The sequence below is a fragment of the Brevibacterium sediminis genome (assembly GCF_013623905.1).
Taxonomy (GTDB): Bacteria; Actinomycetota; Actinomycetes; order Actinomycetales; family Brevibacteriaceae; genus Brevibacterium; species Brevibacterium sediminis.
The window spans coordinates 115343-277933 of sequence record NZ_JABKDD010000005.1; the positions used below are offsets into that span (position 1 = coordinate 115343).

Annotated in this window: 138 protein-coding genes and 2 pseudogenes (1 of these 140 running past the window's edge); 66 read left to right on the forward strand and 74 right to left on the reverse strand. The window is 64.3% G+C overall.

Annotated features, from left to right (window positions below):
• Together HK108_RS09435 and HK108_RS09440 are read left to right on the forward strand one after the other, a co-directional pair.
• Window positions 1-740 carry the 3' portion of a LysR family transcriptional regulator gene (locus tag HK108_RS09435; RefSeq protein WP_139469448.1) on the forward strand. Its footprint begins 163 nt before the window's first position, so the window shows 740 of its 903 coding nt (coding positions 164-903); its start codon lies off the left edge, out of view; it ends in the stop codon at window positions 738-740.
• Window positions 741-1139: 399 nt separating this feature from the next.
• A complete protein-coding gene (locus HK108_RS09440) occupies window positions 1140-2633 on the forward strand; it encodes an MFS transporter (protein WP_181271315.1) in 1494 nt (497 codons plus the stop codon).
• 199 nt (window positions 2634-2832) lie between these two features.
• Here HK108_RS09440 and HK108_RS09445 read toward each other — a convergent pair whose 3' ends face one another.
• On the reverse strand, window positions 2833-3615 hold the full coding sequence (locus tag HK108_RS09445; protein ID WP_229664049.1) for a CoA-transferase subunit beta: 783 nt from the start codon (window positions 3613-3615) through the stop codon (window positions 2833-2835).
• Window positions 3612-4556 carry a CoA transferase subunit A gene (locus HK108_RS09450; protein WP_181271316.1) on the reverse strand — a complete coding sequence of 315 codons (945 nt, stop codon included), beginning with the start codon at window positions 4554-4556 and terminating at the stop codon, window positions 3612-3614. Before HK108_RS09450 ends, HK108_RS09445 begins: the two co-directional genes overlap by 4 nt.
• A gap of 110 nt (window positions 4557-4666) precedes the next feature.
• Here HK108_RS09450 and HK108_RS09455 point away from each other — a divergent pair, with 110 nt between their 5' ends.
• The 7 genes from HK108_RS09455 to HK108_RS09485 all read left to right on the forward strand — a co-directional run bounded on the left by HK108_RS09455 (window position 4667) and on the right by HK108_RS09485 (window position 14195).
• Window positions 4667-5560: a LysR family transcriptional regulator gene (locus tag HK108_RS09455; RefSeq protein WP_181271317.1), complete on the forward strand. Its 894-nt coding sequence runs from the start codon at window positions 4667-4669 to the stop codon at window positions 5558-5560.
• Window positions 5561-5835: 275 nt separating this feature from the next.
• Window positions 5836-7059, forward strand: coding sequence for an acetyl-CoA C-acetyltransferase (locus HK108_RS09460; protein ID WP_039211455.1), 1224 nt, complete (start codon window positions 5836-5838; stop codon window positions 7057-7059).
• Window positions 7060-7277: 218 nt separating this feature from the next.
• Entirely contained in the window at window positions 7278-8420 is a 1143-nt protein-coding gene (locus HK108_RS09465) for a CaiB/BaiF CoA transferase family protein (protein ID WP_181271318.1), read from the forward strand.
• A gap of 141 nt (window positions 8421-8561) precedes the next feature.
• Window positions 8562-9701, forward strand: a complete 1140-nt coding sequence (locus tag HK108_RS09470) for an acyl-CoA dehydrogenase family protein (RefSeq protein ID WP_181271319.1) — start codon at window positions 8562-8564, stop codon at window positions 9699-9701.
• 241 nt (window positions 9702-9942) lie between these two features.
• Window positions 9943-11373, forward strand: coding sequence for a purine-cytosine permease family protein (locus HK108_RS09475; protein ID WP_181271320.1), 1431 nt, complete (start codon window positions 9943-9945; stop codon window positions 11371-11373).
• 444 nt (window positions 11374-11817) lie between these two features.
• Window positions 11818-13251, forward strand: coding sequence for an Nramp family divalent metal transporter (locus HK108_RS09480; RefSeq protein ID WP_181271321.1), 1434 nt, complete (start codon window positions 11818-11820; stop codon window positions 13249-13251).
• The gene (locus tag HK108_RS09485) at window positions 13251-14195 is read left to right on the forward strand and encodes a phosphoglycerate dehydrogenase (protein WP_181271322.1); all 945 of its coding nucleotides are present in this window, start codon (window positions 13251-13253) and stop codon (window positions 14193-14195) included. The genes HK108_RS09480 and HK108_RS09485 overlap by 1 nt, the downstream gene beginning before the upstream one ends.
• Before the next feature lie 70 nt (window positions 14196-14265).
• On the opposite strand, the gene HK108_RS09490 is transcribed toward HK108_RS09485, so the two are convergent.
• The 3 genes from HK108_RS09490 to HK108_RS09500 all read right to left on the reverse strand — a co-directional run bounded on the left by HK108_RS09490 (window position 14266) and on the right by HK108_RS09500 (window position 17612).
• Entirely contained in the window at window positions 14266-15489 is a 1224-nt protein-coding gene (locus HK108_RS09490; RefSeq protein ID WP_181271323.1) for an ATP-binding protein, read from the reverse strand.
• Window positions 15490-15633: 144 nt separating this feature from the next.
• Window positions 15634-16527: a dihydrodipicolinate synthase family protein gene (locus HK108_RS09495; RefSeq protein ID WP_181271324.1), complete on the reverse strand. Its 894-nt coding sequence runs from the start codon at window positions 16525-16527 to the stop codon at window positions 15634-15636.
• Window positions 16528-16631: 104 nt separating this feature from the next.
• Complete coding sequence (locus tag HK108_RS09500; protein WP_219922297.1) at window positions 16632-17612, reverse strand: aldo/keto reductase; 981 nt, start codon at window positions 17610-17612, stop codon at window positions 16632-16634.
• 140 nt (window positions 17613-17752) lie between these two features.
• On the opposite strand from HK108_RS09500, the gene pdxA reads away from it, so the two are divergent.
• Both pdxA and HK108_RS09510 read left to right on the forward strand, forming a co-directional pair.
• Window positions 17753-20269: a 4-hydroxythreonine-4-phosphate dehydrogenase PdxA gene (pdxA, locus tag HK108_RS09505; protein WP_181271325.1), complete on the forward strand. Its 2517-nt coding sequence runs from the start codon at window positions 17753-17755 to the stop codon at window positions 20267-20269.
• A gap of 166 nt (window positions 20270-20435) precedes the next feature.
• Window positions 20436-21221 carry a DeoR/GlpR family DNA-binding transcription regulator gene (locus tag HK108_RS09510; RefSeq protein ID WP_181271326.1) on the forward strand — a complete coding sequence of 262 codons (786 nt, stop codon included), beginning with the start codon at window positions 20436-20438 and terminating at the stop codon, window positions 21219-21221.
• 31 nt (window positions 21222-21252) lie between these two features.
• Here HK108_RS09510 and HK108_RS09515 read toward each other — a convergent pair whose 3' ends face one another.
• Together HK108_RS09515 and HK108_RS09520 are read right to left on the reverse strand one after the other, a co-directional pair.
• Complete coding sequence (locus tag HK108_RS09515) at window positions 21253-22419, reverse strand: sialidase family protein (protein WP_181271327.1); 1167 nt, start codon at window positions 22417-22419, stop codon at window positions 21253-21255.
• A gap of 128 nt (window positions 22420-22547) precedes the next feature.
• Window positions 22548-23900 (reverse strand): Nramp family divalent metal transporter, encoded by a 1353-nt coding sequence (locus tag HK108_RS09520; protein ID WP_181271328.1) that lies wholly within the window; start codon window positions 23898-23900, stop codon window positions 22548-22550.
• 311 nt (window positions 23901-24211) lie between these two features.
• Between HK108_RS09520 and HK108_RS09525 the strand changes: the two genes are divergently transcribed.
• Both HK108_RS09525 and HK108_RS09530 read left to right on the forward strand, forming a co-directional pair.
• Window positions 24212-24940 (forward strand): sulfite exporter TauE/SafE family protein, encoded by a 729-nt coding sequence (locus HK108_RS09525; protein WP_181271329.1) that lies wholly within the window; start codon window positions 24212-24214, stop codon window positions 24938-24940.
• Window positions 24941-25315: 375 nt separating this feature from the next.
• Window positions 25316-26773 (forward strand): lipase family protein, encoded by a 1458-nt coding sequence (locus HK108_RS09530; RefSeq protein WP_181271330.1) that lies wholly within the window; start codon window positions 25316-25318, stop codon window positions 26771-26773.
• Between the two features lie 156 nt (window positions 26774-26929).
• Here the strand turns inward: HK108_RS09530 and HK108_RS09535 are convergent, their stop codons facing one another.
• The 6 genes from HK108_RS09535 to HK108_RS09560 all read right to left on the reverse strand — a co-directional run bounded on the left by HK108_RS09535 (window position 26930) and on the right by HK108_RS09560 (window position 34086).
• The gene (locus tag HK108_RS09535; protein WP_229664051.1) at window positions 26930-27673 is read right to left on the reverse strand and encodes a DUF1345 domain-containing protein; all 744 of its coding nucleotides are present in this window, start codon (window positions 27671-27673) and stop codon (window positions 26930-26932) included.
• 192 nt (window positions 27674-27865) lie between these two features.
• Window positions 27866-29086 (reverse strand): L-talarate/galactarate dehydratase, encoded by a 1221-nt coding sequence (locus HK108_RS09540; protein WP_181271331.1) that lies wholly within the window; start codon window positions 29084-29086, stop codon window positions 27866-27868.
• A gap of 110 nt (window positions 29087-29196) precedes the next feature.
• Complete coding sequence (locus HK108_RS09545; RefSeq protein ID WP_181271332.1) at window positions 29197-30597, reverse strand: MFS transporter; 1401 nt, start codon at window positions 30595-30597, stop codon at window positions 29197-29199.
• Between the two features lie 226 nt (window positions 30598-30823).
• Window positions 30824-31618 (reverse strand): IclR family transcriptional regulator, encoded by a 795-nt coding sequence (locus HK108_RS09550; RefSeq protein ID WP_219922298.1) that lies wholly within the window; start codon window positions 31616-31618, stop codon window positions 30824-30826.
• A gap of 183 nt (window positions 31619-31801) precedes the next feature.
• Entirely contained in the window at window positions 31802-32620 is an 819-nt protein-coding gene (locus tag HK108_RS09555) for a fumarylacetoacetate hydrolase family protein (protein WP_181271333.1), read from the reverse strand.
• Window positions 32620-34086 (reverse strand): sugar porter family MFS transporter, encoded by a 1467-nt coding sequence (locus HK108_RS09560; RefSeq protein ID WP_181271334.1) that lies wholly within the window; start codon window positions 34084-34086, stop codon window positions 32620-32622. Before HK108_RS09560 ends, HK108_RS09555 begins: the two co-directional genes overlap by 1 nt.
• Before the next feature lie 184 nt (window positions 34087-34270).
• Between HK108_RS09560 and HK108_RS09565 the strand changes: the two genes are divergently transcribed.
• From HK108_RS09565 to HK108_RS09595, 7 genes are all read left to right on the forward strand, one after another.
• Window positions 34271-35461: a mandelate racemase/muconate lactonizing enzyme family protein gene (locus tag HK108_RS09565; RefSeq protein ID WP_181271335.1), complete on the forward strand. Its 1191-nt coding sequence runs from the start codon at window positions 34271-34273 to the stop codon at window positions 35459-35461.
• An 89-nt stretch (window positions 35462-35550) separates the two neighbouring features.
• Entirely contained in the window at window positions 35551-36459 is a 909-nt protein-coding gene (locus tag HK108_RS09570; protein WP_181271336.1) for an SDR family NAD(P)-dependent oxidoreductase, read from the forward strand.
• Window positions 36460-36488: 29 nt separating this feature from the next.
• Complete coding sequence (locus tag HK108_RS09575) at window positions 36489-37298, forward strand: ribonuclease activity regulator RraA (protein ID WP_181271337.1); 810 nt, start codon at window positions 36489-36491, stop codon at window positions 37296-37298.
• Window positions 37295-37870, forward strand: a complete 576-nt coding sequence (locus HK108_RS09580) for a nuclear transport factor 2 family protein (protein WP_181271338.1) — start codon at window positions 37295-37297, stop codon at window positions 37868-37870. The genes HK108_RS09575 and HK108_RS09580 overlap by 4 nt, the downstream gene beginning before the upstream one ends.
• Window positions 37870-39417 (forward strand): aldehyde dehydrogenase (NADP(+)), encoded by a 1548-nt coding sequence (locus tag HK108_RS09585; RefSeq protein WP_181271339.1) that lies wholly within the window; start codon window positions 37870-37872, stop codon window positions 39415-39417. Before HK108_RS09580 ends, HK108_RS09585 begins: the two co-directional genes overlap by 1 nt.
• A 104-nt stretch (window positions 39418-39521) precedes the next feature.
• On the forward strand, window positions 39522-40382 hold the full coding sequence (locus tag HK108_RS09590) for an aldose epimerase family protein (RefSeq protein ID WP_181271340.1): 861 nt from the start codon (window positions 39522-39524) through the stop codon (window positions 40380-40382).
• Window positions 40383-40486: 104 nt separating this feature from the next.
• A complete protein-coding gene (locus tag HK108_RS09595) occupies window positions 40487-41767 on the forward strand; it encodes an MFS transporter (RefSeq protein ID WP_181271341.1) in 1281 nt (426 codons plus the stop codon).
• A gap of 140 nt (window positions 41768-41907) precedes the next feature.
• Here HK108_RS09595 and HK108_RS09600 read toward each other — a convergent pair whose 3' ends face one another.
• The 5 genes from HK108_RS09600 to HK108_RS09620 all read right to left on the reverse strand — a co-directional run bounded on the left by HK108_RS09600 (window position 41908) and on the right by HK108_RS09620 (window position 48676).
• Window positions 41908-43125 (reverse strand): amidase, encoded by a 1218-nt coding sequence (locus HK108_RS09600; protein ID WP_181271342.1) that lies wholly within the window; start codon window positions 43123-43125, stop codon window positions 41908-41910.
• On the reverse strand, window positions 43118-44719 hold the full coding sequence (locus HK108_RS09605; RefSeq protein WP_181271343.1) for an amidase: 1602 nt from the start codon (window positions 44717-44719) through the stop codon (window positions 43118-43120). Before HK108_RS09605 ends, HK108_RS09600 begins: the two co-directional genes overlap by 8 nt.
• Window positions 44716-46056, reverse strand: a complete 1341-nt coding sequence (locus HK108_RS09610) for a M20 family metallo-hydrolase (RefSeq protein WP_181271344.1) — start codon at window positions 46054-46056, stop codon at window positions 44716-44718. The genes HK108_RS09605 and HK108_RS09610 overlap by 4 nt, the downstream gene beginning before the upstream one ends.
• Before the next feature lie 180 nt (window positions 46057-46236).
• Complete coding sequence (locus tag HK108_RS09615) at window positions 46237-47541, reverse strand: MFS transporter (RefSeq protein WP_229664052.1); 1305 nt, start codon at window positions 47539-47541, stop codon at window positions 46237-46239.
• Window positions 47542-47764: 223 nt separating this feature from the next.
• A complete protein-coding gene (locus tag HK108_RS09620) occupies window positions 47765-48676 on the reverse strand; it encodes a LysR family transcriptional regulator (protein ID WP_101545950.1) in 912 nt (303 codons plus the stop codon).
• 393 nt (window positions 48677-49069) lie between these two features.
• Here HK108_RS09620 and HK108_RS09625 point away from each other — a divergent pair, with 393 nt between their 5' ends.
• The 3 genes from HK108_RS09625 to HK108_RS09635 all read left to right on the forward strand — a co-directional run bounded on the left by HK108_RS09625 (window position 49070) and on the right by HK108_RS09635 (window position 53167).
• Window positions 49070-51280, forward strand: a complete 2211-nt coding sequence (locus tag HK108_RS09625; protein WP_181271345.1) for an HNH endonuclease signature motif containing protein — start codon at window positions 49070-49072, stop codon at window positions 51278-51280.
• 210 nt (window positions 51281-51490) lie between these two features.
• Window positions 51491-52405: a prolipoprotein diacylglyceryl transferase gene (gene lgt / locus HK108_RS09630; protein WP_181271346.1), complete on the forward strand. Its 915-nt coding sequence runs from the start codon at window positions 51491-51493 to the stop codon at window positions 52403-52405.
• A 219-nt stretch (window positions 52406-52624) separates the two neighbouring features.
• Complete coding sequence (locus HK108_RS09635) at window positions 52625-53167, forward strand: acyl-CoA thioesterase (protein WP_181271347.1); 543 nt, start codon at window positions 52625-52627, stop codon at window positions 53165-53167.
• 79 nt (window positions 53168-53246) lie between these two features.
• Here HK108_RS09635 and HK108_RS09640 read toward each other — a convergent pair whose 3' ends face one another.
• The 3 genes from HK108_RS09640 to HK108_RS18850 all read right to left on the reverse strand — a co-directional run bounded on the left by HK108_RS09640 (window position 53247) and on the right by HK108_RS18850 (window position 55772).
• On the reverse strand, window positions 53247-54446 hold the full coding sequence (locus HK108_RS09640; protein WP_181271348.1) for a pyridoxal phosphate-dependent aminotransferase: 1200 nt from the start codon (window positions 54444-54446) through the stop codon (window positions 53247-53249).
• A 169-nt stretch (window positions 54447-54615) separates the two neighbouring features.
• A complete protein-coding gene (locus HK108_RS09645) occupies window positions 54616-55176 on the reverse strand; it encodes a hypothetical protein (protein ID WP_181271349.1) in 561 nt (186 codons plus the stop codon).
• A 116-nt stretch (window positions 55177-55292) separates the two neighbouring features.
• Complete coding sequence (locus HK108_RS18850) at window positions 55293-55772, reverse strand: cupin domain-containing protein (protein WP_229664053.1); 480 nt, start codon at window positions 55770-55772, stop codon at window positions 55293-55295.
• A 179-nt stretch (window positions 55773-55951) separates the two neighbouring features.
• Between HK108_RS18850 and HK108_RS09655 the strand changes: the two genes are divergently transcribed.
• Window positions 55952-57406 carry an NAD(P)/FAD-dependent oxidoreductase gene (locus HK108_RS09655; RefSeq protein ID WP_181271350.1) on the forward strand — a complete coding sequence of 485 codons (1455 nt, stop codon included), beginning with the start codon at window positions 55952-55954 and terminating at the stop codon, window positions 57404-57406.
• A 172-nt stretch (window positions 57407-57578) separates the two neighbouring features.
• Window positions 57579-58769, forward strand: coding sequence for a pyridoxal phosphate-dependent aminotransferase (locus HK108_RS09660; RefSeq protein WP_181271351.1), 1191 nt, complete (start codon window positions 57579-57581; stop codon window positions 58767-58769).
• Window positions 58770-58868: 99 nt separating this feature from the next.
• On the opposite strand, the gene HK108_RS09665 is transcribed toward HK108_RS09660, so the two are convergent.
• From HK108_RS09665 to HK108_RS09680, 4 genes are all read right to left on the reverse strand, one after another.
• The gene (locus HK108_RS09665; RefSeq protein WP_229664054.1) at window positions 58869-59519 is read right to left on the reverse strand and encodes a homing endonuclease associated repeat-containing protein; all 651 of its coding nucleotides are present in this window, start codon (window positions 59517-59519) and stop codon (window positions 58869-58871) included.
• A 74-nt stretch (window positions 59520-59593) separates the two neighbouring features.
• Window positions 59594-60016 (reverse strand): hypothetical protein, encoded by a 423-nt coding sequence (locus HK108_RS09670; RefSeq protein ID WP_181271353.1) that lies wholly within the window; start codon window positions 60014-60016, stop codon window positions 59594-59596.
• 87 nt (window positions 60017-60103) lie between these two features.
• Entirely contained in the window at window positions 60104-60766 is a 663-nt protein-coding gene (locus HK108_RS09675) for a small multidrug efflux protein (RefSeq protein WP_181271354.1), read from the reverse strand.
• Between the two features lie 209 nt (window positions 60767-60975).
• Entirely contained in the window at window positions 60976-61761 is a 786-nt protein-coding gene (locus HK108_RS09680) for a helix-turn-helix domain-containing protein (protein ID WP_181271355.1), read from the reverse strand.
• Between the two features lie 148 nt (window positions 61762-61909).
• Here HK108_RS09680 and HK108_RS09685 point away from each other — a divergent pair, with 148 nt between their 5' ends.
• Window positions 61910-62632, forward strand: coding sequence for a haloacid dehalogenase type II (locus HK108_RS09685; protein WP_218973659.1), 723 nt, complete (start codon window positions 61910-61912; stop codon window positions 62630-62632).
• 54 nt (window positions 62633-62686) lie between these two features.
• Here the strand turns inward: HK108_RS09685 and HK108_RS09690 are convergent, their stop codons facing one another.
• Entirely contained in the window at window positions 62687-63967 is a 1281-nt protein-coding gene (locus HK108_RS09690; protein WP_181271356.1) for an ArgE/DapE family deacylase, read from the reverse strand.
• A 237-nt stretch (window positions 63968-64204) separates the two neighbouring features.
• On the opposite strand from HK108_RS09690, the gene HK108_RS09695 reads away from it, so the two are divergent.
• Window positions 64205-64669 (forward strand): SRPBCC family protein, encoded by a 465-nt coding sequence (locus HK108_RS09695; RefSeq protein WP_139469482.1) that lies wholly within the window; start codon window positions 64205-64207, stop codon window positions 64667-64669.
• Between the two features lie 67 nt (window positions 64670-64736).
• Here HK108_RS09695 and HK108_RS09700 read toward each other — a convergent pair whose 3' ends face one another.
• The 4 genes from HK108_RS09700 to HK108_RS09715 all read right to left on the reverse strand — a co-directional run bounded on the left by HK108_RS09700 (window position 64737) and on the right by HK108_RS09715 (window position 67036).
• The gene (locus HK108_RS09700; protein WP_139469483.1) at window positions 64737-65036 is read right to left on the reverse strand and encodes a biopolymer transporter Tol; all 300 of its coding nucleotides are present in this window, start codon (window positions 65034-65036) and stop codon (window positions 64737-64739) included.
• Window positions 65033-65482 (reverse strand): VOC family protein, encoded by a 450-nt coding sequence (locus tag HK108_RS09705; RefSeq protein WP_181271357.1) that lies wholly within the window; start codon window positions 65480-65482, stop codon window positions 65033-65035. Before HK108_RS09705 ends, HK108_RS09700 begins: the two co-directional genes overlap by 4 nt.
• Window positions 65479-65847 (reverse strand): DUF6841 family protein, encoded by a 369-nt coding sequence (locus HK108_RS09710; RefSeq protein WP_181271358.1) that lies wholly within the window; start codon window positions 65845-65847, stop codon window positions 65479-65481. The genes HK108_RS09705 and HK108_RS09710 overlap by 4 nt, the downstream gene beginning before the upstream one ends.
• A gap of 127 nt (window positions 65848-65974) precedes the next feature.
• Complete coding sequence (locus tag HK108_RS09715; RefSeq protein ID WP_181271442.1) at window positions 65975-67036, reverse strand: alcohol dehydrogenase catalytic domain-containing protein; 1062 nt, start codon at window positions 67034-67036, stop codon at window positions 65975-65977.
• Between the two features lie 208 nt (window positions 67037-67244).
• Between HK108_RS09715 and HK108_RS09720 the strand changes: the two genes are divergently transcribed.
• Complete coding sequence (locus HK108_RS09720) at window positions 67245-70343, forward strand: DEAD/DEAH box helicase (protein WP_181271359.1); 3099 nt, start codon at window positions 67245-67247, stop codon at window positions 70341-70343.
• Window positions 70344-70423: 80 nt separating this feature from the next.
• On the opposite strand, the gene HK108_RS09725 is transcribed toward HK108_RS09720, so the two are convergent.
• Complete coding sequence (locus HK108_RS09725; protein ID WP_181271360.1) at window positions 70424-71521, reverse strand: type I restriction endonuclease; 1098 nt, start codon at window positions 71519-71521, stop codon at window positions 70424-70426.
• Window positions 71522-71793: 272 nt separating this feature from the next.
• Window positions 71794-73272, reverse strand: a complete 1479-nt coding sequence (locus HK108_RS09730; RefSeq protein ID WP_181271361.1) for an SLC13 family permease — start codon at window positions 73270-73272, stop codon at window positions 71794-71796.
• A gap of 407 nt (window positions 73273-73679) precedes the next feature.
• Between HK108_RS09730 and HK108_RS09735 the strand changes: the two genes are divergently transcribed.
• The 4 genes from HK108_RS09735 to HK108_RS09750 are packed head-to-tail and all read left to right on the forward strand — an operon-like array spanning window position 73680 to window position 79827.
• Window positions 73680-74843 carry a pyridoxal-phosphate-dependent aminotransferase family protein gene (locus tag HK108_RS09735; protein ID WP_181271362.1) on the forward strand — a complete coding sequence of 388 codons (1164 nt, stop codon included), beginning with the start codon at window positions 73680-73682 and terminating at the stop codon, window positions 74841-74843.
• Between the two features lie 7 nt (window positions 74844-74850).
• Window positions 74851-77805 carry an FAD-binding and (Fe-S)-binding domain-containing protein gene (locus HK108_RS09740; protein ID WP_181271363.1) on the forward strand — a complete coding sequence of 985 codons (2955 nt, stop codon included), beginning with the start codon at window positions 74851-74853 and terminating at the stop codon, window positions 77803-77805.
• Between the two features lie 31 nt (window positions 77806-77836).
• On the forward strand, window positions 77837-79066 hold the full coding sequence (locus HK108_RS09745; RefSeq protein WP_181271364.1) for a CaiB/BaiF CoA transferase family protein: 1230 nt from the start codon (window positions 77837-77839) through the stop codon (window positions 79064-79066).
• Window positions 79063-79827 carry an enoyl-CoA hydratase gene (locus HK108_RS09750; protein ID WP_181271365.1) on the forward strand — a complete coding sequence of 255 codons (765 nt, stop codon included), beginning with the start codon at window positions 79063-79065 and terminating at the stop codon, window positions 79825-79827. The genes HK108_RS09745 and HK108_RS09750 overlap by 4 nt, the downstream gene beginning before the upstream one ends.
• Window positions 79828-79833: 6 nt before the next feature.
• On the opposite strand, the gene HK108_RS09755 is transcribed toward HK108_RS09750, so the two are convergent.
• From HK108_RS09755 to HK108_RS09775, 5 genes are all read right to left on the reverse strand, one after another.
• Complete coding sequence (locus tag HK108_RS09755; RefSeq protein WP_229664056.1) at window positions 79834-80436, reverse strand: YdeI/OmpD-associated family protein; 603 nt, start codon at window positions 80434-80436, stop codon at window positions 79834-79836.
• Window positions 80437-80453: 17 nt separating this feature from the next.
• Window positions 80454-80870 carry a VOC family protein gene (locus tag HK108_RS09760; RefSeq protein WP_181271367.1) on the reverse strand — a complete coding sequence of 139 codons (417 nt, stop codon included), beginning with the start codon at window positions 80868-80870 and terminating at the stop codon, window positions 80454-80456.
• A 115-nt stretch (window positions 80871-80985) separates the two neighbouring features.
• Window positions 80986-82542 (reverse strand): aspartate ammonia-lyase, encoded by a 1557-nt coding sequence (locus HK108_RS09765; protein ID WP_181271368.1) that lies wholly within the window; start codon window positions 82540-82542, stop codon window positions 80986-80988.
• A gap of 88 nt (window positions 82543-82630) precedes the next feature.
• Entirely contained in the window at window positions 82631-83923 is a 1293-nt protein-coding gene (locus HK108_RS09770) for a flavin-containing monooxygenase (protein WP_181271369.1), read from the reverse strand.
• Between the two features lie 199 nt (window positions 83924-84122).
• On the reverse strand, window positions 84123-85049 hold the full coding sequence (locus HK108_RS09775; RefSeq protein ID WP_181271370.1) for a LysR substrate-binding domain-containing protein: 927 nt from the start codon (window positions 85047-85049) through the stop codon (window positions 84123-84125).
• Window positions 85050-85179: 130 nt separating this feature from the next.
• On the opposite strand from HK108_RS09775, the gene HK108_RS09780 reads away from it, so the two are divergent.
• Genes HK108_RS09780 through HK108_RS09800 form a run of 5 tightly spaced genes read left to right on the forward strand, consistent with a single transcriptional unit; the run spans window position 85180 to window position 90504 of the window.
• On the forward strand, window positions 85180-85650 hold the full coding sequence (locus tag HK108_RS09780; RefSeq protein ID WP_172172623.1) for a RidA family protein: 471 nt from the start codon (window positions 85180-85182) through the stop codon (window positions 85648-85650).
• Window positions 85647-86330, forward strand: coding sequence for a DUF1028 domain-containing protein (locus tag HK108_RS09785; protein WP_181271371.1), 684 nt, complete (start codon window positions 85647-85649; stop codon window positions 86328-86330). The genes HK108_RS09780 and HK108_RS09785 overlap by 4 nt, the downstream gene beginning before the upstream one ends.
• Window positions 86327-87469, forward strand: a complete 1143-nt coding sequence (locus HK108_RS09790) for a M20 family metallopeptidase (RefSeq protein WP_181271372.1) — start codon at window positions 86327-86329, stop codon at window positions 87467-87469. The genes HK108_RS09785 and HK108_RS09790 overlap by 4 nt, the downstream gene beginning before the upstream one ends.
• A 59-nt stretch (window positions 87470-87528) precedes the next feature.
• Window positions 87529-88932 (forward strand): MFS transporter, encoded by a 1404-nt coding sequence (locus tag HK108_RS09795; protein ID WP_181271373.1) that lies wholly within the window; start codon window positions 87529-87531, stop codon window positions 88930-88932.
• A 51-nt stretch (window positions 88933-88983) separates the two neighbouring features.
• Entirely contained in the window at window positions 88984-90504 is a 1521-nt protein-coding gene (locus HK108_RS09800) for an aldehyde dehydrogenase family protein (RefSeq protein WP_181271374.1), read from the forward strand.
• Window positions 90505-90594: 90 nt separating this feature from the next.
• Here HK108_RS09800 and HK108_RS09805 read toward each other — a convergent pair whose 3' ends face one another.
• Complete coding sequence (locus tag HK108_RS09805) at window positions 90595-91212, reverse strand: TetR/AcrR family transcriptional regulator (RefSeq protein WP_181271375.1); 618 nt, start codon at window positions 91210-91212, stop codon at window positions 90595-90597.
• A gap of 137 nt (window positions 91213-91349) precedes the next feature.
• On the opposite strand from HK108_RS09805, the gene HK108_RS09810 reads away from it, so the two are divergent.
• From HK108_RS09810 to HK108_RS09820, 3 genes are read left to right on the forward strand one after another with little or no spacing between them, the layout of a single operon-like run.
• Window positions 91350-92906 (forward strand): APC family permease, encoded by a 1557-nt coding sequence (locus HK108_RS09810; protein ID WP_181271376.1) that lies wholly within the window; start codon window positions 91350-91352, stop codon window positions 92904-92906.
• A 5-nt stretch (window positions 92907-92911) separates the two neighbouring features.
• The gene (locus tag HK108_RS09815) at window positions 92912-94873 is read left to right on the forward strand and encodes a primary-amine oxidase (RefSeq protein ID WP_181271377.1); all 1962 of its coding nucleotides are present in this window, start codon (window positions 92912-92914) and stop codon (window positions 94871-94873) included.
• 12 nt (window positions 94874-94885) lie between these two features.
• A complete protein-coding gene (locus HK108_RS09820; protein WP_181271378.1) occupies window positions 94886-95530 on the forward strand; it encodes a hypothetical protein in 645 nt (214 codons plus the stop codon).
• 12 nt (window positions 95531-95542) lie between these two features.
• Here HK108_RS09820 and HK108_RS09825 read toward each other — a convergent pair whose 3' ends face one another.
• A complete protein-coding gene (locus HK108_RS09825; RefSeq protein WP_181271379.1) occupies window positions 95543-95866 on the reverse strand; it encodes a CHY zinc finger protein in 324 nt (107 codons plus the stop codon).
• A 150-nt stretch (window positions 95867-96016) separates the two neighbouring features.
• On the opposite strand from HK108_RS09825, the gene HK108_RS09830 reads away from it, so the two are divergent.
• The 3 genes from HK108_RS09830 (at window position 96017) to HK108_RS09840 (ending at window position 98503) form a co-directional block, all read left to right on the forward strand.
• Window positions 96017-97063 carry a DUF2891 family protein gene (locus HK108_RS09830; protein ID WP_181271380.1) on the forward strand — a complete coding sequence of 349 codons (1047 nt, stop codon included), beginning with the start codon at window positions 96017-96019 and terminating at the stop codon, window positions 97061-97063.
• A gap of 77 nt (window positions 97064-97140) precedes the next feature.
• On the forward strand, window positions 97141-97581 hold the full coding sequence (locus tag HK108_RS09835) for a (deoxy)nucleoside triphosphate pyrophosphohydrolase (RefSeq protein ID WP_181271381.1): 441 nt from the start codon (window positions 97141-97143) through the stop codon (window positions 97579-97581).
• Window positions 97568-98503 carry an HNH endonuclease gene (locus HK108_RS09840; protein WP_181271382.1) on the forward strand — a complete coding sequence of 312 codons (936 nt, stop codon included), beginning with the start codon at window positions 97568-97570 and terminating at the stop codon, window positions 98501-98503. Before HK108_RS09835 ends, HK108_RS09840 begins: the two co-directional genes overlap by 14 nt.
• 92 nt (window positions 98504-98595) lie before the next feature.
• On the opposite strand, the pseudogene HK108_RS09845 reads toward HK108_RS09840, so the two are convergent.
• From HK108_RS09845 to HK108_RS09875, 7 genes and pseudogenes are all read right to left on the reverse strand, one after another.
• A pseudogene (locus HK108_RS09845) lies at window positions 98596-99798 on the reverse strand (IS110 family RNA-guided transposase).
• Window positions 99799-100289: 491 nt separating this feature from the next.
• Complete coding sequence (locus HK108_RS09850) at window positions 100290-101990, reverse strand: PucR family transcriptional regulator (RefSeq protein ID WP_181271383.1); 1701 nt, start codon at window positions 101988-101990, stop codon at window positions 100290-100292.
• Window positions 101991-102101: 111 nt separating this feature from the next.
• Window positions 102102-102368 carry an alpha/beta fold hydrolase gene (locus HK108_RS09855; protein WP_181271384.1) on the reverse strand — a complete coding sequence of 89 codons (267 nt, stop codon included), beginning with the start codon at window positions 102366-102368 and terminating at the stop codon, window positions 102102-102104.
• Window positions 102369-102415: 47 nt separating this feature from the next.
• The gene (locus HK108_RS09860) at window positions 102416-102877 is read right to left on the reverse strand and encodes an alpha/beta fold hydrolase (RefSeq protein ID WP_181271385.1); all 462 of its coding nucleotides are present in this window, start codon (window positions 102875-102877) and stop codon (window positions 102416-102418) included.
• 125 nt (window positions 102878-103002) lie between these two features.
• Window positions 103003-103917 (reverse strand): annotated as a pseudogene (locus HK108_RS09865) (amidase family protein); the annotation flags it as partial.
• Complete coding sequence (locus HK108_RS19195; protein ID WP_181271387.1) at window positions 103806-104471, reverse strand: amidase family protein; 666 nt, start codon at window positions 104469-104471, stop codon at window positions 103806-103808. The gene HK108_RS19195 and the pseudogene HK108_RS09865, both read right to left, overlap by 112 nt.
• Window positions 104468-105040 carry a TetR/AcrR family transcriptional regulator gene (locus HK108_RS09875; RefSeq protein ID WP_181271388.1) on the reverse strand — a complete coding sequence of 191 codons (573 nt, stop codon included), beginning with the start codon at window positions 105038-105040 and terminating at the stop codon, window positions 104468-104470. Before HK108_RS09875 ends, HK108_RS19195 begins: the two co-directional genes overlap by 4 nt.
• 296 nt (window positions 105041-105336) lie before the next feature.
• Here HK108_RS09875 and HK108_RS09880 point away from each other — a divergent pair, with 296 nt between their 5' ends.
• The 3 genes from HK108_RS09880 to HK108_RS09890 are packed head-to-tail and all read left to right on the forward strand — an operon-like array spanning window position 105337 to window position 109015.
• Window positions 105337-106359 (forward strand): ABC transporter permease, encoded by a 1023-nt coding sequence (locus HK108_RS09880; protein WP_219922299.1) that lies wholly within the window; start codon window positions 105337-105339, stop codon window positions 106357-106359.
• Complete coding sequence (locus HK108_RS09885; protein ID WP_181271390.1) at window positions 106356-108239, forward strand: dipeptide/oligopeptide/nickel ABC transporter permease/ATP-binding protein; 1884 nt, start codon at window positions 106356-106358, stop codon at window positions 108237-108239. The genes HK108_RS09880 and HK108_RS09885 overlap by 4 nt, the downstream gene beginning before the upstream one ends.
• Window positions 108236-109015: an ABC transporter ATP-binding protein gene (locus HK108_RS09890; RefSeq protein ID WP_181271391.1), complete on the forward strand. Its 780-nt coding sequence runs from the start codon at window positions 108236-108238 to the stop codon at window positions 109013-109015. The genes HK108_RS09885 and HK108_RS09890 overlap by 4 nt, the downstream gene beginning before the upstream one ends.
• A 58-nt stretch (window positions 109016-109073) precedes the next feature.
• Here the strand turns inward: HK108_RS09890 and HK108_RS19095 are convergent, their stop codons facing one another.
• The 3 genes from HK108_RS19095 to HK108_RS09905 are packed head-to-tail and all read right to left on the reverse strand — an operon-like array spanning window position 109074 to window position 113021.
• Window positions 109074-111011: a S9 family peptidase gene (locus tag HK108_RS19095; protein ID WP_181271392.1), complete on the reverse strand. Its 1938-nt coding sequence runs from the start codon at window positions 111009-111011 to the stop codon at window positions 109074-109076.
• Window positions 111008-112135, reverse strand: coding sequence for an o-succinylbenzoate synthase (menC, locus tag HK108_RS09900; protein ID WP_181271393.1), 1128 nt, complete (start codon window positions 112133-112135; stop codon window positions 111008-111010). Before menC ends, HK108_RS19095 begins: the two co-directional genes overlap by 4 nt.
• 37 nt (window positions 112136-112172) lie before the next feature.
• The gene (locus HK108_RS09905) at window positions 112173-113021 is read right to left on the reverse strand and encodes a GNAT family N-acetyltransferase (RefSeq protein ID WP_181271394.1); all 849 of its coding nucleotides are present in this window, start codon (window positions 113019-113021) and stop codon (window positions 112173-112175) included.
• A 220-nt stretch (window positions 113022-113241) separates the two neighbouring features.
• On the opposite strand from HK108_RS09905, the gene HK108_RS09910 reads away from it, so the two are divergent.
• Genes HK108_RS09910 through HK108_RS09925 form a run of 4 tightly spaced genes read left to right on the forward strand, consistent with a single transcriptional unit; the run spans window position 113242 to window position 118754 of the window.
• Window positions 113242-114156, forward strand: a complete 915-nt coding sequence (locus HK108_RS09910) for a serine hydrolase (RefSeq protein WP_181271395.1) — start codon at window positions 113242-113244, stop codon at window positions 114154-114156.
• Window positions 114157-114166: 10 nt separating this feature from the next.
• Window positions 114167-115768, forward strand: coding sequence for an ABC transporter substrate-binding protein (locus HK108_RS09915; protein ID WP_181271396.1), 1602 nt, complete (start codon window positions 114167-114169; stop codon window positions 115766-115768).
• 41 nt (window positions 115769-115809) lie between these two features.
• Complete coding sequence (locus HK108_RS09920; RefSeq protein ID WP_181271397.1) at window positions 115810-117279, forward strand: serine hydrolase domain-containing protein; 1470 nt, start codon at window positions 115810-115812, stop codon at window positions 117277-117279.
• Window positions 117276-118754, forward strand: coding sequence for an amidohydrolase family protein (locus tag HK108_RS09925; protein ID WP_181271398.1), 1479 nt, complete (start codon window positions 117276-117278; stop codon window positions 118752-118754). The genes HK108_RS09920 and HK108_RS09925 overlap by 4 nt, the downstream gene beginning before the upstream one ends.
• Before the next feature lie 123 nt (window positions 118755-118877).
• On the opposite strand, the gene HK108_RS09930 is transcribed toward HK108_RS09925, so the two are convergent.
• The 6 genes from HK108_RS09930 to HK108_RS09955 form a co-directional block, all read right to left on the reverse strand.
• The gene (locus HK108_RS09930; RefSeq protein WP_181271399.1) at window positions 118878-120038 is read right to left on the reverse strand and encodes a CoA transferase; all 1161 of its coding nucleotides are present in this window, start codon (window positions 120036-120038) and stop codon (window positions 118878-118880) included.
• An 11-nt stretch (window positions 120039-120049) separates the two neighbouring features.
• Complete coding sequence (locus HK108_RS09935) at window positions 120050-120907, reverse strand: HTD2 family dehydratase (protein ID WP_181271400.1); 858 nt, start codon at window positions 120905-120907, stop codon at window positions 120050-120052.
• Between the two features lie 114 nt (window positions 120908-121021).
• Window positions 121022-122197: an acyl-CoA dehydrogenase family protein gene (locus HK108_RS09940; RefSeq protein ID WP_181271401.1), complete on the reverse strand. Its 1176-nt coding sequence runs from the start codon at window positions 122195-122197 to the stop codon at window positions 121022-121024.
• A 42-nt stretch (window positions 122198-122239) separates the two neighbouring features.
• Entirely contained in the window at window positions 122240-123952 is a 1713-nt protein-coding gene (locus HK108_RS09945; protein ID WP_181271402.1) for an AMP-binding protein, read from the reverse strand.
• Window positions 123949-124881, reverse strand: coding sequence for an alpha/beta fold hydrolase (locus tag HK108_RS09950; RefSeq protein ID WP_229664057.1), 933 nt, complete (start codon window positions 124879-124881; stop codon window positions 123949-123951). The genes HK108_RS09945 and HK108_RS09950 overlap by 4 nt, the downstream gene beginning before the upstream one ends.
• A gap of 1 nt (window position 124882) precedes the next feature.
• Window positions 124883-125647 carry a hypothetical protein gene (locus HK108_RS09955; protein ID WP_181271404.1) on the reverse strand — a complete coding sequence of 255 codons (765 nt, stop codon included), beginning with the start codon at window positions 125645-125647 and terminating at the stop codon, window positions 124883-124885.
• A 59-nt stretch (window positions 125648-125706) separates the two neighbouring features.
• Here HK108_RS09955 and HK108_RS09960 point away from each other — a divergent pair, with 59 nt between their 5' ends.
• Window positions 125707-126345 (forward strand): TetR/AcrR family transcriptional regulator, encoded by a 639-nt coding sequence (locus HK108_RS09960; RefSeq protein ID WP_181271405.1) that lies wholly within the window; start codon window positions 125707-125709, stop codon window positions 126343-126345.
• A 2-nt stretch (window positions 126346-126347) separates the two neighbouring features.
• On the opposite strand, the gene HK108_RS09965 is transcribed toward HK108_RS09960, so the two are convergent.
• On the reverse strand, window positions 126348-126857 hold the full coding sequence (locus HK108_RS09965) for a nuclear transport factor 2 family protein (RefSeq protein WP_181271406.1): 510 nt from the start codon (window positions 126855-126857) through the stop codon (window positions 126348-126350).
• Window positions 126850-128313 carry an MFS transporter gene (locus tag HK108_RS09970; RefSeq protein ID WP_219922300.1) on the reverse strand — a complete coding sequence of 488 codons (1464 nt, stop codon included), beginning with the start codon at window positions 128311-128313 and terminating at the stop codon, window positions 126850-126852. Before HK108_RS09970 ends, HK108_RS09965 begins: the two co-directional genes overlap by 8 nt.
• Before the next feature lie 113 nt (window positions 128314-128426).
• Between HK108_RS09970 and HK108_RS09975 the strand changes: the two genes are divergently transcribed.
• Window positions 128427-128897, forward strand: coding sequence for a MaoC/PaaZ C-terminal domain-containing protein (locus HK108_RS09975; RefSeq protein WP_181271407.1), 471 nt, complete (start codon window positions 128427-128429; stop codon window positions 128895-128897).
• A gap of 19 nt (window positions 128898-128916) precedes the next feature.
• Here HK108_RS09975 and HK108_RS09980 read toward each other — a convergent pair whose 3' ends face one another.
• From HK108_RS09980 to HK108_RS09990, 3 genes are read right to left on the reverse strand one after another with little or no spacing between them, the layout of a single operon-like run.
• Window positions 128917-130065, reverse strand: a complete 1149-nt coding sequence (locus tag HK108_RS09980) for an acyl-CoA dehydrogenase family protein (protein WP_139469507.1) — start codon at window positions 130063-130065, stop codon at window positions 128917-128919.
• Between the two features lie 35 nt (window positions 130066-130100).
• On the reverse strand, window positions 130101-131852 hold the full coding sequence (locus HK108_RS09985; protein WP_181271408.1) for a FumA C-terminus/TtdB family hydratase beta subunit: 1752 nt from the start codon (window positions 131850-131852) through the stop codon (window positions 130101-130103).
• Between the two features lie 5 nt (window positions 131853-131857).
• Window positions 131858-133099 (reverse strand): CaiB/BaiF CoA transferase family protein, encoded by a 1242-nt coding sequence (locus tag HK108_RS09990; protein WP_181271409.1) that lies wholly within the window; start codon window positions 133097-133099, stop codon window positions 131858-131860.
• A 146-nt stretch (window positions 133100-133245) separates the two neighbouring features.
• Here HK108_RS09990 and HK108_RS09995 point away from each other — a divergent pair, with 146 nt between their 5' ends.
• From HK108_RS09995 to HK108_RS10025, 7 genes are all read left to right on the forward strand, one after another.
• Window positions 133246-133944: a GntR family transcriptional regulator gene (locus tag HK108_RS09995; RefSeq protein ID WP_139469509.1), complete on the forward strand. Its 699-nt coding sequence runs from the start codon at window positions 133246-133248 to the stop codon at window positions 133942-133944.
• 234 nt (window positions 133945-134178) lie between these two features.
• Window positions 134179-135213 carry a DctP family TRAP transporter solute-binding subunit gene (locus HK108_RS10000; RefSeq protein ID WP_181271410.1) on the forward strand — a complete coding sequence of 345 codons (1035 nt, stop codon included), beginning with the start codon at window positions 134179-134181 and terminating at the stop codon, window positions 135211-135213.
• Window positions 135213-135857 carry a TRAP transporter small permease gene (locus HK108_RS10005; protein ID WP_172172685.1) on the forward strand — a complete coding sequence of 215 codons (645 nt, stop codon included), beginning with the start codon at window positions 135213-135215 and terminating at the stop codon, window positions 135855-135857. Before HK108_RS10000 ends, HK108_RS10005 begins: the two co-directional genes overlap by 1 nt.
• Window positions 135857-137140: a TRAP transporter large permease gene (locus tag HK108_RS10010; protein ID WP_139469512.1), complete on the forward strand. Its 1284-nt coding sequence runs from the start codon at window positions 135857-135859 to the stop codon at window positions 137138-137140. The genes HK108_RS10005 and HK108_RS10010 overlap by 1 nt, the downstream gene beginning before the upstream one ends.
• Before the next feature lie 186 nt (window positions 137141-137326).
• Complete coding sequence (locus HK108_RS10015; protein WP_139469513.1) at window positions 137327-138097, forward strand: hypothetical protein; 771 nt, start codon at window positions 137327-137329, stop codon at window positions 138095-138097.
• A gap of 60 nt (window positions 138098-138157) precedes the next feature.
• Window positions 138158-138583 (forward strand): MerR family transcriptional regulator, encoded by a 426-nt coding sequence (locus HK108_RS10020; RefSeq protein WP_139469514.1) that lies wholly within the window; start codon window positions 138158-138160, stop codon window positions 138581-138583.
• The gene (locus HK108_RS10025) at window positions 138580-139608 is read left to right on the forward strand and encodes an aldo/keto reductase (protein ID WP_181271411.1); all 1029 of its coding nucleotides are present in this window, start codon (window positions 138580-138582) and stop codon (window positions 139606-139608) included. The genes HK108_RS10020 and HK108_RS10025 overlap by 4 nt, the downstream gene beginning before the upstream one ends.
• A 141-nt stretch (window positions 139609-139749) precedes the next feature.
• On the opposite strand, the gene HK108_RS10030 is transcribed toward HK108_RS10025, so the two are convergent.
• Window positions 139750-141057, reverse strand: a complete 1308-nt coding sequence (locus HK108_RS10030) for an Nramp family divalent metal transporter (RefSeq protein WP_139469516.1) — start codon at window positions 141055-141057, stop codon at window positions 139750-139752.
• A gap of 235 nt (window positions 141058-141292) precedes the next feature.
• On the opposite strand from HK108_RS10030, the gene arr reads away from it, so the two are divergent.
• Window positions 141293-141706: an NAD(+)--rifampin ADP-ribosyltransferase gene (gene arr, locus HK108_RS10035; RefSeq protein ID WP_139469517.1), complete on the forward strand. Its 414-nt coding sequence runs from the start codon at window positions 141293-141295 to the stop codon at window positions 141704-141706.
• A 44-nt stretch (window positions 141707-141750) separates the two neighbouring features.
• Here arr and HK108_RS10040 read toward each other — a convergent pair whose 3' ends face one another.
• The 6 genes from HK108_RS10040 to HK108_RS10065 all read right to left on the reverse strand — a co-directional run bounded on the left by HK108_RS10040 (window position 141751) and on the right by HK108_RS10065 (window position 148110).
• Entirely contained in the window at window positions 141751-142221 is a 471-nt protein-coding gene (locus tag HK108_RS10040) for a carboxymuconolactone decarboxylase family protein (RefSeq protein WP_139469518.1), read from the reverse strand.
• 8 nt (window positions 142222-142229) lie between these two features.
• Complete coding sequence (locus HK108_RS10045) at window positions 142230-142604, reverse strand: GNAT family N-acetyltransferase (protein WP_181271412.1); 375 nt, start codon at window positions 142602-142604, stop codon at window positions 142230-142232.
• 107 nt (window positions 142605-142711) lie between these two features.
• On the reverse strand, window positions 142712-143767 hold the full coding sequence (locus tag HK108_RS10050; protein WP_181271413.1) for a pirin family protein: 1056 nt from the start codon (window positions 143765-143767) through the stop codon (window positions 142712-142714).
• Between the two features lie 65 nt (window positions 143768-143832).
• A complete protein-coding gene (locus HK108_RS10055) occupies window positions 143833-144294 on the reverse strand; it encodes a MarR family winged helix-turn-helix transcriptional regulator (protein ID WP_139906619.1) in 462 nt (153 codons plus the stop codon).
• A gap of 306 nt (window positions 144295-144600) precedes the next feature.
• Window positions 144601-146949, reverse strand: coding sequence for an MMPL family transporter (locus HK108_RS10060; protein WP_181271414.1), 2349 nt, complete (start codon window positions 146947-146949; stop codon window positions 144601-144603).
• Window positions 146950-146958: 9 nt separating this feature from the next.
• A complete protein-coding gene (locus tag HK108_RS10065; protein ID WP_181271415.1) occupies window positions 146959-148110 on the reverse strand; it encodes a PucR family transcriptional regulator in 1152 nt (383 codons plus the stop codon).
• 224 nt (window positions 148111-148334) lie between these two features.
• Between HK108_RS10065 and HK108_RS10070 the strand changes: the two genes are divergently transcribed.
• The 3 genes from HK108_RS10070 to HK108_RS10080 all read left to right on the forward strand — a co-directional run bounded on the left by HK108_RS10070 (window position 148335) and on the right by HK108_RS10080 (window position 153445).
• Window positions 148335-150419, forward strand: coding sequence for a hydantoinase/oxoprolinase family protein (locus HK108_RS10070; RefSeq protein ID WP_229664058.1), 2085 nt, complete (start codon window positions 148335-148337; stop codon window positions 150417-150419).
• A 10-nt stretch (window positions 150420-150429) separates the two neighbouring features.
• Entirely contained in the window at window positions 150430-152403 is a 1974-nt protein-coding gene (locus tag HK108_RS10075) for a hydantoinase B/oxoprolinase family protein (protein WP_181271417.1), read from the forward strand.
• Window positions 152404-152524: 121 nt separating this feature from the next.
• A complete protein-coding gene (locus HK108_RS10080) occupies window positions 152525-153445 on the forward strand; it encodes a carbon-nitrogen hydrolase family protein (protein ID WP_181271418.1) in 921 nt (306 codons plus the stop codon).
• 195 nt (window positions 153446-153640) lie between these two features.
• Here the strand turns inward: HK108_RS10080 and HK108_RS10085 are convergent, their stop codons facing one another.
• Window positions 153641-155146 carry a PepSY-associated TM helix domain-containing protein gene (locus HK108_RS10085; RefSeq protein WP_181271419.1) on the reverse strand — a complete coding sequence of 502 codons (1506 nt, stop codon included), beginning with the start codon at window positions 155144-155146 and terminating at the stop codon, window positions 153641-153643.
• A gap of 205 nt (window positions 155147-155351) precedes the next feature.
• Window positions 155352-156071, reverse strand: coding sequence for a hypothetical protein (locus HK108_RS10090; RefSeq protein ID WP_181271420.1), 720 nt, complete (start codon window positions 156069-156071; stop codon window positions 155352-155354).
• Window positions 156072-156167: 96 nt separating this feature from the next.
• On the opposite strand from HK108_RS10090, the gene HK108_RS10095 reads away from it, so the two are divergent.
• Both HK108_RS10095 and HK108_RS10100 read left to right on the forward strand, forming a co-directional pair.
• Window positions 156168-156620, forward strand: coding sequence for a hypothetical protein (locus tag HK108_RS10095; protein WP_181271421.1), 453 nt, complete (start codon window positions 156168-156170; stop codon window positions 156618-156620).
• Window position 156621: 1 nt separating this feature from the next.
• Window positions 156622-157044, forward strand: coding sequence for a PadR family transcriptional regulator (locus tag HK108_RS10100; protein ID WP_181271422.1), 423 nt, complete (start codon window positions 156622-156624; stop codon window positions 157042-157044).
• A gap of 88 nt (window positions 157045-157132) precedes the next feature.
• On the opposite strand, the gene HK108_RS10105 is transcribed toward HK108_RS10100, so the two are convergent.
• Entirely contained in the window at window positions 157133-157663 is a 531-nt protein-coding gene (locus HK108_RS10105) for a GNAT family N-acetyltransferase (protein ID WP_181271423.1), read from the reverse strand.
• Between the two features lie 38 nt (window positions 157664-157701).
• A complete protein-coding gene (locus tag HK108_RS10110) occupies window positions 157702-158568 on the reverse strand; it encodes an aldo/keto reductase (protein ID WP_181271424.1) in 867 nt (288 codons plus the stop codon).
• Window positions 158569-158717: 149 nt separating this feature from the next.
• Here HK108_RS10110 and HK108_RS10115 point away from each other — a divergent pair, with 149 nt between their 5' ends.
• The gene (locus HK108_RS10115; RefSeq protein ID WP_181271425.1) at window positions 158718-159527 is read left to right on the forward strand and encodes a hypothetical protein; all 810 of its coding nucleotides are present in this window, start codon (window positions 158718-158720) and stop codon (window positions 159525-159527) included.
• A 24-nt stretch (window positions 159528-159551) separates the two neighbouring features.
• On the opposite strand, the gene HK108_RS10120 is transcribed toward HK108_RS10115, so the two are convergent.
• The 3 genes from HK108_RS10120 to HK108_RS10130 are packed head-to-tail and all read right to left on the reverse strand — an operon-like array spanning window position 159552 to window position 162294.
• Entirely contained in the window at window positions 159552-159947 is a 396-nt protein-coding gene (locus tag HK108_RS10120; RefSeq protein ID WP_181271426.1) for an MmcQ/YjbR family DNA-binding protein, read from the reverse strand.
• A 39-nt stretch (window positions 159948-159986) separates the two neighbouring features.
• Window positions 159987-160928: an NAD(P)-dependent oxidoreductase gene (locus HK108_RS10125; protein WP_181271427.1), complete on the reverse strand. Its 942-nt coding sequence runs from the start codon at window positions 160926-160928 to the stop codon at window positions 159987-159989.
• Window positions 160929-160950: 22 nt separating this feature from the next.
• A complete protein-coding gene (locus HK108_RS10130) occupies window positions 160951-162294 on the reverse strand; it encodes an FAD-dependent oxidoreductase (RefSeq protein ID WP_181271444.1) in 1344 nt (447 codons plus the stop codon).
• Window positions 162295-162591: the final 297 nt, after the last annotated feature.

A 162591-nucleotide genomic window follows, 5' to 3' on the forward strand; every position in this document is an offset into this window, starting at 1 on the left:
CCGTGACGAAGCTGACCGCCGCCGGAGAGGCGCTGCTGCCCTATGCGAAGTCCGCCGTCGGAGCCGCCCACCGTTTCAACGAATATGCGGCGGCCGTGAACACGGGGGCGCCGACGTCGATCTCGATCGGCACAGTGGCCACCTTCCTCCATCGCGGCCTGCCGCAGACGATCACGGACTTCTCCGCAGCGCACCCGGACATCCTCGTCACCACCGAGGAGGCCACCTCGGCGGCGCAGTCGGACATGCTGCTCGGCCACAACATCGACATCGCCTGCGGACACATGCCCCTCCAACATCCCGGCGTCGTCTGCACTCCGGCTGCCCGGGAATCGTTCTGGCTGTGCGCTCCAGCGGGCTCACCGATCACCACCATCGCCGAGGCGGTCGATTCCCCGTTCGTCATCTTCCGCAAGAGCGCGTCCCCGATCTATCACGACACCGTCGTCGGCATCTGCCGCACGCACGGCTTCGAACCGCAGATCCACCATCGGACAGCCAGCTGGTCGGCCGCCGTCGAGATGGTCGCCCACGGACTCGGCGTCTCGCTTGTCCCCTCACCGGTGGCCCGCAGCTACCACGGCGATGAGCGACTGATCTTCACTCGGGTCGGCACTCGCCCGAATGCCCCGCAGGCGTGGATCACCGTCCGCCGGGAGGATCAGTCGACACTCATCGGCGACCTCGCCCTCGACCTCGTCATCGCCTCGGAATCACTCGCCGACCCGGTCGCCGACTGAGGAACCGAGCCTCGCCGCACGGACACTCCGGCCCGGCTGGAACCGGGCGGCCCCACCCCGCCCGGCACCGCAACGGCGAGCGAGCGCATCCGCTTCGCTTCACGCGTGGGCACAGCCGCCTCGGAGAGGGCATGGCCGCACTCTGATACACATCGCGCAACAATCCGTTACTCGACTACCTGTGCCAGTATCAGCAGAAATTCTCTCCTCGCGTCCTACGGCCCGGTAAGCCGCAGAACATAAGGGAATCCGGCTGTAGCATCACTCTAAGTTATGACGGTATAACTAAAAAGTGTTTGCGCGGCCCACAAGGGCAACTTACGGTGAACGAGCACCCATGCCACGTCAGAGACGCCTGGCATCGGTCGGCGCAATGACGCTCCACCTGAGAGGAATCGCATGTCTGATTCGGTCAACACCGCGAAACGCGCTCGCAAAGCCGGAATCGCATCATTCATCGGAACCACCATCGAGTGGTACGACTTCTACATCTACGGAACCGCCTCGGCGCTGGTCTTCGGGCATGTCTTCTTCCCCGACACCCTGCCTGCCGGCGTCGGCACTCTGCTCTCCTTCGTCACGCTGTGGGCGGGCTTCCTCGCTCGTCCGCTCGGCGGCATCATCTTCGGTCACTTCGGTGACAAGTACGGCCGGAAGAAGACCCTCGTCGTCACGCTCGTGCTGATGGGCGCGGCATCGTTCCTCGTCGGTCTGCTGCCCGGATATGCGACCATCGGCATCGCCGCTCCGATCATCCTCACCTGCCTGCGCATCCTGCAGGGCATCGCGGTCGGCGGCGAATGGGGCGGATCCGTGCTCATCGCCAGCGAGAACGCCCCGAAGGGCAAGGGAGTCCTCTACTCGGCCTTCGCCCAGCAGGGATCACCGGCAGGAAATCTCATCTCCTCCGGCATGTTCTTCCTCCTCGCGCTCCTGCCGACCCCGCAGTTCCTCCTCTACGGCTGGAGGATCGCGTTCCTCGCCTCGATCTTCCTCATCGTCATCGGCCTCGTCATCCGCCTCAAGCTCGAAGAGCCGGAGAACATGAAGGTCGTGAAGAAGAAGGACGCCGTCGCCAAGGTTCCCGCCTTCGAGGCGATCAGGAAGCACTGGGTGCTCATCCTCCTCGGCGCCGGTGCGCTGCCGCTCATCCAGGTCACCTACCTCAAGACGACGTTCGCCACGGCCTGGGCCACGGACACCTCTCACTCTTGGGCGTACAGCTCGTCGACGTTCCTCGCCGTCGTCACGCTCGCGCTCGTGGTGCAGTTCATCGTCCAGCCCTTCGGCGCGATCATCCTCGACCGGGTCAAGGACATGCGCAAGGCGATCTTCTGGATCATCCTGCCGGAGTTCGTCCTCATGCCGCTCATGTTCTTCGCGATCGAATTGGGCCATCCCGGCATCGCGCTGGCAGCCATGGCCGCTGCGACCGTTCCGCACTCGCTGTTCTACGCCGGCATCGGCGGCATCATCGCCCGGGCGTTCCCCACGCGGGTCCGGTACACGGGAATCTCGCTGGCCTACCAGCTGTGTTCGATGACCGTGGGCGGCGGCACCGCTGCGGCAGCACAGTGGATGTACACGAGCTCGGGATCCATCGTTCCGGTGGCGATCCTCAGCGCCGGCTATGCACTCGTCTCCCTCGTCTGCACGCTCATCCTGCTCAACAAGACCGGCTGGACGGCCAGCGAGAATTCGAAGGCCGAGGCCGCCGACGAGGCGGAGTTCGCCGCAGCCCTCGCCGCCGAGCAGACCGAGCGCGACGCCGACTCGAAGGGCGCGCCTGGCGCGACCGGTTCCGTGTCAGCGGCCGCCGGTTCCGCACCGGCCGCCGACGCCACAGGCGCGGACTCAGAACCTGCACCGGCGCGCGCTCCCGTCACTCCCTAGGCCTCGGCTTTTACGACGGTGCGGCCCCGAGTTCCTATTGGACTGGGGCCGCATCAAGTTGTGTGGTCGCAGAACTGCGTCCCCGACTTCTTCGGCCAAATAAGCGCCAGCAGCCCTGTCTACGACCAATAGCACTAGTTGCAACATGTGCTATCCGTCGTAAACAGGGCCGTTGCGCGGGAGTCAGCCCGCACCCGCCTCAGCGCAGGTAGAGGCGGACCGTGTCGATCTCGTCACGGAGCAGGCGCACTTCTTCGGCCGTCGGCGCCTGGGTCTGCGTGACATCCTCGGCGACGGCGAGGTCCCAGCCGGTCGCTTCCTGCACCTGCTCGACGGTCACTCCCGGGTGGACCTCGCTGAGTTCGAGTTCGCCGAGGCGCTCACGCCGCCGCAGGATCCCCAGTGGGGTGATGACGGTGGAGACTCCGAATCCGCGCGGTTGGATGAAGTCTGGCTGCTCCGCCGCGCGCACGGGCGAGGCCGAGGTGACGAAGTCGAGTTCGGCGGGGAAGGCGGCCGGGTCATGGCGGCGGAGGACGACGAAGACCTCTCCGGCATTGGCCATGATGTCGGCGGCGCCGCCCGAACCGGGCAGGCGCACTTTCGGAGATTCCCAGTCACCGATGACGGTGGTGTTGAGCGAACCGAACCGGTCCACCTGCGCTGCACCGAGGAATCCCACATCGACGTTCCCTCCTTGGAGGACGTAGCCGAAGAGGGCATGCATGCTGACGACCGCCTCGGCCCCGGAGACGACGACGGAGTCCGCGATGCCTTCGGCCATCGATTCGGGGTGCGCGCCGGCGACCCCGGATTCGTAGATGAGCTGGATGCTCGGATTCACCGTGCGGTGGGCGAGGTCGACGGCCAGCGTGGGCAGCCCGACGCCGGCGAAGACGGTGCGGCTGCGGGCGAGCATCTTCGCAGCCGCGCAGACGATGAGTTCGGTTTCGGTGAAGTCCTTCGCCGAGGCGGTGCTCACTTCAGGCTCCCTTCGCTCGGTTGCATACGGCGTCCGTAATCGACCACGCCCGAGGGGCGCGGATCCACGAGCAGACCGCGGAGACGATCGTGACCGATCGATTCCAGGTATTCGGCATGGTCGCGGGCCCCGCGCACATGGACGTCGAGCCACTCCTGCAACCGGGCGGGGTCCTTCGAGATCGCGGTCCATTCGCGATAGAAGGCATTGTCGCGATCGTAGGAGCCCTGCACATAGGACGGGTGCGCCCCGGTTCGCACTTCGCACACCGCGTCGACGGCGTGAGCCGGGATGAGAGTGCGGTTCGGGTCGGAGCGGACGACCTCGTCGTCGACGATCTCCTCGACGGTGACGATGACATGGTCGGCCGCGTAGACGGCTTCCTGCTGAGTGCCGGTGATGCCCCAGATCTGGACGTTGCCATTACGGTCGGCGCGCTGGGCGTGGATGATCGTGACATCGGGGTTGAGGGGTGGCACGACGTACGTCTTCTTGCCCGAATACGGGTCGACGACGGAGCGGATGTCCGGGTTGATGCCGGGGATGTCGGAGCCGACGAAGGAGCCGATCGGAGCAAACGGCAGGCGAGCGGCTCCGGCGTGATAGCGCAGGGTCATCGCGTGGTGTGAGTACTCTTCGACCGCGAGCGGCCGCGGGTCGGCCGATTCGATGCGGCGCCGCACCTCGTAGAGGCTGCCGGCCGAACCGGAGGCGAAGAAGGAGCAGACAAGGCGATCGACGCAGTCGGCGGCGATCATCATGTCGCTGAGCAGATCGGGGGTGAGCCGGCAGAAGGTGAGTCCGGAGATTCCCTGTCGGATGATCTCGTGTCCGGCGGCGAACGGGATAAGGTGGGAGAACCCCTCGAGCGCCACCGTGGCCCCGTCCTCGACGTAGCGTTCGATGGCCTCAGGCAGACTGACGACTGTGTCACTGTGCATGGTTCGCAGGCTATAGCAATTACCGAAATCCGCAAAATATCTCTGTGATTATTGTCAATTCATGCAATAATTAAGGCATTCGCCCGGACCGCCTGATACAGGAGAACACAGTGGAGCTGCAGCAGATCCGCGCCTTCGTCGCCGTCGCCGAGGAACTCCACTTCGGCCGCGCCGCCGAACGCCTCGGCATGGCCCAGCCCCCGCTGAGCCGCACCATCCGCTCCCTGGAGACCGAACTCGGCGCCTCACTGTTCCAACGCACGACGCGCTCAGTCAGCCTTTCCCCCGCCGGTGAGGCTCTGCTCGAACCGGCCAAACACATGCTCGCCACCCAGCAGGCCGCCATCGAATCCGTCCACCGCTCCTCCAGCGGCGAGGTCGGACGCGTGCGCTTCGGCTACTCGCATCCATCCTCCCGGGACCTCGCCGCCACCCTCGTGGCAGCCTCGCACGAACGCAATCCGGGCATCGCCTTCCACCTCGAGTCGACGGTCTATGCCGACGAAGGCCTCGAGAGGATCATGGACGGCACTCTCGACCTCGCGCTGGTCCGCTGGCGTCGGCGGCCTCCGCTCATCGCGGGTCGCCCAGTGGCGATCGAGCGCCCATGTGTCGCCTTGCCGAGTTCACATCGCCTGGCGAATCGGAAGAAGATCGACGTCGCAGAGCTCGCCGATGAGCCTTTCGTCCTCCTGCCCGCGCGCCCGAATTCGAACCTGCGCGAGACCGCCATGCGCCTGTGCCTCGATGCCGGGTTCAGCCCGCGCACGGTCCAGGAGGCCCCCGATTCGCAGTCGATCTCTGCGCTCGTGGCCGCCGGAATGGGTGTGACGATCACGTTCGACTCCGTCGCCGCCGGCTACGACTCGCGGATCACCGCCGTGCCGCTCGATCTCCCGAACGAAGCTACCCAGCTTCACCTCGCATACCGCCTCGACCAACAGGACGCAGCCCTGAGCACGGTCCTCGATGTCGCCGAGGCGGTCTTGCCGACAGTCCGCTGAGCTCGGCCGGTCTCACCGCCGTTCGGAAAACCTCCACACCCGCCGCCCACGCGACCGACTCCACCATCGTTCACCGCGCACGCGTCCGCCGTCGGCACATCCGCCATCGGGGCGTCGGATGCCCATTCATTGAGATGACCTCTTGTCTCTCGTGATCTATTCGGATATGTTCATAAATCAGAATGTATTGATATCAGCATCGGCAGTGATGCCGAAGGGATCGATGCCTCACCGCCGCAGCAGGACGGCTCGATCACAACCCAAAGGGAGACTCTGTGTCCGAAGACATCGTCATCTGCGAACCTCTCCGCTCCCCCGTGGGCGGATTCGGCGGACAGTTCAAGAACGTTCCGCATGAGGAGCTCGGCCGACAGGTCCTCGCAGCTCTGCTGGAGAAGACCAACCTGCCGGGCGAGGCCATTGAGGATGTCGTCCTCGGCAACTGCTATCCGCACATGGAGACTCCGGCGATCGGCCGCGTCGTCGCCCTCAATGCGGGACTGCCGATCACCGTTCCCGGCCGCCAGGTCGACCGTCGCTGCGGCTCCGGCCTGCAGGCGATCGCCGACGCCCACGCGATGATCTCAGCCGGTTTCGCCGACCTCGTCGTTGCCGGCGGCGTCGAGTCGATGAGCCGCGCACCGTTCTTCAACGAGGAGATCCGGTGGGGCGTCAAGGGCGGCAACATCGAACTCAAGGACGGTCTCGTCCGCGGCCGCCTCACCGCCGGCGGCAACGATTACCCGGTGCCCGGAGGAATGATCGAAACCGCGGAGAACCTGCGTCGGGAGTACAAGATCTCGCGGGAGGACCAGGACGCCTACGCCGTTGAATCGCATCGTCGGGCCGCCTCGGCGACGGAAGAAGGGAAGTTCGCCGACGAGATCGTGCCGATCACGCTGCCGGCCACCAGGAAGACCCCCGAACAGGTCATCACGACCGACGAGCACATCCGTCCCGGATCGACGGTCGAGAAGCTCGCGAAGCTCAAGCCGATGCTCGGGAAGTCCGACGATGAGGCCACGGTGACCGCCGGCAATGCCTCGGGCCAGAACGATGGTGCCGCGCTGTGCATCGTCACCACCGCAGCCAAGGCCGCCGAGCTCGGTCTGCGGGTCTTCGCCCGCATGCGCAGCTGGGCGGTGGCCGGAGTGCCGCCGAAGACGATGGGCATCGGCCCGGTCCCCGCGACTGCGAAGGCACTGCAGCAGGCGGGTCTCGAACTCGGCGATATCGACCTCATCGAACTCAACGAGGCATTCGCGGCGCAGGTGCTCGCCTGCACGACCGAATGGAAGCTGTCCGAATCCGACTTCGCCGAGCGTCTCAACGTCAACGGCTCGGGCATCTCACTCGGCCACCCGGTCGGCGCCACCGGTGGGCGCATCCTCGCCACCCTGCTGCGCGAGATGGATCGCCGCGAATCGCGCTACGGCCTCGAGACCATGTGCATCGGCGGCGGTCAGGGCATGGCAGCCGTCTTCGAACGCGTGGCCTGACAGGACGGCCTCGCCTGAGGCTGATCGACTCGAGGAGCCAGCAGCTCACCGCAGGCCGAGTGAAGGGCCGTCCGCGTCTGTCGCGGGCGGCCCTTCACGCCGACTCAAGCCACCCCAGGGACGGACCGCCCGTCAGCGCTCGATCCAGTCCGGCACCTCGGACGAAATCCGCGGAGACCCCGTTGTCTTCGCCCAGGTCAGCGCCGAGGATGAGGAACATGAACGCAACGAAGCAGCTGCTGACCGGGGTTCGGGTCGCCGATTTCTCCCGAGTCCTCGCCGGTCCCTACGCCACGGCGATGCTCGCCGATCAGGGCGCCGAGGTCATCAAGATCGAGATGCCCGGCCACGGGGACGATTCCCGACATCTCGGACCCTTCACAGATTCCGGGTCGACTTACTTCACCGGACTCAACCGCGGAAAGCGCTCGATCGAGGCCGATCTCAAGGACCCGGAAGACCACGCTCGACTGCTCGATCTCATCGCGAGCTGCGATGTCGTCGTCGAGAACTTCCGGCCCGGCGTCGCCGCGAAGCTCGGCCTGTCCTATGAGGACCTCAAGGCCGTCAAACCCGATATCGTCTACGCGTCGATCTCCGGCTTCGGACAGCACGGCACCCAAGCCGAACGCCCCGCCTACGACACGGTCATCCAGGCCCTGAGCGGCCTCATGGCCTCGACCGGCTTCCCCGACGGCTCCCCCACCCGAGTCGGCGAATCCATCGCCGACGTCTCCGCCGGAGTCTTCGCCGCCTTCGGCATCTCCTCGGCGCTCTTCCACCGCCAGAGGACCGGCGAAGGTGCCCATATCGACATTCCGATGCTCGACGTCATGCTCGCCATGCAGCCGACGAACGCCTCCCTCCACTCCGCTGGATCCGCCCCCACCCGGGTCGGCAACCGCCACCCCGTCTCGGCACCGTTCGACACCTATCGCGCCGCCGACGGACTCCTCGTCATCGCCGTGGCCAACGACCGGCTCTTCGGTACCCTTGCCCAGACCCTCGGCAAGCCGGAGCTGGCCACCGATCCGCGCTTCGCCACCGACGCTCATCGGTCGGACAACGACGACGCGCTGCGCATCGAGATCGAAGAATTCACCACCGGGCGCACCGTGACCGAGCTGTGCGAGATCTTCGATGCCGCCGGAATCCCGAACTCCCCCGTCCTCGATTTCGCCGAGGCGGTCACCGGCCCCATCGGCTCCGATCGCGATCTCACTGCCACCGATCCCCGATCCGGGCACGCCTTCCTCGGCCACCCGCTCCTTGTCGACGGCACCCGCCCGGCGTCCGCGCTTCCGGCGCCCCGCCTCGGCGAACACAACGCCGACTTCGCCGCACCCACCGACGCACTCTGACCTGACCGGCTGGCCTCAACCTCGCCGAGGCGGCGCACTCCGCACGAATCCCCTGGCCTCTCAGTCAGGATTCCCCGATCCTCCTGGTCGGGACCCCGTCCAATTCCATCGAACCGATCCCCATTGCAAAGGAGCACTCTTATGGCCTTCGACATCACCGCCGATGAACAGGAACTCGTCGACGCCGTCGTCTCGATCGGCAAGGACGTCCTCGTCCCACAGGCCGCGGCCGCCGACGCGAACGAACGCGTCTCCGACGAAACCCTGAAGACCCTCGCCGAGGTGGGGGTCATGGGGCTCAACCTGCCCGAGGAATTCGGCGGGCCCGGCGTCGGTTCGGTGGCGATGAGCCAGATGGTCGCCGCCATCACCGAGGCGTGCGCATCGACCGCGTCGATCGTCACCGCGCAGTTCCTCGCCACCGACTCGATCCTCCTCGGCGGCACCGATGCCCAACGCGAAGCGTGGCTGCCACGTGCCGCTGCCGGCGAGGTCATCGGCGCTTTCGGGCTCACCGAGCCGGGTGCCGGTTCGAACCCGGCGGAGATGTCGACGAAGGCCACACGGGTCGACGGTGGTTGGCATCTCAAGGGCACGAAGTGCTTCATCACCAACGCCGGCTTCGCGGACTTCATCATCGTCTATGCGAAGACCGACGTCGATGCCGCCCACAAGGGCATCAGCGCATTCATCGTCGACACCGCGGCCGCCTCGGCGGGGCTGGATTTCAATCCCCCGGAGAAGACGATGGGCCTGCGCGGCAGCCCGGTCTTCGAATTCGTCATCGACACGGTCGTCCCCGAGGATGCCCTCCTCGGGAACGCAGGCGAGGGCTTCACCACGGCGATGCGCGTGCTCGACCGTGGTCGCATCGAGGTCGCGGCGATGAGCCTGGGAATCGGCAAGGCCGCTCTCGACGCCGCCGTGGATTGGGCGGGCGAGCGCAAGATCAGCGGGAAACCGCTGGGCCGCCTGCAGGGCATCGCGTTCAAGCTCGCGGACATGTACACGAAGTACCGGTCGGCGTGGCTGCTGACGATGGACGCCGCCGAACAGCGCGATTCGGGGGTCGATTTCACCCGGTCTTCGGCCACGGCAAAGCTCGCCGCCTCCGAGGCGGCCGCGTACATCGCCGATGAAGCCCTGCAGATCCACGGCGGCTACGGCTTCACCCGGGACTTTCCGCTCGAACGCTACGTTCGAGATGCCCGAATCTACCGCATCTACGAAGGCTCGTCGGAGATCCAGCGCACGATCATCGCGCGCTCTCTGTCGAAATAGCGGCCGGTGCGGCCGGGAGACCGGGCGCGAAACAGCACCGAAACGTGTCGGAGTCTACGATCGGCACGGTATCTGAGGGCGAGTCGGTCGCTCCTCGGACCCCCGCTCCGATGTCCGGACGTTCCGGGCCACCTCGGCGAGATTTTCCGATATTTCGGACAGAAAGTGTGATCCGGACCTCGTCGGGTGTTGTGCAGTGGTGCCACACTGAACCAGGTCCATCAGTTCAAAGGAGACAATCATGGCTAGTACGACCAATTCGGGGATCGAGAAGCGGTCCATCGAGATGGTGCCTGACGCCGAGCGTCACGGAACGCCACGTTCCCAGTTCACTCTGTGGTTCGGCGCCAACACTCAGATCACCGCGATCGTCGACGGGGCTCTGGCCGTCGTCTTCGGTGCCGACGCGCTGTGGGCCATCATCGGCCTGCTCATCGGCAACATCATCGGCGGAATCGTCATGGCGCTGCACTCGGCGCAGGGTCCGCAGCTGGGTCTGCCGCAGATGATCTCCTCGCGTGCCCAGTTCGGCATCATCGGTGCGATCATCCCGCTCGTGCTCGTCGTGCTCATGTACATCGGCTTCGCCTCGACCGGAGCGGTCCTGTCCGGCCAGGCCGTCAACCTCATCATCGGCGTGCAGACTCCGTGGATCGGCATCGTCATCTTCGGCGCACTCACCGCCCTGGTGGCCCTGCTGGGATACAAGTACATCCATGTGCTCGGGCGGATCTCCTCGGTGACGGGCCTGCTCGGCTTCCTCTTCATCACCTACTGCGTGCTCACGCAGGTCGATGTCCCCGGACTGATCTCGGGTTCGTCGTTCGCCTTCCCCGCCTTCCTCTCCGCGATCGCCCTGTCCGTGGGCTGGCAGCTGACCTACGGCCCCTACGTCGCCGACTATTCGCGGTACCTGCCGCGGTCGACACCGTCGTCGAAGACCTTCTGGTTCACCTTCGGCGGATCGGTCATCGGTTCGCAGTGGTCGATGACCCTCGGCGCGCTCATCGGGGCCGCCGCCATGACGGAGTCCGGCAATGAGTTCGTCGAGAACCAGGTCGCCTACGTCGGTGACATCGTCGGCGGTGGCGTCTTCGCGCTCCTCATCTTCATCGTCATCCTGCTGGGCAAGCTCACCGTCAACACGCTCAACGCCTACGGTGCGTTCATGTGCACGCTGACGATCCTCACCTCCTTCGGCAACAAGGCGACGATCCGCCGCTGGACCCGCGCGGTCTTCGTCATCGGCATCGTCACCCTCACCGTGCTTGTGGCGCTGCTGGCCTCGGCGGACTTCCTCGCGAACTTCAAGAACTTCGTGCTCGCGCTGCTCATGGTGTTCACGCCCTGGAGCGTCATCAACCTCACCGACTACTACCTCATCTCGAAGGACCGCTTCGACATCCCAGCCTTCTACGACCGTCATGGTCGCTACGGCAACTGGAACTGGCGCGCGCTTCTCGCGTACGGCATCGGCGTCGTCATCCAGATCCCGTTCCTCGCTCAGTCCTTCTACACCGGACCGCTGGTCGCCAAACTCGGCGGCGCGGACATCTCGTGGCTCGTGGGCATCGTCGTCACCTTCGTCCTCTACTTCGTGCTCATCCGCAACCACGGAGTCGCCCCGAAGGAGACGATCTACCCCAGCCTCGAGGAACTCGAGCGCAAATGAGCCCCACCCTCACCGAGGCGGCACTGCCCATCCCGGGCAGCTGACCTCGGCGGGGTGGTTCCGCTCCTCCAACGGCCGTCGGCCGGCAACGTGCTTCGCTGCCGACCGGCGGCCGTCGTCGTGTCCCCTGTGGGTGGATCCACCTCGAAACCTGCATGAAAATCAGGGTGGATCCACCCGCAGGGGACATCAACGGTTCCCGCAGCGCGGCAGATCAGTCGCCGAAAGCTCTCCCCAATCAGATCGCCACTTCACGCTCACAACGAGCAATCGATCATCGTCAAACCCACCCCTCCTGCGCAGTTCATGCACTATTGTTGCGCAAATCACGCATTCGATGGCACACTTGCATGAGCCGTGCCGACCGGGCCGTCGTCCTTCGATTCGCTCCGAGGCACCGGCACGAACAACGGACAGATCCACCTTCGTGCAAGGAAGCCGAGTATGACCGCGCAGAACATCGACCGGGACGACCGCGCAGGCGCCGACGCCGCCGTCGACCCCTACCATCTCGACCCCAAGGACGTGCTCGAACCGCCCACGACCTTTGCGGGCAAGCTCAAGTACCTCGGTCCCGGTCTTGTCATCTCGGCCGCCGTCATCGGCTCCGGCGAACTCATCACCACCACGGCGCTCGGGGCCAAAGCCGGATTCGTCCTCCTCTGGCTCGTCATCATCTCCACCGCGGTCAAGGTTTGGGTCCAGCTCGAGCTCGCGCAGTGGACCATCCTCTCCGGCAAGCCCGCGCTCGAAGGCTACGGCCACGTCGGTCCCCGCCTCATCGGGCGTGCCGGGTGGATCAACCTGCTGTGGATCCTCATGGACTTCGCGAAGGTCCTCCAGCGCGGCGGCATCATCGGCGGTGCCGTCGCTGCACTGAGCATCATGCTGCCCGTCTTCGGCGAGCCGCTCTCGACTCCGTCTCTCGTCTTCTGGACGGTCGTCTCGCTTGCGGTCGTCATCGCCCTGCTCGTGACGAACAGGTACAGCATCGTCGAGAAGTTCTCCGTCGGCGCGGTCATCATCTTTACCGTCTCCACCGTCGGACTCGCAGTATCGCTGCCCTTCACCGACTTCGCCTACACCTCGGCGGACGTCATGAGCGGACTGACCTTCGCCATTCCCGCCGGCACCCTGGGCTTCGCGGTCGCGATGTTCGGCATCACCGGCGTCGGCGCCGACGAGATGACGACATACACCTACTGGTGCCTCGAAAAGGGCTACGCCCGCTACACCGGTCCGAACGACGGCACCGCGGAACGCGCCCGCCGCGCCCGCGGCTGGATCTCGGTGATGCGCACGGACGTGCTCGTCTCCTGGATCGTCTCGACCGTGTGCACGATGTCCTTCTACGTCATCGGCGCAGCCATCCTCCACCCGCAGAACCTCGTGCCCGAGGGCAACGACATGATCACCACGCTGTCGTCGATGTACTCCTCGACGATGGGTGAAGCCGGACACTGGATCTTCCTCATCGGCGCCTTCGCCGTCCTCTTCTCGACCTTCATCGCCTCGACCGCGAGCGTGCCCCGGCTGTGGACGAACACGGTGTCCATCCTCGGCGTCTTCGAATGGGAGAACACCCTCACCCGTGGCCGCATCATCCGTGTGCTCACCGTGGTCTTCCCGATGATCTGGGCACTGAGCTACCTCATCATCCAGTCCCCGGTGATCATGGTCCAGATCGGCGGTGTGGCCAGCGGCGTCTTCCTCGTCGCCGTCGTCATCGCCGTCTGGTACCTTCGCTCCCGAGAGGTGCCGGCCGAGTTCAAGTCCAACCACTTCTTCACGGTGATGCTCGTCTTCGCCTCCCTGGCGATCGGCCTGCTGGGCATCTACACCGTGTTCGAGACCTTCGGAATCGAGATCGGAGCCTGATGCGCCTCACCGTCCTCACCCCGTCTTTCGGCAAGCAGTCGAATACCCCTCGCGCTCGCGCAGACGAGCTCGGCCTCGACCTCGACTACCGGACCGAGAATCATCCCAAATCCGGGCAAGACCTCATCGAGACGATCTCCGGCGCCGAGGCGGTCCTCGTCGGTCTCGATCGGATCAACGCCGAGGTGCTCGCCGCCTGTCCCGACCTCAAGGTCGTCGCGAAGCACGGAGCCGGAGTCGACAACATCGACCTGGACGCCGCCGCTGCCGCCGGAGTCAGGGTCGTCAACACTCCCGGAGCGAATGCCGAGTCCGTCGCCGACCTCACGCTCGGGCTCCTCATTATGGGCGCCCGCCGGATTCGCGCCGCCGAGGATTCGCTGCGCACCGGCGAGTGGGGCGTATTCTTCGGTTCGCAGCTGAGCGGCAAACGCCTCGGCATCCTCGGCTTCGGCCGCATCGGGCGGGAGGTCGCGAAGCGTGCCGCAGGATTCGGCCTGAGCATCGCCGCATACGATCCGTACGTCCCCGATGAGGCCATCGCCGAGGCGGGGGCCGAGCCCCAGAACCTCGCCGAGGTGGTCGCAGGGTCCGATTTCCTCACCCTCCACCTGCCCGGTGGCGACGAGCCGCTGCTCGATGCCGAGCTTCTCGCCACGATGCCCAAGGGTGCCGGGCTCATCAACGCGGCCCGTGGCGGGCTCGTCGACGAGGCAGCTCTGGCCACGGCTCTTGAGTCCGGGCGGCTGTCATTCGCCGCCCTGGACGCCTTCGCCAAGGAACCGCCGGCGGCGGACGATCCGCTGCTCTCCGCGCCGAATCTCATCGCCACCCCGCACATCGGCGCCTACTCGGATATTGCGAACGCGAACATGGGAACCTGGGCCGTCGAAGACGTCGTCCGGGTGCTGCAGGGCGAAGAGCCCCGCTTCCCCGTCGCCTGACCGATACGTCGATCAGCTCAGTTCCCCTCTGCCGGCTCGGCTGTCGACTCCGGCGCGTCCAAGCGCTGATTCAGATTTCGTTGGCGAGCAGGAACTCAGGGAGTCTGCGATGTTTGATTCCATTCACGTTTCCTCCGACAAGCGGGTCGAGTGTCAGCAGGTATTTCGGATGGTTGTCCGCAATCGCTTCGAGCGGCCGATGTTCTCGGTGGCGGGTATCCTCAGTCGCGATCGTCGTGGCCACCTGGATGTAGACGACCTCGTCGGCACGCTGAGCCACAAAATCGACTTCGGCTGTTCCGATCCGACCGATGGTGACCTCGTAGCCGCGTCGACGCAGCTCCATCCAAACGATGTTCTCCAGCACTCCCGGCAGACGCTGGTCCGAGTAGCCGAACAGGGCATTGACGATGCCATGATCGCCGACGAAGTGCTTCTCATCTGTCGCGAGGATGGCCCTGCCGTGCAGATCGAACCGAGGAACTCGTGCGATCACGAAGGCTTCGGACAGTGCCGTCAGATAGTTGAGCACGGTCTCATGGCCGATCGACCGGCGCTGAGACTTCATGAAGTCGGCGACACCTCGAGCGGAGAACGGATTGCCGACATTGTCGATCGCGAATGCGGCGACGCGTTCGAACATATCAGCGTCACGGATCCGATTCCTCGCGAGCACATCCCGGACGAGCGTGGACCTGTAGATGTCCATGATCATCGAGCGGGCGTCGATTTCGTCGAGCGGCAGCATGTGCACACCGGGGAATCCGCCGAGGCGCAGATAGCGTGTGAACTCGGCATCTGTGCCCGCCGTGTCGTCAGCGGCGAATGCCTCTCGGAACGACAGGTATTCGCGGAAGGACAGTGGCCATACTTCGATCGTCACGTACCGCCCGGCGATGTAGGTCGCGAGTTCGCCGGACAGCAGTCGCGAGTTCGACCCAGTGATGTAGAGATCAGTCCTCCCCTCGGCAAGAAGCGAATTGACCAGGCGCTCCCACTCGGTGACTTCTTGGATCTCATCGAGGAGGACGTAGGTGCGGCCCTCGCTCGGGAGCACATCCTTGAGGTGCGCATTGAGCGCTTGAGCCGATGCCAACGACGCATGTTCGAGGGAATCGAAGTTGAGATGCACGATGCGTTCGGGGTCGATGCCACGCGCGATCAGCCGCTCGACGACGAGGTCGAGGAGCCGCGATTTGCCGGACCGGCGCAATCCGGTGAGCACTTTGACGACCGGAGCGTCGATGAACGATTCGAGCTTCTCGAGATACTTCGGCCTGTCGACGATAGACATCGCACTACCCCCTCACTGTGGCGATCACAATCGCCGCACAGGTCGATCTGACCCATGGTGGCGATTATAATCGCCACAATTTGTTGAGTGAAGGATTCTGGCGGTTGTAATCGCCACGGAACGGGCGGATCAGGTCAGCCTGTCTCAGGCCAAGCCGCGCTCCACGTCCGCGGCCACTGTCGCAGCGACCTGCTTCTTCGCTTCATCCGAGAGCGCGTTGAACGGCGCCCGGGCCGGGCCGAGGCCGAATCCGCGTTCGTTCGCAGCTGCCTTGACGACGGTGTTCGGGTTGCCGAGCGCGAGACAGTTGCGGATCGGGCGGATGCTGTCCTGTGCAGTGCGCGCAGCATCGGTGTCGCCGGCGACGAACAGGTCGTAGATCGAGGCCATCGTCTGCGGGTAGATGTTCGCGATGCCGCTGATCCCACCGGCACCTCCTGCCAGCAGGGTCCAGAGGATGAGGGAGTCATTGCCGGAGATGACGTCGAAGGTCTCGCGATCGGTGCGCTCGAGGTACTGCAGGATTGTGTCGAAGTTCCCGCTCGAGTCCTTGACTGCGGTGATGTTGTCCACGGCTGCGAGCTTTTCGAGCGTCGCCGGTGCCACGACATTGCCGGTGCGTGCGGGAATGTTGTAGACGATGACCGGAACGTCGACGGAGTCGGCCACGGCCCGGAAGTGATTCTCGATCTCGACCTGCGAGGCGGCCGCGAAGTACGGGGTGATGATCGACAGCGCGTCGGCACCGGCCGCAGCGGCATCGGCGGCGATCGCGATGGTCTCCCGGGTCGTTGCGGCTCCGGCACCGATGACAACGGGGACGGCGCCGGCCACCTCGTCGATGACGATCCGCGCGGCCTCGGCGCGTTCATCGGCGGACTGGGCGTAGAACTCACCGTTGGTGCCGAGGGCGAAGATGCCGTGGATGCCGGCGTCGAGCTGACGGCGGACATGGGCTCGCAGGGCCACCTCGACGAGGTTCTCATCCCCGTCGAACGGGGTGGCGATAGCGGCGAGGATTCCTGAGATGGATGACATGATTTCCCTTCGAACGGTTGGTGCAGCCGAGCCTGTGCAGGGTTGCGAGATCGGTGGAGACGGATGCGGGCCGGCAGCTCTGCCGACAGCTCTTGATTCGTGAGTCAGCGGTTGTACTTCGGCTGGGAACCGCGGATTGCGGCGGTGGCGTCATCGACGGCGGTGAGCACATCGGCCGGCAGCGGGCCTTTGGCGATCGCGGCGATATTGCCCTCGAGCTGGGAGACGCGGCTGGCTCCGAGCAGCAGGGCGGAGATTCCGGGTGCCTCGGCGACCCAGCGCAGGGCGAGCTCGGCCTGCGGGATCCCGGAATCGTCGGCGACGGCGGCAAAGGCCTCGACCGAGGCGAGGACGGAGTCGGAGAGGTAGCGCTGCGAGTACATCTCTGCCAGCACGGATCCCGAGAAACGGTCCCCCGTTCCGTCGGTCGACGGGCGGCGGGCGAGCAGGCCCCCGGCCAGCGGGTTGTAGGCCATCGTTGCGATGCCGTGGGACTGTCCGCATTCGAGCCATTCGTCCTCGATCCGGCGGGCCAGGACGCTGTAGACGTTCTGCGCCACGACGGGGCTTGGAGCGCCCGCGCGCTCGGCGGCGGCGATGACGTCGACTGCCTGCCAGGCGGCGAAGTTCGAGATGCCCAGCGCGGTGATCTTGCCTTCGGCGCGCAGGGCGGCGATGGTCTCGAGCGTCTCGTCGAGCGAGGCCGCACGGTCGGGCTGGTGGAGATAGAAGAGGTCGATCGATTCGACGTCGAGGCGTCGCAGCGATCCTTCGACGCTCGCGCGCAGGCCGGCTGCGGACAGTGGCGAATGCTCGCCGGCGTCGGCGTGGGGCATTCCTGCCTTCGTCGCGAGCACGATCCGGTCGCGGTGCTTCTTCACCAGCGGCGAGATCAGGCTCTCGGTCGTCGACTTCGCATATCCGTTGGCGGTGTCGATGCCGGTGATCCCGGCCGCAACGGCCGCTTCGAAGACCTCGTGCGCTGCCGCTTCGGTCACCGTGTCGCCGAAGGTCATCGTGCCGAGCACCAGCCGGGACAGGGGGACGGAGACTCCGTCGAGCGTGATGGTCGAGTCTGTGGTCAAGGGAGTCTCCTCGTTGAGTGGGGCAGATCGTCAATACACTGATCTTCCCATTTGTGCGTGGATCGTGCAACGACTTGCGCATTTCGCGCACACATGTCAGTGTAGAGGGTGTTCAGTCGGACCGGACGCAAAGGAGTGCCATGTCAGCAGGCGAATCCGGTGTCCTGGTCATCGCCGACGATCTCAGCGGAGCCGCCGAGGTCGCCGCCACGCTCGATCCGGGTACCCCGATCGTTCTCACCCCGTCGAGTGCAGAGTCCGCGACCGGCTCAGATGACGCCATCGCCGAGGCGAACGCCGGCGCAGAATCCGATCGACCCTTCGCCGAGGCGGCCCACACCGATCCCCGGGACCTTGTCGTCGATCTCGACTGCCGTTATCTGCCGGCCGAGTCGGCCGGCGCCCGCACTTCGGCTGCGCTTCACGACTTCGGCTCGTCCCGCGCCACACTCATCAAGGTCGATTCCCTGCTGCGCGGCAACATCCGCGCCGCGCTCGCTGCGGCCGTCGGCCACGCGAGCGGCCCCGTGATCTTCGCTCCGGCGCTTCCGCAGCAGAGCCGCACGGTCATCGGCGGAGTGCCCTTCGACAACGGAATTCGGCTGAGCAGCACCCGCGCCTGGAGCCTCGAGGACGGCAGCGCACCGGAGTTGCTTTCGGATCTGTGCCCCGTCCCCGCCCGCCATTTGGACCTCGACGAACTGCGATCGCTGCCCGGCACCAATGCTGCCGACGTCTTCGACGACGCTGACAGGCTCGACGACGCTGACAGCCGCGACGCCGCTGTCAGTTCGGACGCCGCTGACAGCCGCGACGCCCCTGCCAGTTCGGAAGCCAGTGTCGACGTCTCGAATGTCGGCGTCGGCGGCGATCGCCTCATCACCGCCGACGCCGAGACGATGGAGGATCTCACCCGTATCGTCGCTCTCGCCGAGGCGACCTCGGCCATCCTCGTCGGCACTTCCGCGCTCGCGCGCGCCTTGGCCGAGCGTCGACGAGCCGGACTCACTGCGCCAAGCGACGCATCTGCCCTGGCCGATGCGGGTGACACAGCAGCTGAACGGCCCGACCCCTCATCATTTCCGCGCACGCCCACACGGGTCCTCACTCTGCTCGGCACCGCAGCGGAGAGGATCGAGACGCAGATCGCACACCTGCGTGACCACTCGGACACTCGTGTGCTCGACTTTCCCGCCACAGAGGTAGCCGCGTGGGCCGACGATCCGCACAGTCTCGACGATTCCGCCGCACGCGTACGCGCGGCGCTGGCCGAGTCCCACCTCGTCGTCCGACTCACCGACACGGGAGCCTCCGTCGACCCTCGGCCGCTGCCAGGGCTCCTCGCCGAACTCACCACCCGTGCACTGTCCGGATTCGGTCCCATCGCCCTCGCAGCCGCCGGCGGCGAGACGGCACGAGCCGTGTTCGACCGCCTCGGCGTGCACCGGATCGAAACGATCCGCGAAATCCACCCGGGGGCGGTGCTGTCCACGGTCGGAACCGCCTCGGCGAGCATTGCCGACGACGTCGACCTCGCCTCCGTCGTCACCCGGCCCGGCGGCCAGGGCGGACCCGATTCCCTCACCCTCATCCACGCGGCTCTGAGCACCGGTGAGCCCACCACGACCACCGCGGCCACCGTCGCGAACCACGAAGGAGAGTCAATGAACGCGCTTCCCACAGTCGCAGTGACCATGGGCGACGGGGCCGGCGTCGGCCCCGAGATCTGCATCGCCGCCTGCCTCGACCCCTCGGTGCTCGCCGTCGCCGCGCCCGTCGTCATCGGGGATGCCGCGCGACTCGAACAGGCCGCGCAGGTGCTCGGCACCGCGGTCGAGATCCGCCGCGTCGACTCCCCCGCCGAGGCCGAACACGTGCCCGGAGTCATCAACGTCATCGACCTCGCCCTCCTCCCGGCCGACCTGCCCTGGGGCGAACTCTCCCCCGTCGCCGGAGACGCCGCGTTCCGCTACATCGAACGCGCCGCGCAGCTGGCCATGTCCGGTGAGGTGCAGGCGATCTGCACGGCGCCGCTCAACAAGGAGGCCCTCCACTCCGCCGGGCACAAGTACCCCGGGCACACCGAGATGCTCGCTGCCCTCACCGGCACCGAGGAAGTCTCGATGATGCTCTCCTCCCCCAAGCTGCGCGTCATCCACGTGACCACCCACATCGGACTCATCGATGCCGTGGCGAAGATCCAGCCCGGCCTCGTTGAACGCACCGTCCGCCGCGGCCACGATGCACTCGTCCGGGCCGGACTGGAACGACCGCACATCGGGGTGTGCGCGATCAACCCGCACGCCGGTGAGAACGGGCTCTTCGGCTACGGCGAAGAGGAGGAGAAGATCACTCCGGCGATCACGAAGCTGCGGGCCGACGGCATCGACGCCGTCGGGCCCCTGTCTGCCGACACCGCCTTCTTCCTCGCCGGGCGCGGCGACTACGACCTCATCGTCGCGATGTACCACGATCAGGGCCATGGACCGATCAAGGTCCTCGGCATCGATGCCGGCGTCAACATCACCGTCGGCCTGCCGGTCATCCGCACCTCGGTCGATCACGGCACCGCGTTCGACATCGCCGGCACCGGCAAGGTCGACACCGAGTCGATGAGCGAGGCGATGCGTCAGGCTGCGGCTCTCGCCGTCGTCTGAGCTCGGAAGGTCATCCGGCCGAGGCGAGGTGCGGTCCGCACAACGGAACACCGTGCCAGCGCCAAGGAGGTAGTGCGATCCGCGCGTCACCGTTGTCTGAGTTCTGCGCGGTTCGCGCGATAATCCGCGATACAGTGGCGATCAACGGCAATCCGACAGGAGAGACATGAACGCAGGCGAACGTCGCGAGGAGATCCTTCAGCTGGCGCGCACCCAAGGTGAGATGAGTGTCGAGACTCTGTCGGAGATGCTCGGAGTCACCGCGTCGACGATCCGCCGGGATCTGGCGAAGCTCACCGATTCCGGCGAATTGGCCCGCACCTACGGCGGTGTCCTCGCTGTGCCCACCGAGGCGGAGACCACGCTGGCTGAACGGTCGCACGAAGCCCCCGAGGTCAAACGCGCGATCGGTTCCTGGTGTGCCAAGCAGGTGCCGGCGGGCTCGCATGTGCTCCTCGACGCAGGCACGACAACCGCGCAAGTTGCGCGCGGACTGCGCGAGACGTCCCCGCTGTCGGTCGTGTCGACCGGGTTGACATCGCTGCAGCAGATGGCTGATCTCCAGGGGGTCGAGTTCACCCTTCTCGGCGGCAGATATCGTCCCGTCAGCCAGGGCTTCATCGGCCCCATCACCGAGGCGGGGCTGGAGAAGTTCACGTTCGACTTCGCCTTCCTCGGTGCCGATGCCGTCACCGCTGAGGACGGTGTGTGCGAAGCCCTGCCCGAACAGGTCCGCCTCAAGGAACTGATGAGCCGCCGCGCCACCCACGTCTTCGTCGTCGCGCACGCTGAGAAGCTCGGCCAGCGGCCCTTCCATGCCTGGGCCGACCTCGGCAGCGGATGGACGCTCGTCACCGACGATTCGGCCGATCCGGCGCAGATCACACCGTTCGAAGAGCGCGGAATCGCCGTCGTCCGTGTCGACCAGATGGGCAATGCCGTACAGAACTGACGGCACGCGAGCATATAGAAGCCCCGGGGGCTCAGCCCCAGAGTTTGCAGTCGGTGTGGACCTGGTCCTCGACTCCGGAGATCCACGCTTCGTCGAAGACGACGTGCCGGATCGCCCGTCGGGAGCCGTAGGCGTAGACGACGTGGATGAGCCCGTCGGCATCGACGATGCCGTGCGGGTACTCCTGACGGCGATTGCTGCGTAGGTTGCCGTCACCGGAGAACCCGTCACCGGGCTCGATGACTCGACGCACCGGCCAGGTGCGGCCCTCATCGTTCGACACTGCGATGACGATCCGCATCCGTTCGTACGGCCAGACCACCTCGCCGGGTTCCGTGGCGACCTGGTGTTCGTTCGAGACGAGAGCGAGCATGCCCGAGGGCAGACGGAAGGCGCTGATACCGGCATTGTTGTTCGGCACCTCGGTGGCCTCGGGCACCGACCAGGTCTCTCCTCCGTCGTCGGATCGGCTGAGGTAGACCCAGTCGGCGAAGCGTGAGCGGAAGAGGCTGACGAGGCGTCCCGGTTCGAGCTCGACGATGTTCGGGTGGACCCGACCGACTGCCTCGGGGAACTCGACTTGTCTCCAGATCGATCCCTGATCCGTGGAGATCTGGACGACCGGTTGGTCGGAGCCGTTTTTCGAATCGTCGTCGAGGCACAGCCACTGAGTGTGCACCCACGTCCCGTCCTCAAGGACCTGGATGGGCTGCCGGCAGAACGTCCCCTCCCGGTCGAAGAGCGTCTCCGGTTCGCTCCAGCTCACTCCGTCGGCCGAACGGATCACTTTGACCACGGAGGTGTGCTGGAGGTTGAAGGTCTCGGGGACCCCGGACTGTCGCGACAGCTGGGAAGTATAGACGAGCCAGATCGTCCCGTCGGGGGAGGCGAAGAGACCGGGGTTCTGATCAGATCGGATCTCATCGTGGGTCACCGCCGCCGAGGCGGTCCACCGTCCCGTATCGACGTCGAATCGGGAGACGAGGATGTCGATGTCCTTGTTTCCCTCATCGCTGCCGCCGAACCAGGCGGCCAGGAGTCCGCCGCCGGGCAGGGACAGGATCGACGGCGCGTGGTTCGAGCGCCGATCGGTCGGGATCACCGCGGCCGCGGAACCGTCGTCCTCGAAGAAGCGGAGCCGGCCGTCAGCCGACGGTGCGGGAACTCGTTCGAGTGCGGGCTGGGACAGCAGTGTCATGGGTGTCTCCTCCATGTCGTGGCAGTGAAATCAAGGTACGTAAGAGTGGGTCGCCTCGGCGGGATCGTTCGCACGGCAGCCGTGGGCCGCCTCGGCGAGGGAATCCCCGAACCGACGGTCCGGACTCATCATCCGAACACGGTCTGGAACATCGCGGGGATCTGCATGGCGATCTGGACGCCGACGACGATGGCGATGATGCCGAGGAGAAGCAGCAGTCCGGTCTGCCATTTCCGATTGACCGCGTAGGAGTGCATGTGCTTCTTCCGCGAGGTCAGCAGCAGGATGCACACGACGATGATCGGGAGGCTGAGCACGGTGGAGATCGCGGTGCCGACGATGTTGAGCGAGATGAGATCCGGGGCGCCGGGGATCGTCGAGGCCAGGGGCAGGACGATGAAGACGATCGCCTGGATCCACCGGAAGGCGGGGTTCTCCTCGTCGCGGCCGAGGAACTTTCGCATCGACGGCACGGTGTGGTTGATGCCGTTGATGGCCAGCTGCGAGAAACCGCGCGACTGCGGCGGGAAGCTCGTCATCGCGGCGAAGAAGATGCACATCCACAGCAGATACGGACCGACCGGGCCGACGGCGACCGAGAGCATGTGGGAGAGGTCGAATTCGTCGGCGATGGAGAAGCCGGGGTGGGCGGCACTGAATTCGGCGGCGACGATCCAGAACAGCAGGTTGATGATGAGCAACGGGGCCATGCCGGCGATGAGGTCGAACTGCTGAATCCTCCGGTACTTCGGTCCGACCCAGCCCTTGTCGCGCATGAACCCGGAATAGAGCAGGTTGGGCATATTGCCGGCGATCGTGCCGATGGTCGCCGAGGCGATGACGATGGGGGCGAATGCCGAGGTGTTCTGCTCCTTCGGGATTTCGAAGGCCATGCCCTGGACGAAGCCGGCGATGTCGAAGGTGCCGATCTTGATGAGCGCGTAGACGAAGGCGATGATCATCGCGACCGAGGCGAAACGGGCGAAGTACTCGAGGACGACGAACTGCTTGCGCAGCATGACCAGCGACAGGGTGAGAGCGACGATGATGATCGCGCAGAAGAACCGGCCCCAAGAGCCGCCCCACTCACCGCCGGTGAGTTCGTGGAGGCCGACAGCAGCGGCGAGGAGGAAGGTGGCCTGGGTGATGAAGCCGGCGATGAGGACGACCGCGGCCATGATCCCCGGCAGCACCGGCGACAGGCGGGCGAATCCGTCGAGGATCTGCGTGTCTCCGTGCTTGTTCATCAGCGTGTACTTCGCGATGGACGAGATGATGAACGTGCGGGCGACGAGCGAGAGGATGAGCGTCCACAGCAGCGCATACCCGTAGGAGGCACCCGAGACAGAGGAGCTGACGAGGTCGCCGGTGCCCAGGAAGGACATGGCCAGCACGAGACCGGGCCCGACCGAGGTGACGAGGCCGAGACCGCGCGGCAGCGGATTCTGCGCGGGCATCGAAGAGACAGAGCTGCGTTTCACGCTATGGACGTCGGCGGCCATGGCTGCACTCCCATGTGTAGATGGACAACTGGGTGATCGCCCGGCGATTGATGCAGCGGTGGAGGCGCGTCATCATCGTGCGCGATCTTCGTAAAGACTAGCCCATTCATGCGTGTTGTGCGCAAGTGTTTTCGCGAAGAAGATGGTGAGTTGTTCGGTTTGCGCATAGAATAGGTGCTCAAAACGCGCAGTCTGCGCCGCACGGCCATTGTTGTGAGCGGCGAGTGCCGTCTGACCGGAGGCCCGCAGATGTCTGACCGTGGCGCCCACAGCGGAGGAATGAGGAATCGATGGAGATCATCCAGTACCTGATCATCGGGATCGTGGTGCTGGGTTCAGCCTGCCTGCAGGGCTCCATCGGATTCGGCCTCGGCATGATCACCGCACCGGTGCTCGCGCTCCTGCGCCCCGACCTGCTGCCGTCCGCCCTTCTGCTGCTGGCCACCCTCACCTCATTCACGGCATTCGCCCGTGAGCGTCAGGACGTCGATTGGAAGCTCGTCGGCTGGGGCGCTCTCGGACGGCTGCCCGGAATCGCGATCGGCACCGCCGCCGTAGTGCTGCTGCCGGACTCCGGCCTGTCCCTGATGCTCGCGATCACAGTCCTCGCCGGCGCTGCATTCAGCCTGGTCGGCTGGTCACCGGCGGCCTCGCACCGCAATATGTTCTTCGCATCGTCGGTCTCGGGGATCTTCGGCACGGCCACGAGCATCGGCGGGCCCCCGATCAGCCTCATCATGCGCTCGCTCGATCCGTCGTCGATGCGCTCGACGATGAGCGCCTACTTCACCCTCGGCAGCATCCTGTCTCTGGCGGGACTGACCATCGGCGGCGAGGTCGGCACCAGGCACCTCATCGCGGCGGCGTTCCTGCTGCCATTCATGCTCATCGGACTGTGGCTGTCGAACTTCGTCATCCGACGCGCCGACCGCAGGCTCCTCTACCGCCTCGCTGTCGGCTCTTCGATCGTCGGCGCGATCCTCGTCATCGCCGAAGTCGTTCGCTCTCATCTCGCCTGAACCGGCGACCACTAGTCGCGATCTGACGAGACGGCATCCCGCCCGACGGCCGCCGTCGTGTCTCCTGCGGGTGGATCCACCTCGAAACCTGCATGGAAATCAGGGCGGATCCACCCGCAGGATGCGCCGACCCACCGACGCCAGACGCTCGGCACCAGACCGAATCTGTCACTTAACTACCACTCAGTTCTACTATCAAGTAATGTGTGTGGTGCCCGTCACAATCAGGGCGTCCAACGGTGAACACTCTGGCCGACGGCACCCCGTCACCACACTGATCTCACCGTCACGGTGCACTCCACCGCGATCTGCACCGACACTACTGTCCCGCACCTTCTCAATGCCGAGAGACATGGCAGAACAGGACCACCGCCTATGAGCACGCCAACTACAGCACTGCCGACCACCTCCTCGTACAGGCCCCGTCGTCGCCTCCAGGCTCTGAGCGCCGCAGCCGTCGTCGGCCTCGCACTCACGTTGTGCACGACCACCGCGCCGGCCCACGCCGCCGAACTCGTTCCGCAGACCGATGCCGAGGCCGAACAGTTCCTCGATGACCGTGCGGCAGAGGATCCGAGCACACTCGACCGCGAATCAGTCCCCGAGGGTATCAGCGTCGAACAGGCGAAGAAAGCCGTCGAGAAGACCGACGAGCTCACGCCCGCCGACGTCGAATACGCAGCCGCGCAGGAAGACCTGCCGGCATCAGGAGTCCCCGGAGATTTCTATGAGACCCCGGACTCGCTGCCGAGCGAGGACGGAACAGTGCTCAAGCAGGCCGACTCGGAGTTCTACCTCGACCCGGTGAAACTCATCAAGCATGACGCGAAGTCGACGGTCTTCATGTACAAGACCACTGATGAGAAGGGCCAGGCCCGAGCCGCGACCGCCACCCTGCTCACTCCGAACGGCGCGAGCGGCCATGCCGACGATGCCGTCGTCATCTCGCCGGGCACTCAGGGCATCGCCGACAAGTGCGCTCCCAGCCGTCAGCTGGGCATGGGAACCGAGTACGAGGGGATCTCCGTCGCCTCGGCCCTGGCCGCGAAGCATCCTGTCGTCGTCGTCGACTACATGGGCCTCGGCACCGAGGGCACTCACCACTTCGTCGATCGCGTCGAAGAGGGTCGGTCGGTCCTCGATGCGGCACGTGCCGTCCAGCAGGTCGATGGCAGCGAGATCGATGAGGACACCAAACTCCAGCTGCGCGGCTACTCGCAGGGCGGTCATGCCACGACGGCTGCCCTGGAACTCCAGAAGGAGTGGGCACCCGAGCTCAACATCGCCTCGGCTTCGGCCGGCGCAGTGCCCGTCGATCTGCACAAGACGGTGTCCGGGCTCTCGAGCGTCTACACGGCATTCGCGCTCTACGGTGTCGTCGGGTTCGCCGAGCAGGCCGACATCGATACAAGCGACTTCCTCAACGAGAAGGGGCAGAAGATGGTGGCCGAAACAGCGGACAAGTGCACCGTCGAAGCCCTGCTCTCGACAGCCTTCACGGATGGCAAGTCGCTGACGAAGAACGGCGAGTCATTCACCGACATCATCGACGAGAACTTCACGGACATCGTTGACCGGCAGCGGTTGGGCAAGTCCGAGGTGCCGGATGTTCCGCTGCTGGTCAATCACAGCCGCCTCGACGACGTCATCTCGTTCGATCAGGGCAAGGAACTCGCCTCGACGTGGTGCCGAGCCGGCCACAAGGTGGCGTTCGAGGACAACCTCGGGCCCACGCATGTCGGCGGCTACGTCGCCGCGTTGCCGCGCATCGAGACCTTCACCACCCGCACGTTCGCAGGCAAGGCTCCGCTCGACAGCTGCTGGAGGCTGTGACCTCCCACCTCACCGAGGCGGCCCACCCGGTTGAGGATTCTGTCCTCACCGAGGTGGCCCGCCCGGTTGAGGGTTCCGTCCTCACCGAGGCGGTCCACCCCGAACGGAGTGGGCCGCCTCGGCGATATTCACAGGGTTGGGCTGTGCCGGTGACGGTCACATGACGTATGAGAGGATCATCGAGACGAGGGTCGCGACGACGACGGAATTGAAGGCAAAAGCGACGATGACGTTCGTACGCACCAATCGCCAGGCTTTCCGCGACACCGCACGGCCGGGGAGCGCGGCCGTCATCGTCGACGACAGCACGGAGAAGGTCAGGTAGTCGCCGAACTCGCGTGGGCCTTCCATCTCGAATTCGAGTTGCCGCTCCCCCGGGCTGCCGCCGCCACTGAGGTCTAGACGCATGAACTCGAGTGCGAACGAATACACGAGCACCGCCCACGAGGCGATGACATTCGCGATGCCGAGCGCTGCAGAGATACCGATGCTGGCGCTCGAGCCAGAGGTGACGAGGAAGATGTTGAAGATGAATGCGAGGTAGGCAGCCATGGTCGCCCAGGACACTGCTCCGCCCATCCCGAACCACCGCGACCACCACCGTCGGCGGTTCGCCACTGACCACCGGGAATGGACGATGAGCTCGGTCTCGTCGAGGTCTCTCAGTCCCGCGTGGGTCCACAGCAGATAGGTCAGCGCGAAGAGCGGCCAGAAGACGAGGAAGAGGTTGATGACCTCGTGCGGCAGGGCCAGCGATGCAGCCATGCTCGGGCCAGAACCCAGTGGGTCGAAGTCGAATCCGAACACGAGGATGCCGCTGACGATGAGCGCAGGGACTCCCGCGATATTTGCGCGCGAGTCGTCGGAGAGGGTGAGCATCTGACTGTGCGTGGGTCTCATCGGCCCGGCTCCGGTTCGTTCGACTCGGCGGCTGTTCGAATTCAGCCTAGTCGAGAGGGAAGCGCGCACTCGCCGATATTGGCGAGTGCGCGCTTCCTCGACAAGCAGGTGCCGCTCAGTCAGACGGCTGACTTCCGAACTCTCATACTCGGCGAAGCCGCAATACAGCGACTATGTTGTGACAACTGACCATCAGTCCTGCGCTTCGCCGAACGTTTCAGTCTCGAGTGCCCATTCGCGAGCCTGTTCGCTCAGGCTGAACCCCAGTCCTGGGCGGTTGGGAACGATCATCCGTCCACCGGAGATCTCGAGCTTCTCGTTGAATAGCGGTTCCAGCCACTCGAAATGCTCGACCCAAGGATCGATCTCATAGGCGGCAGCCAGGTGCAGGTGGATCTCCATGGCAAAGTGCGGGGCCATTCGAATCCGCGCCTGTTCTCCCAGAGACATGATCTTCAGGAACGGTGTGATGCCGCCGACACGAGGGGCATCCGGCTGCATGAAATCAACCGAACGATTTCGAATGAGGTCCCAGTGCTCGGCAACGCTGGTGAGCATCTCGCCCGTGGCGATCGGTGTTGCAAGCTCCCGCGCCAGGTCAGCGTGCCCTTCGGAATCGTATGCGTCAAGCGGTTCCTCGATCCATGTCAGCCCATAGTCTTCCAGCGCCCGCCCCATTCGGATCGCAGTGCTTCGATTCCACTGCTGGTTGGCGTCGACCATCATGGGAAACTCGTCGCCAAGAGCTTCCCTGATCGCCTGGACACGCTTGAGATCGATCTTGGTATCAGGCTGCCCCACTTTGATCTTGATGCCACCGATTCCGCGCTCGACCGAAGCTCGAGTGTTGTCGAGAACTTCATCGATCGACATCGACAGATATCCCCCGGAAGTGTTGTAACACTGCACCGAGTCTCGATGCGCCCCAAGGAGCTTGGCGAGCGGAAGTCCGGCGCGTTTCGCTTTGAGATCCCACAGCGCGATGTCGATCGCAGCAACGGCCTGTGTCGACAGCCCGCTGCGTCCCACGGAAGCACCCGCCCACACAAGCTTCGTCCACAGCCGCTGAATATCATTGGGATCCTCTCCGAGAAGTTCCTCCGCGATCTCCTTGGCGTGCACATACTGTCCGGGTCCGCCGGCGCGCTTCGAATAGCTGTAGCCGACGCCTTCAAAACCCGCTTCGGTTCGGATCTCAGCGAACAGAAAGGCGATGTCGAGCAATGGCTTCTGCCGTCCGGTGAGGACTTTCGCATCACTGATCGGCGCGGCGAGCGGCAGGCTGACCAACGAGAGTTTGACCGAACTGATGCTGTCTGTGCTCGCTTCACCTCTCCTGAGAGCGGCGAAATGGCTTTCATTCACCGAACTGGTCTCCGTTGCGCTCGTCAGATCGAGGAACGATGCTGTCATGGTTTTCTCCTTCTGTTTTTTGCTGAAATCGGGGTTGGAGGCCAAGTGGACTCGGTGTCACTGGCTCACAGCGAAGTTACGACTGCGAGGCAGCCCTCGGCTGACCGGTGTCAGATCGTCGACCGTGGATTCTCAATAGGCGTTGTCGGTTCGTGCTCATCGGTAGACTCAGATTCGAAGCCTTCCACCTCATCGCGGTCATTGAACTCGTCTCCTTCAAGGCTCTTCGAGCCGTACCGCGTCGCGGCAAAAGTGATGAGACACAGAATCATGATGTAGACAGCGACCGGCCAGTAGTGCCCCGTCCACGCCAGCAGCGCAGTACCTATGACTGGAGACAGACCACCTGAGAGAGCCGCGGCGAGCTCCCTCGACGAAGCCACACCGCTGTATCGGACCTTCGTAGGAAACAGTCCCGATAGAAGCGCTCCCTGATTCGCGCCCAGCGCGCGGATTCCAAAGTTGTACATGATGATGATCGCAACGTAGATGAGTACGGTTGTCCCGGTGCCGATGAGCCAGAAGAACGGGAAAGCGAATACGAAGATGAAGATCGTAGCCGTTCCATAGACGCGTTTCACTCCGAAACGGTCGCCGAGGTATCCGAACACCGGAGTCGACGCGAGGCTGATAAGTGACGCAACAAGGATTGCGTTGAGCCCGATGCTCTTGTCAAGAAAGAGGAATGAGGCAATGTACGTGATGATGAAGGTCTTGACGAGATAGCTGGTTCCGTTTTCAGCCACCACGGCCGCCATCGATGTGAGGAAGTTCTTGGGGTGCTTCGAGAACACATCTTTGAGAGGCTGACGCTTCTTCGCTTCGCCGCTCTTGCGCATTGCGATGAAATCCGGTGACTCCATCACGCCCAGGCGGACCCACAGCCCCACTGCAATGCCGATGACCCCCAAGAGGAAGGGGATTCGCCATCCCCAGCTGAGCAGCTGATCCTCTGTGAGGACGGCACTCAGAAGCGAGAAGATTCCAGTGCCGAGCACAAGCCCGACTGCGTTCCCCCATCCTGGCAGGCTCGTCAACAGCGTACGGTGCTTCGGGGGTGCGAATTCGGCCACCATGATGACGGCTCCGGCGAATTCTGCCCCTGCGCCAAGTCCCTGTACCAGCCGCAGGAACACGAGGAGGAGAGGGGCGAGAATTCCGATGTCCTCATAAGTGGGAAGCAGTCCCATGCATGCTGTCGCCAGTCCCATCATGACCAGCGTGAAAATAAGAATCGAACGGCGACCGAAGCGATCCCCAAGCGCGCCGAAGACGAAGCCACCGAGAGGCCGAATGAGGAATCCCACCGCGTTCGCTCCGAACGCAGCGACCGTTCCTACCAGAGGGTCGAAATCTGGGAAGAAGAGAACATTAAATACCAGCGCAGAGGCTGTCCCGAAGAGGATGAAATCGTACCATTCGACGGTGGTTCCGACAGTGGAGGCAAGCACCGCTCGGGCGATCTGCTTTTTGCTCGGCTGAACCGGCAGTGATGTGTCTGACTTTGACATCGGTGGCTCCTCAACTTCATTGTCCAGAGAGGTGTTGATCGATTCGATTCCCATTCATTCGGAATTACGTGCCGTAAATGAGACGAATGAAGCATAGCGTGAGCCGCTCAACCGTGCAAGCGGTCACATTTTTCGCCGGCAGAACAGCAAAATGAAGGCAGAAACACAGACGCTCTCCCCAGCCGAGGAAGCGGCTGAGGAGAGCGTCGGGAACCTGGGACAGAACCTACTGTGGGAGCGTTCCGCCTGTGGTCAACGTGATCACCTCGGCGGCATGACGGACCTGAGGCCCCATCTGTCCGAGGATGCCCTCCATCCTCTCTGCTACACCGGCGACACTGATCGCCGCCACCGGATATCCAGCAGCGTCATAGATCGCCGCCCCGCAGCAGGCACTCGAGTAATCGAATTCCCGCTCGTCCTGCGACCAGCCCCGCTCCCGCGTTCGCTCGATCTCGTCGCGCAGTCGTCCCAGTGTGCGACTGGTCAGCGTCGACTGGGGGGAGTCCATGAGTCGTTGGATCATCGCCTCACGCTCGTCCTCTGGCAACGCTGACAAGTAGGCGCGCCCGACGGATGTGGTGTGCATAGGACGCGACGATCCCAGTTGCGCAGACACAGCGACCGGCCTGGGGCCCTGCTCACGGTGGATGAAGACCATGACGTCATCGTGCGGAATCGCCAGACTGACGGTTTCCTGCGTCGACCGCAACAACTCGCGCAGCGCCGGCACGGCCACATCTTTGAGCAGGCTCGACCCCGTGGCCGCGGCACCGACCCGAGCCGCCGCCGGTCCTAGCGAGACACGACCCGAAGGGCCATCTGCGCCGAGCCACCCCTGCTCGCGCAATTTGTCAACGAGACGATAGGTCGTGCTCCGCGTGAGGTCAAGAGCCGCCGCAAGATCAGCTACCGTACATGAGCGCACAGAGGAGACGTAGGTGAGAATCGCAAGCCCTCGATCGAGCGCTCCCGCATTGGCGGCGAGCACCGGAACCTCGGCGTCGTCCTGGGTCGTCAATTGGGGCACTCCTCACTGGATGGAACATTTTCACTCCCACTGAGACTACACGCCTCGCCCACCGCTGACAGCGCGTAAGCCGGTCGAATGATCCGCAGTCAGCATGTCCGCGTTTGCCGCTTTCAGCGTGCAGTCGACGTGCCTGCCGCGCTTCACAGCTGCCGTGCGGACGTTGTCATGCAGTCACCGCAACGGCGAGACCACCGGATTGCTGAGTTCGCCGACACCTTCAATATCAACGTTCACCACATCCCCGGGACGCAATGACCGCCGAGGCGATCGAAAGTCACCGCATCCCGCCGGAGTCCCGGTGAGGATGACATCGCCCGGGCGCAGAGTGAACCACGTCGACAGATACTCTATGAGCTGCGGGATGCCGAAGATCATGTCAGCCGTCGTTCCATCCTGCACGATTTCGTCATTCACCCAAGTTCGGATCCGCACGCCGTCGACATCAGGGGCTTCGTCCGCAGTGACGATGGACCCGAGGGGGCAGAATGTGTCCAATCCTTTGCCACGGACCCACTGACCATCCTGCTCCTGGAGGTCACGGGCGGAGATGTCATTGGCCGGCGCGTACCCGAAGACCACTTCGTGAGCCGCGTCCGCCGACACCGACCGACAGGTCCTGCCTATAATTACGGCAAGTTCAGCTTCCCAATCGGCACGCTTCGTAATGTTCTCGTCGACGACGATCGGATCCCTCGGACCGGTCACGCTTGATGAAAGCTTCGGGAAGAGATAAGGAGTGCTCGGTGTCTCCCACCCCATGTCAATGACAGTGTCTCTGAAGTTCAACCCGATTCCGAAGATCGTCGGAGGCATAAATGGCGTGGTCACCTCGGCGTCTTCGATTCGGACCTCGCCTCCGTCGAACGTCACTTCAGCGCCCGCGATCACGTCGAGCACGCTCGCCTTCTCGTGTCCCGCGATACGCCACTGCCGTCCGTCACATTCGGCAAGTCGTCGTCGGCCGTCGATCATGACTGTTCCCAGTCGCATCAGACGCCTTTCACCGTGGCTGCTCGGCTGCCGCCGGAGGAGTCTCCAGCCTCGTCCGCAACCAGAGCGCGGTCAACTGTCGATCCGGTTCTGGCTTCGTATGGGACGACGAGGTCCTCTTCAATCTCCTCAAGTGACTTGCCCTTCGTCTCACGGACAAAGAACAGGCAGAAAAGGAAGCCGATGATGTTGCATACGACGAAGACGACCATCGTCTGCGCGAGCCCGAGGCCGTCACGCATCAGCGGGAATCCGAAGGTGATCGCCAGTGTCGCGAACCATGTCACCATCGAAGCCATACCCATTGCGGCCCCGCGAATGCGCAGCGGGAAGATCTCTCCGAGCACAACCCAGTTCACCGGACCCCAGGTCAGAGAGTAGCTGACGAACATGACGGACATCGCGAGAAGCATCGACAGCGGGTTGATCTCCGCGCTCTTGCTCGCCTCAAATGCCATCCATGCCATTGAGACGGCCATACATGCGCTGCCTCCGACGAGAAGAGTCTTCCGCCCGACTCGGTCGATGAACTGCAGCCCGATGATCACGGAGATGACCTTCACCGTGCCGAGGATCATCGTGAAGATGAGGGCATTCTCGTGTGGCAGGCTGAGGCTCTCGAAGATCGTCGGAGCGTAGTAGGTGACCATATTCAGCCCTGTGGCCTGGCAGAGGATCGGGATGCCCACTCCGACGATGATCGCCGGTCGGACCCACGGAGCGAGAAGCTCACGCTTCGACGGCTTGCGATCGACATTCTCCATCGCAGTGAGATCCGTTTTCGACTCGGCCTCGGAACGCGTCGCGCGCAGCAGAGCTGCCGCTTCATCGCGACGCCCATGCGCGAAGAGCCACCGAGGCGACTCCGGGAGAAAGGGCAGCCCCACGACGAGCAGAATCGCCGGGAGAGCACCTGAGGCAAGCATCAGACGCCAGTTCCCTGAGTCAGCGAGCAGGAAGTTCACGCAGTAGCCGAGCAGCAGACCGGTGACGATCATCAGTTGGTTGAGTCCGGCCAGGCGACCACGTGTCTTCGCCGGCGCCATTTCAGAAAGATAGACAGGGACGAGGGCAGAAGAGCCGCCGACGCCGAGGCCGAGGAAGATCCGCCCCGCGATGAGTGTTCCATTGTTCGGCACTGCCGCGCAGACAAGGGAGCCGACGATGAAGATGACGCCGAGGATGAGAATGACCTTGCGACGTCCTATCCGATCGGAGAGGCGTCCGGCTGCGACCGCGCCGAAGACAGCTCCGAGAGAGATGCCACCGACGATCATTCCCGTGGTGAAGGCAGTCTGCTCGAACCCGGGAGTCTCGTAGATGTAGGACAGGGCTCCTGCGATGATGCCCGTCTCGTAGCCGAAGAGGATGCCGCCCAGGGCACCGAAGAAGTAGATGAGGAACGGTCGCGGAGCTCGGACGGCGGCCGCCGCTCTGCCCGCGGCGATGCCGGCAGTTTTCTGCATTGCTGGTTCCTTTCAGGAAGAATGACACCCCTCAGCGGACATCAATCTCATTAAGTAGGATTCACTTTAAAGCATTGAGAATGTGGTGTGCTTCACCGTAGCGTAGGCTAATGGCCAGCGCAACACTTTTTCTCAATGAACGCACCTGCTCCTAACGAATAGGACACGAAGAGAGGATTTCCTCATGTCATCACTGCCCGCACAGCTTGGCCCCCAACGCCCGACAGTCTCTGAAGTCGAGACCTTTCCCCTCGAGCACATCTTGGAGTCCCCCTACGGCACAGCGAAGGGACGCATTCCCGCCCGGATCGGCACACTCGTCAAGATCACTACCAGCGAGGGCTTCGTCGGCTGGGGCGAGAGTTTCGGCCCTCCGCGCTTCGTCGCGCCGGCACTCGAGGCGTTCTCCAGGGCACTCGTCGGTCAGCCGATCGACATTCGTGAGAACTTTGCACAGCGGATCATCGCAGAGAACTACCACCTGAGCATCGGCGGCAGCCACATTGCCGCGCTCTCCGGAATCGACATCGCCCTGTGGGACGCTCAGGCACGAACCCTCGGCGTGCCCATCGGCCACCTGCTCGGAGGAGTGATCCGCACCGAAGTTCCTGCCTACGCCTCGATCGGCTACGTCACCGAGAATGCCGATATCGATGACTTCCGAGCACAGCTGGCGTCGGCCGCTGCGGAAGGATTCCAGGCGGCGAAGATCAAGATCGGCATCGATCCGGTCGCCGATCGCCAACGAGCCGAAGCCGCTCTGGCCGAACTCGGCCCCCACGGCGAACTCATGGTCGACTACAACGCGAATGGGACCGTTGACTCCGTGATGCGCTCACTGCGCGGCCTGCTCGATCTCGATCCGCGCTGGGTCGAGGAGCCCCTGCCGCCGTATCAGCATGACGGCTGGGAACGCGTCCGCGAACTCGGCGTGCCGCTCGCCGGCGGCGAGGCGCTCTATGGTCGATTCGGGTTCCGAGAGCCCATCGCCAATGGGCATTTTGACATCATCCAGCCCGATGCGGCGAAGTGCGGCGGACTGACGGAGGCGAAGCTGATCAGTCAGCTCGCCTACACGTTCAATCGGCGCGTCTCTCCCCACTGCTGGGGCACGGGCGTCGCTCAGGCCGCCTGCCTGCAGCTTCTGTCGACGCTGCCCGACCTGCCGTTCGGCGAATTCGGAGGGACTCCGCAGTTCTTTGAATTCGACCGCGGACTCAACCCGCTGCGCGAAGGGGTGCTCGCCGAACCAATCCTGCCCGCAAACGGCACCGTAGCAATCCCCTCAGGACCAGGTCTCGGCGTGGAGGTCGACGCCGAGTGGGCAAGATTCCACCGGGTCGAAGGTCTATTCACTCACGTTGCATCCAAGTAAATTCCTATTTAATGCGATCCAGTTGCACTGAATAGGACTCAGTGTCATGATGGAGGAGCAACACATCTCGTCATAGGAGGCAAAGGCGCATGATCAACAGCGGAGAATCGGAGTCGGCGGCAGACCCCGCGCCACCCCGGCAGGAAACGACGCCAGGGATCGAGGCGCCTCTGCAGGGACGGGTCGCACTCGTCACCGGTTCCGCACGGAACATCGGCCGCGCAATCGCCGACCGGCTCGGCGCCGCCGGAGCCTCAGTCGTCATCGTCGACATCGATGCTGCCGCGGCTGATGCTGCCGCGGATCACCTCACCAGCCTCGGCATACCGAGCCTTGCGATCGCCGCCGATCTCACTGCGACGGAGGGAATCGACTCCGCCTTCGCACAAGCCGAAGACCGGTTCGGCGTCGTCGATGTTCTCGTCAACAACGCCTATGCTCGCATCGACGAGAACTGCTTCGGCCCTTTCCTGACGATCGACCCGAACAACTGGGAGCGATTCTTCGCCGCCAATACAACGATGTTCTTCGGAGCGTGCCAGCGATTCGCCCGTGCCCTCGCACATGCCGAGCAGACAGGCTCCATCGTCAACATCAGTTCGCACGGCGCGGCTCGAGCGCACCGAGAACATGTGCCATACGACTCGGTCAAAGGTGCGATGGAATCCTTCACCCGAGCCGCGGCCGTGGACCTCGCCCCGTGGGGCATTCGTGTGAATGCCGTACGGCCCGGATCGATCCTCGTCACCGATGAAGCCGTCGATTGGGGAACCGGGGGCCGACAGGATACGCAGATCCCTCTCGGGCGTCAGGGAAATCCTTTTGACGTCGCGAACTCCGTCCTCTACCTCGCAGGACCCGCCTCGGCGTATGTCACAGGACAGATCTTCAACGTCGATGGCGGACTCGCTGCTCAGGCCAGAGCTCCACAAGTCGAGCCACACGCACCGGCTGGGCCGACCACCCTCACCGAAATACCCGCCACGCTCCGCCCTTGAGCACGGCCACGATTATGAAAGGCACGACCATGACCACTCCGGACATCGCTCCGCTCCCCGAGAGAGTGTTCGAACAGCTCTCACAGGTGAGCACGGCGACCCTCGCCACCCAGCTCTACCGTCGCGGGATCAGACAGCCGTTCCTCGTCGGCGTCTCACCGGTGGGGACGGGCTTCGACGGTTTCGTCGGTGAAGCCTTCACCATGCGCTTCATCCCGGCCAGAGAAGATGTCGACCCCCTCGGCGATCCCTATCGGACAGGCAATGTCCTGCAATGGCAGGCAGTCGAATCCATCGGCGAACGTCAGGTCATCGTCGTCGACAGCCGCAATGACATCAGTGCCGCCAGTGCCGGTGACATGCTCATCACCAGAGCTCGCGAACGCGGAGCCGCCGGATTCGTCACCGACGGCGCCTTGCGAGATGGGGAGGCCATCGCCGCCCTTGACTTTCCTGCATATTGCCGGGCCAACACCGCGACCACCCGACCGGCTTCCTTCCATGTCGCCGATCTTCAGGTGCCGGTCGGCTGTGCCGGGGTCGCCGTGTATCCCGGTGATGTGCTCGTAGGGGATCGCAATGGTGTCATCGTCGTTCCGCGCGCACTCGCCGCTGAGATCTCTGGCCCCTCGCTCGAACAAGAACGTCTCGAGCACTGGCTCAACGAACAGGTCGCAGCAGGGGCCGAACTTTGGGGTACCTATCCCCCGAACGAAGAAACCCTTGCCCGTTACGACGAGTACCGCCGCACACGGTTTCCGACAGACACCGGATCGCTCGACCGAGCATCTGCGTTTCCGACCACCGATTCGAACGACAATCAGGAGGTAACAGCATGACCGAAAATGCCATCCAGACGCCCACAGTTCAGCCCACTTCCCTCGAGGAGCGCAAACAGACGCTCCGTAATCGCATTCGCGTCTACTTCGACGGCTGCAACGAGGCCGATGTGGACAAGATCGCTGCCCAGTTCACCCCCGATGCCGTGCACTTCTTCCCACCCGGCATCGGGGGGCCGTGGAGAGGAGCTCGCACGATCGGCGAGAACTGGCGTCGACTCGTCAAGACCGTCGGCTCGGCATGGAGTATCGAACGCTACATCGTCGATCCGGATGCACACGAAGCCGTCATCGAGTGGACCCACTGGAAGACTCGGAGCGGGCAGGCACTGCGCGGAGACGAATGGTACAAGTTCGATCCCGAGTCGGGGCTCATCACCGAGATCCGGGCGTTCTATGCGTCCCCCGCTGACGCTCGGACTCATATCCACCTTGAGGACTTCGACTACGTGGCCGAGGGATACCAACTCGAGCCCCCGGAAGCACGGCCTCATCCGGACGCCGAGTACACGGCCGAGCAGGCGGCGGCCGAACGCGAGGCAGCACGCTCCTACATCGGGAAGATCCAGTGATGGCACCCACCACAACGACGACGGCAGAGACAGCTTCGATGATCGAGAGCATCAGCCCGTTCACCGGCGAGTCCACCGGGGCCGTCGCTGAGGCGACCGCCACGACGCAGGTCGACGCGATCGCTCGCGCAGCCGCGGCTGCGGCTCCTGCATTCGACGCATTGGGACGTGGACGTCGTGCCGCGCTCCTCCGTAGACTCGCCGACTTCCTCGAAGAATCCCGAGACGAGATCATCTCCACCGCACATGCGGAGACAGCGATCCCCGAGGCTCGTCTCGGTGGGGAGCTCAACCGCACTGCCTATCAGGCTCGCTTCTTCGCCGACGTCATCACCGACGGCGCCTACCTTGAAGCGACTGTCGATCACGCCGGCGACACTCCGATGGGCCCCGGGCCCGACCTGCGGAGCATGCTGGTGCCGACCGGGCCAGTCGCCGTCTTCGGTGCCAGCAACTTCCCGCTCGCTTTCTCCGTCCCCGGCGGCGACACGGTTTCGGCGCTGGCGGCCGGAAACCCTGTCGTGATCAAGGCCCACAGCTCGCACCCGCGCCTGTCGCAGCTGACCTTCGGAATCCTCAATCGGGCCGCTGCCGAGATCGGCGCTCCAAAAGGCACGGTCGGCATCGTCTACGGCACGGCTGCTGGAGCTGCCTTGGTCGCCCACCCGGCGATCACCGCAGTCGGCTTCACGGGTTCGCTGTCCGGCGGTCAGGCTCTGCTCGACATCATCGCCGAACGCGAGAACCCGATCCCGTTCTTCGGAGAACTCTCGAGCATCAACCCGCTCGTGGTGTCACCGGGCGCGGCCGCATCCCGCGGAACCGAGATTGCAGCCGGGCTCGTCGGGTCCTTCACCACGTCCGGCGGACAGCTGTGCACAAAGCCCGGGGTCGTGTATGTTCCGGTCGGCGCCGACGGCGACAATCTCGTCGCCGAAGCCGCCCGGCAGGTCGAGGACACAGATTCTAGCGTGCTGCTCAATCAGAGGATCGCCGGAGAATACGCCGACTATGCGGCCGCCTCGGCATCGTGGACCGATGTCAGCGTCGTCGCCGAAGGGACTGCAGATCCTGATGGCACCGGTGTCGCCGCGCGCCTGCTGGAGACATCGGCGAAGAGCATCAACGGTCGTGAGCTCTCCGAGTGCTTCGGCCCGACGACGATCATCATCCGTTACGGAGATTCCGAACTTGATGCCGCGCTCGAGACCCTGCCCGGTTCCCTCACCGCGACTGTGCACAGTGAACCCGGCGAAGAGGGCTTCGCCGCACATGTGTTCGATCAGCTGCGGCCCAAGGCCGGACGTCTGCTGCACAACGGCTACCCGACCGGAGTACTCGTCTCGTGGGCGCAGACACACGGTGGACCGTGGCCGTCGACGAACACTCAGTACACGTCGGTGGGCGCTCATGCCATCAAGCGCTGGCTGCGGCCAGTGACCTGGCAGGACGTTCCGGAGGCGCTGCTGCCAGCCGAACTCCGCGAAGGACGGGCCGCCATCCCCCGACGCATCGACGGTGCTCTGATCACCCCGGCAGTCGGATAGGCATCATGTCACCGTCCGGTGCGAGCAGTGAGATTCTTGAGGTCTCTTCCGGTCCGAGCCGCCTGCGGGTGGCTCGGACCGGGGCAGAGCTCCTCTCTGCCGAAATGGCGATCACGTCATCCGCCTCATCAGCGAATGTCCTGTCGCGCGTCGACAATTCGGTCGAGTTCATCTGTTTCGGCGGCGAAACATGGCCGCATCATGCGCCAGTGCTGTTCCCGGCGATCTGCCGCCACCCGGATGACACCATCACCGTCGACGGTCGGCCACACCGTCTGGGACATCACGGGTTCCTCCGCGATTTCGAATTCAGCGTGGTCTCACACGCCGACGACGAGGTGGTTCTGCGCGCGACTGACACCGCCGAGACGCATTCTCAATATCCGTTCTCCTTCGTCGTCGACATCGCCTACCGAGCGGTGCCGACGGGGTTTCAAGTCGATTTCATCGTCACCAACTCCGGCTCCGACCCCATGCCCTATGGATTGGGCTGGCACCCGGCGTTCAGGCGAACCAACGATGATCGACCATCTGTGACTTGGGAAGAAGCGCCTGAACATGTGCACCGGGTCCGTGAGAATCTGTTGACTGAAACGATCCACCCGCCGCCGCACCATGGATCGGTCTGGCCGGCCGATGCGAGCCAATTCTCTGCCGGCGGCCTCATCTGCCCGGTTCCAGTCTCGTCTTCAGTTCGCTGCCGACTCGGCGGAGGACGAAGCGTGGAGATGAGTTGGCGGGGATTCGACCACCTCACCCTGTGGTCTCCGCCGACCGGAGAGGGCACATCGTGTCGTTCCGCAGGCGATGCCGATCTCCTCTGCGTCGAACCATGGCGCGGGCTTCCTGCCCGAGCGGACTGGACCGGGGAAGAATCCGACCGGGTCGATCTCGCCAAGCTCAATCCCGGTGACAGTGCGGCTCACACTGTTCGCTGCACACTTTCCGTGAGCGATACCCACTGAGCTGAGTTCTCGAAGAGCTCGGTTCGCCCTGCTTCTTCCAATCATTCGCCCTACCTCCATTTCGTCGTCCACAGGACCAAGGACGGTTCTGAAAGGTCACTGCTATGCGCACGTTCCTTCGCACCAACTATCGGTGGGTCATCGTCGGCCTTCTTCTGCTCGTCGGCATACTCAACTACCTCGACCGTTCGGCCCTGTCGGTCGCGGCCCCCTATGTCAAAGAAGATCTCGGGCTCGATGACACAGAGTTCGGGATCATTCAGTCGAGCTTCTTCTTCGGCTACGTCATCATGTGTTTCCTCGGCGGGTGGGCGGCCGACAAGATGGGCCCGCGCAAGGTGTTTGCATGGGCTGCTGCGGCATGGGCAGTGTTCTGCGGTCTCACAGCCGCGGCCTTCACTTTCGTCCACCTGTTGGTGCTGCGCGTTCTGTTCGGCATCGCCGAGGGCCCGATGGGGACGACGATGAACAAGTCGATCGCGAACTGGTTCCCCAAGCATGAGGTCGGCCGCGCCGTCGGAGCTGCGAGCGCCGGTCAGCCCCTGGGAGCAGCCGTCGCCACTCCGGTTGTCGGTCTGATCGCTCTCAGCATCGGGTGGCGGGAGTCCTTCGTCTTCATCTCTCTGCTCACGCTGGCGTGGGTCGTTCTGTGGGTGGTGGTCTTCCGCAACCGCCCATCCCAACATCCTCGGGTCAGCAGCGAAGAACTCACCGTCATTGACCGGGGACAGCAGGCCAACGCCCTCACCGAAGACGAATCTTCTCACGGAGTCTTCCACTACGTGTTCTCGTGGCCGGTGTTAGGAGTTGCCGCAGGATTCTTCTGCTTCAATTACATCCAGTTCTTCTTCCTCACCTGGCTGCCGTCCTACCTCGTCGAAGGCCGGGGACTGTCTGTGCACGACATGTCGTTCGTCGGCATGCTTCCCTGGCTCGGAGCCACGGTCGGCTTCCTCCTCGGCGGAACCGTCTCCGACATTCTGTTCAAACGCACCGGACGGCTGCTCTTCGCCCGCAAGACGACAATCGTCATCGGGCTCGGGGTCGCGGGTGTCTGTGTGCTGCTGAGTGCTTTCGCGACATCGACGGCCCTGGCCGTCATGTGGATCACGATCGCTGCCGTCTTCGCGTATTTCACGCCACAGAACTGCTTTGCGATGGTCCAGGACACCGTTCCTGCCGACCGAGTCGGCGCAGCCGGCGGATTCGTGCATCTCCTCGCCAACTTGGCAGGGATCTTCGCACCGGCACTGACGGGAATCTTCGTTCAACATCTCGGCGGTTACACAACGGCATTCGCCGTCGCCGGTGTCTCGGCACTCGTTGGGGTCCTCATGGTCCTCGGGCTCGTCAGGCCGAAGACAGTTGCCAAGGTAGCTGTCTGAGCAGCACGCGGACCGCACTCGAGCGCAGCTGACATACCTGAGCGCCGATCTGGTCAGCCGACCAAGTCTGCCAGGAGGGAGGAATCCCCCAAAGGACCGGCGAGGATGCGTCCGATCTGACACAGTTGAGCGGTCGCCATTCAGCCTAACCGCGAGGCGAAGGCGAGCAGGTCGCGGTCGCTGCCGGGGCGACCGACCAGCTGCACCGCTTGTGGTCCTTCGCCGGCTCCGGCCCCGGGCAGCGGGATCGTCAATGCCGGCCAGCCCAGGACGTTGAATGGCATCGAATAGCGCATGAACTTCGCCGCCGTGCCGGAGTCGATCTCATCCCAGCGGACCACGGGTCCGTCGATGGCCGGAGTGAGCAGGAGGTCGGTGCCACCGAAGACCGATAGTGACCGTTCCCGCAGTTCGGCGAGCGCGTCCAACTGCGTCCGGTATTCCGCCTGCTCGAGGCCCCGTCCCGCCTCGACCTTCTTGGCCACACCCGGTTGGTAGTCCGCGGCACGCTCGGCGAAGAGGTCTCTGTGGACCTCGAAAGCCTCATAGAGGCGGATGTAATCGTAGATCGGTGCGAGGTCGTCGAGGAGTTCGTCCAGGGCCGGCCCATTCGCCGAGGTGATCGTGAGTTCCGGGACCGACTTGAGCAGGTCCCGCGCTCGGTCGCCGTCATCCGCGAAGAGACTGACATCGATGGTGTGTGCACTGCTCCCTCGGCCATCACCCGAACCGGCTCCCGCGATCACGTCGAAAGCCGCGGTCAGCACGCCGAGGTCGGAGGCGAAGAGTCCGACGGTGTCGAAGCTCTGCGAGAGCGGGAAGACTCCGTCGACGGGCACGACGCCGAAGGTCGGTTTGAACCCGAGCACGCCTTGGCAGGCCGCCGGCACCCGCACGGACCCGGCCGTGTCGGTGCCCAAAGCCAACGGCACCACCCCGGCGGCAACGAGTGCGGCCGATCCGGAGCTCGACCCGGCGGTGCACAGTGCCGCATCAACAGGATTGACGACTCGGCCGAAGGCCGACTCGTCGCCGAGGATTCCGTAGGAGTACTCCTGGCAGTTCGTCTTCGCCACAGGGATCGCGCCCGCCGCTTCGAGTCGGTCGACGACCGGCGCCGAGTTAGCAGCCGGGGCATCGCTGCGCACATTCGATCCCATCGTCGTCGGGTACCCGACGAGGTCGATGACGTCTTTGATCGCGAAGGGAATCCCCTCCAATCGCCGAGGCGGCTGACCAGAGTCGCGACGCTCGACTGATTCCGCGGTGAGGGCATTCGCGCGGTCGACGGTCATCGCTGTGACGGCGTTGAACTGCGTTCCGGCTCGCTCCACCTCGGCGAGGGTATGCTCATCCATCCGATGAGCCTATCTGAACCGTCGGCGCCAGTCCGGGCCATGGGCACAGCGCTTCGATGGCGGCGGCGACGTCGAAGGCGCGGGCGTCGTCATAGGGGTGGGCGATGACCTGGACACCCGTGGGGATGCCGCAGTCGGCCATGCCGGAGGGGACGTTGACGATCGGCACTCGGTTGCAGATGTTGAATGGCATCGTCATATGCGCCTGCCAGTAGTGATCGAGGCGCACGCCGTCTCTTCCGCTGTTGTCGGACGCACCGTCCGCCCCGGATGCGCCCTCCCCTTCGCGACCGACGCCGTCGGCGCCGATCGTGATCCCGTCGAGGTAGCTGGTCCCGGCCTCCAACCCGGCCACCGCCGAGGTGGGTGCCAGGAGCACATCGAACCCGTCCATTGCGGACGCCAGCTCCGCCTGGATCTGTGCTTCCATGGCGAGTCCGTCGTAGAAGGAGCGGCGGCCGGCGACCGCCTCGGCGTCGACCATGAACCGCAGCGTGTATTCGGCCAGGGTGTCCTCGTGGCCGCGGGTGGCGGCGCGCATGGCGGGGGCGAGGAGATTCCCGAAGTGGGTGAACGCGGCTTCGAAGATCCGCTCGGCCGTCCACGGCAGTTCGATCTCCTCGACTTGTGCCCCGGCCGATTCCAGCGCCGAGGCGACCGCGCGGGTATTCGCTTCGATGTCCTTCCCGACGGGGAAGTCCCCCAACCGGACGCACAGCGCGACCCTGCGTCCGCGGAGTCGATCGGCCGCCTCGGCGGGGTCGAAGTCGTCGAGGAACCCGGGCGAGGCGATGGTCGCGTGGTCGCTCGGATCGACCCCGACCATGACCTTGGCGAGCAGGGCGGCGTCGGCGACGGTGCGCGCCATCGGCCCGTCCCCGCGGTACCAGTCCGCGGCCAGAGGTTGGGCACCGGGGATCCGACCGTACGGGGCTTTGTAACCGACGGTGCCGGTGAAGGCGGCGGGCAGCCTCGTGGATCCGGCGATGTCGGAGGCCGTGGCCAGGGGCGCAAACCCGGCTGCCAGCGCAGCACCGGACCCGCCGGAGGACCCGCCCGGTGAGAGGTCGGGGTTCCACGGATTGCGGGTCACGCCCCACATCGGCGAGTGCGTGATCGTCGCGCAGCTGAACTCCGGAGAGGTGGCTCGGGCGTGGACGAATCCGCCGGCGGCGCGGATGCGGGCGATGATCGCGGCGTCGTGGTCGGCGACGGTGTCGCGTTCGTGCAGCAGCCCTTGGGTGAGGCCGCGGCCGGCGAGCGCGTGCTTCTCCTTGGCGATCACGGGAAGTCCGAGCAGCGGACGGGTGGCGGCCGCCTCGGCGAGGTCATCGCTGGTGGCGTTCGCGTAGAAGTCCTCGGCTTCCCGCGCCGAGGTGACCGCCTCCTCGACGACTTCGGTGACCGCATTGATGCGCTCATCCTCGGCGGTGATGCGGCCGATGAAGGAGGTCAGGTAGTCGATTGGGGACAGCTCCTTGGACCGGAAGGCGGCGAGCGCCTCGGTGGCGGACAGGGTCCAGGGTTCGGCTGTCGAACTGGTCGGGTCTGCGGCCGAGGCGGCGGCGCTGGGGCGCGGGGTATCGGTGCTCATGCGCGCGCCTCGGCGACGGACGAACCGACCCAGACGGCACCGTCGCGGACATCGGCGAGCTCACCGCGGACGAGTTCACCGGCCACCGAAGTGAGCACGCGGACGCCGCGAAGCATGTCCTCATCGGTGGTGAACTCGCGTTCGCAGTGGGAGACGCCGTCGACGCTGGGAACGAACATCATCACGGCGGGCACGCGGTGATTCATCGCCACGGAATCGTGGCCGGCCATCGTCTCCAACCGACGGATGCTCAGACCTTCGTTGGCCACGGCCTTCTCGGCGAGTTCGAGGCCTTCGGTCGGGAAGTGGCGCTTGTCGCGGATGTCGAAGTCGCGGGCGTTGATGGTGATGTCGTGGGCACGGGCGATCTCGGCGATCTGCGTCTTCAGTAAGTCGCGGGCGGCTTGGACGATGGCCGGATCGGAGGAGCGGAGGTCGGCGACCATGTGGACGCGGCGGGGAACGACGATCGGCGAGTTCGGTTCGACGACGTGCTGGCCGACCGAGGAGACGAGGGCTTCTTCCTCGAACGCGTCGACCACCTCGGCGACGGCGAGGACGACCTTGGCCGCGGCGACGAGCGCGTCGTGGCGGTCGGCCATGGCTGTAGCCCCGGTGTGGGACTGTTCGCCGAGGACGTCGATGTCGAGCTTCTGCGTGTACCAGCTGGACTCGACGACGCCGATGTCCGTGGCTTCGCGTTCGAGGATTCGGCCCTGTTCGATGTGGATCTCGGCGTAGGTGATCGCCTTTGGCGGGGTGTCGGTGCCGGCATAGCCGATGGCGCCCAGCGCTTCTGCGACGGTGGTGCCTTCGAGGTCGGCGACGGCGAGCATCTCGTCGAGGTCGAAGAGCCCGGCGTAGACGGAGCTTCCCATGATCGAGGGGGCGAAGCGCCCGCCTTCTTCGTTGAACCAGTTGACGACGGCGAGGTTGAAGGTGGGCTGCAGGCCCGATTCGGCAAGTTCCTCTTTGACGCGCAGGGCCGCGAAGAGGGCTGCGATGACTCCGTAGGCTCCGTCGAAGCGGCCGCCGAGCGGCTGCGAGTCGAGGTGGGAGCCGATGAGGACGTACGGGGCATCGGGAACGAATTCGAGGCACGCGAACATGTTCCCGATCGCATCGACGCGCACGTCGAAGCCTTTGTCCGTCGCCCACCCGCGCATCCAGTCACGCGTCTGCTTGTCCTCGGGCGTCAGCGCCTGCCGGTCGACGCCGTTGTTGTCGGTGGCACCGATGGTGGCGACGAAGTGGAAGTCTGCGAGGAAGGCCGCGTCGGAGGATGGGGGTGCGGACGACGGGGCGGCGTCGGGCGACGGGGGTGCCTGATGGTTCATTGGTTATCGCTGCTTTCCTGTGGGTGGGATGTGGTTTGCAAAGGTCTGGGGCGCGGTTGAGGGCGCGGGCGGGCCCGCACATCGCTTTTCGTTCAGTTCAACGCTTTTCATCCCGATGATCTGTACAAAATGTGATGTGAAAGTGGACGAAACTCGATGTCAATGCAGGCTCACCCGTGCTCACCCCAGCCGTCCGCGGGTCTCGGGGAGGCGCGTGACGAAGATGAGGACGAGGCACACGGCGGCCGCAGCGGCCATGTAATAGCCGGGTGCGGTGTTGACGCCGGTGATGTCGACGAGCCACGTGCCCACGAACGGAGCGGTTCCGCCGAGCGCCGCGTAGGAGATGTTGTAGCTGATGGCCGCCGAGGTGAACCGCGTCTTCGTCGAGAATCGCTCACAGAAGAAGGTGTAGCAGCCGCCGCCGTAGCAGCAGAGCGCGAGGACGAAGATCGTCTGCCCGAGGAATGCCAGCCCCATGTGGCCGCTGGTGACCAGCCCGAATGCCGGCACCGAGGTGACCGCGAGCAGGATCGCACCCGCGATGAGCATGGGCCGACGTCCGAATCGATCACCGAGATGGCCGGCGATGGGCAGGAAGATCGTGTAGCTGGCCATCGCGATCGCGTTTGTCAGCAGCGACTGTTCGCGGCTGAGGTCGCCGGTGGTCTGGATGTAGGTGACGAAGTACGCCGAGAGCATGTAGAAGCCGAGCGCGGTGACGCCGAGGACGAAGAAGACCTGGAGCATTCCGACCCAGTTCTCGCGGAAGCTTTCGCGGATCGGGCTGAACTCTTTGGGCCGTTCGGCGGCGGTCTTCTTGAACAGCTCGGATTCGTCGGTCTTCGACCGGATCCACAGCCCGACGGCCGACAACGGCAGCGCCAGGAGGAACGGAACGCGCCAGCCCCATGAGTCGAAAGAGGCGTCACTCATCACAGTCGACAGCAGGAGGATGAGGCCGCCGGCGAACACCGAGGGCAGGGCGGTCGCGGCCAGAGTGATGTTGATCCAGAGTCCGCGCTTGGCAATAGGAGCGTGCTCGTAGACGAAGGACGGACCGCCGACGGATTCGCCGCCGGCGGAGAAGCCCTGTCCGAGGCGGGCGAGGATGAGCAGGATCGGCGCGAACCAGCCGATCGTGTCGAACCCGGGGAGGATGCCGATGAGTGCGGTGCAGGCTCCGACGAGGAAGATCGTGATGGTCAGGGTCTGGCGCCTGCCGACCTTGTCGCCGAGAGCTCCGAAGAAGAGTCCGCCGAGGGGGCGCATGACGAAGGCGACTCCGAAGGTCGCGAAGATGACCAGCAGACCGGTGATCCGGTCGCCGTCGGGGAAGAAGTACTCGGACAGGATCACCGCCGATAGACCGTACAACGTGAAGTCGTAGAACTCGACGAACTGGCCGATGCTGCCGCCCAGAAGCACCTTCCGCTGCATCTTCGTCGACGTGGTTCGCTGCTCGGTCGGGGCTGTGATGGACATCCGGGATCTCCTTAGGGCGCGGGGACGATTTCCACCATCTTTGCGATCCACAACACATTAGTCCAACAGATACTTTTGAAACTGGTCATGAGGAAAATCGATGAGAAGCCGAGCCGCGTAAGCCCCTTACCTCGGCGACGGACCGCTTCCCCACCGACCGCCTTCCCCGGCACCAGCGCAGTCCTCGGCCCGCGGCTCGGGTCCTTCTGTCCGCTTCAGCCGCCTAGGTCCCGAGGATCTCCAAGGTCAGCTCGCAGAAGGCTCGCGCACGCTTGCTCAGCCTCAGCTCTTTCGGCCAGACGATGGCAAGGTCGATGCTCGGGAAGTCGTCGAGCAGCGGAACGTCCACCGTCTTCGATCCGATGTACGTTCCCGAGGACACGCTCTGGCTCAGCAGCGAGTACCCGTGCCCCATCGCCACGAACGACCGCACGGTTTCGTAGCCAGCAAAGGTGTGCCGCACGATCGGCTCGACGCCGGCGATCCGGAAGAGCTCGTCATAGTATTGAGTGCTGAACGGCAGATCCAGTTGGATGTAGTTTTCATCTGCGAGCTCTCGCAGGTGGATTGGTCGCGGCCGTTTCCCACCCCCGCCGAGGTGGTGATCGAGTGAGACGAGGACGTGCGGCTTCACGACGTCGATGAGGAAGCGATCGAAGCGATCGGTCATTCCCAGCGTGTAAGTCAGTGCGAGATCGCAGTCGCCGGCGATGACAGCGGCTTGCAGCTCCTGAAGGTTCGCCTCGAGGTAGTTGATCCGAACATCCGGGTAGCGCTTCTCGAATTCGCTGTGGATGAGCGGCAGGCGGGTGGGCGCGATCGGCGAGAAGACTCCGACAGTGAGGTCTCCACTGAGACGACGTGAGAGGCCCAACGCAGTCTCGCCGAGGTTGTCGGAGGCTTCGAGGAAGGGTGTGACCTCTGAGAGGAATCGCTTCCCGGCAGGCGAGAGCACCACCGAACGATTGCGCTGTCGGATGAAAAGGTCGAGGCCGATGGTCCGCTCGAGCTGGGCCATCGCCGTCGAGATCGCCGACTGGGTGACGTTGAGCTGCTTCGCCGCCTCGGTCATGTTCTCCCGCCTGGCGACCTCCTGGAAGTAGCGCAGCTGCACCAGGGTGAAATCAAGGGCCATAGCTCCCCATCATCCCATCCGCGATGGCGATTCGCGGAGACCCAACCCTCGCCGAGGCGGCTCACCGTTATAGACGGACCATCCCCAACGAGGCGGCCCACCTTCACCGAAACACCGTCCCCACCGACGAGACCCACCGTCAGAGAAACACCCGCCACGACTAACCCCGGAGCATGCGACCATCACGACAGTCAACGTGGATCACGCGTCAGTGCCGACTGATACATTCGACGCCAAATCAGCAATAGGTAAAGTAGTCGTCCTCATCATATGCAGATCTACCTGCAATGACAGTTCCAATCGAATTCTTTTCGAAGTTTCTATTGCTTTCTATTCATCAATGGCCTAACATTTGACTAAGAGACCTTCAACGACGAACGGAACTCGACAGCGATGACCTTCACCCCCGACCGCAAGCGACGCAAGTCAGGAAAGCGCGACCGCCGCGCTGCCGCTGACTCGCGCGGTGGGGCGAGCAGAAGACCGCCGACGAACACCACACCAGCAGACCTCGTGGGTACCCCTCCTCAGAATGCCCACGCACCCGAGGACACCGCGCAAGCACAACTCGAAGAAACATCGGGCCCCGCAACACTGGCCGAACAGCTCAAGGCGGCCGGACTCGACCTCAGCGGCCACCACTTCGCCGAGGTGTTCGAGGCTCTTGACCCAGTTTCGACCGACGATGACGAACCGAACGACGATACGTCGATCGCCGACGTCGAAGAACCAAGCAATGCAGTTGGAATTGCCGGTTCCGACCAACCACACGAAACCGTCGAATCCGCGGACTCAGCAGAGCTCACTTCGACCGCACCGGCAGAATCGACTGCGCAACCCGAGCACGGAGACGATGATCAGCGCCCGACTTCGATGCACCCGATCCTCACCGACGCCGCCTGGAACGACCTGGCTGCGAGCGCACCTGAGATCACCGATTCGATTTCGTCCCTGACCGAACTGGTCGGAGGTCTTCGCGCCTTCGACCGGCCGATGGGGCCGAACGAGGCCCTGCAGGTCATCGATGGAGCCGAGGCTCTGCGTCGGCTCAGTGAGTCTCTGTCCACCCTGGCGCTGGCCGTCTACGAACGCGTCGGCACGCCCAAGGACAGTGGCGCCAAGTCGACCAAGGCGCTCATCCAGGAACGCCTCAACCTCTCGGGGCGAGAAGCGAACCGCCGGGCAAAGCTCGCAGAGAATCTCGGCAGACGAGTCGCACTCGACGGACAACCGCTTGAACCCGAACACCCGCTCGTCGCCGAGCAGCTCCACCTCGGCACCCTGCCCGCAGAGCACCTCACTGTCATCGAAGACTGCCTCAAGGCGCTGCCCGCATGGGTGGATCATGAGACGAAGTCCCGTGTGGAAACCGACCTCGTGAAATACGCGAAATCGGTGACTGTGAGCGAGCTTCGCGACATCTTCCGTCAGATGCTCGCTCTCATCGACCCCGACGGTGCCGAGCCGCTCGACCCCAGCGATCGTTCCGCCTACTTCATCACTGCCCGCCCCAAGCGCAATGGAGACTGGAGGCTGGAGGGCGTGCTCGATCCCGTGGCGGGATCCGAACTGCACGGACTGCTGACCTCGCGGATCCAATCGGCGAAAGACAACACATCAGACACAACAGAAACCGCCGGTGACAACCCGTCGAACACTGCAGAATCGTGCGACGGCACCACATCGAACAACGTCTGCCCCACCGACACTGAGACGATCGCCTCCGACACTGAAGCGGCCCGCTCCGCGGCCGACGACGCTCCCGCGCTCTTCCCGAACGTCGGACTCGGTCAGGCTCCCGGCGAAGAGAAGTTCGAACCCCTCGACGCAGTGCTCACCGGCGATCGCTATGACGCTCCCTCATGGGCTGTATTAGACGCGGCCAGCGACTCCGGTGCCGACAGTGAAGCTGCCGGTGACGCCGGTGCGGATACGACCGATCCTGCTGGCGGACGCTCCACTCCCGCGGGCCACGGCATCCGCGCCGACGGTTCGACTGTCGATCTCATGAGCGCGCAGCCCAGTGCGAAGGCCTGGATCTACGAACGTTTCGCCACTCTCATCTCGCGCATCAGCATGAAGGAAGCCGCCAAGGGTTCGCCCTACGCCCTGGTCGTCACAGCCAAAGCGTCCGACATCGCCAACGGCATCGGCGAAGCCACCACAGGCTCCGGCGACCGGTTCCCGATCGGCGACATCGCCCGACGCGGTCTCAGTGGCACTGTTTTCTACCACCTGATGGACGAAAAGGCCCGCACGGTGGAAGTCTGCGCGGAACAGCGCTTTGCCAACAAGAAGCAGACCGCAATCGTCACCGCCAGGGACCGCGGATGCGTGTTCCCCGGTTGCGACGCACCGGCGGGTTGGTGCGACGTGAACCATGTTGTGCCGCACGCCCTGGGCGGCAAGACCGACATCAACAACATGTGCCTGCTGTGCTCCTTCCACCACCACCTCATGGACCGCTCCGACTGGGAAGTCTTCATGCTCGGCGACGGACGGCCGGCATGGCGACCGCCCGAAAGCATCGACCCCGCCCGCACTCCCATCCTCCACTCACGATTCGTCACCGACGACATCATCGACGGCCTCTTCGGCACGTAGCTGCGCATGGCCATTCAATGGCACCGCTGTGCCTCCATTCTGATGTGAGCGCGAATGGCCTTGTCGCGGCTGCCTTCACCCCGCAGGACTCGGGTTTACGCGCTAGTCGGAGCGCAGGCGGCACAGCAATCGGCCCGAAAACGGTCCTCGCCGGTCAGAGACCAGACGCTGCATAAGAGATTCTCAGACGGGTGCAAATAGACTGGCCCCATGCACCTCGGCCTAGTGACTTCCAGCGCTGTCCCGCACGACATCTCGGCGGCAATCCCCAGCCCGTCCATCTCGAGCTTCCAACTCGGACCGCTGACGATCCATTTCTATGCACTGTGCATCCTCGTGGGCATCATCATCGCCATTGTGCTGACGAACCGCCGCCTGACCAGGCGCGGTGTCGAGGACTGGCAGGTGCTCGACATCGCGACTCTTGCCGTACCGATGGCCATCGTCTTCGCCCGCATCTATCACGTCATCACGCACTACACCGATTACTTCGGTCCCGGCCGCAACCCGTGGAACCCGTTCGAACCCGGCTCGGTATGGGCGATCTGGGAGGGCGGCATCGCGATCTTCGGTTCACTCATCGGCGGCACGCTGGGTGCATGGATCATGTGCCGCCGCCTCGGCCTCAAACTCACCACTCTGCTCGACGCCCTGGCACCGGGCCTCATCCTCGCTCAGGCCTGCGGTCGCTTCGGCAACTGGTTCAACCAGGAGCTCTTCGGCCTGCCCACCACGTTGCCTTGGGGACTCGAGATCGATCCCGGCAATCCGGCAATCCCACTGGGCACTCCCCCCGGCACCCTCTTCCATCCAACGTTCCTCTACGAGGTCATCTGGAACAGCCTCGGCGCTCTCGTCCTGCTCTACCTCGGCCGCAAGGTCTTCTTCCAGTGGGGACGCCTATTCGCTGTCTATCTCATGTGGTACGGCGCCGGCCGCATCGTCTGGGAGTCCATCCGCCTCGATCCGAGCTTCGTCATCCTCGGCCTGCGCACCAACGTGTGGGGCGCGATCGGCGCCGTCGCTCTCGGTGTGGCGATCATGCTCATCCAGTGGAAGCGCCACCCCGAGCCCGAAGAATCACCGTTCATCCCCGGCCACGACCCCGAACCCGCGAAGGACTGACACCCACCCTCGCCGAGGCGGCTCCCCGGGTCCGTGGATGCGCACCCTTCCGCGATTGCAACCTTTCACGACCGCATTCACCTCCGCGTCCGCGTTCGCCTCCGGGTCCACGATCGCCCTGACCGCATACGCTTTCTGCCCACGTTCGCCAGTCAGAGCCCCATTCACCCGGCAGGGTTATGGTCGTCCAGCAAACTACTGTCAAGTAACATAGTTCGCATGCACTTCTTCCGCATGATCCTGCACCTGCTGAGGTCCCACCGACGTTCCGCGCGCGACATCTGGGACACCTACTCCCTCCCCATGCGCGTCCACCTGGGCGAGATCGACATATTCATGCATCTCAACAACGGCAAGTACCTCTCGATCATGGACCTGGGGCGGCTCGACATGATGGTGCGCAGCGGAGCATGGCAGGCGATGCGTGAGCGCGGATGGACCGGCGTTGTCAGCGCCGAGACCATCAGCTTCCGCAAATCACTGAAACTCTGGCAGCGCTACAACCTCGAGAGCAAGGTCTGCGGAATCGACGAGCGCACCGTGTTCTTCGAACAGCGCATGGTCGTCGACGGCGAGATCTTCGCCCGAGCCTATGTCGCCACCCGCCTGATCTCCGACGACCGTCCGCTCACCAGGGACGACCTCATGGAGGCGTTCGGGATGCCGGAGAACGAACCCGAGCTGCCCGACTGGATCCACGATTGGCGCCGTGACAACGCACTGCCGAGCACTCGCCGACCTGCCTGGAGCAGCTGGACCTAGCAGAGCTGTGGTCGGCGCCGAGTTGTGGTCGGGACGGCGCCGCAGCCCGGTACCGCCGAATGCAACCCCGCCGAACGGACTACCGCCCCGCTTCGATCCACTCCTTGAGGCGGCCGAGACCCGTCGTGATCGCGGTTTCGTCGATACCCGAATAGGCCAGCCGAATGTAGGACCGGTCCTCACCGGGCTGCGGCGACCCGAAGTGCTCGCGAGTGCAGAATGAGACGCCAGTGGCATGCAGCGCCTCGGTGGTGAAGTCCGCCAGAGTCGCGATTCCCTTCGCCTCCATCGCCTCGGTGACATCGGGGAAGACGTAGAACGTCGAGCCCGGGGTCGCCACAGACATGCCGGGAATCTCGTTGATGAGCCGGCAGGTGGCATCACGTCGCTTGCGCAGCACCTCCAGCATCTGCCCGACCGGCCCCTGCGGTCCACGCAGGGCGGCGATCCCCGCCCACTGCACGTACTGGTTCGTGCAGGATTCGTCGTTGGTGTTCATCAGCGAGATCGCCTCGGCGACCTCTTTCGGGGCCACTGCACAGCCGAGCCGCGAACCCGTCATCGCGTACTTCTTCGAGAACGTGTAGAGAATGACGGTGCGCTCCCGCATTCCCGGCAGCGCGGCGATCGACTGGGACTTCCCGCGATAGCGCATCTCGAAGTACGCCTCGTCGGAGAGCACCCACAGGTCGAATTCCTGCGCAATCGCTGCGATGGCCTCACGCTCGCCCGGGGTGGACTCTGCGGAGATCGGGTTCTGCAGGTCGTTGTAGATGATGGCGGTGGTGTTCTCATCGATCGATGCCCGCAGGTGGTCGAGGTCGATGGCGAAGCCGTCGGAGGTCGGAACATATCGGTAGGGCAGGGCCGTACCGCCGAGATATTCGATCTGGGATTCGTAGATCGGAAATCCGGGATTCGGGTAGAGCACGCCTTCGCCGGGGTTCATCACGGCTTGGAGGAATTTCGTGATCACGGGCTTGCCTCCGGTGGTCACGACCACCTCGGCGGGGTCGATCGTCATTCCGCGTCGCGAGCCGATGTCATCGGAGAGCGCCTCCCGCAGTTCGGGAATCCCCGGCCCAGGGCAGTAACCGGTCTTGCCGTTGCGGATCGCCTGCTCCATCGCCTCGACGATGTGGGGAGCGAGCGGGAAATTGAGATCGCCGAGGTGGAACGGGAAGACCTCGTTGCCCTTCGCCTTCCAGTCGGCGGCGGCCTGGGCCACGCGGAAAGCGGTCTCGGTGCCGAGGTTGTCCAAGCGGCGAGCAGTCTTCATCGTCGACTCCTTCTTCGGGGTCCATCACTTCGGGGCAATACTGAGGTGTCGGTGCTGGGGTGTCCATGCGTGCCGCGCGCCGTGGGACGGAGCCCGCCCCAGGGCACGGTGCGCACCGGTTCACTCACGATAGAGCACCTGACCAGGGCTTGTCAGCGGTGTCCGTGTTTCATCCGGCGGCGAGCGGGCTGCGCCCGGCGAGCAGACACCACAGTCCGATGCCGAGGAAGACCGGAGCGCCGAGGATGCCGCACCAGAAGCTCGGCGCCGCGGTCTCGCGCGGCAAGATGAACGCGACCACCGCGACGATGGTCAGCATCAGCCCCGCCACGTGAAGGACGGGCTGGCCGAAGACGACGGCGAGCGCGAAGAAGTGGATGCCGACGATCGCGAAGATGAGTGGAGCGATATTCTCGGTCTGGCCGGTGCGGATGAGGAAGAAGCTCGCCACCGCCCCGATGATGACCTCGGCCCAGAACACGATGAGGTAGAGGGTGAACGCGGTGGTCCCGGTGGTGAAAGCGCTGGGTTCCGACCAGTTGCCGATGGCGGTGAGGATGCTCGGCACGGCGAGTGCGAGGCCCGCGATTCCGAGTCCGGCGAGCACGAGTCGCCAGACCAGTCCTCTGGGTGGCGCTTCCTGTGCCCAGCCTGACCAGATGAACGCGGCGAGTCCGAAGATCGCGCCGATCATGACAAGGTCGCGCGGGTGGGCCACGTCGATCATCATCGATACCTTTCGTCAAAGCTGGCTGACTTCGACACTAGTCAACGAGGCGAATCCGCGCCCATGACGTTTCCCCGACTCCCTCGTCCCTGCCAACCCTGCTGGCCAGAGAGTGAAGCTCACCCTTCGCCGGGCGCGATGAACAGCTTCCGCAGCGGCGTTCCGTCGATGTACCAGCGCGCCTTCATCCCATCATCGAGGCGAACCAGCGATCCCGGCGCCAGTTCGATGGGGTCGCGAAGGGGTTCGTCGAATTCGATGCGCCCGGTCCCGGAGATGACGAGGAAGACCTCGTCGCCTTCGATATCGCGCATCGCTCCAGCGCTCATCTCCCACAACCCGTATTCGGCACCGCCGATGGTGCCGAGTTCGGCGAATCCCGTTGTCACAGACGCCTCCCCCGCCGAGGCGGCCGCCCCTTCCAGCTCGACCGAGCTGCTCGTGCCGAAATCCCCCGCCGAGGCGGCCGGACCTTCCAGCCCCACCGACCCGACCGTGTCGGGTCCTCCCGTCGAGGCGGCCGGAATGGTCTGCCACTCCTCGATCAATTCATGGCTGAGAGGAAATTCGTGGGTGTTGATCGGCTCCATTGCGCTCATGCGAACAGTGTAATTAAACAGCCCACCCGAGTCCCGCCTCGACGAAGAAATCAGTGGGCAGTCGAGCGCGTTTCAACACTCAATACAAATCACCACAACTGTTTACTTCCCGTTGAGCGTGAGATAGAACTGTTTTCGTAGGCGACCACAAGGTCCGCCTCGAGTTCAGGAGATGATCCGTGTCCTACTTCAATGGCGAAGCCTCACACTGGCTGGCAGCATCCCCCGCCGACGACGTCGACGCCGTCCCGCTGCCGCGCGAGAAGCAGGATCTCGTCATCGTCGGCGGCGGACTGACCGGCCTGTGGTCGGCCTACTACGCCAGGCAGGCCCACCCCGATTGGGCGATCACCATTATCGAGGCCCGCCACATCGGCTACGGCGCCTCCGGCCGCAATGGCGGATGGCTCTCGACCCTGCTGCCGGGCAATCGCAGCAAGTTCGCCGAGGCGGTCGACCGCGCCCGGAAGAACGATCCCACCGGGCCGGTCGGCTCGGCAGGACTCGACGGCGTCGCCAGCGTCAGCGCCTTTCAGTCCGCACTCTTCGACTCCATCGACGAGGTCCTCGACGTCTGCGAGACCGAGGGCATCGATGCCCACCAAGTCCGCGGCGGCCACATCGACATCGCTCAAACGGAGGCCGGCCTGTCCCGGCTGCGCGACCTTGAGGCCGGCAATGAGCAGTTCGGATACGGGCCCGAGGACATGCAGTTCCTCGACGCCGAGGCGACTCGTGCCCGCATCAACGTCGACGGGGCACTCGGCAGTCTCTACTTCCCCGGTACCGCCGCCATCGATCCCGCGCTGCTCACCCGGGGACTCGGCCACGTGCTCAGGGAACAGGGCGTGACAATCTGCGAGGCCACCTCGGCGAGGCATATCCGAAAGAATTCGGTCGCCACGGACCGCGGGCCGGTGCGCGCGGACACGATCTTCGTGTGCCTCGAGGGGTATTCGGACACGGTCGGCGGCGACCTGCCGGGCCTGCAGGGACGGCAGGTCATCCCGGTGTTCTCGTCGATGATCGCAACCGAGCCGCTGCCGGGCGACGCGTGGGCGTCGATCGGCTGGGAGGGGCGCGAATGTCTCGGCGACACGGCGCACACGTTCATCTATGCCCAGCGCACGGCCGACGGCCGGATCGCGCTCGGCGGGCGAGGAGCACCATACGCGTTTCGCTCGGGTCTGCCCGGTGACGGCGAGGTCCCCGCCGAGGTGGTCGACCTCCTGGCCGGGCGCTTGTCCTCGCTCTTCCCAGACCTCGAGTTCGAGGTTGCGCATGCCTGGCGCGGTGCTCTCGGGGTGACCAGAGACTGGTGCGCCGGCATCTTCTTCGACTCCTCCCAGCGCATCGGAGTGGCCCGCGGCTATGCCGGGCACGGGGTGACGGCAACACATCTGGCAGCCAAGACCCTGCTCGATCGGGCCGCCGGAGCCTCGACGTCCTTGACCGCGCTGCCGTGGAACGACCACTTCTCCGGGCAGTGGGAGCCTGAACCGATTCGCTGGTTGGGCATCCGGTCGATGTACAAGGTCTTCGGTCTCGCCGATGCGTGGGAGTCAGCGACCGGGGCGAAGAAGACGAGCCTGCTCGCCCGATTCGGGTCCCGGCTGGCCGGGTTGCACGAGTAGGCAGGGCGGGGCGCTGCTTGCACTACCAGCTTGGTGAACCTGCAGCAGCTGGGTCCCTGCACCTAGCTGATGCAGGTTCACCAAGCTGATGCCAAACGGCCGGGGACCGGCCCCGGTCTTACGCTGTGGCCCACCCCTGTCGTCCCCGCAGGATCAGAGGCAGACTGAAGCCATGACGAGTTCGCACAGCCGCATCTCCCCCATGGCCGCCACCTACCCTGCGTCGAGCATCCGCAAGATGTTCAACCTCGCCCTCGACTTCCCCGATGCCGTGAGGCTCACCGTGGGCGAACCTGACTTCACCACTCCGGAGCACATCAAGACCGCCGGCACCCGTGCCATCGAGAACAACAACACCCGCTACGTCGCCAACGCGGGCATCCCCGAACTGCGGCAGGCGATCGCCCGGAAGTACTCGACTCGGTGGAATCGCGGCATCGCGCCCGAGAACGTCATGGTCTCCTTCGGCGCGATGGAGGCGCTCACCTTCGCCCTCGACGTCACTGTCACCCCCGGTGACGAGGTCATCATCCCCGACCCGAGCTTCCCCAATTACATGGGTCAGGTGCACCGCCTCGGCGGGATTGCGGTATCCGTTCCTGTCACCGAGGACAATGATTTCAAGCTCCGCGCAGAGGATGTCCGCTCAGTGATCACGGACAAGACCGCGGCCGTGATCATCAACAGCCCGTCGAACCCTTTGGGTTCGGTCATGGATCGGGCCGACCTCGAGCAGATCGCTGCGCTGGCCGATGAGCATGAGTTCACCGTCATCTCCGATGAGGTCTATGACGAGATGGTCTTCGACGACGCTGTCTTCACCTCCATCGCGGAGGTGAAACCATCCACCGCCGAGGTGGGAGCTGAGTTCGATCGGTTCCTGGCCATCGGCAGCTTCTCGAAGACCTATGCGATGACTGGTTGGCGGTGCGGTTTCGTCATCGGTTCGGAAGACCTCATCGCGCCGATGTCATTGCTGCAGGAGGGCCTGACCTCGAGTCTGCCCGGGTTCGTCCAGGAGGCTGCGGTCGCCGCGATCGAGGGACCGCAGACAGCTGTTGAGGAGATGGTCGCTTCATATGCCAGGCGGCGTGAGCTCATGATCGAGCGCATCAACGCCATCGCGGGCTTGAGCCTGCTGCGCCCGGCGGCGACGTTCTATGCCTGGGTGAACGTGTCCGAGTGGGGGCTGGACTCCTGGGAGCTGGCGACCCAGCTGCTTGAGAAGCACAACCTTGCGACGATTCCAGGTTCGGCCTTCGGCCCGGCCGGCGAAGGCTACCTGCGCCTGACATTCGCGGTGTCGGACGAGACCATCAACACCGCGTGCGACCGGCTGGAGGCGTTCGCCGCTAACCGGTGATGCCGGGAGTGTTGGGCCACCGACCGCTCAAGTTACCGTCGACCGCGCATCGCATAGCGTGAGCGGTCGGAGGAAGATGTACGGTCGCTGATCCACACTTCACTCCACCGCAGCGAGCGCTGAATTCCAGCTTCCGTAGAACTTCCGGACGGCCGCGGCCGAGGGCACCTCGCCCTTATGCTCGGCGGCGTATTCGGTGTAAGCCTTGTAGGTCGCGGCGGTCCCGCGTGATTCGCAGTCGGCGAGGAATTCGGCGATCGCCTTGTCGTAGGCATCCGAGTCGAAGCGCAGCTGGCCTTTGGCTCGGCCGATCTTGTTCGTCGCCAGACCCGCCGCCTTGAGCGCTTCGTTCCAGGACCCGAATCGCTGCACCGCGGTCTGACTGGTCGGCGGCCAGATCGTCGCCCCCTGCGCCGAGGTCGCTCCGAGACCGTCGAGCACCGACTTGCGCAGTTTGTCGTACCGGCTGGCGGTCAGACTTGGGACCTCCGCCCGGCCGCGGACGTACGCAACCGCCGCAGCCACCTCGGCGAGAGTGGACGTCACCGACGTCCCTGAATTCTCGAGTTGGACGGTCAGCGCGGACTCCACCTCGGCGAGGGTCTCTCGGTCGGTGGGGCTGAGCTTGGCCGGGTCGGCACTCGCGGGGATCCCCGGCGTGCCGGTGGCATCGAGGCTGCGGGCGGTGACGAACAGCAGCGCACCGAGCACGGCCAGCGACGAGGTGTGGGTTCTCCCGGTATCAGACATCCAGTCCATTGTACGTTTCAGATGGTTCCCTGTTCAGGATCACCGCCACCGTGGAGATCAGCACCGGGGCTGGGTCAGCTGGATCGTCGGAATCCTGTCGGTTTCATCGCCCGAACATCGAGCATCGTATTCAACGCGAAGAACAGACCGCTGATCACGACCGCAGTGATCGCGGCCAATGGGATCGAACCGGTGATCAGCAGGTAGCCTCCGCCGAGCACGAGCACCGACGCACCCGCCGACACAAGACGCCCGGTCATCTTGCCGCCGATGTCGCTTCCGCTGAGGACGACGTCGATCGTCCGCGAGATGACGAACCACGCGACGAGAATGCCCAAGGTCGCGAGCAGCGATTCGGGCAGACTCAATCGCATCTGCAGGTGCATCGTCTCGCCCAGCAGGGTCGCGGCGAACGGGACGATCAGCGGCAGTCCCAGAGCGATGAGGATCGGTCCTGTGAGTGTGAGGACCAGCCGGTGGCGATACAGCGAGCGCATGATTCGTCCTTTCTTCTTGCGGCGTCGAGGTCCGTGGGCGGTGGGCTGGTGAGGGCGGCACCTGCGGGGACCGCGTTTCCTGAGGCTTCAGCCGGCCAGCAGGGCGAGCGATCCGGTGGCGATGAGCGTGGTCAGGGTCGTCCAGGCGATGATCGCGATGCCCTGCCATAGCAGGATCCACGAGGTCTTCACACCAGCGCTGACGAGGATCGTGGAGGTGATCTGGGTGGGAATCGCCAGCGGTCCGAGCAGGCTCGCACCGGGGACGCCGAACCGAGTGAGGAACTTCTTGAACTTGACCCGCCCCTTGGACTCGGGCTTCCCACCTTCACCGAGGTGGCCCTCCGTCACCGTGTCACCGGCATTGCCGTCGGCCGCTGAATCCGGGGAGAGAACGTCGGCGGATCCATTCCGCGTGGCACTTGCCTCGGGCACAGCGCCATCAACCGATCCGGAGCCGACACCTGCGCCGACTCCCACGGCCGCGAGCTCACGCTTTTCGCTCTGACGATTCACGACGGCGCGGCGCGCCCGGGCTCCGAGGAGCACGATGACGGTGACGCAGATGAAGTTGCCGATGGCTCCGGCGACTCCGGCGAGCACGGGGTTCATCCCGGCCCACACGCCGATGATCGAGGAGATCTCACCCTCGATGAAGGGGATCGCCCCGGCCGCGGCGATGATGAACGGCTGAAGCAGGTCGGGAACCTGAGCGGCGAGACCTTGGAAGAATTCGATGATGGGATTCATGGTGTCCTCCTGAACGTAATCGGCAGATCCCGGCCCGAATGAACCGGATCTGATGGTTGATACGTTCAGTACAGACTGTGTTCTCAGAACAGGGTCAAGCCCTCATCGTCGAACCCAGCGAATCCTCAGCTATCTTCCCTAGTCACTGTCTTCAGCTCTCTCCCTCAGCTCCCGACATCACTCCTTTTCCTCCGCCTCAGTCCCCTGCCTCAGCCCTCTTCCTCTGCGGCCACGTGCTTGATGAAAGCGATGAACCGCTCGCGATCTTCGTCCGGAATCTTGAGAGTCGGGAAGACAGAGATGAAGGCACGCTGGATGACGTCGATCTGTGCGTCGTTGTAGAGCTCTCTGAGCGAGCCGATGATCGCAGCCTGCCCCATCTTCACGTCCCCGGTCATCCGCTCAGTCGGCGCGAGGAGCCAGGGTTTCGCTTCGAGCTGTCGCTTCATGCTCGGAGCGATCTGCTCTGCCAAGCGTTCGCGGGTGGCGTCGTCGGCATCCTCGGCGAGCTCATCGACTTCCTGGTCGTACGGTGTGGTCTCGGACATGATGGACCGCATCTCCGCGAGCGCCGATTCCTCATACAGGGTCGAATAGATGTTCATCAGTGCGCGATCGGAATTCGACATCCGGGCGGCGATGTCGATGAAGCCTGAAGCAGTATCGATCGGCGCTCCGTGTTCGAGGAGTTGGGACACCTCGGTGCGTGCTTTTTCCAGGGCCGCGATCTGCTCACCGAGATCGACCTCAAGCTGTTTGAGGGCGAGTTGCTGCTGTTCGTGATCGTCGTCGACCGAACCGATATCCGACAACGGGATCCCGAGTTCGCGCATCCGCCGGATCTGATGGAGTCGCAGCAGGTGGGAAGCCCCGTACTGTTTGTATCCGTTGCTCATCCGTTCGGGCTCGGTGAGCAGCCCGAGCTTGTGATAATGCCGAATCGTGTTGACCGTGGTGCCGGTCAGCCGCGCCAATTCGCTCGTGCTCCATCCCACGGTCAGGTCCTTCCGCCGATGCCGTGTAGTTCAGTGTCGATGAGGTCCTCGTCGACTCCCAACACCGCTCAGTCTAAGCGGACGGACTGACATGGTGAGCGGGAGAACCGACGTGGACGGTCTGATGTGCGCGGACTACCGTGTAACCATGAGAGCAGGATTCGATTCGGTCAAGGCCCTCGTCTTCGACATGTTCGGCACCGTCGTCGACTGGCGCAGCAGTGTAGCCGCCGAGGTGGCCGTGCACTTGCGCGACCATGTTCCCGATCTCGTTCCGCTTGAGTTCGCCGACGCCTGGCGGGCCGAATATCAGCCGTCGATGGAGCGGGTGCGCAACGGTGACCGAGAGTTCGTTCGTTTGGATGTGCTCCACCGGGAGAATCTCGAGCACGTGCTCAGAGGTCTCGGCGTCGATCCGAACTCGATTCCCGCGCCGGTCCTCGACGAGACCAATCTTGCGTGGCATCGGCTCGATCCGTGGCCGGATGCGGTCGCAGGTTTGACCCGTTTGAAGGAGCAGTTCATCATCGCTCCACTGTCGAATGCGAACATCCGGTTGGCTCTCGACGTCGCCAAACGTGCTGGTCTTGCCTGGGATGCGATCCTCGGCGCCGAGGTGGCGGCAGCCTATAAGCCGGACCCCGACGCGTATCTGCGGACCGCCGACATCCTCGGTCTCGAACCGCAGCAAGTCGCCATGGTCGCTGCGCACAACAGCGATCTCGCCGCGGCGCAGCCCCTCGGGCTCAACACGGCTTTCGTTCGGCGCCCTACCGAGCATGGACCCGATCAGACCATCGATCTCGAACCCACGGGCGACTGGGACGTCATTGCCGAGGATTTCGAGGACCTCGCTGACCAAATCGGCTGACGCATCGTTTCGAACGGGTGCTGGGCCGGCAGTCCCTGCGGAACGCCAAAGTGACTATTTCAGCGGCTTCAGCCCGCACCACTCGGCGATGAAGAGAGCGATGGTCTTCGTGATGTTGCGGACGGACTCGATGTGGACGCGCTCGTCGAAGGCATGGATGTCGAGGGATCGGGGACCATAGGTCAGAGTCGGCATCGATCCATAGTTCGTGTACACCCGGCCGTCGAGGTAGCCCGGCGTGGAGAACGACCGCAGGGGCTGGCCGAACACATCCCGGTGGGCCGAGCCGAGGACGGCCTCGGCTTCTCCGCCTTCGTCGAGTCGATATCCTGCGGCGAAGAAGCCGGTTCGCTCCAGGCGTGGCAGGCGACTGTCCTGACCGCGCCGGGCGATGCTCGCGTGCCGGACGTGCTCCTGGATCTCTTCCCACGCCTGTTCCGGGTCGATCCCCGGATAGATGGCGGCGCGGACGGAGATCTCACACCATGACGGGACGCTGGAGGGCCAGTCTCCACCCGAGATCTCTCCGACGTTGAAGTTGATGGGATGATCGACATCCTCGAAGCCCGGGTACCGGTCCTTCTGGCCATTCCAATCCGCCTCGAGTGTGCGCAGGTCGGCGATCACGTCATTTGTCGCGTCGAAGGCGTTGAAGCCCTTGCTCATCTCCCGGACATGACTCGGTTTCCCCTCGACACGAACGGTGAACCAGATGACTCCGACGTTGGTTCGCACCAGAGAGTTCTCTTCTGGTTCCGGGATGAGCACGGCGTCGCCGGTGTAGCCGCGCAGAAGTGCCGAAAGCGCTCCGTTGCCGGTGCTCTCTTCCTCCACCACGGATTGGAGATGGATCGGGGCTGCAGGAGAGAATCCGGCAGCGGAGATCGCGTCGAAGGCGAAGAGGTTGGCAGCGAGTCCGGCTTTCATGTCCCCGGCGCCACGTCCGTACAGCCAGCCGTCCTCGACTCGAGGCTCGAAGGGCGGAGTAGTCCAATTCTCCAAGGGTCCGGTCGGAACGACATCCACATGACCTTGCAGGATCAGGGATCGGCCTTCCGAGACTGCCGGCCGATAGCTGCCTACGATGTTGAAGTCTTCGTCGTAGGGCACGGTCATCGGTCCGAAGCCCACGTGATCCTCGATGTCCTCTTCGTCGATGCGCCAGCGGTCGGTCTCCAGTCCCCTGTCGGCGAATTCCTGCTCCATGCGGTCCTGGATCGCCGCCTCACTGCCGCGGACAGAAGGACAGCGGATCAGATCACCGGTGAACTCAAGCTGACGATCGAACGCGTTGTCGACGGCGTCGGTGATGGCCTGGGCGACTTCTCGATTCATGCTGTGCTCTTCCCAGTTCTCGTGTTGATGGTTGACGGTCCGAGCCCCGGAGACGCGGATGGCACGTACCTCTGTCGGCTATTCTGCATTCCTCAACGAGTATCCGGAAGAGTGACCGCATTTGCTGTGATTGATTGCGCACCCCCTCCCGTCACTTGGATCGAGCGTATAGCGTGGCCGTCAGGGACGGGTCGACCGACCCGTACTCCCGCCACCATCTGACGAAAGGTGACAAGCATGAATGAGACGAGCATCAGCGCTTCCCGCACGATCGATGCCCCCGTAGAGGACATCTTCCACGTCCTCTCCAATCCAGAGCGTCATGCCGAGATCGACGGCTCGGGAATGGTCCAGTCGGATGACAAGACCGATCGCATCACCGAGGTCGGTCAGAAGTTCTCGATGAATATGCACTGGGACAAGATGGGCGGCGACTACAAGACCGACAACCACGTCATCGGCTATGAGGAGAACAAGCTTCTCGCCTGGAAGACGGCACCAGCCGGTGAGGAGCCACCGGGTTGGGAGTGGGTCTGGGAACTCACGTCCCACAGCCATGACTCGACCGAGGTCTCCGTGACCTATGACTGGAGCGCGGTCACCGACAAGGAGGTGCTCAAGCAGGTCGACTTCCCGGCCGTCAGCGAAGAGGACCTCGAGTCGTCCCTCGGCAACCTGGCAGCAGCGGTGTCCGGAGTCTAACGCCGCGCAGCAGCGCGCAGGCGCGGGTTCCTCACGCCTGACAGCACCCTGACGGCCCTGTTCGAACTCAGCGCAGTTCGTTCAGGGCCGTCTCCGCGCGCCGACGACGGTCTTCGAGCGACATCTCCCACCAATATTCACCGCGTTCGCCGAGGCCGTTCTTCGCGACATCCACCCTCCGTCTCGCCTCCGCGAGATCTTTTCCATCGCCCCGCTTCTTCGCCTGCTTGACGGCGTTCCTCGCGGCGCCGAGGCGGCTCTTGAGTTCCTCGATCACGCTCGGTTCCAGTGCTGGGTCGGTTCGTCGCCACCGGCGTCCTTTGACGATCAGCCAACGCTCGTCATCATTGTCGCTGTTCTCGCTCATGCGACGAATATGCAGAACGGATGGCCGGAGGGATCGGTGAAGACATACAGCGGTTCGTCCTCATCGTCGGTACGATCGACGCGCAGTTCGGCACCCAGGTCTTCGGCACGCTGCAGCTGTCGTTCCAGCATGGTCCGGTTCGGCACCGTGAGGTCGAGGTGCATCTGCATGGGGATGTCCGTTGCCGGCCACGTCGTCGGTTCGAGGCGATCAACCTGCTGAAAAGCGAGCTTCCGGTTCCCACTCGCATCAGTGAGCACCAGCCAGTCGGGGACCTCGGGCTCGGCACTCGTCCCTGAACTGCGACCGTCGGTCGGTTCGTCTCCCGGGCGATAGACGTAGCCGAGCAGCCGTCGATAGAACTCCGCGAGCATCCTCGGCTCGGTCGTATCGATGACGGTGTGGAGCAGCTCAGGAAATCCAGCGTCTTCCGCCTCATCCGTCATCCGAGCTCCAACGGCGTGAGCACCGCGATTTTCCAGCCGTCTTCGATACGCACCAGCTGATACATGTTCCGCTCGTCGGGGGCACCTCCCTGATATTTCCACGTGACGTCGGCCCAGATGCTGTGGTCGGTCGATGCCGCCACCGTGACCTCGGCGTTCACCTCGGTGACGCCCGAGTACTGTCCGAAAGCGCTCGCGAAGAAGCTCTCCGTCTGCGCCGCCTCGGTGACGAGGATCCGCTGCCCCGGGAACTCGATGAGCGCCGGAACCGCGTAATGATCGGCGATTGCTGCGGCGTCCCGATCGATGAGCGCACGGGTATAGGTGTCGAAGAACTGCCTGTGAACCTCTTTGTTCTCATTCATGGGGCGACTGTACCGCTCGCTCCTGACACCGCCGCTGAGACCGAGCCTCGGAGGTACAGCCAAGGGACGCGCACCGTTTCGGTGCGCGTCCCGATGTGACTGTCTCGGCTAATCGAGAGTTTCTGACTCAACTCATCGAGACGAGGATCTTCACCTCGTCGAGGCTCTTCGTCAGGCGCTCGAATCCGTCGCTGACGATATCGTCGGCGAGGATCTTCGAGGTGATGAACGGAGCCAGATCGACCTTGCCCGAACGGACGAGTTCGATCGCCTCGGCGTGGTCATCGGCATAGCCGACGCTGGCACCGAGGGTCCGATCCTGCATCATCAGTTTGCCGGTGAGATCGACCTCGACCGGTTTGCCATGGATGGCGATGACCTGCAGGCGACCGGTGGCGCCGAGCACGTCGAGCAGCTGTCCGACGACGGGGGCGGCACCAGCGGCGTCGAATGCGACGTCGGCCATAGCATCCGAGGTCTGCTCCGACACGATCGCCTTGAGATCTTCGCTCGTCGGGTCGACGACGACATCGGCGACGCCTGAGCTCTGCGCCTTCTCGCGACGGATCTGCGAGACCTCGCTGATGATCGTCTTCAGTCCCTTGGCCTTGAGTACGGCGGCGACGAGGAGGCCGATCGGTCCCGCTCCGCCGACGACTCCGACCTGTCCCTCGGCGGCCGTCGTCTGCTTGACTCCGTGGAGTGCCACAGCGAGTGGTTCGATCATCGCCGCCTGGTCCAGCGGCATATCACCCACCGGGTGGACCCACCGGGATTCGACGACGATGTGCTCGCTCAGACCGCCGCCGAGGCCGGAGATGCCGATGAAGCCCATCTGCTCGCAGAGGTTGTACGCACCGCGCTGGCACGCCGGGCACGTGCCGTCGACCATCAGCGGTTCGACGACCACCGAGTCACCGACCGACAGACCTTCGACTCCTTCGCCCAACTCTTCGACGACACCTGAGAATTCGTGGCCGAGCACCACGGGGAGGGTCTCTCCCGACAGCGGATGGGCATCCTCGGTGGTGGGGGCGGGCGGAATCGGACCATCATGGTACAGATGAAGGTCACTGCCGCAGATTCCGTTGTAAGCGGGGGCGATCTTCACGGTTCCCGGGCGGGTCTGGGGCTCGTCGATCTCCTCGACTCGCAGATCCTCTTTGCCGTAATAACGGACTGCTTTCATCACTGCACACTCCTTCGACTCGAGGTCGGTCGGAGCCGGAATGTTCCGATCGACCGTTCACTTCCGACCGTACCCCCGCCCCGTATCGTCGGCAATGAATTCCCGGCGAAGGTGAGCAACGAGACAACAACGCCCCGACGTTGCCGATGACCCCGCCCCTGACACAGCTCCGTCACCCCATGTCACCCTCCAATGAGAAGATGGCATCGTGCCTGAAACCCGACCGTCCGCCGCCGCGACCGGTGCCGCCATCCCCGCCGATTGGCGTGATGCCTTCGCCCCGCTCGCCGAGGCGGCTCCGCACTCGCACACGCCCGTGGCCTTGGGATTCGAGCTCGTCCAGGTCATCCCCCGCACATGGTTCGAAGCTCAGCACTCCGTACTCCTCAACAAGGACGACGTCACCCCGGGCGCGAATCCGAGCCTCGCGATCCGCCCGCTCATGCTCAGCGAGTCCGGCAACTGGGTGAAGAAGTCCCTGACCTGGCGCACCATCGACCGCATGGCCCGGCAGTTCGACATCGACCCGGCTCACCAGGAGTGGTTCACCCAGCTCGCGGGACTGCGCACCCGCGGGAAGACGGACTTCACGCCCGACGGTGCGCCGTACCACCTCGGCGATTTCCGCACTCCCCTGCTGTGGGATCACTTCACGCAGGGGAAGAAGCTCGGCATCGAATTCGTCGGCATCAATCCGGATATGACCGTCCGCATCGGGCACACCGCCCGCGCCGCCATCGACATCCGCCGCAGTCACAACCGCCTGCAGGTGCAGACGCGGGCGACCATCGACGAACGCGAATATGCTCCCGGTCTGATCAAGCCGATCTGGACGCACGGCTTCTTCGGTGTCGACGTCACCAGCGGTTTCACCGTCACCCTGGCCCCCGCGGAGACCCCGACGAAGGAATCCGCACTGCCCGTGCTCCAGTCCCCGGGGCCGATCACCATTCCCGGGGCCGAAACCGAAGAATTCTTCGAGGAGTACTACCCGCAGCTGCGCTCCAGCGCCGAGGTCATCAGCAGCGACGCCACCGTCGCCTTCCCCCAGTACGGTCGCCCCCGCCTTGTCGTCTTCGCCGCCTTCGGCGCCGGCGACAAACTCTCCTTAAGCTGGTACTGGGAATATCAGGGACCCCGTCGCACCTTCCCCGTCATCGATCGGGCGAAGCTCAGCGCCGCCTCGGCGAGGGAATATGCGGGGCAACGCGAACTCGACTTCGAAGATGCCGTCGTCACCGAGGTCGACAAACTCCTCGCCGACACCCATGAAACCGGGTCCGCCCTGCCGGGCATCAAAGACGTCGAACTCGACGACGCGGACACCGCGGATTTCGTCGTCAACGTCCTGCCCGGGCTCGAGGAGATCGAGCACGTCAAGGTCATCACGCGCGGGAAGAAGCAGCCGTACCGGGAGCTCGGCGGGGAGCCGAACGTGAAGATCACCTCGGTCGAGTCGGAGAAGAACGACTGGTTCGACCTCGGCTTCCAGATCAGCATCGACGGCCGCCCGGTCCCCTTCGTCAAGCTGTACAAGGCGTTGGCCGCCGGGACGAAGAAGATCAAGCTCTCCGACGATTCGTTCCTGTCGCTGAACAAGCCGATCTTCGACAAGCTCAAGGCCCTCCTCGCCGAGGCGGACCTCATCCCCGAATGGGAGCCCGGAGCGCCGAAGATCTCACGGATGCATATGGGTCTGTGGTCGGATTTCGAGGACCTCGCCGACGAGTCCGAACCGGCCGTGACTTGGCGTGATTCCGTGCGCGCATTGGCCGACCTCGAACACCTGCCCGCGACCGAGGTCCCCGACCTGAACGGTGCGAAGCTGCGCCCGTATCAAGTGCAGGGATTCCGGTGGTTGGCACTGCTCTACCGGTGCCGCCTCGGCGGGATCCTCGCCGACGACATGGGCTTGGGCAAGACCCTGCAGACGCTCGCGCTCATCAAGCACGCGAAGGCTGAATTCCTTGCTGGCAGCCAGGAATTCCTCGCCGAGGCGGCCAGACGCTCCCTCGCTGACGACGATGCGACGCTCCCGCCCTTCCTCGTCGTGGCACCGACCTCGGTGGTTCCGAACTGGGTGAAGGAGGCAACCTCCTTCACCCCTGACCTCGATGTTCGTGTCGTGGCCGAATCGACGCGGGCGCGTGGGGTCGACCTCGCCGAGGTGGTTCGAGGTGCCGATGTCGTCGTCATGTCGTATGCGATGCTCCGGTTGGAGGAGACTCCGATCTCGCGGATGGAGTGGGCGGGGCTCATCCTCGACGAGGCGCAGTTCGTGAAGAACTCCACCGCACAGACCCACCTGGCGGCGAAGGAAGTGCGGGCACCGTTCCGCTTGGCGCTGACGGGCACTCCTCTGGAGAACTCGCTCAAGGACGTGTGGTCACTGTTTTCGATCACGGCGCCCGGACTGTTCCCGAGTCCACACCGGTTCGAGGAAGAGTACGTGCGTCCGATCGAGTCGGGTGAGAATCCGGGACGGATGCAGCGTCTGCAGAAGCGGATCCGACCGTTCATGATGCGCCGGACCAAGGATCTCGTGGCCGCAGACCTGCCGGAGAAGCAGGAACAGGTCATCTCGGTCGAGCTCAACGCCGCGCACCGGAGACTCTACGATCGGATTCTACAGAAGGAGCGGAAGAAGATCCTCGGCTTCATCGACAGCGAATACGACAAGCAGCGGTTCATCGTCTTCCGCTCGCTGACGCTGCTGCGGATGCTTGCGCTCGATCCGTCGATCGTCGATGCCGAACATACTGAGGTGCCGTCGTCGAAGTTGGCGGCGCTCCTGCAACGGCTCGACGATGTCATCGCCGAGGGCCACCGGTCGATCGTGTTCAGCCAGTTCACGTCGTTCCTGGCCAATGTCGCCGCGGACCTCGACGCTCGCGGGATCCCCTATGTCGTCCTCGACGGGTCGACGCGCAACCGCGGGGCGGTCGTCGATGCGTTTCGGTCGGGTGAGGCGCCGGTGTTCCTCATCAGCCTCAAAGCCGGCGGGTTCGGGCTCAACCTCACCGAGGCGGACTACGTCTTCCTCATGGATCCGTGGTGGAATCCCGCCTCGGAGAATCAGGCGATCGACCGAGCGCATCGGATCGGGCAGACGAAGAACGTCATGGTCTACCGCTATGTCGCCGAGGGCACGATCGAGGAGAAGGTGCTCGCCCTGCAGAAGCGCAAGGCCGAACTCTTCGACGAGCTCATGTCCGACTCCGGCACCTATCAGGGCCGCGGACCGGACGGCCAGGCGTTCAGCCAGACGGTCACAGCCGCGGATATCAAGGGGCTGTTCGAGGGGTAGAGGGCTCCGGCTAACCTCACAGATCGCACGAGAATATTTACTTTAGGTGGCTTAAAGTAAATATTCCCGCGGATCTCTTCCTAGCTGATGTAACCTTTCACCGTTTCTCTGATCGCGTCTGCGTGCAGATAGATTTCGTCGAGACCGTCGATCGGATGCCGGGACTCGTTCTTGTCTGCGTCGAAGATGCCAATGTATTTCTGCTTCTTACCGTTGAAGTGGAGCCGGGCAATCGGCTTCCGATTGTTGTCGTCCAAGAGCACAGCGAAGTAGGACTTGGCATCACGCTGTGCAACGCGCTCGGGCTTCACCTCACTGCAGCTGATCGCCTTGACGATCTGATAGCCCTCAAGTTCCTCCAGGGTTGTCTCAAGTTCGGTGTCTCGATCCAGGTCCGATTCGGCTACTTCCGCGCTGGTGACAGCCTCTCCGTTCGAAACTTGCACAGGCATTGCGGTCTCAGAGGCTCCTAACGCAGTCTTCAGGCGATCATTCACCCTTTCATTGAGGAATTGCTTCGCTGCTTTGGACACCAGCTGAGTGAACTGCGCCTTGGTGTCCTGAGTGAAGCGCCCTTCGTAGACGCGACTCGTGAATAGTCGCACGAACGCCTCGTCGGGCTCCTTGAACTGCCCCGCAATTTCTCTCTTGATGGCTCCGACGTACTTCAGTTCTTCTGCCGCGCTCACCACCGAGTCGAGGTCGAACACTTCTTTGGTCAACTTCTTGAGCTCCGGAACGATCGTCTCGTCGATCTCGTTGAGGTCGAGCACAAGGAACGGTCTGTCGTCCATTTTGTTCGGCGCATCGAGATCGGTGTAGAAGTTATAGACCTCGCCGTTTGTGAGCACAGCAATCCGCGCATTTGTCACGGAGAAGTACCGGAACAGCTGGGAAGCGTGTTCGATCTTCAGCGGCTCCGTCGATTTCTTGCACTCGATGAGGATCTGCACTTCGCCATCGCGCATGATGGCGTAGTCGACCTTCTCGTTCTTCTTCACTCCGACATCGGCAGAGAACTCGGGCACTACCTCAAGCGGGTTGAAGATGTCGTAGCCCAAGATGGTTGAGATGAAAGGCATGATGAACGCATTCTTCGTTGCCTCTTCGGTCTGAATCGCCTCTCGCTGGTTTCCAACCTTGGCAGCCAGGGCAGACAGTCGTTCTTCGAACTCCATTGTTCCTCCACAAATGCACTTCAGTGATAGTTTCGCAATTTCAGACTGTAGCCCGTGTGGAATGAAACCGGCGGCTCAGTCGTCCTTGGTATCGGCAAAGTTGTCAATCAGTTACCTACGCAGCCACCATCGGCTCACGCACCCGCCCCAATCACTGACGCGATTGCGACGATCGCGACTCTTCCGATCGGACGATGAACCCAACTATTGACAGTTGCCCCGCCGACGAACGACGGGGCAACTGCAGGCGACCAGCGACGAACTTGAGCGGCTCACCCCCAACCCGGAACGACGAAGATCAACCAAGTGACGATTGGTGCGATGACGACCATCGAGAAGCCCCACACCATGAGCTGCTTGAACACCCTGTCCCGCTGATCTTCCGGAGAGTTAGCGACGACGAGCGCCCCCGAGGTGGAGAACGGTGAGGAATCGACCACCGAAGACGAGATCGCCAAAGCGATGATCAGCCCGATCTCGCCCACGCTGCCCGTGAGCAGGAACGGCACAGCCAGAGGAATGAGTGCGCCGAGGATGCCCGTCGTCGACGCGAAGGCAGAGACGACTGCGCCGATGAAACAGATGATCAGGGCCGCGAACAGCGGAGCTCCCATGCCGGCGACCTGCCCGCCGAGCCAATCGATCGTGCCCAAACGTTCCATGAGTTCGACATAGGTGACGATGCCGCAGATGAGAAGGACGGTCGGCCACGCGATCTTGCTCACCGCGCCCTTGCTGATGCGGGGAGAGAAGAACGAAATAATCACGGCGATGCTGATCGCGGTGAAGCCGACGTCCTGATTGAGCGGGGGCACGACCATGACCGCGAGAACGATGAGTCCGACAAGTGTGACGATGCGATTGAGATCGAGGGTGGTGACTTCGACATCCTCCTCGGTGTCCTTGACCATCGTCGTCTGGACAGACCGTCGAGCTGCCCTCCGCTCGGGGTCGTGATACGGCGCGGGCGAGCCGACCGATCCGCTGCCAGAACCGCCCACCCCGGCACCGCTTGAGCCGGACGTACCCGAGCTGCCGCTGCCACCGGTGCCGCTGCCGGAATCGGTGCCGTCGCCCTCGCCGGAGGTTCCGACGTTGACCAGTTCCCCGTCCTTGTCCTCGAGCCCATGTCCGAGGTCGCGCTTGCCCAGCAGCTCCCGCCCGCCGAAGAGGAAGAAGCAGACGAAGCCGAGGACGACGTTGAAGACGAAGGAGGCAAGGAAGAGCAGCAGAGGGCTGCCCGGTAGGTCATTGCGCTCGACGACCTGGTTGGTGATCGTGCCGAAGATGCTCAACGGCGAGAATCCACCCGCAGTCGCACCGTTGATGACCATCAGCCCCATGAGCAACGGCCGAATGCCGTACCGACGAGAGAAACCCATCCCCATCGGCGCGATGATCGCGATGGCTGCCGGCACCACCGAGCCGAAGCCGGAGAGAAGCGCCGTGACGACGAAGAACACCCACGGGATGAGCGCTATTCGGCCGCCGACAGCTTTGACGAGTATATGGACGATCCAGTCGACCGTCCCGTTGTCCTTCGCCAAGGCGAAGAGATAGGTCACGCCGACGAGGATGAGGAACAGATCCGCGGGGAAGCCAGACAGCAGAGTGTCGACGTCCTCTCCCAGGACAAAGGTTCCGAACAGGAAGGTCGCCATGAGCGCGAGCGCACCCATATGGACCGAAACAAAGGTGGCGATGACGAACAAAGCCACCAGGACGAGTATCGAAGCAATTTCCAAAGACACAATTCGCTCCTATGCGATGTGTTAATCAGTCGGAAACGACCCCATTGCCGCAACCGACATTCCACGATGTGGAAATCTTGCTGCTACTTTATGAAAGTCTGCCCCGAGGAATTCCGAACCGTCAAGACCTCGACTTCACTTTCCCGAATAACAGGAGCATGTATACCAACCCGTGGTTTTCAAAGAAATCCTTTCGGCACAGAACAGCACAGAACTCCACGTCAGAAGCTCAGGGAAAATGGAATACCGAAATCCGAACTGGGCAGAAAAGGCTCAACTCGACCGGCGAGCAGAATGCCACAAATCTCCGTTCCGAATCCTGGAAAAGGCATTTTTCTCTCGAAACCATTGTGGTAGCGTCAAATGAAAGTGATGTACCGCATCGTGGAATCAGAGAGGATTCTTCAATGACAATCAGCGGACGGCATTTCCTTCAGATTCCGGGACCCAGCAATGTTCCGGACAGCGTTCTCCACGCCATCTCCATGCCCACGATCGACCATCGCGGACCGGCATTCAAAGAACTCTTCAGCCATGTGCTCACAGGCATGGCCGACGTCTTCGGCACCTCGAACCAGGTCGTCATCTACCCGGCCACGGGAACCGGAGCCTGGGAAGCCGCACTGGTCAACACCCTCAACCCCGGCGATGAGATCCTCTGTTTCGAAACCGGGCATTTCTCTTCACTGTGGAAGACGATGGCCGAGAAATGGGGACTCAAACCCACAGTCATCGCCGGCGACTGGCGCACCGGCGCCGATCCGCAGAAGATCGGTGAGGCCCTCGCCGCCGACACCGATCATCGCTTCAAAGCCGTATGCGTCGTCCACAACGAGACCTCGACCGGCGTCACGAGCCGCATACCCGAGATCCGCGCGGCCATCGACGCCGCAGACCACCCGGCCCTGTTCATGGTCGACACGATCTCCTCGCTCGGTTCGGTCGACTACCGTCACGACGAGTGGGGCGTCGATGTCACCGTCTCCGGTTCGCAGAAGGGCCTCATGCTCCCACCAGGACTGTCCTTCAATGCTGTGAGCGACAAGGCCTTAGAGGCCCACGAAACCTCGACCCTGCCGAAGTCCGTCTGGAACTGGACGGAGATGCTCGCCGCCGGCAGAAACGGGATGACTCCCTACACCCCGAACACGAACATCCTCTACGGCCTCAAGGAATCCCTGCGGCTGCTCAACGAGGAAGGTCTCGACAACGTCTTCGCCCGACACATCCGCTTCGGCGAAGCGACCCGAGCCGCAGTCGAAGCCTGGGGCTTGGAAGTGCTGTGCACGAACGAGAGCGAATACTCCCCCGTCCTCACCGCCGTCGTCATGCCCGAAGGGCACGACGCAGACGAGTTGAGAAAGATCATCCTCGACCGCTTCGACATGTCTCTGGGGGCGGGCCTGTCCAAACTCCAGGGGACGGTCTTCCGAATCGGCCACCTCGGCGATCTCAACGATCTCACCCTCGCCGGAACCCTCGCGGGCGTCCAGATGGGACTGCAGCTGGCGGGAGTGAAGGTCGACCCGGCAGGCCTCGGAGCCGCCCTCGACATCCTCCGCGAGAGCTGAGCTCACCATGAGCGCTGACACGACTGCTGACACGAACACGGACGTCACCGACGTCGTCACCGATCTCACCCGCAGCATCGCAGGCACCGTAGACACCTCGCCCCGCCGGCTGGCCGAATATGCCGTCGACGCGTCGAATTACCGAGTGGTCCCACAGGTCGTCGCCTTCCCGAAGTCCACGGCCGACGTCGTCTCGGTCCTCGATGTGGCCAGGTCGCATCGGGTGCCCATCACCTCCCGCGGCGGCGGCACCTCACAGGCCGGCAACTCGATCGGAACCGGGATCGTCATCGACTTCTCCCGCCACCTCAACCACATCCTCGACATCGACCCGACGGCGAAGACCGCCCGAGTCGAACCGGGTGTGCTCATGAGCGAGCTGCAGAAGGCCGGGAAACCGCACGGGCTGACCTTCGGACCCGATCCCTCGACGAAGAACCGGGCGACGATCGCGGGCATGATCGGCAACAACTCCTGCGGACCGCACGCGATCTCGGCCGGGCGCACCGTCGACAACATCGTCGAGATGACAGCCATCGACGGCACCGGCCGCTCGTTCCTCGCCGGCGCTGGGCTCGATCCCATTCCCGGACTCGCCGAGGTGGCCGGCCGTCACCTCGGAGTCATCCGCACCGAGTTCGGCCGGTTCAGCCGCCAGGCCTCGGCCTATGCGATGGAGCATCTGCTCCCGGAGAACGGCCCGAACCTCGCGAAGTTTCTCGTCGGCAGCGAAGGCACACTGTCGACGATCACCGAGGCGGTCGTCAGCCTCGGCGATCTTCCGAACTCACCCACGGTGCTCGTCCTCGGCTACCCGGACATGTTCGAAGCCGCCGATGCCGTCCCCCGGGTGCTGCCCCACGGCCCGCTCGCCGTCGAAGGCATCGACTCGCGGCTCATGGACATGGTCCGCAACCACAAGGGCAAGGATGCCGTGCCCGAACTGCCGGCGGGCAAGGGCTGGCTGCTCATCGAGGTCGCCGGCGCCACCGCGGACGAAGCCGTCGCGAATGCCCAGGTCATTGCCGCCGATGCCGACACCGATCACTTCCGTATCCTGCCCGCCGGCAAAGAGGCAAGCACCCTGTGGGGCATCCGCGCCGATGCCGGCGGACTGGCCGGACGCACCGAAGACGGCGACCCCGCCTGGACCGGATGGGAGGACGCCGCGGTCCCGCCCGAGGTGCTCGGCGACTACCTGCGGGACCAGGACGAGCTGATGGCCTCCTACGGAATCCGCGGCCTGCCCTACGGGCACTTCGGAGACGGCTGCGTACACATGCGCACGGACTTCCCCTTCGACCGCCCCGACGGCGTCGAGGTCTTCCGCGACTTCGTCATGGAGGCCGGACGTCTCGTCACGAAATACGGCGGATCCGCCTCCGGCGAGCACGGCGATGGGCGAGCCAGGTCCGAACTCCTCAGCCTTCAGCACTCGGATGAAGCGATCGCCGCCCTCGGCGAGGTCAAACGGCTCTTCGACCCGAACAGCCTGCTCAATCCGGGCATCATCGTCGACCCGCTGCCGATCATCTCCGACCTGCGCAGGCCGCAGTCGATCTCGATCGGCACGGCCGGCGGTTTCTCCTTCGCTCACGACAAAGGCAGCTTCACGAACGCCGTCCACCGCTGCGTGGGCGTCGGCAAATGCCGTGCCGACACGTCCGGGTCCGGCGGGTTCATGTGCCCGTCGTATCTGGCGACGAAAGATGAGAAGGACTCCACCCGCGGTCGCGCCCGGGTCCTCCAAGAGGTGACCAACGGAGGCCTGATCAACGCATTCGACAGCGCCGAGGTGGCCGAGTCCCTCGACTTGTGCTTGAGCTGCAAGGCCTGTTCGTCCGACTGTCCGGCCGGAGTCGACATGGCCCAGTACAAATCTGAGGTGCTCCACCGCACCTATCGCGGCAGGCTCCGTCCCCTCGCGCACTATTCGCTCGGCTGGCTGCCCACCTGGGGCCGCCTGCTCACCGCCGTGCCCGGAGTCAGCGCCGTGGCGAACGCGGCGCTGGGGTTCCGTCCCCTGGCCAAGCTCGTCCTGACCGGCGGCGGGATGGACCCCCGCCGGAAGATGGTCCGGTTCAATGATCGCCGGTTCTCCCGCTGGGCGAAGTCCCGCATCTCCCCCGCCGAGGCGCGCGATGCCTCAGCGGCGGATCGCGACGCCCTCATCGCCGACGAATACGTGAGCACCTCCCAGACTGAGAAGAAACAGGTCCTGCTGTGGGCGGATTCGTTCACCGAATACCTCTCTGATGCCGGGGCCAGGACGGCCGTCGACCTGCTGGAATCGACCGGATTCGAAATCCTCCTGCCGGAGCAGCAAGCCTGCTGCGGGCTCACGCTCATCTCCACCGGACAGCTCGACGCGGCGAAGCGGAAGCTCGAATCGACGATGGAGATCCTCGATCCCTACGCCCGGAAGGGCATTCCGATCGTCGGCATCGAACCGAGCTGCACCGCGGTGCTGCGCAGCGACCTCGGCGATCTCTTCCCCGATGACGAACGGGCTCGCCGGATCGCGGTGGCCACCTCGACGCTGGCCGAGGTCCTCGTCGACGCGAAGCTCGACGTTCCCGATCTCACGGGACGCACCGTCGTCGTCCAACCGCACTGCCACCAGCATTCGGTCATGGGCTTCGCCGCGGACCGCGCTCTCCTCGAGCGGACCGGTGCGACCGTGCGCGAACTTGCCGGCTGCTGCGGTCTGGCCGGGAACTTCGGTATGGAGGCCGGCCATTACGAGACTTCGGTGGCGGTGGCCGAGAACGCTCTGCTGCCGGCCCTGCGGGATGCGCCGGCGGATTCGATCTACCTGGCCGACGGGTTCTCCTGCCGCACTCAGGCGGCGGACCTCGCGAACGTGAACGGCATGACGCTTCCGCAGCTGCTCACCGGCGAGGCGTCGAAGCCCGGGCATTCGGCCCGCCCCTCCCGCCTGCCCGAAGCCGCCGAAGCGTGATTGCACAGACCAACCGATCAGAGAGGACGCAATGAGTGACGACTCAGCACCAGGACCGCTGTCGGGGGTGACCGTGCTCGAGCTCGGCGTGTTCATCGCCGGGCCATACGCGACGATGCAGCTGGCCGATATGGGCGCGCGCGTCATCAAGATCGAACCGCCGGGCGGCGATCCGATGCGCGCTTTGGGGCCCTTCGTCGACGGCGAATCGAGCCCGTTCATCCGGCTCAACCGAAACAAGGAATCGATCGTCCTCGACCTCAAATCCGACGCAGGCCGAGCCGGCCTGCACTCCCTGCTCGCCGAGGCGGATGTCCTCGTGGAGAACATGCGACCCGGGGCGCTGACAAAGATGGGCTTCGGATACGAGGATCTGCGCGAGGATCATCCCGATCTCATCTACGCCTCCGCCTCGGGGTGGGGTCAGGACGGTCCGCTGGCTCCCCTGGCCGGCCTCGACATCATGGCGCAGGCCCGATCGGGGCTGATGAGCATCACCGGATTCCCCGATCAGCCGCCGGCGAAGATCGGAGTGCCGATCTCTGACCTCTCGACCGCGCTCTACGTCGCGCTCGGCATCGTCTCCGCCCTCTATGAACGGCGCGATTCCGGGCAGGGGCAGTACCTCGATGTCTCCCTCTTCGAGTCCGCCGTATCCCTGGCGGTGTGGGAGGCCGGCGGGTACTTCGGTGCCGGGACGGTGAGTCGTCCGAACGGTTCGGCTCATCAGGCGCAGGCGCCGTATCAGGCGATCGAGGTCGGCGACGGCTTCGTCACCATCGGTGCGAACACTCCGGCCACGTGGACGCGGTTCTGCTCGGCCTTCGACCTCGCCGATCTCGAGCATCACCCGAAGTACGCCGAGCCAGCACTGCGGTTTGCCAACCGAGAGGCCCTCATCGCCGTCATCGAGGATCGGCTGCGCGCCCGCACCATCGCGGAGGTGGTCGAGGAGATGAATCGCGTGGGTGTCCCGGCCGCACCGATCAACGACTACGAGCAGGTCTTCACCGACGCTCACCTGCAGCAGCGGAACTTCTTCTGGGCCTCCCAGCACCCCCGCCTCGGCGAGGTGACGCAGCTGGGCAATCCGATGCGCTTCTCCCGTTCGCAGCTGACCCACGGTCCGGCCGGACCGTCGCTCGGTGCGGACACCGACCGGGTGCTCGCGGAGTTCGCGGGCAGTACCGGGACGGCCGGGTCCGACTCGGACTCCGCCCCTGCCGGAACCGACACCATCACCGAGGAGGTCCGGTCATGAGCGATCAGGTGATCACCGAGGTCGTCGGACGCACCCTTCGCGTCACGTTCAACCGTCCCGAGGCGCGCAATGCGATGACGTTCGAGATGTACCAGAAGCTCGCCGAGGCGGCCGCCCAGGTCGACGCGAATCCTGATCTGCGTGCCCTCGTCCTCCGTGGAGCCGGGGGCCGAGCCTTCGTGGCCGGCACGGACATCGCGCAGTTCCGGGGGTTCACCGGTGAGGACGGAGTCGCGTACGAGCAGCGCATCGACGAGGTGCTCGGGGCTCTGGCTGCGGTCGACAAACCGGTCATCGCCGTCATCGACGGCCACTGTGTGGGCGGAGGTCTGGGGATCGCGTGCTGCGCGGATGTGCGGATCGGATCGACCGCCTCGGCGTTCTCCGTCCCCATCGCCCGCACCTTGGGCAACACTCTCTCGGCGAACACGTTGCGCCGGTTGGTCCGGGCGTTCGGGGAACCGCGGACCGCGTCGATGCTCATCACCGCTCGGAAGGTCGACGCGCAGGCAGCGCTGGACTCGGGGTTCCTCACCGCGGTCGCCGAGGATCTCGACGCCGAAGCCGAAGCACTCATCGAGCGGGTCGTTTCCGGGGCACCGCTGACGCAGTGGGCGATCAAGGAGAACCTCCGCCGGCTGGGTGCCGGCGGACCCGTCGACGATGCGGATGTCATCGCGAAGGTCTACGGCAGCCAGGATTTCGCGAACGCCGTCGAAGGATTCCTCACCAAGACCCCGGTGGAGTGGACCGGGGAGTAAGTCGGTTCAGTCCTGACTCCCCTCGCCGAGGCGGTCGACGAGTCGGGCGATGATCCTGGCCCTGGTCGTCTCGGTGCGGGCGGTGAGGATCGGCAGCATGGCCGTGAACCTCTCCGCGCGGTTGAGGGTATCGAAGGCGGCCTGCGCGGCGGGCGCCTCGGCGAGGGCGTCACGCAGGTCATCGGGGACGGTGGCCTCCGACTGTCTGGGGTAGGCATTCTCCCAGCGGCCATCGTCCTGGGCCAGGCGCACCTCGGCGCGGCCACGATCCCGCAGACGACCGTCGACCTCGAGACTGCCGATGATCTCGACATTGCGCTTCGACCAGTTCGAGCGCGGACGTCGCGGGGTGAAGCGCTGGACGAACGTCGTCGCATCGAAGCTGCGGCGCTGACCGTCGATCCAGCCTCCGCACAGTGCTTCCTCGAGGGCGTCTTGGTAGCTCAGCGAGGTCGGTGTGGTGACGTTCTTCTTCGCCATGAGCAACCACACACCCTTTGACGAATCTTCGTTGGCGATCAGCCATTCGCGCCAGGCGTCGAGGTCGGCGAGGACCAGTGGTGACGTGGGCGAGTTCTCGACCAGGGGCTGGTCGTCGTTAGTCGTCACGGGGGTGCGCTGCGCCATCAACCGTCAGACAACGCGGCAGTATCGACGATCCACGGCACTCCGTACCGATCGAGGCACATGCCGAACCCTTCGGACCAGAACGTCGGCCCCAGAGGCATCTGAACCTCGCCTCCGTCAGACAGACCGGCGAACACCGTGCCGGCGGTCTCAAGGTCGGAGGCTGTGTAGGACAGAGCGATCCCCTGTCTCGGACCTCCATCGCCCGTGGTGTCATCCGATCCCATCAGCAGGGTGTCCCCGAATTTCAGCGCGGCATGCATGACGGTCTCGTCGGTCGAACCGGGCATTCGCTGATCTTCGGGAACGTCCTTCATCGGCATAATCGTCAGCTCGCCGCCGAAGATCTCCTGGTAGTGATTGAACGCTTCAGCGCATTGTCCGTCGCTGTAGAAGATATAGGCATCAATCGACATCGTGCGTCACCTCTCGGAGCTGTCATCGGTCGGAGAATCAGTGGTTCCACGTGCACAGTGCTCCTGCAAGGTTACGCGCGCGGGCACACGACATGTGCAGTCCCGCGCGAGCGCCTCACGCTTGCGGATCGGGGATGATCGGAAGCTCAGTCGTCACCTCATCCCGGGGAACCGCCTCGGCGCTGGTGGCGGTGTTGTCCACGGAATCATCGGCGGGCATCCCGGTCAGGCGTTCAGGCTTGAGGATCTCACCGAGCTGGTCACGTTCGAGCAGTCCGTGCTCGACGACGAGATCGGCGATGGATTCGTTCTTCGCCAGCGCTTCCTTCGCGAGCTTCGCGGCGGCGACGTAGCCGATGACCGGGGCGAGCGCGGTGATGACGGTAACCGAGCGGTCGACGGTGTCTTCGATGTGCGCCTCGTTGGCGGTGATGCCGTTGACGCAGTTGATGCGGAAGGTCTGGGCCGCGCGTTCGAGCCACGTGATCGACTGGAACAGCGAGTGGGCGACGATCGGCTCGAAGGCGTTGAGCTGCAGCTGTCCAGCCTCGACGGCCATGGACACGGTGACGTCGGCCCCGGCCACGGAGTACGCAACCTGGGAGACCGCCTCGGGGATGACCGGATTGACCTTGCCGGGCATGATCGACGACCCCGCCTGACGGGCGGGCAGGTTGATCTCGCCGAGGCCGGCCTGGGGCCCCGAGGACAGCAGGCGCAGGTCGTTGGCGATCTTCGACAACTTCAGAGCACTGCGCTTGAGCGCACCGGAGAAGGTGATGAAGACTCCGGTGTCGGAGGTGGATTCGACCAGGTCGCCGGCCGTGACGAGGTCGAGACCGGTGATCTTCCGCAGGTGTTCGATGACCGCTTCCTTGTAGCCGACCGGCGCGTTGATCGAGGTTCCGATCGCCGTGGCTCCCATGTTCACCTCGCCGAGGAGGGCGACTGCCTCTTCGAGCCGCTGAACGTCCTCACGCAGAGTCACCGCGAACGCGGTGAACTCCTGTCCGAGGGTCATCGGCACCGCATCCTGCAGCTGGGTGCGCCCGACCTTGACGATGTGGGCGAATTCCCGCCCCTTGGCCGCGAAGGCGTCGGCGAGCAGGGTGAGCTCACCGAGGAGGTTCTGCAGTGAGAACGCCAGTGCGATCTTGATGGCGGTCGGGTAGGTGTCGTTCGTCGACTGACTGTGGTTGGTGTGGTCGTTCGGGTTGAGGAAGGCGTAGTCTCCCTTGGGTCGACCGGCGATCTCGAGGGCGCGGTTGGTGATGACCTCGTTGGCGTTCATATTCGTCGAGGTGCCGGCTCCGCCCTGTACGACGCCGACGGTGAACTGATCGTGGAGCTTGCCGGCCTTGATCTCTTCACACGCGGAGTCGATGAGGTTCGCCCGCTGCTCGTCGAGCGCCCCGATCTCCGCATTCGCCCGGGCCGCGGCCTGTTTGACGCAGGCGAAGGCGCGGACGAAATCGGGGTAGACGTTGATCGGGCGGCGGGTGATCGGGAAGTTCTCGTTCGCCCGGGCAGTGTGCACGCCCCAATAGGCGGTGTCGGGGATCTCCATGCTGCCGATCGAGTCGGTCTCGGTGCGGGTGGGCACGGTCTGCGGGTTCTGCGAGGTCAGGGGAATCGAAGCGGTCTGCGGTGAGGATGAAGTCGACTCAGTCATAGTGTCTTCAGACTCTCACATTTCGCCTGTCGGCCGAAGAGCCGAGAGAACGAGGGCGGAACGAAGTGGTGCCTCGCGATCAGGGTCGTCACGACGCAGCCTCTGCGAAAGCATCGGTGGTCGATGGCGCATAGTCACGGTACATCCGCTGGATGCCGATCTGGTCGGCGAGGTACTTCGCGTCGTGCCAGACTCCCCAGATGAAGCTCGACCCGCGTCGGGACAGCCAAGGCAGCCCGAGGAAGTACATGCCAGGGACAGGGCTGACACCGCGCTTCTGCACTGGGTATCCGCTTTCGTCGAGGACGCCGTCGACGCTCAGCCAGGAGTAGTCGACGCCGAAGCCGGTCGCCCAGATCACGGTGCGGATCCCCGCTGCGGCAAGGTCGAGTTCGTGGATCGGGTCGCTGACGCTGTCTGGGTCCGGTCCGAGGATGTGCGCCTCGGGCTCGGGCGGCAGGTCAAGGCCGTTGCGTTCGATGTACTCATCGGCCTCACGCAGCAGCGACAGGTAGTTCTCGTCGCCGCGGGCGATGTTGCGCTGCAGGTCGTCACCGATGTGCAGGATGCCGTCGGCATAGGAGTTCGCTCGGCCGAGCAGGGTGATGCCCGAATTCGCGAGGTCACGGAAGTCGACGGTGTGCCCGCCCTGCGCTCCGCTGACGGCGATCGTGACATGCTCGGCTCCAGCCGGCGGTGTGGCCATGTCCCATCTGCCCAACACGCCGAGCCACCAGCAGAAATCGCGGCTGCGGTAGGCCCGCGGCGGACGGTCGTGGGGACCGACGGCGAGGTGGACCGGTCGACCCGACCGCTGGATCTCGGCGGCGATCTGCACGCCGGACGACCCGGCGCCGACGACGAGGACACCGCCGTCGGCGAGCTGTTCCGGGTTCTTGTAGTCGTTCGAGTGGATCTGCGTCAGTCCCGCCTCGGCGGGGATGATCTCGGGGATCCGCGGGGTCTGGAACGGGCCTGTGGCGGCGACGACGTAGTCGGCGTCGATGACTCCGGCGTCGGTGGTCACGCGGAATCCGCGGGATCCCGCGTTCTCCGTCACCGAGGTGGCGCTGACCCCGGTGCGCACCGGCAGGTCCTTGGCCTCGACGAGGGTCTGGAAGTATTCGGCGACCTGTCCCTTCGTGGCGAAGCCGTCGGGTTCGGTGTCCGCGAATTCCTGCGTGGGGAAGCGATCGTGCCAGGCGGGCCCGTTGGCGACGAGGGAGTCCCACCGGCGGGAGCGCCAGGCCTCGGCGACCCGGTCGCGTTCGAGGACGACATGGGCCACTCCCCGCTCGCTGAGATGCTCACTCATCGCGATACCGGCCTGGCCGCCGCCGATGACGACGACTTCGGTGGTTTCTGCGGCTGTGTTCGACATGGACACCCTTCCGTCGGTGCCGCGCTGCGGCGGCATGTGCTTCGTTGCTGGCGGGCACAACTTCGATGTTGCCCTGACGCCTTCCAGCAAACCGCAGGTGGAAGCGGCAATGCCAATAGTTCTTCACGGTCCACTGCATCTTATGAATAGATGCAAGACTTAGTCGTCGATCACTTGGGGGTATCTAATGGACACGCTCTCAGCCTGACTCGGGGGCCACCTCGGCGAGGATCTCGCGGACGACGTCGGCCACGGCAGCGGCCTTCGCCGTCTGCCCGGATCGAGCCAGGGTGGACACAGCCACATGCAGGGTGGGGACGGGATCGGAGATCTCGAGGATCGTCGTCCGCTCCCCCGTGTAGGTCTGTCGGATGCGCGGTCGCTGGTTGAGGATGGAGAACCCGAGGCCCATGGCGACCATCGAGCGCACGGTCTCGTAGCTCGAGCTCCGGTAACGCACATGCGGGGTGATGCCGGCCAGGCGCAGCATGTTGAGGAAGTACTCGCGGCTGTCGGGCAGGTCGAGGACGACGAAATCATCCTCGGCGAGCTCGCTCAGAGAGACCTTCTTCCGACGGGCGAGACGATGGTCGGTGCCGACGATGACGTGCGGCCGGGCCTCGCCGACGATCTCGGCGCGGATGCCGTCGGATTCGGTGAGGTCGTAGTTGAGCGCGAGTTCGACCCGACCGCTGCGCAGGGCATCGATGCTCTCCTCGTGGTCTCCCTCGACGACTTCGACGGTCAGGTCGGGGTGACGCTCGCCCAATCGCTGGAGCAGCTGCGGCAGCAGGAACGGTGCGATCGTTTGGAAGCAGGCGATGACGATGGTTCCGCGTACCTCACGCTGACCGGCCTGGATCGAGTCGACGGCGTCGGTGATCCGCCCGAAGATCTCCCGCGTCTCGTGGAGCAGGCTCTCGCCGGCCGAGGTGAGCACGAGGCCCTTCGAGTGCTGACGCACGAACAGCGGAGCCCCGAGGGCCTTCTCCAGCTGGTTGATCGCCGTCGACACAGCCGACTGGGCGATGTGCAGCTCCTGGCTGGCCTCGGTCATATTGAGCGTCTTCGCGCATTCGGCGAAGTAGGACAGCTGGGTGAGCGTGATCGCGAATCTCTGCACCATTGCGGCTCCCTGCGATGAAGAATCTGTTTTGTAGATGCTCTGACTAAATTATAACTATTTCACAGATGAATGGAATGTCTCGAGAATGGGTGGCAGACAACGACCGCTTCACTCAACGAGGAGACGCACCATGGCAGAGCCGACGCACACACGACTGAGGATGTTCAACACCAAGGACACCTATCCGGAGCAGAATCTCGACAACGATCTCTGCCAGGCCGTCGTCGCCGGCGGTGTCGTCTACCTGCGCGGACAGATCGGTCAGGACCTCGAGACCCGGGAATCCGTAGGCATCGGCGATGTCACCGCCCAGGCGGAGAAGGCGATGGCGAACATCGCGATGCTCCTCGAAGAAGCCGGCAGCAGCCTCGCCGACATCGTCAAGGTCACCGTCTACATCATCGATCCCCGTTACCGCGAGGACGTCTACCGGACCATGGGCAAGTGGCTCAAGGGCGTCTACCCAGTCTCGACGGGCATCGTCGTCCAGGCCCTGGCGCGCCCCGAGTGGCTCGTCGAGATCGACGCCACCGCCGTCATCAGCGAGAACTCCGCTGCGAACAACGGTACCGAGGCGGGACGGACCGAGGTGGCCCAGTGACCTTCTCGCTCCTCCTCCACGATCCCGAGACCGGAGAGTTCGGCTCCGCGATCTCCTCATCCTCGCCGGCCGTCGCCGCACGCTGCATCAGTCTGACCGACGGGGTCGGCGGGGTGAACTCCCAGAACATCACCGACCCGCGGCTCGGTCCGGCGATCATCTCTGAGATGGCTTCGGGCAAGAATGCGCAGTCGGCGCTCGACGCCGTCGTCGCCGCTGCCGATCCCACCGGGATCGACTTTCGGCAGCTGCTAGTCATCGACGCCGCCGGGAACACCGCCGCGCACTCGGGCGCGCAGGCGCTCGGCGTCTTCGGTGCCCGCACCGAGAACAACGCCGTGGCCGGAGGAAATATGCTCGCCGACCTGACAGTCCTCGACGCCTTCGTCGAGACCGCGCTGTCTGCAACCGGTCGTCTCGAAGAACGCCTCTTCGCAGCCTTCGAGGCAGCGATGGCCGCCGGCGGCGAAGCCGGACCCGTCCACTCCGCCGGCCTGTCCGTGGTCAACGGCTCCGGCTGGAGGGTCACCGATCTGCGCGTCGATTGGGCCGATGAGGATCCGATCGGGCAGCTCGGCCGCCTCCTCGAGATCTGGATGCCCCAGCGGGACGACTACATCACGCGCGGCCTCGATCCGGCCGCCTCTCCGTCCTACGGCGTGCCCGGTGACGATCGATGAACGACACGACCGTCGCAGTCAAGGACCGCATCGCCGCCAAGATCTCCGAGGTCGCGCCGCGGCTCATCGAACTGTCGAATTCCCTCCACGACGACCCCGAGCTCGGTTGGCAAGAGTTCCGCTCCTCGGCCGCCGTCGCCGGAGTCCTGGCCGAGCACGGGTTCACCGTCGAACGCCCCTACCTCGGACTCGAAACCGCGTTTCGCGCCACGTTCGGATCGGGCGAGTTCACTATCGGCTTCCTCGCCGAGTACGACGCCCTGCCCGGCCTCGGTCACGCCTGCGGCCACAACCTCATCGCCGCGATGAGCGTCGGTGGGGCGATCGGCCTCGCCGAGGCGGCCGGGGAACTCGGCATCACCGTCGAGGTCATCGGCACACCGGCCGAAGAGGGCGGAGGCGGCAAGATCGAACTGCTCGACCGCGGTGCCTTCACCGAACTCGACTTCGCGCTCATGGCCCATCCCGCACCCGTCGATGTCGCCGAGGCCGAACCATTCGCCGTCACCCACTGGCACGTCGAATATACCGGGCGAGCCGCCCATGCGGCCGCATACCCGGAACGCGGCATCAATGCCAACGACGCGTTCCTCATCGCCCAGGTGGCCCTCGGTCTGCTCCGCCAGCAGCTGCCGAAGACCGTACGGGTCCACGGGGTGATGACGAACGGCGGTGAGGCGCCGAACGCCATCCCGTCCAAGACCGAGGGCCGCTGGTACGTGCGCGCCGAGACGACGGAGGAGCTGCTCGCCCTCGAGCAGAAGGTCATCAACTGCTTCGAGGCCGGGGCCCTGGCCACTGGGGCACAACTGACCATCACTCCGGAGAGCCGCCGCTACTCGGAGATGCGCACCGATGAGGTCGCGCTCGAAGCCTACCGGGCCAATGCGCTCGCACTCGGCCGGAACTTCGACGTCGACCCCGTCGCAGCGACGATGAACCGCGCGTCGACGGATATGGGCAACGTCTCCCAGATCGTCGACGCCATCCACCCCTACATCGGGGTCGGCGGCGAGGCGAGCAACCATCAGGCGGCGTTCGCCGAGTCCTGCGTCGGCGAGAAGGCCGAGAGCACACTCATCGACGGCGCAATCGCGTTGGCCTGGACCGCCGCGGATGTGAGCGTCCAGCGCGGCTGACGGAAGGCCGCACCGCCAGCACAGCGCTGGCAACCACGATTCCAAAGGAGGATTCGGACATGTCAGGTGACACACAGGCTGCCGAGGGGCTGGCCTATCAGAAAGGTCTGCGCAAGAGCGTAGTCGCCGGCTCCATCGGCGTCCTCGTCCACTGGTTCGACTGGGCCGTCTATGCCTATATGGCCACGACGATCGCAGCGATCTTCTTCCCCGAGGAGGACAGCACGGCAGGTTTGCTCGCCACCTTCGCGGTCTTCGCGGTCTCCTTCCTCGTCCGGCCGATCGGCGCGGTCATCTTCGGCCGCCTCGGCGATAAACTCGGACGCAAGCACACCCTGTCGCTGGTCATCCTCGCCATGGCACTGTCGACGCTCGCGCTCGGAGTGCTGCCGACCTACGGAACCATCGGCATGCTCGCTCCGATCCTCCTCATCGTCACCCGCATCGTGCAGGGGCTGGCCGCCGGTGGCGAATTCGGCAGCGCGGCGGCCTTCCTCGGCGAGTTCTCACCGCCGAAGCGCCGAGGCTTCGGCTGCAGCTGGCTCGAGGTGGGCTCCTTGGCCGGATTCCTCTTGGCCTCCTTCGTCGTCTTCCTCCTCAACCAGGCGCTGACGCCCGACCAGGTGAGCGCCTGGGGCTGGAGGATCCCGTTCCTCATCACCGTGCCCTTGGGCTTCATCGGCCTCTACATCCGTCGGAAGATCGAGGACACCCCGGAGTTCTCTGCCCTGCAGAAGATGGAGACCGTCGCCGAGGCACCCCTGCGTGAGGTGTTCAAACGCAATCCCAAACAGTTCCTCCAGACCTGTGGGATGGAGACGTTCATGAACGTCACCTTCTACGTCGTCCTCGTCTACCTACTCACCTATCAGGAGACCGCGGTCGGCATCGACCCCGGACGGGCAGCGCTGCTGTCGACCCTGGCCTCGGCACTCGGCCTCGTCATCGTCCCGCTGGCGGGCCTCGCCTCGGACAGGTTCGGACGCAAGCCTGTGCTCATGATCGCGGCGATCGCACTCACGGTGCTCTCGGTTCCGCTGTTCCTCCTCATGGGCGCCGACTACCCGTGGGCGTCGTTCGTCTCGACCTTCGGCCTGGCGTTCATCCTCGCGATCATCCTCGGCACCCACGCCGCCACCGTCGTCGAGCTCTTCCCGACCCGGACGAGGCAGACGGGACTGTCCATCGCCTATGCGCTGACCGCCGCACTCTTCGCCGGCACTGCGCCGTACATCCTCACCTGGCTCATCGACACCACCGGCAGCACGCTCAGCCCCGGCTGGTTCCTCGCCGTGGTCGGCGTCATCGGCATCGTCACCGTCGCCTCGCTGCCGGAGACCCGCGGCATCAACCTGCTGCACTCCGATGACATCGAGGAGGCACCGGCCTCCCCCGTCGCCGAAGCGGCAACGCCCGTCGAGTGCCCCAGCCCCTCGCCCGTCGAACCCTCCAGCGACCGCTGATCGCAGTCACTGCCCACTCGCTTTCCGCACCACTTTCGAAGGAGACCTTCCATGACCGCGACTCTGACCGACACCACGACCCGACCGGCGACCCTGGCCGAATGGCAGGCCGCAGCAGCGGCTCTGACCATCGACGGACGCCCAGTCATCAACGGGCAACGGGTCGATGCACGCTCGGGGCAGACTCATCCGAAGACGAACCCCGCCACCGGTGAGGTGATCTCGCAGCTCCACCTCGGTGACGGATCCGATGTCGATGCGGCGGTGGCGAGCGCCCGCGCCGCGTTCGATGGCGGCGAGTGGTCGCGCGCCTCGGCGACGCATCGGCGCGAGGTGCTGCTGCGCCTGGCCGAGCTCATCGAAGCGCGGTCGGACGAATTCGCCCTCCTCGACACACTCGACATGGGCAAGCCGATCGGTGAGTCCTCGACGATCGACGCCCCGGGGGCCGCGGCCCTGTTCCGCTTCTACGGTGAGGCCATCGAGAAACTCAGTGACGAGATCCCCGTGACCCCGGCCGGGTCGACGGCGCTCGTCACCCGTGAACCGCTGGGCGTCATCGGGGTCATCGTGCCGTGGAACTATCCGCTGGAGATCGCGACGTGGAAGATCGCTCCGGCACTGGCGGCCGGCAATGCCCTCGTCGTTAAGCCTCCGGTCGAGGCCTCGCATTCGGTCCTGCTGCTGGCCGAGATCGCTGCCGAGGCGGGGCTGCCCGCGGGCATCCTCAACGTCGTGCCCGGTCGCGGGTCTGTCGTCGGAACCGCGCTCGGTCGGCACATGGAGGTCGACATGCTCGGCTTCACCGGGTCCACCGAGGTCGCCAAACAACTCCAGGTCTACGCCGGTGAGTCCAATATGAAGCGTTTGGCGCTCGAGGCCGGAGGCAAGAGCGCCAATGTCATCTTCGCCGATACCGACGACTTGTCAGCTGCGGCCCAAAAGGCTGCGTTCGGCATCTTCTACAACCAGGGCGAGGTCTGCTCGGCCACCTCGCGGATCTTCGTCGAACGCCCCGTCTACGAGGAGTTCGTCCATCTGCTCGAGGACGCAGCCGAGAACTTCCAGCCCGGGGATCCGCTCGACCCCGACTCCGCGATCGGCTGCCTCGTATCCGAGAAGCACGCCGACGAGGTGTGGGAATGCATCGAGCAGGCCCGCGCGGACGGCACCATCGTCCAGGGCGGCAATCGCCCGGCGATCAACGGCCGCCGCACCTTCGTCGAGCCGACGATCGTCACCGACCTGCCGGTCGATCACCGTCTGCACAGCCACGAGATCTTCGGCCCCGTCGCCCTCGTCACCCCTTTCGACACCGAGGAGGAGGCGATCTCGAAAGCCAACGAAACGCCCTACGGTCTGGCAGCAGCACTGTGGACGGGAAGCATGGCCCGAGCCCATCGAGTCTCCGCGCGCCTGGTGGCCGGCACCGTCTCGGTCAACACCGTCGACGCACTGGGCTTCACCACACCCTTCGGCGGCTTCAAACAGTCCGGCTTCGGCCGCGACCTCTCCGTCCACGCCCTGGAGAACTACTCGGACTTCAAGACCACCTGGCTGCAGTGGGGGTGAAGCACCCTCGCTTCCGCAAGCCCCACCGACACTGAAGCCCATTCTCGGCGCGGTGAACCGGCAACCACTCCTGTTCGGATGGACGCCGGTTCACCGCGCCATTGTCGTCTCGACCAGCCTGCACCCGGTCAGCACCTCGGCGTTGGCGGCGATGAGCCGAAAGATGTCGTCGGCGTCGAGCGGGGTTCCGCCCATGAAGTGCAGTCCGTAGGCGTCTTCGAGGGCGACGAGGTTGCTCGCCGCCGTCCCCACGGGCAGTGTCATCGTGAAATCGCCCTCCTCGACGCCCTCGTTGAGGACCGCGGCATAGAGCGAGACCTCGAGTCGGTAGAGCTCGGCCATGAGACCGGCATGGAAAGTATCCCTGTGCGCGTGGGTATGCAGCTCATTGAGCACTTGGAAGTCGACGTCGTCGCGAGAGCGCGGGATGCCGCTGCGGATGATCCTGGCCAGCTTGGCCTCCGGAGTCTCACCTGCGATCCCCTGCTCGCGCCGGTTCCAGTAGAACCGTGACACCGCGTCTTCGTGCACCTCACGCACGAGGTCTCCGAGGTCGGGATAGTAGTACGCCACCGAACCGGCACCCAGCTCTGAGTGCGCGGCAACGTCGATGGTTCGCAGCCCGTTGAGTCCGCGCTGCGCGATCGCCTGCTTCGCCGCCTGCACCAGCTGTGCACGGCGTCCCGCCTGATTCTTCGGTCGTGCCATGGCCCCATTATCTCCTGAAGTGATGCAGGCAAACGCGGATCGGTATGGCCGTACCTCTGTCAATCGGCGACCGCCCGTGCAATTCTTTACGGTGTAACTCAAAGAACTCTATCGGACGCCCACTCACAAGGAGGTGGATGGTGTCTTCCCTTGAACGCACGACCGCATACGCGGACGAACAGAAGCAGCATCTGAAGAAGACGCTCGGCCGATTCGACATCGTGCTCATCGTCATGTCGGCGGTATTGAGCATTGAAGTCCTCGCCGAGACCGCAGGATTCGGCGCGGAGACCTTCACCTGGACACTCGTCCTCGCGATCTTCTTCCTCGTGCCCTACGCGCTCGTCTTCGCCGAGACCGGCAGCACCTTCGTTGGTGAAGGCGGAGCCTATATCTGGGTCCGCCAGGCCTTCGGTCGGCCCGCAGGTGCGATCGCCTCGATACTGAGCTGGGTCACTCAGCCCGTGTGGGTCGGCGGTTCGATGGCGTTCCTCGCCACCGGCACCTGGAACCAGTTCATCAGCCCGCTCGAGGCCGGGTCGATCGGCGACTGGATCTTCAAGATCGTCTTCATCTGGATCACGGTAATCGCGGCGATTCTGTCGTTGGCGAAGGCGAAGTGGCTGCCCACGCTCGGCGGCGTGCTTAAGGTCATCTTCATCGCGTTCTTCCTCTTCACCACGATCATCTACGCCGTCCAACACGGCGTTCAGCCGCTCCACCTCTCGGACTTCAGCCCCAGCCTCGGCGGTTTCCTCGGGCTAGTGCCGCTGCTGCTCTTCTCCTACCTCGGGTTCGAGGCATCGAACAGCGCCTCGGACGAAATGAAGAACCCGAAGAAGGACATCCCCGTCGCGATCGCACGTTCTGGATTCATCTCCGCGCTCTGCTATCTCCTGCCGGTCCTCGCCATGCTGCTCGTGTTGCCGACCGAGACGATCACCGGCATCGGCGGACTCCTCGATGCCGTGCAGACGGTGTTCACCGTCTACGGCCCCGCTGCCGAGGTCATGGTCGTGCTCGCGGCGCTGATGTTCGTCATCATCCTCGCCTCACAAGGCGCGGCCTGGATGATCATGAGCGATCGGATGCAGGCACTGACCGCGGCCGACGGAGCATTCTTCGGAGGCTTCTTCGGCAAGATCTCCCGCACACTGGGCACACCGGTCAACGTCAACCTGCTCTCGGGCACCGTCGCCACGGTCTTCCTCATCGCGGCCATGCAGCTCAGCGGTGATGCCGGTGCACTGTTCGGGGTCGTCCTCTCGATCTCCATCTCGACGTTCCTGCTCAGCTACTTGCTCATCATCCCCGCGGCCATCAAGTTGCGCTGGAAGCACCCCGGCATCGAACGCCCCTTCCGCGTGCCCGTCGGCAATGTCGGGTTCACCATCCTCGGCGGCATCGCCTTCCTCTGGATCCTGCTCGGCTCCTGGGTCGCGATCTTCCCCGGCACACTCGATCGGCTCTTCGGACAGGAATACAACTTCCTCGACGAATGGGGCGTCGCTCAGGGACCGTTCACGGCCCTCACTCTCGGCACCCTCGGCGCCCTCGCCGCGCTGGCCCTGATCGGATACGTCCGCGGGCACCGGGTCCGCGTCTTCCGCCCCACACCCGCCGATCCTCAGGATCTGCTCGACGACCTCGACCCCGCTCTCGACAGCAAACTCGATACACAGAAAGGCATGTGAAGACCATGACTGCACCGACAACGACCACCGTCGGCACTTCGACTGCACATCCCCTCGACCGCCTGACCGGTGAGGAGATCGAGCTCAACCGGGCCATCATCGTCGATGCCGGCCACGTGAGCGAACAGACGCTGTTCGCTCTCGTCAGCCTCGTCGAACCGGATAAGCGCGAGGTCATCGCAGGTGCCACCGACCTCGACCGCCGCGTGCGCTCGCTCATCATCGATCGCGACACCGGGGAGCAGGCGGAGCTCCTCGTCTCGCTGACCGAGCGCAAGGTCCTCTTCGCCCGTGTGCTCGATGTCGCGGCCGAGGGTCAGGCTCCGATCACGATGACCGAGTACGAAGAAGCCGAGCAGATGATCCGCAACGATGCGACGTGGCGGGCGGCTGTCGAGGCTCGCGGCATCACCGATGTCGAGACCGTGCGCATCTGCGCGCTCTCCGCCGGATGCTTCGACATTCCCGGAGAGGCCGGCCGCCGCCTCGTGCGCGGTTCGTCCTTCATTCAGTCAGACCCGCAGGACAACGCGTGGGCGCATCCGCTCGAGGGGCTCGTCGCCTACCTCGATCTCAACACCGGCGAGGTGGTCGAGGTCGTCGATACCGACGTCGTGCCCGTGCCCCAGGAGCGCTTCGACTATCATCTCGATTCTTGGCTGCCCGAGCCGCGGACGACGCAGAAGCCGATCGAGATCACCCAGCCCGAGGGCGCGAGCTTCACCCTGAACGGGGATGTCCTCGATTGGGAGAAGTGGCAGGTGCGACTCGGCTTCGATCCGGTCGAGGGCCTGGTGCTCCATCAGATCAGCTTCGATGACGAGGGCGAGCGCCGCCCCATCGTCTACCGCGCCTCGGTGGCGGAGATGGTCGTGCCCTACGGCGACCCCAGCCCGGTGCGCTTCTGGCAGAACTACTTCGACGCCGGCGAGTACTCGATGGGCAAGAACACGAACTCACTCGAACTGGGCTGCGACTGCCTCGGCGAGATCCACTACTCCGATGCGGTGCTCGCCGATGATCAGGGGCATGCGCACACGATCACGAACGCCATCTGCATCCACGAAGAGGATGCAGGCATTCTGTTCAAGCACACCGATGAGTTCACCGGCGCCGTCGATGTGCGCCGCAACCGCCGCCTCGTCATCTCCTTCTTCATCACCGTCGGCAACTACGACTACGGCTTCTACTGGTACCTCTACCTCGACGGCACGATCGAGCTCGAGTGCAAGGCCACCGGCATCGTCTACACGGCCGCGTACGGCGACGAGGAGCAGCGGCAGCGCTGGTCTTCACCGCTCGGCGATGAGGGACTGGGCATGCCCTTCCATCAGCACATGTTCTGCGCCCGCCTCGACATGCAGGTCGACGGCAGCGCCAACGCCGTCGATGAGCAGGAAGCTGTCCGCGTGCCCTTCGGCGACGACAATCCCTACGGCAACGCTTTCACCCGCAAGCTCACTCGGCTCACCGCCGAGGGTGGTCGGACTGCCAATGGGGAGACCGGCCGTGTCTGGCACATCGTCAATCCGGAGAAGAACAACCGGCATGGGTTCCCCGTGGGCTATGAGCTGCGCGTGCCCGATGAGCCGACGATGATGGCGGCCGAGGGGTCGTCGATCTCGAAGCGGGCCGGTTTCGGGTCGAAGCACATGTGGCTGACGCACTTCGATGCGGATGAACGGTTCCCCTCAGGTACGTATCCGAATCAGAACCCGGGTGCCGGCACCATTACGCAGTGGGTCGAGCAGCAGCGTCCGGTCGATGGTGACGACATCGTCGTGTGGGCCTCGTTTGCGATGACGCACTTCCCCCGTCCCGAGGACTGGCCGATCATGCCCGTCGACAAGCTCGGGTTCACAATGAAGCCCTATGGCTTCTTCGACAGGAATCCCGCACTCGATGTGCCGCGCCCGAAGTCGGGACACTGCGGCACGGAGACCGGGCGCTCCTGCGAGTGCGACTGAGGGGTATCCACGATGAGCAGCATGGCATCGTTCCTCATGGTCGCCTCGGGGATCCTGTGCCTGACCGGCGCTCTCGCGTCGAAGGGACGACCGGCGATCGTCGCCGCGGTCGTGATGGTTCTTGCCATGATCGACTTGGCCTACACCGCCATCGTCCCGACAGTCGTCTGGTCGGGGGCGCTGCTCCTCGCCGGGATCTGCTTGGCAGTGTTCCTGCGATCGTCGTCCAGGGTTCCCTCGCCGAGGCGGTCCCCCGCTCTCGTCACGAGTGGCCCGGGCGGCGCGTCGGTGTCCAGGGACGAGGGTAAGGTTCGGTCGCCGATTGCACCCGACAGGCATAGTTCTCAGGGATCTCACCAGGGACCGACGGCTGCTGTCCTCTCCGCCATCACCTATCCGGTCATGGCATGGCAGGTCCTCAACCATGGGGCGCACATGAGCGGTTCGGCGCATGCCGGCGGCCATGCAGCTGGCGGCCACGGGCATCATGCCGGTGACATTTCGCTCATCAGCACGTTCCTGACGGTGGGCGTCGTCGTCCTCGCTGTGCTCTTGGTGATCTGTGCCGTCCACGACATCGCCCGCAGGCGCCCTCTGGTTTCACTCGACTGTTGGGGAATGGCCGCGATGATCGTGGTGATGCAGTTCCTTCACTGACCGGGTTCTTCACTAGCTGGCGAAGTAGAGATCCGAATGCGCCGCGCAGCGTGGGTTGAACGGAGCGGCGCATTTCGGACATTCATCGACGCTCTTGTACGTCACGATCGTCAGTTCGGTCCAGCACATTCCGCAGAGGATGGCGGGCTGGTTCCACTGTTCGCGCGGCCACTGCTGCGCGGGATGATCCGCGGTCTCGGAGTGGCACAGGTGGCAGGGAAAGTAGCGGTCGCAGCAGGCGAAGCGGATGGCGATGATGTCGAGATCGGTGGCGTAGTGCACGCACCGAATGTGTTCATCGGCGGTCTTGCCGAATACTTCGGGGGTCCGCGTCATTGCTTGCCCATCCTTCCTAGCTGTCGCGACTAGGGCTGGTCCCGGTCAGATCCAGCCTAGCCGCAGAGAATCGCTGCCGGTTGGCCGCAGGCAACCGGTCGCACTCATGTTCGCCCGCGTAGAGTGGAAACCCCGAACCGATGAGGATCTATGCCGCCGACTGCCGATTTCGTCCACCCCTTCGCCGAGGTGGCGATGAGCAACATCACCCGTGAGTATCCGTTCGCCTCCCATCATCTGGCGTGGAGTCTGGCCGATATCGTGCCTGCGGTGGAGAAGCACCCCGCATTCGCGAACTCCTATGACTGGCATTCGAGCGTGCACATGCACTACCTGTTGGCGTCGTTGCTGGAGACTGAGGCAGCGCGGAGTACTGATTGGCGCGAACGCGCGATCGAGATCCTGTCTTCGCATCTGAGCGAGGAAAATATGCTCGCCGAGGCAGCCTTCCTCCGTGAGAATCCTTCCTGGGAGCGGCCATATGGTTGGGCGTGGGCGGTTGAACTCAATCGGGTGCTCAATGCCAGTGGCGTAGCGGAGCTGCGGGCATTGGGAAAGAACACCCAGGTGCTCGGTGAGACCGTCTTCGACCTCGTCACCGCATGGCTGCCGAAGGTCGCCGAGCCGGTCCGTCACGGGGTTCATTCCAATACAGCGTTCGGTTTGCGCAGAATTCTCATCGGTGCGCGAATAGCTGACCTACACGACGCCGTCGATACCATTGCGGGTGCGGCCCGTCGCTTCTTCGCCGAGGATACTGCGTGGAATTTCCGTCAGGAACGCAGCGGTCACGACTTCCTTTCCCCCGGCCTGTGCGAGGCTGACCTCATAGCAGAGGTCTTCACCGAAGACGAGTTAGCGACCTGGTTGCCTGGGTTCCTCTCTGAGCTCTCTCCCGAGTCACCGGCTCTTACACCGGTCAAGGTCCTCGACCCGACCGACGGTCAACAGAGCCATCTTTACGGTTTGGGACTCTCAGTTGCGGCATCGGTGATGCGATTGGCTCCGAAGTTAGAGGCGATCGCTGAGAAGTCGGGAGACGAGGACCTTCACGCCCAGGCGAAAGGCATGCTCACCCGAGTCGATTCGCTGATGGCTCCCGGCCTCGAAGCCGCTATCTCGGACGAGTATGTGTCGTCGCACTGGATCGCGACGTTCGCGTGGGAGGCTCTTCGTCTTAATTTGCCCGTGTCTTGAGTCGCCGAATAGTTAACTTCGATAATGCAATCCTGATCAGGAACGACATTGGTTGATCGTTGACATAATCTAAGAACATGGTGAAAGTCATCCGAGTCGTCGGCGCTGTGATCGAGCACCACGGCAGGATTCTCGCTTGCCGGCGCCGCCCAGACAGGGCCGAAGGTGGCAAGTGGGAGTTTCCTGGCGGAAAAATAGAAACTGGCGAAACTCCTCAGCAAGCGTTGTCTCGAGAAATAGCCGAAGAACTCGACCTACACGATGCAAAGGTCCGCGATCTAGTCACGCGAGCCACCACCCAGAGCGGCGACAAACGCATCGATCTGGCGTGCTACTTCGTTGCAGTGACCACACTTCCAAGCTCTAGCACCGATCACGACTCGATGAAGTGGTGCACTCGAGAACAGCTCTCCACTCTCCAATGGGCGAGGGCGGATTTGCCAACTGTGGAAAAACTCGCCACCGGCGCACCAACACCTGAAAACCATTCAGACAGGAGCAAAGATGCCCAACGGTGAACCCGGCGGATTGCGCGCAGCCGCGATCGACTGGTTAGAGATGAGAACTGACAGCGGGCGAGAACCACTCACCCGTGAGGATCTCAGCGATTTCCATTTTGCAAAAAGTGAAACGCGCCTAATCGCACCGATGCAGGGCATTTGGAAGCCCGGCAACTACTCGGCCGCTTTGTCTTTTCGCACGTCGTACACAGCACCGGGTGAATCTCCTCCCTACGAAGACTCCACTGGAATTGACGGTCGATTTAGGTACAAATGGCGAGGCACAGATCCCAACCACCCCGAAAACGTTGGACTACGGGAGGCTCTGAACAACCGCCTCCCACTGATCTGGTTCCGCGGAGTTGCACAAAGCCCTGCCCGTTACCAAGTCATTGCTCCGGTTTTCATCGTTGATGAGGAGCCTGAGCACCAACAATTTGTGTTTGTCGCCGCTGAGGATGCGCAAGCAGCATTTGAGCTCAGCGATTCAGCACACGAAACGGTCGCTCGACGCTATCTCAATAGAATGGCGAAAGCTCGAGTGCACCAGCCCGTTTTCCGGTCCATGGTGCTTTCTGCCTATGAGAACCGGTGCACTGTCTGCATGTTGGCTCACCCCAGTCTTCTGGATGCCGCTCACATCGTGCCCGATAATGATGAACGCGGCATCGCCTCAGTCGTCAATGGACTGGCGATGTGCAAAATTCACCATGCAGCTTTCGACCGGTACTTCCTCGGAATTCGTCCAGACCATGTCGTCGAGATTCGACATGATCTGTTGGAAGAGGTGGATGGCCCGATGCTTAAACACGGTCTTCAAGAACTCCACGGCAATAGCTTGATGACAGTCCCCAAGAGTCGGCGACAGCGCCCGGAAAGAGACCTACTCGAGCACAAATACGAGCAGTTCCGGAACGCGACCATGAACGACGTAGCTTAGTTCTGCCCTCCCGGTTCTTCCGAGCTGGACGTTTCACTGACGTCCCGCTGCGGCGAAATCTACCTTCGCAGACTGACCCGTTACATTCATTGTCAAGCAGCAACCGGGGTCTTTGCCTCGTAGAGGGCCCCGGTCTTGACCATCTCGAACAGAACGTTGAGCCGGCGACGAGCCAGGCACATCACCGCCGCATTATGCCGCTTCCCCTCATCTCGCTTCCGGTCGTAATAGGCCTTCGACAACGGGTCATGACACGACGCAACCCACGCCGAGTGGAACAGGGCGTTCTTCAACCGTTTGTTGCCCGCCTTTGACGGGAACTCACCCCTGATTGATGTCCCCGACCGCCGCGTCACCGGTGCGATCCCGGCATACGCCGCCAAGTGTCAGGCAGTTTTGAACGTATTGAAATCACCGGCTGCCAGGAGGATCTGGGACGCGGTCTTAACGCCGACTCCCGGCATGGACGTTAAGACCTGAAGAAGAGGGAGCGAATCAGCCAACTCCTCAGCTTCAGCCTCGATCTCTTTACGCTCAGCTTTCAACGCCTTGATCCTGGCAGCATGCCGCGGCACCACCGACTCCGACGCCTCGCTCCCGGGCACGGTCACCGTCTGCTCGGCCAGGGCGTCAAAGATCGCATCAATCAGGGCCGACGGGTCTTTACGGGTGTGGTTCTTCGCCCACCGCTTCACCCCCGACTTCCCCGCCGTGCGCAGACCCGCGGGACCGCGGTACCGGATCAGCAGATCCAGCACGATCGTCCTGGTCACGACAGTGCCTTTGAAGACCCGTTCCAGTGCCGGGTGGATCTGCAGCAACAAGGACCGCAACCGGTTGATCACCCTCGTCGTGTCGTGCGCGAGGTCCTCATCCGTGCCGGCCAACACTTTGAGGTTAGCCAGCACAACCGATTCCCTATCTACCGAGCGTAGCGTGTGCGGCATCGTGCGCGCGGTGTCGGCGATGATGAACGCATCCCTAGCATCCGTCTTCGCCTGCCCCGGATACAGATCGGCTGCTTTGCGCATCGCCAACCCCGGAAGATAGGCGATATCGGCACCACAATCCCGGGCGACCGCGACGGGAAGCGCACCGATCGTGTTCGGCTGATCAACAATGACGAGCACACGACCGAACCCGTCCTGCAACCTCGTGATCACGTCCCGAAGCGCGGTCTCATCCTGCGCCAGTTCGTGGTCGAAAACCCGCTCACCTGCCGGATCGAGTCCGCAACCGTGATGGCTGGTCTTGCCGACGTCGAGGCCGAACCAGACGTCGTATTCAGTGTTCATGACAGTCCTCCTCGACCATCCAAACCAGTGGCCGCAGGTTTGTCATGACACCCGATGCTGGCACCCACGTTACGACGAGACCTCAGTTCAACTGGGCCGAGCCCCTATCAGCAGTCAACGCGCGTCCTGGATTCCTGGCGGCAACACCCCCCCCCGGATCATTAATGACAGGGCAAATCAGCCATACCAGGACCAGCGACCAGACCCCGTGCGGGGCCTACGAATAAATATAGGGGCACCCCCCCAATGTTCGATTCGGCCAATGCAAAGTGGCGTGGACTCTTGCGTACCTGCATGGCAATTCGGCGCTCTTCTATTCCTACCCCGGCGCCCAGGTGCACCACCTCGGACATGCAGGGAACACCACAATCGCCTCCAACGAATCCGAGCTGAAGAATTTCCTAACGGGCATCGCCCTTTCAGGGCCGCGGACGATCGATGTGGATCAGATCGTTCAGGCACTCAAGTGAGAGACTGGCGGCATTGCGGGCTTAGGCCGTTGGCGGGCGACCTGGCCCAGCTCGCTCAGCTGATCTCTCCGCATGCCCTGCAGTCAGCTGCGGGTCGATGCGCAGCAGTAGCTGCGCGGCGAAACGCGCATCCGCATCCTCGAGATCCAGATCAGCGATCTCGGCCAGACGTCGCAGACGATAGCGCAGAGTGTTCGCATGCACATGGAGGAGATTAGCCGCTCGGCTGACGTCGCCCATGCACGCCAGCCAGGTGTCGAGGGTGAGCACGAAGTCGGTGCCGTTGTCGAGATCGTAATCGTGCAGCCTGTGGACCGGCCCGGACAGCTGGTCACGCCGCAGCGACACCTGATCCCGCAGGTCCAGCAGCAGAGAGTCGACATAGACCTGCGATAGTACAGCCACCGAGGTACCACGATCTCTCCGATCAAGACCCACGCGCAGGGCTCGACGTGCACCTTCTCTCGCGCTGAGGAGGTCTCGGGAATCCGTGACGATCGGCCCGATCCCGCCGCAGACCCGCACGCGTGTTCCGGCCCGGACCACGAGGTCGCCGACGAATCTCCGTGCCTGCTCCTCCCCGTCGTCAACCGATTGGATTGGCAGTATCCCGAAGATGGTGTCACCTAGCCTCGCCGCACTGGCCTGTGGACGCACCGCCGCGAGATAGACGTTGATGGCGTCGACGATCCGCTGCGCCTCGATGGCTTCGTCCAGCTGCGAGGTCTCCTCCTGATCCACGCCGAGAGCGAAGACTGCGATATGGGACGATTCGATTCCCAGTCTCCTGATGGCGTACTCGGCGCCGTCGCCGCCGTCGAGGGCGGTGGCCAGCAGATCCGCTCGCAGACGACGATCCAGGCCGTCACTTGCTCGCAGCCTGAGCATGTGCAGTGCAGCGATCTTGGCCATGTCCCGGAGAACTCGTGCCAGCTCCTCATCCATCTCATCGGACAGCGCCGCCCAGATCGAGCCGAGGATCTCGCCTCCGGCACGGACCGCGATCGCCGCCCGATTCTTGACGTCGACTCCGTCGACATCGAGCCTGATCGACACCGGCTCGATCGACGAGTACAGCTTCGTGAAGAACCCGGCCGATTGCAGCCTGCGGGTATATTCGACGGGCACCTGACGGTCGAGGATCGTTTCGATGCGCGGTCCGTCCGCGGTGTCCTGGCCCGAGGAGAAGGCGAGCACCCGCGAATTGCGGTCCTCGATCGTGATCGGGGCATCCAGCAGCGAACCGATGGCATTGGCCACGGCAAAGAGGTCCCCACCGGGCAGGCCGTCAATGGTTTCGGTGTCGTCGACCCCGCGCGGGTCGACGAGCAGAGAATTGATGAGGTTGCTCAGCTGCGTCCAGGATGCTCCGGCCACCAGAGTGAACACGGTCATGCCGTATCCGCGAGCGACGTGCGACATGGTCTCCATCAGGTCACGCGGCCCGCGACCGATGAGCACATTCGCACCCGCTGCGCTCATGCTCCGCAGACATCGCCGGACGTCGATCGCATCGGACAGACCGATACCCAGAACGATCGCTCCGGCCGGGATGACCTGATCATCGTGAGGATCGAAGGCAACCACCCCAGTCACGGCCTGATGCGGGTCATCGATCGCGGTGAGCGGGTTGAGCAGAGTCGAGCCGAGGTCATCGAGGACCCGTTCGAGAGTGAGCTGGGACGAAAGTCGCGGCAGCGGCCCACGCGGGGGCAGAGGCACTGGCGAAGCCTGGGTACGACGCGACTGTGCGGAGAGATCAGGCACCATTGGTCCATCCTAGTGCGTGTGCCGCCGCTGGACAGCCGAGTTCAGTCTCGGTCGTCTTCTGACTCATCGACCGTATATCCGCTCGATAACCTCGTCGATCGATGCGATGACTGCATTCGGCTGTTCATGAGTCATCGCATGGCCAGCACCTGGGACGAGTCTCAGTCGGGCATTCGGCATCGATGCCGCGAATTCCTCTGCTGCGGCGTTCTGGCGGTCTCTCATGCGCGCCTCCCATCTGGCGTGCCGCCGGGTGCCCTGCAGCACGACCGCCGGGACTACTGGACCGCCCTGACGTTCGAGGTGCCGCAGCAGGGGCAGCGACGACACGATCTCCTGAGCTTCGCGTCGTCCCGCTCGCGCGCTTCGAGGCGCGGTTAGGTCCCTCCGTCCATGTCGGCGGCGGCAATCTCCGGGGACTCTCCTTCGGGCAGCAGACCACGCTTGAATGCATGCGTACGCCGCAACCTGAACAGCAGGGAGTTGACCCCGAACGCCGCTACGTTGAGCACCGTCATCGCGCCGGACACCACGGTCGCCGAGGTGGCGTCGATGAGGACGAGACCGGTAGTTCGACTGCAATGCAGGCTGGCGAAGACTCGGACGATCGGGCCTCCCCAGCTGTGGCCGACGAGCAGTACCGGACCGGTCTCGCCGAGAGCATCGAGCACCTGAGTGAGATCATCGACGATGCGCTCCAGCGTTGGTCGCGAGTCAGCAGCATCACTGCCTCCGACGCCGGCTCGGTCATAGGCGATGGTCCGGTATCGCGAACTGAGTTCGCGCTGAATGTGATTCCACTGAGAAGCGGCCGAGCCCATGCCGGCCTCGAAGACCACCAGGGGGCCGTCTCCGGTTCCCGCTCGTACGACGCGTATGCGTCGGCCGCCGTCGATGCTGACGAACTCCTCGTCGAGACCGCTTCCGGGGTCGAGCGAACGGTCGGTCGGTCAATTGCCTCGTATCATTCCGATTTCTCCTTCAGGTGCGCGTCAGGCACTGCGCCACCACCACGCCCCTGTGGTTCGGGCGGGACGTTCTCGTCCCATCTCTGCACGTCTTCAAGCTGCTTCGCCACCGCCACAACCGCGGCGTCCTCCTGATGCCGACCGACAATCTGCACTCCCATCGGCAGCCCGCTGGGCGTGAAGCCCGCCGGCACCGAAACGGCCGGCTGACCCGTAAGATTCGCCCATGGTGTGTGGCAGGACCACTCGAGCATCAGGCCGAGCACTCCGTCGGCGCCGTCGGCAGTGAAATGCCCGATCGGCACCGGGGGTGCCGTCGTCGTCGGCGTCAATGCCGCATCGAACTCGTTCAGAGCGACCAGGAATGAGCTCGCATAGGCCGCCTGCATCGCTTGGGCCAGAGCCAGGTCCGCGGCAGAGAGACGCTTCCCGGAGGCGACGAGGTACCGGGTGAAATCCGTCCGTGTCGCTCGACGCCGCTCCGGCACCGCCTGCTCCACTGCCGCCGACACCGTCGCTGCGAACGTCGCTGTGAAGGACCGGATCAGCTCCTCATCGAATCCCGCCGGGATGGCGATCTCGGCGACGTCGTGGCCGGCCTCGCGCAGGACCGCGGCCGTACGGTGAGCGGCCGCGACGATCTCGGGATCCGTGGACACGGAGGAGACTCCGCTCTCGGTCCACATCGCGATCCTCAGCCGCCGGCTCGCCCTCTGTCTGACCGCCTCGGAGATTGGGGTCGAATGGGGCTAACCGTAGAGATCACCCGGTTGGGAATGCGCCATCGCCTCGAGTCCGATCACCAGATCGTCGACCGTGCGCGCGATCGGCCCCTCTGTGCCTGAGGCGAAGAACGTCGAGCGTGGTGCGGTGCTGATGAGGCCTCTGCTGGGTTTGAGGCCCACGAGGTTGCAGGTGGCGGCGGGGGGGGGGTGCGGATCGACCCGGCACTGTCACTGCCGTGGGCCAGCGGGAGCAGACGAGCCGCAACAGCACCGACGGCACCGCTCGCATAGCGTCCGAGGTCGTACGGTGTCACGCTCGGCCGACCGGTCAGCTCTCCGTCGGTGAAGCACGCGGCACCGAACTCCGGGGCACTCGTCTTCCCGAGAAGCACCACACCCGCGGATCGCAGCCTGGCAACAGTCGAGTCATCGGTCGGCGGAACAGTGTCCGAAAGAGCTCGAGTGCCGAACGTGGTGCGCACTCCGGCCGTGGCGAAGAGATCCTTGATCGCCAACGGCAGTCCCGTTAGGCGATCACCCTCACCCGCCGCCAGCCGCGCGTCTGCCCGAGCCGCCTCGGTCAAAGATACCTCGGGACAGACGGTCGTGAAGGCTCCGAGGCGACCGTCCAGTCGCTCGATGCGCTCAAGGTAGTGCCGCGTCAGCTCATATGAGCTCACCTTCCGGCGCCGCAGCGCGTCCAGTTGGGCACCGGCGCTCAGCTCATGCAGCTCAGTCATCGCGTCGGGCCTCCCTGAGTCGCCACGGCCGTGATGGTGTCCGCGAGCAGATCGAGCTCGCTCGGAGTCATGGCCTGCCTGCCGATGAGCCGTTTGTGTATGAGCGGCCCCTCCGCCAGCCCCTGCAGCAGGGCCAGATCGGGCAGTTCTGTGATTTCGCCTCGTCGCAGGGCCCGGGTCACGGCCTCGGTGAGTGGCTGCGAGCGATGTTTCGCCGTGTTCAGGAATGTGACCTCGGCTTCGGGGTCCTTAGGCAGCTCGGCGAGAAATCCGACGAGGCCTTCCGTCCACGGTGCGCGCCAGCTTCTCGAGAGATCGTCGAGGAAGTGGCGGAGATCCTCGCGCAGATCGCCGGTGTCACGCGACGTCACGGGAGGCAGATGGGCCGCGAGGACCTCGGCGACCAGCTGTGCCTTCGTCGTCCAGCGACGATAGACATCGGACCGGTGGGCACCGGCTCGTGTGGCGACCTCGGACATTGACAGCGCATCGAAGCCGCCTTCTGCGAGGAGGTCCCACCCAGACTCCAACAGTCGCTTCTCCAGGGAAGGGTCTTTCGGACGAGCCAACACGTACCTGCTTTCACTACATCATGTTGCGTCAAAGACTAGACGGCCTCTGACATACAATTCAATAGAAGACAGTGTTTTCCCGACCCTATGCGCAGTCCAAGACTCGGTAGGGCTACACACTGTAGCGGAATCCTCCGCATCGGATCCGCGTGCTCCCACGGTGCCGCCCCCATCCATTGGCCACTCGGACAAACTCAGCGAAGCATCGCTGGGCGATTCGACGAGGTGGTGGCAATGGTCACCTTGGAATACTCATGTCTGGAGGTTCTCACCGACTCAGCGAGGAGGGTGGAGTGACAGGACAATCACCGACGACCATACGAACGGCTCCCGGTCGGGCGCGTCCGACACGCGCTTCGGCTCTCGTCAGCCATCCGCTGACGACGTATCTGCTGCGCAGATTCGGCTACATCCTCATCTCCCTGTTCGTTCTGGTCACGATCTCGTTCCTGCTCGTCCAACTGATTCCCGGCGACCCGGCTCGAGCCTCGGCGGGAGAGTCCGCTCCCCCGGAAGCCGTCGAGGCCAGACGAATCGAACTCGGGCTCGACAAACCGCTCGTCATCCAATACCTGGTGTTCTGGAGAGGTCTCTTCGCCGGGGACCTCGGTGATTCGATCAGTCTGCGCATCCCGGTCATCGACGTCATCACCGGACGAGCACCGGCGACGCTCGAACTCGCCTTCATCGCCGTGGCCATCGCACTCGTCTCGGCCGTGTGCCTCGGGCTCATGTTCGGCGCACTCACCCGCTCGGGCCGCCGGTACGGCACCGAGGTCGGCTTCACCTCCGTCACCGCCGTCGTCGCCGTGATTCCGGAGTTCCTGGCCGGCATCATCCTCGTCTACCTCTTCGCCGTCAGCGTCGAGCTTCTGCCCGTAGCCGGGCGCACGGGTCCCGAGTCCTATGTGCTGCCGGTGATCGCTCTGGCGATCGGGCCGTGCGCGGCCCTGACCAGGATCGTCCGCGCCGAGACCCTGACGGTTCTGCGCCAGGACTACATCCGAACCGCACGCTCGAAGCGGATGTCACCGGTCCGTCTCTATGGCCGACACGTGCTGCCGAATCTCCTCACCTCGACCCTGACGATCTCCGGCCTACTCCTGGGCGGAATGATCGCCGGAACCGTGCTCGTCGAGTCCATCTTCGCGTGGCCGGGTCTGGGCGGGGTCATCGTCGACTCCATCCAGGGCAAGGACTATCCGCTCATCCAGGCGATCGTCATCTTCTACGGACTCGTCGTTCTACTCATCAACCTCGTTGTCGACGTGGCTCTCATCCTCCTCGATCCTCGCACCACATTGGACGCTTCATGACCACTTCCCGCAGGCTTCTGGCCGCTCTGCGCACACCGCTGGGAGCACTCGCCGTCCTCGCGTGCTCGGCGCTGCTCTTCCTCGTCGTCTTCGGTCCTCTCCTCTGGGGCTCTTCGGCCGCAGCCACGGACACAACCGCGATCGCTCAGGGCACGAGTCCGGAGCATCCGTTCGGCACCGACGGCAGCGGTCGCGACATCCTCCTGCGCACCCTCGTCGCCGCTCGCCTGTCCGTGACGATGGCCCTGGCCGCCACCGCTGTCGGCGTCTGCGCGGGAATCATCGTCGGACTGCTCCCACTCATCCTCGGCGGCAGAATCGGGAGGTGGATCGTCGCGGGCATCAACATCGGCGTCGCCTTCCCCGGGCTGCTGCTGGCCATCTCCTTCTCGGTCATTCTCGGACAGAGCGGATTCGCAGCGACTCTGGCGATCGCGCTTGCCATGGTTCCGTCATACGGGCGACTCACCCATAACCTCGCCGCCTCGGTCTGGGGGCGTGACTTCATCTCCGCGGCCCATGTGCTCGGCGTCCCGGTCTGGAAGACGGTGCTCCGGCACGTCCTGCCCAATGTCCGCGACCCGCTCATCGTCAACGCCGCAGTCACCGCGGGCAACGCCCTGGTCTCATTCGCGGGGCTGTCGTTCCTGGGCCTGGGCATCCAAGTGCCCCAGTACGATTGGGGGCGGATGCTCAGCGAAGGCATGAGCCGCATGTTCGTCAATCCCGCAGCTGCCCTGGTTCCGGGCGCGGCGATCATCCTCGCAGGGCTCACCTTCGTCCTCCTCGGCGAAGTCCTGGGGGTCGCCCTCGGCACCGGAAACCACGGCTCGGTCATCGCCAGATTCCACCGTCGCCTGAGGGCGCGCGGAGCAGCCGATCCAACCGCAGCCTCCGCCCCTGTCACCGACACCGCAGGTGTCAGTGCAGACACGCCCGGCGCGAGCACCGTCTCTCCCCGCCACGGCAAGGGGGCAAGTTCCCACCCTGAGACCGCGGTGTGCTCCGTGCGCAATCTGCGGGTGAGCGCGCCCGGGCCCAAGGGTGAGCCGAACGACCTCGTCAGAGGAGTGTCCTTCGATATCGGCCGCGGAGAGATCGTCGGCATCGTCGGCGAGTCCGGTTCCGGCAAGAGCCTGACCCTCATGTCCCTTGCTGGCCTCATCGAATCCCCGCTGCATGTGAGCGCCGATGCCGCCCATTTCGACGGGGAGGACCTCACCCTGCGGGCGGACGGGCACCCGAGACGGCTGGACCGGCATTTCGGTGAGAAGTTGGCCATGGTGTTCCAGGATCCGATGTCCTCGCTCAACCCCGCCCTGCACGTCGGCGCGCAGGTGGCCGAGACCGGCCGGCTGCACCTCGGGCTGAACCGAGCCCAGGCCCGGGATCGCGCCATCGGTCGGTTGGAGGACGTGCGCATTCCCGAGGCTCGCCGTCGCTTCGGGCAGTATCCGCACGAGTTCTCCGGCGGTATGCGTCAGCGCGCGATGATCGCTGCCGGGCTCATGGGCACGCCGTCTCTCATCCTCGCCGATGAGCCGACCACGGCCCTCGACGTCACGGTGCAGGCGGAGATCCTCGCACTCCTGCGCCGGATCAACACGGAGGTGGGGACGTCGATCGTCTTCGTCTCCCACGACATCGCCGTCGTCACCTCGCTGTGCACGCGCGTCCTCGTCATGTACCGGGGGCATCTGGTGGAGAACGTCTCCGCAGAGGATCTGCGCGCCGGCCGTGCCGACCATCCCTACACGCGAGCCCTCCTGGCAACGGTTCCGACCATGTCGACGCCCCGGGATGCGCCTCTCGCGTCGATCCCGGACGGCGCGGATTTCCTCGCCGAGGCATCGGCTCTCGTCGAGAAGGAGGCACCATGACCAGAGCACTTAGCTTCGAGACCGTGAGCATCAGCTACGGTCGCGGAGCGCAGACGTTCACGGCCGTCGATTCGGTCAGCCTGCGCCTGGAGCCCGGAGAGATCCTCGGCCTCGTCGGAGAATCGGGGTCGGGAAAGTCGACGCTGGCCAGAGCCGCCGTCGGACTGGTCGAACCGGCTGCCGGGAGCATCCGCCTCGGCGATACCGTGATCTCCCGTGCGACGGGGACAGACCTGAGGGAACGCAGGAGGATTCAGATGATCTTCCAGGATCCTCAGTCCTGCTTCGACCCCCGTCGGACCATCGGAGAATCCCTCGACGAGGCGCTCGTGTCGGCGTATCGGAGGGAAGGCGAACCCTGTCCCTCCCGGCAGGCGCGTGCCGCCCGGGTCGGTGAGCTCCTTGACTCCGTGTCCCTGCCGGGCGAGCGCGCTGCGAGCCTGCCTGCCGAGCTCTCGGGCGGGCAGAGGCAGCGGGTGGCTGTGGCCCGGGCCATCGCGGCTGAGCCGGAGGTCATCCTGGCCGATGAGATCACCTCGGCGCTCGATGTCTCCGTTCAGGGCACGGTGCTCAACCTGCTGCGGGAGCTGCAGCGCGACCTCGGGTTCTCGGTCCTCTTCATCAGCCACAACCTCGCCGTCGTCCGTGCCGTCTGCGAACGGGTCGCGGTGATGCGGGGAGGGCGCCTGGTAGAGGTGGGCGAGACCCTCAGGGTCATGGAATCACCCGATCAGGAGTACACGCGCGACCTCATCGCCGCCGTGCCCTCCCTCTGAACCGGGGAGCAGCTCACAAGGCAGGCAGCCATGGCAGTCGCCTCACACTGCACGCAGCTCACCCGGCAGGCGTATGGGTCCTCACCCAGTCGATGATCTGCTGGTTGAAGTCTCGCCGGTATGTGACCGGTCCGTTGAGAATGAACACGTGCGAGCCCTGCGGATAGATGACGAGCCTCGTGTCGACGTCGTTGCCACGCAGCCTCGAATACCACAGCTCGGCCTGGTCGAGCGGGCAGCGCTGATCCTCCTGTCCGTGCAGGATGAGGGTCGGCATCGTGACCCGATCCACCCGGTGGATCGGTGAGAGGTGATCGAAGGCCCGGCCTCCGAATTCCACCTCGCACAGGTGCGTGCCCATATCGCTGGTGGCGGCGAACAGGTCCAGATCACAGATGAGCCCTCCGGGAACGGCAGCAGTGAACCGTTCGGGATGCTTCGAACTCAGCCAGCAGGTCATGAATCCGCCATAGCTGTACCCGGTCACGGCGACCCGGTCGGCGTCGACGATGCCCTCGGCAATGAGGGCGTCGAGGGGTTCGAGGAAGTCCTTCTCATCGGCTTCTCCCCAGGCTCCCGCGGCGGCACGTAGGAATCGGGCGCCGTAGCCGTCCGATGACCGGGGGTTGAGGGTGAGGATGTTCCATCCCTCTGCTGCGAGCACCTGATGGTAGAGGTGTGCGGTGTCGGCAACACCCGTCCAGGCGTTATGCGGTCCGCCGTGAATGTCGAGCAGAGTGGGAGCGGGACCCTCGGTCGCTTCGGCGCGCAGCAGCCATCCGTGGACCTCGAGACCGTCGGAGATGGGAAACCTCATGCTCCGGGGCCGGATGAATGTCGCCTCGGGCACCGCCTCGTCCCAGAAGCACGTCAGCGCCTGGACGTCCCCGGTCGCGAGGTCGAGCGCGATGAGCTCACCCGGACGGTCGGCGTCACTGATGCGCATCACTGCAGTCGCACCGACCACATCGAGCCCGCTGATGACCGCGGTGTCGGAGACCGGGTGGCGGAGCATCGCCGCTCCCCCACCACCGTCATTCGTCTCCTCGAGGTCCATCGAGACGAGAACGGTCCGCCCCTCCTCGCGGACACAGAAATGCAGCCGCGCACCCGAACCGAAGACGGGAGCGCCCCCGGGATATCCGGGACCGCCGCCCATCACGCCGAGGTCGAGATCCTCAGTGAGCACCGTCAACGCCGAGGTCGTGAGGTCCAAGCGCACCAGCCGTGGCAGTTCGATGCCCTTCACCGTCTGACCGATCGCGATCACTGAGGCGCTGTCGGGCATCCAGACCAGGGGGCCGGCCAGAGAGTCCGCAGCCCAGGGAAAACGCAGGGTCCCGGCCGCATCGTCGGTGTCGACGATCCCGATCTCCTGGGCAGGCACTCCCGCCGAGGTGCCCGCGCAGGTGCGCACGAATGCGAGCCTGCGTCCGTCCGGTGACCACATCGGATCGGTGCTGTTGCCGACGGTGAGGATGTCCGTGCTGTCTTCTCCATCGACAGCCAGGATCCGGATCCGGCTGCGGGCCGTGCCGATCCACCCCGGGCCGTCAACCTTGTACTCAGGCTCGCCGTCGACCACGAGCGGAGGCCGCGGATACTCCAGGGGTTCATCGACCAGACAGCTCAGCGCAATCGTCGTTCCGTCCGGAGAGAACACAGGGGTTCCGAGCGCCGCCACGCCGGAGGTGTGGACGGTGACGTCGCCGCCGTCGATCGGCATGAGGCAGAGATCAGAGACGCCGGAATTCGCTCTGAGGAACGCGACTGTCATCCCGTCGGGAGACAGCGCAGGCGCCGTGTCGGTGTGCCCGCTCGTGAGTGTCCGTGAGGGCCCGCCGCCGGACAGCGGTGCCACACGCAGCTGAGATTCGCTCGGCCCGTCCAGCCGGTTGCGTGTCGCGACGAAGAGGACGCTCTCGCCTCCGGGAAGGATGAGCGCCGAATGCGGGTCGGTGAGCCGGTGGAGGATGTCGAGAACGGGTGCGGTCACGGCAGCGCCACCTCCTGCAGACGAGTTCGGTACTTCTCCACCTTCGCGCGATCGATGTCGACGCCCATGCCGGAGCCGCGCGGGACCTCGACGATGCCGTCGTGCATCCGGATCGTCGTGGTCGTGATGTCCTCGGCGAAGAACCGGTCCGAACCCGAGATGTCACCGGGCAGGGTGAAGCCGTCGAGGGCGGCGAGCGCAGCGTTCGCAGCGCGTCCCAATCCGGTTTCGAGCATTCCCCCGCACCATACCGCGATGCCGTTGGCCACGGCGAGATCGTGGATCTTCCGCGCGGCGAGGTATCCGCCGACCCGGCCGGGTTTGATGTTGATGATGTCGACGGCTCGCAAGGCGATGGCATCCGCGGCGGCTTCCGGGGAGTCGATGGATTCGTCGAGGCAGATGGGCGTGCGCAGCGATGACCGCAGCTGGGAGTGCTGCCGCAGATCGGCTTCGCCCAGGGGCTGTTCGATGAGGAGGAGACCGTAGTCGTCGAGCTTGGCCAAGGTGGTGGCATCGGCCAGCGTGTACGCAGCATTCGCGTCCACCTGGAAGAGCAGGTCGTCGCCGAACTCTTCGCGCACGGCCGCCACTGGAGCGATGTCGGCGCCGGGTCGGATCTTCAGTTTGATCCGGGCGTAGCCTTCGTCGATGTATCCGCCGATCACCCGGACGGTGTCGGCTGTGGAGTCCTGGATGCCGACGGAGACACCGGACGGCACCGAGGTCCGCACTGCCCCCAGATAGTCGTGGAAAGATCTGCCCTGCGCTCTCAGTGCGGCATCGAGGATCGCCATCTCCAGCGACGCCTTCGCCATGGGCTGACCGATGACATGGGACAGCAGGCCCGAGACGCGTTCCGGGTTGAGGTCTTCGCGGGCGGCGAGCGCCGGGGCCAGCCACCGGGTGACCACCTCGGCGGCACCGTCGAGGTGTTCGGCCGAGTAGAACGGACGGTCCAGTGCCACGTTTTCACCCCAGCCTGTGACGAGTGCTCCGTCCGTGGTTTCCACCTGCGCTTCGATGAGGAAGCAGCGCTTATGGGTCTGGGTCATGAACGAGGTGGTGAATGGCGAAACCAGGGGCAGTTCGAGGTGGTGGATAGATAGGTGCTTCAGTCTCATCACGGTCCTTCCGTCAGGCAGTGTCAGCGGTGAGTGGTCAGGGGCGGCGCAAGACATACTGCCCATGGTGGGGGCTGCGGCGGGAGAACCCGGTGATCCGCCAGCCATTGCCGAGTAGATCGGTGAACGCCTCTCTCGTGGCCAGCCGCCAGGTGTGGGCCCGCACCGGGTCCTCGCGCCGCAGGGCTTCGATGTCCCAGGGCACGGCGACGCCGAGGGATTCGGTTCCGACGACCGGCGGGGCATAGGGCGTCGGTGCCCCGCCCCTGTCCTCGACCGCCGGGGTGGCGTCGTCGCCCGTCTCCCACGATCGGGCGGTGGGATCGCAGGTGAGATCCCAGAGGATGAGCATGCGGTCCGAGAGTTCGCCCGCGTTGATCGAATCGGTCATCTGGCCGTAGAAGTCAGGGAGGTAGTCGATCGGGACCGCTCCGAGCCGTGAGATGTTGAAATGGGCGTTGCGGCACACCAGGGGGTCATAGGTCCAGGTCATCTCCACGATTCCGTTCTCCAGGCACCAAGCCCGCTGCCGCAGTTTGATGGCATGGCCGAACCCGCGTCCCGCGGAGTCCGGGAGGAAGCCGACGATATGGGAGTGGAACGGCGATCCGGCTGGACCGCAGAATCCCACTGCGGCTCCGACCGCCTCGGTGCCGTGGCGAGCCAGGAACACCGGATTGCCGGCATGGGTCATGGCGGTGAGCACCGCATGATCGATGATCGGTGTGCCCGGAGTCCTCCAGATCCGTGAGAGGACCTGGGACACGGTGTGCAGATCCTCAGGGGCATGGACTTCTCGGATGTCGAGTCCGAGGTCTGCGCAGCGCGCATCGGCCATGTGCTCGGCCTCGAGCACGAAAGACCGCGGAGGCGCCAGACGAGTCATACTGTGTCCTTTCACCGGTGGAACCTTTGTCCCAAGCTTGTCCCGTGCACACGGGCGGGCACATCGGAGGATCGGCGCAGGGTTCACCCGCGATGTTGTCGGGACCGACAAACCCACTCCGCCGACGACCTGTCCCGCTGTCGACTCGGACGAAGCGGGTCCCGCAACTTTGTCCTGAACTCCGAAGCCGAGCCCGTGTGTAGTTGAGGAAGATGAGGGTATGATCTTCGACACAGCGATCGAACGGCTCGAAGATGAGCTCGGCATCACCTGTTTCGTCCATGCCCGTGACCTCGACCGACGGCTCCGCGAACCGGACAGCGCCGAGGTTGGAGTCAGGGAAGACGAGCCCGTGGTCACGGCCAGCGTGTTCAAACTGCCGGTGCTCGTCGAAGCCTGCATCCGCATGAGCACGGGCGAGGTCCCCGCCGAGCGCCGAATCGCGCTGGGCCCGGAGGACTTTCCCGTGGAGGGCTCGACCGGACTCGCTGTCTTCAGCGATGCCGTCTCCGTGTCCTTCCGGGATCTGTGCCTGTCGATGATGACCGTCTCGGACAATCGAGCCACCGATGTGGTGATGGACATCCTCGGCCGCGCCCGCGTGAATGCGAGGCTGCGGGAGCTCGGTCTGACTTCCACCGTGATCGAAGGCGACTGCCGGCACCTCTTCGACACAGCGGCCGCTGACCTGGCAGCTCTGGACCCGCCGGTGGCTTACGCCTCCGCGGACGCCGGAGCGCACTGGCTGAAGACGAGGACGCTGGACCCGGGGCGGACGAACCGTTCGACTCCGGCCGAGACGACGACGCTGCTCGCGGCTCTGTGGAGAGACGAAGGGCTGCCCGCTTCGGCGTGCGCGGAGGCGAGGCGGATCCTCGGTCTGCAGGTATGGTCGCACCGCCTGCGCCGAGGCTTCTCCGACGAGGTGACCGTAAGCGGAAAGACGGGCACCCTACCCTACATCCGCAACGAGGCCGGAGTCGTCGAGTTCCCTGACGGCGGCAGATATGCCGTCGCCGTATTCCTGCGGACCCCGTCACCCCGCTCGATCGGCCCCCGGTTCGACGATGCCATCGCCGACCTCGCAGCTGCGGCGGTGGCCGACCTGCGCTCAGTTCGCCCACTCACTCAATGAAGAGGACACCATGAAGAAACGAATACTGGCCGCCGTCGCCGGGCTCTCCGCACTCACCCTCAGCGCCTGTGGCGGAGGCGGCGGAGCGGGAACCTCGAGCGGGGACGGCGAGCCTGTCATCGACGGCACCCTCAAGGTCGCCATCAACGAAGACCCGGGCAACCTGTTCCGGCACGTCAACACCTCTGCGACTCTCAGCTATGTCTACCCGTGGGCGTATGAGTCGCCGGTCTACTTCGATGACAGCGGCGAACCGCAGGGATGGCTGGCGGAGAAATGGGAGGCGACCCCGACCTCGCTGAGCTTCACCATTCGGGAGGGCATCACGTGCGAGGACGGGTCCGAGCTGACGGCGGAATCCGTGGCGAACAACTACCGGTGGATCCTCGATCCAGAGAACGCGTCCAGCTTCAAAGGTCTCGTCGTCCCGGCCGATGCCACCATCGACGACGATGCTGCGGCGAGGACCGTGACCGTAACGACGAAGTCCCCCAATTCGTTCCTGCTGCCTCAGATGGGGATCCAGCCAATCTACTGTCAGGGCGCCCTGGACGATCCCACGAGCGTCGAGTCCGCCACGAACGGCACCGGCATGTACTCGCTCAAAAAGGCGGTGCCGGGAGATCACTACACCTTCGAGCGTCGAGACGACTACAGTTGGGGACCGGAGGGCGCACCGACCGGGGAGACGCCCGGCGTGCCCAAGGAGGTCGACGTCAGCATCGTCGACAATCCGAGCACGCGCGCCAATCAGCTCCTGTCCGGGGAACTCAACATCGCAGCCGTGCAGGGACCCGACGAGGAACGTGTCGCCTCCACCCTCGAGCCGTTCTATCAGGACGACCTCATCACCGGCGGATTCGCCTACAGCCAGGCCGAGGATGCGCCGACGGCCGATGAGGATGTGCGCATCGCCCTCACCGAGGCACTCGATCTCGATGCGCTCATGCAAGTCCAGACGGCGGGCCAGGGAAAGCGCGCCGAGAGGCTCGCGGTGCTCAATCCGACGATCTGCACCTACGATGCGGCCACGCCGAACCTGCCGTCGAACGACCTCGCCGATGCCGAGTCCCGGCTCGACGCGGCCGGTTGGAAGAAGGGTTCGGACGGCAAGCGCAGCAAGGACGGACAGCCGTTGACCTTGGACTTCGGGTGGTACACGCGCTGGCCCGAGACCTCCTCGACAGCTGAGCTCATGGCCGAACAATGGTCGAAGATCGGTGTCGGCGTCAAGCATCACGGTACGGACGCCGGGGCGTTCCTCGAGAAGATCAATTCCCCCGGAGCCGCCGAGGACTTCGACGTCATCTGGTTGGCGTCGAACTACTCGGTGCCCAATGTGCTCGCCACCTTCGTCTCCGGGCCCGTGCCCCCGAAGGGCTCGAACTACGCCGGCATCAGCAACCCGGACTTCGATGCCCGCGCCGAGGAGGCGTCGCAGGTCACCGGCAAGGAGGCCTGTGGCAGCTGGGAGAAGGCAGAGGCCGCCATGTACCAGTCAGCGGACTATGTTCCCTTCGCCGTGCGCCCTGACATCACCTTCGGCCAAGGCGTCAAGAACTCCCTCGGTCAAGGATGGACGAACGTCAACGGCATCACCCTTGTCGAATGAGACCCCGACAGCAGACTGAGAACAACGCAAAGGAGCAGCACATGACAGCCCGAACCGACCCACAGCTCTTCGACCCCACACGATGGGAGGGCCTTCTGGCCGATGTCGCCCGCCGGCACGAGGTGCCGGGCATCGTGGCCGGCGTTCTGCACGTCGATCCCGTCTCAGATGCGGAGCAACGGTTCGTTGCCGCCACCGGAATCTCAAACCTGCGCACCGAGGTCGGCACCGACCGGACCACGCTGTGCCAGATCGGGTCGATCACCAAACTCCTCACCTCGACGATGATCATGCAGCTCGTCGACGAAGGGAAGCTGAGTCTGGACACTCCGGTCTCGGAGATCCTTCCCGACCTGAGTTTCGCTGAGCTCGATCCTGCCGAACTCACCGTGGAGCATCTGCTCACCCACACTTCGGGCCTCGACGGTGACCTCTTCACCGACACCGGCCGCGGAGACGACTGCGTCGAGAAGTACGTGGCCACATTGTCCGAGGCGAAGTCACTATTCAGCCCGGGCACCGGATTCTCCTACTGCAACTCCGGCTTCGTCATCGCCGGACGCATCATCGAGGTCCTCGACGAGGTGAGCTGGGATCGGGCCCTGAACATCCGGATCTGTCAGCGCCTGGGCAACGAGCACATGTTCACCCTGGCCGAGGACATCATGTCCCACCGTCACCAGCACGGTCACGTCGCGGTTCCCGGCACCGACACCTGGATGCCTGCACCGGTCTCCCAGATTACTCGCTCCATGGGACCCGCAGGACTGGTGACCTGCAGCACGGACGATCTGCTCGGCTTCGGTGCCGCCGTCCTACGTTCGGGACGGACGAGCACGGGGGTGCCGATCCTCAGCCAAGACTCCCTTCGGCTCATGTCCGAACCGCGGCACACCCTCATCGATCAGGCAGCATCCACCGCGCCTCAGTGGGGGCTGGGCTGGATGATCGATGAGTGGGAGGGCCAGAAGCTGCAGTGGCACGGGGGCACCACGATCGGCAACAACGCCTGGTTCCAGGTCCTGCCGGCGTCCGGCCTGGCCTTCGTCGTCTTCTGCAACGGGGGTGTCGCAGCGCATGCGGCCGCTGAGATCTACGGTGCCTTCGCTCGCACCTTCGCCGGAATCGACGCCCCTCCGGCGACCCGGCCCCGGTCGGATCGACCGGCGGCCGCGATACCCGAGAGCCGCCTCGGCGATTATGCCGATGCGAGCACTGCACTCACGGTGCTGCGGACCGACGACGGCACCTATAGGGCTCGCATCCGCAGCTCCCTGGGCGAAGGTGACGAGGCACCGGTGCAGACGATGGATCTGCATCCGTCCGGTAACGAGGCCTTCGTCCTCGGCCGGCCCGATGCCCGCAGCGCGTGGATGCCGATGGCATTCGCCGAGGTGGACGGCAGGGACGTCGCGTACGTAGGCATCCGCTGCCTGCCGCGGGCCGAGGCCGGACCGGACTCGACGGACACGGAGTCGGCCGACGCGCCCGTATCGGGGGACGACGCATGAAACCGACGATTCTCTTCACCGGAGGACGGTACGTCGACCCGGCCAGCGGGGTCGATGAGATCAGCGATGTCCTCATCAGGGACGGTCGGATCGCCGAGGTGGGGCCGGCCCTGGCACACGATGACGCCGAAATCGTCGATGCGTCCGGTCTCATCATCGGGCCCGGTTTCATCGATCTGCACTCGCATGTCAATTCCATCGCCGGGCAGAGGCTGCAGGCCATGGACGGTGTGACCACCGCGCTCGAGCTCGAAGCGGGACTGCTCCCGGTCGACCGTGCGTACACGCGGGCGGCGGAGGAAGGACGTCCGCTGCACTACGGGTTCTCAGCATCGTGGGGCATGGCGCGTGCGGCGGTGCTGTCCGGGCTGCACTTCGATGCGGACCTGGTCAGCGGTCTGTCCATGCTCGCCGATCCGCACTGGCAGGCAGATTCCAGTCCCGTTCAGCTCTCCCAGTGGCTCGGGTTGCTGGAGACGGAGTTGGAGGCCGGAGCGCTGGGTGTCGGCATTCTTCAGGGGTACGCACCGCGCACGGATCCGCGGGAGTACCTGGCGGTGAATGAACTCGCGGCCAGGGCCGGGGTGCCGACGTTCACCCATGTGCGTGAGATCGTCGAGTCCGATCCGACGACTCCGTTCGACGGCACCGAGGAGGCGGCGCGGGCCGCGATGGAATTCGGCGGTCAGGTCCACCACTGCCATGTCAACAGCACCTCGCGTCGGCACATCGATCGGGTGCTGTCGACGATCGATCGGGCGCAGGAGGGCGGAGCGAAGCTCAGCGTCGAGGCCTATCCCTATGGGGCGGGCAGCACGGGGATCGGTGCTGCGTTCCTCGCACCTGAGCGGCTGCCGGCCTGGGAACTGACCCCGAGCAACATCGTTCTGGTCGCCACCGGTGAGCGCATCCGCGATGAGGCCCATCTGCGTCATATCCGCGATGCGGATCCGGGGGCTTCATGCATCGTCGAATTCCTCGACGACGACGATACCGGGGATCGGGAGCTGCTGGCGAGTTCTCTGGCCTTCCCCGACAGCATAGTCGCCTCCGACGCAATGCATGTGACCTGGCCCGACGGTTCCACAGATACCCGTGCGTGGCCGCTGCCTCCGGGAGGCAGGACCCACCCGCGCACAGCGGGCACCTACGCTCGATCGCTGCGCATGATGGTCATCGATCATGGGGTGTGGACGTGGTCGGAGGCCTTCCGCCGCTGCAGTCTGCTGCCTGCCCAGGTGTTGGAGAGTTCGGTGCCGGCGCTGCGCAGGAAGGGCCGCATCGGAATCGGAGACGATGCCGACATCGTCGTCATCGATCCCGCCGAACTGCGGGACCGGGCCACCTATCTCGACAGCACCCGCACCTCAGAGGGTGTGACTCATCTGCTGGTCGACGGTGAGTTCCTCGTCCGGAACTCCGAGCTGGTGCGCGATTCCTATGCGGGGCGAGGCCTGCGCGCCGAGGCGGGGTGAGAGCTGTCAAGCGATCGGCGGAGTCCAACCAGAGCAATTCTGTATCGGCTGTACCGTCCGTATCGTTTGTCGGCAGCATCCGTGCCTGTCCTGATGACGGCGTGGGTCCGCGGGAAAGCGACCTCAGATCCGGTCCAAGGCATCGCTCAACACACTCTCCGTGTCTCCGCCCAGTTGCGGCGCGGCCACGGCGTCCGCCACGGTAGACCCACCGAACTGCAGCGGCACTCGCGGGGCCAGCACTCTGCCCACTCCGGGCTGATCGATCTCGGTCAGCAGCGGATTCTGCACCGAACAGCGCGGGTCGTCGTTGACAAGTTCTTCGAAGGTCTGGAAGCCACCGACCAACACACCGGACGCTTCGAGCGCCTCCTCGGCCTCAGCCAGGGTGTGCTCCGCGAACCACGGGCGCACCACAGCATCAATAGCCTCCCGCGCCTCGAACCGACCGCCCTCGGTGTTCAAATCCACGTCCAGCAGGGGCCCGATCATCTCGAGCTTCTCGCTCAACCCCGTCGCCTTGCCCAGGCCTCGCCAGTGCTTGTTCGAGATGACCACGACCATTACTTGTCGACCATCCGCACACTCGAACGACTGACCATACGCCCCATACAACCCATTACCTAAAGCACCACGCGTCTTCCCCGTCGCCTGCACCTCGGCGATATAGCCGAGATTGCCGATGGTGGCGAGCATGACATCCGATAAAGCCAGGGTGATCTCCTGCCCCTTGCCCGAGGAACGACGATCGAGTTCGGCGGCCATGATCCCGTTGGAAATATAGAGCCCCGCAGCAACATCCCATGCCGGCACAGCATTGTTCACAGGCCGCTCGTCATCACCGGTGATGATCGGGAAACCACTGGCCGCATTCACCGTGTAATCAACTGCCGGGGAACCGTCATGCCACCCGCCCAGGCGGAGCATCACTAGGTCCTCGCGATGCTGCTTGAGATTCTCATAGCTCAACCACCCACGAGCTGGCAGGTTCGTGATGAGTGTGCCCGCCTCGGCGATAAGGTCGGTAGCGATCCTCTGGCCCTCCTCTGACTTGAGGTCGAGCGTGACCGAGCGCTTCCCTTTGTTCAGGGATGCCCAGTAGATGCTCGTGCCGTCATCGCTGATCGGCCACCGATTCGCATCGATGTTCCCGCCGATCGGGTCGATGCGGATGACATCGGCGCCGAGCTGCGCGAGCGTCATCGACCCCAGCGGGGCTGCGACGAATGCAGAGATCTCGACGATTTTGAGGCCGGTCAGGGGTGCGGGGCGGGTATCGGACATAGTGGTGCTCCTCAGTTCTTCGTCGTCACCGTGGCGGCGATCGCGGTCTTCCCGCCTGGGGCGATGGCCTGCAGTTCGTGGGTGCCAGATTCGGTCTCTCTGCCGACGAGGTGGATCTGTTCGTTCGCGAACAAGGGGGACTTCGCGGTGAACCGGTACCCGGTCACAGCCGCCTCGGGGTGGGTGGACATGAACGCATCAAGCAGCAGCGTCGCGGTCAACGGTCCGTGCGTGACGAGGCCGGGGTAGCTTTCGACCTCGGTGACGTACGGGTGGTCGTAGTGGATGCGGTGGGAGTTGAACGTCAGCGCTGAATACCTGAACAACATGACCTCATTCGGCCGGACCGAGCGCGACCAGTCCCACCCAGCGGGGGCGGGCGAATCTGTTCGTGGCGGCTTCGCTGCTGACCCGTCCGGCACTGAGGTGGCCTCGCGGTAGACGATCGTGTGCCGATCCGTCGTGGCAGGCCTTCCGTCCGCGGTGAGCTCCTGGCGGAGCACGACGAAGCACAGGCGCCCGGTGCTGCCGGTCTTCTCCGTGATCGATTCGATCGTCGTCGTCCGCTCGATCGTCTGCCCGGGCAGGATCGGGGCGTGGAAGGTCAGGTCGCTGCCGGCCCACATCCTCCGTGGCAGTGGCACCGGGGGCATGAACCCGCCGAGTGCGGCATGCCCGTCGGCTCCGAGTTCGCTCATCGGCACATCGTCTTCGGAGAAGTGCAGCCAGTGCCCGAGCGGGAACAGCGGCGCAGCCGGGTCCCCGTCATGGCCGAGCAGGGTCGCCAGGCGTGCGGCTCGTTCCCCGTCGGCGGTTTCGGTGGCGGTGGCGCTGCGGCCGGCCCAGTCCTGGAGGTTCGTCTCACTCATCGCAGTCAAATTCCAATCGGTAGTTCGTGAAAAGCACCCACAACCTGCTAATTACTACGTGACGGCGGCGCAGATACCTGGCGCCAGGTTGCTAGGCCGCCGTCAGGTAGTAATTCAGCGGCCTAAGAGTTCGTCGGAGATGATGCGCATCTGGATCTCCGACGAGCCCTCGAAGATCTTCGTCAGCCGGGCATCTCTCCAGTGGCGTTCGACGGCGAAGTCCTTCGTGTACCCGGCACCACCGTGGATCTGCAGCGCCTCCGAGGTGACCTTCTCGCTCATCTCTCCGGCCAGGTACTTCACCATCGCCGCTTCCTTGTCGCAGCGACGACCCGAATCGATCTCCGTGCACACGTGGTACATCAGTTGCCGGCACGCCTCGATCTGAGCGGCCATGTCCGCGACCTTGAACCGCAGATGCTGGAAATCAGCCAACGGATGGCCGAACTGCTCGCGTTCTTTCAGGTATTTGATCGAGTCCTCAAGTGCCGCCTGCGCCAACCCGATCGACCTAGCCGCCGTATGGGCGCGGCCCACTTCGAGACCGGACACCGCCTGGTAGAAACCGCGTCCTTCCTCACCGAGGAGGGCATCGGCAGGCAGGACGAAGTTGTCGAACGACAGCTCCCACGTCTTCCACCCGTGATACCCGATCTTCTTCGCCGGCGCCCCGGAGATCCCCTCGGGGAAGGTGCCGCGTTCCTTCTCGACGAGGAACACCGAGATCCCCCGATGCCGCTTCTCCTCTGTGGAGGTGCGGGCGAAGAGGATGATGTAGTCGGCCTGATCGGCATACGTGCACCACATCTTCGTACCGTTGATGACCCAATCACCATCGGCATTACGTTCGGCCTTGCACCGCAGGTTCGCCACATCCGACCCAGCCTCAGCCTCAGACAGGGCGAAGGCACCGAGGTACTCACCACTGGCAACCTTCGGCAACAGACGGGCCTCCTGCTCAGGAGAGAACCCACCACCCATGCCGTTGCCGCGAGCCAACAGCCCGGCCACGGACATCCAGGCGCGGGAGAGCTCCTCAGCAACAAGGCAGTACTCGAACACACCAAGCCCCAGTCCCCCGTACTCTTCGGGGATGAGGATGCCGAAGAACCCCATCTCCGCCATCTGCTTGACCATCGACTCGGGGAACTGCCCTTCAACAGGGTCGAGTTCGTTGGCGATGGGCAGGACGACATCACGGGCGAACTCGCGGGCGAGCGCCTGGATCTCGAGGCGCTCCTCGGTCATCATGTGCGGAGTGTCCGGACGCGGACGCGGCTTATGAGTCATCTTCTGCCCTTTCTGGGGTCTTCGTGTCTTCTTCGATTCGTATCACTGTCCGACCACCGCCGGCTGAGCCGCCCATTCTCGGAGGACGGCGGTTTTGATCTTCGAGCCGTTCGTTCCCGCGGTGACGGGCATGGTTTCAACCAGACGGACTTCGGTCGGGACCTTGAAGCTGGCGAGCTGCTGTCGGCAGTACTGCCGGATGTCCTCAGGTTCGGGAGTAGTTCCGGGCACTGGCTGGACGAAAGCGACTACTTCGGGCTCGCCGACGTCGCTGCTGCGCCCGACGACCTTGACCAACTCGATGTCCGGATGGGTGATGAGGTGCAGCTCGATCTCTGCGGGATCGACGAGGAACCCCCGCAGACGGATGACGTCACCCATTCGGCAGACGTATTCGAAGGCTTCGGGCCCATGAGCGCGCCCGAGGTCCCCCGTCTGGAACCATCCGTCGGAGGTGAAGTTCTTCCTTCCTTCTCCCTGATCACCGAGGTAGTGGTCGACGACGTTGGGACCCCGGAGTTGGACTTCACCTTCCGAGCCTTCGGACACAGGCTGGTCCGTGACCGGATCGGCGATGCGGTATTCGTAGCGAGGGTCGACGAGGCGACCGCCTCCCGAATACCGCAGCTCTTCCGGGGTGTCGTTCGGCCAGAACGAAGTGAGTGCGAAGACTTCGGAGGATCCGTAGACGCCGACGGTGCGGGTGCCGAACTGTTCGGCCGCCCATTCGGCGATGTCGGCGGACATTCCTTGGAAATCGGCCACGCCTGCCCACCGCCACGATTCGAGTTTCGTGCCCGTGTCTTCGCAGACCTTGCGCACTCGGGAGAGCATGTCGTCGGCTCCGACGAAGTGTGAGCCGGAGAAGGTGCTCCAGGCCCGGACGAGTTCTTGTTCGTCGAAGACCGGGTGAAGGAGGACTGCCGCTCCGCCGAAGAGCGCCCCCATTCCCGCCGAGTATCCGAAGACGCCCGAGTACGGGAGGGGTTCGACGAGGACGTCACCGGTGGTGAAGCCGATTCGAGAGGCGACCTGCTGGGAATGAGTGATGACGGCGGACTCCCGGTGAGCCGCGAGCTTCGGCATCCCCGTGGAGCCGGAAGTCGTGAAGGCAACCGACAGCCGGGATTCTTCGGGTGCGGCCGCGGCGAATGAAGTCGCTGCCTGATCGATGGTTGACGACTCCGCGGGGACGAGCACCGCCCCAGCGCCGAGGTCGTAGTCCGCGATCGTGGGTTCGCTCGCGGCTCCCGGCACCGCCCAGACGAATGCCTTCGGCGGGGTGAACGGCTCCCCCGGTGAACGGTCCTGCTGTGCGGCAGTTTCCTGGTCCACCTCGGCGATGGCCTTCCGTGCGGTAGCGAGGAAGTCGAGGTTGCGGAATCCGTGGGCCACGACGAGCACCTGCGGGCGGGCCTTGGTGAGGACGTGCCCCACCTCGGCGACGTTGTAGCGGGTGTTCACCCCGATCACGTGGGCACCGAGCGCGGAAGCCGCGAACTGCCACGCATAGGTGTCGGACCAGCTTGGCAGCCAGACCGCGATGCAGTCGTTCGGGCCGACACCGTGCTCGGCGAGCAGATCGGCGAACTCGTTGGTGCGGGCGAGCAGATCCGAGACACTGATGCGCACGTGCCCGGACTCGGTACCTTCGCTGGCGGCATCGGTCGGCAGCGGATCGATGAGAGCCGTCCGCTGTGGGTCGGTTTCGGCCCAGGATTTCAGATGACCGAAGAGAGTGGTGGGCGAATTCATGAGCGGGCGGCCTCCAATTCTTCGGTCTTGCGGTCAACGCTGCCGGAATCGGCCCCGCCGGAATCGGGAAGATCGGTATCGGCACCGCGAGTGCCGGCACTGCGCACCCAGGAGTCGACCGCCTCGGCGAAGTCCGGCATCTCCTCCATCGGATAGTGCCCGATTCCCGGCAGGAGAACGAAGGTGCCTCGAGGGATGGACTCGGCGTCACGGCGGATCGCTGCGGTGTCGATCCACAGGTCGTCCTCACCGGCGACGAGGACCGTCGGGCAGGTGACACCGGGCAGGCCCGCGCTGACGTCGTGGCGGCCCCAACCGATGAGATCAGAGTTCGACACGATCGGGTCCTCCCTGCAGTGCATGCGGGCGATGAGCTCTCGCCGCTCTTCGTCGATTGCCGAGCCGACGACGGCTCGCGTCCCCCAGTAGGTTCGATCGCCGCGAGACGGCGTCGAGATGTCGACGAGCTCACGTGTCAGGCCTCGCAGCGAGACATGACCGGGACGGGATCCGGCGGCCATGGCGATGGCCGCGATGATGCGTTCACCGGCGCGCCCGGCCAGGTCGATCGTGATCTTGCCGCCGATCGAGCAGCCGACGGCGACGAACCGATCGATCCCGAGCTGGTCGAGCACGTCAAGACCGAATCGTGCGTATTCGCCGAGGTCGGTCACCGGGCCATTCTTCGCCGGCTCCGTGCGGCCGTGCCCGGGCAGGTCGGGAACGATGACCCGGTAGCCGACGGCAGCGAGGTCCGCCGCCACGTGGCGGTACTGGACTCCGGACTGTCCTGCGGTGTGAACAGCGAGCAGCGGCGTCGCGTCGATGTCGCCCCAGTCCTCGACGAAGGCGATGCGGTCGTCGATGATCAGCTGGTGAGCGCGGAGGGTCGTCGCTGCCGGAGCGTTCGTGTAGTTCAGTGTCGTCATCTCAAGCCACCTGCAGATTCGTGTCGAGGACGCGTTCGGAGCCGACATAGCCGGCTGTGACGGCCATGGCTCGAGCGTGGTCGATGATGCGGATCAGTGCGCTGGTCATGCGCAGGTACTCGTACCCGGATCCGGAGGAGCGCATCCTCCCGCTCATCGCGGTCTCCATGAAGCGGTTGCGCTCGGCGGTCACGAGATCAACGAAGACGTCGCCGGGGATGGAGAGCACGAAGTCAGCGCCGAGGATGGAGCGGGCGACGACCTCGAGCACGTGACCGCGGTAGCAGCGAAAGTGCACTGGGCGACCGCCGATGGCGATGCCGATCGTCCCGTCGTAGGCCTCGATGAGTGTGGAGAACTCGGAGTCCTCACGCAGGCGATCGCGCAATGCGCTGTTCCAGCCGGCGCTGCCGGGGCAGAGCAGTTCGGACACGTCGTCGCTGTTGTCGATGGCTTCAGCGAAGGCGAAACGCACCGAGGCGGAATAGGCGGCGTCCCCTTCGAGGTGAACTGTCACCTCGGTCCGCAGCTCCTGTCCCTTTTGAGGCAGGACGGCCGTCACCACTGCAGACGGGGAGACGAGTTCGCTGTCGTCGGTCTGGGCCTCGCCGTTCGTCTCCAGCTCAGCCGAGACCAGTCGGACCGACTGCCCCAGCTCCTGACCGATCGCCTCGGCAACGGAGTCGGCCAGCGACAGCGGACTTGACGCAGCCAGTGCGTCAGCATCGGCGAGCAGTCTTCGGCCGGGTTTGAGCGGGGTGGTCATGAAAGTTCCTTCCGGGTGTGCTTATGAGTGCAGGTGAACTTATGAGTAGATTGGTGCCCATGGAGGACACCCCAGCCAATGCGAACCGGCGGCGAGCAGCGCCGAGATTCATCGACCGTGACACGGTTGTCCACGCTTCTCTCGAGGTGTTCTCCGCCCAGGGGTTCCACGGTGCGTCGACGCGGCAGATCGCGAAGGCGGCGGGCACTTCCTTGTCGAATCTGTACAACTACTTCGGGTCGAAAAGTGAGATCCTCGAGTTCGTGCTCGAAGAGACGGCGCGAACCCTGGCCGATTCGCTCGAGGAAGCGGTCGGCGCAGCGGGAACGAACCCGTTGTCGAGGCTCGAGGCCGCGGTGCGTGCCTACGTCGATTTCATCGTGGCCCAGCCCCGCGCCTCGGTGGTGGGCATCACCGAATTCCGCTACCTCGAGGGGGAGAACCGCGCCGAGGTGGTCACCGAAAGAGACAGGACGGAAGCGGTGTTCCGGGCTGCGATCGGTGACGCTGCTGCCGCCGGAGAGTGCGAGGTGCGCAATCTCGGCTCGGCGGTGCGCGGCGTCGTCACCCTCTGCAACTCGATGTCCACGTGGTACCGGCCCGACGGTGAACTCTCGCCCACCGAACTCGCCGATCTGCAGGTCGACCTCGTCTTCGGTCTGGTCCGTGCCGCCAAGCGGCCTGCCTCTTCCGACTGACATCATCCGAGCCGTTCGACCGTTCGGGCATCGGCCGCGTCGACGGCGGGCGGGAACGAGAATCGCGCCGCGTCCCATCCGGATTCGAGCGACGACCAGAAGAAGAACGAGACTCGACGCTCTTGGAATCGCCACCCGTGTGCCGTCCTGACCATCGTGTCTTCGTACCGACCCGCCGCGATCTGGGATTCGCCGTCGACGACGCAGGGCTGGAGCAGCCAGGTCGTCCCCGCCGCAGTGTCTCCGTCGAGCTCCACGGTTTCGTTGGAGCTGAAGTGCCACCACGATGTCACGGTCGAGGAGTTGAGCTGTGGGAAGAACTCGAGCATCTCCGCACGGCCGCGTGCAGTGGACAGACCGACGAACGCGCCGTCCTCGGTGAACGTGTCGGCGAGGTCTTCCCAGCGACCGTCATCGAGTGCCTGACAGTACCGGGCGCGGAGCTGCCCGATCTCGTGGATGTCTTCGAGGCGAGTGATCCTCTCTTCGAGGGTCAGAGTCGTCTCAAGCATGTTCGGCCTCCTCCGCAGTTGTCGGTTTCGCAGCCACATCGAGCTTGCCTGCTTCCCGAAGTTCGCGTTCTTCGATGTCTGCGGCCGTCTCATGCAGGTTCGTCTGGAAGCGTTCCCTGATGGAGTACACGGCGACGAAGGTGATGACGGCCATCGCGATGATGTAGAGGGAGACACTCGCCGAGGTGCCGGTCGCTTCGATGAGCGAGACCATGATCATCGGTGCGAGACCACCGGCGAAGACACTCGCCAGCTGGAATCCGAGGGAGGCGCCGAAGTACCGGACGTCTGCGGGGAACATCTCGGCGAACAGTGCCGCCTGGGGCCCAAACATCATGGCATGCAGGGTGAGGCCGACGATGATGGCTGCCGCAACGAGGAACGGATTGCCGGTGTCGACGAGCCAGAAGAACGGGAAGGCCCACACGGCCATGAGAACGGTGCCGAGCAGGAAGATCTTGCGGCGGCCGTGTCGGTCGGACCAGGCCCCGAAGTAGGGGATGGTGAAGATCTGAGTGGCGACGGCGAGGCAGACGATCATGATCATCGTCGTCTGAGAGAGCCCGACATTCGCGGTGCCGTAGGACAGCATTCCGGAGATCATGATGTAGAAGGTGCCGTTGACGACGAAGAATGCGCCGGCAGCCTGCAGAATCTGCTTCCAGTACAGCCGCAGGGCGCGCAGGAAGGACACACGCGGCATCTTCGTACCGGCGGTTGCGGCCTCCGCCTTGGCCTGCATCGACTTGAAGACCGGGGTCTCTTCGATCTTCATCTGCACGAAGATTCCGACGGCGACGAGGAGGATGCCCGACAGGAACGGCACGCGCCAGCCCCACTCGATGAAGGCGCCTTCATCGACGAAGAGCAGGATGCAGAGGAAGAAGGCATTGCCGATGATGATGCCGGCGACGGTGCCCAGCTGGACGAGGGAGCCGTAGAAACCACGACGCTTCAGCGGCGAATGCTCGGTCAACAGCAGCGTGGCGCCGCCCCATTGTGCGCCGACGCCGAGTCCTTGGACCAAGCGTGCGGTCACCAGGAGGATCGGCGCCCAGATTCCGATTGTCTCGTGGCTGGGCAGCAGTCCGATCGACGTTGTCGCGAGCCCCATGACGATCATCGAGGCGACGAGCGGTCCCTTGCGGCCGAACTTGTCGCCGAGAGCACCGGCGATGATGCCGCCGACGGGACGGGCGATGAAGCCCACCGCGAGGGTGCCGAACGAGGCGATGGTTCCCAAGGCTCCTTCGAGCGAGGGGAAGAAGACATGGCCGAAGACGAGCGCCGAGGCGGTCGAATAGATGAGGAAGTCGAACCACTCGAGCGCTGTGGCGATGACAGATGCGGCAGCGAGGCGGGTCATCTTGCCTTCGTCGGGTGTTTCGAGTTTGGTCGTGGTCATGCCGGACGTGGTCGCGTCAGGGCCGGTGGGCGAGTTGGGTGCTGATTGCATTATCACTCCTCATTGAGCAGGGAAGAACGTTCGTTCTTGTATGCTGAGTATGACAGAGGCGCTCCACCCAGGCAACAGGCGCCCGATTTCGGCCCCTGACCCAGGAGGACTCCATGCTCGAGAAGCGCACCACTGACAACAGCCTGTACTTCGAGGACCTCGAGGTCGGCCAGGTCTATCGGTCCCCCGCGCGGACGCTGACGGAAGCCGACCTCACAATGTTCTCGATGCTCTCGGGCGACTGGAACCAAGTCCATGCTGATGCCGAATACATGGAGGACCGAGGCGGACGGCTGTTGCACGGCGCCTTGGGAATCGCCGTCCTCACCGGGCTGATGGACCGAGCTGGCTGGTTCGCGCAATCGGCGATCGCCATGACCAGCCTCGACGACTGGAAGTTCCTCACGCCGCTGCGCATCGGAGACACGGTGACCCTCGAGATGGAGATCCTGTCCTGCCGTAAGGTCGCCGCGGGCGACAAGGGCTTCGTCGACCGGCGATTCACTCTGTTCAATCAGCACGGCGAGAAGGCGCAGGAGGGGAGATCCGGATTCCTCATCGAGCTGACACCTTCCACGCCGTGACCAAATAGGCCGATGACCCTCAGGCCTTATTCCGACCGATGAGCTGCTTGGCGATGACGTTCATCTGGATCTCGTTCGTGCCTTCGCCGACGATCATCAGCGGAGCATCACGGTAGTAGCGTTCGACGTCGTATTCGGTGGAGTATCCGTAACCGCCATGGACGCGGATGGCATCGAGGGCCACCTCGGCGGCCATCTCCGAGGCATAGAGCTTCGCCATTCCTGCCTCCATGTCCACACGCGCACCCGAATCATAGGTGCGGGCGGCGTGGAGGACGAGCTGCCGGGCGGCCTCGAGCTTCGTCGCCATCGTGGCGAGCTTGTTGCCCACCGACTGGTGCTTCCAGATCGGCTTGCCCATCGACTCGCGCTCCTGCGAGTACTTCACTGCATCATCGAGGGCGGCCTGCGCAACGCCGAGCGACCGGGACGCGACCTGGATGCGGCCGATCTCGAGGCCCTTCATCATCTGCTTGAACCCGACACCCTCGGCCTCACCCAGCAGCTGCGACTGCGGCTGCCGAAGACCGTCGAAGGACAGCTCGCAGGTCTCGACGCCCTTGTACCCGAGCTTCGACAGATCCTGGGAGACCGTGAAGCCCTCCCCCTTCTCCACGAGGATGATCGAGATGCCCTTGTGACGGGGTTCCGCCTCGGGGTCGGTCTTGCACAGCAGTGCGATGAGGTCGGATTTCCGGGCGTTCGTGATCCACGTCTTCGACCCGTTGATGACGTAGTCGTCACCGTCCTTCGCTGCTGTGGTGCGCATGGCCTGAAGGTCGGAGCCGCCGCCGGGTTCGGTCAGCGCCATCGTCGCTCGCAGCTCACCGGTGGCCATCCGAGGCAGGTACTTATCCTTCTGCTCCTGGGTGCCGTATTCCTGGAGGAGCTTCGCGACGACGGTGTGCCCGCCCATGGCACCGGCCAGGGACATCCACCCGCGAGCGAGCTCCTGAGTGATGAGCGCATAGGCCTCGGTCGAGACCTTGCCCATCCCCCACGGCTCGTCGATGGCGAGCCCGTAGATGCCCATGTCCTTCATCGTCTGTATCCACGCTTCCGGGTATTCGTTGGCGTGCTCGACCTTGTTGACGCTGGGCTTGACCTGCTCGTCGATGAATTCGGCGACCAGGTCGATCATCATCTGCTCTTCATTGCTCACTGCCATGGTGAAATCCTCTGTTCGTTCGTCATTTGGAAAGTTCAGTCCAGTCGGGTGCCGTCACGCACCGTGCGGGTCCGGCCGAGGCCCAGCGTCGGCGGACCGGTGCTGTCGAAGAAGTCATTGCCCTTGTCGTCGGTGATGATGAACGCAGGGAAGTCTTCGACGTGGATCTTCCACACTGCCTCCATCCCGAGCTCCTCCATATCGAGGACCTCGACCGAGGTGATGCAGTCCTGAGCCAGCCGGGCGGCAGGGCCGCCGATCGATCCGAGGTAGAAGCCGCCGAATTCAGCGCAGGAGCTCTTCACCTGCGCGGACCGATTGCCTTTGCCGAGCATGATCATCGATCCGCCGGCCTCCTGGAACTGCCGCACATAGGTGTCCATCCGCGATGAGGTGGTCGGACCGAACGACCCCGAGGGCATTCCCTCGGGTGTCTTCGCCGGTCCCGCATAGTAGATCGGATGGTCTTTGAAATACTCGGGAAGTTCCCCACCGGCATCGAGGCGGTCGCGCAGCTCCGCGTGGACGATGTCGCGGGCGACGACGACCGTTCCCGTCAGCGACACACGGTCTCCGACGGACAGTTCGGACAGCTGTTCCTGCAGACTCGGCATCGGTCGGTCGAGGTCGATGGCGGTGACATTGCCGGATTCGATCTCCTCGACGCGGCCCATCGCGGGCAGGAACCTCGCCGGATCGTGTTCGAGTTCTTCGATGAACACGCCGTCTGCGTTGATGCGGGCGATGATCTGCCGGTCGGCCGAACAGCTCACGGCGATCGCGATCGGCAGGGATCCGTTGTGCCGGGGCAGCCGGACGACGCGGACATCGTGGCAGAAGTACTTGCCGCCGAACTGGGCACCGAAGCCGAGGTTCTGGGTGAGTTCGAAGACGGTCTGCTCGAATTCCCGGTCCCTGAATCCGTGCCCCAATTCGGCGTCTCCGCTTTCCGGCAGGTCGTCGAGGTAGTGGGCACTGGCGAGTTTCGCGGTTTTGAGCGTGAATTCGGCCGACGGCCCGCCGATGACGACGGCCAGATGATAAGGAGGGCAGGCTGCGGTGCCGAGGGTGGAGATCTTCTCGGCGAGGAATTCGAGCATCGCCAACTCGTTGAGTACGGCCTTCGTCTTCTGATAGAGGAAGGACTTGTTCGCACTGCCTCCGCCCTTGGCCATGAACAGCAGCTCATAATCATCGGCGGGGCTCAGCGCCACCTCGATCTGGGCGGGCAGGTTGGTGCCGGTGTTCGATTCCTCGAACAGGCTCGTCGGCGCCAGCTGCGAGTAGCGAAGGTTGAGCTCTTCATAGGCGCGACCGATTCCACGCGACAGATGCCTGGCATCATCGCCGTCGGTGAGCACGTTCGGTCCGCGCTTGGCCGAGACGATCGCCGTGCCTGTGTCCTGACACATCGGCAAAATCTCCCCGGCCGAGACCGCGGCGTTCTGCAGCAGGTCGAGGGCGACGAAGACGTCGTTGTCGCTGGCTTCCGGATCGTCGATGATCGCGCGCAGGCTGGCCAGATGGTCTGTGCGCAGGTAGTGCGAGATCTCCTTGAAGGCGACCTCGGCGAGGTCGGACAGGGTCTCCGGCGCCACCGTAAGGAACGAGCGCGACGTCCCGCCCACCTCGACGGTGGTCGTCTCCACTCCCTCGATGTCGAGCCTGCGCATCCGCGGGCCCTCACCTTCGGTGGGCAGCAGAGGTGAGTAGGCGAAGTCAGGCTGTCCGTCCTCGACCGCCGAGGCGGCTCGACTGTCCGTCGTGCGTGCTGGTTCGCTGTCCATCGCCTTCAGATCACCCCGTTGTGGCGCAGTTCGCTGATCGCCTCGGCGTCCATTCCCAGCTCGCCGAGGATGGACTCCGAGTTCTGTCCCACCGCCGGGATCGGGTCCATGCGATGGCCCACCCCAGACATCTCGACCGGTGGTGCGAGCATGGAGATCGGACCGGCGGGGGTCTCGACCTCGTGCCAGCGGTGGCGTTCGGTCAGCTGCGGGTGGTCGGCGATCTCGCTCATATCGCGCTGCCTCGAGTGGGCGACCGCGGCTTGTTCGAGGAGGGCGTCGCAGGCTCCGCCGGTGAGGGCGGAGAAGGCTCGCTCGATGATCTCTTGGAGTTCGTGTCGGTGGGCGTAGCGGTGAGCGGCACGGTCGAAGCGTTCGTCGGTGACCATATCGGGACGGTCGAGAACCTGAGTGGCGAAGCGTTCCCATTCGCGTTCGTTCTGGATCGCGAGCATGATCTGAGTGCCATCGCCGCAGGTGAACGCGCCGTAGGGGGCGATGGCGGCGTGGGAGGTGCCGGCTCGGGTGGGACGGGTGCCGCCGTAGCGGGTGAAGTAGAGGGGGTAGCCCATCCATTCGACGAGGGAGTCGAAGAGGCTCGTCAACAGGGTGGCGCCAACACCGGTGCGCTCGCGGTTGTACAGAGCGGTGAGGATGCCTGAGTACGTGTACATTCCCGCGGCGATGTCTGCCGTCGAGATTCCCGTCTTCGCAGGGAACTCCTCTGTTCCGGTCACGGAGACCAGTCCTGCCTCGGCCTGCACAAGTGCATCGTAGGCCTTGGCATCTTTGTACGGCCCGTCCGTTCCGTATCCGGAGATCGAGGCGTGGATCAGCCGAGGGTTGATCGACCGAAGGTCTTCGGCACCGAGGCCGAGTCTCTCTGCCGCGCCGGGGGCGAAATTCTGGATGAAGACATCCGCCGAGGCGATGAGCTCGTGCAGGATCTTAAGTCCGTCGGGGCTCTTCAGGTCGAGCGCCAGGCTCTCCTTGTTGCGGTTGATCCACACGAAATGGCTTGAGAGTCCATTGACCGTCGTGTCGTATCCGCGGGCGAAGTCGCCGACGCCTGGGCGTTCGATCTTGATGACCCGGGCTCCGAGGTCCGCCAGCTGGCGTGAGGCGAAGGGGGCAGCGACTGCCTGCTCGCAGCTGATGACAGTAATGCCGGACAGCGGCAGGTTCGAGGCGGTCGCGTCGTCCTGGCCCGCGGGGCTCGGTACGGACGTCGGTGCAGCAGTGGCCATCGGCCCTCCACGACGAGGTATGAAACGTTGACATCCACATCATACATATCGTCACAGATAATGCATTCTTCGGTCTCAGTTGATGCCCGAGCCTGTAGACTGGGACCACCGAGACATGAAACTGACACCCCAACAGCGGGTGACGCATGAACGAAAGGCATCGGGTGGATCAGGAGTCGGCATCGACCAAACGGGACGTCATCGTCCTCGGCCTGCGCCGAAAGATCCTCTCCCGCGAGCTCGATCGCGGCGAACGACTGCGACAGGATCAGGTCGCCGACTGGTTCAATGCCTCCATCACGCCGGTCCGCGAGGCCCTGCGGATCCTCGAAGCCGAGGGTCTCGTCACCTCCGAAGCTCACCGCGGTGTACGCGTCGCCGGCGTCGACGTCGACCGTCTCAAGTCCCTCTTCGTCACCCGAAAGCTCACCGAGACCTTCGCCATCGCCCGTGCGACCACGCGGATCTCCAGACACGAGCTGCGCCAGGCCGAGCGCCTGCTCGAGGCGCTTGACGAGGCCAGCGCCGACGGTGATTCACTGGGACGCAACACCCGCAACGAGGAGTTCCACTTCTTCTTCTACGACCGCTGCGGAATGCCCGCGCTGCGCGACGACATCGCTGCACGCTGGCGAGCCTTCCCGTGGGACCTCACTCTCGACAGCCCCGAGAGACTCGACCAGGTGCACGCCGAACATCAGTCGATCGTCGACGCTGTCCGCGACGTCGATCCGGACGCGGCGGCGCGCCACCTCGGCGATCACATCACGAACGGCTTCCTCCGCCTGGCCGAGTCGACGACCGGTCAGGCAGTCTCCGACCCCTTCGACTTCGACACGGACTGACGCCCTCGAGGCAGGCCGCGAACTCTCAGTTCAACAAATAATGCATTCTTTTGCCGATCATATTGGAAATCAGCGAAAAGTCCTCTAGGCTCGTGAACGGTCGATCGAGAACCTGACTCGGCACGAACTCTCCGCACGGCAATGACCAGCCGTCGAAATGGCGGGCTCGTCCGTCCGCACACTCCCGATCGGCATCGCCCCTGGCCAACCAGACTGGAGCTGACGATGACGTCAATGAGACGACCGAGGTGGAAGCCGCTCATCGCGGGCCTCTCGATAAGCCTCCTGCTGCTGAGCGGATGCAATCCCGCACGCAGCGGAGACCAACAGAAATTCGAACTGCGCTTCGCCCATGTCACCTCGGTGGGCACACCGAAGGGACTGGCCGCAGACTTCTTCGCCGAACAGGTCGAGAAGAAGTCCGGCGGCCGCATCGAGGTCGAGGTGTTCCCGAACTCGGAACTCTACGGCGATAAGGACGAGATGCAGGCCATCCAGTCCAATGCCGTCCAGGTCTTGGCCCCGGCGAGCGCGAAGTTCACGACGATCGCACCGAGCCTGCAGGTTCTCGACCTGCCGTTCATCTTCGACGACCCCGACGAGATCCCCGAGGTCGCCAGTCCCGATACCGAGATCGGCAAGGCCATCTACGCGAACCCCGATCTCGAGGAGAACGGGCTCAAGGTCCTCGGTCTGTGGGATTCGGGCATGAAGCAGATCCACTCGAACAACAAGACGCTGAAACCCGAAGACATGAGGGGCAAGAAGTACCGCATTCAGCCCTCGGACGTGCTGCGCACCCAGTTCGAGACCTGGGGTGGGATTCCGACTCCGCTTGCGTTCGCCGAGGTCTACAGCGGACTGCAGCAGGGTCTCATCGACGGAGGCGAGAACACCTACTCGAACATCCAGTCGCAGAACATGCACACCGTCCAGAAGTACGTGACCGAACTCGATCACGGCTACATCGGCTACATCCTCACGGTGAACAAGCGCTGGTACGACGAGCTTCCCGACGATCTGCAGACCGCAGTCGACGAGGCTGCCGATGAGGCCAGCGAATTCAACCGCAAGGAAGCTCAGAAGGTCAACGAAGAGTCGAAGCAGACCATCGAGGAATCCGGCGGCACGGAGATCGTCATCCCGAGCAAGGAAGAGCGTCAAGCCTTCAAGGACATGGTCGTGCCGTCCGAATACGAGAAGTACCGCGACGTCATCGGTCCCGAGGTCGTCGACGAGCTCCTCGAACGCAACGAGAAGAGGGGCTGATGATGAAGACCATCGACAAGTACCTCAGTCGGCTCGAGAACTTCCTGGCCGGCGGCTGCCTCATCGCGGCCACCGCCTTGGCGGTCTTCGCCGTGCTTCTGCGCAATATCACCGGTGACGTCCTCTTCTGGTCCGAGGAGGCGGTCATCTACCTCATCATCTTCTCGACGTTCTTCGGCGCGGTGGTCACCCTGCGCCACAACGAGCACGTCGCCGTCGACATCATGCCGGCTCTGCTCAAGGGCAAGGCGAAGAAGTTCTTCGTCGTCCTCGGCGGACTGGCCACTCTGGTCTACGCAGGCTTCATCGCCTACCTGTCGTGGGCGCTCATCACCGAACCGTTCTCGCGGACGACTATCACCCCGGCGCTCAAGCTGCCGCTGTGGGTCGTCGAACTCTCGCTGGCCGTAGGCATGACTCTGTTCTTCATCCGCGCCGTTGAGATGACCATCCGTGCCCTGCGCACTCCTGCGACGGAACTCGACAAGGATGTCCTCGCCGAGGAGGCCGCCGCCGTCGGCATCGACGTCGAAGACATCGCGATCGTCGATGACGGAAGCGACCGCACAAACCGCACGGACGGAGCCAACGGGGGCGACCGCCTCGGCGATGGCGGGACCGACGAGAAGGGAGGCGATCGCTGATGTTCGAAGCCACCATCGTCCTCATCGTCGTCCTCATCGCACTGCTCGTCACCTCGGCGCCGATCGCGGTCGCTTTGGGTCTGACGAGCATCGTCTACTTCTACTACTTCACGCTCATTCCGATGACCCAGGTTTCGGAACGGCTGTTCAATGCGCTTAACTCGTTCCCGCTCATGGCGATCCCGTTCTTCATCCTCGCGGCGAACATCATGTCCCGCGGCGGGATCTCCCGACGGCTGACCGACTTCGGTGCGGCCATGGTCGGGCATCTGCGCGGCGGCATGGCGATCACCACGGTGCTCGCGTGCATGTTCTTCGCCGCGGTCTCCGGGTCCTCACCGGCCACGGTCGTCGCGGTCGGTGCGCTGATGATTCCGGCGATGATCAAGAACGGGTACCCGAAGGAGTTCTCCACGGGACTCGTCGCCACCTCGGGGTCGTTGGGCATCCTCATCCCGCCGTCGATTCCGCTCATCGTCTTCGGCATCGCCACCGAGCAGAACATCGGCGACCTGTTCCTCGCAGGCGTCCTGCCGGGCATCCTCGCCGGCGTGATGCTGTTGGGCATGGCTGTGTTCGTCGCTTGGAAGAAGGGCTACGGTCACGCCGGGGTCGGCTTCCGGATGTCGAACAAGGACAAGTTGAAGGCGTTCCGGGATGCGATTCTCGCTCTTGCGCTGCCGTTCCTCGTCCTCGGCGGAATCTACTCCGGATGGTTCACCCCCACCGAGGCGGCCGCCGTGGCCGTCGCTTATTCGCTGGTCGTGTCGCTGCTCATCTACCGCGAGATCAAGATCTCGCAGCTGTGGGAGGTCACGCTGGCGTCGGTGAAGACCTCGGCGATGGTCATGTTCATCATCGCCAACGGCATTCTCTTCACCTTCGTGCTCGCCAGTGAGCGGATCCCGGGTCAGATCTCGACGACGATCACCGAATGGGACCTGCAGCCGTGGCAGTTCCTCATCCTCGTCAACATCCTGCTGCTGTTCGTCGGCTGTGTGATGGAGACATCCTCGGCGATCCTCATCCTCGCCCCGATCCTGCTGCCGATCGCGATGGAGCTGGGCATCGACCCGATCCACTTCGGCATCATCGTGGTGATGAACCTCGAGATCGGCATGATCACACCGCCGCTCGGCCTCAACCTGTTCGTCGCCTCGGGCATGTCCGGGATGAGCGTGATGGGAGTGGCGAAAGCCGCGATCCCGAGTGCGCTGGTGCTGCTGGCGGCACTCGTACTGGTCACGTTCGTGCCGTTCTTCGCCACAGCGTTCGTGGGGTGACACTTCGGCAGTGATGACCGACCGTTGCGGGGCGGCGTTTGTGAAGTTTCGCTTACGTCGCCCCGTTTCTATTCCTACTACAGACATCAACCAGCATCTGCCGTTCTAGGACACCGAACCGGCTCCGTGTCAGTACCGGACGAAAGAATTTGTCTACGAATGGCAAGCCCGCAAGAGCACCCGGTTATGGATGAGGAAGCGATGATGAAGACTCTTCGGACCAAAATGTTGCAACTGTTCCTCTGGTGCCGCAAAGTTTTCGAAGCCGGCTCTACAAAGTGGTGGCCCGGGCTTGCGCTTATTCTCGTCGGACTCCTTGTATCCGCAATTCTGTACTTGCTCGTCGAGTACGTCTTCGCCCACTCGTTGATTTCAGTCGGTTGGCATGAGGCAATGCCAAAGATCGCATCGGTGTTCACAAGCCCATTGATCGTCACTGGTGTTTATATGCTGATATTCCATTTGCGAGCAAAACATCGGGCCGACCCTCTCTTCATCGTTGTCGGCTCTGCCCGGCTCGGCTATTGGTTGTGGGGGCTGACAACAACGCTGATCTGTGTAGCTGGACCAGCTTTATGGCTCACCGGGGTCAGCCCTATGGCCGGGGCCACAGCCGCTTTCTCGGCCGTGTTCATCACGATCGGAGCCACGCTGGTAGAGCAGCCAAAGCCCGAGATGAAGATCAATTCCCTTCTCCTCTTGAAGCGAGTCGCGAACTGGCAACTTATTTCTGGAAGCGCAGTGATAGCAATGTTGTATGAGTCTCCCAAGCCTCATATGAATCTGTTTACTCAGCTTGGTGACAACAGAGGATTCATGTTCTACCTCATGATGTTGTGGGTGATCGGCGCTGGTGGACTCACTGTTCTACTTGAGCCTCTCAAATACAAGTTGGAAGAGGAAAGAACCTCTGCGCCACCATCTGCCTCTTGGTACAGCAGTTCTCGATATGTTTGATGGATTTGCCTAGTTCGATCCCTTGACTTCGAGTGCACTCAAACCTCTAGCGTTGGCGCTATGCCACCTACTACGGACAGTGCATCGATTCCGATCGAGACCCTATCGATCAGCGAAGTCTGCAACCGACTCGGCATCACAGCACACACTGCGCGGTACTACGAACGCATAGGGCTGCTCCACGTGGGACGTTCACCCTCAGGTCGCCGCGTCTTCGACCAGAGAGCCGTCGACCGGCTCGATTTCCTCGTGCGCATGCGGTCCTCGGGCATGGGCATCTCCGAACTCACCCGCTATGTCGACCTCGTCAACCAGGGCGAGTCGACCACACCTGAACGCCTGCAGATTATGCGCGACCAACGGCAGCGGATCATCGAGCAGATCCGCGACCTCGAACGAGCACTGACCGCCACCGAATACAAGATCGCCGTCTACGGCGGCGCTCCCGACGACACTTCTCATTCTCCGAAAGGACACCACTCATGACCACCACAACCAGCCGCCTCGGCGACCTCGAGGTCTCCCCCATCGGCTTCGGCTGCATGGCCCTGTCCCACGTGTATGGCGGCACCACTGACGACGATGCACGCGCCACACTTGGCAAGGTGGTCGACGCCGGCATCACTCTGCTCGACACTGCCGACGTCTACGGCGAACCTCGCGAGGGCACCACCGGTCCCGCTGGAACGAACGAGGAGATGCTCGCTCCGTTCCTCGCCAGGCGCCGCGATGATGTCCAGCTCGCCACGAAATTCGGCATCACCGGGCTGCGAACGCTCTCCGACGGATCGACGAAACGAACCGACGGACGGCCCGAGTACGCACACGAAGCGTGCGACGCTTCGCTGCGCCGCCTCGGCGTGGATTCGATCGATCTCTACTATCTGCATCGGCCGGATCCCGATGTTCCCATCGAGGACACGGTCGGGGCGATGGCCGAGCTGGTCACGGCCGGCAAGGTCGCGCACATCGGACTGTCCGAGGTCACCGCGGACGAGCTGCGTCGTGCCCATGCGATCCACCCGATCACCGCGGTCCAATCCGAATGGAGCCTGTGGTCGCGTGATGTTGAAGACCACGTTGTGCCCGCCTGCGCGAAGCTCGGGGTCGGGTTCGTCCCGTACAGCCCGCTGGGTCGCGGATTCCTCACCGGAACCCTGACGAAGGACCAGGTGGCAGGCGATGTCCGCGGCGGGACCGCGCGCATGGGTGATGCGTGGGATGCCAACCAGCGGATCGTCTCCATCGTCGCCGAGGTGGCCGACCGTCACGGAGCGACCAATGCTCAGGTGGCGTTGGGTTGGCTCCTTCACCGTGCAGCAGAGATGGGAGTCGGCGCGGTTCCGATTCCGGGCTCCCGCAAGCCCGAACGCAGTCTGGAGAACTTCGGCGCTCTCGACTTGCGGCTCGAGCCTGAAGACATGCGGCGACTTGATGAGATCCGCACCCTCGTCGAAGGCGGTCGCAACATCGTCGACAACCCGAAGTGGATCAGTTCCGGACGGGAGTGAAGGACACGCGAAACAGCAGCGTATGAATCCCGCAAACGGTAGCGTATAGACTCCGCAAACAGTAGCGTAGCCGATCGTCGGCAACGTCGGATTGCCCGAACATCACCCACCCTGACCTGGTACTTTACCGTTCGTCACGCCTCAACCAATAAAACCCATCACCGACTCCTTGACCTGCAGGGCAGCGAGGAACCCGAACAGGGCCAAGCACACGGCCAGCAGCACGTTCGACCACTTCGTGTTGCGCAGCTGAGCCGGAACGGATGAGCGGTTGAGGATGACGAGCAGCGCCAGGGCGAGCACCGGCAGGATGAACGCGCTGATCGCCGCGTAGACGAGCACGAGGGTGACGGGTTTGCCGAGGCTCATGATGACCAACGTCGCGATCGAAAGGTAGACGAGGACGCCGCGGAACTCGATCGACCTCGCCGACATCTCATTGGCCGGCTCGTCCTGGTGCGGGTACCGACGCAGCACGCGCAGGCAGTCGGCAGTGACGTAGGCAATGCCCGAGAACCCGCCGAGGACACTCGTGTACACCACGGCGAGGAAGCTGATGAGGAACACCAACCGCCCGGTCTCACCGATCCGACCCACCAGGTCATCGGCGATCGCGAACAGCGCATCATTGTCCGCAATAGTGAAGCCCTGCCCGTAGAGGATGAAGGCTCCCACAGCGCTCATCGCCACGGCGAAGATGAAGACGAGTCCATAGCTGATGACGAGGTCAAGGCGGACGACCGGCTTCCAGTCAGGGGTCCGCCACGCCTTCTCGCGGATCCAGAACGAGTAGGCGAGGATGCCGGTCGCTCCCCCGACCCCGCCGATGAGCGACATCACCGTGATGATCGAAGTGTTCGGGAACGTCGGCACGATCGTCTCTGCGGCGACCGCTTGAGCGTCCTGGCCTTGGAACACTGAGATCGCCAGGGCCAGGATGCCGAAGAACATGATGATTCCGAAGCCCATCATGGCCTTTTCGACGATCCCGTAGCGGCCGATGCCGACAAGCACCGCCGCGGACAGCAGCACAACGATCGCGGTCGGCCAGAACGGCAGAACCGGGAAGATCGCCTGCAGAATCGTCGTCGTCACCGCGACGACTCCAGCTCCGAAGAACAGCCCGACGAGCAGCTCCGCGATGAGGAACAGCACGGGGAACGTCCGCCCGCCAAATCGAGTGAGATGGGAGATCAGGGACCGGTCGCCGCTCATCTGCAGCCGCGACACCGCCTCGGAGAGGACGAACTTGAGGATGATGCCGACCGTGAACACCCAGATGAGCGCCAGACCATATTCGGCGCCGGAGTTCATCGTCGTGATCATGTCCGAAGCGCCGACGCTGGCCAGTGCCAACACGATCCCCGGACCGATGAGGCGGAGGCGTCCAGCCCATGATGTCGGCGCCGAGGCGGCGTTCTTCGTCTGCGATGTCGTTTCGGCGGACATTGGCGGGGTGGGCTCCTTCACGTGGGTTCGTCGACGCCGCCGGAATCGTTCGCACGGGCATCGTTCGCTCAGGAGAGTATGGCCGAGGTCGTCACATTCCGGGACGAAAGTCTCACCACCCGGGAAACGCCGCTACCTCAATCCGTTCCGCAACGCTCCGCGTCAACCGCTCAAGGCCCATTCTAGTCGCCGAATCCGAGGCCGATTCGCAGTCTTCGAGCGTATATTCGACGCCATGGCTGACGCACTCGATGAGGGACCCTTCTTCCATGGCACCCGTGCCGAACTCGCTCCCGGAGACCTGCTGACCGCAGGCTTCGCCTCGAACTACCGACCCGAAGTGACGATGAATCACATCTACTTCACGGCCCTGCCCGACGGTGCAGGATTAGCCGCCGAGGTGGCCGCCCTCAACGGCGGACAACCGCACGTCTACGAGGTCGAACCCCTCGGCGACTACGTCGACGACCCGAACGTCACCGACAAGAAGTTCCCCGGCAACCCCACCCGCTCATTCCGCAGCACCGAACCGCTGCGCATCGTCCGCGAGCTCACCGACTGGAAACGCCTGAGCGAGCAGGACCTGCAGATGTGGCGCGAACGCCTCGCCGCCATCCGTGAGGATGACAGCAAAGAGATCATCAACTGACACCGCCGAGGCGGCACAGCGCTGTCCGGTGCGCCCGCGTGGGCTCAGTCCTGCTTGGCTCCGAAGACAGGGTGGTCGCTGGCGATCGAGATGCGGTTGAACGCGTTGATGAGGATCGTCGACCATTCGATCGCAGAGATCTGTTCGGTCGTCAGGTACTGCGCCACCTCAGCGGCGATCGCGTCCCGATCCTCCGTCTTGTCCAGCACGGTCAACGACTCGGCCAGGGTCAGCGCCGCGAATTCCTGATCGGTGAAGATCTCGGCCTCATGCCAGCTCGGCAGCACGTCGAGCTTGAGCTGGGAGACGCCGGCCTTCCTGGCCGCCGGGGCATGGATGCTCAGGCAGGTGCGGCAGCCGTTGATCTGCGAGACCCGCGTATTCACGAGCTCGATGAGCGCATCGTCGAGCCCCGCTTCGCGCGACGCCTTCCGCGAACTCGCGGCCGCCTGGGCCAGCGCCTTGTAGTTCTCGGGGTGGATCTTGTCGATGAATGGTCGACTTGCGTTGCTCATGCCCTCACTCACGCCTGTCGCTTGACGATGTCGATGTCGGCGCCCGTCGCATTGCGGAACTTTCCGCCTTGAGCGATGTAGTCGTCGCCGGTCTCCTTCAGCTTCTTGACGAAGAGCGGGCAGACGGGCACGACGGTCACACCACGCTCACGGGAGTCATCGAGCGCCTCGGCGACGAGGAACTTCGACAGCCCGCGGCCGCCGAACTGCTCGTCGACGACCGTGTGGTGGAAGATGCGTTCGGTCTCCGCGTCGGGTCCGGGCAGGAAGAATGCGCTCCCGGCGACTGTCCCATCGGCCACGGCGACTTCGTAGGCCTGAGTTGATTCGTTCAGCGAGACCGTGACCTCGGCCCCGGTCTTGTCTTCGAATGTCTTCGACATGGTTGACGCTCCTTCTGCTGTGGCGGCTGGGTCTCGGGTTCTACGGTGCCGGCTGACTGACGCGGCGAATTCGGTCGCCGCTGACTAGGACAGAAATCGGCGCGAACTTATTCCGCGGGCCCTCCCTGGACCTGCGGGGGCGGATTCCTCCGCGCTTTGATCGTCACGTCGGGCATCCTCGGCGCGGGGAGCCTGCCCATCCCATCGGCGTTCTGACCGGGCCCGCCCTTGCCGACGTATCCCTCGACGGCGCCGAAGCGATCGCCCTCGGCCTGCCATTCCTCGCGGTACCGGGCGATCTCCTCGTGCGTGCGGCCGATGAAATTCCACCACATGACGATCTCTTCGCCGAAGGGCTCGCCACCGATGAGGATGAGTCGGCCGGGTTCGTCGCCGCGGTTGGCGATGCGCAGCTCCTCGACGCCGGTGCCCGTGTAGCCGATCGCCGCGACCGGAAGATCGACGTTCTCCAGTGCGATATCACCGGAATCGACGAGGAGGCCGTGCTCGAACCGCGGATCGACGGGCAGGTCGATGGTTGCGCCCGGATCGAGGCGGATCTCCGCCCCGAGCAGCGGAGAGTGCGTCTTCACGGGCGACGAACCTTCGCCGAGGCGGCCGAGGAAGACGAGCATCTCCCCGCCGTCAAGCGACACCGGCTCGGGTTCGAAGTGCTCGAATTCGCGTTCGGGCTGGTGGCGAGCGGCATCGGGCAGAGCCAGCCACAGTTGGACGCCGTGCAGGGTCGTCGTGTCGTCGGTCGAGACCTCGGAGTGGCAGATGCCGGCGCCGGCGGTCATGAGGTTGACCTCACCAGGCAGAACGAGGCCCGCGTTGCCGCCGGAGTCGATGTGCTGGATGGCGCCTTCGAACAGCCAGCTGACGGTCTGCAGACCGGTGTGCGGGTGGGGTGCGACGTCCATCCCACCAGTGACGGAGACATCGGCCGGGCCGTAGTGGTCGACGAAGCACCACGGACCGATGAGGGAGCGCTGGCGCTGCGGCAGGGTCCGCCGCACGGTCATCGCGCGGGGCCCGCCCAACGGCACGTCGCGGGAGGAGATGATTTCGACAGGGGAACGTCCCTGCTGATCACAGGCCGGCCCGGGCAGTCCCCCGGCCTTGCAGACGACCCGCTCGGGACGGGTCTCAACGTTGCTCATGGCCACAGCCTAGCCGTCTTCTCACTGGGCGGGGAGGGGCCTACTCTCCCCTGCGGATCGCTCCCCTACCCCACCGGGCAGATCTTGGACACGAGCTGGAAGATCTCCTCCGCCTCGGCGTCCGTGAGACCGGAGAAGGCGGAGATGATGATCTCACCGTTCGTCTCAGCCGCCTCGGCGCAGAGCTTCTGCCCCGCCTCGGTGAGGGCGACGAGCACACCGCGGTGATCCTCCGGGTCGGGCTCCTGGGTCACGAGCCCGCGCCCCTCGAGTTTGCCGAGCAGGCGGCTGAGCGCACTGCGGCTGATCACCAGACTGCGCAGCAGGTCGCGGTGCCTGACCTGCGCCGAGGTCGACGCGTTGATGAGCACATCGAATTCGTTGGCGCTGAGCCCGTGACGGGTCCGAAACTCGTGTTCGAACCGCGTCATGAAGTCCTGATATTTCTCCATCATCAACCGCCAGGCCGCGATCTTGATCGGGCCGTTCTGCCTGATCATGCTGCTGACGGGAGTCGTCTCTTCCATCTGCCCTTCTATCCCTCACGAACTGCCGGCTGACGTGTCGGGCGGCACATTTGTTGCGCCGTCAACAAAATCGTAGTTCAATGGTATACCTGGCCCTGAGTTGTAGGGCCACGTCGACGATCCCCTCGTCGAAGTACCGGAGTATCCCCCACGAACCCCCGGCGATCACGGATGAAAACGGTCTCCCCACGACCCTTCAACACCGGCCGGGGGTATCGTATTGCCTCCCGCCTCTCCGCTCAGACCCAGGGCATCCGCTTTCCGGCCCTGCGGAACCCACCCGCCCAGTCCGGGGACATCCGCGCTTCAATCCCGGGGAATCCGCTTCCGCCACGGCCACCACACGCTGCGCCCGATGTCGTGGACGAGCGCCGGCACGACGAGCGACCGCACAAGGATCGCGTCGAGGATGACGCCGAAGGTGACGATGAAGGCGAGCTGGAAGAGGAACATCACAGGGATGACGGCGAGCGCGGCGAAGGTCGCGGCCAGCACGATTCCCGCCGAGGTGATCACCCCGCCCGTGGAGACGAGTCCCTTGAGCACGCCCGGCCGGGTCCCCAAGCGCAGCGATTCCTCCCGCACCCTGGACATGAGGAAGATGTTGTAATCGATGCCGAGCGCGACGAGGAAGACGAACGCGTAGAGCGGTACCGAGGGGTCGGCACCGGAGAACCCGATGACGTCGTTGAACACGAGAGCGGAGACTCCCAGCGCGGTGCCGAAGGACAGGACGGTCAGCGCCACGAGCAGCAGCGGTGCCAGCAGGGACCGCAGCAGCAGGATGAGCACGATCGTGACCACGACGAGGATGAGCGGGATCGCCAAGGCCCGGTCCGCCTCGGCGGTGGTGTTCGTGTCGAGGTCGACCGCGGATTCCCCGCCGACGAGGGCCTCCCGGTCGATGTCGTGCACAGCCTCGCGGATCTCGGTCACCGCGGTTTCGGCTTCGTCCGAATCCGCGACCGACTTCAGCGTCGCTTCCAACAGGACGTTGCCGTCGACCTCGGTGGGGGCCGGCGTCTCCGGCTGACCGGATCCGCCCGACTGACCGGACGCGTCCGGCCCGGCCCCGCTCGGCATTCCGCGCGGTGGGTCGATCTCCCCGTCCGTGCCGATGGACAGCGTCCCGCTCGGGGAATCGTTGGCGACGACGGTCATCGACTCGACCTCGCCGAGGCGGCCGATCGCCTGTGCCGCATCGCTGAGTTCGTCTTCCGCCACGACGATCTGCGCCGGCGATCCGGAGCCGCCGGGGAAATGCTCAGCGAGGATGTCCTGGCCGTCGCGGGCCTCGGAATCGCCGAGCACGAAGTCGGACTGTGGGACTCCCTCGGCCTTGAACTGCGGGAGGGCGAGCAGCGGGATGGCGAGGAGGATGACGAGCTTGACCCAGATGCGGCGCGGATGCCGCGCGACCGCCTCGGCGATTCGGGCCCAAATCCCGCGCTTGGGCTTGGCCGTCTCGGCCTGGGGGCGCGGAAGGAAGGGCCAGAACACGGCGCGGCCGATGATCATCAGCGCGGCGGGCAGGAAGGTCAGTGCCGCGAACATCGCCACGACGATGCCGATCGCCGCGACCGGCCCGAGCGCCCTGGTCGAGGCGAGGTCGGTGAGCAGGAGGACGAGGAGCCCGGCGATGACGGTTCCGCCGGAGGCCGCGATCGGTTCGAGCACTCCCTTGAGGGCGCTCAATCCGGCTCTGACTCGGTCGGGTTCGTGGAGAAGCGCGTCGCGGAACCGGGCGACGACGAGGAGGGAGTAGTCCGTGGTGGCGCCGACGACGAGGATGAAGAGGATTCCTTGGACCTGCCCGTTGATCAGGAGGATTCCGGCGTCGGCGAGATGCCAGACGATGAAGATCGAGGCGGCGAGCGCGGCAACCGAGGTGAACAGGACGATGACGGGCAGCAGCGGGGACCGGTAGACGATGATGAGGATGACGAAGACGGCGATGAGCGCGACGAGCAGGAGGATGCCGTCGATGCCGGCGAAGGCTTCGGAGAGGTCAGCGGAGAATCCTGCCGGACCGGTGACGTGGACGTCCGCCGAGGTGGTCGGGGCTTCCGCGGCCTGATCCGGTGTCATGTCGGCGGCAGTCGCGGTCGGGAAGACCTTCCCGACCGCGTCTCTGATGGATTCGACGTCGTCGGAGGTGGTCGTCGAGGAGACCGGGAGGATGAGCTGGAGGGCCTCGCCGTCATCGGACGGGATGGCCGGTGAGGGGTCGGCGGCCAGCAGGTCGTCGTCTTCGAGCGTCTTCGTCAATTCATCGAGCCGGGACCGGTCGTCGTCGGTGACTCCGTCGCTGTTCTCGAGCACGACGATGGCGGGAACGTAATCGAGGTCGCTGAATTTCTCGATCTGGTCCTGGGCGCGAGTGGACTCCGCGGATTCGGGGAGGAACGATGAGCGGTCGTTCGTGGCGACCTCGGAGATCTTGCCGAAGTACGGACCTCCGACACCGGAGATGCCGACCCAGGCGACGAGGAGGACGGCGAAGAGTGCGAGCAGTGCCCCACGGCCGCGGACGGGACCCTTGGGGTGCTGTTTGGGCGCGGCAGCTGTGTCGGCGCCGTTTACGTCGTCACCGGCGGGACCCCCTCGGCGAGGGTCGGGGTTCGGCGGCGTCGAGGTCAGGAGGTGACGGGGCATGGTCTCAGGCTACGCGTGTTCGGCGGAATCGAGACATTGCAGTGCGAGGACGATTTCTGCGGCCGTCCGTGGATCGGTGAGGCGTGCGCCCAATACCTTCTCGATCTGCCCGATTCGGTAACGAACAGTGTTCTCGTGCACATGCAGCCGACCTGCAGCCTCAGAAATGTTGCCGCCGCTTTCCACGTAGGTGCGCAGTGTGGTGGAAGATTCGGGCTTGGCGATTATCGGGTTGAGGAAAGCAGCGACGAGGCGGCGGTCGAATCGTGAACTCATGCGGGCCGCCGCCCATTCGATCGGGCGCATGCGATCGACGAAAGCGAACCTCGACTCCCCCGCCGAGGCAAGCGCCACGTCCGCCGTCTGCAGCATCTCCGGTACCTGACTGAGTGCCGTGAAGAGTCCGGAGACCCCGACTCCGATGAGGCCGAAATCGTCGAGGCTACCCTCGATATCGAAGTCTGCTGTACACAGCGCGGTCCGTTCGACCATCGAACTGACGTGCCCGGAATCCTTTATGACCAGACCGCGCCCCGGGTTCGGGGTCGGTTTCCCATGCCCCGAGTCGGAGGCGTCGATGCGGAGGCGCAGGGCGCGAATCGGCTCGTAGGCTGCAAAGCCGAAGGTCTCGAGGACCCGCCAGAGCGCCGGTTCGCGACCGGGAGAGACACCGGCCTCCAAGTCGCGCAGAACCCGCGACGATTCCTCCCGTCGATTGCTCATCGAAAAGGACTCGAATCCCTCGAAGGCGCGCAGAAGTTTGGACAGAACATCGAGGATCACCTCGGCGGAAGGGTGGGTGGTGCCCGTGCCGCTGCCAGCTCTGCCCTCCCCAGTTCCACTTCTGCGCTCGCTGCCGGCAGTACCGGCCTCTTCGTCATCGGCGTGGACGGCGACGACGATGACATGGGCGCGACTGCGTAGTCGCACTGTCCGAGCGTGCACCTTCCAGCGGCCGATCGCACCGGACGTCGACTCGGCCCAGCCCGCTGGTGTCGCCGGACCGAGGACCTCCTCCTGAGTCCACCGGGCGATGAGGTGGACCGGGGCGGAACCGACGGACCTGACGACTTCGCCGAGTTCGTTGATGACGAGACCTGCGCCCCGACTCATCCGCGCTACCCGGGAGAGCGCCGATTCAAGCGGATCTGCAGAATTCATCGCGCTCAAAAGTTCATCGAAGATCCGCTCTCGCGCTAGGGCGTCTCGGCTCGAATCCATCGGATTTCACCTCTGCTCCCACTCGCCTGCTGCATCATTCCGCGCCGTCGGCACGCCTTTGTGATTCTTACAAATCTAGCCGTCTTTTCCTTCGTCTGCTCCATTGACCGGCCCGATCATCGAAGGCCAGGCTATGAGGGAAACCACAATCAAAGGAGATGACCGTGGCAGATCTACGCGTCGCAGTTGACGTCGGCGGAACATTCACCGACATCTGTGTATTCGACGAATCCACCCAGACGATGCGGGTGACGAAAGTCCCGTCCACCCCGGACAACCCCATGGAAGCTGTCCTCAACGGAGTGAAGCGGGCGAACATCGACCTCAGCCAGGTCGAGCTCTTCTCACATGGCACGACTGTTGCCACCAACGCGCTCATCACTCGCAGATTTCCCAAATCAGCGATGGTGACGACCAAGGGTTTCCGCGATGTCATTGAGATCCGCGATGGCACGAAGGACGATCTGTGGGACGCCTATTCCGATGTATCCGGCCCCTATATTCGTCGCCGTGACCGCTTCGAGGTCACCGAACGCGTCGACTACGCGGGCAACATCGTCACCGAGCTCGACGAAGACGAGGCCAGGAAGCTCGGCCGCCTGCTTAAGAAGCGCGGTGCCGACACCGTGGCCGTCTGCTTCGTCAACTCCTATGCGAACGCCGCGAACGAGATCCGGATGCGCGAGATCCTCTCAGAGGAGCTTCCCGGAGCCAGCATCTCCACCTCGGCCGAGGTGCTGCCGGAGATCTTCGAACACAACCGGTTCAACACGACTGTCGCCAATGCCGTTCTTGGTCCGTTGGTATCCGGCTACGTCGAACAGCTCGACTCCAACCTCACCGAGGACGGCTATGCCGGAGAACTCCTTCTCCTCCATTCGGGCGGTGGATCGATGACCTCGGAGATGGTCAAGCGGTTCCCGGTGCGACTCGCGGCCTCAGGAATCGCCGCCGGCGCGATCGCCGCTCAGCACGTGGCCGAGCAGTGCGGTCATGCCAATGCCGTCGGACTCGACATGGGCGGCACTTCGACGGACATCTCACTCATCGCCGACGGCGAACTGCGGGAGACGAACGAATGGGAAGTCGAATACGGCCACCCCATCGTCTTCCCGAGCATCGAAGTACTCACCATCGGCGCCGGCGGCGGCTCTTTGGCTCACATCGACATCGCCGGCTCCCTGCGCAACGGGCCGCAGTCGGCCGGTGCCGCTCCCGGTCCGGTCTGCTATCGCCGCGGCGGCGACCAGCCGACGAACACCGATGCGAACCTCGCCCTCAATCGTCTGGGCACCGACCTCGCCGACGGTGAGATGACGCTGGACCGTGAGAGCGCACGGGCAGCGATCAAGGAGAAGATCGCCGATCCGCTCGGCCTCGATGTCGACTCCGCGGCCGAATCCATCGCCCAGGTGGCCAACGCGAACATGGCAGATGCGGTCCGCCTCGTGTCCATCCGTCGCGGGCTCGACCCCCGGGACTTCGCACTCATCGCCTTCGGCGGTGCCGGTGCACTGCACGGGGCGGACGTCGCTCGCGAACTCAACATCCCCACTGTAATCGTCCCGCCCAGCCCGGGAGTCACCTCGGCGCTGGGGTGCCTCCTCGTCGACATCCAGCACGACCTGTCGCAGATGTTCACCGGCGTCGCGGACTCCGCAGACGGAGAAACGGTCGAACAGCACTTCCGCGAACTCGAACTCGAAGGTCGTGATCGACTGCGGCATGAGAAAGTCGCCGAGGAAGACTCGGTCTTCGAACGTGGTATCTCGATGCGTTACCACGGCCAATGGCGGTCGCTGCAGGTGAAGATGGGCTCCGGCCCGAACGCGCTGCGCGAGGCCGTCCAACTATTCCACGAGGAACACGAGAAACAGTACGCGTTCCGGCAGGACGACACCCCGGTCGAGATCTACCAACTCCACCTCAAGGCACTTGGGAAGACACCGAAGCCGACCTTCAAACCGACCCCTGTCAGCAGCAAAGATCCCGGTGAGCCGCTCGAGGTCCGCGACGTCTACTTCGACGGACAGTGGCATTCGACGCCGGTCTACCAGCGGGAGAACTTGCCCTCGGGTGCTGCGTTCATCGGACCGGCGATCCTCAACCAGATCGACTCGACCACCGTCATCCCGCCGAACTCGTCCGCAGTGATCGATGAGTGGTTCAACATCCGCATCGCACTGACGGCAGAGACAACAGAGCCTGCGCTGTCAGCTGCGAACAATTCAACACAGAACGGCCTGTGAGGAGAGACCCATGACCACAGCAACGGAACAGTCGACGTCCACGCTCGACCCGGTGACTTTCGAAGTACTCAAGAACGCTTTCGCAACCAGCGTCGACCTCATGAGCGAACAGATCCTGCGGACCTGCTATTCGTTCGTCATCTATTCACGCGACTTCTCGTCGGCACTTTGTGACCGCGACGGCAACACTGTCATGCAAGGAAGTGCAGACATCGCCGTCCACGTCGGCACCCTGCATTTCCAGTGCAAGGCCGTTATGGAGGAGTTCGGCGACGACATCAACCCAGGTGACGTCTTCCTCATCAACGACCCCTATCGAGGCGGTACCCACTTCAACGACGTCAGCTTCATTCGTCCGATCTTCGCTGATGACGAGATCATCGGCTTCGCGCAGAACAAAGGCCACTGGGCCGATATCGGTGGGTCCGTCCCGGGCTCGTTCGATGTCTCCGCCAGTGAGCACTTCGGTGAGGGTCTGCGCATCACCCCGCTTCGGGTCTGGCACAAGGGCCGGTTCCTCCACGATGTAGCTCAGCTGCTCGTGTCGAATACGCGTGCTCCCGATCAGGCCCTCGGCGATCTCAACGCCCAAGCCGAGGCCACAGCTGTATGCGAACGCGAAGTGCTCCGCCTCGTCGACAAATATTCGAAGGACACGGTCCTCGATGCGATGCAGGAGACGCAGGACTATGTCTGCCGCACCGTGCTCGCCAGCCTCGGCGATCTGCCGAAGGGCGAGTGGGAGACGGTCGACTTCCTCGACGGCGATCCGGCTAAGGGCGAGGGGCTGGCTCCGATCCGGGTGAAGCTCACGCTCGATGGGACAGGTATCCACTACGACCTCACGGGATCTGCCGAGGCGGTCTCAACGTTCCTCAATTCCGGCTACGGGACGACCTTCTCTGCGATCTACGCGGGCACGAAGACGTTCTTCCCCGAGGTTCCGCTCAACTCCGGGTTCTACCAGGCGGTGACCGCAGAGATCGGCGAAGAGGGAACCGTCGTCAACGCCGGCTGGCCGCATGCAGTGACCGGGTTCTGTTCGGGCCCGTACGAGAAGGTCATGAACGCGATCTTCGAACTGTGGTCCCACATCATGCCCGAACGCGCGATGGCGTGTGCATTCAACCTCGAGTATCTGCTCGTCGGCGGTCATGATGCCAGGACCGAATCGAGCCCGTACTTCATGTGGTACGACTGGATGGCTGGCGGTTGGGGCGGCCGGTCGACGAAGGACGGTTCATCCGCGACCTCACCGGTATTCGGCACCGGACTCGCCGTGCAGCCGGTCGAGGGACAGGAGCGCTTGACTCCGGTAATCACGACTCAGCACTCGATCAACATCGACTCCGGCGGGCCGGGCAGATTCCGCGGAGGATGTGGAGTGAATAAAGGCGGCATCCTCACAGATGCGACCGGTGCGGTGATGAGCTACTGCTGCGACCGCGGGCGGTCGACGACGTGGGGCATCAATGGCGGACTGCCGTCGATCCCACACGGAGTCTGGCTCAATCCTTCGTCAGAGAACCCGCGCTACTTGGGTGCCACGTTCTCGAATGTAACCATCAGCCCCGGTGACACGTTCGAACGACCAAGCGCCGGAGGTGGTGGCTTCGGTGACCCGCTGGATCGGCCGACTGTCGAGGTGCTCGAGGACGTCATCGACGGCTATGTCTCCATCGACCGGGCGGCGAAAGACTACGGCGTCGTCATCCGTGAGATCGATGCCGAGCTCGATGAGTACGAGATCGATGAGACCGCGACAGCGACGGAGCGGGAACGGATCCGCTCCGAACGTGCGTCCTGGCTGGAGGCCGACCCCGCCGAGGTGGCCCGCCGTTACCGCGATGGTGAGATCACCGTCCACGACGTCATCCGCCAATACGGCGTCGTGCTCGATTGGGGCACCGGAGAGTTGTTGGAGAAGTCAACGGGACAGTTCCGCGACAGTATGCGGACTCGGTCTGCTTCGCACTGGAGCTGATGACTCGAATCAATCGGGGCGCTCGTCCATTCGAGGCGAACGCCCCGATTGTTTGACCTGAATCACCTCGCGTTCGAGAGTGATAGCAGGAGAATCCACAGAGAAAAGAGGGTCGAGCATCATGAACACAGTGGCAATAGTCCAGGCAGGGTCCGTTCCATTCGATGCCGAAGCGTCGACCGACAAGGCGATCGCCCGGCTGCGGGAGGCCGCCGGCCAGGGGGCCGGGCTCGTCGTGTTCCCCGAAGCGTTCATCGGCGGCTACCCGAAGGGCAGCACGTTCGGTGCTCCCGTGGGAATGCGCACCGGGCAGGGCCGGGCGCAATTCGAACGGTACTTCGACGGAGCAGTCACCGTCGATGGACCGGAAATCACCAAGCTCGCCGAGGCGGCCCGCGAGGTCGGTGCCTTCGTCGTCATCGGCATCATCGAACGGTCCGGCAACACCCTCTATTGCACAGCAGTGATGATCGACCCGAAACTCGGGATCGTCGGCGCACACCGGAAGCTCATGCCCACCGGCACCGAGCGTGTCATCTGGGGATTCGGAGACGGGTCGACTCTCGACACGATGGACACACCTTTCGGCCGAGTGGGCAGCGTCATCTGCTGGGAGAACTACATGCCACTGCTGCGCCAGGCGATGTACGCCAAGGGCGTCTCCGTCTACTGCGCGCCGACGGTCGACGACCGTCCGACCTGGACGGCGACGATGACGCATATCGCCTTGGAGGGCCGCACTCACGTGCTCTCGGCATGCCAGTTCATCACGAAGAGCGAGTTCCCCGACGACCACCCCTTCGACGAGGAACTCCCCTACGGCGAGACCGCGATCCGCGGCGGCAGCGTCATCGTCGCACCCACCGGCGAGGTGCTGGCGGGACCGGTCTATGACGAGGAGACGATCCTCTACGCCGACATCGACCTCGGCGCCAAGACCCGTTCGCACCTCGATTTCGACCCGGTGGGCCACTACTCCCGGCCGGACGTTTTTGAGCTGCGAGTCGACACTCGCGCGAAGAGCTCCGTGACGTTTGAGTGAAGCGGCGGGCGGCCGATCGCGAAGGCCGCTCGACTTCGTCCTTGCCGGCCAATGCATCCGGTCGCATCACTTCTAGGACAGGTCATCGGTTCGCGTCCTGATGACCTGTCCTAGAAGTGATGGCGGATTGCACTTAATGTGATGACGGCATGTACCTGTTGCGGTACCTCCGCTTATCGGCCGGTGCTGTGAGCGTTAGATCCTCATGGACTGCCGCTGGCGACGCCGCTCCCTCAGCCCGAGCAGAACGTCGATGACGACGAACCCGACGAGGCTGATACCAACAAGCGGCAGGAACACACCGATCACGATTGCGGCAGCACCGACCGCAGCCACACCCCACCACGGAGCCCCATTGAGCACACCGCGCGCGGGTGCGCGCCCGAACCGTCTCGCCGGACCGCGCTTCGGCCGACGCTGCCACCACATGACATATCCCCAGATCACCATCGACGCGATGGCGATAGCGAGTGCAACGAGCACGATCTGGTTGGCCAAGCCGAACAGTGTGCCCATGTGCAGGTCGACACCCCAGCGGGCGAGCTTGGCCGCCACACCGTAATCGGAGAAGTCGACCCGGTCGACGGCTTTCATCGTCTCGGGGTCGAAGGCGACCGTGTCGACCTGAGTGGGCCAGCTGCGCTGAATCTCCTGCACCACCCATGCGGATCCGTCTTCCTCGGGCGGCAGGATCTCGACGGACTCGGAGTCGATGCCGACCCCACGAGCCATGGCCAACATCATGTCGAAGTCCGCCGGGTCGATGGCGGAACGAGCAGCGGCAGAGTCGGCCGCCTCGGCGGAGGTTCCATGGTGCGCATGCGCACCGGCGCTCGCTGCACCGGCTGCGTCTTCCGCATCGTTCTGACCGCCGAGTTCCGTCGACACCGCCGGAGTCTCCCAACTCAGCGCGGCACGCAGCTTCGTCACGTTGTCCCCGCCCAGCTGCGACCAGGTGATCCCGGTGGCCGAGAGGAACAGCATCCCGATCGCCGCCCAAATACCCACCGAGGCATGCCAGGAGAACGTGCGTCTCAGCCCCTTGTGCTTCCGGTTCGGTCGCAGCATCGCGGCGGGCTTCTTCGTTTTGCGAGCGCGGAGGATCCAGAGGACGAGACCCGCGGCGGCGACGATTCCCAGCCATGAGGCGGCGAGTTCGCTGTAGATCCGTCCGACGTCGCCGAGGTGGAGGCTCCGGTGCATCTGATCGATCCACGTCCGCAGCGGCAGGGCACCCGAGGTTCCGTAGACGGTGAGGTCTCCGACCACCTCAGCGGTGGCGGGATCGACGAAGATCGCCCGGGATTCGCTCTCGCCGAGGCTGGGATCGGAATACATCACTCGCGTGGTATCGCCCGGCTCGGGGGCCGGCCGCACGGCGGACAGCGTCGAATCGCTGCCTGCGATGACAGTGTTCGCGGCGTCGATCTGGTCCGCCAGTGGCAGAGGGTCGTCGGTGGCGGGGACGCTGAGCTGGTCGGCATAGACCAGCTTCTCGAGCGTCGGGCTGATCGCGTAGGCCGCCCCGGTGAGCGCGGCGATGAGGATGAACGGACCGATGAGGATGCCCGCGTAGAAGTGGAGACGGCGCAGGAGCGGACCGAGCCACGGAATAGGACGGTCGGGGCGGTCGGGGCGGTTACGGTGGCGGGTCGGTTCCGGGCCCGAGCTTTCGGGCACGGTTGATGAAGGTGTGGTCATGATAATGCTTTCTCTCAGGTGCGCTGAGCCGGATCGGGTCGGCCCGATGCCCTCGACGAGCAGATGCGGTCGACGACCAGATGCGGTCGACAGGCAGTTGCGGTCGGCAGTGGTCGCGCACGACACGCAGTCGCGGTCGACGACCAGATGCGGTCAGCAGTGATCGCACCGGCTCACGAGAGCCGATGCGCGGATGTGATGAGTGTCAGAAAGCAGGCTGGGGTGGCCCTCGCCGCAGCACCGGGGATCGGCACACTCCGAGGCTGCGTGGCAGTTCGGGTTCGAAGCAGATCAGTGACCGCGGCTTCTCGATCTGCGCCCGCAGGACGACGATGCGCGGGACGACCGCCCTGATGATCAAGCGGGCGAAGTCGCCGAGCATGACCGGCAGTCGCTCGGCCCAATAGATCATCGCGATCGTCACGATCCCGGCAACGCAGTGGGCCAGCAGCATCCCCGGCGACGAGTGCGAATGCATTTCGGCTGCTGCACCCACAGAACCGTCCATGGCAGGCATGACTGCTGAATCATGAGCCATCTGCATCGCACCACCGGGTGACGCATGCATCGCCTCGTGGTGGGCTCCATGCACCGGCGAGTGGTGAGTGTGCGAGCCGAGGAGCGCGGCGAGACCGTGGTCGGAGCGCGCCATCGCGTTCGGCGATGCAGAACCGTGCGGAGTGAAGAGGGAGAACAGAAGGTGGAAGAGCGTCTGGCTGATTCCGACGGAAACTGTCAGCCGCGGCAGCGACAGGTGGCTCCCGGACAGGAGGACACAGACGAGGATCGACAGCGCCAGAGGCACGATGACGCCCATCGCAGTCGGAAACGATCCACCGCCGAGGATGTGCGACGTCAGCGCGACAAAGGTCGCGAACGCTGCGGCGAGAGTGCCGCGCAGAGCGCGCCGGTGCCTGACTCTCATCCTCACCGTGCCATTGTCACACAGGTGGAACCCACCCGAATGATCGTGCGGGATCGACCCTTGCGCCAGGCAGTGAACCATAGGTACAGTACCAACATGACTACAGCTCCGCAGACGTCATCGCCCGCCAACGCCCGAACCCTTTTGCTCCCATACACGCTCGGTCTCATCATCGCCATGACCATCGTGCAGATCGTCGTCGCTGCCACCGGCGGCGAGGTCACGATCCTCGCCGGTGGACTCACAGCACTCGTCGCCATCGGAATCGCGGTGTGGCTGTGGCGGAACCTGACCGCGCTCAAACGTGTCCGCTTCGGCGTGGTCATCGCCCATGCCATTGCCTTCGTCACCGTCACCACCTCCTTCAATCTGCACGCGATCCTCCGGGTGATGTTCCTCGGCTTCGAAGTCGACGGCGCCGGAGACGCGACCCACACCCTTCTCGAGAGCTCTTGGTTCGGGGCCACGCTCGTGATGAGCGCCCTGTGGGGTCTCGGACTGCTGGTCCACCTCCTCGGCTCAGTCCTCGGCCGCGGCTGGGAGGATTGAGGTGGCGGCACAGTCTCGCGACACCACGAACGAGGCAATCGACATCACGACTGCGGCGAATGGCAACCCGGCCGCAGTCACCCCGGAAGAGCGGGAGTGGCTCGACCACCGCGTCGAGTCCTGGGTCGAGACGTATAAGAAGTCGATGCTCACCCCGATCACGCTCTCCCTCGTCGCGACACATCAGCCGGCCGAGATCTCCACCATCGCCGAGGCGGTCACCGCAGCCACGGGATGGCAGATCACAGAACGCGGCCTCTATCGCACCATCAAACGCCTGCAGGACTCCGGATTTCTGGTAAGCACGGCGGTCGATGCTCCGCGGACTGGGGCGAAGAGAAAACTGCTCTCGCTCACTCCGCTGGGAGCGAGCTATCTGTCGGGAATCAAGGGCAGCCTCGTCGAGGTACCGGAAGAGAGATGACAGCGCCGGGAGTTCGGTCTCCGCATCGACAACAGCACCGAGGCACGAACCAACGGCGACTGCACCTCGAGCCTAGACTGCCAAACCTTCAAGGACGATCCCGGCGATAGATGACGTGCCACCCGTCGTCGATCGGGTTGTCGGGCTGGATGTGCCCCGCGGCGAACCGTTCATATCCAGCAGCCTCGAGAGCCCTCCACGACGCCGGATTCCCAGCGATCACCGGCACAATGATCGCCGAGGCGGCCGGGCAGTCAGCGAAGCAGAGCTCGGTGAACTCCCGGATCATCCGCGTGCCGATGCCCTTGCCTGTCGCGGTGACCTCTCCGATGAAGTAGTCGATCGTCAGCGCATCTGGCGGGGCCTCGGCTAGAGCGATGAGCTCCCGCTGCTCGTCCGCATAATCCCAGATCGCACTGCGTTGGATGAACCCGACCGGCACCCCGGCGTCCTCGACGATGAAGTCGAATGACGGTTCGATGCCATCGATGCTGCCGCCGAAGTCTCGTTCGATCGCCTCCGGGGTAGTCTCGTGGTTCCAGAATCGAGCGACGCGGGGCGACCCGAGCCACCGCGCGAGCAGCGGAAAGTCAGCCCGCGTGGTCCGTCGAAATTCCACGTGTCCTCGCGATCGGCTTCACCCGCCGCTGCGCCGCCTCACATCTCCTCGTGAGTGAGCGGATCCCGGTCCTTCATGCGACCGCGCTCGAGTCCGGAGATCGCCGCCACCTCGGCGGAGGTGAGTTCGAACTCGAAGACGTCGGCATTGGACCGCTGACGTTCGAAGTTCGCCGATTTCGGGATCGGGATGCTGCCGATCTCGATATGCCAGCGCAGGACCACCTGAGCCGGAGTCACGCCATGGGCGGCGGCCGCCTCGGCGATGGGGGCTTCATCGAACAGTCCCTGGTCACGGTAGAGCGGGGACCAGCTCTCGGTCTGCACGCCGATGGAGCGGTGGAAGGCGACGAGCTCGGTCTGCGGGAAATACGGGTGGAGCTCGACCTGGTTGACGGCCGGGGTGACGCCGGTCTTCTCGACGAGCTCGGTGAGCATCTCCGCGGTGAAGTTCGAGACGCCGATGGACTTCACCAGCCCGCGTCTGCGCAGTTCGATGAGGCCCTCCCAAGTCTCGACGTACTTGCCGACGCTGGGGTTGGGCCAGTGGATCAGGTGGAGGTCGAGGTAGTCGAGGCCGAGGCGGGCCAGGGATTCCTCGGTGCTGGCGATGGCTTCGTCGAAGCCGTGGTGGCGGCCGGGGATCTTGCTCGTGACGAACAGATCCTCGCGAGCGACGGAACAGTCGGCGATGGCCCGGCCGACCTCGTGTTCGTTCTCGTAATTCACCGCGGTGTCGAGCAGGCGGTAGCCGACATTGTCGACGGCACCCACGATGGCGTCGACCCCCTCGTCGCCTTTCATCGCGTAGATGCCGAGCCCGAGCTGCGGGATCGCGCGTCCGTCGTTGAGGTCGAGGGTGGGGATCGGTGAGTTCTGTGCGGGAGTGTTCGCTGGAGTCGTCATGTATTCACCCTATGACCGCCGAGGTGGCGCTGGCCAGGGTGTTCACCATGAGTTTGAGCGGGGTGTCGTGGGTGAACTCTTCCTGTGAGGTCCTCCGAGGAGGCACTGACGCGGGGTTTTCACAATGCTGCTTGGGCTAGCGTGGTCGCATGGAGACGAACGCGCGAGCTGCGGAGCGGGGATTCCTTCGCCGTATTCGCAGGCTTTCGCGGTGGCAGGTGGCGTTTCTGCTGCCGAGCGCCGGATTGGTGGTCGCCGTACTGCTCCACGTCGCCCAGTGGGTGACCTCGTGGATTTCAACAGCAGTCGCCCGTGCACAGGGTGCCGGCGATGCCTGTTCCGATCTGGCCGATACCCTTGGCGTCGACCCCGATGCGATCGAAATCGAGGATCGCGCACCGTCCGGGTTCGTCTGCCAGGCCCCGACCTACGACGGCGGCCACGCGATCATTGAGCACTCCGGGGCCACCTCGGCGCTGTTCATGCTCGCTTTGGCATTCGCCGCTCTGAGCGTCGCGGTGCTTCTCGGTGTGCTGATCGCGTTCATGGTGACCCGGTTGCTCGGGCTGTACCGGTCGCCGTTCGCCGAGCCTCGTCGCGATCGGTGGCCGCTGCGGCTCATCGGGATCGGGGTCTTCATGCTGCCGGTGATGATGCTCGGCCAGTATTTTCAGTGGTACTCGAAATCGGACGGCTTTGGGATCTGCCCCTTTACCGTCGGCGGCAATGATGTGCTGGGGTTTTCGGTCACGGCCGACTATCTGCCGCCGAGCCTGACCTGCTCGGGCGACACCGTCACCGGTCAGGAGTTCTCGGTGACGCAGTACGGGTTTCCCTTCTACGGGTTCCTTGCAGGAGTGGTCGTCGCCGCTGTGGGACTGGGCCTACTCGTCGTTGCGAGGATGCGGCGCACAAGAGTCGAAGCTGACCAGCAGCGTCTGCGGACCGCTCGAGACTGATCGCCGAGCGGGAACATTGAGCGCTCATTCCTGAGCGTCAAGGGCCTTGATCAACCTCGTCGAGGCGGTGTTCCGATAGGAATCAATGGTCAGTTCGCGCAGCTCCTCGTCGTCGAGATCGTCGAGTCCGAGTCCGACCCAGCCGGAGGGGCCGAGGTACATGGGAACGAAGGACTCCGGTCGCTCGAGCACCACCTCGGCGTCCATGGGGTCGAGCAGGACGAGCAGCGCCTGCGGGTGCTGCACCATCTCCCCCGATGCCAGCTTCTCAGTGCCGCCGTAGTGAGCGAAGATCTTCTTCGTGAAGAAGGCCGGTCTGCCGTGCGAAATCTTCTCGGCCGATTCGGGCAGGCTGAGTGCGATCGCGCGGACCCGCTCGAGCAGCGGATCGTCGTCATCGAACATCTGCGGATGCGCCATGAGTCAACGGTACGCCGTCGGCAGGTGGGATAGGACTCTTCAGACGATGAGTCCGATGGGTTCCTTTCCGTCGAGTACATCGATGACTGCTTGAGCTGCTGCGAGACCGGCGCGTTCTCTGGCTTCGACTGTCTGCCCGGCCAGGCGAGAGGTGATCCAGACGTTGTCGAAGCTGCGCAGCGGGTCGTCTGCGGTCATCGGTTCGGCTTGGAGGACGTCGAGAGCGGCGCCGGCGATTTGTTCGTGGTCGAGGGCGTCGACGAGGGCCGCCTCGTCGATGAGTGATCCGCGAGCGGTGTTGATGAGGAACGCGGTGTCCTTCATCGCAACGAGCCTGTCGGCGCCGATGATCGGGCTGCCGGTCGCTCGGGCGTGGAGAGTGAGATAGTCGGCGGCCGCGACGACGGTGTCGACGTTGGCGAATTCGATGCTCGGGTCCGCCTTGGTATCGGGGTGGGCAGTGCCGACGATGACTTTCATGCCCAGAGCTGCACCGATTGCGGCGATTGCCTTGCCGCTGGGCCCGTATCCGAGGACGCCGAGCGTCTTGCCCCGCAGTTCCGTGCCTGCCGTGCGGGGCCACTGCCCGGCTTTGGTGCCGGCGATAACGTTGCTCAGGTGTTTGGCGCAGTTGAGCATGAGGGCGAGTGTGAGCTCGGTGACGGCGTGATGGTTGACGCCGGGCGTGTTGGCGACGTGGATGCCGAGTTCCTGGGCCGCGGTGGTGTCGACGGAGTCGTATCCGACTCCGCTGCGGGCGAGGATTCGGAGGTCGGCCGCCTCGGCGAGCATGTCTTTGGTGATCGGTTCGCTGGCGACGATCGCACCGACGGCATCGACGAGGAGGTTGCGCTGTTCATCCTCGGTGCGGGAACCGACTGCCGGGGAGTAGACGGGTTCGAGCCCGTGCTCCCGCAGCAGCCGGTCGACGCTGTCGCCGGGTTCGAGGTAATCGGTGGTGATGACGATGCGGCGGCTCATGATGGCGAGCCTATCGCGGCGCTCACGTGAGTGCGCCGAGCACCTCGTTGAGCGCCTCGGTGGCGGAGGGGTGCGTGTAGATCGTGTCACGCAGCTCGGTCGCGGTGACGTCATGGCGCATGGCGAGCGCCACGGTGTTGATGACCTCCTGCGAGTGCACGTGGACGAGGGCCGCGCCGAGGATGTGGTCCGTTGTCGCGTCGACGACGAACTTGACGATTCCGCGTGGGTCGCCTTCGATCTTCGCCCGTGGTGCCGCGGCGATATCGGCCTGCAGCTTCGCTCCGACCTTGATCTCGTAGCCTTCGTCGCGAGCGGCCTTCTCGGTCAGGCCGACGCGGGCGACGGGCGGGGTGAGGAACATCGTGTACGGCACGGATCCGCGGTCCTTCGTCGACCGTTTGCCCTCGCCGAGGAGTTGGTCTGCGAGGATCCGGTTGTCATCGAGGGAGATGTAGGTGAACATCGGTCCGCCGTTGACGTCGCCGAACGCGTACACGCCCTCGGCGGAGCTTCGCAGGTGCTCATCGGTGACGATGAACCCGCGGTCGTCGGTGTCGATGCCGGCCTTCTCGAGGCCGAGGTCCGCGGTCGCGGGTTTGCGTCCGACGGCCAGGAGGACCGCCTCGGCGTCGATGGTCTTCGTTTCTCCGTCGACCTCATAGGTCACGGTCGCGGCGTCGGCGCCGTCGTCGACTGCAGTGACGGAGGCGTCGTTGACGATGGTGACTCCGTCGTCGGCGAGGGCTTGGGCGACCACCTCGGCGACGTCGTCGTCTTCGTTCGCTAGCGGGCGGGGTCCGCGGTCGAGGACGGTGACCTGCGAGCCGAAGTGGGCGAACATCGATCCGAACTCGAGTCCGATGTAGCCGCCGCCGACGATGACGAGGCGTTTCGGGAACGGGTCGACGTGCTGCAGCGATTCGGAGTCGTGGATGCGGCCGCCGAGCTGGGCACCGTCGATGGGTGGGATGTTCGCGACGGATCCGGTGTTGACGATGACGGTGTCGGCGGTGATCGTCATGGTGTCGGCGCCGCCGGTGACGCGGACTTCGCGTTCGCCGGTGAACTCGGCGCGGCCGTTGACCAGCAGCACCGAGTCGAGGTCGGCGAGCATCGAGTGGTTCTTCTTCCCCATCGCCCCGGTCAGTGTGTCGCGGCGTTTGACGGCCTTGGCGAAGTATTCGTCGGTGTCGTCATCGGCGCGTTTGTTCTCGGCGTCGTGGACGAGGATCTTCGTGGGGATGCAGGCGATGTTGATGCAGGAGCCGCCGTTCATCGTCTCCGACTGTTCGACGACGGCGACCTTCTTGCCGGCGCGGGCCATGGTCCCGGCCAGAGTCTTGCCGCCCTTGCCCCAGCCGATGACGAGGAAGTCGACATGCTCGGTGTGGTCGGCTCCGGTGGGGGTGGAGGATGGGGTGGTTTCGGTCGAGGTGCCCTACTGCGTCACTGTCTCTGTGGTCATGCTCTGTCCTCTCGAGTCGGTGTCTGTCACTGTACCCGCCCCTTATTGCTACCCGACGGCGGCCCAGATACCTCGCGCCAGGTTGCTGGGCCGATCCTTCTATGTCTGTCAAGCCGGCGCGGGACTAGTTTCTAACCCGTTGAGAATCCTGAAGACCCGACGCGCTAGATACCATTTGAGCTTGCGTTTGAGCTC

Bases quoted from the DNA above. Each gene is read 5' to 3' on its own strand.
- HK108_RS09440 (WP_181271315.1), top strand. From the start codon at position 1,140: ATGTCTGATTCGGTCAACACCGCGAAACGCGCTCGCAAAGCCGGAATC.
- HK108_RS09450 (WP_181271316.1), bottom strand. From the start codon at position 4,556: ATGCACAGTGACACAGTCGTCAGTCTGCCTGAGGCCATCGAACGCTAC.
- HK108_RS09465 (WP_181271318.1), top strand. From the start codon at position 7,278: ATGAACGCAACGAAGCAGCTGCTGACCGGGGTTCGGGTCGCCGATTTC.
- HK108_RS09470 (WP_181271319.1), top strand. From the start codon at position 8,562: ATGGCCTTCGACATCACCGCCGATGAACAGGAACTCGTCGACGCCGTC.
- HK108_RS09475 (WP_181271320.1), top strand. From the start codon at position 9,943: ATGGCTAGTACGACCAATTCGGGGATCGAGAAGCGGTCCATCGAGATG.
- HK108_RS09480 (WP_181271321.1), top strand. From the start codon at position 11,818: ATGACCGCGCAGAACATCGACCGGGACGACCGCGCAGGCGCCGACGCC.
- HK108_RS09485 (WP_181271322.1), top strand. From the start codon at position 13,251: ATGCGCCTCACCGTCCTCACCCCGTCTTTCGGCAAGCAGTCGAATACC.
- HK108_RS09490 (WP_181271323.1), bottom strand. From the start codon at position 15,489: ATGTCTATCGTCGACAGGCCGAAGTATCTCGAGAAGCTCGAATCGTTC.
- HK108_RS09495 (WP_181271324.1), bottom strand. From the start codon at position 16,527: ATGTCATCCATCTCAGGAATCCTCGCCGCTATCGCCACCCCGTTCGAC.
- pdxA (WP_181271325.1), top strand. From the start codon at position 17,753: ATGTCAGCAGGCGAATCCGGTGTCCTGGTCATCGCCGACGATCTCAGC.
- HK108_RS09510 (WP_181271326.1), top strand. From the start codon at position 20,436: ATGAACGCAGGCGAACGTCGCGAGGAGATCCTTCAGCTGGCGCGCACC.
- HK108_RS09515 (WP_181271327.1), bottom strand. From the start codon at position 22,419: ATGACACTGCTGTCCCAGCCCGCACTCGAACGAGTTCCCGCACCGTCG.
- HK108_RS09525 (WP_181271329.1), top strand. From the start codon at position 24,212: ATGGAGATCATCCAGTACCTGATCATCGGGATCGTGGTGCTGGGTTCA.
- HK108_RS09530 (WP_181271330.1), top strand. From the start codon at position 25,316: ATGAGCACGCCAACTACAGCACTGCCGACCACCTCCTCGTACAGGCCC.
- HK108_RS09535 (WP_229664051.1), bottom strand. From the start codon at position 27,673: ATGAGACCCACGCACAGTCAGATGCTCACCCTCTCCGACGACTCGCGC.
- HK108_RS09540 (WP_181271331.1), bottom strand. From the start codon at position 29,086: ATGACAGCATCGTTCCTCGATCTGACGAGCGCAACGGAGACCAGTTCG.
- HK108_RS09545 (WP_181271332.1), bottom strand. From the start codon at position 30,597: ATGTCAAAGTCAGACACATCACTGCCGGTTCAGCCGAGCAAAAAGCAG.
- HK108_RS09555 (WP_181271333.1), bottom strand. From the start codon at position 32,620: ATGCGACTGGGAACAGTCATGATCGACGGCCGACGACGACTTGCCGAA.
- HK108_RS09560 (WP_181271334.1), bottom strand. From the start codon at position 34,086: ATGCAGAAAACTGCCGGCATCGCCGCGGGCAGAGCGGCGGCCGCCGTC.
- HK108_RS09565 (WP_181271335.1), top strand. From the start codon at position 34,271: ATGTCATCACTGCCCGCACAGCTTGGCCCCCAACGCCCGACAGTCTCT.
- HK108_RS09570 (WP_181271336.1), top strand. From the start codon at position 35,551: ATGATCAACAGCGGAGAATCGGAGTCGGCGGCAGACCCCGCGCCACCC.
- HK108_RS09575 (WP_181271337.1), top strand. From the start codon at position 36,489: ATGACCACTCCGGACATCGCTCCGCTCCCCGAGAGAGTGTTCGAACAG.
- HK108_RS09580 (WP_181271338.1), top strand. From the start codon at position 37,295: ATGACCGAAAATGCCATCCAGACGCCCACAGTTCAGCCCACTTCCCTC.
- HK108_RS09585 (WP_181271339.1), top strand. From the start codon at position 37,870: ATGGCACCCACCACAACGACGACGGCAGAGACAGCTTCGATGATCGAG.
- HK108_RS09590 (WP_181271340.1), top strand. From the start codon at position 39,522: ATGGCGATCACGTCATCCGCCTCATCAGCGAATGTCCTGTCGCGCGTC.
- HK108_RS09595 (WP_181271341.1), top strand. From the start codon at position 40,487: ATGCGCACGTTCCTTCGCACCAACTATCGGTGGGTCATCGTCGGCCTT.
- HK108_RS09600 (WP_181271342.1), bottom strand. From the start codon at position 43,125: ATGGATGAGCATACCCTCGCCGAGGTGGAGCGAGCCGGAACGCAGTTC.
- HK108_RS09605 (WP_181271343.1), bottom strand. From the start codon at position 44,719: ATGAGCACCGATACCCCGCGCCCCAGCGCCGCCGCCTCGGCCGCAGAC.
- HK108_RS09610 (WP_181271344.1), bottom strand. From the start codon at position 46,056: ATGAACCATCAGGCACCCCCGTCGCCCGACGCCGCCCCGTCGTCCGCA.
- HK108_RS09615 (WP_229664052.1), bottom strand. From the start codon at position 47,541: ATGTCCATCACAGCCCCGACCGAGCAGCGAACCACGTCGACGAAGATG.
- HK108_RS09620 (WP_101545950.1), bottom strand. From the start codon at position 48,676: ATGGCCCTTGATTTCACCCTGGTGCAGCTGCGCTACTTCCAGGAGGTC.
- HK108_RS09625 (WP_181271345.1), top strand. From the start codon at position 49,070: ATGACCTTCACCCCCGACCGCAAGCGACGCAAGTCAGGAAAGCGCGAC.
- lgt (WP_181271346.1), top strand. From the start codon at position 51,491: ATGCACCTCGGCCTAGTGACTTCCAGCGCTGTCCCGCACGACATCTCG.
- HK108_RS09635 (WP_181271347.1), top strand. From the start codon at position 52,625: ATGCACTTCTTCCGCATGATCCTGCACCTGCTGAGGTCCCACCGACGT.
- HK108_RS09640 (WP_181271348.1), bottom strand. From the start codon at position 54,446: ATGAAGACTGCTCGCCGCTTGGACAACCTCGGCACCGAGACCGCTTTC.
- HK108_RS09645 (WP_181271349.1), bottom strand. From the start codon at position 55,176: ATGATGATCGACGTGGCCCACCCGCGCGACCTTGTCATGATCGGCGCG.
- HK108_RS18850 (WP_229664053.1), bottom strand. From the start codon at position 55,772: ATGAGCGCAATGGAGCCGATCAACACCCACGAATTTCCTCTCAGCCAT.
- HK108_RS09660 (WP_181271351.1), top strand. From the start codon at position 57,579: ATGACGAGTTCGCACAGCCGCATCTCCCCCATGGCCGCCACCTACCCT.
- HK108_RS09665 (WP_229664054.1), bottom strand. From the start codon at position 59,519: ATGTCTGATACCGGGAGAACCCACACCTCGTCGCTGGCCGTGCTCGGT.
- HK108_RS09670 (WP_181271353.1), bottom strand. From the start codon at position 60,016: ATGCGCTCGCTGTATCGCCACCGGCTGGTCCTCACACTCACAGGACCG.
- HK108_RS09675 (WP_181271354.1), bottom strand. From the start codon at position 60,766: ATGAATCCCATCATCGAATTCTTCCAAGGTCTCGCCGCTCAGGTTCCC.
- HK108_RS09685 (WP_218973659.1), top strand. From the start codon at position 61,910: ATGAGAGCAGGATTCGATTCGGTCAAGGCCCTCGTCTTCGACATGTTC.
- HK108_RS09690 (WP_181271356.1), bottom strand. From the start codon at position 63,967: ATGAATCGAGAAGTCGCCCAGGCCATCACCGACGCCGTCGACAACGCG.
- HK108_RS09695 (WP_139469482.1), top strand. From the start codon at position 64,205: ATGAATGAGACGAGCATCAGCGCTTCCCGCACGATCGATGCCCCCGTA.
- HK108_RS09700 (WP_139469483.1), bottom strand. From the start codon at position 65,036: ATGAGCGAGAACAGCGACAATGATGACGAGCGTTGGCTGATCGTCAAA.
- HK108_RS09705 (WP_181271357.1), bottom strand. From the start codon at position 65,482: ATGACGGATGAGGCGGAAGACGCTGGATTTCCTGAGCTGCTCCACACC.
- HK108_RS09710 (WP_181271358.1), bottom strand. From the start codon at position 65,847: ATGAATGAGAACAAAGAGGTTCACAGGCAGTTCTTCGACACCTATACC.
- HK108_RS09715 (WP_181271442.1), bottom strand. From the start codon at position 67,036: ATGAAAGCAGTCCGTTATTACGGCAAAGAGGATCTGCGAGTCGAGGAG.
- HK108_RS09725 (WP_181271360.1), bottom strand. From the start codon at position 71,521: ATGGAGTTCGAAGAACGACTGTCTGCCCTGGCTGCCAAGGTTGGAAAC.
- HK108_RS09735 (WP_181271362.1), top strand. From the start codon at position 73,680: ATGACAATCAGCGGACGGCATTTCCTTCAGATTCCGGGACCCAGCAAT.
- HK108_RS09740 (WP_181271363.1), top strand. From the start codon at position 74,851: ATGAGCGCTGACACGACTGCTGACACGAACACGGACGTCACCGACGTC.
- HK108_RS09745 (WP_181271364.1), top strand. From the start codon at position 77,837: ATGAGTGACGACTCAGCACCAGGACCGCTGTCGGGGGTGACCGTGCTC.
- HK108_RS09750 (WP_181271365.1), top strand. From the start codon at position 79,063: ATGAGCGATCAGGTGATCACCGAGGTCGTCGGACGCACCCTTCGCGTC.
- HK108_RS09760 (WP_181271367.1), bottom strand. From the start codon at position 80,870: ATGTCGATTGATGCCTATATCTTCTACAGCGACGGACAATGCGCTGAA.
- HK108_RS09765 (WP_181271368.1), bottom strand. From the start codon at position 82,542: ATGACTGAGTCGACTTCATCCTCACCGCAGACCGCTTCGATTCCCCTG.
- HK108_RS09770 (WP_181271369.1), bottom strand. From the start codon at position 83,923: ATGTCGAACACAGCCGCAGAAACCACCGAAGTCGTCGTCATCGGCGGC.
- HK108_RS09775 (WP_181271370.1), bottom strand. From the start codon at position 85,049: ATGGTGCAGAGATTCGCGATCACGCTCACCCAGCTGTCCTACTTCGCC.
- HK108_RS09780 (WP_172172623.1), top strand. From the start codon at position 85,180: ATGGCAGAGCCGACGCACACACGACTGAGGATGTTCAACACCAAGGAC.
- HK108_RS09790 (WP_181271372.1), top strand. From the start codon at position 86,327: ATGAACGACACGACCGTCGCAGTCAAGGACCGCATCGCCGCCAAGATC.
- HK108_RS09795 (WP_181271373.1), top strand. From the start codon at position 87,529: ATGTCAGGTGACACACAGGCTGCCGAGGGGCTGGCCTATCAGAAAGGT.
- HK108_RS09800 (WP_181271374.1), top strand. From the start codon at position 88,984: ATGACCGCGACTCTGACCGACACCACGACCCGACCGGCGACCCTGGCC.
- HK108_RS09805 (WP_181271375.1), bottom strand. From the start codon at position 91,212: ATGGCACGACCGAAGAATCAGGCGGGACGCCGTGCACAGCTGGTGCAG.
- HK108_RS09810 (WP_181271376.1), top strand. From the start codon at position 91,350: ATGGTGTCTTCCCTTGAACGCACGACCGCATACGCGGACGAACAGAAG.
- HK108_RS09815 (WP_181271377.1), top strand. From the start codon at position 92,912: ATGACTGCACCGACAACGACCACCGTCGGCACTTCGACTGCACATCCC.
- HK108_RS09820 (WP_181271378.1), top strand. From the start codon at position 94,886: ATGAGCAGCATGGCATCGTTCCTCATGGTCGCCTCGGGGATCCTGTGC.
- HK108_RS09825 (WP_181271379.1), bottom strand. From the start codon at position 95,866: ATGACGCGGACCCCCGAAGTATTCGGCAAGACCGCCGATGAACACATT.
- HK108_RS09830 (WP_181271380.1), top strand. From the start codon at position 96,017: ATGCCGCCGACTGCCGATTTCGTCCACCCCTTCGCCGAGGTGGCGATG.
- HK108_RS09835 (WP_181271381.1), top strand. From the start codon at position 97,141: ATGGTGAAAGTCATCCGAGTCGTCGGCGCTGTGATCGAGCACCACGGC.
- HK108_RS09840 (WP_181271382.1), top strand. From the start codon at position 97,568: ATGCCCAACGGTGAACCCGGCGGATTGCGCGCAGCCGCGATCGACTGG.
- HK108_RS19195 (WP_181271387.1), bottom strand. From the start codon at position 104,471: ATGACTGAGCTGCATGAGCTGAGCGCCGGTGCCCAACTGGACGCGCTG.
- HK108_RS09885 (WP_181271390.1), top strand. From the start codon at position 106,356: ATGACCACTTCCCGCAGGCTTCTGGCCGCTCTGCGCACACCGCTGGGA.
- HK108_RS09890 (WP_181271391.1), top strand. From the start codon at position 108,236: ATGACCAGAGCACTTAGCTTCGAGACCGTGAGCATCAGCTACGGTCGC.
- menC (WP_181271393.1), bottom strand. From the start codon at position 112,135: ATGAGACTGAAGCACCTATCTATCCACCACCTCGAACTGCCCCTGGTT.
- HK108_RS09905 (WP_181271394.1), bottom strand. From the start codon at position 113,021: ATGACTCGTCTGGCGCCTCCGCGGTCTTTCGTGCTCGAGGCCGAGCAC.
- HK108_RS09910 (WP_181271395.1), top strand. From the start codon at position 113,242: ATGATCTTCGACACAGCGATCGAACGGCTCGAAGATGAGCTCGGCATC.
- HK108_RS09915 (WP_181271396.1), top strand. From the start codon at position 114,167: ATGAAGAAACGAATACTGGCCGCCGTCGCCGGGCTCTCCGCACTCACC.
- HK108_RS09920 (WP_181271397.1), top strand. From the start codon at position 115,810: ATGACAGCCCGAACCGACCCACAGCTCTTCGACCCCACACGATGGGAG.
- HK108_RS09925 (WP_181271398.1), top strand. From the start codon at position 117,276: ATGAAACCGACGATTCTCTTCACCGGAGGACGGTACGTCGACCCGGCC.
- HK108_RS09930 (WP_181271399.1), bottom strand. From the start codon at position 120,038: ATGTCCGATACCCGCCCCGCACCCCTGACCGGCCTCAAAATCGTCGAG.
- HK108_RS09935 (WP_181271400.1), bottom strand. From the start codon at position 120,907: ATGAGTGAGACGAACCTCCAGGACTGGGCCGGCCGCAGCGCCACCGCC.
- HK108_RS09940 (WP_181271401.1), bottom strand. From the start codon at position 122,197: ATGACTCATAAGCCGCGTCCGCGTCCGGACACTCCGCACATGATGACC.
- HK108_RS09945 (WP_181271402.1), bottom strand. From the start codon at position 123,952: ATGAATTCGCCCACCACTCTCTTCGGTCATCTGAAATCCTGGGCCGAA.
- HK108_RS09950 (WP_229664057.1), bottom strand. From the start codon at position 124,881: ATGACGACACTGAACTACACGAACGCTCCGGCAGCGACGACCCTCCGC.
- HK108_RS09955 (WP_181271404.1), bottom strand. From the start codon at position 125,647: ATGACCACCCCGCTCAAACCCGGCCGAAGACTGCTCGCCGATGCTGAC.
- HK108_RS09960 (WP_181271405.1), top strand. From the start codon at position 125,707: ATGGAGGACACCCCAGCCAATGCGAACCGGCGGCGAGCAGCGCCGAGA.
- HK108_RS09965 (WP_181271406.1), bottom strand. From the start codon at position 126,857: ATGCTTGAGACGACTCTGACCCTCGAAGAGAGGATCACTCGCCTCGAA.
- HK108_RS09970 (WP_219922300.1), bottom strand. From the start codon at position 128,313: ATGCAATCAGCACCCAACTCGCCCACCGGCCCTGACGCGACCACGTCC.
- HK108_RS09975 (WP_181271407.1), top strand. From the start codon at position 128,427: ATGCTCGAGAAGCGCACCACTGACAACAGCCTGTACTTCGAGGACCTC.
- HK108_RS09980 (WP_139469507.1), bottom strand. From the start codon at position 130,065: ATGGCAGTGAGCAATGAAGAGCAGATGATGATCGACCTGGTCGCCGAA.
- HK108_RS09985 (WP_181271408.1), bottom strand. From the start codon at position 131,852: ATGGACAGCGAACCAGCACGCACGACGGACAGTCGAGCCGCCTCGGCG.
- HK108_RS09990 (WP_181271409.1), bottom strand. From the start codon at position 133,099: ATGGCCACTGCTGCACCGACGTCCGTACCGAGCCCCGCGGGCCAGGAC.
- HK108_RS09995 (WP_139469509.1), top strand. From the start codon at position 133,246: ATGAACGAAAGGCATCGGGTGGATCAGGAGTCGGCATCGACCAAACGG.
- HK108_RS10000 (WP_181271410.1), top strand. From the start codon at position 134,179: ATGAGACGACCGAGGTGGAAGCCGCTCATCGCGGGCCTCTCGATAAGC.
- HK108_RS10005 (WP_172172685.1), top strand. From the start codon at position 135,213: ATGATGAAGACCATCGACAAGTACCTCAGTCGGCTCGAGAACTTCCTG.
- HK108_RS10010 (WP_139469512.1), top strand. From the start codon at position 135,857: ATGTTCGAAGCCACCATCGTCCTCATCGTCGTCCTCATCGCACTGCTC.
- HK108_RS10015 (WP_139469513.1), top strand. From the start codon at position 137,327: ATGGATGAGGAAGCGATGATGAAGACTCTTCGGACCAAAATGTTGCAA.
- HK108_RS10020 (WP_139469514.1), top strand. From the start codon at position 138,158: ATGCCACCTACTACGGACAGTGCATCGATTCCGATCGAGACCCTATCG.
- HK108_RS10025 (WP_181271411.1), top strand. From the start codon at position 138,580: ATGACCACCACAACCAGCCGCCTCGGCGACCTCGAGGTCTCCCCCATC.
- HK108_RS10030 (WP_139469516.1), bottom strand. From the start codon at position 141,057: ATGTCCGCCGAAACGACATCGCAGACGAAGAACGCCGCCTCGGCGCCG.
- arr (WP_139469517.1), top strand. From the start codon at position 141,293: ATGGCTGACGCACTCGATGAGGGACCCTTCTTCCATGGCACCCGTGCC.
- HK108_RS10040 (WP_139469518.1), bottom strand. From the start codon at position 142,221: ATGAGCAACGCAAGTCGACCATTCATCGACAAGATCCACCCCGAGAAC.
- HK108_RS10045 (WP_181271412.1), bottom strand. From the start codon at position 142,604: ATGTCGAAGACATTCGAAGACAAGACCGGGGCCGAGGTCACGGTCTCG.
- HK108_RS10050 (WP_181271413.1), bottom strand. From the start codon at position 143,767: ATGAGCAACGTTGAGACCCGTCCCGAGCGGGTCGTCTGCAAGGCCGGG.
- HK108_RS10055 (WP_139906619.1), bottom strand. From the start codon at position 144,294: ATGGAAGAGACGACTCCCGTCAGCAGCATGATCAGGCAGAACGGCCCG.
- HK108_RS10060 (WP_181271414.1), bottom strand. From the start codon at position 146,949: ATGCCCCGTCACCTCCTGACCTCGACGCCGCCGAACCCCGACCCTCGC.
- HK108_RS10065 (WP_181271415.1), bottom strand. From the start codon at position 148,110: ATGAATTCTGCAGATCCGCTTGAATCGGCGCTCTCCCGGGTAGCGCGG.
- HK108_RS10075 (WP_181271417.1), top strand. From the start codon at position 150,430: ATGACCACAGCAACGGAACAGTCGACGTCCACGCTCGACCCGGTGACT.
- HK108_RS10080 (WP_181271418.1), top strand. From the start codon at position 152,525: ATGAACACAGTGGCAATAGTCCAGGCAGGGTCCGTTCCATTCGATGCC.
- HK108_RS10085 (WP_181271419.1), bottom strand. From the start codon at position 155,146: ATGACCACACCTTCATCAACCGTGCCCGAAAGCTCGGGCCCGGAACCG.
- HK108_RS10090 (WP_181271420.1), bottom strand. From the start codon at position 156,071: ATGAGAGTCAGGCACCGGCGCGCTCTGCGCGGCACTCTCGCCGCAGCG.
- HK108_RS10095 (WP_181271421.1), top strand. From the start codon at position 156,168: ATGACTACAGCTCCGCAGACGTCATCGCCCGCCAACGCCCGAACCCTT.
- HK108_RS10110 (WP_181271424.1), bottom strand. From the start codon at position 158,568: ATGACGACTCCAGCGAACACTCCCGCACAGAACTCACCGATCCCCACC.
- HK108_RS10115 (WP_181271425.1), top strand. From the start codon at position 158,718: ATGGAGACGAACGCGCGAGCTGCGGAGCGGGGATTCCTTCGCCGTATT.
- HK108_RS10120 (WP_181271426.1), bottom strand. From the start codon at position 159,947: ATGGCGCATCCGCAGATGTTCGATGACGACGATCCGCTGCTCGAGCGG.
- HK108_RS10125 (WP_181271427.1), bottom strand. From the start codon at position 160,928: ATGAGCCGCCGCATCGTCATCACCACCGATTACCTCGAACCCGGCGAC.